Below are 230,686 nucleotides of genomic sequence, written 5' to 3'. Positions count from 1 at the left end.
TTGACAGATCTGGCGATTGAAATGCAAGTAACCAAGCCTTCAGCAACTACTATGGTTCAAAGGTTAGAGAGAAAAGGTCTCGTTGAGCGTAAAGCTTCGCTCGAAGATGCGAGGTCTAAGTTGGTCGTACTGACCAGCAAAGCGGAAGTCGGCTTGGAAGAAGAAAGTAAGATCTATCAGGTCATGGCACAGATACTGGAAAGCCGTTTGTCTGAGCAAGAATCTCAGCAGTTAAACCTATTATTAAATAAAGCTTTAAAGTAAATAATTTAGATATTTAGTTAGCCTTGTTAACTAATTTTTCGAGTCATATCTTGTTGATATGCGACTCACAAATGAAAGTAGAGTAAGAAATGAGTAACTCAATTAGTCGTCAATTTTGGCGATACACAATCCCTACCGTGGCGGCCATGTTGGTTAATGGCCTGTACCAAGTGGTGGATGGCATCTTCATTGGCCGCTATGTGGGGGCTGATGGACTTGCAGGTATCAATGTTGCGTGGCCTGTGATTGGTTCGATTCTTGGTATTGGTATGTTGGTGGGTGTGGGCACAGGTGCGCTTGTCTCGATTCGCCAAGGTGAAAAAGATACTCAAGGCGCTAAGCAGATCTTAGCAACGGGCTTAACCTTGTTGTTAGCGATAACGCCTATTGTCTCTGCATTGCTGTTCTTGTTTGCTGATAACTTCTTGCTTTGGCAGGGCGCTGAAGGGCGAGTGTATGAACTTGGTCTGCAGTACTTACACATTCTGATTGGTGCTAGTGTCTTCACGCTAGGTTCGATCGCGATGCCGTTTCTACTGCGTAACGATGACAGTCCGAACTTAGCGACGATACTGATGATCGTTGGTGCGGTGATTAATATCGTGCTCGATTACCTGTTTATCGCTCTCTATGGCTGGGAGTTGATGGGTGCAGCATTAGCAACAGCGATTGCCCAGTTTGTAGTAACGGCTCTCGGCTTGGCTTACTTCTTCTCGCGTCGAGCAAACCTACGTTTACGTTGGAATGAGTTGAGATTGAAGCTGGATGTGATTCCACAAATCTTCGCCATTGGTACATCAAGCTTCTTTATGTACGCTTATGGTTCGATGATGGTGGCGTTGCACAATGCGTTGTTCTCTCAATATGGCGACCAGTTGATGATCGGTGCTTACGCGATTTTGGGCTACATCGTGACGGTTTATTATCTCACGGCTGAAGGTATCGCCAACGGCATGCAACCATTGGTGAGCTACAACCATGGTGCGCGTAACCAAGCAAACATCCGCAAGCTACTTAAGATTGCGATGATGAGTTCGGTATTGATTGGTGTGGCGTTCGTGCTGCTTCTCAATGCGTTCCCACGTGAGTTTGTATCAGTATTTAACTCAGACGAACCTCAGTTGGTTGAGTACACCGTGTTGGGTATTCGCCTTCACATGTTTGCACTGGCGCTGGATGGCTTCTTGGTAGTCGCAGCTGCTTACTATCAAGCGGTGAACAAGGGCAGCAAGGCGATGTTTGTGACTATAGGTAATATGCTTATCCAACTACCGTTCTTGTACATTATGCCTAAGTTGTATGGTGTGCCGGGGATCTGGATTGCGTACCCACTGTCTAACATCGCACTAAGTGTGGTGGTGATGGTAATGCTCTACAAAGACTTAAAGAAGCTCGATGCCTCACCGATGGAAACAGCGACGGCATAGGCCGTGTTTCTTAAGTCGCATTAAAAAGGTCTAGCGAACGCTAGACCTTTTTTGTATCTGTTGCTGGTTAGTCCAATGCGAGGAACTAGATGTTCTTAACGTCTAAACCTGCAAGCTGATGCCAGTAACCATTACATTGGCGGCTTTCAATCTTCATCGGTTTTTGACCTTGCTCGTTCGCTCTGAAGTTATTGATTTCAGAGAAGGTATCGATACCGAGAGGGCTTAAACGAACCACATCAACCAGGTCGTGCATGTTCGGTAAATCATTGACTAGGTTGTAGCAGTAGCCTGATTGCGTCTGAATACCGTTAAGGTTGAAGACTGATTGGCCTTCTTGGCTTTCTACTTGTAGCCCTGTTGGGTACTTGATACAGCAGGTTTCGCAATCGTCTTTAGCTTTGTTTTCAGCGCGAGCGGTAAAGCAGCGTGCTGAGTAAGCAAGCGGCAGGTAGCCGTGGCTAAACACTTCAACTTCGAACTTGTTACGAATATTTAGCTCTTCGCACTGGGTCATTACGTTGCTTAGCCATTCGCGAGAAAGCTCAACCGGCATACACCAACGCGTCATGCCTTGTTTCAAGAATAGGTTCAGGGTGCGTGCGTTGTAGGTGTTTACTGCCGGGCCAACCACGAAAGGTACTTTGCTTTCGCTGGCCAGTTGAATTGCAGACACATCATTGGCTTCGATCGCAAAGTCACCGTTATCGATGTACTTCTTCATGATGTTGACTTCGCTTGGTGCTTCTAGCAATGCCATGGTGGAAAGTACGACTTGCTTACCTGAAGCCGACAGCTCTTTAGCAATGTCCATCCAGTGTTTCGCTTTCATCTCACGACGCTTTGAACACACCGCTTCACCTAGGTAGATGATATCGGCAGAGCTTGATTTCGCTTGCTCATAGAAGCTTTCAACGTCTTGTTTTGGCCAAAAATAAAGTAGAGGGCCTAATGCGTATTTCATTGAGTTCTCCATTTGGCTCTATTGCCATTTACGGTGATAAGCGCCAAGCGTGGTTTGTGTACCTTCAGATACATTCGCCAGTGTCGCATTCCAAGCTTGTTCCACTTGGTATTGTTCTGGGTTCGCTAAGTAGCGATCGATAGCTGCGCGCCAAGTGCGAGTGACTTGTTCAACATAAGCCGGGCTGCGTTGGCGACCTTCAATCTTCACTGAGGCAACGTTTGCCGCGAAAAGCTCAGGCAACATGGATAGCGTGTTGAGGCTGGTGGGCTCTTCAAGTGCGTGATAGCGCTTACGTTCACCATCGATCTCGGCTTCAAAGCGGCCTTTACACAGCGTTGGGTAACCTGCGTTCTCACCTGCTTCATACTTATCGATAAGGATTTCGTTCAAGCGAGACTCGAGGCCAGTTTCTGTTTCTTGCCAGCGAACGTATTTTGCGGGAGAACAAGCACCAACGGTATTTGGTGATTCGCCTGTCATGTATGAAGAGAGGTAGCAACGGCCTTCTGCCATGATGCACAAGCTACCAAAAGCGAATACTTCAAGGTCAACGTCAGAAGTGATGTTACGAGAAAGCTGTTTGACCTGATGAATCGACAACACACGCGGTAGTACGACACGCTTAACGTTGAAGTTTTTATGGTAGAAGTCGATAGCCGCCGCATTGGTCGCAGATGCTTGCACTGATAGGTGCAGTTCGAGATCTGGATACTTATTTGCTGCGTACTCAAGCACCGCGATGTCTGCGATGATCAGCGCATCAACACCCAGAGCAGCGGCGTTGTCTACGGCATTAGTCCAACGGTCGAAGCCATTTGGGTGAGCAAACGTATTTAGGGCAACATGAATTTTCTTGTTGTGGTCATGCACATACTGCACAGCACGATCGAGCTTTTTACCCGCAAAGTTTAGGCCTGCAAAGTGTCGGGCATTGGTATCGTCTTTGAATCCGATATAGACAGCATCCGCACCACAATCAATAGCGGTTTTCAAAGCAGGTAAGTTACCCGCTGGGCATAAGAGTTCCATTTGCTCACTACCAGTAGAATTAAGTTGAAGCGAGCATTTTATGAAGAATTGTGAATGACGGAATTGATGTAAGGCAGGTTTAGATGGATAAATCTGCTTTTACTCCGTTTGAGGTACTGACGAGTGACCGTTTTACATGTTGGCTTGGTTTAAATATGAGGTACTTGATTAGTTCTTATGACGGCGGTTTTGGGCAAACAACTCTTCGACATCTTGTTTTGGTTGCGGACGGTAGAAGTGGAAGCCTTGAATCGAACTACAGTTGAGGTTCGATAGCAGAGTTGCTTGCTCACTGGTTTCGACACCTTCAGCAACCACGGTCAAATCGAGAGATTTACCTAGGTTGATGATGTTTTCAATTACGGTGATTTGCTTTGGTAGGGTATCGATATCAGAGATGAAAGCACGGTCTATCTTAAGCTCATCAATTGGGAAGCGAGCAAGGTAAGACAGTGAAGAGTAACCTGTACCAAAATCATCAATGGAGAGAGCAAAGCCAAGTTTCTTGATGGCGTTAAGCATTTGGAGTGTGTGTTCACTATCACTCATCACCGCACTTTCCGTTAGCTCGAACGTAATCGCACTTGGATCAAGCTCGGTCGAACGCAGTAGCTTTTCCATGTAATCAATCAGTTTCGGGTTACCAAACTGTTCTGGTGAAAGGTTGATAGCCACTCGACCTGGAAGGATACCTTGCATCTTCCAGCGCTTAACCGTAGCAAATACTTCACGCATTACCACTCGGCCAAGTTGTTCAATAAGCCCTGCTCGTTCCGCCACAGGAATGAACGCGGCCGGACTGATATAACCTTCGACAGGATGCTTCCAACGTACCAGAGCTTCAGCGCCGTTGATGGTGAAATCACGGGCATTCACTTTCGGTTGATACCAAACCTCAAGTCCATTTTGTTGCAGTGCTTTTTGGAGCTCTATCTCAAGCCACAGTCGCATACGCGCTTCTTTATTCATCTGTTCGTTGAACTTGATCAGACGATTACGACCACGATCTTTCGCTTCATACATTGCTGTGTCTGCATTTTGCAGCAAGATACGAGCATCAGTACCATCTTGAGGAAAGCTCACACTACCAATAGAGCAGGCTAAGCGCTTGCTAAAGTGGTGAAGATCGAAGGGTTGATTGATCAGGGAAATGATCTTTTCAGCGAGCATTTCAGGTGTTCGCTGATGTTCAGGTTCTGGAAGGATAATACCAAACTCATCCCCGCCTAAATGTCCAATCACGGCCTTACGAGGCAGTAAGCGTTTAAGACGCGAAGCGACCTCTTTAATCACCTTGTCACCGATGTGATGACCAAGTGAGTCATTGATATTTTTAAAGTTATCAATGTCTAAGTAGAGCATCACCACCGGCGTATCGTTGTGAATGAACTGCTCAAGACGCTTAGTAAACCCAACTCGATTGTAGAGTTTGGTCAGTGCATCTATGTAGGCATCTTCACTGTTTGCTGGTGTGTATTGTTTTGCGGTTTCTTGTGCGTCTTGAATAAGCACCAGCTGAGTGTTGCTTCCAAGAACGGTGGTGGAGTCGATGTTGAGCTGGACCTTACGTTCAAAGCCGCATCGCGCACCCGTTAAGCAAACCAAACCAGACTCAGAAATAATAGAGCTGAGGTTATTATTGAAGACTGTTTTGGTTTGTTCATCGATAAATAGGCGTCCCAGCTGTTCGCCAATTAACTCTGTGGTTGAGTTAAAGCCAAGCAGGCGCGCTGCCGCTGGGTTGGATGACAAGATATAGTCACTTTCAACGAGCAGTAATCCGTCAGGGAGTAGTTGAGATAGTTTGTGGAATTTGGCTTCGGATTCTTCTAAAGAACGGACAAGTACTTGGTTTTCTGATGTGTCGAAGGCGTGAAAGACGATGTAGTCGGTTTTGTTGCCATTGGTAAGCGGAGATAGGCTGAAATGAAGGCTGGTATCGAGGTCTGTTTCGTTGAGGGTGACTTCGGCCTCAATCGTTTCGCCACTGAATGCACGCTCATAGTAAGGCTTGAGATGTTGGTAGAACTGTTCGCCCAATGTTTGGCGATCATTCATGCCTGCAAGCTCTGTTTGACTCAAACCAGCAATATCGCAGTAACGCTCATTCACCATAAAATAGTTATGTTGAGCATCAAGTACTGCAAAAAAGAACGGACTATTTGCAGTTAGCTGGGTAAACCAATGTTGTAGTTGTTGGGGAGGCATCAAAGTACTACCAATTCTCCAAGAGCTTGAATATTCACTATCGATAAATATTTATTACTTTTTGTGTGGCTATCGATATTTACCTGTGAGTGCAGCGATCCGCTGTAATTCTCATTACCTGAGTTACTATAACTGTGATTTTCAGGATATTAAAGGTCGAGTATCAAACAGAAGTTAATTTGATACATAACAGTAACTGAGATCTCAACATCATCTATGATGCATTCCATATTATTGACAAAGTTACGGATAAGTCACGTGATAAACAAGATTCGCACTCAACTAGTTCAAAATGCCGCATCAATTTTGCGATCTCCAGTCCAGTTATTGCCTAAAACAGTACAAAAAAGAGCCTTATTGGAGGCGCTTAAGAATGTATTCAAGGAAGCTTTAGAGGACGGTGACTTTGAGTTTTTAGAAGACAAATGGCTGAAAGTCTCAATAAAAGACATGGGGTTAAGTTGGTGTATTAGCTACAAAAATGAGCAACTGGTTGTAGCTGATAAAGAGGTGGTTGAAGATGTAAGCTTTAGCGGCAATCTTAACGATCTTGTGTTGATTGCGGGACGTAAAGAAGACCCAGATACGCTTTTCTTCCAACGTCGACTGTCTATTGAAGGTGATACAGAGCTCGGTTTAGAGGTCAAAAACTTGATGGATAGCGTAGATTTGGACTTATTGCCGACTCCTATGAAAACTTTGTTAAATCAATTAGCTGATTTTGTGCAGAAGGGAGTACAATCCCCAGATACACAAAGTGAGGTAATGAATGCTTATTCGAACTGAAGCACCGGCAGATATACTTGTCATTGATCGTTTATTGAAATCTGTTTTTGAAACAGATGCAGAAGCTAACTTGGTTATGAGCTTGCGTGAGAATAGCCATTTAACGCTATCGCTGGTGGCTTGTTCTGATGAAGGCGAGGTGGTTGGTCACCTGATGTTTAGCCCTATCACTCTTGATGGCGACGATCATAACTGGCAAGGGCTTGCGCCTCTCGCTGTGAAAGAAGAGTTCCGCAACCAAGGCATCGCCAAATCTCTAGTTGAAGATGCGTTTTCCACTTTGGTTGATTTTGGTTACCCAGCTTGCGTTGTGTTGGGTGACCCTGCTTATTACAGCCGCTTTGGTTTCAAGGCTGCGAGCGAGTTTGGCCTGAGTTGTGTTTGGGATGTGCCTGAAGGTGCTTTCCAAGCGATTGAATTGGTAAACGGTGCGTTTGCTGGACATGCTGGTGAGATTGCTTACAGCCCCGAGTTCAACGACTTATAAGCTGATTTATCACGCAACAAGATACAAACTGATTTAGTCTAAATAAAGGAGCTTGATGCTCCTTTATTTTTTGTTAGTATCAGCCCAACTCTGATGAGCTCGTTTTAACTCTGCTCTAATAAGTCGCCCACTATCAACCTAAGGTTACACCGCTAGATATGTCACAAACACACGCACAATACCTGCAAGAGATGGGCATTAGCCAATGGGATCTTAGCCACCCAGAGCGTTTAGCGGGCTATGAATCTGAATTGACTCCGCTCTCTAACGATTGCAAGTTACTGTTGGTATCGCCTGAAAAACCTCAGGAAGACCTCGCTGTGATGTTTGAGCGTGTACTCAAAAGTATCAAACTCGACTTATCTCAAGCCTTACATATTCAGCCTCAACACTTATCTTCTATCGAACTTGGTGATGTTGAATGGGTGTGGTTTGCGGGTTGTGAGTCGGCTCAAGAGCTGAATGCTAAAACACTTCAATCGCCATTACTGTCTGACATTAACGGTAACAACCAACACCGCCGCGACTTATGGCAACAAATTTGTGCTTATGACTAATCAATTTTTACCGACTTCACAACAACACCTAGACGCCATTTGGAAGATAGAGCAGGCCGCGCATTCTCACCCTTGGTCTGAAAATATGATCCGAGATCTTGATAGCCGAGGCGCTTGTCATCATGTCCTTGAAGTTGATGGACAAGTGGTGGGCTATTTCTTCGCTCAAAATATTGTTGGTGAAGTGACGCTGCTTAATATTGCGGTAGACCCAAGCAAGCAAGGCAAAGGTTATGGTAAGGCACTAACTGAACATTTCCTTGATATATGTGAACAAGCTGATGCTGAAAGCGCTTGGCTGGAAGTTCGCGAAAGTAATGTGAACGCGTTTAATCTTTACGAAAAGGCAGGCTTCAACGAAGTTGATCGCCGTCGTAATTACTATCCAACTAAACAAGGCAACGAAGATGCCATCATTATGAGCTATCTTTTTATGTCTTTTAGCTAGTCATGTTACGTCTTTTCGCTAACTAGATAGCTAATCACAAAATTAGCCAAAAAATAGGGTGTAAACTGACCCTTTAGAAAGTGATACGCTTTCTGTATAATCCGCACACAGAATTCAAGGGCAAGTATTATCTACTTGCCCTTTTTACGCTTTAGATCAGCAAAGGGCGACTATGTCTTTCCAACAAGAAGTGAGCAAACGTAGAACGTTTGCGATTATCTCTCACCCGGATGCGGGTAAAACCACGATTACTGAAAAAGTTCTTTTATTCGGAAACGCGATTCAAAAAGCGGGTACCGTAAAAGGCCGTGGCTCTAACCAGCACGCTAAATCTGACTGGATGGAGATGGAAAAAGAACGTGGTATCTCGGTAACTACGTCGGTAATGCAATTCCCATACAATGATTGCCTAGTAAACCTACTAGATACTCCAGGACACGAAGATTTCTCGGAAGATACCTACCGTACGCTAACAGCGGTTGATTCATGTTTGATGGTTATCGATGCTGCGAAAGGTGTCGAGGATCGTACTCGTAAACTAATGGAAGTAACACGTCTGCGTGATACGCCAATCGTAACGTTTATGAACAAACTTGACCGTGACGTTCGTGACCCAATGGAAGTGCTTGATGAAGTAGAGAGCGAGCTAGGTATGGCTTGTGCTCCAATCTCATGGCCAATTGGTTGCGGTAAAGAGTTTAAAGGTGTTTACCACATTCACCGTGATGAAACGATCTTGTATGAATCTGGCCACGGCCACGAGATCCAAGAAGTTCGTATCATCAAAGGTCTAGATAACCCTGAGCTAGATGAAGCAGTAGGTGCTGATCTTGCGGAAAGCGTACGTGAAGAGCTAGAGCTTGTTATCGGTGCTTGTCCTGAGTTTGACCATGAATTATTCCTAGCGGGTGAACTAACGCCGGTTTACTTCGGTACTGCATTGGGTAACTTTGGTGTTGACCACATGCTTGATGGTCTAACGAAATGGGCTCCAGCACCTCAAACGCGTCAAGCGAACGAGCGTGATGTTGAAGCGACAGAAGAGAAGTTCTCTGGTTTCGTATTTAAGATCCAAGCAAACATGGACCCTAAACACCGTGACCGTATCGCATTCATGCGTATCGTTTCGGGTACTTACAACCAAGGTATGAAGATGAACCATGTTCGTACAGGCAAGAGTGTAAGTATCTCTGATGCGGTAACCTTTATGGCGGGTGACCGTGCACGTGCTGAAAAAGCATACGCGGGTGATATTATCGGTCTACATAACCACGGTACTATCCAGATTGGTGATACCTTTACTCAAGGTGAGAGCCTTAAGTTCGCTGGTATTCCTAATTTCGCACCTGAGCTATTCCGTCGTATCCGTCTACGCGATCCACTGAAGCAGAAGCAACTTCTAAAAGGATTAGTTCAGCTTTCAGAAGAGGGCGCAGTACAAGTATTCCGTCCTATGCAGAACAACGACCTGATCGTTGGTGCGGTTGGTGTCCTTCAGTTCGACGTGGTTGTAGCGCGCTTGAAAGCGGAATACAACGTAGAAGCTATCTACGAAGGTGTTAACGTTGCAACAGCTCGTTGGGTTGAATGTGATGACGCTAAGAAACTAGAAGAATTCAAACGTAAGAACCAATCTAACCTAGCGCTAGATGGCGGTGACAACCTGTCTTACATCGCACCAACTATGGTGAACTTGAACCTAGCTTCTGAACGCTTCCCTGAAGTTCAGTTCCGAGCGACGCGCGAGCACTAATTTCTCCGCGATCTATTAGAGTTAAACAAAAACGTCTATTGTTCTGCAATAGGCGTTTTTTAATGCGTTTTATTTGAGGTTTAAAGGCTGAGGTTAGAGGCAGTTATGTTGGGTTGGATAAAAACTTGGGTTAAAAGATATGATAAGTGGTGTGAAGAGCTTGGGCTAACGCCTGAAAACAAGCGCAGTTGTGTTCCTTATCGTCGAGATCCTCAAGGGCAGCAAGCTGAGAGTGGGAAAGATGACACAGCAAACAAGTGATTTTCCGCTATTTGATACACATTGCCACGCAGACTTTGAGGCGTTTGAGCAAGGTTTTACCCATGAGCTGAGCATTGAGGGATATATCAAAGAGGCAAAACAGGCTCAAGTTGAGAAGTTACTCATCCCTTCTATCGGTCAAAATAACTGGCATAAGCTTGAGAAAATTGCGCAATCTCACCCCAATGTTTACTACGCATTAGGCTTTCATCCTTACTTTTTAGAGCAAGCGGATGAGATGCAATTTGAAGAACTTCACCAACTACTCGCATCAAAAACACGTCAGTGTGTGGCCATTGGTGAGTGTGGGTTGGACTTTTTTGTGGACGTTGAACGAGAGAAACAAGAGCGCTTTTTCATCCAACAAATGGAGCTTGCGAAGGAGTTTGACCTGCCTTTAATCATCCATGAGAGGAAGTCTTACAACCGACTTATCGAGCTAATAAAGCAGCATAAGTTCACCTTAGGTGGTGTGATTCACGGTTTTTCTGGGAGTGAACAGCAAGCTTTGGCGTGGATCAAGCTCGGTTTCTATATTGGCGTCGGTGGAACGATAACTTACCCAAGAGCGCAAAAAACACGCACAACCATCGCAAAATTGCCCCTTGAATGTCTGGTATTGGAAACGGATGCTCCGGACATGCCCATGTATGGAAACCAAGGAAATGTTAATCATTCCAAATATTTAGTTACGATCTTAAATGAACTTTTTTTGCTTAGAAAAGAGCCAAAGCAATCGATTGCAGCGCAAATTTGGCAAAATAGCCATCGCGCATTCGGTATATGTGAATAAAACCGAAGGTTTTTGTTTATCGTTTGCGTAAATTGCACTGAGCTTGTGATTTGGCTCACATTTGCGTGTGAATGGTACATGAATCTTCTACGAAAGTGTGAGGACGGCATTACTTTATTAGTGGTCGCATGAGTATAATTGCCTCCGCTTTATAGCCCCATTTTGTAACACGCCAATAAATAACTAATAAGGAAGTCATAAACTATGAGCCTGTTTATGAGCCTAGTCGGAATGGTTGCACTGATCGCAATCGCAGTACTACTATCTGACAACCGCAAAGCTATTAATCTAAGAACAGTGGGTGGCGCTTTCGCTATCCAATTCGCACTTGGTGCATTCGTACTTTACATCCCTTGGGGTCGTGATCTACTTGCAGGTTTCTCTGCTGGTGTAGCAAACGTGATCGACTACGGTAAAGACGGTACTGGTTTCCTATTCGGCAGCCTAGTTAACTTTTCAGTTGACGGTATCGGTTTCATCTTTGCTTTCCAAGTACTACCAACTCTGATTTTCTTCTCTGCACTTATCTCTGTACTTTACTACATTGGTGTTATGCAAATTGTAATCAAAGTTCTTGGTGGTGGTCTTCAGAAAGCTCTAGGTACTTCTCGCGCCGAGTCTATGTCTGCAGCAGCAAACATCTTCGTTGGTCAAACTGAAGCACCTCTAGTTGTTCGTCCATTTGTTCCTAAAATGACTAACTCTGAACTATTCGCAGTAATGTGTGGTGGTTTGGCTTCTGTAGCTGGTGGTGTACTAGCAGGTTACGCATCTATGGGTGTACCTCTAGAGTACCTAGTTGCAGCGTCATTCATGGCAGCACCTGGTGGTCTACTATTCGCTAAAATCATCAAGCCTGAAACAGATACGCCAGACGACAACATCGCTGACGAAATGGACGGTGGCGATGACAAACCAGCTAACGTTATCGACGCAGCAGCAGGTGGCGCATCAGTTGGTCTACAACTAGCACTTAACGTTGGTGCAATGCTACTAGCATTCATCGGTCTAATTGCTCTAATCAACGGTATCCTAGGTGGCATCGGTGGTTGGTTCGGTATGGAAAACCTAACTCTAGAACTTCTTCTAGGTTGGATCTTCGCACCGCTAGCATTCATCATTGGTGTTCCATGGGAAGAAGCAACTATCGCTGGTTCTTTCATTGGTCAGAAGACAGTTGTTAACGAATTCGTTGCATACCTAAACTTCGTACCATACGTTGGTGAAAACGCTCAAGTTGTTGCAGCAACTGGTCAAGTGATGTCTGAGAAGACTCAAGCTATCATCGCATTCGCACTATGTGGTTTCGCAAACCTTTCTTCAATTGCGATTCTTCTAGGTGGTCTAGGTGGTATTGCACCAAGCCGTCGCCACGACATCGCACGTATGGGTGTTAAAGCGGTAATTGCTGGTACTCTATCTAACCTGATGGCAGCAACAATTGCTGGCTTCTTCCTGTCTTTCTAATTAGTTAGAAATCGATATATAGACGCCATAATAATATCGCCCCGTAGCAAGAAATTGCTGCGGGGCTTTTTTGTTTTTAGGCCTAGTGATTCTTTGAGATGAGCATAAGCATCAGCTTGAAGTCGATAATGGGTCTAGAATGTTTTTTTGAGATACAAACCGTTTGCGTTCTAAGGAGCACTACAATTTATTGATGGATACCTATAATGTATAAGCTAAAGGGATAGGATGTCTCTGTTGGCAAGAAAGTAACCTCGAAATCAACTCGAACGTTATTCTTCTGGGATTAAGCCAAAATTAGCGATACGCTATAGATGTTAGACACAACATGACTGATTTGTTGTGCCATAGACCAAACTGGTACTGTGCGGTGACAAGGATTGCAATTGGTAGCGAAAGTTATCAAGTCTTCAGGGAACCAAGTCCGTTCATTTGTGGCTACTGAGCATTACTAAAATATCCATCTATACTGGATGGAGGGCGAAGTAGTTAACTATTTGAATATATTGATCGGAGATAGAAATGAGCGATTTAAAAGCAGCAGCTCTACGTGCACTTAAACTTATGGACCTAACTACGCTAAATGACGATGACACTACAGAAAAAGTAGTGGCGCTTTGTCATGACGCGAAGACTGCAGTAGGCAACACCGCTGCAATCTGTATTTACCCTCGCTTTATCCCCGCAGCTAAGAAAGCGTTGCGTGAGCAAGGTACTCCAGAAGTACGCATTGCGACTGTAACTAACTTCCCTCATGGTAATGACGACATCGAAATTGCTGTTGCAGAAACAAAAGCAGCGGTAGCGTACGGCGCAGACGAAGTTGACGTAGTATTCCCATACCGTGCTCTTATTGCTGGCAACGAAGAAGTTGGCTTTGAGCTAGTTAAACAGTGTAAAGCAGCTTGTGGTGACATCACGCTTAAAGTGATCATCGAAACAGGTGAACTGAAAGAAGAAGCACTGATCAAGAAAGCTTCTCAAATCTGTATCGAAGCAGGTGCAGACTTCATCAAAACTTCAACAGGTAAAGTGCCAGTAAACGCGACTCCAGAGTACGCGCGCATGATGCTTGAAGTTATTCGTGACATGGGCGTTGCTAAAACAGTTGGTTTCAAACCAGCTGGTGGCGTACGTACTGCTGAAGATGCAGCACTATACCTAGCAATGGCTGATGAGCTATTAGGCGCTGAGTGGGCAGACAACATGCACTACCGTTTTGGTGCTTCAAGCCTACTAACTAACCTTCTTAATACATTAGAAGTGACAGACCAGACTGCTGATCCAGCAGCATACTAATATCCCAATCGGGTGTAACAAGATTTAGTCTGTTTGATGGAGTGGCGTTAAGTCACTCCACATTACCTCTTTCCCTACAAACCATACTCACTAGAGTTTGGGAGGCACTAATGTATCTACCTCAAGAAATTATTCGCAGAAAACGTGACGGTGAAGTCCTAACAGCTGAAGAGATTAACTTCTTCATTCAAGGCGTAGCTAAGAACACGGTTTCTGAAGGCCAAATTGCAGCATTCGCAATGGCTATCTTCTTTAATGAAATGACAATGCCAGAGCGTATCGCACTAACGTGTGCAATGCGTGACTCAGGCATGGTGATTGACTGGAGCCACATGAACTTTGATGGCCCAATCGTTGATAAACACTCTACTGGTGGTGTTGGTGACGTAACTTCTCTGATGCTTGGCCCTATGGTGGCAGCATGTGGCGGTTTCGTTCCAATGATCTCTGGTCGTGGTTTAGGCCACACTGGCGGTACGCTAGACAAGCTTGAATCTATCCCTGGCTACAACATTACACCAACCAATGATGTGTTCGGTGCAGTAACGAAAGATGCTGGTGTAGCGATCATCGGTCAAACAGGCGATCTAGCACCTGCTGATAAGCGTGTTTACGCGACTCGCGATATCACAGCAACAGTCGATAATATCTCGCTAATCACGGCTTCAATCCTATCTAAGAAACTGGCCGCTGGCCTTGATTCTCTAGTGATGGATGTAAAAGTAGGTTCAGGCGCATTCATGCCGACTTACGAAGCATCTGAAGAGCTAGCGAAATCTATCGTTGCAGTAGCAAACGGTGCGGGTACTAAAACAACAGCAATCCTAACGGACATGAACCAAGTGCTGGCTTCTTCAGCGGGTAACGCAGTAGAAGTTCGTGAAGCGGTTCAGTTCCTAACGGGTGAATACCGTAACCCACGCTTGTTAGAGATCACGCTAGCATCGTGTGCTGAAATGTTGGTGCTGGGCAACCTTGCAAAAGATTCAGATGAAGCGCGCGAAAAACTGATGGCAGTACTGGATAACGGTAAAGCAGCAGAGTGCTTCGGTAAAATGGTAGCGGGCCTTGGTGGTCCAGTTGATTTCGTAATGAACTACGATAACTACCTAGAAAAAGCAGACATTATTAAGCCAGTGTACGCGCTAGAAAGCGGTGTGGTATCAGCAATGGATACTCGTGCAATTGGTATGGCTGTGGTTGGTATGGGCGGCGGTCGTCGTGTAGCAACTGACAGCATTGATTACGCAGTCGGTTTTGATCACTTCATTCGCCTAGGTGAAGTAGCAAGTGAAGATAAGCCATTAGCAATGATTCATGCTCGCAACGAACAACAGTGGCAAGAAGCTGCAACAGCATTACAAAATGCAATCACTGTGGGCGGAGAATATACAGCAACGCCAGACGTTTACCGTCAGATTCGTTCTGAAGACGTGTAAATAACAGGTATCGGTATACCTCGCGTATACCGATAAACAGAGTTCTGGTGCAAAGAGCAATAAGTTGGTGAAGAAAATGAAAAGAGCATTTATTTTAGTTTTAGATTCATTCGGTATCGGTGAAACAGCGGATGCAGACAAATTTGGTGATGTAGGTTCTGACACTATGGGCCACATCGCAGATCATTGTGACCAAGGTCTTGCAGACAATGCAGATCGTAAAGGTTCACTGGCACTGCCAAACCTGTCTAAGCTAGGTCTAGCGATGGCTCACAAAGAGTCTACGGGTCGTTTTGCTCCTGGTATGGATGCAGACGCTGAGATCATTGGCGCTTACGGTCACGCTGCTGAGCTGTCTTCTGGTAAAGACACGCCATCAGGTCACTGGGAAATCGCAGGTGTTCCTGTACTGTTTGACTGGGGCTACTTCACCGACAAAGAGAACAGCTTCCCAAAAGAACTGACTGACCGCATCCTTGAGCGTGCAGGCCTGTCTGGTTTCTTGGGTAACTGCCACTCATCTGGTACGGAAATCCTAGATAACCTAGGTGAAGAGCACATGAAGACTGGTCTGCCAATCTTCTATACTTCTGCAGACTCTGTTTTCCAGATCGCTTGTCACGAAGAGACATTCGGCCTGCAAAACCTATTAGACCTTTGTCAGATTGCTCGTGAAGAGCTAGAAGATTACAACATTGGCCGTGTTATCGCTCGTCCGTTTGTTGGTCCGGGTAAAGGTCAATTTGAGCGTACGGGTAACCGTCGTGATCTTTCTGTTGAGCCACCTGCGGCAACTATCCTGCAGAAACTTGTTGATGAGAAGGGCGGTAACGTTCACTCAATCGGCAAGATCTCTGATATCTACGCGGGTTGTGGCATCACTCAGAAAACCAAAGCAACAGGTATCCCTGCGCTATTTGAAGCAACCAAAGAAGCGATCAATGAAGCGGGCGACAACACTATCGTGTTCACTAACTTCGTTGATTTCGACTCAGCTTACGGCCACCGCCGTGATGTTGCTGGTTACGCAGCGGCACTTGAGTACTTCGATGGTCGCATCGATGAAATCATCGATATGATGAAAGAAGACGATGTGCTTATCCTAACTGCAGACCACGGTTGTGATCCGACATGGCCAGGTACAGACCATACTCGTGAGCACATCCCTGTGATTGTTTACGGTCAGAAGGTTCCAGCCGGTTCTTTAGGCCGTCGCGATACATTTGCTGATATCGGTCAAAGCTTAGCGTCATACTTTGGTACATCGCCAATGGGACACGGTACAAGCTTTCTATAATAGTTAACGAAGAGAGAGGGAAACTTCTCTCTTCTTTTTTTGTTTTGAGATTAAGGATATTTTCAATGGCTACTCCACATATTAATGCTGAAATGGGTGATTTCGCTGACGTAGTTTTAATGCCAGGCGATCCGCTACGTGCTAAATACATCGCTGAAACCTTCTTAGAAGAAGTGGTTCAAGTGTGCGACGTTCGCAACATGTTTGGTTACACCGGTACTTACAAAGGTCGTAAGGTTTCGGTAATGGGACACGGTATGGGCATTCCATCTTGTTCTATTTACGCGACTGAGCTTATCAAAGACTTTGGTGTGAAGAAGATCATTCGTGTGGGCAGTTGTGGTGCAGTGAGCGAAGATATCAAAGTGCGTGATGTGGTGATCGGCATGGGCGCATGTACTGACTCTAAAGTGAACCGTATTCGCTTTAAAGATCATGACTTTGCGGCGATTGCGGATTACAAAATGGTGCGCGCGGCAGAAGATGCAGCCAAAGCTCTCGGTGTCGGCGTAAAAGTCGGTAACCTGTTCTCGGCTGAGCTGTTCTACACGCCAGATCCAGAGATGTTCGAAGTAATGGACAAATACGGCATTGTTGGCGTAGAGATGGAAGCGGCTGGCATCTATGGTGTATGTGCTGAATACGGCGCAAAAGCTCTAACGATCTGTACTGTTTCTGACCACATCAAGACTGGTGAGCAAACGACATCAGATGAACGTCAAACGACTTTCAACGACATGATGGTTATCGCACTAGACTCAGTGTTGCTTGGTGACCAAGAATAATCTTGATTTGTCTTAGCTTGATAAGTTAACAGATAACAAAAAGCCCCGTTGCTGCCTGAGCGTCGGGGCTTTTTATTGGATTGCTGTACTTATTCTGAGTCTAGTATTTATTGTCAGCCTAGTGTGTTTATGAGCTTACATTTTTCAATAGTAAGTTCTCACCAGACTTAGTTGGTCTTCTGCGAATCAGCATGATGAACAACACGCCACTCACAAACCCCATCAACACCATACCGATCATGTAGCGATCACTTTTGCGGTAGTGGTGATCAGAAATCGCCGTCATCTTACCGGTTTCAAAAGTCACTCGAATAAAGCCGATGATCGTTTTCTCTGGAGAATAAATAGGTTCAACTAACTGTTGTCTGCCGATACTTGCTGTTGAAAGTGGTGTATCTAAGCCAAGAACCTCACGTACCGAGAGGGCTTTTTCGCTCGAAGCCAGTCGAATACCCTCTGCATCATAGATGGTGGTATCGAACACCAGTCGGTCTTGAGATAGCTGGTTAGTCAGATCAAGCAATCGCTCTTGGTCTTGTTGCGTGATCATCTTGCTGGCTGAAAGTGATGCCTGAGAGATAAGCAGCTTGGTAAGAGTTTCCAATTGTTTTGCTTGGATCTTCTCGTTACCTTTACTGATCACGACCGTATTTTTAATCGTTACAACGAACATGGTAGCCAACAAAATGAGGGCTAGCATTCGTAAAGCGTTACGTATTGAGAACAATGATTCATTCATGTTTAACGAAGCCTGAAATAAACAAATGTTATGATTAAGACATATTGAGACTTGCGTTTTCAAATTGCAATAGGTTAACGTTTAGCATAGTTAATTAGGAATCATACACATGGACGATCAGAAATATCTGCCGATAAAAAGGCATACGACATTATTAACTCGACTCCCCGAGACTCGTTTCGCTTCTCAACTCGCTAAATCCAAGGCCAATTGGATTGTGTTTGGTGAGTACCTATCTCCACAATCTTTCGATGACATCGACTTTTTCACTGGCACTTACAACACCATCCTCGATACGTGGAAGGTTGGGCATTATGAAGTGGCTTTGATGTCAGGCAATCTAACGCCAGCACACGAAGAAATCCTCCAAGCGCTAAAGCTTGATTATGCTTGCCTTAGCGAGGTCCCAGACTTATCTAAGCCAGGTTTGATCGTGATGGATATGGATTCCACAGCGATTCAAATTGAATGCATTGATGAGATTGCCAAGCTAGCTGGAGTGGGAGAGTTAGTCTCTGAAATCACAGAACGAGCGATGCAAGGCGAGCTCGACTTTGAACAGAGCCTGCGCCAACGAGTAGGAGCACTGAAAGGTGCGGATGAGTCGATATTAGAGCAAGTGCGTCAGTCATTGCCATTCATGCCAGATTTGGTCGGGCTGGTGAATACTCTAAATAAGCTTGGCTGGAAAACAGCGATTGCATCAGGAGGTTTTACTTACTTCTCTGACTACCTGAAAGATACCCTTGATCTAGACCATGCTCAATCAAACACGCTTGAGATCGTCAACGGTAAGTTGACGGGTGAAGTCTTAGGCGATGTTGTTTCGGCGCAGACCAAAGCGGATATCTTGGTAGAGTTGGCTGAAGAGTACGAATTGGAACTACATAATACCGTTGCCGTTGGTGATGGTGCCAATGACTTGGTGATGATGGGCTCTGCAGGTTTAGGCATTGCCTACCACGCAAAACCAAAAGTAGAGCAGCAAGCTCAAACTGCTGTTCGTTACGCAGGTTTAGGCGGTGTGCTGTGTATCTTGTCGGGTGTATTGGCTAAGCAACAGAAGATCAGCTGGCAAGCGAAACCTTAGGGGCTCTACCTAAGTGCTATTGGCTATGTATCTTATTTAGCAATAGTGGCTCAGACACAAAAAAAGCAGGCTATCAGCCTGCTTTTTCAATTTTCATGCTTAAGTTAATACGCCACTCGAGGCTAGCGTGTTAGCTCCAATCGAATCAGCACTTCATCGGTAATGTCCTCTATCTCGCCATAACCGATAAACGCCGTCACCTCATTCTCTAGCTTCTTAGCTTGATGCATACTGATGCGTGAAAGCTCTTCTAAATCCGACTGGAATAAACTCGTTAGCGGATTAAAGATAGGTGCCGTGGTGACTCGCAATACATACACATCACCTAAGTGCTGCGCTTTCTTGATGAATAAGATGCGTTCCTTTGCTGAGGCGAAGTCTTTGACCAACTTGGTGTGTACCGACTGGATTTTGTCGCCAAACTTCACTGCAGCAATGTACACGTCATGATGCTTAGGCTCCGCACCTTCAATTCTTTTTAGTGGCTCAGCCAACAGTGAGTTGGTGTGACCCTTGAAGATTGGCTCGAGTGAGAACTTTTGGTTGTGACCAAGTTTAGCAAGTAACGTTAGATGCTTATTCAGTGGGAAATTCACACCAATGATCTTACAGCGCAGCGTTGAACTTGGCTTATCAATGAATATTGGGTTACTGACCATCTTGCTCAACAAAATGTTGTGCAGTGATTCGAGTAGCGAATGTGTTGGCAGTATCTCTTGCTTCTTAATCAGCTTACTTTGGTTTTGATCGATAAGCCCATTAAGGAAAGCGATGGTACGCATTGTCTTGGCGTTCTCGGCAATAACCAACTGCACGTTGCGACCATTCGGACTCACTCGAATTACGTGGTAAGGCACTGTGCTCAGTGGCAGGTTCTTGTCATAGAGCTGCAGTTCATTGAAGTTCACTAATACCGGATCATTAATCTTGAGTACCATTGGGTGTTCAAGGCTAATGCTCAGTCCACGCTTCGAAATATCTAAGGTGTGTCCGTTCGCCGCTGTGCCATCTTGTGATGTAAGTTGCAACGGTGACTTAAATTGGTATCTCGGCTCTTTACGACGAGTCTGAGAGTCAAAGTAAATGCTTTGAATATTGCCGATGACAGTACGCGGGTGACGGAAGCGGTTCAATTCACTGCTTGGAATGCGTGGCTTTTCACTCAGAAGATAGTCCGCCGCACTTTCGTGATCGCCAATCTCTTGCAAGATTCCGCAATGCGTCAGTTGAGCTGAGCTTTGAGCCAGCGTATCCGAGTGTTTAGCTAATGCTTGTCGCTCAGTGTCTGAAAGTTCGAAAACCGAGAACTTGAACGCCTTCCAACTTTTACGTTTGCCACCGATGTGCCAGAACAGCTGTCTTTGTTCACGAGAGGCTTCAGGCAGCATCATTGAATAGAACAAGGTCTTGTTTTGGTGTTCATGGGTAAAAGAGTAGATAACGTTACTGGTTCCCTTCACTCCTGGTTTCGCCAACAGGTTCATACGTTGCTCGTTGAACAGGGTACCCAGCGCTTGTTGATTTCGTTCGTCGTGCCAATATTGCCATAATGGATGGTTGTTATCCGTCAGTAGGGCAAGCTTTAGTTCGCTGCCGCTGAAAAACAGGGGTAGGTTACAAGTATGCTTTAGATAGGTATGTTCGATTCCTCGAGTACGAGTTCGAATAATCCTATCTTGATTCTCATGGCTGGTTTTCTTACTGGTGCTATTTAAAGACTCATCGAGTAAGCGAGCCACAATATTGTTGTCGCTTACCTTGATGGTTCTTAGAAATTTGACCGCGTTGTTCTCATAAGATTCGTCGATACCCAAAACACGAAATTCAACCGCTTGGTTAACATCGTTTTCTTGGGACTTTTCGATAAGCTCTGAGAACTTAACGCTGATGATCTCGCCGAGGTTGTATCGAAAGGCGCTCGGTACTTTGAACTTTGCACCCGACGGGGAGATATCAACCGTTACACCATGTAGGCTTTGCCCTTTCGATGTGGTGATCTCGACCTGCGAGCTAATCTTGAGTCTGTTCTCTTGGCGCTTTAAGTCGTAACCTAGGTTAATAGCTTCCGCTTCATACGGGCTATTGGCGCTAGTAATGTCGTGGTTACCTTGAGAAGATGTTTTAACAACGCTCAGAGGCTGAGTTCGCGGAGTCATTACTAACTCCCATGCGCCTTCTGTGTAACCTTTAAACTTTTTTGTACCACGTTGATACGCGTTTAACGCGATGTCATCTAGCCAGTGTTTACGGCCGTCTAACGTGAACTGACGACATTCATTATCAATGCGCCCACGTAAATCAATGCTCTTTGTACACGGAGCCATGATACGATTCAGTTCCATTTTAACCAGCAGTTTTAGAGACGGAGATTCGCCTTCTGTCATTTGAGAAAGAAGGAATTCGAAATCTTCGGCGTGGTAGGCCGGGATAAGACGTTCTGCTACAGATAGAATTTCAGATTGCTGCATACTTTTCTTGTTAGAATGGACGGTGCATTTATGTTATCGACTAGTTTAAATCGATCTTTAAGTATAAGTGGTATGACTGCAACGTTTATTTTCACCCGTACGGTCAAATAAGTCACAAATTGACAACATCATTGTGTAACTGAGTAAATTATTGAGGTTTTATGGCTAAGGCAAAACGAGCTTATGTGTGTAATGACTGTGGTGCTGACTTTCCACGTTGGCAGGGGCAGTGCAACGCATGTGGTGCTTGGAACACGATTACAGAAGTTAGGTTAGCCGCTTCACCTCAAGTAGCGCGCAATGAAAGATTATCTGGTTATGCAGGTGCAGTAACAGAATCGAGCGTTCAGACATTATCTGAAATTAATCTACAAGAAGTACCACGCTTTAGTAGTGGCTTTAAAGAGCTAGACCGCGTACTTGGTGGTGGTGTCGTACCGGGTGCTGCGATCCTGATTGGTGGTAACCCGGGTGCCGGTAAATCAACGCTGCTATTACAAACCATGTGTCAGCTCTCTTCTCAATTACCGACTCTCTATGTAACCGGGGAAGAATCTCTGCAACAAGTCGCGATGCGTGCGTCTCGACTTGGATTGCCAAAAGAGCACCTAAAGATGCTCTCAGAAACGAACGTGGATAAGATTTGTCAGGTTGCAGAAAAAGAACAACCTAAGATCATGGTTATCGACTCCATCCAAGTTATGCATGTTGCTGATGTTCAGTCTTCACCGGGCAGTGTTGCTCAGGTTCGTGAATCGGCAACCGCATTAACGCGCTACGCAAAACAGAATAACGTTGCTGTGTTCTTAGTGGGACACGTAACTAAAGACGGCACCTTAGCCGGGCCAAAAGTGCTTGAGCACATTATTGACTGTTCTGTTCTATTGGATGGCGGAACCGATAGCCGTTTTAGAACACTGCGCAGCCACAAAAACCGTTTTGGTGCGGTCAATGAGCTTGGCGTGTTTGCTATGACAGGCCAAGGACTAAAAGAAGTCAGCAACCCATCGGCGATCTTCTTGTCTCGTGGTGAAGAAGAAACCTCGGGCAGTTCGGTGATGGTTGTGTGGGAAGGTACTCGTCCATTGCTTGTTGAAATTCAAGCGCTGGTGGATTATTCCCAGCTGGCTAACCCGCGTCGTGTCGCTGTCGGCCTAGAGCAAAACAGGCTTTCGTTGTTATTAGCGGTGCTGCATAAACACGGCGGCTTACAAATGGCTGACCAAGATGTGTTTGTGAATGTCGTCGGTGGTGTTAAAGTAACCGAAACCAGTGCTGATCTTGCGTTGGTGATGGCTCTACTTTCAAGTTTCAGAGATCGCGCATTGCCAAAAGATGTGGTGGTATTTGGAGAAGTAGGCCTAGCGGGTGAGATTCGACCGGTACCAAGTGGGCAAGAGCGTCTTAATGAGGCATTTAAACACGGCTTCAAGAAAGCGATTGTACCGGCGGCTAACATGCCTAAGGGAGGTATTCCAGGAATGCAGATCCATGGCGTGAAAAAATTATCAGAAGCAATTAATGCTTTTGATGAGTTGTAATTGAGCTCACTTCAGCTACTCTATACAGCAGAAATTCAGTCTAACTTAAAACGCCAATTGCGCTTTAGATTAGCACTAAACTAAACAATCATTTAGATTGTTTCTACAGATTGCCTTTTTCTATATGTTAGAAAAAGGCAAAGTTTTTTAGTCCCAAATGCATGCAAAGCTATCAGTCTTCACAGATTGTGATATACTCTGCGCGCATTTTATATCCTATTAACAGAGTAAGACAATGGCAGATTTATCGAAATACAGAAACATTGGTATTTTCGCGCACGTTGATGCGGGTAAAACAACTACCACTGAGCGTATCCTTAAGCTAACTGGTCAAATCCACAAGACTGGTGAAGTACATGATGGCGAATCAACGACTGACTTCATGGAACAGGAAGCTGAGCGCGGTATTACTATCCAATCAGCAGCTGTAAGCTGTTTTTGGAACGATCACCGTCTAAACGTTATCGATACTCCTGGACACGTTGACTTCACAGTTGAAGTATACCGTTCTCTTAAAGTTCTTGATGGCGGTATCGGTGTATTCTGTGGTTCTGGTGGTGTTGAACCTCAATCAGAAACTAACTGGCGCTACGCTAACGAATCAGAAGTATCTCGTCTGATCTTCGTTAACAAACTAGACCGTATGGGTGCAGACTTCTACAACGTTGTTGACCAAGTTAAAAACGTTCTAGGTGCAACTCCTCTAGTAATGGTTCTACCAATCGGCCGTGAAGACGAGTTCGTTGGTGTTGTAGACCTACTAAGCCGTAAAGCATACGTTTGGGATGACACTGGTCTTCCTGAAAACTACGAAATCAAAGATGTTCCAGCGGACATGGTTGATGACGTTGAGCAATACCGTGAAGAGCTAATCGAAACTGCTGTAGAGCAAGACGATGACCTAATGGAAGCTTACATGGAAGGTGAAGAGCCTTCTATTGAAGACGTTAAGCGTTGTATCCGTAAAGGTACTCGTGATATCGCATTCTTCCCAACGTTCTGTGGTTCTGCGTTCAAGAACAAAGGTATGCAACTTATCCTTGATGCTGTAGTAGATTACCTACCAGCACCAACTGAAGTTGACCCTCAGCCTCTAATGGATGAGAACGGTGAAGAAACTGGCGAACACGCTATCGTTTCTACAGATGAGACTTTCAAAGCGCTTGCATTCAAAATCATGGATGACCGCTTCGGTGCTCTAACTTTCGTTCGTATTTACTCTGGTAAACTGAACAAAGGTGACACGATTCTTAACTCATTCACTGGCAAGACTGAACGTGTTGGCCGTATGGTTGAGATGCAAGCTGATGACCGTAACGAACTAACTAGCGCACAAGCTGGTGACATCATTGCGATCGTTGGTATGAAGAACGTGCAAACTGGTCACACTCTATGTGATCCTAAGCACCAAGTAACGCTTGAGCCAATGGTATTCCCAACTCCAGTAATCTCAATCGCTGTATCTCCAAAAGATAAAGGCGGTTCTGAGAAAATGGGTATCGCTATCGGTAAAATGGTTGCAGAAGATCCATCTTTCCAAGTTGAGACTGACGAAGAGACTGGCGAAACTATCCTGAAAGGTATGGGTGAACTTCACCTAGACATCAAGGTAGATATCCTTAAGCGTACATACGGCGTTGACCTAACTGTAGGTGCTCCTCAAGTTGCTTACCGTGAAACTATCACTCAAGCAATTGAAGATAGCTACACGCACAAGAAGCAATCTGGTGGTTCTGGTCAATTCGGTAAGATCGATTACCGTATCAAACCAGGCGAAGCAGGTTCTGGCTTCAAGTTCAACTCTGTAGTTGTGGGCGGTAACGTTCCTAAAGAATTCTGGCCTGCAGTTGAGAAAGGCTTCGCATCTATGATGGAAAACGGCGTACTAGCTGGCTTCCCAACTCTAGACGTTGAAGTTGAACTTTTCGATGGTGGTTTCCACGCAGTCGATTCATCTGCTATCGCATTTGAAATCGCAGCGAAAGGCGCATTCCGTCAATCTATGCCTAAAGCTGGCGCGCAACTTCTTGAGCCAATCATGAACGTTGACGTGTTCACTCCAGACGATCACGTTGGTGATGTTATCGGTGACCTTAACCGTCGTCGTGGCATGATCAAAGATCAACAAGCTGGCGTTACTGGTGTTCGTATTAAAGCTGACGTACCTCTTTCTGAGATGTTCGGCTACATCGGTCACCTACGTACTATCACTTCTGGTCGTGGCCAATTCTCTATGGAATTCGCACAATACGCACCATGTCCAACTAACGTTGCTGACGAAGTGATTGCAAAAGTTAAAGCAGAAAAAGAAGCTGGTAAGTAATTAGCCCTTTTCTCAATTAGCTAAAAAAGCCCCGCAAGTGAAAGCTTGCGGGGCTTTTTATTTTCAACAAAACTAATTCTGCTCTCTTATCTTAAGTGCTTATATCCAAAAACTTAAAGTTACAGTGATGCATTAATTTCTTTTCATAGGATAGTGGTAGAGCCATATACGGTGTTCGTTAATATTTTTAGCTGTCCACTGACTAAACCGTAGGTTTCTTCATCACGTGTATCTATGGCATAGCTTTAACTTCAACCGTTATCGTATCTTGATATTTACCAGCTCTCGCAAAGTCTATGTTACCTAGCATTACTTCAAGGGGGAGCCCCCAACGCTTGGTTTCATCATTGTTTGAGAAGGTATAAACTGACTTCCGGTTTACCAAAGCATTATTAAATCGCAACGTATATGGGATCGAGATATTGGGTTCCGACTTCTGCTTTAACTCTCCATATTTTTGCTTTACAACTAACCTTACATTCGAGTTTGAAAGAAGATCAAAATCAGAACGGTAGGTGCGGTTAGATTCAAGATCACCAAGTTGGAAGCGATAACCTGAGCTCCCTGAACGTTGAACGTGTGGCGCATTTGGCACTGAGTTGAAAGCTACAAACGCTGGGACTTTGAGTTTAACTTTGGCATTTTTGGTCTCTTGCTTTCTATCTAAGGAAATAGAGGCTTCAAGAAGTCCGTTATAGTTACCAGATGCTGCTACTTTAGCTTCTGGTACCTTTATCCAAAACTTCGTCCTTTGGCTATTATCCAGAGGTAGTTGAAAACCTTTGCTAGGAAAGTGACTCAATTGACGGAAGTTCTTGTCCAGAATAGTAAGGGGCAAATTCGTTCCAATTGAACTTAAGTAGCTAGATTGTTTATTGTTGACCGATACTATGGCCATTGGGAATCGACAGTTCTGAATATCACGTGACAACTCTAAATAAACAGGAATATAAGCGCCTAAATCTCGCTTAAATTCAACATTGCTTCTGTCGATGTTTAGCATCCACTTGCCATTGCATTCGGCGGCCCAAATTGGTTGAGATAACATGGCTAAACCGAACACTGAGATCTTTAGAAAGTGTTTCATGGTTTATCCCTCTTTAATAAGTAAAGTTGGTAGATAAATCAGGTTGTCATTGATTTCTGGGACGTTCAATTTTGTTGGGCTAAAGCCATCTATGACGATGGTGTAGTTGCCCGGTGCAACGCCTTCCACAACGAACCTGCCTGATCGATTAGTGAAAAATTCATACGTTTTCTGTTGTCCAACCAACTGACCTTGGAAGAGCTTTAATGGTTTTTCTTGTCCGATCTCAATTTTACCAATGATGGTTTTCGATGCTGCCGATCCGATTTTTATTAGATGGCCTGTTTGTGATCCTGGCGTAATGCTGTACTCGTGGTCGCCAAAGTCATAACCTATCGGTGCGTCTGGCACATCAATGTAGATACTGGACAATTGGTGCCCTCCAGACAACTGAACGGCATTACTAATAGTATAGGTAGATATTGCTTCTGCAGGATCATCTGCAACCGCATTAATTTCTACATCAGCATCTAACGAGTTATGAACGGCAATAATTGCCACTGGACCATTGATGGGACGTGACCAAGCTAAGTTACCGTCAGCCAGGGTAAGCGCTGTACTTGCTCGTAAAGAAGCGGTTTGGTAGTTTGCTGAGTTATCAAATGCTAGGTGAGAAACCTTAGCATCTGTGATAAAACGGTTTGCCACATAATTACCCTCGAAAGAGTAAGTTTGAGAGTCGCTCTCGCCTTCAGCAGTCATCGCATAGCCATAACTGCCCGTATAGTCCTCTGATGGGCGTTGAAATTGAGCTCGATAGGTATCTGGTTCGTTGGAGTAGGATATATTTGCATTGTATTCTCCATTGTCAGAGTTCCAGTCCCAATCTGCTGAAAAAGTAAAACGGGTTTCGTCAATGTTTTCATTTGGGTTATCTTCTTTCTCTATACCAGCAGAGAGTGATATATTATAAAATTGCCAAGCAACTTCAGTAGAAGCCTGCCATTGCACTTCAGCCTCTTCAAAATCACGATAGTCACCGCTCAGGATTAAACTAAGGTTATCCGTAATACTGAAAACGTAGTTTGAAAAGACACGAAGTCCAGTACTCGCATCTGCAATCTGCCAGGGTAGTGCAAAATAATTATCCTGGTATTCACTACCAAGGCGAAAGTTTGGGGAGCCATAACTGTCTGTTCCCCATAGTTGATGGGAATAATCTAAGCTGTAGATGCTACCTGTATCGTTATTGGGCTTGTTGTTTTGTGCTGAAGCTCTAACGCCTAAATTCCCCCAATCAGAACCTATTGTTGCAATCACGCCTAGTTGCTGTCCTTCAGGGTGATACAAAGCGTTTGCACCGGCTGTTAAGGTATCGCTAATACCATAGTCATAATAACCAGAAGTTACCCATTGCTCGTCGTCATACTTAAAGTTGTTATCTTCAATCGTCGACGTTAAACCAGAGTAGAATCCAAAATCTGAAATACCTTCGCGTAACAAACGCGAGTTAAAGAACTGGCTATAAACGATGGTATCGGTTCGACCTGATTGATAACTAATATCCAACCGAACATCATTGGTACCAGAAACGAGAGGCAAGTCGTCTAGTGTATATCGACCTGGAGGTAAGCGAATTTCAGTGAGAAAAACGTCGTTAATATAGACTTCTATATCAGCACTCTCATTCAGTACCAGTGGTTGAGTTCCGCCATTTTGGATATTCCGGGTAGGTTGTAAGTCCTGGTACAAACGTTCAAAAGCAAGTCCACCGAGAGGTGTACTAGGAAGGTGTCCGGCACTTGCTTGGGTTACATCGCCAAAGGTAAGTCGAAAAGGGGTTGTCGGTTCATCGAAGAAAAGACGAGCTTCGCCACGATAGACGTCAGAGTTGATATCGTTACCACCAGTAACAAAACCGGAAATGTCAATATTAGCGCCTCGAACGCCGCCAATATTGGTTTTTAATAACCATTCACCAAGCCACGTTTGGGTGTCCTCTGTATTAGAGTCGTTAAACAAGGAGTAGTCAGTACTGGCATTTAATGTATTTTGCATTGTCCAAAAAGCGCTTTCTGAGTATTGGGCGGGTTCATATTTGCTACCAAACGAAAGCAAAAACTCAGCAGCAGCGGTTTCATCAATAACTAGGTTAATATTTTGATCGGAGGAATTGAAGGTTGCACTGATACCCATATGGTTCAGTTGTTCTATCGTAATGTACTCTTCGGAGAAATTTCGTAGCGCCACCAATGTCTCAGGGTTGATCAGCTTTTCAGTTGCCTGCACAAGCTGTTCTACGTTAATGGATCCAACAGTCATACCATCAGAATACGCATTTACTTCGCCGATAGTGTTTTCCCCCCAAGTTACTGGGAATGGGAACAACCAACTTTGCGCGAGCGCGGTTTGTATAACAGTAATGAGAGTGAGACATAAAATGAGATTTTTCATGAAAACCTCACTAGTCTATTGTTTTAACAGAAACTTTCTCTGGCTGCCCTAATTCACTTGGTAAGGTGTACTTGACGGTTGTTCCTGGCATTAAGTAAGCGCTTGTCTTTTTACTTAATACTTCCCAATCGACCGTTTTGTTTGCTTTGTCACCAGAGAAGCTGAACTCCATACCATTCATGTTCAGTACTCGTTTGCCATCGTTACGGATAGCAACCTGGCGATTTTGGAGTGTAGTAGTTGGAATTGATTTACTGGATGTGGGAGAGACAAAAACCAAAGTCGCAAACTCTAATAACATGGAAATAGAACTGTCGTCATCTTCCTCAATTTGATTTTCTAGTTCAATTTGCGAAAAGACGATACGGTAGGTGACGGTTTGTTTTATAGGTCCTGTTGGCATGTAACGTACGCGGAAAGTCTGAGATTTTTGCCCGTCAATTTTAGCTTGAGGTGGAAGGACGAGAAACTCATCTTCCGATGGTGTTAAAATTTCTTCGCCAGTAGAAAAATCAGTTTGATAGACATTTACTTCTAAGAGGATTGGTTCTTCTTCCACATTAGTCACTTTATACAAGCCTTGTGCATTTCGACCAACATCATCAAGTTCTAGATAGATTGGGCTGACTTCGTACGCGAAAAGGGCTGAGCTGAACAATAAAGAAAATAGAAGAGTTATAATCCTAGTCATTGATATTTCTCCATAAAATAAACTTGGCTCGAGAACCGAGCCAAGTTTCTTGCCTAAAAGACATTATCCATAAAGCGTCATTCGGTTATTAGCTTGCTGGACCTGCTGCAGCAAGACTCACTTTGATTTTACCTTTATATTTACCTGCTCGTGCAAAGCCTGAATCTTCAGGTTGTACATAAATTGGATGCTTGTTGATTTTGTTCACCAAGTGTTCGCCCAATGATGGAATTGGCGACGCCGTTACCTCCATGCCATGGTCGTTTTCGGTGTTCGCCACCGTATCTGAACCAATTATCACTGCGTAGTTAATTTTTTCACTCATATTGTGCTTGGTTACGCCGTTTAGCTGGTAAGCTGTTACTGAAAACTCCAAATCAGTTCCGTAGTTACACCATGCACGCAAGTTACCTACCAAAACTTCCTTATTGTTGAAGCTATTGGACCATGAATCCTCGTGCACTTTGTTCGCTTTGCGTAGAACGTTATTCTTCACATCTTTCTTACCTATTCGCAGTAGACAGCGTTTTGGAACTCGGCCTTCAATTCGAATCGTTTTTTGGTCCGTGTTACTCAGTGTCGTAAAGTCCACAGCATTATTAAATTGAACCGCAGAAGCGCCAAAAGAAAGTGAAGCGGCTGCTACAGCAGTAGCAAGAAGTAACTTTTTCATAACTCAATCCCTCGTTAGTTAAGATGCATATCTGTGCATCGCCTCTAAAGACTACGAGGGAACGGTTAGTCAAACCTCATCACATGGAGTGAAAAATATCGTTTGCATAGGGTGAGTTTAGAATGAGTTTTGTCATAATTCATTTTTCTTTTGATTTAACCTTGTTGCTACCTAGTTAGCGCTTTTTACTTGAGCAAGAAGTTCATATCTCGATCGTAAGTTTAATTTACGAAGTAAGTTTGATGAGTGAGTTTTCACTGTATTGATACTGACGTGCTGCTGAGATGCAATCTGAGAGTTTGAAAGCCCCTTTAGCATCAATGTGCAGGTATCCCTTTCCTTTTTAGTTAACTCTTTGTAATTGATTATATTTTCGCAAGCTGATTCATAATTAGGCTCATTGCTTTGATAGGAAGAAACCAGCTTATTTAACACTGACCTTGGGAACCATATATCTTCTTGATAAACAGATAAAATTGCTTTCGATATAAACTCAAAGTGCTGACCGACTTGCCCTGAAAAGCCTTTCTCTAGCCATACTGTAGAGGTATTGTCATTCACATTGACTGCTAACCAAAATTCGTTTCGTTCATGTAGGATAAATCCGTATCTTTTGGGGCATGGCATTGTTTGAATATCAAATAAAACAACCGTTTCAGGTTCGAGTTTCGGTACTTGCACAAAGCATTGGGAATGAGTGATTTGCGCGCTAGGAATAGATACCGAAAGTAGGTCTTTTATCACCCTATAGTATGAATTATTGCGGGTAAGGACATGAATGTCTAACGCGAGTTCAGAATCAACTTCCATGATTGACCTCTCTATTTACTCATACACAAAATCTTTATTAATCGCTAGGTTAATGGGGAGTTATCCCACTGTCTCTGGTTCAATAATATTAGTATTGATTGAGCATTATTCAATGGAATGGATGTGCTATTTGTTTTAATTATTGATTTTCAAAGGAAAATAATAAAATTGAATGGAATGCGCACCAATGGGTTCATACTTTAGTACCGTAAATGGTGCGTTTGTTAAAGGTAGGGACTAGCTAGTTTTTAGTTGGATGTAAATCTGCTCTACCTTGGTACGAGCCCAATCTGTTTTACGCAAAAATTTTAAGCTCGATTTAATGCTCGGGTCTTTTTTAAAGCAGTTGATGTTCACCATGTAACTCAACTCTTCCCAACCGTAATGTTCAACTAATTCAGTCAGTAGCTTCTGTAGAGTGATACCGTGAAGTGGATTATTGTCTTGTGTCATGAGATGTTCTCGCCATTTATTTGAGCTAAGTATACCAGTTTCGCTTTATGAATTATCCGACCATTTGAGTTCGTAATCGGTGTGGATAATCGAAAGCTCTTCTCTACCTGTATCACCAAATAATTTAACCTGAGCCTGCATCCATTCTTCGAAACGTTTTATCTTCTCTCGATGAAAGTAACCCGGAGGCGCGCACAAAAAATAATTGTATTTAGGCTTCAGCGCGATGTTTCCGATCCGCACCAATTTCTTTTCTTGTAAGTAGCGGTATACCAAGCTGTGTTTAACAAGCGCGACACCTTGAACGGATAGCGCACCTTCTAGCACAAAATGAGAGCCATCAAATTGCAATGATGTGCGGCCAGCTTTTACCCCTGCGACTTGTAACCAGAGATTCCAATCCATATCAGGCCAACGGTCTTCAATAAGTTCCGCTTTATGCAGATCGTCGATGTCATAGATACCGTGTTTCTCTTGATAGATAGGGTGGCAAACCGGGTAAATGACCTCGTCCATCAACCAGCGTGATTCGATGTTTGGGTAGTCTCCATGACCATATCGAACACAGATATCGACATTAGAATCTTCAAATGTGACTAGCCTATTAGTCGGCTCAATTAACATGGATAGATCAGGGTGGCGATCGCGAAAGTCGCCTATTCTCGGTACGAGCCAATGCTGAGCAAAGGAAGGCACGGTAGAGATCGACAGCTGAGTGGGGTTTGGATCTTGGTTGATGCGTCTCACCCCATCTTGAATATGAGCAAAGCCTTTCTTCACTTGCTGGTACAGTACTTCACCTTCATGAGTGAGTACTATTTTTCGGTGCTGACGAATAAACAAGTCTGCACCTAACCACTCTTCAAGTTGGCGAATTTGTTGGCTGACGGCAGCTGCCGTGACAAATAGCTTTTGTGCGGCGAGCTTAAAACTGCCAGTTTCAGCCGCCGTGTAAAAGTAATAGATCCCTTGGAATGGTGGGGTTCGTTCTCTCACATTAGTTTTCCTTAACTGAATGCCAGTATCTATCGTTTGTCGATGTTGCTCTGTTGGTCGATTATTGACCATAACAAAGCAAAAGATCAACAGGAGAAAGGCTATGAATACGATCACAGCAACAGCAAATACCAACCATTCATTTTTATCATCATTATCAATTAAGAAATTCTATTCTAAATTAGGCATGTACTTTCAAAATCGTAGAACCAGAAAGCAGCTGTCTGAGCTACCAGAGTATTTGTTGAGAGATGTAGGGATTACACAGGAACAAGTTGATAAGGAACTGAAAAAATCGTTTTGGGAGTGAGTGGGAGTGTTAGGGGAGGGACTGGCTAATCTAAGGTTGAGCGTACTTTGCTGCCAAAAAAGGAGCCATATGGCTCCCTCTCGATTTTAATTATTCTTCCCAAACCACCAATTTATCTTTCGGCCAGTTATGACCAACTTCATGGTATTTCTGCTCAAGGATATGTCGCTTGATTTTGAGAGTCGGGGTTAACACGCCATTCTCAATGCTCCATGGTTCCTTAATCATCAATACACCTTTGATCTTCTCGTGTGAACCAAGCTGCTCGTTCATTTTCTCGATAACGCGCTTTGTCGTTTTCTCATAGCGAGCTCGATCGAAATTAGGGAAGTCATGCGGTACCACAAGTAGGATTGGACCAGGTAGGCCAAGACCTATCAAACACATCATTTCTACGCGGCTGTACTCAAACAGTTTGTTTTCGATTGGTACAGGGGCAACAAACTTACCTTTAGCGGTTTTAAAGGTATCTTTCTTACGCCCACGAATCGTTAGGTAACCTTCACTATCGATATCACCGATATCACCGGTATGAAGCCAACCATCCGAGTTAAAAGACTCTTGGGTTGCAATATCATTCTTGTAGTAACCAGAGAACATGCCTTTGCTTCGAACTAAAATCTCTTCGTCTTCTGCAATTTTGAGTTCAATGCCCGGACCAGCGTTACCAACCGTACCAATTTTATCGGCTCTAAACGGGTGGTTAATCGTGCTGTAGGCGAAAGACTCAGTCATTCCCCAAGCTTCGGTAATGTGTAGGCCAACACTCTCATACCATGCAAGTAGAGCTGGTGATACTGGAGCTGAGCCACAGCCAAGAACGCGAGCTTGGTCTAACCCCAGACCATCAGCCAGTTTCTTCTTAATTAGGTTATTCACGAACGGAATTTTAAGTAAGAAGTTCAGTTTTTTCTGTGGAAGTTTATCTTGGATTCGTTGTTGGAATAGAGTCCATAAACGAGGAACTGAAATAAACAAAGTTGGACGATGCATTTTTACATCATCAATAAATGTGTCTAAAGATTCAGGGAAAGCAGTAACCACCCCACCCATCACTGAAGAACCAAAGATGTACACTCGTTCGGTTATATGGGCAAGCGGCAGATAAGAAAACAGGCGATCGCCAGGTTGGATACCAATGTGATCGATTAATCTCTGAACTGACCATGTAAAGGCACCATACGTGAGCATTGCGCCTTTCGGTAACCCAGACGTACCCGAAGTATAAACAAGCGACATCAGCTTATCATCGTGATGCTGAGGTCTTTTGGTTGAGGGTTCATGTGTTTCGATAAGTTGCTCAAAAGTGTGCTGGCACTTAGCGGCAGTATCGTAGGGTAACGAGATACTAATTAGACTCGGATTATCATCGAGTACTTTTTGAGTGGCTTTAGGATCATCAAGCTTACCGGCAATTACAATCTTACTTTCACTGTGTTCAATACAGTATTGAATAGTGTCTGCCCCCGCTGTTGGAAAGATTGGGACGCTGACAAAATCTCCTAACATCATGGCAAGATCACAGATAAACCACTCTGCACAGTTTTTTGAAACGAGCGCGACTCGATCGCCGGGTTGAGCTCCGAGTCCTTCTAATGCTGACGCCAGTTTTAGTGCTTTGTCGGCCACTTCTTTATAAGTAAATTCAACAAATTGGCGGTTGATGATTTGTTTTAAATAGACTTCATCTGGGCGTTCTTCTGCCCATTTTAAAATCATGTCATTGGGTGTAGGGAGAGCTGTTGCTTTTTCTTGGCTAAACTCGTTAGGCTGAATCATTGTCTAACTCCATGTTTTTCGCTAAGTTATTTTTGTTAAGATCATGTTAAATGTACCATGATTTTTTCTTTTAGGGAGTAAAATTAGCGTTTTCTGTTATCCGTGCAGGCACGTCTGTAACTTGCGGGTGTTACTCCGGTCCTTTTCTTAAAGATTCTTGAAAAATACGACACATCCTTGTATCCACATTGGTAAGAAATAACAGCTATTTTTGATTCGGTATCGGCTTCGATTAACTTTTTGGCTAACAGGATTCGTTTATCGCACACAAAGTCTCTAAAGCTTACCCCAAAGTGTAGATGAAACTTCTTAGAAAAGTAGGTTGTTGAACAATGACACTTTTCTGCGATTTCTGTTTCTCTGATTTCTTTGTTGATGTTGTCCATAACAAAGTTAACGACTTCAGAGGTAAACAACTTTGCAGGTAATTGATTGTTGTTTGTATCTCGGTCGAGATCAAAATGAGGCTCGAAGATATGCTGTGTTTTACTCTTCAGTTCTTCGAACTTACTGGTCAGATGTTTACTGTTTGTTTCGATAATAAAGAATATATTCTTATGATTTCGAACGATATTAGGTAACGGGTCTGAGCAAATAAGAACTATTCTTTTATTAAGGTTCTCGCAAATAGCTAAAGCCATTGTAAGTAGTTGAAGTTTATCTGGCTTATTCAATATGAAAAACACTAACCTTACATCTAAGTTACTGATTATAGATATATCTTGTCCAAAGTTTTCAATAGGAAAGTAGTGGCTTATTTTATTGATAATAACAGCGTTAAAGTCACTATCCTTATCTGATAATAAAGGTGTTACTACTTTCATATAAATACCAACTCTATTTCATATTTAAATGTGGGTTTAAAATTAGCTAAATTACTATCCGTAACAATTAGATTAGAAGTACCACAAAAAAGTGCAAGTGAATGGCAAAAAAATCCTAACCGAATATATCTCTCACCTCTAGATTTAGTTTACAGGTAAACAAAGCCTGATACGTAAATCAAGGAGAGGTTCTCATGGATAAGTTTTTGAATAATTGTAAAGAATTCATGAAAGATGAAGAAGGGTTGACTGTTATCGAGTACGTAATCGGTGCAGCGATGCTTGTTTTAGGTTTGACCACAATTTTTTCCGGTGTAGGTGCTGCCCTAGCTACCAAACTGACAAATATCATTGGGTTAATTACAGAGACTGGTACTCCAGGTGTATAGACTGGAAAAATTTACTAGTAAGTTAGTAGGAGCACGTTTGGATAGAGCATTGATTAGAAAATTTCAAAGAGATGAGAATGGGCTTGTAGTTGTTGAATATGTTATTGGTGCTGCAGGTTTATTAATTTTAGTTGGGATATTATTTGCTTCTTTCGGAACGGCGCTTCTTTCTAAGTTGTCTAGTATCCTCTATTCGTTATAAAAGGGTTGACAAGCATATGGTAAGTTATTTATGTGTTTGGTTAGTTATGTTTTTTATTTCATTTTACGATCTTAGTGAAAATAGAATACCAAACAACCTACTGATAATGCTTATTATTGTTGGTTTTTCTTATGGTTTTCAACAAGTCGGAGTTAAAGAGCAGATATTAGGCGTTGTAATTTATTTCTCTGGTGGGTTACTACTTTATTTTCTTAAAGTGATGTCTGCTGGTGATGCTAAACTTTTGGGTGTTTTAGGTGGTATTTTTGGCGCGTCGGCAATAATAGATGTTGGTTATTATATTATAATATCTTGTGGTTTGATTGGACTTATGTACTTGTTTTTATATAAAGTTAATAGTTTAGGGCTTCAAGGGGGAACGTTGAATTTGAATCCAACCAATAATCAAGTAAATACTAGATATAAAGAAAAAATAACGATGCCTTTTGCACCTTCTGTTGTTATCGGTTTAGCGATGTATAGTTATTTTACTTAAAAGTGTTGTTGGCTAGTTCTAATGGAGAGGAATAATATATGGATATTATAGGACATACTGATCCAACAACATTAAAACCTCAAATATCTGCTCCAACCGTACCAACATCTATTGATATGCTAGGTGTTCCTGAGGTCGTTATTGAAAACCTTGTGTTGAAGCACCTGTCAGCTTATCCGAAGTCGGATGTTTTAGAGCTCTCTAACTACTTGTGTGTTGTGACACATATTGTTGAAAGTGCGTTGGCTGTGTTGAGAAAAAAGTCATTGATTGAAGTTTTTCAACCAACCAACAATCTTTCTCTCTCATCAGCATCTCATAGTCACGTCCGCTATTCTCTTTCTGAGAAAGGGCTTGAAGATGCTGATCTAGCTTTTAAACGAGATGCGTATTTAGGTCCTGCTCCAGTTTCGCTTGCTCAATATAGTGATGTGGTCAAACAGCAAGACCTGAGAGCAGAGTTAGTGACTCGGCCACATGTCGAAGCTGCTCTGGATGATGTATATGGTGTCGATAAAATGATTTCGGTATTGGGGCCTGCAATTAATTCGGGGCGTGCCTTATTACTGTATGGGCATGCGGGGACGGGTAAAACATTTGTAGCGTCGCGCATTGTCAATGCGCTGCATACGTCGGTTTTCATTCCTTATGCCGTTTATGCGTTGGGCAATATCATTAAGGTGTTTTCTGCACAGCATCATAAACCGCTGGATAGTAACGGCAGCGATCAAAGTATCTCCCTCAAAGATCAATACGACAAGCGTTGGCTTAATTGTGAAAGACCAAATATCCAGGTTGGGGGAGAACTGACTATGGATATGCTCGAGGTTAATCATTCAGAGAACAGTCGCGTTTGGTTAGCGCCTGTACAAATGATGGCAAACAATGGGATTTTTATCATTGATGACCTGGGTCGTCAGCCCATGCCGGTGGATGCACTTCTTAACCGTTGGATTGTTCCTATGGAGTACTCATTCGACTATTTGTCGTTGCCCAATGGTCAGCAGATAACGATGCCATTTGTTCTAACGCTAGCTTTTTCTACCAATCTAAATCCCAAGAAAATAAGCGACCCTGCATTTCTACGTCGTTTAGGTTACAAAATTGAATTCAAGCCGCTGAATCAGCGAGATTATGAAGCTTTATGGATGAGCGTCGTCGCTGAAAAAGAGATGGAGCTTCAAGATGGTTTCTTTGAGCGTTTGTCTCAAATGCACACGCTTCTTAAGGTGCCACTTTTCCCCTGTTTGCCGAAAGATCTCGTTGGTATAAGCAAAGACATTCTTTCGTTTGAGCAACTCCCACCTGTTATCACATTCGATATTCTTTCCATGGCATGGGAAGTCTATTTTACCTCTGATGGACACGAGGAAGAGAATAATGAATAAGAGTCAAGTTTTCCTACTGTTTTTACTGTCCGTAGTATTCGGCTTAGCGGCTGTATTTTTTGCTAAGCAGTGGATGGATGATCAAGTTCAGCCAACCGTTGAAGTTGAAACGGTCGAGCGTCACCCCGTTGTTGTCGCATCACAAGAAATTGAAGCCGGAACCATTATCGAGGATCAGTTTTTAACCACCAGGTTGATGGAAGTTGATTGGATTAATGAAAATAACTATTCGGATAAAGCAGAGCTGATTGGCAAGGTTGTTGCGAATACTGTCTATGCGGGAGAGGTGCTTCACAAGTTACGATTTACTGTACCAGGAGAAGGGTCAACGCTTGCAGCTCTTATCCCTGAAAATAAACGTGCGGTAACGATACGTGTTGATGATGTTATTGGTGTGGCGGGTTTCTTATTACCGGGTAACAAGGTTGATATTCTCAATACCGTTTCTTACGGAAAAAATTCTGCCACGACTCAAACAGTATTAAAAGACATCAAGGTTTTGGCTGTCGACCAAACGGCTAAGACGAATGAAAACAGTCCAATTATTGTACGAGCGGTAACACTTGAGATGACGCCGAAAGAGGCAGAGAAACTTCTCACGGCTAAAAGCAAGGGCGATATTCAGCTGACTTTGAGAAACCCACATGAAGTTGAGAAAAAAGTGGTTCGTCGATATGTGCCTAGACCAAGTGTCACCATTATCAAAGGTACAGAAACATCTAATGTGCGCGTCAAGGATTGAGGTGAAATATGAGAATATTAATTGCGTGTGTTTTGAGCCTGATTTGTATTTCGACGGCCAGTGTTGCGGCGTTACAAACGGGAAAAACAGTCACGGTTCCACATCATAAATCTACGCATGTCGTGCTGTCGGGAAAAGCGGCGAAGGTTTCTCTTGGTGATCCTGAAGTTTTAGATATTGTAATTTTAAAATCAAATGAAGTGTTTTTAATTGGTAAAAAATTAGGTGCGACAAACCTAATGGCTTGGGACTCTCGAGGTCGGTTAATTGAGTCTATTAACATTGAGGTTACTCATGATCTTAATAGCCTCAAAGCTAAATTATATGAGTTCCTTCCAGATGAAACTATCGAAGTCCACAGCGCACAGAATCGTTTGTTGTTGAGTGGTCAGGTGAGTAATCAACAACAAATGAATGTCGCGATGCGAATTGCAGAAACGTATTCATCTGGGCAAACCGCTGACAAATCAAATGAAAGTGGTAGCGAGCAAGCCGCTGCTACCGGTGTTATCAATTTGATGTCCATTGGCGGGGCTCAACAAGTCATGTTAGAGGTGACGGTTGCCGAGGTGCAAAGAAGCTTGGTGAGAAAGTTTGATGCAAACTTCCACTTCTTCCAAACCAGTGGGTCTGACTTTTCTTGGGGGGCGTCTTCAGTCCCTGCTGGTGTGTTAGGTGCAACCCCAATTTTCAATATTCCTACCTCTACCGATTACGGCATTTTAGGTTCTTTCATTGATAGTAATACATTGTTTACTTTCGCACTGGACGTAGCAAAACAAAACGGGGTCGCTAAGGTATTGGCTGAACCGAACTTAACCGCATTAAGTGGTTCTAAGGCTGAGTTTTTAGCTGGTGGGGAGTTTCCAATTCCAGTGCCTGATGAGGATGGTATTACGATTGAGTACAAAGAGTATGGTGTGGGTTTAAAGTTCATCCCAACGGTACTCAGTGACAAAAAAATCAACCTAAACTTAGCGGTTGATGTGAGTGAAATTGCCAATAGTAGCTCGTTAACGATTGATCCTGGTACTACCAATGCGACTTACTTTATCCCTCCAATTACACGAAGAAGTGCGTCATCGACGCTTGAGTTAGCCGACGGTCAGACCATCGGTATTGCGGGGTTGTTGAGTGAGAATGTTAGGGACATCAGTAACAAGATGCCAGGCTTTGGCGATGTGCCGATTTTAGGTCAGCTTTTCAATAGCCAAGAATATGTGTCTGGTGAAACAGAGTTGGTCATTCTTGTTACGCCTCGACTCGCCAAACCGGTGGATAGAAGTAAAGTAACACTGCCAACTGATGCTTTTGTTGACCCTAATGACTTGGAGTATTACTTATTGGGCCGAGGCGCTTACATAGCTGAACCGTCTGAATCTGATTCAGAGCAATCTCAAGCTTCACAGGATATATCACCGACCGATGGTGGTAGCGAAGGCTCATTTGGGCATGATTTATAAGGGGATAGATATGACTAAAATAATGATGATCTTTCTCGCAATGTTATTAGTTGGCTGTGCGAACGATGCTCGTTTAGGGCATTCGGTAGCACTAGTGAAAACAGAGCAAACGTATAACCCTAATGCTACCCAAGAGAATTTACTCGAAGTACCTGATGGTACAGGGGAGCGGATGCAGACTGGTTACGACAGATATGTTGGCAGAGGTGAAAACGAACTGTCCGGAAGTAGTAGCCAGATCTTAGAAGATTTTAACTAAATCTGGAGGTACTCATATGTTGTATCGAGTATCACAAAGCCCTAAAAAGCAACAAGGCTTAGTTGTGGTGATGATTACTGCTGCCTTGTTGGTTTTTCTAGCTGTCTCAGCGCTAGCTATAGACATAAACCATATGGTTGTAAATAAAACGCGCTTACAAAATGCAGTTGATTCTGCAGCGCTGGCTGCCGCAACCATATTAGACAATAGCAAAGATAAAGACGCGGTAGACGCGGAAGTCGGTACGGCGCTCAATGCTATGGCGGCTTCAACAGGGAACCAAGAAATTGATTTTTCGACCGCTTCTATAAGCATTGATTATTCGAATGACCCACAGGATTTTACTGGCACGGCGACGTTCGGTGCAAGTGATGATGTTTATGTGCGAGTTCGCGTGGATGCACTAGAGATGGATGAATTTTTCATTCATATGTTTGGTCTTGATAAGGCAGTATCGGCAAGTGCCGTTGCTGGGCCAAGCTCAGGGCAAGAAGTCGTTAATAACGTTGTACCCATTGGCGTATGTATTGGTGATGGCACTTCGGATAACGATATTGATCCTGAAGATGGTTTTCACGATGACACCGGTGAGGTAATAACCAATGTGTTTGGTTATGAGGTCGGTACCGTTCATGCTCTTAAGGTAGGGGATAACAAACTATCTGAAATGGGTAATGGTAATTATCACCTATTAGACTTTGGCTCTGGTGGTAAAACCGTCAAAGAGGGCTTAGGTGGGAATTATAGTTATCCTGTAGCGATTGGTGATAATATAACCACTAAACCAGGTGGCACGGTTGGTCCCACAGGCGATGGCCTGAATACTCGTTTTGGTGATTATGGTGGTGGCTTATCTGCATCAGATTATCCTTCAGATTATGTAACCACAGAACCTACCAACGAAATAACGATTGATGCCGGTACGGGAGAGATCGACTCTGACGGAAGTTATACCTACGCTCAATATGAGTCAGAGACTAACGCCTGTATAGCAAGCGGAGGTTCAGGGTGTGCATCTAATGGTGTGGCTTGGCGAAGAATTTTACCGATTCCTATGGTTGATTGCTCAGGTAAAAGTGGTGGTGCAACCGACTTTACCGTAAACAAAATTGGCTGTTTTTTCTTGTTGCAAAAAGCACCAACTAATAACTCAGGTACACCCGCCGTTTTTGGTGAGTTTATCCACTCTTGCAGTGTTGCTGGTGGTTCTGGTAGTACAACGTCGACAACGGAAGGGACTTATAAGATTGTTTTGTATAAGGACCCCAATAGTGGGGAGTCTTGATCATGAAGCAATCTAATCAATTTCAACAGGGGTTTGCTGCTGTAGAGATGGTCATTGTGACTCCCGTCTTATTGTTTTTTCTAGTTTTAGTTCTAGAGCTTGGCAATGTTCTGGTTCACTACAATGTGATATCGAAGTCAGTACAAAATGGCGCTCGTTATGCGGTTAGTGAAGTATATGGAACCATTGGTGGAACCATCGCACCGACGTCTGAAATTCAGAATGTCGTGGTCTATGGTCAGAACAGCGCGGGGACAGCTGTACTATCTTCATTGACGACATCGGATGTGACGGTAACCCCGCCTTCAGGCGACAGTTATGTACGAGTTAGTGTGACGTATGATTATGTTCCACTTTTCTTGTCTATTCCTTTTTCGAATGAGAGTTTTGCTGTTCCATTAAGTGTGACTTCAGTGATGAGGGTGCTGTGATGACAAGGCTTAAAAGACGAATTGAAGGGCTGGCCATTATTGAGTTCACTCTGGTCTCATCGCTAATTTTTCTACTTCTCTTTCTCATTTTAGCGTTGGGTGCCTATATATTTTCGCTACAAATGGTTAGTGAAGCGACTAGGAAGGCGGCTCGGTTAGCGACGGTATGTTACGTCCTAGATAGAGACAATATTGCAGGAATGGTGGTGGATGATATTCCTCTTGTTGGATTTACTAATGCGAACTTAGAAGTGGCTTACTTAGACGCGAGCGGGGGAGAGGTTGCTTCTGATTTTGAAGCGAACTTTGGCACCATTAAGTTTGTGCGTGCTAGGGCTACGGGTTATGGCATTCAGTTAATCAGTAACCTAAGCTTTCTAGGAGTGAATGGATTTCTTGCTGCCCCTGCGTTTGAAACAATATTACCAGCTGAAAGCTTAGGTGTGGTTAGGGCGGACTCTGAAAAAAGGAATCGGTGTCCATAAGTTATTTATTACGGGAGTAGCGGTATGGGGGAAGCGATCAAAATAACGCCGAATGAAAACGATAAAGATATGACGCGTTTAAGAACGAATCTAAAGGTTTGGTTAGTCTACAGTACTGACGGCTTTCATTCGCATATGAGTAAAGAACTAAAAAAATGCCGAAATGTTCATGTAACGTCGTTTTCTCTTGCGGCAATGAGTGAGGAATACCTAAAAAGTGCAGATGTCCCAGAGCTTATTTTCGTTGAAGCTAATGGGAATTGGGCTCAAAAAATGGTTGAGTTGCAAGGGTATGATTTGTCTTTAGAAGACAAGGATTTGTCTTTAGTTGTGCTTGGTGATGAAAGTGATAACGGATCACTAAAAATAGCACTTCGTTTAGGGGCATCAGATTTTTTGTCTCATAATGTGACTCTATCGGACTTACTTCCATTATTGAAGAAAACCGCTTCCGAAAAACTTGAGAACTCCAGTTACGGAGAGTTTATCTTGTTTTTGAATACCAAAGGAGGGATGGGGGCAACTACCTTGGCTTTAAATACTGCCATTGAGATGGCGACTCAACATCCTAATGAAGTTCTTTTACTTGATATCGATCTCCAGTTTGGCGTGATTCCAGACTATTTGAACATAGTTCCGACTTATAGCGTTTCTGATGCGATCAACAGTTCTAATGATTTGGATGAAATGTCTTTGGGATCTTTGGTAAATAAACACGAATCAGGTCTCCATGTTCTAAGCTTTAAACATGAAAATAACGCTGATGATTTCGAGCAGGCTCAGAAAATTGGCAGATTACTTCCAATTCTGCGTCGTTTCTACCCTTATGTGATCATTGACCTGTCTAGAGGCTTAGATCACGTATTTGCATCAGCAATATCACCCGCGACTAAAGTACTTTTGGTTTTGCAACAGAGCTTAGTGTCAGTAAAAAACACAAGCCGACTAATTAAATCTCTGAAGTTTGAGTACGGCTTACAAAGTGACTCAATAGAGGTCATTCTCAACCGTTATGAAAAGCGACATTCAATTAAGTTGAAAGACATTGAGCAAGCAGTGGGTAACCACGACATACACCTTATGCCAAATGATTTTAAAGTCGCGCTAGAGAGTGCCAACTTGGGGCAGCCGTTAGTTCAGTCGAGAAAAAAAAGCTCTATTACTCGCTCTATCATCGACTTATCTCATGTTCTTTCACCACCGGAGCAGGAAGAGAAAGGGTGGCTGAAAAAGTTGTTTTCATAATGAGTTGATGAAAAGTAAACACGAGGGATTGTGATGTTCTTTAAACGAAAAAATGTAAATCCAGAGTTTGAAAAAAAAGTAGAACAGATTTCGCATGATTCAGAAGATGCCAATCCTGTTGAACGTTTATCAAGTGTTGAGACGTCCAGTCACTCTCGGACAGAAGCGAGCGTTGAAAAGGAGAAAGCGATCGATGAAGCTCGAAAAGTACTGGAGCAAGAATTATCAATCAAACACTTCTTTCACAAGCAGTTGCTTGAAACGTTAGACTTAGGGTTACTTTCTAGCTTGGAGAAAGAGCGCGCCAAGCTAGATTTGCATGAAGCTATCGTTCAGTTGATGGCTGATGATGGTAGTCATGCACTCAGCGCAGAAGGTCGTAAGCGGGTCATCAAACAGATAGAAGATGAAGTTTTTGGTCTTGGTCCGTTGGAGCCCTTATTAGCTGATCAAACTGTATCGGATATATTGGTCAACGGCCCTAAAAGTGTTTATGTGGAGCGACGGGGTAAACTCGAAAAAACGCCCTATACTTTTCTTGATGATCGCCATTTAAGAAACATTATTGACCGTATCGTCAGTCAGGTTGGTCGTCGTATCGATGAAGCATCACCTATGGTAGATGCCCGCTTAGTTGATGGTTCCCGTGTTAATGCGATTATCCCGCCTCTCGCACTCGATGGCCCTTCCGTTTCGATCCGTCGTTTTGCTGTCGATCGTCTGACCATGGATAACTTAATTGGTTACGACTCAGTCTCGCCTCAGATGGCTAAATTTGTGGAGGCTGCAGTAAAAGGCGAGCTCAATATATTGATTTCAGGTGGTACAGGTTCAGGAAAAACCACCACGTTAAACATATTCTCTGGCTTTATTCCACGTGATCAACGAATTATTACCATAGAAGACTCGGCGGAATTACAACTTCAACAACCTCATGTCATTCGTTTAGAAACTCGCCCTGCAAACCTAGAAGGTAAAGGCGAAATCAGCCAGCGAGAGCTCGTAAAAAATACCCTGCGTATGCGCCCCGACCGAATCGTGGTTGGTGAGGTTCGTGGTAGCGAAGCGGTTGATATGCTAGCTGCGATGAACACGGGCCATGACGGCTCACTTGCTACCATTCATGCGAATACCCCTCGTGATGCCTTGAGTCGTGTCGAAAACATGTTCTCGATGGCTGGGTGGAACATATCAACCAAAAACTTACGAGCTCAAATAGCTTCGGCTATCCACCTTGTTGTTCAAATGGAACGACAAGAAGATGGTAAGCGTCGTATGGTGAGTATCCAAGAGATCAACGGCATGGAAGGTGAAGTGATTACGATGTCTGAAATATTCCGTTTTCAGCGTAAAGGTATTGATGAAAGCGGCAATATTATCGGTTATTTCACAGCAACGGGGGTTGTGCCTCAATACCATGACCAGTTAGTCAAACGTGGACTCGATTTGCCTTTCGAGCTCTTTAGTGAGACCAAAGGTTAAGGAGGGAATATGGACAATGTAAGCGTTTCATTAGCCCTATTATTTATCGCAGTACTTTTTATTTCACAGGCGTTGTTATTACCTGCTGCCGGTAAGAAAGCGAAACATAAAGAGTTGTCTCGCCGCTTAAAAGAAACGCAGCGTAATATCGATGCAGAGAGTTTGTCATTACTTAAGGAACACTATAACAAAGAGCTTTCTCCGCTGGATCGTAAGCTCATCGTTATTCCTTTCTTCGCTGGCTTGAAAAAAATGTTGGAACTTGCCGGTATGAAAGTGACGTTAAGCCGGTTCTTACTTATTGTTTCTCTTTGTGGTGTGTCACTCACGTTGATATCGATAATGACCAACCAAGTATGGTTCCTTACTGTCGCGGCATTCATTTTTGTTTGGGTTATCGCCTATCTATTTGTGCAAAATCGAGTGACCTACCGAATGGCTCGATTTGAAGAACAGCTTCCTGAGGCTTTAGATATTATTCGACGTGCATTACAAGCAGGACAACCCCTCGTTCAATCATTTAACGAGGTTGGCGAAGAACTTCCAGATCCAATCGGTGTTGAATTTAAAAATACCTATAACCTGCTTAATTATGGTTATGACTTACGTTTGGCGATTCTACAAATGACAGAACGAGTACCAACCGTCTCAATGTTGGCATTTTCTAGTGCTGTAATGTTGCAAAAAGAGACTGGGGGTAACCTCTCTGAGAATCTGCAAAAGGTATCTGAAGTACTTAGAGCACGTTTTAAACTGGAAAGGAAAGTCAGAACGCTCTCTGCTGAAAGTCGTTTATCAGCATGGATCTTAACGTTATCTCCTTTTGGTTTGTTTTTCGCATTAAGGGTCGCTAGTCCTGAGTATATCGAGCCACTCTATAAAGATCCCCGCGGCCTATCCATGGTGAGTGTCGGTATTGTTCTTTTGGCTATCGGAGCCTTGTGGATTAAAAAGATCATCAGCATAGAGATATAACCTATGGAATTATTAAATATTGAAGTTTGGAAGCAGATGTTAGCAGACTTTGGAGTTAGCTCTCAGATGGTTATCTATTCGATGATTTTGCTTACAACAGTCTTGTTAACGCTAACGCTTGGATTTCTTTTTTTAGGAGCTCGTTCTCCCTTGGACAAAAAACTGAGACAGATATCAGAAGATGGGGCACCTACCGGCAGAAAACCATACGACTTCTCGAATACGTTAGAATCATTAAGCCCTTTTATAAGTAAAGGTAATAAAAAAGATAATGAAACTTACTCAGAAAAGTTGATGCATGCAGGGTTTCATGAGAAGAGCTCGTTATCGGTTTTCTATGCGTTGAAGGTTTTATCTAGCTTAATAGGTATCGTCGCGGGCTTTATGGTTTATTACATAGCGTTAGGCGGAGAGTATAATAAATTACTCATCATGACCTGTGTTTTTCTTGGCACATTCACACCTAATATTATTCTAAGTAAGCTGCAAAAAGAGCGTCAGAAAAAAATCAGAAACGGCGTCCCTGATGCGCTTGATCTTCTTGTTGTATGTACTGAATCAGGGCTTGGCTTTAATGCAGCTCTTGGACGTGTTGCATCAGAGCTTTATATCTCTCAGCCTGAACTTGCGGATGAACTAGAGACTGTGTTTGCTAAAATTCAAGCGGGCGTCACTATGCCTGATGCGCTTAGGCAGCTTATCGAACGAACTGGTTTAGTTGAATTGGAAGGCTTGGTTTCTTTGCTTTCTCATGCATCGAGAATGGGCGGAAGTTTAGCGCAAACGCTCCGTGACTATACTGAAGATTTTAGAGATAAGCGTCAGCAAGCCGCTGAAGAAATCGCGGCGAAAATACCGACTAAAATGTTATTCCCCATGTTGATATTTATTTGGCCTTGTTTTTTCATTGTTGCACTTGGCCCTGGACTCTTGATCGTAATGGACGCATTAAGTGCGCCGGGAGCAAGTTTATGATGTTATACAATAAGTTTCTTCTACTACTATTGCCCATTTTGCTACTTGGTTGTGCATCTTCTGACGAACCAACCAACCAATTTGATGCCGAATTGTATTCGGGTAAACCAATCGATAGTTTGACTAGTGATGATCCACCGCTAAATGAAAAAGAAGCAATTATGCGCGGTGACATTGCTCTGCGAGACAACAATATAGACTTGGCGTTGTATGAATACATACGCTCTTTGTCTTTCCCTGAAAAAGAGTTTCACGATAAAACTCTGTTCACTATTGGCCAAATACATTCGTCTCGCGGTAACTATGCGTTGGCCGAGAAAGCTTACCTTGCAGCGCTAGATTTTAACCCCGCTCACACTGAAGTTTTGGAGCAGTTAGGCGTTCTATACACCAAACAACGTCGTACAGATGAAGGACGGAGTTATTTCTTTAAAGCGATTAATTCAGACCAAGTTCGCTTGAAAAGCAGTGAAACGACTAAAAATTACCAAGCGTTAAGCCAAAGTGAAGTTGCTGGCTTGAAGGTGGATAGCATGTCGCCAGCACTCGCTTATATGGGAATTGGGGTATTGGAGGATGTTGAAGGTAAGCATCAAATAGCTCAAGAGTATTTTAAAAAGTCGCTCACTATCGATAAAACCTCAGTAAAAGCCTTGTTGAACATGGGCTACTCCCATTACATGTATGGCAACTACAAAGAAGCGTATCAATACACTCGTTCGGCGTTAGAGATTGAGCCTAACAATGAGAAAGCTCAGAATAACCTTGCCCTTATTTACTTAGCTTCCGGCGATGTGAAAAAGGCGATCAACGTTTTTATGCGTCATATGGATGCTCCCGAAGCGTTGAATAATGTCGGGTATTTTTTAATTCTCCAAGGTCGACCTGATGAAGCGATTCCTTATCTTCAACAAGCGATCGATAAAAAGCCGTCTTACTACAAAATTGCTAATGAGAACCTAAATAGAGCGTTGGCAGAGGTAAGGGAAATGAAAGCCAGCACCCCGATATAACGCCCTATCAAGTTAAGTCATTCTAAATAAGATAGCCCCTGATGAGTTTCCTGATCAGGGGCTATTATTTGTAACTCAGTTTAGTATCTAAAGTTGGGTATCTAAGTGCTTAATTATAAATAGTTAAGCATCGCACCAGCGGCGATAAAGGTACCCACTAAACCTACAATCGGCATCTTAATTGTTTTCAATAACCACACACCAACAATGATCAGAGCGAAGTCTATGCCGCTGCTTACTGCGCTTGTGAAGATCGGTTGATATAGCGCTGCCAACAATAAACCGACAACCGCCGCATTCACACCAGTAAGAGCGCCTGCCACCAAAGGTTTGCTTGCAATCGCCTGCCAGTTTTTCAATATACCGAGTAGCAATAAGAAGCCCGGTAAGAACACAGCAATCGTTGCGAGTAGTGCGCCTGTGATCGGTGCCGATGGCATTAATACATAGCCTAGGTATGTCGCTAAGGTAAACATAGGACCAGGTACAGCCTGTGCTGCAGCATAGCCCGTTAGGAACGCATCTTGGGATAGTTGGTCACTAATACCATTCTGCAACAATGGAAGTACCACATGACCGCCACCGAATACTAAGCTGCCAGCTTGATAGAACAGACCAAATACTTCAATACCTTGAGAGTATGCACTGAATAGAGGCAGACCAACCAGTAAAGCAACGAAAATCACGAGTGGTGTTAACGATATCTTGTGCGTCGAAGGTACTGTTTTTAATTCGTGTGAGGTTAAGAACTTACTGCCAACCATAGCAGCAAACAATAGAACTAATACCTGAGGCCAGATCCCAGGAATTAAAAGCAGAACAATCGCGGTGATCACACACAGTGCTGTTGCTATCTTTGATTGGCAAAAGTTTTTGTACATGCCGAAAGTGGCGTCAGCCACAACCACGACCGCGAGTAGCTTAAGTCCGTGGATGATAGAAATGAAAAGCGGTGCTTCCAACAACTGATTGCTCACTAAGGCCAATATCAACATTAGGATGACAGAAGGGGAGGTGAAGCCTACAAATGCGGCAATCGCACCGGTTAAGCCACCTTTTTTGTAACCAACCGTGAAGCCAACCTGACTTGAGCCTGGACCCGGCAGAAATTGACTGAGGGCGACAATTTGCCCGTACTCTTCGTCGGATAACCAATTCAGTTTCTCAACAAAGGTTTTACGGAAGTAGCCAATGTGCGCAGCTGGCCCACCAAAGCTAATCCAGCCAAGCCAGAAAAATGTTTTAAAAATTGAAAGCATGATCGATTCCAGATAAATGTTTAGCGTAATTTATGGTGACTTGCACTATGATTCAAATTAATTGTTTTAATTATAACTATTAATGAAATAGGTTCTTCTGGATGGCTGATTTTAACTGGAAAGGTATCGATCTTAACTTATTGATAGCTCTGCAAGCGTTATACAAAACGAACAGTGTAAGTAAAGCGGCTGAGCGTTGTTATGTCAGCCAATCTGCGATGAGCCATAGCTTACAAAGGCTACGAAAGTTGTTTGATGACCCTTTGTTTGAGCGGGTGGGTAGCAAGATGGAGGCAACCGACCGAGCCATTGAACTATCAAGTACCGTGGACGCGCTACTGAATACCATCCAGTCTGAAGTTCTGTTATCTAAATCGTTTGATGCAGAGACTTATAAAGGGACTTGGAAGATTGGTCTCACTGATTATGCCGAGCAGATGTTCGCTCCAATATTGTTTGACCTGATTAAGCAATCCTCTCCTTATTCCCAAGTAGCGTTGTTCAATGTAAACCGGAGTAACTACCAGCAAGTCTTTGACGATGCCAAGCTTGATATGACGATAGGCAGCTTTGGTGAGGTACCAAAGCAATATCGAACAAAGCATTTGTATACGGAGCGACATGTTTGTTTACTTGATCAATCGGTTCTATCCATTGAGGAGCCGATGTCGCTAGAACAATTTGTTGCTGTCGAGCACGCGCTTGTTTCCCCTGCAGGGGCTTTAAAGACGGGAGTGGACACTCGTTTAGGTGAACTCGGTTTAAGCCGGAAAGTCGCGATATCTTCCAGTAACTTTTTAACTGTTAAACGACTCATTCGTGGCAGAGAACTATTGTGTATTGTCCCCAAGCTAGTCGCGCGCAAGGATATGGATAGTGAAGAAACCTTACTAGCTGTGAAGCCACCAATTGATGTTCCAGATTTTGATATCCAGCTTGTTTATAGAAAGGCAAAGCATTTAGATGATAAAAATAAACTACTTAGAAAGCTGATTACTAATGCGATCTCATCTGTGATTTCCGAATAGTTTATTGTGTCGGTTAATCGTCAAATTCATATGAATTAATTTTAGAAAAATCCGGTTTATTATAAGAACCCGACTATACTTAATTTACGACTTAAAGCAGTCGTAAAGAATAGGCTTTTTGATTTACCTAAGTAAAAAAATTGGTTATATCCTCATGATATAGCTTAAAAATCTACCAGGCTAAACGGACTTAGTTGGTCTTAAAAGCGCTAGCTCCCCCTAGCGCTTTTTTCTTTTGGTCGAGATAAATTTCGACGTATCAACAACCTAAAAAGAGAATCGAGTCCATTTCTTAGCTCGCCAGCGATAGGCCATGATGATTCCACGGAACCACTCGTCCATCGCGATTGCCATCCAAGCACCCAATACGCCATAACCCCAATGCACGCCAAGCAAATAGCTCATGGCAACCCCAATGCCCCACATGCTGACAATGCCCATTTTGATCGGGAATTTAATGTCGCCAGCAGCCTTTAGACAAGAGATAAAGATAAGGTTAAATACTCGTCCAGCTTCAAGAATGATGGAACCTGCAATCAGTGCCGCCGTTAGCGCAATGATCTCTGGATCTTGCGTGAACAGATCGAGAATTTCGAAACGGAACACATACACCATGCAGGTGATCGCGGTTGACGCGATAAAGCCAACCACAAAGTAACGTTGCACGCGCTTGGTAATCTCGTCGATCCAACCCTTACCAATGTAATAGCCTGTTTGGATTTGGCTGCCTTGACCAATTGCCAGTGCAAACGCAAAAGAGAGGCGAGCGATGTTTTGTGCGTAAGTAAACGCAGCCAGTGAAGACGTACCCATCTGCACTACAAAGAAGGTAATGCTGATCTGAGCCATGTTATAAGAGAGCACTTCTCCAGCGTTCATCGAGCCGATCTTCATGATTTTTTGATAGATGGCTTTCGGCACAGATTTAAACTGCTTCACTGGTAGATAAATCCCTTTGCTTCTGACCACACCAATCAAGATCAACATTCCGATTACTTGGCTAATGACGGTCGCGGTCGCAACCCCTTGCACGCCGTATACAGGCAAACCAAAAGGTTGATATAAGGCACAGTAGTTACCGAATACGTTGATGACACCTGCAATCATATTGATCACCATCGGTGACTTTGAATAGCCATGACTGCGCAAAATAGTGGTGAGAACCACACCTATGGTTACATTGAAGGTGAGAGCACCACTGATGAACAGGTATTCTTGCGCGTACTGTTCGACTTGAGGTTCGAGTTGATAAAGCGGGATAAAATATTCAGCAACAAGAACGGCAATCACACTCAGTAGCACACCGGCAATAATGGCCAGAATGATACTTGCTACACCCACGTGAGCGCTCTCTTGAGTGCGGGAAGCACCATTGTATTGCGCGATTAGAATACCCGTACCACTGCTGACCATGGTCGAGACAATGATCAGGAAAAAGGATATCTGAGAAATAACACCAACGGCAGACACGGCTTTGTCCGAGTATCCCGATAACATGAATACATCACTGGTGTTGAGTGCGGTTCTTAAAAGAACTTCGATAAAAATTGGCCAGGTGAGCGCAACGATTCCCATACGTTTGTTTAGGGTGGAATCAGCATTAGGCATTTAGGTTTTCTCAAAAAAGGGGTAGGCGACACTATAGTTTAGCTATTATTTAGTAAACGACTATCAAATTAATGTCCGGAAGGCTAATAAGGATAAATAAAATTCGAATAAGTCTTCAGAATTCAATATTTCAGTGAGGGTGATGAAATTTTTGAATGGGATTTCATAGCAAGAGCACTCTTTGCTTTTTGTGAGTAAAAGCTTGCCTGTGTTAGCTGAGTACAACGAACAGAGTAAAAGGATCATGGTAGACCAAATGGTCTAAGTGCTTGTTTTTCGCTTACGTTACTTCAGATATAAAAAAGGCACTCAGCGAGAAACTGAGTGCCAAAGTCTGAAATTTATGAGGTTAGATTTTCATTGAATTTCAGAAGACAGGTATAGGTTTTTACTTACTCTGCGTCAGTAAAGAAATCGTTGTATAACATGTATAGGTGGGCAGCACTCCAAGAGAAGTTTGGAGCACCTTGTTGTTCACCGTTTAGCGGGTTGTAGTTCTCACGGATAGGACCGTCTTGTACCAAGCCATCGGCGTGGTCGAAGAATGCGCCTGCCATTTCAATCGCATCGTCACGGTAGCCGTAGCTGTCCATGCCTTTTAGGCCGAAGTAGAACTGGTCTACCCATACACGTCCACGCCAGTAAATATCTGGGCCAAATGCTGGGCTAGAAAGCGCTGCTGTGCCCAGTGGAACGTAGGTGTTGAACTCTGAGGTATCTTTCATCACAGAGACCACGGCATCAGCGTGAGCTTGTGTTGCTGCACCGTTGAACAGTGGTGACCAACCCTCAGGGCCTTTACCACGCTCGACAATCGGTTTGCCTGCGCAGCCATTGGCTAAAGGCTTGTCTTCAATACGAATGTCATAGAAGAAGTTAGTGCCTTCGTCGAACATACAGGTGTTGATGTAGTTCGATAGGTGCTCTGCTTTTTCACGGAACTCTTTCGCTTTTGCGTCTTTACCTAGAATGTCAGCCATTTCTGCTAGGTACTTGTTATCGCTGTACATGTAGCTTGCTTGGTCAACGGACTCTTGCAGCAATGAATAGCCAAGCAAAGTGCCGTCTTCAGCGCGGTTTTGAGCGAATTCAACATCCCAATCACTGCGCTTGCCACCGTTAGCAACGTACGCGTCTAGCTGGTCTTTATCGATGAAACCGAAGGCTGCTGCATCATCACGACCTGATTCCCAAGACGCAGCGGTTTGAGCTGGGCTCTCGATGTAATCGTAGTTGCCTTCGGCTACCACTTTATCCAGTTCAGCTTGGCCTACGACTGTTTCGTGTTTATCGCCACGAACCACGGTGAAGTACATTTCACCTTCAGGTGTGTTGTGTGCTTTGTCGCGTGCTGCGCCGTATTCTGGAACACCGTTGCCGTTGTTATCACGGTTGCGTAGCCACCAGTCGTGGTAAGCCACTAGCTTTGGATACATCTCTTCTAGCCAAGCTTCATCGCTGGTGGTCTTGTAGACTTCCATCACGGCCCATGCAGCTAGGCTTGGTTTGGTATTACGTTCGTTCCAGTTACCGCCGTCGCCGCCACGTTCTGGGCTTAGGTTGTAAGCCAATAGATCTGGCACGTAACCTTCATCCCAAGGGCGAACAGGATCGTCAGCTTGAATTTGGTAGGCAAACATCGCGCGGATGTTATCTTTCGCTACATCTGGGTTGAAGTGAGCCATTGCGTAGGCTTGCTTCCATGTGTCCCAAGGCCAAGTTTGGTTGCCCGAGAACCAACGCGCCGTCACGGATGGTGTCACAGAGTCAAACTCCATCGCACCTGCAGCGCCACGCCAGTTACCGTTTAGGGTTTCCATCGCTTTAACCGCAACACGCTCTTGCTCTGGTGTCGCGTTCGGGTTGGTTAAACCCATCTCAAGATAGCCTTCCCAACGTTCTGCTGATGCGGCTAAGAAGTCGGTAGGGTTTGCCATGATCTTTTTGATTTCAGGCTGTTCCGCTTGCGCTTCTTCTGCCGTTAGAACATGCGAGTATGTGGTGTAGATAGTCGTCGATGCTTCAATGTTTGCCGTTGAAGTAAACGCTAAACCATCAACCGTGGTTTTCGTTGGAATCGACTTGTGAACTTGGTATTCAGACTCACCAGAAGTCAGTAGATCCCATGTCGAACGAACCTTACCGAAGGTCACCTTTAGGCCATCGTCGGTTGCGACGATTTGACGGTCATACTCAGGGTAAGTTTCAGCGATTGTTTTGTCGGTTTGTGCCACGCCTTCTTTGGCGTGCGTCTTTTCTAGCAGTTCACCATCCCACACTAATTCAACCGGTGAGTCGGTAGTGATTTTTGTTTCTAGCAGAGAGGTACGGTTTGAAGCAAAACGCATCGTCATTTCTACGGTCACATCGTCAGATTTTAGCGTCTGAACCAATGCGCCCGGTAGGCTATAAGCTTCCATAGTGAAAGCCACTTTTTTGCCGTCTTTGAACACGCTTAGGCGGTCGAAGTTATCAGCCATGAAGTTGATATATTCTTCGGTAAGCAGTGCTGTACCTGGGAATCCGCCCATGCCTTCTGCACTGTCTGGCAGCAGATGACCGTGCCATGCACCTAGGTCGAAGAATGGGTTAAAGCGTTGGTGGTCATCGAAGTCGTAGTCACGCATGTATTCAGGTGAGCCAGTACGGTCGATAACGTTCTTAAATTCGTTGGCTTGCAGTTGCTCTGTGTCAGAGCCTGAGCCAGAGATTGAGTTTGAAGCACAACCAGTAACGACAAGGGCTGCACCGATAGCGAGAGCTGCGAATGATTTATTCAGTTTCATGATCAATTCCTGTTATTACCAGTAGAAGTATTGCATTGCGAACACCTGAGCGTCGCCGATTTCAGTGTCGCTGCCTACGCCAAAGCGGCTATCGAAAGCAGTCGCAAACGCGCCGTTGCCGTATTCATACCAAACGCCAGCATTGATGTAAGAGGTGATTTCTTTGTCGCCATTGTCACCGTCAAAGTTTGCGTAGTTGTAGGCTGCAGATAGGTAAACGCCTTGTGCCGCTTCGTACCATGCACTGGTTTGAATACCAGACTCGCTACCGAAAGACTCTTGGTTGCCTTTATCTGTATCGTGCCAAACACGAGTGGCGAAGTTTTTGTACTCAGCACCCAATAGCAATAGTTCACCACCATCGTTGTTACGAACTTCACCACCACCCATTAGGGTTAAGTCGTCGGTCAGATCGTATTGAAGGTAACCATTGACCATGGCGTGCTTATCTTTCCATTGGTCTGCGAAGCTGTCGTATTTACCGAAGTGAACAAGAGCATCGTCTTCCGAGAAGTCAGACTCTGGCGCGAAAGAAACGCTGTAGCGAAGCTTGCCTTCTAGGTTTTGAATCTTCACACCAAGGTGCACGTCTCGCGTGTTTGAGATCGCGTAGCCGTATTCAACCGTAGGGTCACCCCACCATTGAACGTCATCTAATGAAGAGTCCATACGACCAATCATGAATTCTGTTTTGTTATCTGTGCGGTAGCCAGCGTAAAAGCGGTTGAAACCACCTTCAAAACCGCCCCAGCCGTGGCCCGTTGCCCAAGCATTGCCTTCGTCATCGGCTTGTACTGTCCAGCCCTCCATATAAGCAAGACCAAACCAATTACCGTGCTCGATAGCCAAGCCAGCTTCAATGTAAGTACCGTCTGCGTAGCGGCCTTTATCATCACCTTCGAGTGCCACGTGACCACCAAGGCCAAGCTCACCATAAAAGTTAAATAGGGTTTCAGTTTCTGTCTGAGGAGGCTGAGTATCACTGTGGTTTGCTGCGGACTCTTCCGCGTGGGCAGTGGTACTTAAGGCAGCAAGAATACAGCTTGTAATAAGAGTGTTTTTAGTAAAACTACTTTTCATTTTAATCACTTCTGTGTCGGGGTTATAAATGAAGGTTCGCAAGCAGTTCTGACTTCTAATATGGGGTGCTCTTCAAGGCGTATTGGTCAGGTTACTTACGATCGCAAAACCAATATTAATGATAATTTTGATGTTTAAAATTAATTAAGTTTAAAAGTGTGATCTATTTTTAGTAAATATTTACTTTGTTTTTATTTTGACTTTCAGTTGAATTTGCAGAGGTATGGCTAGGGTTGTAAGTATTCGGGAGGTGAATTGTTTGATGGGTGGTTAGATTGTTGGTTCGAATGTTTTGATTCTTGAATGGCTTTGATTTAATCGAGATGGTTAGTGGAAATGTACCGACAAATAAAAAGGCACTCACCAAATGTGAGTGCCTGAAGTTTAAATCAGAGTGCAGGGTAAACTAAGCGTTCGCCGGTTCAGGTTTTGCTTCTAGTTTTTTCTCTTCTGGAGATAAGCTTTTTTCATATTTTCCGTACTTCCACCACGCGTAGCCAAGGAAGATAACAATCCCGCCCACGTTGTAGAAGATGATGGTCATGATGTCAGCACCTGTTGGGAAGGTTGACGCAAAGAAGCCAACAGTGAAAATGCCGATCAGAATCGAGACCACGGTAATGCCTGTCATACGTGAGCCCATTCTGAAATCACGAGGTAAGTGATCCAACTTCAAACGTAAATTAAGGTACGCGATCATGATGAATAGCGGTGGCAACATCGATGCTGCAGCTGTCATGTTGATAATGGTACTCATCAGATCTTGAACCGTATCGGACGCCAGTGTCGGAATGAACATCAGTGGAATCACAATCAAGAACTGAATCCAAGCCGCACGCTCTGGAACGCCTTGTTTGTTTAGAGCGACCGTTTTCTCACCGAAGATACCTTTAGGGATTTCAGAGAAGAAAATCTTAACGGGTGTTGCCGTCCACATCAGCAGAGAGCCCAGCATCGCCGTGAATGAAACCACACCAACGAAACGGTTCATCAAGATTTCAGACAGGCCAAAGTGTCTTGCTAGCCCTTCAAATACCTGAACTGAGCCGCCTGTGAATTTAAGCTCTTCACGCGAAACAAACACGTTTGCTAACACAGATCCTACCGAGTAAAGCGCACCGATGAAGATACCGGCAATGATGATGACTTTAACGAAAGACTTGTGACCGCCTTTGATGTCGTTAACGTAAACCGCGACCGATTCTGCACCGCCTGCCGCCATGAAGATCCAAGTGATTACGCCAAGGAATGCCCAGTTGAAGCTTGGTGTCATGGCTTCAATGGTGATTGGGTCAGCTGGCTCGATACCGCCTACCAAAGCACCGCCAGATAGCAAGATGTAAGACATCGTTAGCAGCAGCATCAGTGATGATGTTAGTGAGGTGATAGGGCCCAATAATTTCGCACCGTTATTCGAGATATGAGTCGCGACCGCAAACAAAATAGTACTTAGAATTGCGGTGGTCATTGGCGTGAATATGTACTCAAAACCTAAGAACGCATACGACGCGTAAGCGATGATTCTAGGGAGCAGAGAGGTGAAGAAGAACAGGTTAACAAACCAGTAGGTGTAAGCTGAAATAAACGCCCAGCGGCCGCCTAGAGAGCTTTTAACCCAAGAGTAAACACCCGCTTCAGAGTCTTTATTCAGTGACACAAACTCTGCAACGATCAAACAAAATGGCACAAAGTAAAAGATGGTTGCTAGAAAGAACATCGGAGCCGAGGAAAGGCCGATCTCGATGTTGTTATTAATGATGTTATTGAAGCTGTATACCGCCGCGAAGGTCATAGACAGTAGGGCAAATTTGCCTATCGTACTGCGTTTATTTTCGGACATGATGTTCTCCGGTGAATCACGTTGATGATCGTTATAACTTGGTCCTAGAGAGGGAAGCTCTAGGCCGCACTTTTATTGTTATGTTGGTTTGGCAAACACCCGCTTTGTTTTGTCAGGGTTGGCTCATTGTTGTTTTTATAGATTTACGATCGGACTTCTTTGGGCTTTTTCTCTCTGGTGTTTCAGTAAAGTTATTACCAAAATAAAGAGTTAAAGATTAAGAAGTTCATTGAAGAGATTGCTTGTTTCATGAGCGACGATTTATAGGGCTTGTAGGGGTTTTTTGCCACTTTTTTTATATGAATCAGTTTGTCTCTTCAGCAAGAAGATTAAAGATTAAGCGGCGGGAAGTTAATCGAAATTGATCAAATATGTGACCTTGAGTAAATAAATTTAGTTAATATTTTACCTTGGTTTTTATTCGAGTTTTATTACCTATTAATTGGTGTTTTTCGTGAACTGAAACCTTGACGGAACGCCGTTTTTATTTCTCGGGATTGATTTTAATTGTCTGATTTAAAACAAAAAAAGCGCCTTGTTAGGCGCTTTTAAAGTTGGGGGGATGCAGAGTGCTACGATTGCTTAGCGGTTTCTAGCTTTGCTTCTTTACCTGCTTGCTTCTTTTCAAAGCGAGAGATCCACCACCATGCAATACCAGAGAATACCGCTGTCATGAAGACGTTGATGAAGAAGGCTTGAACAAGGTCAACACCTGTCGGGAATGCCGATGCTGTCATGCTCACAATGAAGATACCAATCAGTACCGATACCACTGCCATACCTTGAACTCGAGTACCCATGCGGAAATCACGCGGTGTGTCGTCGTGTTTCAAGCGGAATACAAAGTAGGCCACCATGATGAAGATTGGCGGTAGCATTGCGGTACCTGCTGTTAGATTGATTGCTGTATTCATCATGTCTTGTACAGATTCAGAGCCGAAGCCGTTCACCACAAGCATCACGAATACAAACGCGAACTGCCACCAAGCTGCACGTACTGGCACACCGTGTTCGTTAAGCTCTGTTGTCTTCTCGCCGTAAACACCTTTAGGAATTTCAGAGAAGTGAATTTTTACTGGAGCTGCTGTCCACATCATCATCGAACCGAACATAGCAACGAATAGGATAATACCGACGAAGCGACCCGTTAGAGATTGTGAAATGTCGAAGTAGTTCGCCATACCTGTGAAGATTTCAACCATGCCGCCAGCGTAGGTCAGTTCATCACGAGCAACGAATACGTTAACAAGTAGAGAGCCAACTGCGTACATTGCGCCGATTGCGATACCTGCACCAATGATAACCTTGATGAAAGACTTGTGACCGCCCTTAACATCGTTTAGGTAAGCGGCTGCGGTTTCTGCACCGCCAGCTGCTTGGAAGATCCAACACATAATACCTAGCGTTGCCCAGTTGATGGTTGGTGTCATCGCTTCTAGCGTGATTGGTTCAACCGGTTCGTGATTACCGCCTAGCGCCATAAGTGCACCGATAACGTAAATCGCGAACAGAGCAAATACACCGTATGCCACGATCTCGGCAATCTTACCTAGCCAGCTCGCGCCTTTAGTTGAGATGTGAGTTGCTGCCGCAAATAGAGCAATCGAGATAGCCGATGTGACGACTGGCGAGAAGGCGTATTCATAGCCCAACATCGCGTAAGACGCATAGGCGATTACGTTTGGTAGCAGGGATACAAACCAGAAAAGGTTTACGAACCAGTATAGGAACGAACCTAGGTAGGCTGCTTTTGAGCCTAGCGGTTTTTTAAGCCAGTCGTACATGCCTGACTCGGAATTTTTATTTGCTGATACGAATTCAGCAATAATGAATACGAACGGAATGAAGTAAATAAGGGTCGCAAGCAAAAAGATAGGAGCGGAACTCAATCCCAATTCGATGTTGTTGTTTACAATGTTGCGAACGTTAAATACCGCTGCAAATGTCATGGAGAGTAGGGCAAATTTGCCTAACTTACCGCGTACAGATTCAGACATAGTGTCCTCCAAGGGTCACGTAATTATAGTCGTTATATCTTTAAGCTTCCTTGTAGGGAAGAAGCATAAAGGCGTTTGCAGTGTGGCTGAGTCTTGAACGGCAAGCCTCAGTCACACTGTGAATAGATCTTGTGGTTACTACTTTCAGCTGTTTGGCTTCGGTAGCTTAATGTCGGTTACTTATTTAGCTTCCGTTACTTACTTATTAAGGAAGTAGCCGTCTTCAATGGTCACTTTCAGCACCACTTTGCGAACTCGTTTGTCACCGTGAAAGCGGTAGGCTTTGCTGTTATCAAAGATTGCCACTTGGCCTTCAACTAACTCACGAGTTTCACCGTTCCCCATTAGGTGTTCACGGTCGGTTTCATCGCTGTAAGCTTGGGTCTGTTCAAGTTGAGACTTATCAGCGAACTCAACCGTTTCACGACCTTCCAAGTAGTAGTGCACATCAAAGTAACGGCGGTTACCGGTGAAGTTTTCTGTGTTATGAGCCACGCCGTCTTCAATCATGTAAGCCAGTGAGTCACCAATGGAGTACATCACGCCATCTTTGATGTTTCCGATGTTTTCAATCGCTTCTACACAGCGTTGCCATTTACGACCGTCGCGGTAAACGACTTTAAATTGCTCTAGGTTGTCTAAAACGATCATCGCTTATGCCTCGTTCTGTTGTGGTTGAGTTGTTGGCGTATTTGCCGTGAAGAACTCGTCACCAAAGTTGTGATTGACTAGGTGTTGTGCGTCGCAATCGCCTGCTTTGAATGGAATCAGAGTTAAGCCGTAGCGGAACTCGTCCATGTACACGCGGTAAGAATCCAACACTTCGCTGCCCCAAGAGTTTGAGCCTAAGCCCATCACTTGGTGGTCTAGATTTAGGGTGATGTAGCCACTCTTCTCTAGTTCAATGGTGTGCTGTGCTTGATGCAGGTTTTGGTTGGTGTAGAACCATGCGCTGAAGTTGATTTCTTGCTGTGGTTTTACTGCAATACCATTACCCGCGCGGCTTGAAAGCGCAGCCCAACGAACGTGTTGGCGGTTGCCGTTGTTCTGTGGGAACGGGTAGTTCTCGAACATGTCTGCAACGGTTGATTGGTACACATCAATCATGTTGGCTTGCTTGCTGTCTTGGTAGTTCTCTTCAGGGCCGCGTCCGTAATATTGGACTTGGTCGAAGTCGCCGTTGATGCCCATATCAAAACCAATCACAGGAATTACATGAGGGTACTCACCGTAACGTTCGCCGCTTAGCTCAACGTTCAATTGGCCTTCAGCATTAACTTGGTAGCGATATTCACAACGCATGCCGAAATCGAATACTGGTGGAGCAATGATGCTGGTGGTGGTGATCTCTACCTTGCCATTTACCTGTTCAACGTTAACGCATTCAAGGTCAATGCTACGGAAGTGCTCCTGCATAATTTGCAAGTGTGCAGGCTCCCAGTAACCATCGTGCTCTTGTTTATGGTTATCGATCATTGGCTTGAAGAAGTTGATTCGTGGTTCTGACTTAATCATCTCTTCGCCATTGACCAACCATGACGTCAGCTTGCCGTTCACTTTCGAGAAGTTCAGTGCGAAGTTGTGGCCTTTGATTAGGTAAGCTAAACGAGACTCTTCCACATTCAGTGCTGTCGCATTGTTGTTAGTGAAGGCTTCTAGCTGTGCTGTGTTCTCTTTCACTTGGAATTGATACACCGCGATGTCGTGGTTCGCTTCGCTGTAAGGCGTACGAGAATCCTTGCGCACGGTAAAGTTCACAAACACTTCGCGCTCATCAAGTTGTGGCAAGTTAAGTGTCAGTTCATGGCTCGAGTTTTCTGCCAGTTCTTCAATCTTGATGTGTTGCACAGCAATGGTTTCACCTTCAGCACGGATTTCCGCAGTGATGGTGTAGTCATCGATGTTTGAGAACCAAAGTTTGTTGTCTACTGTGAAGGTGCCGTCTTCAGCATTGAAGTCACGGATCTTCACTGGTGCGATAACCTGCTTGTACTCTTTTAAGCCTGGCCCCGGTGTTTGGTCTGGGTAGATCAAACCGTCCATGCAGAAGTTGTAGTTGTTCGGGTAGTCACCGTAGTCACCGCCGTACTTATAGAACTCAGTACCCGCTTCATCACGCGCTAGAATGCCGTGGTCACACCATTCCCAAACGTAGTGACCTTGAATTGCATCGTGCTTGTAGAACACGTTTTGGTATTCGGTTAAGCCACCTGGGCCATTACCCATTGCGTGTGCGTATTCACAGATAATGCGTGGTTTTTCGTGTGGGAATTCACCGAAGGCATTCATCAGTTGAGCACGTGAGTACATGGTTGAAATGATGTCGACCACTTCAGCATCGCGGTCTTCTTCATAGTGAACTAAGCGGGTGTCATCAATCGCTTTTGCCGCATCGTACATAGAGCGGATATTGCAGCCGTAGCCTGATTCGTTACCTAAAGACCACATGATGATAGAAGGGTGGTTCTTTTGAGCGTGGATATGACGTTCGATACGTTCAACAAACACCGCTTCCCATGCTGCATCGTTAGTGATGCGGCTTAGGTCGCCAACGTTAGCAAAGCCGTGAGTTTCGACATCGGTTTCACCCATCACGAACAGGCCGTAGATGTCACACAGTTCGTAGAAACGTGGGTCATTCGGGTAGTGCGCAGTACGTACTGAGTTGATGTTGTGTTGCTTCATCAACACCAAGTCTTTCTCAACGCGATCCATGCCCACAGCACGACCTTTCAGGTGGTCGTTGTCGTGACGGTTTACACCATGCAGCATCACGTATTTGTTGTTGATGTAGAACAGACCATCGCGAACTTTAATGTCTCGGAAACCAACGCGCTGTGGAATCACTTCTAGCACTTCGCCGTCTGTGTCTTTTAGCGTCAGCAACAGTTGGTAAAGGTATGGGTTTTCAGCATTCCATTGAACAGGGTTCACGACATCGATAGAGAATTGAGTGTTCGCATTGCCGCCAGTCTGTTGGTTAGGAACAGTTAAGTTATCTACTGAGCCTTGGGAGATAACTTGGCTGCCATCAAGCAATGCGTACTCAAGAGTTGCGTTAGTCGCTGCTGCTAGGTTTTCTAGAGCAACGTTGCACGAAAGGGTCGCGCTTTGGTAAGCGTTGTCAAAATCAGTACGAACCATTAGGTCTTGAACGTGAAGTTGTTCTTTACCAACAAGGTAAACATCACGGAAGATGCCGCCTGTCCACCACATGTCTTGGTCTTCAATGTAGGTGGAGTCTGCCCACTGCATCACGCGAATAGAAAGTAGGTTGTTGCCTGCTTTTACCTGGCTAGAGATATCGAATTCAGCGGTTAGGCGGCTGCCCTTGCTGAAACCAACGTACTCACCATTTACGTAAACTTCGAAGTAGGTCTCTACGCCATCGAATTTAATAATGGTTTGTTTCTCGTTCCAGCTGTCGCCAAGGAAGAACGAACGTTGGTATGCGCCTGTCGGGTTATCTGACGGTACGAAAGGTACATCAATTGGGAATGGGAAACCTTCATCTGTGTACTGAAGATCGCCGTGGCCTTCCATCTGCCACATATTTGGCACCGTAATGTGGCCCCAATCGCTCATCTCTTGAGAGTAAAAATCTTCAGGAACCAAGAGCGGGTTAGTGAAGTAGCTGAAATTCCATTGACCACTTAGTAGTTGGAAGTGGCTGCTTAGTTCACGTTGAAATGTTTTAGCGGTTTTTTCTGATGCGTATGAGAAGAAGTAAGCACGTGGTGCCATACGGTTCTCATGTAAGTTCAGGAAGTTTTCCCAGTTGTTCACGTTGCCTCTCTCTCGGTCTGAATGCAGTTTGCTGACCGACGTTCTTATGCGTAATTGGGTCGTAGTGAATACGAGTATTTTTGGATTGAGGTAATTATTAGTAAAAGTTTTACTAAATGAAAATGGTGAAAACGTTTTACTTTAACTTCATCACGTTTTTTATGGTCTTTTTACGGTGCTGTGTGATCCACTTAAAAGAATGCTATTGGCTGATTTATGTAGCAGATTAAAGAGGGGGATACGTGGAGATTGATGTATGTGACGGGCACAAAAAAGGCCACCTTCAACAAAGGTAGCCTTTATTTATCTACTTGATATATTTAATTATTTTGTTGTATCGCGCAGCTTGAGTTTGCTTGGTACATAGACACGTAGTGGGATGGTTCGGCCGTCGCGTACTTTCTCAATCAGCAGATTAACGCCTTGAATTCCCATCAATTCAGAGTGAATACGAACAGTTGATAAAGATGGGAAGGTAAATTTAGCTGTTGGGATGTCGTTTACACTGATCAGCGCAATATCTTCAGGGATGTTTAATCCGTGCTCATGAACTGCTCGTAAAACGCCAATTGCGATGGAATCTGACGCAATAAACATGGCTTTAGGGTAGTCGCCCGTCGCGAGCATCTGTTTTGCAAGCTTGTAACCTGATGAGCTAGAGAAGTCACCACGGTAGATGTCTTGCTCACTGACAACGTTCTTGAGGCCACCATATTCAGCAAAAGCGACTTCACGAATATCAGGGGTATTGACGTCGTCTTGGCCACCAATAAAGCCGATGCGCTCATAGCCTTGGTTGATAAAGAAGTTGGTGATCTCTTTGCTGATCAAAGCCAGGTCGATATCGACAGAGTCATAAGGTTCTGAGTGATCGGTAAAATCGACATAACAGATATTATCGCTCAGCTTTTTAGCTTGCTCGATAACCTCTGGTGTCATTCTACCCACCAACAAAACACCTGTGATTGGTGCTGAATTGATCTGTATTTTACTTTCATAACAGTTGGTTAGCTTAACTTCCATCTTTTCACATTGGGTTTCAATCCCGTGGCGAATCGATAGATAGTAAGGGTCGTTAACTTCCGCTTCTTGCTTGTAGTTATACAGTGCTAGGAAGTGATGGTTTTGTTTTTTACTGCTAACGGTTTTTCGTGAGCTGCTGGTTTTGTATTCCAACTTCTCTGCAATTTCAAAGATACGCCTTTTGGTCTCTTCCTTGACGCTTAATGTTGGATCTTCATTGAGAACCCTTGAAACTGTAGCCAATGATACATTCGCTTCAGTCGCGATATCTTTTAACGTTGCCATACTCACTTCCTGTTATTGGAACATTGCGCTGCTTTGAAATTGGTATTTAGTAAAAAAGCAATGCACCTCTTTATTCTACAGACCTATTGTAATCAAACTGGAAGTCATTGCATTAACTTTTAGTAAAATAAATGCTCAACTCCTCTGTGATGTCTCAAATCTAACTATCTATAATTATCTTATTAAAATTCAATGAATTAGAGGTTGGCGGTTATACATTTCATCTATGTCATGATCAGCACTAATGATGAAAGTTAGTGTAAACGTTTACACTTCGTGGTTTTGATCACAGAATTATAGTCAAAATGGCTGCTACTATTTCTGGCATACGGTGCTACTGAGCTTAATGTCAGTTCGAGTTAGCCCACGAATGACGACAAAGAGAGGTTGATTGTGAAAGTACTGGTTACGGGCGGCATGGGTTACATCGGAAGTCATACATGCATTCAAATGATACAGGCAGGTATGGAACCGATCATTGTTGATAACCTTTGCAACAGCAAAGAGCTAGTGCTGGAACGAATCGAATCGTTAACAGGCAAGCGACCAACGTTTTATCTTGGTGACATTCGTGACCAATCTTTTCTAGATAGCGTGTTTTCAGAAAATGATATCCAAGCGGTGATTCACTTTGCTGGTCTGAAAGCGGTAGGGGAGTCGGTGGCTAAGCCTTTGGAATACTACGATAACAACGTCAATGGTTCACTGGTGTTAGCTCGAAGCATGAAGAAAGCGGGTGTGAAAAGCATCGTATTTAGCTCTTCGGCTACTGTTTACGGTGATCCAGAAGTAGTGCCAATTACTGAAACTTCACCAACTGGTGCGACCACCAACCCTTATGGTCGCAGCAAGTATATGGTGGAAGAGTGCTTAAGCGATCTATTCAACGCGGAGAACGATTGGAGCGTGACTTTATTACGTTACTTCAACCCAGTAGGTGCACATCCATCGGGCACTATGGGTGAAGACCCACAAGGTATCCCAAATAATTTAATGCCGTTTATTGCTCAAGTAGCCGTTGGTCGCCGTGAAAAACTGGCTGTTTTTGGAAACGATTACCCAACAGTCGATGGCACAGGCGTTCGTGACTACATCCACGTGATGGATTTAGCTGATGGCCACGTAGCAGCATTAAAAGCCGTGGGCGAGAAAGCGGGCTTACACATTTACAACCTAGGTACGGGTAAAGGCTCAAGTGTACTTGAGATGGTTGAAGCCTTCGCACAAGCATCGGGCAAACCGGTTCCTTATGAACTTTGCCCACGTCGCGCTGGTGACATTGCCGAATGTTGGGCAAGCACAGAAAAAGCGGAGCGCGAACTTGGCTGGAAGGCGACGCGTAGCGTGATGGAAATGACGGCGGATACCTGGAATTGGCAGTCGAATAATCCCAATGGTTACTAACTTTATGTAATTGAAAGCTGCAACTCCAATTTCTTTGGGGAAGGCAGGTTAAGAGAGATTCCAGATATCTCGTCCTTCGATTCTGGAATGACGAATTTTAAAACTACGATTTCTGAACGTCATTCCCTACAGCGAGGAACGAGCGTGAAAGGGAATCTCCTTGTAGAAGAATTATTCATCTTGGTGAATTGACCAAGACACAAAATTTGAGAGCAATCTAAGCATGTCAAAAGTTGAATTTAACCCAGTAGACCATCCACACCGTCGTTATAACCCATTAACAGGTCAGTGGATTTTAGTATCACCGCACCGAGCGAAGCGTCCTTGGAGTGGCCAAGATGAAAAGCCATCGACTGCGCAACTTCCAGCGTATGAGAAAGAGTGTTTCTTGTGCCCAACCAATACGCGTATCTCGGGCGACGAAAACCCAGATTACGACGGCACTTATGTATTCAGTAATGACTTCGCGGCGTTGATGCCTGATTCACCTGACGCTCCAGAGTCTGATAACCCTCTATTCAAGACTCAAGGTGTTCGCGGGTTGAGCCGCGTGATCTGTTTTTCTCCGGACCACAGCAAAACGCTGCCAGAGTTACCAGTAAACAAGATTCGCGGTGTTATCGACACATGGAATGAACAGATTGAAGAGCTAGGTAAAGACTACCTATGGGTTCAAGCGTTTGAAAACAAAGGCGAGACCATGGGCTGTTCTCAGCCTCATCCGCACGGTCAGATATGGGCAAACAGCTTTTTGCCCAACGAGATTGAACGCAAAGAGAAATTGTTAAAAGAGTACTTCGAACAACAAGGTTCGAATCTTTTAGTGGATTACGTTGAAGCTGAAATGAAAGACGGCTCTCGCACTGTGGTTGAAACTGAACATTGGATTGCGGTGGTGCCTTACTGGGCGGCGTGGCCATTTGAAACCATGTTGCTACCAAAAACGCACATTCGCCGTATGAGCGAACTGACTGACGAGCAGCGTGATGATTTAGCGCTTGCGATTAAGAAGCTGACCAGTCGTTACGACAACTTGTTCCAATGCTCATTCCCGTACTCAATGGGTTGGCACTATGCGCCGTTCTTTGAAGAAGGCACCGACATCGATCACTGGCAACTGCATGCGTTGTTCTACCCGCCATTGCTACGTAGTGCTTCGGTTCGCAAGTTCATGGTCGGCTACGAAATGTTGGCTGAGTCTCAGCGTGATTTAACCGCAGAACAAGCAGCGCAGCGTCTGCGTGATTTGAGTGACGTTCACTATAAAGAGCAGTAATACGTTGCTTCGTAGATAACAAGCGAGATTCCTGATATCTCGTCCCTCGATTCTGGAATGACGGCAGGTGAAAGGCTGATGTTGTCATTCCCTACCGTGAGAGACGAATGAGATAGGGAATCTAAAAGAATTAAAGTGGTGCCGTGAAGGGGCCATAACCAATTGAACAAAGAGTTTACTTATGTCTGACCTAATCCAAAACGTGAAAGCATCTTTTGAGCAAGTCCTTGGTTACCAAGCGACTCATATTATCCAAGCACCAGGTCGTGTGAACCTGATCGGCGAGCACACTGACTACAACGATGGTTTTGTTCTACCGTGTGCCATTAACTACCAAACGGTAGTCGCCGCGGCTAAGCGTGACGACAACATTGTTCGTGTAGTATCAGTGGACTACGGTAATGCAGTCGATGAGTTCGATTTAACTCAAGAGATCACCTTCCAACAAGACAAAATGTGGGCGAACTACATTCGTGGTGTGGTGAAGTGCTTAAAAGGTCGCGGCTTTGAATTTACAGGTGCAGACATCTCTGTAACGGGTAACGTACCTCAAGGTGCAGGTTTAAGTTCTTCTGCGGCACTTGAAGTGGTGATTGGTCAGACATTTAAGGTGCTTTACAACTTAGAGATCACTCAAGCAGAAGTAGCATTGAACGGCCAGCAAGCAGAGAACGAGTTCGTTGGCTGTAACTGCGGCATTATGGATCAAATGATCTCGGCGGAAGGTCAAGCGAATCACGCGATGCTTTTGGATTGCCGTAGCCTAGAAACTCAAGCGGTTTCAATGCCAGAAGATATGGCTGTGGTTATCATTAACTCAAACAAGAAACGCGGCTTAGTCGACAGCGAATACAACACACGTCGTGAACAGTGTGAAGAAGCGGCGCGCATCTTTGGTGTTCCGGCACTTCGTGATGTGACCATTGAGCAATTCAAAGCGAAAGAGTCTGAATTGGATGAAATGGTCGCGAAACGTGCTCGTCACGTGATTACTGAAAATGACCGTACTGTTGAAGCGGCTCAAGCTCTACGCACTCATGATATGAAGCGTATGGGCGAGTTGATGGCTGAATCGCATGCATCAATGCGTGATGATTTTGAAATCACGGTGAAAGAGATTGATGCGCTGGTTGATATGGTCAAAGAAGTGATCGGTGAACAAGGTGGCGTGCGTATGACTGGCGGTGGTTTCGGTGGTTGTATTGTGGCATTGGTTCCACCTGCATTGGTTGATGAAATCAAAACAACCGTTGAACAGAAATATCAAGCGGCGACGGGGCTAAAAGAATCTATTTATGTGTGCCAAGCGAAAGACGGAGCAGGCTTAGTTGAAGTAATCTAACGGCTTCGAGACTTAATATAGAGCTTACCAAGTAAAAAGATCATGGTAGGCCAAATGCTAAAGCCTTTACTTCAGGTAGAGGCTTTTTACTGGCACTAGAAGGAATTTAGAATGACACAAGAGCAAAACCTGCATCAATCCATGGCGCAGACTCCAGCCTATGATGGCCAACCCGCTCAGTTAGTGACGCTATCAAATACGCATGGCATTCAAGTGACATTCATGGATATTGGTGCAACATGGTTGAGCTGTATCCTGCCAGTAAAGGGAAACAAAAGAGAAGTGTTGTTGGGTGTTAACTCAATGGAGAACTTCGATAAACAAGCCAGCTATATGGGCACAACCGTTGGCCGTTATGCTAACCGCATTGCTAATGGTCGTTTCAAAATTGATGGTCAGAATTACAAGCTGGAAACCAACCAAGCGGGCAATACCTTACATGGTGGCCCGAACGGATTTGATAAACGCCGTTGGAATATTGCCGAGCAAACCGAAACGTCAGTGGTGTTCACTCTAGAGTCTGCTGATGGCGACCAAGGATTCCCGGGGAATTTGAATGTGTCGGTGCGTTATGACATCACCGAAGACAATCGAGTTTCCATTAATTACTCTGCAACCACAGACAAGCCGACTGTAGTCAACCTAACGAATCATGCGTACTTCAATCTACTTGGCGCTGAAGCTGGACACGATTGTTTGTCACACATTGTCAGTATCAATGCTAATCAGTTCTTACCGACCAATTCGGTGGGTATTCCGTTAGGTAACCTTAAATCAGTGAAATCGACCAGCTTTGACTTCAATCAGCCTATGATGATCTCAGAGCGTTTGTTGGGCGATGAACAGCAGAAAGCAGCAAAGGGTTACGACCACTCTTTCTTATTGGCTGATGGCTGCAAACGCACTCAATGCGCCGCGACCGTAACCTCACCGGATGCGCTCGTCACACTAAAAGTATTTTCAACCAAACCTGCGATGCAGCTATACACCGGAAACTGGCTTGGTGGCACACCAAACCGAAGTGGTGGCAGCTATGAAGACTACGCTGGTTTGGCGCTAGAAACCCAGTTCTTACCTGACTCTCCTAACCACCCAGAGTGGAAGCAGGACAGTTGTATTCTCAAGCCTGAACAAGAATATAACTACAGTACCTGTTACCAGTTTGAATTTTCGGGGGATTCTTCAAACTAGTACGCTCTAGCTCAAAGCGGTTACGTCAATATCTTTTGTTTGTGAATAGGACGATGTGAATTATCGCGTTGTTCTTGGGGGATGAGCAAAAGTGGCGCTCAACAAGAGTGCGGTTTATTAAGCGCGATTGTTGAGTATCTGAGTAAGGTAGGAAAGCCCTAACAGAAGCGATTCTGTTAGGGCTTTTTTTTGTTTATTGCTTGATGAGTCGACCAGAACCTAGACTTTCTCTACCGAATTACGGCGTACCAGAGTTGGAGAGAACATCATTGGTTCAGTTGAGGTGTTTTCACCTTTGGCTAAGTGCAACGCGAGTCGTGTCGCTTTCTCTGCCATCATCTGAATCGGGTAGCGAATAGTGGTGAGCTTTGGATGAACATAGCGGGCAATCAAACCATCATCGAAACCGATGATCGACATTTTGTCTGGCGCTTGAATACCGTTTTCATCAAGGACAGACAAAGCACCAGCTGCCATGTAATCGTTGTACGCCACAATGCCAGTGATTGGCAGTGACTTAGTCAGAAGGTTAGTCATGGCGTATTCGCCACCGTCACTGGTCGGCGCTGAGTATTCAATATAGCTGTCAGAGAGCGCTATTTTGTAATCTGAGAGTGCCGCTAAGTAACCTTGGATACGCTCATCGGCATCTTCAATGCTATGCGATGAGGCGATACAGGCAATGTTCTTATGGCCATGGCGGATCAGATATTCCGTCGCAAGATACGCACCTTTTTTGTTGTCTAAGAAAATACAGTGGTTGGCAATCTCAGCAATATAACGGTTGATCAGTACTAAGCCTTTGACCTCTTTTGCATAGGCAATCAGTTCTTCGTCGGTGAGGCCTTTAGAGTGGATCACCAGGGCGTCACAACGGCTGTTAATCAGCAATTCAATCGCTTGTCTCTCTTCTTCACGATCGTGCGAGCCATTACCGACAAGGATATGTTTTCCGTTCTCACGAGCGACATTGTCGACAGCCTTAACCAGCGTGCCAAAAAAGGGATCGGAGATGTCACCGACCAATACACCAACAGTGTTCGTGCTTTGGCTTACCAGCGCTCGAGCATTGGCATTCGGTCGATAGCCAAGTTTAGACATCGCTTTAGTTACAGACTCTACCGAGCTTGCACTCGCCTTGGGAGACTTGTTGATCACTCGAGATACGGTTGCAACAGAAACACCAGCTTCCTTTGCTACATCTTTAATTGTTGCCATTTTTAACCTCTATACATTGCTTCATCTATTTAACACCGACAATGATAGTAAGGCAACGAAACTCTCATTTTACTTCCAGTAATGAGATCTTTACCGCTTGTAATTATTAGGCTTAATGCTAGTGTAAACATTTACATTTTACTTAATTTTAGTAAATGATTTAATGAGTGAAAATAAACCAATATAGGAAGTGAGAAATGGATACTGTCTCTTATGGTGACTTTGCTAAGTTAGAAATGCGTGTGGGTAAGATCATTGAGGTTGTGCGTCATGAAAACGCCGACAAGCTTTACATAGTGCAAGTGGATGTTGGTGACAAGACACTGCAAACGGTGACCAGCCTAGTCCCTTACTACACAGAAGAAGAGTTGATGGGTAAGCAGGTTGTTGTTTTGTGCAATCTAGCGAAGGCGAAGATGAGAGACACCACTTCTGAGTGCATGTTGCTTTGTGCAGAAACGGAAGATGAATCTGAAAGTGTATTGCTAACACCTGAACGTGCGATGCCAGCAGGTATTCGTGTCGTTTAAGCTCACTTTAGGTTGGTGAGTCAATGTGTTCACCAACCTAAATCAACTAGCTGCGTACAGTTAGTATCAAGCCATCAATCACACTGTGATGGTGATCGGAAACCCCAGCAAGGTTGCCGTATTTAGGCTGGTGGCGATCATTTTCTAATGGGTGATGCCAACCTTGTGTGTGTTTAACGAAGTGCGCCGCAAAGCTTTCAGACACCTCTAAACATCCTGCTAATACAGTATCGACGTAGGTTTGAACGATAGGGCTGTTTTCGCAAGGTGCTTCAATCTCGTCTTTGATGTAAACCCAGATCGGTTGATCCTGTTTGAATTCATCTTGGCTTTCTATCTGAGAGGCCTTTAATTCGATACGGTGATAACCACGCTCACGGCGATCAAACTCAGCCAGTGCAATATCATCCACCTCAAGCAACACACCATTCACTTGTCCTTCGCCGAGATTGACGATCAAAGGGGATAAGACATAGCTGTCATCGATCTTGCTCCAATGGCGAATCAAGCCATGAACAATCGCAGGGATCGCTTGCCCTGTCTGACCGGTAAGCTGACGTGAAGATGAGTTGATTAAACTGCCATAACCAAAAATATACATCGCATTCCTTGTCTGAGTTGTTCCATTTAAGTCTAGTCTTACTATATGTGGCGAGATACCAAAAGTCAGTAAGTTTCTATTTATACATGCATGTGTCTTTATGACTCTTTTAGTTGTGTTTTTTTGACTTATTTATTGGCTATTGAATCTCGTGAGTCGCTGTTTTTACTGGTTTTATCTAATTGGCGCGTTTCATGCAATGTGATCTGCATATTGCATCGGATTTGATGCACACAAAATTTGGTTTAGGTAATACCTTGGCCGCTTATCTGAGAATTAGGAGCGAGTTTGTTAAATATCACAGATAAAAGTGTAGAAGACGCGATTCCAGCCTACCTGCGTTTAGGCTTTCGACCTTTCTTCTTTTTAGGCAGTCTCTATGCAGTGATCGCGATTGTCGCTTGGGTCATCATGTTCCAAAACGGTCAGCCTGAGATTTTAAAAGTTCCCGCACTGTGGTGGCACGTGCATGAGATGCTGTTTGGTTTCTCAATGGCGATAGTGGTCGGTTTTGTGTTAACGGCAGTACAAACGTGGACGGGTGTCAATGGCACCAAGCATTATCGATTAGCTGCGCTAGTCGGTTTGTGGCTCGCACCTCGTATTCTGTTTTGGACACCCGCTCCGTTATGGCTGATCTCGTCGGTTGAGGCGCTGTTCTTAATCTTCGCCGCCTACGAAATTGGTTTCCGAGTCGTGAAGTCGAAAGGCTGGAAGAATCTATTCTTTGTGCCACTGTTTATATTGGCTATCGTGGCGAATTTTGCTTGTTACGCGACCATTAAGGGGATGCCTCCATTCCCATCGTCTGCAGTTTGGCAGGCTATGTTGTGGTGGTTTACCTTGCTGTTATCAGTGATGGGTGGGCGAGTGCTCCCATTCTTTACAGCGCGTCGTTTTGATTTCGAAAAAGCGCAGCCCTTGGTTTGGTTGGAATGGTTAGCCAATCTACCTTTGGTTGGCTTATTTGTGTTGAGCTTCTTCCCATTGACCTTTGCTCAAGTCGGCAATGAGTTGATGGTATTTGCAGGTGTGACACAGTTGGTGCGCTTTATCCGCTGGAAGCCTTGGACAACACTATCAGAACCCTTGGTGTGGTCGCTGCATGCGGCTTACCTATGTATCCCTCTCAGCTTGCTGTTACGCGGTTTGCTAGATAACCCGTTCGCGAGCCATAACATGCTGCACCTGTTTGCGATTGGCGGTTTGAGTGGGTTAATTCTGGCGATGATCACGCGCGTGACAATGGGACATACTGGCCGTGCTATCTATAAAGGGCCAAGTATGGCTTTGGCGTTCTCGGCTATATTTATCGCGGCACTCGTTCGTAGTTTAGGTGTGACATTCTTCCCGGCGTATTTATTTGAGATGGTCAATATCAGCGCGGGTTTATGGACGTTAGCGTTCGGTCTATTTATCTGGAAATTTGGGATGATGCTGTTAACGCCAAGAGTGGATGGTCACCCGGGCTAAGCCAATTAGTTATCTATTGATATAGATAGGGAAGCTCAGAGCTTCCCTTTTTGATCTTGATAACTCATTAAGTACTCGCAGCAAGGTATTGGCGTACCTGTGTGATGAGATCTTCCTTGGCGTGAGGCGAGATAAAACTGGCTTCGATGGCATTAATACTGAACTGCGCCAATTCGTTTTTGGTCACTGGGTGAGCATTGGCGACGGCGAGGAAGTTATCATTCATATAGCCGCCGAAGTAAGCCGGATCATCGGAGTTGATGGTGACGCACAGCCCTTTTCTCAGCAACTCGACGATGTTGTGCTCTTGCATGGTCTCAAACACCTTGAGCTTGGTATTCGACAGCGGGCAGACGGTCAGTGGTGTACGTTTTGCTATTAGTTGTTCCATCAACTCTTCATCTTCTACACAGCGAACGCCATGATCAATTCGGGTAATGCCTAGCAAGCTCAGTGCGTCGCTAATATTTTGTGCTGGGCCTTCTTCTCCGGCGTGCGCGACAGTCAGAAAGCCTTGGTTGATCGCTTCTTGGAATACATGTTTAAACTTCTCTGGTGGATTGCCCTGTTCTGATGAATCTAACCCAACGGCAATGATCTTATCTTTATAAGGAAGGGCTTGTTTGAGTGTTTCAAAAGCGCTGTCTTCATCGAGATGACGCAGAAAGCACATGATCAGTTGGCTGCTGATACCAAGCTCTTGCTCCACTTGATTCAAAGCTCGAGTAATCCCGCCAACGATGACTTCAAAGTCAATGCCGCGTTCAGTGTGAGTCTGAGGGTCGAAGAAGATCTCAGTATGAACCACATTATCTTGCTGACACTTCAACAGATAAGCCCACGTCAGGTCGTAGAAATCTTGTTCATGAATCAGTACGTTTGCACCTTGGTAATAGATATCGAGAAAGGATTGAAGATTGTGGAACTGGTACGCGTCTCGAACTTGGTCTGGGGTCTCAAAGGGAATCGACAGGTTATTACGCTTGGCGAGTTGGAACATCAGCTCTGGCTCTAATGTGCCTTCTATATGTAAGTGCAGCTCAACTTTGGGTAAATTTTTGATGAAGCTATCCATAGCAACTCCTTAGCTATTTTAATTATGAGCGGAGTAGGTGAGACAGTAGAGTCTATAAACCTGAGCAAGCAGGTATCTCTTTCATTTATCTCTGTTTGAGCATAGTTCATTTCATTGTTATCGATAAAATAGGATAGAAGTTGATGGTGAACCGAGAGTTATGAACCGATTGAAATTAGGCGCAAACGATTTGCAGCATTGGAGTGTGATCCGCTGCAAATATTTGCAGCAATATTCATTGATTTGTGCTCTAATACCGCGCTTACCAAGGGATGGTGTTAAAAGATGCTCACTTAGATGGAGTTATCAAAGTTGACCGATCCCTTAATGATCTCCCTTAGGAAAAAATAGAACATGTCTAAGAACAAAAAATTTGATATCCGCCTTACAGAAAAACGCAACGGTTGGTGTGCAGAGATTACTCGTCAAGTAACGTCTCGCAACACTACAGTATCTAAGCGTGAGTCTGGTTTCGAAACTGAAGCTCTAGCACAAGAGTGGGCAGAGAAAGAGCTAGCATCTTTCATCGCTAACCAAGCTGAACGTAACGAGCGTAAATCAGAGCAACGTAAAGAGCGTGACGAACTACGTCACACTAAAGAGCTTAAAGCTGAGCAAGCACGTGAAGCGCGCGCTAAAGCTCGTGCAGAAGAGCAACAAGACGCTGAATAATTCAGTGCATGACTAATTTATAGATCCCTTAATTTTAAGATAAGGGATTTGTGAAAAAAAGCCCCGATACAACTTTTTTCTTTCGAGTTAAAAGTGTTTTGGGGCTTTTTAGTTTGTGGAGTTCTGTTTTATTGTGTTTAAGAGCTCGGTTTGGCTTCTCGCTTTTAACGTCGAGCTCTTAAACTGTTAAGCATTGTCTTATCAGTTATTCAGTGCAGTTAGCCAATCGTCTTCTGCCACTTCTTCAATGTAGCTTTCTACTGATTGTCCTACTTCTTCATCGTCTTGCTTGAAGTAAGCGATGTGGAACACAGCATCACCTTCGTTGACCAAAGGCAGAGTTTGCTGACCAATCACGATACCGCCTTTGGTTGTGATCACTTGGCCTTCTTGGTGACCCAATGGAGAGCTGATGTAAGCAAGGGTTTGTCCTGCTTCAACCTGTTCGCCAAGTCTTACCATGTTACGCAAAATACCGTCTGATTCAGCGCGGATCCAGCTGGTGGATTTACTCAATACTGGCTCTGGTAACTTCTTACGGTTAGGGCGCAGCATGCCGATTTCTTTCATCACTTGATGCACGCCAAGGTAACCCGCACGAATCGCGAGGTGATCAAAACGCAGCGCTTCACCACCTTCGTAAGTTAATACAGGAATACCCAGTTTTTCCGCTTCGCTACGCAGTGAACCGTCGCGCAGTGGAGAATCAATAATCACGGGTGTTGCGAACGCTTTTGCGATGCGCAGTGTCTCAGGGTTCGATAGGTTTGCACGAATCTGTGGCAGATTGGTACGGTGAATCGCGCCCGTGTGTAGATCCAGAATGTAATCACAGTGCTTTGCCACGTTCTCAAAGAAGGTGTAAGCGATACGTGATGTTAACGATCCTTTCTCACTGCCAGGGAAGCAACGGTTTAGGTCACGACGGTCTGGTAGGTAACGAGATTTATGGATAAAGCCAAATACGTTAACGATAGGCACAACAATTAATGTCCCTTTCAGTTTCTTTGGATCAATCGCATTGGTCAGTTGTCGTGCAATCTCAACACCGTTTAGCTCATCGCCGTGGATAGCCGCATTTACCATCAGTGTTGGGCCTGCTTGGCGACCGTGAATAATTTCAATCGGGATCGAAAGTGGAGAATGCGTGTAAAGCTGAGCCGCTTGCAGTTCAATCTCCATTCGCTGTCCTGGCTGAACAGTATAACCAAGTAATTCGAATGGTTGATTAGGTTTTAGTCTTGCCATTTAGGTTGTTCTCAACATGGTGATAATTCGTTAACACGGAATGTAGCAATCGTTGATTTTTAGTACGAATCAATCGCTTTACGGTGACGACAAAAGTTTTTTATGAAGGGGCTTCTGAATTGGTTTCAGTTTTTTATCTGGCTAATTGAAGGGTGTTTAAAATTTTGAATTTTCTGACAATACATTAACTTAGAGCTGATATTTGTCATTCAGTTCGTTGGTATTATCCACCGCCATTTTTTGGCGGCCAAATTCAAATATTGAGATCAAAATGAAAAAAACAATTTCAAAAGTTGTAGCACTAGCGGTGGTATCTGTTGCTTTATCTGGCTGTGTTGGTAGCAACGCAGTAACGGGTTACCTAATGAAGTTCAACATCAAGGCTGTTGATAACCGTTACGCTCGTGGTGGTTTGAACATGCTATTTGCACCTGCATACGGTCTAACAGTTGCTGCCGATTACCTAGTATTCAACTCACTAGAGTTCTGGACTGGTAGCAACCCACTAACAGGTGCTCCGCACATCTTTGATACTAAGACTGATACTTACCTAGACATCAACCACCAACTTGATCCGTCTCTAACGGAAGCGCCAGTGGGTCCTATCACGAGTGCAGATGTGATCGAAAAAGGTCAAATGCAGCAGATTGATGAAAACACGATCCAAATGGACATTACTTACCAGTCTGGTGAGCGTGCGACGTTAATCGGTGTTCGTGATGGCGAGATGGTGACGTACTTCATCGATGGCGAAGTTGTGGCACAAACTTCAATTGATGAGCTAGAAAGCTACGCGGCTTCACGCGCTTAATTGTTTATTTAGTCACAAGTAGTAGCTACAAAGATTAGATACAAAAACAGGTACTCATTGAGTACCTGTTTTATTTTGTCTCAGATAAACGGTGTTTACTGTAAAACACCATTTACTGAACAAACATAGCTTATCGAATTAAGCTTTTTCTGGGATCGCTTCAAGCAATGCAACCATTTGGTTCCAGAATAGCTCAACGGTGTCGATCTTCACTTTCTCATCAGGAGAGTGCGGAAACTTGATGGTTGGGCCGAAAGAAACCATATCCATGTTCGGGTAAGGTTCTTTGAATAGACCACACTCAAGACCAGCATGGATAACCATGATGTTTGGCTTGTGACCGTAGATACCTTCGTACATGTCACGGAAGATATGCATGATTTCTGAATCTGCGTCTGGTTTCCAACCTGGGTAAGCACCAGAGAACGCGATGTTAGCGCCTGCTAGTTCAGCAACAGAGTGAAGCATGCTTTCTACTTGGCTACGACCTGAATCGATAAGAGAGCGGATCAGGCAAAGTACTGTGATTGAGTTCTCTTCTGTTGTGATAACACCTACGTTTAGAGACGTTTCCACAACACCTTCAATCTCGTCACTCATACGAATCACGCCGTTTGGACATGCGTTAAGTGCCGCGATAAAGCGAGCTTGGTCTGCTGACGCAAGTGCGCCCATTTCTACAGAAGCTTCTTCATTGAAAGTCACGATGCTGTCTTCTACTTTACCTAGCTCTGTTGAAAGCAGCTCAGTGTAGTAGTTGTATAGTGAAGCCAGTTTTTCTTGGTTTGCCGCAGGAACAGCAACCGTTACGAAACCTTCACGAGGGATCGCGTTACGAAGGCTACCACCTTTGAATTCGACGATGCGAAGGTCTAGCTCTTTTGCGTGACCCGCTAGGAAGCGAGCAAGCAGTTTGTTTGCGTTTGCACGACCTGTGTGGATGTCACAACCAGAGTGACCGCCTTTTAGGCCTTTTAGCGTTAGCTTACGTGTTACGAAGTCAGCTGGAATCGCATTACGAGCAATTTCAAATGTCATTGCGCCGTCGATACCGCCAGCACAACCCATGTACACTTCGCCTTCTTGCTCTGAATCGGTGTTAAGAAGGATATCGCCTTCTAACCAACCCGCTTCAAGACCGAAAGCACCAGTCATGCCTGCTTCTTCATCTACTGTTAGTAGAACTTCGATAGGGCCGTGCTGGATTTCGTTTGAAGCAAGAACCGCTAGGCAAGAAGCCATGCCCATGCCGTTATCAGCGCCAAGCGTTGTGCCTTTAGCTGTAACCCACTCACCATCAATGTATGGTTGAATTGGATCTTTAGCAAAGTCATGAACTGTGTCTTCGTTCTTTTGTGGAACCATATCGATGTGAGCTTGTAGCACTACACCTTTTTTGTTTTCCATACCCGCCGTTGCTGGCTTTTTGATGAATACGTTACCCGTTGGGTCACGACGTACATCTAGGCCTTGCTCTGTTGCCCAAGCAATAATGTATTGAGCAAGCTCTTCTTCATGCTTAGAAGGGTGTGGGATTGAGCAAATCTTATCGAAGAACTGCCAGATAGGGGCAGGGGATAATTTACTGATCTCAGAATGGAATTCAGACACGGATGACTCCTTTTTTATTTAATAACCATATATTTAGGTTTTGTATGGGGAAAAACCTAGAACAAAAATCTAAAATATGGGTCTGTTTTGATGGCAACAGCATACCACTTGAGCGTTTTGACGAGTAGCGGTTCTAAACCTCAAATAGCTCAAATTTTGAAAGCGATCTTGTCCATCTGATCACAGATAAGCGCCTTGATGCTTATAAATGGAGCAGGCAAACGTTTGTTTAATTCTATTTTGTAGTTTTATTACAAAATAAGTTTGTAAAATAACCGTAAATGGCCAAAAATGTGACGTATAGCAAAAAATACTTGTAATCTTTTTTCTTTAGGGTATATTAATAACCAACTTCTGAGATGAAGAGTAAATGCTCAAAGGATGAGTCCGTTTTATCGCCTCCAAGGAACCGAGAAATCAAATTCGTTTTTTATTGATTTATTAAGGTGATAGTTATGAAAGGTTTACCATCTGCAATGTTCTGGATTAACAGCTCTGTTTACACTAGCAACTTTGCATACCCTACAAGCTTTGGTTACTAATACCGTAAGCATGTAACTCGAACAGTTTTGTTCACCCCTATATATTGGAATTCTTTTACAGCCCTTTTGGTTGACAGATTCTACCGCCACTCAGTTTTGAGTGGCGTTTTTTTTGCCTGCTACTTTTCCAAACCGCTTTCGCTTGTCACTTTCCTTGCTGTTCTGCGTGGTTGTTTTTTAAACGCCGAAATATCAATTTGCGCCTTATTACTGATCCTGTTGAAAAATACATAACTATTGTGAGTTTGAATTCAGAATTTACTGGCTAGATTATCAATGAAAATAACCGATGGTAGAAAAAACAACCAACTAGTTTTAGTGAGTCTATTGTTGTTAATTGTTTGTTTTTAATGGTTATTTATCGATGATATCTTCATTTTTAATCGCTTTGTTTCATACGGCATTCTGATAAATATCGATTAGAGCCTTAATTCTATCTGGAATTTGTTATTTGATAACTTTATAATCCACAGCCAATCGATTACGCAACCGTTTACTTTTTACCCTTATAGGATTCGATAATGTTCGAAAAGCTATTCAAACTCAGTGAAAATGGCACCAATGTGCGCACTGAAATCATCGCAGGTCTAACAACCTTCCTAACAATGGCTTACATCATTTTTGTAAACCCAATGATTCTAGCTGATGCTGGTATGGACCATGGCGCTGTATTTGTAGCAACCTGTTTAGCGGCTGCTATTGGCTGTTTCATCATGGGCTTTGTTGCTAACTACCCAATTGCTCAAGCTCCAGGCATGGGTTTGAACGCATTCTTTACCTACGCTGTTGTAATGGGTATGGGTTATACGTGGCAAGTTGCTCTGGCAGCGGTTTTCGTATCAGGCGTAATCTTCATCTTCTTAAGCATCTTTAAGATCCGTGAATGGATTATCAACTCGATCCCTATGTCTCTGCGTGTTGGTATCTCTGCAGGTATCGGTCTTTTCCTAGCGTTTATTGCGCTTAGCAATGCAGGCATCGTTGTTTCTAACCCAGCAACTAAAGTCTCACTGGGCGACATTACCGCGATTGCTCCTATCCTAGGCTCACTTGGTTTCTTCCTAACGATTGCTCTTGTTCACCGTGGCGTGAAAGGGGCAGTAATGATTGCGATTCTAGCTATCACAGCTCTTGGCATTGTTATTGGTGACGTTCAATACGGCGGCATCATGTCTACACCACCAAGCCTTGCTCCTACATTCATGCAGCTTGATTTCTCTGCTGTATTTGAAATCGGTATGATTTCAGTGGTATTCGCGTTCTTGTTCGTCGATTTGTTCGATACAGCGGGTACTCTGGTTGGTGTTGCAACGAAAGCAAACCTAATCAAAGAAGACGGCAAACTACCTCGCTTGAACAAAGCACTGCTTGCTGACTCTACAGCAACATCTATTGGTGCACTGCTAGGTACATCAAATACTACTTCTTATGTTGAGAGTGTTGCGGGTGTTGCTGAAGGCGGCCGTACCGGTCTAACGGCTGTTGTTGTTGGTATCTTATTCCTACTGGCTCTTTTCTTCTCGCCACTTGCAGGTATGATTCCGGCTTACGCAACATCAGGTGCACTTTTCTATGTAGCAATTCTGATGATGTCTGGCCTAGTTGGCATTGATTGGCGTGATCTTACGGAAGCAGCACCAGTCGTGGTAACATGTCTGCTTATGCCGCTGACGTACTCTATCGCTGAGGGTATCTCACTAGGTTTCATCGCTTACGCTGCAATTAAGCTGCTAAGTGGTAAAGGTCGCGACGTTTCACCTGCTGTGTGGGTAATGTCGGCTATCTTTATTCTTAAATACATTTTCGCTTAATCGTCTAGATTTCTGCTTAATCGCTGAAGAGGCTATGTTTGAAATAGCCTCTAATAACATGACAAAATTATTAGGTTTTATACTATGAGCAACAAATTCGTTATCACTTGGGACAACATGCAGACTTACTGCCGTCAACTTGCTGAAAAGCAAATGCCAGCAGAGCAGTGGAAAGGCATCTGGGCAGTAAGCCGTGGTGGTTTGGTTCCTGGTGCAATCTTGGCTCGTGAGCTAGGTATTCGTCACGTAGATACGATTTGTATTTCTAGCTACGACCACGATCACCAACGTGATATGACAGTAGTTAAAGCACCTGAAGGTGACGGCGAAGGCTTCCTAATCGTTGAAGACTTGGTTGATAGTGGTGACACTGCACGTAAGCTTCGCGAAATGTACCCTAAAGCGAAACTGATCGCTGTATGTGCAAAACCATCTGGCGCTGATTTGCTAGACGAGTACATTGTTGATATCGCTCAAGACACATGGATTGAGCAACCTTGGGATACTAGCCTAAGCTACGTAGAGCCAGTAAATCGCAAGTCAAAATAAGCGTAAACTTAGTTTTTTGAGAAATGACCCTTTATAGGGTCATTTTTTTTTATATTATTAGTGACAACCATTTCTTATTAAGTATCCCAATGTCTGAACCAGAAGAAACGAGCTCGAACCTTTCGGAAACTTTGTTTGTAAAGCACAAGCAAGCGAAAGAGACCTCAATGTTGACACAATACATGCCAAGCTCTGAAGCGCTATTGGATGAGAAACGTGAACAGCAAAACTCATCATGGTATCGAAACCTAAGACGTCTTCAGTGGGTATGGCAAGGCGTTAATCCAATAGAGCAGGAAGCGGTATTGGCTCGCATCGCGTCATCAGATAACTCTCGTACAACCGATGAGTGGCTTGATACGGTCATGGGTTACCGAAGTGGTAACTGGGCATACGAATGGACCAAGCTGGGTATGCAGCATCAAAATCGTTCTAATGAGAAGAATGGTGAAGAGGTGGCTGAAGAGCTATTTTCCGCATCGTTGTGCTTCAGTATTGCGGGTTACCCACACCTCAAGAACGACAACTTGGCAGCTCAGGCTCAAGTGTTGGCCAACGCAGCGTATTCTGAAGCGATCAAGCACACTAAGTTGATCGTCAAGCAGATTGATATTCCATACCAAAACAAGAAGATCAAAGCGAACTTGCATCTAACCAAAACAGATAAACCTCAGCCTGTTGTGATTGTGAGCGCTGGACTAGACAGTTTGCAAACCGATATGTGGCGCTTGTTTAGAGATTACCTAGCCCCTAAAAACATTGCTATGTTGACGGTCGATATGCCGTCGATAGGGCACAGTGCGCATTGGCCTTTAACTGAAGACTCGTCTTGCCTTCACCAAGCTGTGCTCAATGAACTGCCTAACATCCCATGGGTCGATCACCACAAAGTCGGCTTGTTTGGTTTCCGCTTCGGTGGCAATGCGATGGTGAGATTATCTTTCCTCGAGCAACATAAGATTAAAGCGTGTATTTCTTTAGGCGCGCCAATTCACGATATCTTTGTTCATGCAGACAAACTTAAGCAGATGCCTAAAATGCATCTAGATGTGTTGGCTTCGCGCCTTGGTAAAGGGGCGGTCGATATCAATAGCCTTTCTGGGCAGTTGATGGCGTGGTCACTCAAGGTACAAGGTTTGCTGTCAAACAGTAAAACCAGTGTTCCTATCTTGGCATTGGCTCTGGAAGGCGACCCGGTTTCACCGCCAATGGATAATCAACTGGTTGCTATTTACAGTGATTACGGAAAAGCGAAGAAAATCAAAGCTAAGTCAATTACACAAGGTTATGAGCAATCCCTCGAATTGGCGATAAAGTGGCTTGAGGATGAATTATTTAGATGACATTTCTCCTAAATTAGTTAAGCATGAAAAATGTACAAACTAAGTACCTGATACTCAGAGGTCATTTATAAAATCCAAATGCGTAGTTTCTACGTATAACAGTCTGAGTAACGTCATTCTTAACATTGAAAATGGAGATTCAATATGTCAGAAGTGACACAACAACCTACGCATTACCGCTTGTTGAATGTTTTAAAGGCGATCGGGCCTTACTTAAGGGAACCGCAATCAGAAGAAGGCCACTATATCTTTGATTGCTTGTCTGTATGTGTGAACGATAAAAAATCACCAGAAGAACGCGAGTTCTGGGGCTGGTGGCTGGAATTGGATAAGTCGGAAGAGGGATATTCGGCGAAGTACAATATCGGCAAGTACAACATCGATGGTAACTGGGATTCTTTGCCGTTACCTAAAAAGGCGGTCGCTGAGGTCTCTCGAACTCAAGAAGCCTTCCACAAGAAACTGGTTGATGAACTTCAAAGTAAGTTTGAAATCAGTATCCAATTAGACGAAGAGTCTGTCGAATTCGTCTAATTTTAAAGGTTACTCTTCTATATAAAGCAAAAAGGTGCGATTTCGCACCTTTTCTGCTTGTGAATTCCCCTTTTGATTGCTAAAACATCACCTCTTATTTGTTTTATCCATAAAAGACTTCATGACAACAAATCATCAAAGCGGGACAACAACACAGCGTAAAACTGTCGTTGTTAAACTGGGTACCAGTGTCTTAACTGGTGGAACATTGGCATTAGACCGCGCTCATATGGTTGAGCTGGTTCGTCAATGTGCTGAATTAAAAAAACAAGGCCACTCTGTGGTTATGGTTTCGTCTGGTGCAATTGCAGCAGGACGTGAGCACCTAGGTTACCCCGCACTTCCCAACTCAATGGCGAGCAAACAGTTGCTTGCGGCAGTTGGGCAAAGTCAGTTGATTCAAGTTTGGGAGTCTTTGTTTGCTATCTATGGCCTTAAGATTGGCCAGATGCTACTGACTCGTGCTGATCTCGATGATCGCGAGCGTTTTCTTAATGCACGTGACACGATCAACGCACTGGTTGAGCACGATATTATTCCGGTAGTAAACGAAAACGACGCAGTAGCAACCAACGAAATTAAAGTGGGCGACAATGATAACTTGTCGGCCTTAGTGGGTATTTTGTGCGGTGCTGATAAGCTTTTGCTACTAACAGACCAAAAAGGCCTGTTTACGGCTGACCCTCGTAAAGATCCAAATGCTGAGCTCATCAAAGAAGTGAAAACCATTGATGACACGCTGCGTAAGATCGCAGGTGGCAGCGGTACTACGTTGGGTACTGGCGGCATGGCGACAAAACTGCAGGCGGCTGACATTGCTCGTCGCGCAGGCATCGAAGTGATTATTGCTGCGGGCAGTGCTGAAAATGTGGTGTTTGATTCACTGAGTGATAACCCACAAGGCACACGTTTCTTGCCTTTAGCGGAAGCGCTTGAAAACCGTAAACGTTGGATTTTAGCGGGCCCTGCTTCAGCAGGTGACATCGTGGTTGACGACGGCGCAGTAAACGCAGTCAACACCAAAGGCAGCAGCTTGTTGGCGAAAGGGGTTGTTCGAGTTAAAGGCGAATTCTCTCGTGGTGAAGTTACCCAAGTCACAGACAGCAAAGGCAAAGTAATTGCGCGTGGTATCGCCAGTTATTCAAGCCAAGACCTAGCAAAAATTGCAGGCAAGCACAGTAAAGATATTGGCGACATCCTTGGATACGATTATGGGTCAGAAGTCATTCACCGTGACGACCTAGTTGTAATCCAAGAGTAGCTCGTGATGATAAGGTGAATCACCTTTTTGCATCCAAAGACAGACAGAATTTAGGGAGAGTTAAACGTGGATTTAACTAACATGGGTATCGCAGCAAAAGACGCTGCTTTCCACCTAGCGACCGCATCTACGGCGCAAAAGAATAAAGCATTGGCGATTATCGCTGATGAGCTAGAAGCAAACGCAACAACGATTTTAGAAGCGAACGCGAAAGACATCGAACTGGGTCGTGAAGCGGGTTTAACTGACGCACTGCTCGATCGTCTACTTCTTAACGAAGAGCGCTTAACCGGTATCGCTAACGATGTTCGTAACGTGATTAGCCTGAATGACCCAGTTGGCAGCGAAATTGACAGCAAAGTACTAGAAAACGGTATGTCACTGTCTCGCCGCCGCGTGCCACTTGGTGTGGTGGGTGTTATCTATGAAGCGCGTCCGAACGTAACCATCGATATTGCAGCTCTGTGTCTGAAGACAGGTAACGCAAGCATTCTACGTGGTGGTAAAGAGACGTTTTTCTCGAACATGGAACTGGTTAAGGTTATCCAGTCTGCATTAGAGAAAGCGGAGCTTCCAGCCGCTTCTGTTCAGTACATCGAGAAGCCTGATCGTGAACTCGTTTCTCAACTGCTTAAACTGGACGACTACGTGGATATGATCATTCCTCGTGGCGGCGCTGGTCTGCACAAGATGTGTAAAGAGAACAGCACCATCCCAGTAATCATCGGCGGCTTTGGTATCAGCCATATCTTCGTTGATGAAAGCGCTGATCTTGAGAAATCTGTCGATGTGGTCGAAAACTCAAAAGTTCAACGTCCATCGGCGTGTAACTCGTTAGATACACTGCTAGTGCATGAAGCGGTTGCTGAAGCTTTCCTAACTAAGCTGAAACAGCGTTTAGCCGGCAAGGTAACCTTAGTCGCTGATACCAGTGCAAAATCGCTGCTAGCGGGTTTTGAAGACCAACGTGATGCGGTTGAAGGCGACTTTGACACTGAATGGCTAAGCTACACGCTAGGCGTGAAAGTGGTAGCGGATGTGGCAGAAGCGATTGACCACATGCGTGTACACAACGCGAGTCATTCAGATGCGATCATGACCAATAGCTTAGAGAGCTCAGAGCGTTTCATTAACTCTGTTGGTTCTGCAGCGGTTTATGTGAATGCATCAACACGTTTCACTGATGGAGCACAGTTTGGTTTAGGTGCTGAAGTTGCCGTGTCTACTCAGAAATTGCATGCTCGCGGCCCAATGGGCTTAGAAGAGCTGACAAGCTACAAATGGGTAGGTAAAGCGAACTATTTAGTCCGCGGTTAACGCTGGTCGTTAATTTTACTCCTCAGCTCATTTTTGAAATGGCGGTCGAGTAGCAATAATCAATGAATCACCACACAAAAGGGCCTTAATTGGCCCTTTTTCTTTCCTAACGTTTGGCAATTCCGTTACACTGATATTCAATTATTTGGAGGTGATATGCATTGTCCTTTTTGTTCAGAGAACGACACTAAAGTAATCGATTCAAGACTGGTAGCCGATGGCCATCAGGTTCGTCGTCGCCGTCAATGCCTTGCATGTAGTGAACGTTTTACTACGTTCGAATCGGCAGAACTTGTGATGCCTAAAGTCATAAAGTCGAATGGAAACCGCGAACCATTTAATGAAGATAAAATGGTGGGTGGTGTACAGCGCGCCCTAGAAAAACGCCCAGTGAGTGCTGACGCGATTGAACTTGCGATCAGTACGATTAAGTCACAACTCCGTGCAACTGGTGAGCGTGAAGTACCAAGCGAGATGATTGGTAATCTTGTGATGGGCCAATTGAAAGAATTGGATAAAGTGGCGTACATTCGTTTTGCCTCTGTTTACCGCAGCTTTGAAGACATCCGAGAGTTTGGCGAAGAAATCGCTAAATTAGAGGATTAACTCCTCAATCATGTCAAACTTTACTCCCCTAGATTTTCAAATGATGTCGCGTGCTATTCAGTTAGCAAAACGCGGCATTTACACTACTGCGCCAAACCCTAATGTGGGTTGTGTCATTGTACAAACCGACGGTCAGATCGTTGGTGAAGGTTTTCATGCCAAAGCTGGCGAACCTCATGCTGAAGTACATGCCATGCGAATGGCAGGCGACAAAGCAAAAGGTGCGACGGCTTATGTCACGCTAGAGCCTTGTTCTCATTACGGTCGAACGCCGCCTTGTGCTGAAGGTTTGATTAAGGCTCAAGTAGCCAAAGTGATTTGTGCCATGCAGGACCCAAACCCAAAAGTCGCAGGTCGTGGTATCAAAATGCTACGCGATGCGGGTATTGAGGTTGAAATCGGTTTGCTAGAGCAAGACGCTCTCGACTTGAACCCTGCATTTATCAAGCGTATGCAAACTGGCATGCCATTCGTTCAGTTAAAGATGGCCGCTAGCCTTGATGGGCAAACGGCATTGGAAAATGGCCAAAGCCAGTGGATCACATCGCCAGAAGCACGTCGTGATGTTCAGAACTACCGAGCAAAATCAGGCGCTGTGTTGTCAACTAGCCAGACGGTGATTGAAGACAACGCGTCGTTGAATGTTCGTTGGGCAGAGTTGCCAAGCAGTATCAAAGGTCATTACGCTGAAGACGAGCTGCGTCAGCCGATTCGCGTGATTCTTGATCGTCAAAACCAACTGCGTCCTGAACTCAAGTTATTCCAGACTCCAACATCGGTGTTGAGAGTTGCCGAAGCATCTGCTGATATTGAAGTCGCAACCACAGATGCAGGTCAGCTCGATTTGCACGATCTGATGCGTCAATTACCTGCCAATCATATCGACCATATTTGGGTCGAAGCGGGCGCAACATTGGCAAAAAGCTTGATTGAAGAGCAGCTGGTGGATGAGCTAATCCTTTATTTAGCACCTAAACTTATGGGCAGTGACGGACGAGGTTTGATGGGTGCATTAGGGCTCACTTCAATGTCTGACGTTATTGACCTAGAAATTAAAGATGTTCGACAGGTTGGTGTGGATATTCGCATCGTTGCGAAACCCGTATTTCGAAACAGATAGTAACGAAACCACAGTGGAAATAGTTACTCCAACTACATACGTGTCGTTGACAACAAAAAGAGTTTTAAAATGTTTACAGGAATTGTAGAAGCCGTAGGTACATTGAGTGCAATCACTCCCCGCGGAGAAGACATCACCGTAACGGTTAATGTTGGTAAGCTTGATATGGCTGACGTTAAGTTAGGCGACAGTATCGCTACCAATGGTGTGTGTTTGACAGTTGTTGAATATAACGACCACAGCTACAGTGCAGATCTTTCGCTTGAGACCCTGAAAAAAACGGGTTTTGTCGATTACCAAGCGGGCGATAAAGTTAACCTTGAGAAAGCAATGTTACCAACCACGCGTTTCGGTGGACATATAGTGTCTGGTCACGTTGATGGCGTGGGTGAGATTGTTGAACGTAACCAAGTTGGCCGTGCGGTTGAATTCTGGGTAGAAATGCCAGCAGAAATCTCAAAATACGTGGCTCAAAAAGGCTCAGTAACAGTTGATGGCATTAGCCTGACTGTGAACGATTTACGTAAGAACGCATTCAAGCTGACTATCGTTCCTCATACTTCTTCAGAAACCACCATCGACCAATTCAATGTCGGTCGTAAAGTGAATCTAGAAGTTGATGTATTAGCACGTTACATGGAGCGTTTACTGCAAGGTCAGCAACAAGAATCTGAGCCTGAATCTCGATTAACGATGGAATTCTTACAGCAGAATGGTTTTGCCTAACCGTTGATACAAAGTGCGTTAAGCGAGACTTTGTAAAGCGAAGCAATATCATCAGGTTTAAATAGTGTCGGTTCTAGGAAGCAGAACCATTTCAAAGGATATAGAACAATGCCAATTAGTACTCCTCAAGAAATTATTGAAGACATTCGCCTAGGAAAAATGGTTATCCTGATGGATGATGAAGATCGCGAAAATGAAGGCGATCTGATCATGGCAGCAGAACATGTGACGCCAGAAGCGATTAACTTCATGGCGATGTACGGCCGTGGTTTAATTTGTCTGACGCTAACCAAAGAGCGTTCAAACCGCATGGGTCTAGCGCCTATGGTTCAAGATAACAACGCACAGTACACCACTAACTTTACTGTTTCGATTGAAGCGGCAGAGGGCGTAACAACGGGTATCTCTGCATCAGACCGTGCAGTGACGGTTCAAGCGGCAGTGGCGAAAGATGCGAAAGCGGCTGATCTTGTTCAACCTGGTCATATTTTCCCACTGACAGCGCAAGATGGCGGTGTTCTGACTCGCGCAGGACACACAGAAGCAGGTTGTGATTTAGCACGTCTTGCAGGCTGCGAGCCAGCATCGGTTATCGTTGAGATCCTTAACGACGACGGTACTATGGCTCGTCGCCCTGACCTTGAAGTGTTTGCTGAAAAACACGACATCAAGCTAGGCACGATTGCTGACTTGATTGAATACCGCAACAACACAGAAACAACGATTGAGCGTGTAGCACAATGCCATTTACCAACAGAGTTTGGTGATTTCGAGCTGGTGACTTACCGCGATACAATTGATAACCAGATCCACTACGCGATGCAAAAAGGCGACCTATCTGAAGGTGCTCCTTTGGTACGTGTTCACCTGCATGACACGTTCACCGATCTGCTTCATTCAGACCGTGGTACTGAACGCAGCTGGTCGCTAGATAAAGCGATGAAGCGTATTGGCGACGAAGGCGGTGTGTTGGTTATTCTTGGCAACGAAGAGTCGTCTGATTCTTTGATTCACAAAGTGAAGACATTCGAAGCGCAAGACAAGAACGAGCAGCCAACTATGGCGAAGAAGCAGGGTACCTCGCGTCGTGTTGGTGTCGGTTCTCAGATTCTTCAAGATCTAGGTGTGCACGATATGCGTCTGCTTTCTTCAAGCACTAAGCGTTACCACGCATTGGGTGGTTTTGGCCTTAACGTTGTTGAGTACGTTTGCGAATAAACCATGCGTTAGCAAGCAGACGTTTCTCCGTTTGTAGCGACATAATTTACCGATGATTTCAGTGGCTCTTTTGGTGATAAATCTAGCCAAAAGAGCAAAGTAGCCAAGTTCGACTCAATACGCGTTCAATACACAAACTTGGTTACTCGCTGTTCCTATATGCTTGGGATCAGCGCTGCATTATCATCTTTACATTGCCGGTGTCTGTTCTTCTAAATTACCATTAGATATTGCTCACAGTTTTGTGCTAGAATCCGGCGATTCTCACTTGATGAAAATAGTTAAAGGAAGGCTTATGAAAGTGATCGAGGGTGGCTTCCCAGCGCCAAATGCAAAAATTGCTATCGTTATTGCTCGTTTCAACAGTTTTATTAACGAAAGTTTACTTTCTGGTGCAATCGATACTTTAAAGCGTCATGGACAAGTAAGCGAAGACAACATCACTGTTGTTCGTTGCCCTGGTGCAGTAGAACTTCCACTTGTAGCGCAGCGCGTTGCAAAAACAGGTAAGTTCGATGCGATTGTATCTCTTGGTACAGTAATTCGTGGCGGTACACCTCACTTTGACTATGTTTGTAGTGAATGTAATAAAGGTTTGGCACAAGTGTCTCTGGAATATTCTCTTCCAGTAGCGTTTGGTGTTCTTACTGTTGATACGATCGATCAAGCTATTGAACGCGCAGGAACCAAGGCTGGTAATAAGGGTGCAGAAGCAGCACTTAGCGCACTTGAGATGATCAACGTTCTTTCTGAAATCGATTCCTAATGGGGGCCAGTGTGAAACCAGCCGCACGTCGTAACGCACGTCAATTTGCTCTACAAGCAATTTATTCTTGGCAAATTACTAAAGAAAATATTGCTACCGTTGAAGAACAGTTCTTATCTGGTGGTAAGTATGATGAAGAAGAGCATCATGCTGCAGAGCCTGCTCTTGCTATGCCAGAAACAGACGTTGCATACTTCCGCGACCTACTAACTGGTGTTGCTCTTAGCCACATGGAACTTGATAGCAAGCTTCGTCCATTCGTATCTCGCCCTATGCAAGATCTGGATCTGATGGAACTAGCGCTTCTACGTTTAGCTATGTACGAGATGACTCGTCGCGAAGATGTACCATACAAAGTGGTTATCAACGAAGCTATCGAGCTTGCAAAAGTATTTGCAGCAGAAGACAGCCATAAGTTTGTTAACGGTGTGCTTGATAAAGCTGCACCGCACGTTCGTAAGAAATAAGACGTTCGTATATTGAATCTAAAGGTCAGCTTTTATGCTGGCCTTTTTTGTAACTAAATTTCTGTAATATCCATGATTACGGCGATTTTTATGAGACTAAAGATAGGGCATGTGATGTCTGGCGAATTTAACCTGATTGAAAAATATTTTGTAAATCGACAACCACAACGTAAAGACGTTCTTCTAGCTGCTGGCGATGATTGTGCTTTGGTCAAAGCGCCGGGCAATGTTGAGATAGCGATCAGCACGGACACCTTAGTGGCTGGTACCCATTTCTTAGCTGAGGCGAATCCGGCTTGGGTGGCGCACAAAGCGTTGGCTTCCAATATCAGTGATCTTGCCGCTATGGGCGCAACGCCGGCGTGGGTCTCTTTTGCTTTAACCATGCCTGAAATCGATGAAGCATGGCTTACTCCTTTCTGTGATTCCTTTTTTAAACTCGCAGATTACTTTGGTATTCAGTTAATTGGTGGCGACACAACCAAAGGCCCACTAAGCCTGACACTGACTGTACAAGGCTTTGTTCCTGAAGGGCGAGCGCTGCGCAGAGATGGCGCGAAAGTGGGTGACTGGATTTACGTGACAGGTAATCTAGGTGACAGCAAAGCTGGCTTAGAAGTGTTACTTAACCCTGAGCAGAACAGAGCGAAGCCCTATGCAGCTGAGCTAGAAGAGAGACATTATGTGAGCGCTCCACGAGTGTTAGCGGGTCAGGCGCTAGTGAATCTTGCTTCATCGGCGATTGATATCTCTGATGGCGTTATTGCTGATTTAAAACATATCCTTAAGCGTTCTCAAGTTGGCGCGAGTATTGATGTAAGCACGCTGCCTATCTCTCCAGAGTTACGTCAGTTCGCTTCTGATATCACTTCAGCTCAGCAGTATGCGCTAACGAGTGGTGAAGAGTACGAACTGTGCTTTACTGTACCGGAAGAGAATAAAGGGTCGCTGGAAAGTGCTTTGTCACACACAGGTACAAAAGTCACCTGCATTGGCCAGATAAGACCTGTAGAATATTTTGAATTACACAATAATGGTGAACCACTAAGCTGGAACTTAACTGGTTACGATCACTTTAAGGTTAATTGATGACAAACCCACTTTCTCTTATTTCTCTTAAAAACCCTTGGCATTTCTTAGCAACGGGTTTTGGCAGTGGCTTATCGCCTATCATTCCCGGCACAATGGGCACGCTCGCGTCTATTCCGTTGTACCTGTTGTTGGTTCAGTTACCGTTTCCTGCTTACGTAGCTGTGGTGGTGGTAAGCTGCATTATTGGTATTAAGATCTGCCAAGTAACGTCTGACGATATGGGCGTGCATGACCACGGTTCTATCGTTTGGGATGAGTTTGCAGGCTTTTGGATCACCATGAGCTTAGTGCCTATGCTGAATATTCCTGCCGATGACTGGAAATGGCTGCTGACTGGTTTTGTGCTTTTCCGCTTCTTTGACATGGTAAAACCATGGCCGATTGGTTGGTTAGATGCGCGAATTCACGGCGGCTTAGGTATCATGATTGACGATATTGTAGCGGGTATTATGGCGGCTATTTCGTTGTATGCTGTAGCACATTTCGCTGGTTGGTTAGTGTGAGTTAACTGAAGGGCTAAGGTTTCGCAGTCGATACATCAAACTAACTAATTGATACTAAAAAGGTTGACCCTAGGGCCAACCTTTTTGTTTTTATTGCTTACGAGCTTACGAGCTTACGAGCTTACGAGCTTACGAGCTTACGAGCTTACGTATTAAGGCTATTTAGCAAGGTAGTCCGAGATAGACTTCTCAATGCCTTTCGCATCCAAACCAAGCTCTTCATGCAGTTCGCCTTGAGTACCTTGAGCAATAAACTTGTCTGGTAGGCCAAGGTTCAATACTGGCATTAGCAGTTTCTCTTGCATCAAGAATTCAATCACACCAGCACCCGCACCACCTGCAATCGCGTTTTCTTCGATAGTCACTAGTACATCGTGGTCAGCAGCAAGTTGTTTGATCAGAGCTTCATCTAGCGGTTTCACAAAACGCATGTCTGCAACTGTCGCATCGATAGCATCTGCGGTTTGAAGTGCACTTTCAAGGAAAGTACCAAAGCTCAGGATAGCGACTTTCGAGCCATCTTTTGCTTTTTCACTTTCGCGAACGATACGGCCTTTGCCAATCTCAAGCGCGGTAAATTCACTTTGTATCTCAGTGCCCATACCATTACCGCGAGGGTAACGTACTGCACTAGGACCAGTGTGCTGGTGGCCTGTGTAAAGCATTTGGCGACATTCGTTCTCGTCGCTTGGTGCCATGATCACCATGTTTGGAATACAGCGCATGAAACTTAAGTCGAACGCACCTTGGTGTGTTTGACCATCGGCACCGACAAGACCTGCACGGTCAATAGCGAACATGACCGGTAAGTCCATGATAGCCACATCGTGGATCAGTTGATCGTAGCCACGTTGTAGGAACGTCGAGTAGATAGCGACAATCGGCTTATCACCCGCAATCGCCATACCCGTTGCTAGGGTCACAGCATGCTGCTCAGCAATTGCTACGTCGAAGTATTGTTCTGGGTACTCTTTCGAGAAACGCACCATGCCAGAACCTTCACGCATTGCAGGCGTGATCGCCATTAGCTTAGGATCTTGCGCCGCCATATCACACAGGAAGTCACCAAAAATCTTAGAGAAAGTTGGTTTAGAGCTGGTGCTCTTAGGCAGACTTGAGTGTGCTGGATCGAATTTCGGTACGCCGTGGTAACCGATTGGATCTTTCTCAGCTGGCTCGTAGCCTTTGCCTTTCTTAGTCATGATATGCAGGAACTGAGGGCCTTTAAGGTCTCTCATGTTCTTAAGCGTTTTAATCAGCTCATTGACATCGTGACCATCAATTGGGCCAATGTAGTTAAAGCCTAACTCTTCGAACATGGTGCCAGGGACAACCATGCCTTTTAAATGTTCTTCTGTACGACGAACCAGCTCTTTAATCGGCGGAACGCCTGATAGCACTTTCTTGCCACCCTCACGAATTGACGTGTAAAGACTGCCAGAAAGAACTTGAGCGAGGTGGTTGTTTAGAGCACCTACGTTTTCAGAGATCGACATCTCGTTATCGTTAAGGATAACCAGCATGTCATTGTGAATATCGCCCGCGTGGTTCATGGCTTCGAAGGCCATACCTGCGGTAATCGCGCCATCACCAATGACACTCACGACTTTACGATTCTTACCTTCTTTCTTCGCACTGATCGCCATACCAAGTCCGGCGCTGATCGATGTTGAAGAGTGACCAACAGAAAGGGTGTCGTATTCGCTCTCTTGACGCCATGGGAATGGGTGCAGTCCATCTTTTTGACGGATAGTCGACAAGCGGTCGCGACGACCTGTAAGAATTTTGTGCGGGTATGCTTGGTGGCCAACATCCCAAACCAACTGGTCAAAAGGCGTGTTGTACACGTAATGCAGAGCAACTGTCAGCTCTACTGTACCTAAGCCTGACGCTAAGTGACCACTTGACTGGCTCACCGAGTTAAGAAGATAGGTACGTAATTCATCACAAAGCTGTGTAAGCGTCTCTTTTGGAAGTAGACGCAAATCCTCTGGCTTATCAGCCAAAGCAAGAGTTGGGTACTTTGATATATCAAGAGTCATAGGTAATGCGCGCTTATTGTCTTAGTTCTTGCGCTCGATGACGTATCGGGCGAACTCTTCGAGTGACTGGGTATTGTATGGGATTGCAGCCAAAGCTTGAAGCGCTTCCTGTAGCAGAGTTTGCGCTTTTTCTTGAGCGCCCTCTAAACCTAACAAAGAAGGGTAGGTGCTTTTGTTCAAATCTTGGTCAGAGCCCTGTGGTTTACCCAAAGTTTCGGTATCGCTAATGATATCTAAAATATCATCCTGAACTTGGAAGGCTAACCCGATTGCATCGGCGTACTTATCTAATTGAGGCATCACTTCAAACGCTTTGTCGCCAGCAGCGAGAGCACCTAAACGAATCGCACTCTTCATTAGAGCGCCAGTCTTGTTACGGTGAACTTCTTCTAACTCTTCTAGCGTGACAGAGCGGTTTTCAGCTTCAATATCAAGAGCTTGTCCAATGCACATACCTTGTGCACCAGACGCTTCAGCTAGGCGTTGAATCATTCGAACGCGATTGCTTTCCCCGTCAGCACTTAATGTGCCTTCCGCAAGTATAGTAAACGCGAGAGTTTGTAGGGCATCGCCAGTTAAAATTGCCGTTGCTTCATCGTATTTGATGTGACAAGTCTGATGGCCACGACGAAGTTCATCGTCATCCATTGCTGGAAGGTCGTCGTGAATCAGAGAATAGGCATGAATACATTCGATTGCAGAAGCTGGAGTGTCGAGTTCTTCAGCGGTACAGCCGAGCATTTCCCCTGTAATGTAGACAAGAAATGGACGTGCGCGTTTGCCGCCTAAAAGTAACCCATAACGCATCGCGTTGATAAGGTTCTGATTTTGGTGTGGCAGGCGATCAAGCCAAAGGTTCAGTTGCTCGTTATTACGTGCTTGATAAGACAATAAAGTCTCGATCATAGGGGATCTCATACAATTCGTTATTCTGGTTGTGGGTTAAAGTCACTAAGTTCTGCATTTTCATCATTTTGCAGTAAGATGCTAACACGCTGTTCAGCATCGTTTAGTTTGCTTTGACCGGCACGAGCGAGGGAGACGCCTCGTTCGAACTTTTTCAGCGCATCATCTAAAGCTAGATCACCATTTTCTAGTTGATCAACCAAGCCATCAAGCTCTTCGATTGCTGCTTCAAAGCTCATATTTTCAGGTTTCTTAGTAGCCATAATAAATCTGCGTTTGGAAAGATGAACGAACGTTACCTTAGGGCGTTGAGATGGTCAAATGTAACCAATAAATTTTGCTAGAAAGTTCGTTTTTAAGAGGCTTGAAGCCACTTTCATCTAATAACCTCACCTTTATCGAGTTTATGACTGCTCGAGAACGGGGAAGCGGGTAATAGTTGTGATACAAAAAGCAAAAGTGTGATACTTAGGCCAAGAATTTACTAAAAGATCTTATAGTCTTGCCGATAAAAAGATTATCGTCGACATAGAGCTACAAAAAAGCATGAGGAGTGCTCAGTGGATTTAGCAACCCTAATAGGTTTGATTGGTGGATTTGCCTTTGTAATCATGGCAATGATCCTAGGTGGAAGCCTCGGGATGTTCTATGACACGACATCCATATTGATCGTGGTTGGTGGTTCAACGTTTGTTGTTCTGATGAAGTTCACCATGGGACAGTTCTTTGGCGCGACTAAGATTGCCGGCAAAGCTTTTATGTTTAAAGCGGATGAGCCTGAAGATCTTATTGCGAAAGTTGTAGAGATGGCTGATGCGGCTCGTAAAGGTGGTTTTTTAGCACTGGAAGAGATGGAAATTAACAACAGTTTCATGCAAAAGGGCATCGATCTTTTGGTGGATGGCCATGATGGAGATGTAGTTCGTGCTGCACTGCAAAAAGACATCGCATTAACCACAGAGCGTCATGAGCAGGGCGCGAAGGTGTTCTCTGCATTTGGTGATGTAGCACCCGCGATGGGTATGATTGGTACCTTGGTTGGCTTGGTTGCCATGCTTTCTAACATGGATGATCCAAAAGCGATCGGCCCTGCGATGGCGGTGGCACTTTTAACCACCCTATATGGTGCGATTCTTTCGAACATGGTGTTCTTCCCAATTGCCGACAAGCTTGCGCTGCGTCGTGACCAAGAGACACTCAACCGTCGTTTGGTTATGGATGGCGTACTCGCGATTCAAGATGGTCAGAACCCACGAGTAATCGATGGTTACCTGAAGAGCTACCTAAACGAAGGTAAGCGTACGATTGATGGTGAACCTGCGTAAGAGGAGTTGAAGATGGATGAAGAAAATCCATGTAAATGTCCTCCTCCGGGATTGCCTCAATGGATGGGGACATTTGCTGACTTGATGTCACTGCTGATGTGTTTCTTCGTACTGCTGCTCTCATTCTCTGAGATGGACGTACTGAAGTTCAAACAGATCGCTGGCTCGATGAAATTTGCGTTTGGTGTACAAAACCGCTTGGAAGTGAAAGACATTCCTAAAGGCACCAGCATCATTGCACAAGAGTTTCGACCTGGTCGTCCAGAGCCGACACCGATTGATGTGATCATGCAGCAGACGATTGATATTACGCAGCAAACGCTTGAGTTTCATGAAGGTGAATCTGAGCGTGCTGGCGGTACCATGCGTGATCAAGGCAAGATGACCGGAGGCAAGTCGCCAGAGGTTTCGACTCACGACAATCAAAACTCTGAGTCAGACCAACAGCAACAACAAGCTGAAGCTCAATCGCAAGAGATGGAAACCTTGATGGAAAGCATCAAGAAGGCGTTGGAGCGAGAGATAGACCAAGGCGCGATTGAAGTTGAAAACCTTGGCCAGCAGATTGTGATTCGAATTCGTGAGAAGGGTGCATTCCCATCGGGTTCTGCTTTCCTACAGCCTAAGTTCCGACCTTTGGTGAGACAGGTTGCTGAGTTGGTGAAAGATGTTCCGGGTATCGTTCGAATCTCAGGGCACACCGATAATCAACGTCTTGATTCCGAGCTTTATCGATCTAATTGGGACTTGTCATCACAGCGAGCAGTGTCTGTTGCTCAAGAGATGGAAAAGGTGCGTGGTTTCTCTCATCAACGCTTGAGAGTACGCGGCATGGCGGATACCGAGCCAGTCGAGCCGAACGATACTGAATGGCAACGTAGCCTCAACCGCCGCGTTGAAATCAGCATCATGCAGGGCGAGCCGCTTTACAGTGACGAAGTGCCTGTTATTAATGAATAGCCGATACGTGTACACACGGTAGCATGCAGATAGCATCGAAAGCCCAACCTTATAATGAGGTTGGGCTTTTTGTTTGCTGGTCTTCAATGGTTCTCTCTGCGGCATTTATGTCGTTTCGAAACCTGCTACTGTTAATAACAAGCGGTTTAATGATGGTGTTACAGCAAGCACTCTTTTCCTTGCTTCACTTTCTCATGTATAATTCGCGCCCTTAGATTTAGATATGATCTATTCTTGCTTCAAGTGCTGTGTAAATTCTCTAATTTACTTGGCGATGAGCGTTTTCAAAATTTTGAACATTAATGTTGTGAAAGTACTATGAAATTTATTGTTAAGCCCCATCCGGAAATTTTTGTAAAAAGTGAATCGGTGCGTAAGCGCTTCACAAGGATTCTAGAGTGCAACATTCGTAACGTTATTCAACGTCGCTGTGAAAGTGTTGCGGTATTCAATCGTCGCGATCATATTGAAGTGACGTCTGAGAGTGACCAGTACTACGCAGAAGTGTTAGAGGCTCTGACTCACACTCCAGGTATTCACCACTCTCTTGAAGTTCAACAGTCTGAATTCAAAGACTTGCACGATATTTACGAGCAAGTACTAGAACGCAGCCGTGCTGACATTGAAGGCAAGACTTTCTCTGTACGTGCTAAGCGTCGTGGTAAGCATGACTTTACCTCTATTGAACTTGAGCGCTACGTAGGCGGCGGTCTAAACCAAGCAGTTGAGTCAGCGAAAGTTCGACTTAAGAACCCTGATGTAACCGTTAAGGTTGAAGTGGCTAACGACAAGCTAAACCAAGTTCTAGCTCGTCACAAAGGCCTCGGTGGCTTCCCTCTTGGTACTCAAGAAGATCTACTGAGCTTGATCTCTGGCGGCTTTGATTCTGGTGTTTCAAGCTACCTGCACATCAAACGCGGCTCTAAGGTTCACTACTGTTTCTTCAACCTTGGTGGCCCAGCGCACGAGATTGGTGTTAAACAAGTGGCTCACTACCTATGGAATAAATACGGCTCATCTGCAAAGGTGAAGTTCATTTCTGTAGACTTTGAACCTGTGGTTGCTGAAATCCTTGAGAACGTAGAAGACGGCCAAATGGGCGTTGTTCTTAAGCGTATGTTCATGCGTGCTGGTGGTATGGTTGCAGACAAGTTCAAGATCGAAGCGTTGGTTACTGGTGAAGCACTAGGTCAGGTATCAAGCCAAACGCTAACTAACCTGCGTCACATCGACAACGTGACAGATACTTTGATTCTTCGTCCGCTTATCAACTGGGATAAAGAAGACATCATCGACCTTTCTCGTATCATCGGTACTGAAGACTTCGCTAAGGTAATGCCTGAGTACTGTGGTGTTATTTCTAAGAAGCCAACAGTGAAAGCGAAGAAAGGCAAACTGGAAGCAGAAGAAGCTAAGTTTAACTTTGAAGTGCTGGATCAAGTGATCGAGAACGCTCGTGTTATGGATATCCGTGACATCGAGAAAGAGAGCCAAGAGCAAGCGCCTGAAGTTGAACAAGTTCAAGCTGTTGCTGAGCACGCTATCGTTCTTGATATCCGTAGCCCAGAAGAAGAAGACGAAAGCCCATTAGAGATCGAGGGTGTTGAAATTAAACACATCCCATTCTTCAAGCTTTCGACTCAGTTTGGCGACCTAGACCAAGCGAAAGAGTACTTGCTGTACTGTGACCGTGGTGTAATGAGCCGTCTACAGGCACTTTACCTACAAGAGCAGGGCTTCCATAACGTTAAGGTTTACCGCCCATAGTGGTGTGTTGACCAAGCGTTAATCATTTTGCAAAGCCGTTTACTGAAAAGTAAGCGGCTTTTTTATTTTCTATTGTGAATGATTTACAGTAGTCAGACAGAGGCGTGAGTTTGGGCGTGCTATCGTCATGCTCAGCTTTGAAATTTTTGATTGATAGAAAGAGTGTGTTCTAAACGGGTTTATAAGTACCGAAGAAGTGTGAGTATCTTGAAGTATTCTGTTACTTTTTAGTGCAACTCAATGGTGCTATTTGTATGTGTTCAGTTGATTATTTGAGTGGGTGTCTGATTCTGTGATTGGCGATGAAAAATAATAAAGATTAATTAGCACAGCTATTGATAAACTTGTTGTTACATTTCTTTGCACATAAAAAAACACCGCCCATAAGGCGGTGTAAACAAATTTGACAGACAGGTCAAAATAAATACAGGAAGTACATGCCTCGTTTCAGTATAAACTGCAACAAAACATTTGGTAGAACTCTACCCAACTCGAAAAGAACGAGTTTGCAAACACAACATCACAGGAGCTAAGCCAATTGATTCTAGAGAGAATCAAGCCGTTCAGGCTAGCTGCTGCGGGATGAAATATAGAATTTCTCTGGCTGCTAGGCAATGGACAAATTATAATGTTTCAGATAAAAAAAACTAATGCTTATTTAGAGAGTAACTATGTCTCGTCGATTACCCCCATTAAACTCGCTAAGAGTGTTTGAAGCTGCAGCTCGACACTTGAGTTTTACGCGTGCTGCAGAAGAGTTGTTTGTTACTCAAGCGGCAGTCAGTCATCAGATCAAAGCGCTTGAAGAATTCTTATCTTTGAAGCTGTTTCGCCGAAGAAACCGCTCTTTGCTGCTAACTGAAGAAGGTCAAAGCTACTTCTTAGATATCAAAGATATTTTCACATCACTAGCAGAAGCGACAGACAAAGTGCTGGAGCGAAGTGAGAAGGGCGCATTGACCATCAGTTTACCGCCGAGTTTTGCTATTCAATGGTTGGTACCAAGGCTCGCTGACTTTAATCAGCAAGAACCTGATATTGATGTAAGAATCAAAGCCGTTGATATGGATGAAGGCTCGTTGACCGATGATGTAGACGTGGCTATTTACTATGGCCGAGGGAATTGGTCGGGGCTCAGAGCCGATAAACTTTACCAAGAATACTTAATTCCTCTTTGCTCACCTTCCGTGCTGCTAGGAGTAAAACCATTAGAATCTCTCAGTGATTTAGCATGTCATACGCTATTGCATGATACTTCTCGAAAGGATTGGAAACAGTTCGCTAAGCAAAATGGCATCGATGGGGTAAACGTTAATCATGGCCCTATCTTCAGTCACTCAACCATGGTATTGCAGGCGGCCGCTCACGGGCAAGGTATTGCTTTGGGTAATAATGTGTTGGCGCAACCTGAAATCGAAGCAGGTCGTTTGATTGCACCTTTTGATGAAGTGTTGGTAAGTAAGAACGCCTTCTATGTAGTGTGTCATGAGAAACAAGCTGACATGGGTCGTATTGCTACCTTCCGCGACTGGATGCTAGCGAAAGCGCAAAGTGAACAAGAGGACTTACTCGATGAATAACGTCATCATTGATGGTGAAGACAATCCCATCACCTTTATCTTTGCCCATGGTGCTGGCGCAGGCATGGAGCATGAGTTCATGCAGTCGGTAGCCAAAGGGTTAGCCTTTAAAGGGATACGAGTGATTCGTTTCAACTTCCCTTACATGATTAAACGTGCTGAAGATGGTAAGCGTCGTCCACCTGACAGAGCGCCTAAGCTACTTGAAGCCTATCAAGAGATTATTGAGCAGGTTGATGCCGATAAGCTTGTGATTGGTGGTAAGTCGATGGGAGGGCGTATGGCGAGCCATTTGTCTGAACTTGATAAGGTGGCCGCAATGGCGTGTTTAGGCTTTCCTTTCCACCCACCAGGTAAACCCGAGAAATACAAAGGTGAGCATCTGGCTGAGTTAGCAAAGCCATGCCTCATTTTACAAGGTGAGCGCGATACCTTTGGTAAGCGTGAAGAGTTTGCTGATTTTGATCTGTCTGATTCTATTCGTGTTGAATTTATTCCCGATGGCGACCACAGCTTTAAACCTCGTAAGAGTTCTGGTTACACCGAGCAGCAGAATATTGCGTTAACCGTTGAGAAGTTATCAGCGTTTATCAAAGAGGTACTCAATGAGAAGTAAGTATTTACTCACGTTTGCTGGCATCTCTGGTGCGGTTGCTGTGATGCTTGGCGCCTTTGCAGCTCACGGTTTGAAAGCTATCTTGTCTGAATATCTGCTAGGCGTGTTTGAGACGGGTGTTCAGTACCAATTTATCCATACTCTAGCGATATTGGCGTGTGGCGCTCTGCTGCAGATGAAACTTGGCGCTAAATCACAAAAATATTTTTTCATTGCGGCAATTTGCTTTATCATCGGCATCCTTTGTTTTAGTGGCAGCCTTTATGGCTTGGCACTGACAGGAATAAAATGGTTTGGCCCTATCACTCCGTTTGGTGGTCTACTATTTATCATTGGTTGGGGAGTCTTCTCCTTCGCTGCTTTGAATATAAAAGAGGTAACTCAGTGAAACACGTACTACTTTATTGTCGCTCTGGTTTTGAAAAAGAATGTGCTGGCGAAATTCAAGACAAGGCAACACAACTGGAAGTGTTTGGTTTTCCTCGCCTAAAGAACAATACAGGTTTTGTATTGTTTGAATGTTACCAAGCAGGTGAAGCGGACAAGTTGATCAAAGAGATCGATTTCCAATCACTGATCTTTGCTCGTCAAATGTTGGCAGTGGCTGTTGAAATTAAAGACCTGCCAACCGATGACCGTATTTCTCCAATTCTTGAGGCGCTTTCTGAGAAAGAAGGTTTCCCTCGTTGTGGTGATATCCGTATTGAAACGCCAGATACTAACGAAGCAAAAGAGCTTTTGAAGTTCTGCCGTAAATTTACCGTGCCGATGCGTCAAGCGATGCGTGGTAAAGGCCTGATGACAGCGAAAGATAACGCTAAGAAGCCTGTGCTTCATTTATGCTTCATCGCTCCGGGCCACTGTTTTGTTGGTTACTCTTACCCAACGAACAACTCCCAGTTCTTTATGGGTATCCCTCGTCTGAAGTTCCCATCAGATGCGCCAAGCCGTTCTACATTGAAGCTAGAAGAAGCATTCCACGTATTCATCCCTCGTGATGAGTGGGACGAGCGTTTGGCTCCAGGTATGTGGGGTGTTGATTTAGGTGCATGTCCAGGTGGTTGGACTTACCAATTGGTTAAGCGCTCGATGTTCGTTCACTGTGTTGATAACGGCATGATGGCAGACAGCCTAATGGAAACAGGTCAAATTAAGCACCACATGGTGGATGGCTTTAAGTTTGAACCAGACCGTAAGAACGTAACTTGGATTATCTGTGACATGGTTGAGAAGCCAGCTCGTGTTGCTCACCTTATGGGTGAGTGGATCATCAAAGGCTGGGCGAAAGAAGCACTGTTCAACCTTAAACTGCCTATGAAAGGCCGTTACGATGAAGTACTGCAAGATATCGAGAACCTAAAAGTGTTCCTGATTGAGAACAAAGTGAAGTTCAAGATGCAGGCTAAGCACCTTTACCACGATCGCGAAGAGATCACGGTCCACATTCAGGCGCTTTCAAACATCTCACCGCACTAATATTTACGTTAGTGTGTCAGTGATAAAAAATGCTCATTTAAGGGGCATTTTTTGTATCAATATTATCGAGTCACAGCGACTTAAGAGCTTGCTTCGTAACGAATATCTTGCAGGTTGAACCCTAAATCAATATCGGTTTTGAGTGCCGATACTTGCTTACATACACGAGCGGATTCGATGTGTTCGTCGAACTTCTTACGATATTTTTTCGGCAGATCTTCTGCTTGATAGGCCGCTTCGATATCTGGGTAAGTGGTCAATATCTCTTTGGCTGCTTTTGGCCCGATACCTGGGATGCCCGGTACTTGGCTTGAGCTTACGCCCGTTAATCCCCAGTAATCCGCCAGTTGTTCAGGTTTAACGCCAAACTCAGCTTCGATAAAGGGTTTATCTAACCAGCGGTGCTGGAAGTAATCTCGGATCTGAAGCGTTGGTGACAACAGTTGGCAGTAGCCCTTATCCGTCGAGACGATGGTGACGGTTTCTCCGTGGTCAGCCACTTTCTTTGCCAGTGTTGCGACGAGATCATCCGCTTCATCGCCATCAGACAGCAGTGAATCAATGCCTAACTCCCACCAAGCTTGTTGAATAGCATCAAGGCCTTTCATCAATGGTTCTGGCATGGGTTTACGATTCTGCTTATAAGCAGGAAGCACATCTGCGCGCCAGCCACGGTCTTGTAAATGGTGATCAAATACCGCGATGATGTGGGTGGGCTTTGATTCATTCAGAATCTTATTGAGAGTGCGAATTGTGGTGGTAATGGTTCTTGCTATATCGGTTGGATCCGGCTGAACAGAGTGCACGCGTCGGATGAGGTTTAAGGCATCGATAATAACAAGATGGATAGACATAAGTTTCCACTAAATAGGCAATAAAAAAAGGGGCTGCTAGCCCCTTATAGTAACGTATCACTTGGTGAGTTGAAACGTTGGTAACGTAAACGCCTTAATCACGTGAGGCGATTTTATAGCAAGGCACGTAGTCGGTCCCTCCCGGTAACTTCATTCGATGTTGCTCAACAAAGTCATTCAGCAGTTGGTCCATCTTGGTCATTAGCTCTTTGTCGCCATCAATTAGGAATGGGCCGTGCTTCTCGATCTCCAGAATACCCTCTGCTTTGACGTTACCAGCCACAATGCCTGAGAACGCTTTACGTAAATTAGCGGCTAGGCTTTCTGTTTTTTGGTCCATATGAAGATCAAGCGCCGCCATAGATTCGTGTGTTGGGTCGAATGGCAGTTGGAACTCAGGCTCAATATGCAGTGACCAGTTGTAGCTGTAGGCATCACCGGTCTCTTTACGGTGAGAACGCACATCTGGCATCGCTTGTTTCATGATTTTCGCAGCGCGTGCTGGGTCATCAATCACGATCTCGTAATGTTTCTGAGCATCAGGCCCTAGAGTTTCCCCAATGAACTTATCGATTGAGCGGAAGTAAGCCTCACTCTCTTTCGAGCCCGTTAACACAATCGGCATTGGCTGTTCGGCGTTATTCGGGTGCATCATGATCCCTAAGATGTACAGCAGCTCTTCGGCCGTGCCGGGGCCGCCTGGGAAAATGATGATGCCATGTGCCATACGAACAAACGCCTCAAGACGCTTCTCAATATCTGGCATGATCACCAGTTCGTTGACGATTGGGTTTGGTGGCTCAGCCGCAATGATCGAAGGCTCGGTAAGCCCAAGATAACGATGATCGGTGTAACGCTGCTTCGCGTGACCAATGGCAGCCCCTTTCATTGGGCCTTCCATTGCACCCGGTCCACAACCGGTACAGATATTCAGTTCACGGAGGCCGAGCTCATTACCGACTTCACGAGTGTATTGGTATTCGCTGGCATTAATAGAGTGACCACCCCAACATACAATCAGGTTAGGCTCGATGCCTGGCGTCAACGCACCTGCATTTCTCAAGATACCAAACACAAGGTTAGTAATGTGAGTGGCATTAGTCAGGTTGAGCCTTTGGTTATCGGCTAAGTGCATGTTGACGTAAACAATGTCACGCAGCACTGAAAATAGGTGCTCTTGAATACCCTTGATGATTTCACCATCGACAAAGGCATGCTCTGGTGGGTTGCTTAGTTCGAGCTTAATACCACGCTCACGGCGAACGACTTCGACATCGAACGACAGATATTTGTCGAGCAACTCTTTGGAGTTGTCGGTATGGCTACCCGAGTTCAGGACCGCTAACGTACAGTTGCGATACAGTTGGTACAGATCACTAGACGCGGTTTTCTTAAGACGCTCAACCTCAAGTTGAGAGAGTAAATCCATGCTACCGGCAGGGCTGATATGAGTGATCATAGTGCCTCCTTGTTGAAAAGAGCAGGGGACGTTGAAGTGACCCTCTGGCTCGAGAGTGAGAAGCAAACGTTGAAAGTGTTTGGTTAAAGGTAGGAGAGAGTTAACCAGACGAAACGGATACGACAGCGTTGCTTGCCATGAATGCTTGTTAAGCGAATGTTAATCATTAGCTTAGCAAACATTGAGGGAAATGGTATGTGATAAGTATTTGAAAAAATGAAATAAATTAAATCTAGGGCTGGCCTAGTGCCAAACAAGTTGGTTATTACCGCGTTGTTTTGCTTTATTTAGTGTTGTATTGAGTCGCTCTAACACTTCTTCAGGTGTATCTGACTCTTTAAACTGAGTACTTGCCGCGCATAAAGTAATCGTGATTTGTTGGTCACGGAACTTAAAGGGTAAGCGGCTTACTTGAGTTTGAATGTTTTGAATCACTTGGTGACAATATTCATCGGTTTGCTCTGGCAATAGTAAGACAAATTCTTCACCTGAAAAACGCGCCACAGTATCGGTCGTGCCTGCTTCTTTGGTGATGGTTCTTGCGATGATCTTAAGCGCTTTATCGCCGGCGGTATAACCAAAGCTATCGTTAATGGCTTTGAAGTTGTCGATGTCCAGAAGTACTACGCGCAGTGAGTGTTGTGCGCGGATCCAGCGGCGATACTCAAGCTCTAAGCGATCAGTAAAGGCAGTGCGATTGTAAACCTTGGTTAGAGGATCAAGCAGCATACGCTGAGCCTGATCTTCCAAGCGCTTACGGTAATCTTGCGTCACTTCATAGAGTGAATCTAACTGAGTCTTTCCGTAACTCATTCTCTCTATCAGAGCTTGTTCTTTTTGCTCTGCGTGGTTCAGCCTTTCCGAAAGAGAGGCAATTTCACTGAGTAGCGGATTAATCGACAGCTTTAAACTATCAATATCTTTCGCTTTATCTACCGAGCTTTGGCTTCTAGTGACTAGTTCATTTAACTCAGAGTTTAGACCTTGTCGGTGCTCAAAGTAGCTCTGGCTCTGGTCGGCATTTTGGTCTGCCGTTTTGATGCTGGACGCTAAAGAAGAATTAAGCTGATCGATGAATTGTTCAGACTTCTTACGTTCTAGGTTGGTGCCTTCAATAACCAGTTTGAGGATCTGAAGTGTTAGCTCAAGTAGGTTTTGTGTGGAAACACCAAGCAGCAGCTTCGCTCGAATATCGGTAAGCAGATCACCCGATTCACCCTCGAAGTCGAGTTCAGTGATCAGATGTTGTAGTTCGTTTGATAGGTCGGAAAGGAGCTCTTGTTCCGGAGAGTGCGCAGCGTCAGCAAAATGGGTGCGTGAGTTATTCGCCATAATCTTTATGGCACGCTCATAAATACCGAGAAGTTTCATGGCGTGGTCGACTTTCTGACTGCCATTGCATTCGGAGAAGCTAAGTAAGTTTCGTAGGTCGCGTTTGAGCTGTGCTGGAAGGCCAGTTATGCGCTGCAGCGTTTCCCCACTGTGCTTAATGCTATCGTCCAGATACCCGTTCTGTTTATCCATAGCCAACGTTTTCTGCTTAAGCATCCTTTCTAATACTGCCAGTTTTGGGATCATTGAGCTAATGTCTTTTTGCTTTTCTAGCTCTTCCCTAAGGGCAATGAGGTTTTCATCTAAATGGCTGTTACTACCAACACATGCATCACTTAAAGACGTGACGATACGCTTTAGAACTTTCTGTTCTCTAATAAACTTGAACGAGGTGTCTCTTTGCGTCAAACGGACCTGCTCCAACTGAGATTTCAGCTGGTGGAGTTGCGCCTGAATGTCTTTTTCAAGAATGCCCATAGATGTATTTATTAGCGCCGCGTAGACCGATCTCGATCATTTTGATGAAATTCCGTTACATCGATAATAACAAAACTAAAAATAAGGTCACGACTTGCTGCTCTTAACCGCTCGCAAATCAGTCATCTTTTAGCATTTTTTTGATGTTGTCCTCATTCTGGTACGAGGATTGTATTTTTATTAACCCTTGATTAATCGCATGTTTACACGCTTCTCTTATGTTACCAGTTGCAAGGCTCGCTGCTGGTGCATTATCGATAGCTTTTAGATAGACCCATTGGCTACTGCGCTCTTTGAGACTGATCTCACGGGCGAGATTGGTCGACATCAATAATACGTCGAGCAGCTCTTGATCGTTAATTGCGGTGTAAGCGCGTGGCAAGAATGGGTAGTCAGCGATGCCCATACGGACCGTTCGGTTGATGTTTCGCTCTGTTTCGAAGTCATTCACCCAAGACTGAATCTTTCTGAACATGTCCTCAGGCGACAAATCACGGTCCGCGTTTGGCTCGATATAAAGCAGGTTCGCATCCGAGAAGTGGTAGACACGAGCTGGGCCTTCAAGCTTAGATTTTAGGAATTCACCGAAAGCGTCTTCCAGTTCTAGACCGGCTTTGTAACCGTTCTGCGTGTACATATTGCGTAAGAACGGTAAATCAATCATCACGAAGCGTAAGCGGTCGTTGAGTGGCTCATGAATCAATTCGCCAAGTTGCCACTGTTCGAAGGTCTGGCTGGTTTGTTCCAGCGAGTTAGAGAGCTTCGCATTGAGCATTCTTAAGTTCGGAAGCTTTGAACGTGAGTGCGTAAATAGGTCGGTGCGCAGTGAGTCCACTTCTTTGGCTAAGGTTTGAATGAGATAGCCACGGCGCAGAACAAAGAAGAACAAGACAATGCTGAACAGGAATAGGGCGAACGATATTTTTTGGAACTTACGATGCTCCAGTTTGTATTGCTCTAGCTCTTGCGCTTGGCCTGCGTAGTGCAGGGTTTGTTCGGCAAATTCTTTCTGTTGACGGAACGCGTCTTCGCCAACACGGTTGAGTTTTTGCTGCTCTAGAGAGACAAGGCTGTTGTATTGCTTGAGGTTTGCCAATGCTTGCTGTGGACGACCTGCCTGTTCATAACCCAAAGAAAGTAAGTAGTACGAGCGTTGTGAAAGGCGCATGTTCTCTATCTGGCGTGAGATCTCAAGTGCACGTGTCGCATGCTTTATCACGTCTTCGCTTTCTTGTAGGTGATACGCTAACCCTGCAGATAACAGTGCAGCACGGCCTTCCAGCTTTGGAATGTCGGTATATTCCAGCAGCTCAAGGGCACGGGTTAGGTACTGTTCTGCTAGAGGGTAGTTATAAAGGCGTAAGTAGGTCGCCGATAGACTTAGTCGGATATCAATGACTTGGTGGATATCTCGGTCAGTGCTTTCGTGATCAAGAACGTTGAAGAAGTGTACCAAGGCAAGGTTATATTTCCCTTGATAGAAGTACACATCCCCCATTTTCTTAAGCACTTGTGCTAAGACAGGCGAGTTTTCAAAGTTGTCATAGAAATCAGCGGCTTGAGATAGGTGTTCTAACGCTTTATCCAACACTTGGCGCTCAAAGAAAAGCTGCGCAAGTAGGCGGTTGACCTTGGCCAAACGTGAACTAAGATTGCCCTCTACTGATTTCCAGTAGCCATACAACAACTCGGATAACGCGTGGTTGTACTCTTTGTGAGTCAGATAAAACTCGCCGACGGAGATATGGTAGTCGATGGTGACTTTTTCAGAGTAACGTTGATCGAGATAGGTTTTGGCTTCTTGATAGAACATTTCGGCTTCATCGATCTTGTTGTCGTAAGAGGCGATGTCGGCTTTCAACATGATCAAGCGATAGGTAATGCCTTCCGTTAAGCGTAAGGTTTTATTCACCGACTCTAGATTTGTTTCAATGTTAGTGAGCTCTGATTTTGCTTTGGCTGATTTTCTATCACTCAGCCAAAGTAAGCGAACTTTTAGGATCTGAAGATCTATTTTTAGGTAATCAAGCTTATAGGTTTGCGCTAGCTCGGAGGCTTTGTCGATGTGCTGAATCGCAATACGCATATTGCCAAGGTTGTATTCCGCTTTGGCTAAGATCTTATACGCATCGATACTGCTGTTTGGTGTTCGAATCGAGGAGTCTGTCTCTTCGCGAGAAATAGCTGAAGGGCTTTTCTCGCGTTGATCAGAAAGGACACGCAGCGTTAGGTAGCTGTTGGCCATTTGTTTTGCTTGGCTCGGATCGATCTCAACCAAATTATTGGCTTCATTGAGTAGCGCCGACGAATAAACCGACGCATTGACCGATGTGCTTAAGCTTAAAATAAATAGACTAACAACGTATAACCAACGCATTTCAATGTCCCTTTAAAGATTTGGTAGGTTCAAATAAGTGTGGGTGGTTCTCGCCTGATTATTGGCGAGCCATACGCTTATTGTGGCTTGGTCTATCTTGCTCTGTTGAACGGTATGGGTTGATATCCAGACCACCACGACGTGTGTAACGTGCGAACACAGTTAGCTTCGAAGGTGCACAGTATTTCATGATGTCAGTGAAGATACGCTCAACACATTGTTCGTGGAATTCATTGTGCTCACGGAAAGAAACTAAATAGCGTAGCAGAGCTTCACGGTCAATTTGCTTACCAGAATATGCGATCTCAACGCTGCCCCAATCCGGTTGATTGGTGATCAAACAGTTCGACTTCAATAGGTGGCTGTGCAGTGTTTCTTCAACGTCTTGTTCGCCAGCAGCGCCTTCAAGCAGCGACGCTTCAAAGTCGTAGCTAGTGATTTGGATGTCTTGGTTGTCGATACAGTCACCTTCCATCGTCACGATAGGTTGGTTAGTGTAGTCGGTTACTGAGTTTACATTCACAATCACCGTTTCGCCTGCACATGCCGACAAATCTTGGGTCAGGCGCTCGGTTACTTGATCCCAGTTTTCAAATTGAGTCTGGTTGTAGCTGTTCAGGTACAGCTTGAAAGATTTTGATTCAATTAAATTTGGGCTGGTTGCTGGGATGAAAACTTCACCGACAGCCACTTGTGGTAGACCATTGGTGTTTAGCCACGAAAGCTCGTACATCGTCCAAATATCATGACCAACAAAAGGCAGCTCGCCGTTTAGCGCAAGATCATCGCGATTAAGGCTACGAGGCACTGGTTGCAATAAACTTGCATCGTATTGGTTAGAGTACTCAGTTTTTTGGCCAAGGGTTAAACCCGCTAGCTCTTTTGCGTCAGAATATTTGCTCATACTTTCGTTTCAAATTCGATTAGAATGGGGTCGATTTTACTGAATCCCCCTTACCCTGTCATTAAGTCATCGCTTAATCGGCGCGGAAAGGGCTCGGATTCTATTTATTATTTTGTGTTTAGGAGATTTTCATGACTCAACGTGCTCAAGACGCACTACTTTCTTTTAGTCAGCGATACGTTGACGCGTGGCAGCAGAAACACCAAAGCTTACCTCGTAATGAGGAGTTGGTGGACATAGTATCGCCATGCGTAGAAGAAAAGAGTGGCGATGCCGTGTTGTGGAAGCACTATCCACGTGAGCAATTCGCGGATTTCACCAACGTTGAAACCGGTATTGAGTTGACTCTGCATGAAGACATCAAAACTTTCTACGGCGCACAATTCAGCGCAGATATGAACGCAACTTTCGATGGTAACGAATTGACTCTGTTACAGATTTGGAGTGATGAAGACTTCGAATGCCTACAAGAAAACATTTTGGGTCACCTAGTAACTCAGCGTCGCTTGAAGCTAAAACCAACGGTTTTCATTGCCGCGACCGATGCTGAGCTGGATGTTATCTCTATCTGTAACCTAACGGGTAACGTGATTTTGGAGCGCTTAGGTACCAAAAATCGTGATGTGCTCGCCGAGACATTGGCAGAATTTTTAGAAAAGCTACAACCAGCGGTATAAATAGATGTACGTACTAGAACTTCAATTTGAGTGTTTTAATAACACAACGGTAAGCGCTGTCGACAAGGCGGTTAATGGCTTAATGGATGCACTTCGTTATAACGGACAAGTGTTAGGTCGTGAGTTCCCAATCGTGATGGGCGATGGGGAATTCTATGTTCGCGTTGTGTGCCCGGAGCAAGATAGCTTGCACCCGCGGAATCACTCAGACTTTGTGAAAGTGTGTTTTGATCGCTTGTCTAACGCGAGCCTACTAGCGCCTAAAATGCGTTTGCTAGGTCGAGATCTGAACTCAGAAGAAGTGGCAGAAGATGAAACACCAAGCTGGCAGGTGTTATACACGACATTCGTGCACACCTGTTCACCGCTGCGTAGTGGCGATAGCTTGCTACCAATCCCTTTGTATCGCAATCCACCTACCTTCAATGGCGACCATAAAGCCGTGTTGAAATGGCAGACCGAATGGCAAGCCTGTGATGAAGTACAAATGGGTGGTGGTTGTCGCGCGGAACATGCAACGCTAACCGAGATCAGTGACACGAAGAGTGTGCTGTTTAAACGCGGTTGGGGTCTAAGAGGGCGCATTGAGTATCTGACTAAGGTTCCAACCTACTACTACTTATACCGTGTCGGTGGGATCAGCCTGAAAGATGAAAAAGAGCGCAAATGCCCGCAATGTGGTGGTGAATGGCTGCTAGATGCGCCTATCCACGATATTTTCTATTTCAAGTGTGATGACTGCCGATTGGTGTCAAACATCTCTTGGGATCACCTGAAGTAGTCTTCTTGTGGTTATTTAAGCGTCATGCTTTAGATATCGGAGTGCTATTTAGTGCTCCGATATTTTTTTTTATATTAAATGTTTAGCACCTTGTATCATCCCCGATGCAGTGACTTCGTTACCAGTCTTAGCTCGATCTTTGTTACTCTCTTATCGTTACCCACTTCTCCTTTCAATACGCACAGAACGTGATATTCAGCTCTTTCTGTAGCACTAATGTATTCATTGAGATAATCCAACTCCCATCAACTTTTAGTTACCTCAATAGTTAGCCTGATCACAATAATCAATCAGTTCTCTTTCAATTTATATTCTGCTCAATATAAATGGGATCGATCCCATGGGAATGTTCCCATTGTGAATAATAACCTGATTCTAGATCTGAAAGGAATGGACGATGAAACTGTTACCTATTGCTGCTGCACTCTCTACTGCTTTACTTGCCCCTAATTTATACGCTGATGAAACCACGCCATTGGAGTTCAATGGCTACATGCGCGGCGGCGTTGGCTTGAGTAATGAAGGCGGCTCAAACAGCAAGTGGGAGGTGAGTAAAGTTGGCCGACTCGGCAACGAAAATGACCTGTATGGTGAGTTTGGCTTTAAGAAAGAGGTGTATGCTGAGGACGACGTTTCATTTTTAGTTGATTCCATGTTGTCGTACTGGCAAGGCCAAGATGAGAATGCCGCGGATAAAAGCGTGGATGTGGTGCAATTGAATGTTCAAGCGGTAGGGCTTTTTGAAGATAAGGACATTGGGATTTGGGCGGGTGAGCGCTACTACCAACGTCATGATGTGCACATCGTTGATAACTACTACTGGGATGTAAGTGGTATTGGTGCCGGCGTTGAACACATCAATATGGGCCCTGGTAAATTATCGGTGGCTTTGATTCAAGACACGGTGACTGGCGATGTGTTTGATGGCAAAGAAACCACAGCCATGATTGCTGATGTGCGTTATGCAGGCATTCCATTGTGGAACAATGCGGATCTTGAGGTCGGTATTGATATGAACTTCGCCAATGAAAAACAAGGTCAAACGGTAGATGCGGATGACAGCGTAATGCTAACGGCGAGCCTGAATCAAAACCTATCAGGCGGCTTCAATAAAACTATTCTACAGGTTGCTAACTCTGGTTATGCCGAGCAGATGACGACTTTTGGAACGGGTAAAGGCATTGTTCGTGATGCAAACAACAACGACGCCGAGGGTTTCCGTTTGATTAACTGGGGCGTGCTTGCGATTGGTGAGAACATTGAGTTTGGCCATACTGTGCGTTATGCCGCGTCAACCGGTGTGGGTGCTAATAACAGTGATGATGACTCTTTCAGTGCAGTTATTCGTCCGCTTTATAAGTGGGACAAGCGCATGCGTACCATTCTTGAAATTGGTGGTTTTGTAGAAACGATTGATAACCAAGATGGGGCAGGTGGTAAATTCACCATCGCTCAGGCTTGGGTTCCACAAGTGGGTTTCTGGTCTCGTCCTGAATTCCGTATCTTCGCCACTTACCTGAATGATGCTGAAAACGACAATGCCTTCGGTGAAGGTAAAAACAGTGAAATGAGCGTTGGCATGCAAGTGGAAGCTTGGTGGTAAGTCGAACTTTCTGGTAAATCCTAACCAACAAAAAGGGGCTGACGTTATGTCAGCCCCTTCGGGTATCTATACAGTGCTGTCGTTTAGTTGATTACCAACCTTTAACGACGCCACCTTGGAAGATGTCAGAAGCTGCGTTGTACACTTCTTCAGTTTGGTAAGCTTTAACGAAGTTTTGTACGTTTTCAGCGTTTAGGTTGTCTTCACGAGAAACGATTAGGTTTACGTAAGGAGAATCTTTGTCTTCAACGAATACGCCATCTTTTTGTGGAGTCAGGTTGATAGAGCTCGCGTAAGTTGTGTTGATGATAGATAGAGCAACATCATCAAGAGAACGTGGCAGTTGAGCTGCGTCTAGTTCAACAATCGTTAGGTTCTTAGGGTTACCCACGATGTCGCGAACTGTAGCTAGAAGACCTGCGCCTTCACGAAGTTCAAGAAGACCTTGTTGCTCAAGAAGAAGTAGAGAGCGACCTAGGTTTGTAGGGTCGTTTGGTACAGCAATACGAGCACCGTCTTGGATTTCGTCTACCGATTTAACTTCTTTAGAGTAACCCGCAATTGGGTAAACAAACGTGTTACCAGCGATTGTTAGCTTATAACCACGGTCAGCCACTTGCTGATCTAGGTACGGTGCGTGTTGGAATGCATTGATATCGATCGAACCGTCATCTAGCGCTGCGTTAGGTGTTACGTAATCTGTGAAAGTCACTAACTCAACATCTAGGCCGTACTGCTCTTTTGCTACTTTAGCCGCTACTTCTGCAACTTGTGCTTCAGCACCTGCCATTACGCCAACTTTGATTTTAGAAGTATCCACTTCTTTCTCGCCACAACCTGCTAGTACTAGCGCTGAAGCTGCCGCTGCGATAGTCAGTAAACCTTTAAGGCTAAATTTCATAATAATCTCCTTTTAATAAATCTATTTAATTTGGTTCAGACGACTCTTGTCTTAGATAGTTTGCGTTTTAACGCTGAGTCTTTATCTGTGGTCAACGCGGCGAACCAATGAATCACCGATTGATTGAATAATTTGTACCAGCACAATCAACATTACTACTGTCACAGCCATGATGGTCACATCGTAGCGGTGGAATCCGTAACGAATCGCGACATCACCTAGGCCACCACCGCCTACAGTACCGGCCATTGCTGAGTAGCTCACCAGAGTCACTAGCGTAATCGTTACTGAGTTGATGATAGTCGGTAGTGCTTCTGGAAGCAGAACCTTATTGATGATTTGTGTTGGTGTTGCGCCCATTGATTGGGCCGCTTCCACTAGACCTGTTGGTACTTCAAGTAGTGCACTTTCGATAAGTCGAGCCACGAATGGGATAGCGCCAATCGTCAGTGGAACAATCGCTGCTGTTGTACCGATGAAGGTACCAATCAGCATCTTAGTCAGTGGAATAATCGCAACCATCAAAACTAAGAAAGGTACTGAACGACCCACGTTCACAATCGCACCTAGAATCTTGTTTACTTTGGTGTTCTCTAACAGGCCACCTTTTTTAGTCGTATGCAGAATCACGCCTAGTGGAATACCGACCGCGAAGCCAACAATGCCTGCAACAGCAACCATGTAAAGCGTTTCGCCTGTTGCGCCTAATAGAAGGTTACCGTTAAGGCTGATCCAGTCAGCAATCTCGTTGAAACTAAAGGACATAACCAAGCACCTCTACTTTTACATTGTTGTCGCGTAGGAATTGGATAGCAGCATTATCATCTGCTTCATTACCGAACAGTTCAGCGACCATCATGCCGAACTTCACGCCACCGGCGTAATCAAGGTCAGAACTTAAGATGCTGACATCGATATTGAATTTACGTGCGATTTGCGTCATTAGCGGAGCATCAACCGTTGCACCAGTAAACTCAAGACGCACCAGCGGGTAGCTGCTGTTTACGCGAGTCTCTTGCAAACGTGCTTGGTAATCTTCAGGGATCGTCAGATCCAACGTTGAGCGAATAAACTGATGCGCTAGCTCTGTCTTCGGATGAGCAAAGATGTCACCGACTGTACCTTTCTCTACCAATTCACCGCCGCCAATGATCGCAACCTCGTGACAAATGCTTTTAACCACATCCATCTCGTGTGTAATAAGCAGGATAGTGATGTTCAGCTTGCGGTTGATTTCACGCAGCAGCTCAAGGATAGATTGAGTTGTTGCTGGATCCAATGCGCTGGTGGCTTCATCACATAGCAGTACTTTCGGGTCAGAGGCCAGTGCGCGAGCAATCGCCACACGCTGCTTTTGACCACCACTTAGGTTTGCCGGGTAGGTGTCACGCTTATCAGCAAGGCCAACCAGTTCAAGTAACTCGCTGACTTTCGCTTCAATAATCGCTTTATCTTTACCAGCAAGTTCTAGAGGCAGTGCTACATTGTTAAATACAGTACGAGAAGACAGCAGGTTGAAGTGCTGGAATATCATGCCGATGTTACGGCGCGCTTCGCTAAGCTCTGATTTGCTGAGTTTTGTTAGGTCGATACCATCAACAATCACTTCACCCGAAGTCGGGGCTTCCAACATATTTACACAGCGGATTAGGGTACTTTTGCCTGCACCTGAAGAGCCGATGACTCCAAAGATTTGACCTTGAGGAATGTGGAGGTTGATATCAATTAAGGCATTGATTTCTTTAGTGCCTTGATAAAAAACCTTATTGACTTGATTCACTTTAATCATAGAGAAACCCGTGCAGGTAGAACAGAATAATATGTCGATAGCTCGCTCGATTTACAGACGATGCTATGGTGTTCTATGATCTAAGTCAATAGATATTTTTACGTCTAGACGGCTAAACGTCGATTGTATGGCTAAGCTAGAAACAAATCGTTAACGAACGCAAAACTAAATAGATAGTGATGAAGCAAATAAAGCGTGTAATAATTAATGATTAATAGAGAGTTGATAGAGAACAAAATTTTGTCTAAACCTGCTGTTTTTTTAGATCGTGATGGAGTGATTAACGTTGATCACGGCTACGTACATGATGAGCATGACTTTGAATACATCGATGGTGTGTTTGAAGCGGCGAAAGCGTTTAAAGATATGGGTTATTTATTGGTGCTAGTGACCAACCAATCTGGTATTGCTCGCGGCATGTTTAGTGAAGACCGTTTTCTTTCTTTAACGCAGTGGATGGATTGGAACTTTGTTGATAATGGTGTCGAGCTCGATGGCATTTATTACTGTCCTCACCACGCTGAGCACGGTATTGGTGACTACAAGCAAGATTGTGAATGTCGTAAGCCAAAGCCAGGCATGTTCATTTCTGCTCGTGACTTTCTGAAGATTGATATGGCTAACTCGGTCATGATCGGCGATAAAGCGGAAGACATGATGGCTGCAGAAGCAGCAGGTGTTGGTACTAAAGTCTTGGTAAGAACGGGTAAACCCATCACTGAAAAAGGTGAAGCGTTGGCTAGCGTGGTACTTGATAGCATTAAAGACGTACCCGCTTTCTTAAAAGGCTAAACGTTTTATTTATCACTAAGGTATGGACCTATCATTAGGCACTTACATTAGGTTTGTTCGAACCTGTGAATAGGCTAAGTGTCGTTGACTATATAAAGATGAGGAACGAAGTATGAAAGCTATGTTGGTAGCATCTCTATGTACAGTAGCATTGGTTGGGTGCTCTAAATCAGCAGCCCCTGAGACTGATAGCGCAACATCGAATGATCAATTCGCGACTTATCAATGTGAGTCTGACGTCTCGTTTGATGTGTCTTACCTTGATAATGAAAAAGCGGTACTACGCTTGCCTGATAATGAATACCGCCTGACTCAAGTTCCAGCGGGCTCAGGAACCAAATACATCTTAGATGATGGCACTTCAGAGATGATTAACAGCATCACTTTGCGCACGAAAGGTGACAATGCGCGTCTAGAACTTGGTCGCGTAGTCTATCGAAATTGCCAAAAGTAAGTCATAGTAAGAACTGCTAGTATTTACAAACAGTTAAGTGAGGGAATCTACCCTCACTTTTTCTTCTCTTCCCTTTAACGTTAGACTTTTTATGAGCAAAAAACTCACTATTCTTGATATTGCAAAGCTGTCCGGTGTTGGTAAGTCAACCGTATCACGCGTTCTGACCAATGATCCAAAAGTGAAACCTGAAACCCGTGAAAGGGTGGAAAGAGTAATTCAAGAATCTGGGTACACGCCTTCAAAATCTGCGCAATCGATGCGCGGTGGCAGCCAAAAAGTCATCGGCGTGATTATCTCTCGTTTGGACTCTCCCTCTGAAAACAAAGCCGTTAGCACGATGCTGGCCGAGTTGTATCGAGCGGATTACGATGTCGTGATCATGGAAAGCCAACTTGATAGAGATAAAGCCAATGAGCACCTGCAAGTTCTAAAGCGTCGTAACGTTGATGGCATTATTGTATTTGGTTTTACTGACTGCGATATTCCGGCAATCGAAGCTTGGGAACACAAAGCGGTGGTGATTGCTCTGGATACCGAGAACGTGACGTCGATTAACTATGATAACCAACAGGTGATCAATAGTGCGTTGGTGCATTTATCGGATCAAGGGATCTCTGACATTGGCTTTATCGGGGTTGATCCTAGTGATAAATCAACCGGTGAACTGCGTCTTAAGGCTTATCTCGATTGGTGTGAAAACACAGGTTCGGTGGCAAACTATCGTACTGGTCAACTTCATCACGAAAGTGCTTATCAGCTGGTGGATGAGGTACTAACACCTAACACCCAAGCTATAGTCTGTGCTAGTGACACATTGGCTCTCGGTGTGATCAAACGTCTGCAAGAGCGACAACGTGAAGATGTGGTCGTCACCGGCGTTGGTGGTAATGATCTTCTCTCTTTCTTGTTCCCTCGAGTATTTAGCATTGATCCTGGGTATCAATCTGCAGGTAAATTGGCCGCTAATCTATTGATCTCTCAGCTTTTAGGCAATTCAGAGATCTCTCATCACACTCAATCTCCGATTCTATAATCCACTCAATTAAGCGAAATTGAACCGCTTAGATTAAAATTAGAGTGTGATCTCTTTCAATTAATGGGACTGTTCCCATTTTAATTTATCATTCACGTGGGCATTATAATAACCGTGATTGGGAATGTTCCCATCAATCTAAATCAAAGTGGTTATAGCTGCATGGTTTAGAAGAGTAATTGAATGAAACCAGGGTGGGGTAGTATGAGTAAGATAGCGAAGCAAGACGTTGCGCGTCTTATCGAGTTAGTCGGTGGTAAAGAAAACATTGCGAGTGTCAGCCACTGTCTGACTCGACTGCGTTTTGTATTGAACGATACAGAGCAGGCCAACAAAGCTGAACTCGAAAAACTGAAGCTAGTAAAAGGCTGTTTTACTAACGCAGGCCAATTCCAAGTTGTGATTGGCACTGAAGTTGATGAAGTGTACGCACTTCTGATTGAACAGACAGGTAAAGAGGCATCATCAAAAGATGAGGCGAAGCTGGCTGCTCGTCAAAATATGAACTTCCTTGAGCGTGGTATCTCCCATTTAGCCGAAATTTTCGTACCACTGCTGCCTGCCATCATTACAGGTGGTTTGATTCTTGGTTTCCGTAATGTGATTGGCGACATTCGCATGTTCGACGGCAAAACCTTAGTTGAAATCAGTCAATTCTGGGCAACCGTTCACTCTTTCTTATGGTTGATCGGCGAAGCTATTTTCTTCTTCCTACCGGTTGGTGTGTGTTGGGCTACGGTTAAGAAGCTTGGCGGAACCCCAATTTTGGGTATCACGCTCGGTGTGACCTTAGTTTCACCACAACTCATGAACGCATACATGATAGGTAAATCGGTACCTGAGGTATGGGATTTTGGACTGTTTGTGATTGAGAAGGTCGGTTATCAGGCTCAGGTGATCCCAGCAATGTTAGCGGGTGTGGCTTTGGCGTTCATTGAAACCAATCTTAAGCGCATCGTCCCTGCTTACTTGTACCTAGTTGTGGTGCCATTTGTATCGATTATTTTGTCTGTGATTCTAGCGCACGCTTTCATTGGCCCATTTGGCCGTATGTTAGGCGATGGCGTGGCATTCGCGGCTAAAGCGGCAATGACGGGTGACTTTGCGATTCTTGGTTCAGTAGTCTTTGGCTTCCTATACGCACCTTTGGTTATTACAGGTATTCACCACACAACCAATGCCGTCGACCTACAACTGATGCAAGACTTAGGCGGCACACCAATCTGGCCTTTGATTGCGCTATCAAATATTGCACAAGCTTCAGCGGTTGTTGGCATCATCATCTTAAGCAAACGCGAAGGCGAACGAGATATCTCGGTTCCAGCTGCAATCTCTGCTTACTTAGGTGTAACAGAGCCAGCGATGTACGGCATCAACCTTAAATACAAATTCCCAATGCTGAGCGCAATGATTGGTAGTGCTGTTGCAGCCGCAATCTGTGGTAGTGCAGGAGTGATGGCGAATGGTATCGGTGTTGGTGGCTTGCCAGGCATCTTATCGATTCAACCGCAATATTGGTCTGTTTACTTAATTGCGATGCTGGTGGCGATTGTACTACCCGTCACGTTAACACTGTTCTTCTATAAACGAGCACAGATGAAAGGCGAACTAGAAACCGCCAACGCGTAATGCATTTAATAAGCGATGACTCCAAAGTGAGCCATCGCTTTTTCTTTTAGTTATAACGGCTATTCGACCATGATTCACATGGTGATTTTTATTTTATATTTTCTGGTAAGTGAGTGTTAGAGATGGCGATGACTGAGCATGATGAAAGTTGGTGGAAAACCGCAACCATCTATCAAATCTACCCAAAGAGCTTTTGTGACAGTGGCAGTAAAGGTACTGGCGATATCAAAGGGATCATTTCAAAACTGGATTATCTTAAACACTTGAGTGTGGATGCCATTTGGTTAACCCCAGTTTACGCATCCCCAATGATCGATAACGGCTACGATATTTCAGATTACTACGCGATTAACCCGCAATTCGGCACCATGGAAGATTTCGACCTATTGCTGGCTGAAGCGCACCAACGTGGTATTCGTATCGTGATGGATATCGTGGTAAACCACACCTCAACAGAACATGCGTGGTTTCAGTCAGCATTGGGTGATAAAAACAGCCCATACCGCGACTACTACATATGGAAAGATCCTGTAAACGGCCAAGCACCAACCAACTGGCAGTCTAAGTTCGGTGGTAATGCATGGGAAATGGATGAAGCGACGGGTCAGTATTTCCTACACCTATTCGCCAAAGAACAGGCTGACCTTAACTGGGAGAACCCGGTTGTACGCGAAGAAGTGAAAGACGTCATTAGCTTCTGGGCTGAGAAGGGCGTTGATGGTTTCCGCTTGGACGTGATCAACCTGATTTCGAAACAGCAAGACTTCCCCAATGATGATATCGGTGATGGTCGTCGTTTTTACACTGATGGCCCACGAGTGCACGAATACCTGAAAGAGATCAGCGAAGCGGTATTCCAGAAATACGGCAGCGTGACAGTAGGCGAGATGTCTTCAACGACACTCGAGCATTGCCAACAGTACTCAAACATTGATAACAGCGAGTTATCGATGGTGTTTAACTTCCACCACCTTAAGGTGGATTACACCAATGGTGAGAAGTGGACTAATGCGCCGTTTGATTTCTTGCAGCTCAAGTCGATCTTCAATCATTGGCAAACGGGTTTGAACGGCAAGGGCTGGGGCGCATTGTTTTGGTGTAACCACGACCAACCGCGAGTCGTGAGCCGCTTAGGTGATGATCAGCAATATCGTGTTGAGTCGGCCAAGATGTTGGCTGCTTCTGTGCACATGATGCAAGGCACGCCTTATATCTATCAAGGTGAAGAGATTGGTATGACCAACCCTGGCTATACTGACATCAGCCAGTATCGTGATGTTGAGAGTACCAATATGTACGACATCATGGTTAACCGTGATGGTGTGGCTCATCAAGATATGATGGCGATTCTAGCGCAGAAATCTCGTGATAACTCTCGTACACCAATGCAATGGAATAGTGAGCCTTACGCCGGATTCTCACAAGCTCAGCCATGGCTTGATGTAGCGAATAATTACTCTGAGATTAACGCTGAGCAAGCACTGGAAGACAAAGACTCTGTTTTTTATTTCTATAAGAGCTTGATTGAGTTACGCAAACAAGTACCAGTGATTACGGATGGCAGCTATCAAGATCTATTGCCTGAGCACCCGTCGGTATTTGCGTACTCTCGTGAGAGTGAAGGACAAACTCTGCTGTGCATTAACAACTATTATGGTGAAGAGGCTGAATGCGTTTTACCTGAACGTTTTGAGATGGCAAAGGCTAAGAGCTTGTTGTCTAATTATCAAGTGAGCGAGAGTTTAGTGGCGTCTCATCATCAAGTTTTGCAACCTTACGAGACTCGTATTCTTTTGATCGAAGGTTAGCCTTGTTTTTATTTCAATCGGCTTGATTCTCTTCCCCTTAAAGGATTCGGCTGTTAAAAGGCTTTGGAGTGCTCCCCAAAGCCTTTTTTGTTTTAGTGATGGCTGGAATATCGTGCCTCGAGTCTACTTGCTAGAAGTTTGAGCATCGAGTGCCAGCAACGACAGAGCAGGTAATGAACTTTAAGACGCGTAATTCACCGAGTAGCGAGTTGGTTTGTGGTTCATTGCCAATACGATGTTCAATACTGCGGTGCCTAATACAGATACGGCAATCACCCAAGGTGACACGAAGAAGAACGATGCAAACAGAATACACGCATCAATACCCATTTGTGTTTTGCCTACCGAGATACCGTAGCGGTCTTGGATAAACAAGCACAGTACGTTGAAGCCACCCAGACTTGAGCGGTGACGGAATAGGATTAGCATACCTAAGCCCATTAATAAGCCGCCGGCAACAGCACAATAGATCTCGTTATGAACTTCTAGCGAGATAACTAAGTATAAATGATCGGCAAACACAGATACTAAAGCACCAGAAATCGCACTGCTAATAGCAAAGCTACGGCCGAATCGTTTCCATGCTAATAAATAGAATGGACAATTGGCAACAAAGTACAAAATACCAAAGGTTACAGGCAAGAATTGACTCAAAAGCAGAGCCAAGCCAGTAGTGCCCCCGGTAAGCAGGTTCGCTGACTGTAAAAAGAAGACGCCTAACGCCACTAAAAACGTGCCAGTGAGAATCGCTACCCAATCTTCTTTACGTGAGTGTTTTTCCATCGTTTTTATAATTACCTAACCAATAAAGGCGTGCATAGTAGAGAAAAACCTTAGCTTTCGGTAGCTTGAGGGGCAAAATTAAGGTAAACCTATGTAATCTGCGTTTTACAGGGTGTAAAGCGTAAAATTGACAGTAAGCGCCATCTTTGGTTGGATAAGCCAAATAACCATGATGAATCTTATTTGTGATTATGAAAAAACTGCATGATAAAATTGCAATTAGCTCTTTATGACCTAGATCAAATTATGTAGAATGCGTCACATCAAAACGGTGACGGAAACGTTTGCTTTCGGTCGTTGTGTGGTTTTTTTGAAACTTTCAGTACAATCTGAGTCAGGAGATACAGATGCTTAAGCGTGACATGAACATTGCTGATTACGATGCGGATCTATTCGCAGCTATCCAAGAAGAAACTCTTCGTCAGGAAGAGCATATCGAACTTATCGCTTCAGAAAACTACACAAGCCCACGTGTAATGGAAGCTCAAGGTTCTCAGCTAACAAACAAATACGCTGAAGGCTACCCAGGCAAGCGTTACTACGGTGGTTGTGAGTACGTAGACAAAGTTGAAACTCTAGCAATTGAACGTGCATGTGAACTATTTGGTGCAGAGTACGCAAACGTACAGCCTCACTCAGGTTCTCAAGCAAATAACGCTGTATACATGGCACTACTAAATGCAGGCGATACGGTTATAGGTATGAGCCTAGCACACGGTGGTCACCTAACTCACGGTTCTCCAGTAAACTTCTCTGGTAAGCTTTACAACATCATCCCTTACGGTATCGATGAAGCGGGTCAAATCGATTACGAAGAGATGGAAAAGCTGGCTATCGAGAACAAGCCTAAGATGATCATCGGTGGTTTCTCTGCTTACTCTCAAATCTGTGATTGGAAGCGCATGCGTGAAATCGCTGACAAAGTAGGTGCTTACCTGTTCGTAGATATGGCTCACGTAGCAGGTCTAATCGCTGCAGGCGTTTACCCGAACCCAGTGCCACACGCTCACGTAGTAACTACAACGACGCACAAAACGCTTGCGGGTCCTCGTGGTGGTCTAATCCTTTCTAACGAAGGCGAAGATCTTTACAAGAAGCTGAACTCAGCAGTATTCCCAGGCGGCCAAGGTGGTCCTCTAATGCACGTTATCGCTGGTAAAGCAGTAGCGTTCAAAGAAGCTCTAGAGCCAGAGTTCAAAGAATACCAAGCACGCGTTGTTGCTAACGCAAAAGCAATGGTTGCTGAATTCCTAGCTCGTGGTTACAACATCGTTTCAGGTTCTACAGAGAACCACCTGTTCCTAGTTGACCTAATCAACAAAGACATCACAGGTAAAGAAGCAGATGCAGCACTAGGTGCAGCAAACATCACTGTAAACAAGAACTCAGTACCAAACGACCCACGTAGCCCATTCGTTACTTCAGGTATCCGTATCGGTTCTCCTTCTATCACTCGTCGCGGTTTCTCAGAAGCAGACGCGAAAGAGCTAGCAGGTTGGATCTGTGACATCCTAGATAACATGGGTGATGAGTCTGTTATCGAAGCGACTAAAGCAAAAGTACTAGAGATCTGTAAGCGTCTACCGGTTTACGCTTAATTTTTCTGGCTCAAATAGCTTAATTTCTGTGTCAAAGGTGCTCATTTACATTCGTAAACTCCGCGCCTTTTCCTTGAACTAAAGCTATTTGATTGAAAAATACGATTTGAAAGGCTCCTGTTGGGAGCTTTTTTTGTTTTTTTGGGTATTACGTTGTCGAGCATGCTCACTTACATTCGTAAGCTCCGCGTGCTCTCCTAGAATTTCAAACAACTACTTTGAAAAATATTGATACTAGAGGCTCCTTAATAGGGGCCTTTTTTGTACTTGGAAGTTTTAAAATTGTTGTCGAGCATGCTCACTTACACCCGTAATCTCTGCGTGCTCTCTTAGAATTTCAAACAACTACTTTGAAAAGCAATGATACTAGAGGCTTCTTTAAAGGAGCTATTTTTTGTATCTGATGGCTGGTGGATTTGGGATTAAGAGTAAAGAAAAGCGGGTATTAAAAAGGGTTAATGCTTTCACATTAACCCTTTGGTATTTGGTAGTGTCGATTCTACTTTTTGATGCTAAGTAGGGTGCCTGACTTACACTTGAATGAGTAATAGTGGCGGCTCTCGTTGAATTTGCCTAAGCCTTCGCCATCGCAGTAGTCGATGTTGATATCACGCATTACTTCTAGCGTATCTTCGCTGTTCAAAGCGAATTTAGAGCCATCAGAGCAGACGATGCGAACTCGTTCATCATGGCTTACAGAGTAAATATCGACTTCAGTATTACACAGCTCAAAAGAGGCTTCGCGAAAGTTGTCTTGCTGAGTATTTGAAGCGCAACCTGCGGTGAGTGCGGCTGCGATAACGGCTAAAAGTCCGAGTCTTTTCATTGTTAATCCTTCACTATCATCAAGTTGAGTGATGAGTTTTATATGCTAGTTTAGGTAGCCTATACAACAATACGCTTTGGTTCAAGGCGCGTTCGTTGACTCTAAGATATAAAAGTATAGGTGCATACAGATAATTTATAATGGGTTTGCTGCGTGTTTCCTTATTACGTATCACCAACAAAAAAAGACCAACACAGAGGTTGGTCTTTAAATAGGAAGATTTTTTAAACGACTATCGAAACTGTTTAGCTTCTGGAAGATACTCAAAACCAGCAGACGCGAGCTTAGCGATTAAGGCTGCTTTGTCGATTTCGTAGAAGTTGACCACTCGATCTAAATCACCGCCGAAGTCGTCACGAAGCTTCATGTTGACGATGCTCATCAACATCACTGGATCCATTTTTTCAAAGTTAGCGAGGTTCATATTAGTCCTCGAAATCTGAAATCAGTAAGTTAGCAGCGGCAAAGGCTGCACGTTCACGAGCTTCTTTAGGAAGAGACTCATCGGCAGCAAGGTCATTCAATGTTTTTACTGCGCAGGTGATCGCTTTAGGGATATAGCCTTGGTCGCCACTGCCAATTTGAGAATACAGTTCACGAACCAAATCACAACAATCGTATACTTTCATTTTTATACCTAACCAAATGATAACTGATCTCAATATACACATAGAGATAAGCAAAAACAAAGTGGATCTGATCAAGTTCAGAGTTAGTTTGTCCTTGCTCAATATCTCACTTGGTTAGCTCGCTGCTTAGGCCGTTCTTTACGGCTTCGTTTGGTACTTGCCGATTAGCCAGAGACTTGTTGTTCAAGTTGATAGGTGACTTCATCAGCAAGATTGAGCTGTTTCGCGAGCTCTTTCAGGTACGCCTTTTCCATGAAATTCTGTTCGTCGGCTACAATCAAAGAGGCTAAGTAGATCTCACTCGCCTGTTGAGGTGACGTTGCCAGTTGAGCGATTTCGCTTGGGTCGAGTGGCTTATGCAGTTCTTCAGAGACCAATTTAGTCAGTTGATAATCAGCGCCCATATTCTCGACGGCTTGCTCTATCTTAGCCATCTCTTCTTCATCAACATGGCCATCAGCTTTAGACGCGGCAATCATCGATCGTAGAATCAGCACGCTGTGGTTTGCATCATTTTCATCAAACTGAGCCTGTTCGGCGTTAGGTGTCTGGCCTTGTTTGGATTGGTAGTCGTTGTAGACTTTATAAGCCAAAGCGCCCAGTGCTGCTGCGCCGCCAATCCCAGCCGCTTTCTTACCCATTTTCTTAGTCTTCTTAGAGCCCATTAACGCACCTAACAGTCCTCCGCCAACTGCGCCTGCACCGAAGGCTCCGAGTGTACTTTTACTGCTACTCTTGCTATTGCTGCCTTGAGAAAGGCCACTTAAACTTGAAGACCCTTGTGAAAGTTTCTGAGTACCTTGTTTTACGAGATCTGATTTAAGTGCTTGGTTCAGTAAGCTTTTGATATCCATCGATACCTCCAATGGTGAGCATGTCCAAAAAGTTGATGACACCAATATACGGATTTAAAGATGAACAGGGGATTAACTTACGTTATTTACTCTACTGATAAATAGAAGGGAGTTTGAAGCGAAATGACAGGCACAAAAAAGGCCACCTAACGGCAGCCTTTCAATGTTTATCTAGTCAGTAATCGGATTACTAAGCTAGTTGAGCCTTAAGGTGCTCGATAACCGTGTCCATTGCGATAGCTTCTTTATCACCAGTACGACGGTTTTTGTATTCGAAGTTACCTTCGTCCATGCTGCGATCGCCGATAACGATAGTGTGAGGGATACCCACAAGCTCGATATCTTTAAACATAACACCAGGGCGCTCTTTACGGTCATCGAATAAAACTTCGATACCCATAGCTGTTAATTCAGCGTATAGCTTCTCAGCTGCTTCTTTAACGCGCTCAGATTTGTGCATGTTCATTGGTACGATAGCAGCTTGGAACGGCGCTAGTGCGTCTGGCCAAGTGATACCGAATTTATCGTGGTTTTGCTCGATAGCAGATGCAACAACACGTGAAACACCGATACCGTAACAACCCATTTCTAGGATTACGCTCTTACCATCAGGACCAAGCACGTTACAGTTCATTGCTTTAGAGTAAGTATTACCTAGTTGGAAGATGTGACCAACTTCGATACCACGCTTAAGCTGAATAGTACCTTGACCACATGGGCTAAGGTCACCTTCAACTACGTTACGTAGGTCTTCAACTTGAGCAAGCTCAACGTCACGACCCCAGTTGATGCCGAAGTAGTGCTTACCATCTACGTTTGCACCAGCGCCAAAGTCGCTCATTACAGCAACAGAGCGGTCAACGATGAATGGTAGCTCTAGGCCAACAGGTCCAAGTGAACCAGGACCTGCACCAACAAGTGCGCGGATTTCTTCTTCAGAAGCCATCTCTAGCGGAGAAGCAACCTGTGGAAGGTTCTCTGCTTTCACTTCGTTCAGTTCGTGGTCACCACGGATGATTAGCGCGATGATATCAGCGTCTACTTCATCAGAAGCTTTAACGAATAGAGTCTTAACTGTCTTCTCGATTGCTAGACCGTGTTGCTCTACCAATTCTGCGATAGTTTTCGCATTTGGTGTATCAACCAGTTCCATCTCTTGAGTTGGTGCTGCTGCATCTTCAGTAGGAGCAAGTGCTTCTGCTTTTTCGATGTTTGCTGCGTAATCTGACTCAGTTGAGAATGCGATTAGGTCTTCGCCGCTTTCAGCAAGAACGTGGAACTCTTGAGAGCCGCTGCCGCCGATTGCGCCAGAGTCTGCCAATACTGGACGGTATTCAAGGCCCATACGGTCGAATGCTTTACAGTAAGCATCGTGCATCGCTTGGTAAGACTTTTCTAAGCCTTCTTTGTCGATATCAAAGCTGTACGCATCCATCATAGAGAATTCACGTGCACGCATTACGCCAAAACGAGGGCGGCGCTCATCACGGAATTTAGTCTGGATTTGGTACAGATTTAGAGGTAGCTGTTTGTAAGAGCTGATCTCGTTACGTACTAGACTCGTTACCACTTCTTCAGCTGTTGGGCTAAGAACAAATGGACGAGAGTGACGGTCTGTGAAACGAAGTAGCTCAGGCCCCATCTTTTCAGAACGGCCAGTCTCTTCCCAAAGCTCAAACGGTTGAACTACGGGCATCAAGATTTCAACGGCACCTGCATTATCGATCTCTTGGCGAACGATATTTTCGACTTTACGCAGTACACGTAGACCAGTAGGTAGCCAAGTATATAAACCTGAAGCTAGCTTACGGATCATACCTGCACGTAGCATCAGCTGGTGGCTGATAACTTCTGCGTCGTTTGGAGTCTCTTTCAGAGTAGAAAGAAGGTAGTTACTGGTACGCATTCTATGGTATCCGTTTCATCATTGATAAAAGAAAACTTGCTGTCGTTCGTAACCACAGCAAATCTGATATAGCCGCATATAATATCAGCCTATTTGGGATCTCAAAAGCGTTCAATGTCAGTTACATTGATGAAAAGCGTTTCAACCACGAATTTCACGTTAAGATTGAACAAATTTACCGCATATTCCTTGTTGTCAGGCTTACCTTTCTTATAGGCAGGGCGAGGATCTTGGCCTAATACTTCTTTGATCACCTGAATGATATGGCGCGCTTGTGGATGGCTTACGAGCTTACTTTGCGCTTGCTGCGAAAAGTTAACGTCGAGCACTTCTGGTTCGTCGGCGGCGAACCCTCCCAATGCATCCGGAATCGAATCTGAGTAGGGGATATAAGGCTTGATGTCGATGATCGGTGTACCGTCTACTAAGTCGACGCTGCCGAGATCCAACCAAGTCTGTCCTTTCTCTTGAGACACACCTTTTAGTTCAACCGCAGACATGCCAATTCCATTTGGTCTGAATGTGGCACGTGACGCGAATACACCAATACGTTCATTCCCGCCAAGGCGAGGTGGCCTCACAGTTGGTTTCCAGCCTGCTTCAAGGTTCTTGTCGAACAGAAATAGTAACCAAACATGGCTAAATTGCTCTATATCACGAACAGACTCAAGGCAGTTTGCTGCATCAACCAACCTGACTCTTGAGGTGGATGTGGGTACCAATCTAGGTTGCCTTGGCACTGCGAACTTCTCTTTATAGGGAGACTCAATAAAGCCAACAGGTTCAATTGTGTACATAGTTGGGTGTTCTCTGATTACGATTAAGACGGAAAAATATCATAAAATCGCTTGTTTTTCTTTTGATAACAATTGTCACTTGTAGTGTTATAACATATCAAGTTGGTTATTTAAGGGGAATACAATGAAACCGAATATCCATCCATATTACCGTCCCGTGGTTTTTCATGATACCAGTGTCGATGAGTACTTCTTAATCGGCTCAACGCTAAAAACAGACCGTACTATCGAATGGGAAGTCGGCAATACTTGCCCTTACTTCACGATTGAGGTGTCGCCAAAGTCGCATCCTTTCTATACGGGCAAACAACGAGTGCTACATAAAGAGGGACGCGTTGCGAACTTCACTCGTCGTTTTGGTCAATTAGGTAAGGGAGCTAAATAATGAAAGTTGTTAAATCACTTAAAAGTGCGAAAAGCCGTCACCCTGATTGCCAGATAGTTAAGCGTAGAGGGCGTCACTATGTGATCTGTAAATCCAATCCAAGATTTAAAGCGGTTCAAAAATAACCGTCAATATGATGTGACATGTGTGTAAAAACGAGGGGAAAGTCAAACTTCATTCATTTGTCTGTTTTTCTTTTCCTTCGAGAGGAACTTAACCGGATATCGAGTGTGCATTTAACGTGCGATGTATTTTATTTTCAAGTGAATCAATGGGTTATATTGTGAGTTATATTTCTAGTGAATGCGTTATTGTAAATTATAAATCTAGTTTTTGTATTTAATATAGATTTATTTGCTAATTAATTGTTCAAATAGAGTTAAAAGTCGTCGTTTGTTACACACTTTGTAACATTTTGAATTTCTAATTGATATTTTTGTCGCGTACCCTTCGCTGGCAATTTGAACATCTTTGTCACAATTGCACAGGAATCACTACACAAGGAGGGAACAGATGAGTTCATCTGCTTCAATAAAAAACAACGCACCAAAAAAACCTATTTTTACCCGTTTTCTCGATGGTGTTGAATATTTGGGGAACCTATTACCCCACCCGATCACTCTTTTCGCAATCTTCTGTGTCGCTATTCTAGTTACTTCAGGTATAGCAGGATATTTTGATGTGTCTGTTATGGACCCTCGTCCAGAAGGTGCTCCAGGTCGTGCTGCTGACGGCATGATCTACGTTGTAAGCTTACTTAATGCTGAAGGCTTACAGCTCATTGTTACTAATCTAGTGACAAACTTTGTTGGCTTTGCGCCATTAGGTACCGTGCTTGTTGCAATGCTAGGTGTAGCGATTGCTGAGCACTCAGGTCTATTATCTGCGGCGATGCGTGGCATGGTAATGGGCGCATCTAAGCGCATGGTTACGGTAACCGTAGTTTTCGCAGGTATTATCTCTAACACGGCTTCAGAGCTTGGCTATGTAGTACTTATCCCGCTTGCAGCAATGCTTTTCCACTCTTTGGGTCGTCACCCATTAGCAGGTCTAGCGGCAGCATTTGCTGGTGTATCTGGTGGTTACTCTGCAAACCTTCTAATCGGTACGGTTGACCCGCTGCTTTCTGGTATTACTACAACAGCAGCACAAATGATTGACCCGACTTACAACGTTGGTCCTGAATCAAACTGGTACTTCATGTTTGTTTCTACTTTCTTCATCGCGATTACAGGTGCATTTGTAACTGAGAAGATTGTTGAACCAAAACTGGGTAAATACAACGACGAAGAAGCGTCTGAAGATTTATCAAATGATTCAATGGGCAAGCTAACAGACGTTGAGAAGAAAGGCCTTAAGTTTGCGGGTATCGCAGTGCTAGCGGTTTCAGCGCTTCTTGCTTGGACGATTGTTCCAGCTGATGGTGTTCTACGTTCAGCAGCAGGTACGGTTTCAGGTTCTCCATTCCTGAAAAGTATCGTAGCGTTCATCTTCGTATTCTTCGCAGTTCCTGGTTTTGTTTACGGTAAAGTTACCGGCACAATGAAAACAGACCGTGATGTAATCAATGCAATGTCTAAGTCTATGTCTTCAATGGGCATGTACATCGTACTTGTGTTCTTCGCTGCTCAGTTTGTTGCTTTCTTCAAGTGGACTAACTTCGGTCAAGTATTCGCAGTTGCAGGTGCTACTTTCCTACAGGATATCGGCCTAACGGGTCCAATGTTGTTCTTCGCATTCATCCTAATGTGTGGCTTCATTAACCTGATGATCGGTTCAGCTTCTGCTCAGTGGGCAGTAACAGCGCCAATCTTCGTTCCAATGCTAATGTTAGTAGGTTACGCACCTGAAACGATTCAAGCGGCTTACCGTATCGGTGATTCAACAACCAACATCATTACGCCAATGATGAGCTACTTTGGTCTTATCCTAGCTGTAGCGACGCGTTACATGAAGAACCTAGGTATCGGTACTCTGATTGCAACTATGCTTCCATACTCAATCGTATTCTTGGTTGGTTGGAGCTTAATGTTCTACGTTTGGGTATTCGTATTTGGCCTACCAGTAGGTCCAGGTGCTGCAACGTACTACACGCCTTAGTTGTAGAGTAGGGGAAACCTTCTTCTAATTGATATTAAAAAAACCTGCATTGTTTGCAGGTTTTTTGATTTTTTATGGAGAGATAGAACTAGGTTAAGCTCGGATGAGCCAGCTAGCGTTTGGCTAGAATTCTATCTAAGTGGTTGGCAAACTCACGACGGTCGGTTTGAGAAAGGGCACTTGGTCCACCCGTTTGGATGCCACTTGAGCGCATGGTATCCATAAAGTCACGAATGTTCAGACGCGCTTTAATGGTCTCTTTGGTGTAAAGCTCACCACGAGAGCTGAGTGCTTGCCCACCTTTAGTGATCACTTCGTCAGCCAGAGGGATATCGGATGTAATCACAAGATCGCCGGGTTCAGTGCGCTTTACGATTTCATCATCAGCAATATCAAACCCGCTTGGCACTTGAATTGAGTGAATGTTATTGCGTTTAGGAACGGGAACCAGATGGTTTGCCACAAAGGTACATTCAACCCCTGTGCGCTCAGCTGCGCGTACGATTGTTTCTCGGATAACCTTTGGACAAGCGTCCGCATCAACCCATATCTTCATAGTGTTCTAATTTCTCTGTTAGCTTATTTATCGGTCAACTTATTGCTCAGTTGCCTTATTGATCAGTTAGTTTAGCTTCAAGCATGGCAACGCGAGCAGTGAGTTCAAGGATTTGCTTTTCCAGTTGGCTAACACGATCAAGTGCTGGCTCTTCTTGTGTCGCGACTTCAACTTTAGGAACACGATTTGCGCTTTTCCAGCTCTTGATGGTCGTGATTAAAGCGGGCATCGGAACGGATGTGCTCATACGAGCCTTAACTAAAGCAACTGTCGGCTCTTTCCCTTGCGCTTGCAGTCCTTCAAGCACTGATTTCAACTCTTCAGAAACATCTTTTGTCAGCATGTTGATCTCCATTTTTAGTCTTTAGTCATTTTACTCGCTCTGGTGAATGATAGCGAATCATAAAACCGCCCATGGCTTGTGAGAGATCTCTTACAAAGGTTGTGAGATAACACGAATACATCGCTAGAGAGATTGATGTTCACATGGTTAAGGTGTTGAATTTTAATTGTTTTATATAATTAACAACTTTCTTGAATTCAAAATGTGATGCAAATCTATTGTCCGAAATCCTAAATCGCGTAAATTAAACCTTGTCGGAAGGATTCTGACACGGAACAGGAAAGCACCAAGGATTTGGTTATCTTCAGGATGAAGATTTGGTTACTTAGGATTGAGTGATCAAGCATGGAGCGTAAGGACATTGTAGGGATACAGTCAGTTAACAGGAAGTTAGCTGCAACGGAATGACAATGGACACCTTTAGGATTAAAGGGTTGGATTAGCATCAGGACGATGTAAAGGACACCGCTCACGGAACAAGTGATGTGCGCTAACTAGGATTGTTAGCTTTCAGGATGATTGGACACCGCTAGGACGGCGAAGTAAAGGAAAGAGCTGAAGGATTACAGCCACTATTATGGATGATGCATGGAGCATTAATTAGTAGCCGGACTGCTGCGAGTAAGACCCTAGCCCTGACACTTCGGTGTCGGGGCTTTTCTTTTCCTAAGGCTTTTTCTCTATCTAGGGGCTCTCTTTAATTCAGGAGCTTTTATCTAAGCACGCGACATCTGCTTTTCTGCTAATGGTCAACACAAGGAGTGTTTTATGACGATAGCAACCTCAAGAACGCTGTTGGTACCTTATACCGAGCAGTTAGAACATGACTTTATCAAGTTGAATTGCTGCCCCATCAATCGTGCTGAAATGAACGGGCCGCATTCTATTGCCTCTGCAAAACACCTATTTCAAGAAATACTGAACGACAACGTTGGTTTTTGCCGAGCCATTATCCACAACCAAACCCGCGAATACCTCGGGCATTTGTTTGTTTCGTCTGAAGAAGGGAAGCATGAACTGGGATTTATTCTGGACAAGGAGTTTTGGAATCAAGGCCTTGCTAGTGAAGTGCTAAAACCTTTCTTTAGTTTGGTTTGTTTTGAAGAACACCTAACGAATGTTGTCGCGACCGTTAATGTTGGTCATAACCCATCAATTAAGTTACTTGAAAAGTTAGGCTTTGCATTTAAAGAGACCAAACAAGATCAGTTTGGCCCTTATCATGAATATAGTTATACCGCGAATTGCGACGTTACATTCTATGAGGCTGTAGCTCAAACCGCATAGAACGGAAGCCCACCATGGTCAGTTTCCCTTGGTACAGGTCATCACCTAACGCTGAAAACTCAAATTGATACACGGTGTGCCAGCGCCAAATGGTGGTCAGCTCATGGCGCATCTTAAGTTTATGACCACTAAAGGCAACACTTAATAGCTGTAAGTCGAGCTCTTTACATTTTCTCGCAATGGCAGCTTTCGCAAGCTCGGATTGCCTGCGCTGTTGCCAAAACAGAAAGCAAAAGAAGCACAGCATCAAAATAGCCAATAAGTTATCTATCATTTAATCCATACTTCCTTTTATTTCTCTATTCCGTTCGTGATTTGAGCTTTTTGTTATGAGCTACTGAGCTGTTCTGTCTGGTATCTATTGCGACTTAGCCGCTTGTTGTAATTCTACAAGTGCATTGGCGAGTTCTGGTGATGGGTTCGAGTTCAATAATGGTAAAAATACCATTCTCAGTGTCGGAATCATCACTAAATCTGCAAATAACTGATTGAACAAGTTTTGGTTGCCCGTTTGTGCGAGACGCAGCAAGAACTGCTCAGCAATCGCAGGATCTTGCAGTGCGTGCCAGCTGCGACCAGCCAAACCAATCAATACTTCTTGGTGGCTTAAGCGCGGGCTAGCCAGAACTTGGTTAATTACGGCGTTGGTTGTGCTTTGCTCTGCGCCAGAAAGGGCACGTACCAGTGCTGACAGTAAGAACAGATCTGGCTCTTGACTGTTAATCTCATTCTCTGCCATTTCTTGTAAGCGTTGAGCGAGCTTGTCATTGATTTGCGTATGCTCAAGCGCCCCGAGAGTCGCGTATAGAGGTTCTGAAGGCAGCTTATTCAATGCTTTGCGAATCGCGACACCATTTTGTTGGCTGCCTAAACGAGCACACATATCAGTGATGCCTTGTAGGCCAACGGTTTTCCAGTTGTCCCAGCCTAGATCGCCTGTGAAGTAGTGTTGAGCGTGTTCGTAGTATTGGCTCGTTGCAAGGTCTAAACCTGCTCTTACTTGGCTATGGAACACGGCCATTTTGTCTTCTGAAGGCTTGAAGGTATATGGGTTGTTTGACAGCTTTTGTTGTTGCTCTTCGCTGATCTCACCGTTCAAACGTGTGCCCATCGCTTCGATAACAAACTTAAGGAAATTGCCGACATCACCTTGATGTAATAGGCCTCTTTCGTCCAGTTTGAATTTTAGGAACCAGATCCAAGGTTGCTTGTGTTCGTTCCAGTAACTAATCGCTAAGTGAGCTTGTTTCTGAAGTGGAAATGGGTACGGCTGTTTCCCTTGCTCAACATCAGAGAATAAGGTGTTGTCGATCTTCTGAATACGGCGACCTAGGTCGTAGATATCGTACTGGCAACCGCTATTCTTTAGTAACTGAGTGAGCGTGTGAATCGTTTCCATAGTAATAAAGCTCCTAACTTTCTTTCCTAAATAGATGGTACTCTATGCCCCAATTTCAAGGTCACTAGATAAATAACTTGGTGAAAAATGACAGCAGCCACAAAGTTACCTCTTTTACTTCAACAACTAGAAGAACAAATGCGCCAATGTTCGCTATGGAGCACGCTTCCGCCTTCGGATGAAGCTCTGGCGAGCGTTGAACCTTTCGGGATTGATTCGTTACAACCGGAAGAGTGGTTGCAGTGGATCTTTATCGTTAAGATCAACGCAATGATGGATGCCCAAATGAGCCTACCGAAAGGCTTTGCTATCCATCCTTATTTTGGTGAAGTGTGGAAAAATGAGGCAGACAAAGTCGAACTGCTAGTGACAATTCAGAGCATTGATGAGGTATGTGCGTAATGTTAGAGATCATTTATCAAGATGAGTACTTTGTCGCGGTGAATAAGCCCGCTGGCATGCTAGTGCATCGTTCATGGTTGGATAAACACGAAACGCAATTTGTTATGCAGACATTGCGCGATCAAATTGGTCAGCATGTATTTCCATTACACCGCTTAGACAGACCGACATCGGGTGTGTTGGTGTTTGCGTTGTCGAGTGAGGTTGCTTCACAGGTGATGCCAATGTTCGCTAATCATGAGATGCAAAAAACCTATCATGCGATTGTCCGTGGTTGGATAGAAGAGGGCGATACGCTCGATTATGCACTTAAGGTTGAGCTGGATAAGATCGCAGATAAGTTCGCGAAAGAAGACAAAGAAGCGCAAGAGGCAGTGACAGTCTATGAACCGCTAGCAAAAGTAGAAGTGCCATATTCAACAGGACGCTTTCCTACGAGCCGCTACTGCTTGGTTGAGATGATGCCAAAGACAGGTCGCAAACATCAGCTGCGTCGTCACATGGCTCATCTAAGACATCCGATTGTCGGTGATACTTCACATGGTGATGGTAAGCACAATCGACTGTTCCGTGATGATTTAGATTCGCATCGTTTGTTGTTGCACGCTTCTGAGCTTCGCTTTATCCATCCTTTCACAAAAGAAGAGTTGGTGATGAAGGCCAACCTTGATGAAACTTGGCTAAGGTTGTTTGAAACCTTTGAGTGGGATACTAACTTAATCGATGCTCAAACTTGCTTGTCTAAGTAAGTCTCGCGTGTTTAGGCAATCTCCAGTCTAAGTGAATAGAGAAAATAGAATAAAAAACAAAGGGCTGATAGTGATATCAGCCCTTTTTGTATCTGTATAACCTTAACGGCATAACTAATGTTGGTTAGTTAACAGTAATAGTTAGTCGCGGGATCATTTTAGCTTTTCTAGATCAGCTTCGATCTCAGCTATCTTGCTTGATACCACTTTCTCTAGATGGCGTAAGTCGGTAAGGATCTTGTGCTTCACATCCACCTCAGCCGTTGGCGTCGGTTTGGTGATTTTGTTGAGTTCATCAATCACAAGAGTGAGGTTGCGGTTAATCTCTGTCACTTCTTTGTATTGATTATTGCCACCGCTAACAAGCACACTTTTTACTTGTCGTGGGTACTTAAATTTAACGCTTTTCGCGAACAGTTCCCCTTTCTGCTTACGAAAGTAAATCTTCAGGATATCTTTGTGCGCTTCTTGGCGAAGGGAGTAACGTTCAATCTGTTTAGGTTCGTGGATACCTAAGCCAGTGAGGTTTGGATACATAAGCGACCTCTAGGTTATGAATGTAATACTTTTATGTAATTGACTTGATCAATGTAGCAGCCTAACGACGAGCTAGATAGTTGATATCTGTGAATTGATTGTAAGTTGTGGGCAAGATCGCTCTCTATCTTTGCCCACACTTATTTGGTTATTAAACCTGTTTTTAGACTGAATTCGCTTTCTAAGGTGCGAGTTCAGAAACGTGCTCGGTTAATCGTTCTCTTAGTGCCTGTTCTTGTTCTTCAGACAGCCTTCCTCCCGCTTCACTGGTCAGAATAAACAGATCCTCTGCTCGCTCACCTATGGTGGTGATTTTGGCACCGTGCAAGTTGATGTCTAGCTCCGCAAAGGTTGCACCGACTTGAGCCAATAACCCCGGCGTATCAAGAGCTCTTAACTCCATCAAGGTACGTTTCTTGCTCTTGGTTGGTAGGAACTCAACTAAGGTTTTGACCTTAAAGTGTTGCAAGTTACGTGGCGTGCGACGCGTCTTAATCTTAGTCGGGCGGCCATCAGTCAATACATGAGTCAGATGTTTAGCAACGGCTTTGTGTCTTGCTTCATCAATCGCTTCGCCGTGCTGGTCTAGTACGATAAAGGTATCCAAAACATGACCATCTTTGCTAACCATGACCTGCGCGTCATGAACGTTAAAGTTACGTCTGTCGAGTTCGGCAACCACGGTCGCAAACAGTGCTGCTTGGTCTTTACAATAAACGAACACTTCTGTGCCACCGCGCGTCGCTTTCTTACTGATCAGCACTAACGGTTGGCTTGGGTCTTCTAGGCGAAGTAAGTGCTCACAGTGCCAAGCGATTTGTTTATGTGTGTGACGCAAGAAATAATCGGCCTTAAAGCGTTGCCACAACACTTCAATCTCACGAGCGGTGAAGCCTTCTTTACGCAGCAGTGCTGATGCCATTTGTTGGTTGTGACGAATACGGTCTCTGACATCGACAGGGTTTTCCAAGCCGCGGCGCAGTGCTCGCTGCGTTGAGTGGAACAGCTCAGCTAACAGGGTTCGTTTCCAACTGTTCCATAGCTCAGGGTTAGTCGCACAGATATCGGCAACGGTTAAACAAACCAGTAGCTCGAGTGATTCTTCATCACGCACTTTTTTGGCGAATTCGGTGATCACATCTGGGTCGTAGATATCACGACGTTGAGCCGTTACTGACATCAATAGGTGATTTTGTACCAACCACGCGACTTGTTTGGCTTCAGGCTTCGATAGCCCGTGTTCAATACAGAAAGAGTAAGCCTCAACCGCACCTATCTCAGAGTGGTCTCCGCCGCGGCCTTTGCCGATGTCATGGAAGATAGCGGCAAGGATCAGCAACTCTTTCTTCTGTACTCGAGGATAGACTTCACAGCAGATAGGGTGCTTATCGTGGTTTTCGATTTGACCAAAGCGGTTGATGTGCTTGAGCAGGCGGATACTGTGCTCATCCACGGTGTAAACATGGAATAGGTCAAACTGCATCTGACCAACGATCTGGCTCCACTGCGGTAAGTACGCAGAGAGCACGCCCAATTTGTGCATTAAGCTAAAGGCTTTGTGTAGGGCATTAGGGTGGCGAACTAGATCCATGAACTTGTCACGAGCTTCAGGAATGGTATGCAGGAATCGGTTCAATCGACGGCGTGCCGTACGCAGTTGTCGCAATGTTGGTGGACTTACCCCTTCGATAGTCGAGTCATTGGCGATATGGATGAACATATCGAGAATGGTTTCTGGTCTTGCTTGGAATAGGGCAGGCTTGCGCGCTTCGATCAACGAACCTCGACGTTGGAAATCACTATCGAGAATTTCAGCGTCTTGGGTTTGACCGCCATTGATGATCGCTTGATCGAACAGCTTAAGCAGCATCTTATTCAGTTCAGCAACACGACGAAGGGTTCGGTAGAACTCTTTCATCATCATCTCAACACCACGGTTTCCTTCACCCGTATAACCCAGATGTTCAGCGACTTGAGCTTGATGCGCGAACGTTAAACGGTTGTCGTAACGGCGCAGTTCAATATGCAATGCAAAGCGAACACGCCATAAAAAATCTTGGCACTCAACGAGCTCACGATATTCAGCATCGGTCAGAAAGCCGTATTTGCTCATCTCTAACAAAGAGGTCGCGCCGAAGTGGCGACGCGCAACCCAGCTCAGGGTATGGATGTCTCTGAGCCCTCCCGGAGTCGATTTGATGTCCGGTTCTAAATTATAGGTGGTGTCGTGGTAGCGAGCATGACGCTCTCTCTGTTCTTGAATCTTGGCTTTGTAAAACGTCTCACTTGGCCAAAATGAATCGGAATGAATCTTCAGTTTTAGTTCTTGGAAAGTGTCTTCACTACCACATAACAATCGCGACTCTTGTAGGTTGGTCGCGACGGTTAAATCATCGATGCCGATATCGAGACACTCAGTAATAGTTCGCACAGCATGGCCAACTTCGAGCTTTAAATCCCAAAGTAGAGTAATGAATTGACTGACCTTTTCACCAAGAGCTGGTGGTAGTGTTTTTTGCGAGACAATGAGAATATCAATGTCAGACAAAGGATGCAGTTCGCCACGACCATAACCACCCACTGCGACAAGTGAAATATGAGGCAGTTTGTTGAATCCGAAATTTTCCCACAAACGATTGAGAAGTAAATCCATGTATTCGGAGCGCAGTAGAACCAAATCGGTGACGGGATGGTGGTTCAGAAATTCATTTTTTTGATACTGCGTGAAGATCTCGAGCTGATTTTTTAATTCGCAGATTTCAATTTGTTCGTCATTGAACGTAAGAGGGCATTGATAAGGCATAGTCTGCTATCCGTGCAAGCAAATGAGAATAGTAAACAATTTAACAGAAGCTGATGGAAAATCGAAATTGAGTGGATAAAAAATATCCTCGACAATGCGAGGATATTTTTAAAAGGCTGATGCGCTCAGTTCGGTGAACTAAGCGTTCTTCATGATACGTGGGATTGTATCATCGCTGCGCAGTGTTAGTACTTCACAACCAGTATCAGTTACAACCAGAGTGTGCTCCCATTGAGCCGAGTTCTTGCTGTCTGCTGTGTATACTGTCCAGCTATCTTCGTCATCAAGACGACAGCCAAACTTACCCGCGTTGATCATTGGCTCGATAGTGAAGCACATGCCTGCTTTTAGCACGGTGCGATCGCTGTTCTTGTAGTGAACTACTTGTGGATCTTCGTGGAATTCAGAACCAATGCCGTGACCACAGTAATCTTTAACAATAGAGAACTTAGCGCGTGGGTTGTTCTTGTTGTTTGTTTTGATGTACTTCTCGATAGCAGTACCGATTTGACCAAGTTGAACACCTGGCTTAACTTGGCGCATGCCTTCGTAAAGTGCTTCTTGAGCAACCATGCACAGACGCTTGTTTGCAGGTGAAACCTCACCCACTAGGAACATCTTAGAGGTGTCACCGTGGTAGCCTTGAGGGCGAGTACTAAGATCGGCATTTGCGTCATCAGGGATGATAACTGTGATATCAACGTTCAGAATGTCGCCATCTTTGAGTACCGCAGGTTTGAATTGACCTGTGCTACCCGTTTCGTCTTGTGACGCGGGAATGCCGTGACACACAATATGATTGATAGACGTACAGATAGACTTAGGGAAACCGTGGTAATCGAGTGGCGCAGAGTATGCACCTCTTTCTAGAGCGTACTCATGACAAAGCGTATTGAGCTCTTCCGTCGTGGTACCCACTTGGATGTGAGGTTCGATCATCTCAATAATGTCAGCGGCCAGCTTGCCGGCGACGCGCATTTTTTCAATTTCTTCAGCAGTTTTAATTTTTACAGCCATTGCATATCTCTTAATTTGGTAGCACCTAAGTGTGCATATTGGGGCTATTCTATCAGTGCAGCAATTTAGCGCAACATTCCCATGCCCATACATTGCTGGTGGATACTGCTCAACGTGAGTGAATCGTGATCAATTTATTGAGACAGAAGTGAATGAATAGCGACACTATTTATAGGTGAAATTCGCCGATAGGGATCAGTATAGCAGTCGCCATTTTTAGAATTTTTTCTAGCCATAGATAGACAAAATATGGTATAAAGCGCGCCGGACATCAGGACTGTTTTCTCCAATTGGCGAAACAAGCTTTGTGTCCACTAACTTATTTCTTTAAATCACACACATTCCGACACATGTTCCGGGGTGCCTCAACAACATAGATAACGGCTGAAAAGTGGTTAGTTGTTAGGGGTCGGATTCATGGGGGATGTGGAGGCCTAACCCCATAGAGGATTTTAAAATGGCAACTGTATCAATGCGCGATATGCTTAAAGCTGGTGTTCACTTCGGTCACCAAACTCGTTACTGGAACCCAAAAATGAAGCCATTCATCTTTGGTGCTCGTAACAAAGTACATATCATCAACCTAGAAAAAACTGTACCAATGTTCAACGACGCTCTAGCTGAAATTGCTAAAGTTGGCGAGAAGAAAGGTAAAGTTCTTTTTGTTGGTACTAAGCGCGCTGCATCTGAAGCTGTTAAAGAAGCTGCTATCAACAGCAACCAGTTCTACGTTAACAACCGCTGGTTAGGCGGTATGCTAACGAACTACAAAACTGTTCGTCAGTCTATCAAGCGTCTGAAAGAACTTGAAGCGCAAGCTCAAGACGGTACTTTCGACAAGCTTACTAAGAAAGAAGCTCTAATGCGTACTCGTGAAATGGAGAAGCTAGAGAAATCTCTTGGTGGTATTAAGAACATGGGCGGCCTTCCAGACGCTCTATTCGTAATCGATGCTGATCACGAACACATCGCAGTTAAAGAAGCAAACAACCTAGGTATCCCAGTTTACGCTGTAGTTGATACTAACTCTAACCCAGACGGCGTTGACTTCGTTATCCCAGGTAACGATGATGCAATCCGTGCAGTACAGCTTTACCTAAACGCTGCTGCAGACGCGGTTAAAGAAGGTCGTAACAAAGATGTTGCTGCTGTAGCTGCTGAAAAAGACGGTTTTGTAGAAGCTGAATAATAGCGGCTCTGAGCCATATTTAGTTCATATTAAGCGGTCATAATCGGTGGCTTAACGGACTGAATACAGTCAATATCAGGGGCCAATTAATTAGGCCCCTGTTTTTTATCTTTTTTAGAATTTACTGAGGAATAGAGAATGGCAACTGTAACTGCAGCTCTAGTTAAAGAACTTCGTGAACGCACAGCTGCGGGCATGATGGAATGTAAAAAAGCACTTGTTGCTGCTGAAGGCGACATCGAGCTAGCAATTGAAAACATGCGTAAATCTGGCGCAGCGAAAGCAGCTAAAAAAGCTGGTAACGTTGCTGCTGAAGGCGCAATCATCATCAAAGAAGCAAACGGCGCAGCTGCTCTTCTTGAAGTTAACTGCCAAACTGATTTCGTAGCTAAAGATGCAGGTTTCCTTGCATTCGCTAACGAAGTTGCTGAAGTTGCTCTAGCAGAACGTCTAGAAATCGCTGCTCTTCAAGCTAAATTTGAAGAAGCGCGTATTGCACTAGTAACTAAGATCGGTGAAAACATCAACATCCGTCGCGTACAATTCGTTGAAGGTGTTGCACTAGCTTCTTACCGTCACGGCGAGAAAATCGGTGTTGTTGTTGCTGGTGAAGGCGAAGCTGAAACGCTTAAGCACGTTGCAATGCACGTTGCTGCATCACGTCCTGAGTTCCTAAACCCAGAAGACGTACCTGCAGACGTAGTTGAGAAAGAAAAAGCAGTTCAAGTTGAAATCGCTATGAACGAAGGCAAACCAGCTGAAATCGCAGAGAAAATGGTTGTTGGCCGTATGAAGAAATTCACGGGCGAAATCTCTCTAACTGGTCAAGCTTTCATCATGGAGCCTAAGCAAACTGTTGGCGCTATCCTGAAAGAGAAAGGCGCTTCAGTATCTGACTTCGTACGTCTAGAAGTTGGTGAAGGCATCGAGAAAGCGGCTGAAATGAGCTTCGCTGACGAAGTTGCTGCGGTACAAAAAGGTTAATCCTTAGCGTATTGTTTGAAAAAGACCGTGGCAAATGCTGCGGTCTTTTTATGAATAATGAATTATTTCCGACTTTTAGCTGTTATGAATGCAAACTGAGCTCTTCAGTTTTTATCCATGACTGTTAATCATCAACTCTTTGGAAGGTAAACTCCATGACTACGAACCCTAAACCAGTGTATCAACGTATTCTGTTAAAACTTAGCGGTGAAGCGCTACAAGGCGAAGAAGGTTTTGGTATTGACCCAACGATCCTTGATCGTATGGCTCAAGAAGTAAAAGAATTGGTTGAACTAGGCGTTCAAGTTGGTGTTGTTATCGGTGGCGGTAACTTGTTCCGTGGTGCTGGTCTTGCTGAAGCTGGCATGAACCGCGTTGTTGGTGACCACATGGGTATGCTTGCAACGGTAATGAACGGCCTTGCAATGCGTGACGCTCTTCACCGTGCTTACGTAAACGCACGTGTAATGTCTGCAATCCCTCTTAAAGGTGTGTGTGACGACTACAACTGGGCAGATGCAATCAGCCAACTACGTCAAGGTCGCGTTGTGATCTTCTCTGCTGGTACGGGTAACCCATTCTTCACTACGGATTCTGCTGCATGTCTACGTGGTATCGAAATCGAAGCTGACGTAGTTCTAAAAGCGACAAAAGTAGATGGTGTATTTACTTCTGACCCTGTAGCAAACCCAGACGCAGAGTTGTATGATACGTTGTCTTACAACACGGTTCTTGATAAAGAACTTAAAGTAATGGACTTGGCTGCATTTACGCTAGCACGTGATCACAAAATGCCAATCCGTGTATTTAACATGAATAAACCAGGCGCACTACGTCGCGTGGTTATGGGTGAAAATGAAGGTACATTAATCAGCGACGCTGACTAATTTTTCGGGCTTACTGAGGTGTTGTACCTTGGTAAGCTTATCCTTATCACTCCAAATAAAAAGCTTTCTTGAAGAAAGAACATAATCAAGGTGAAATTGTGATTAACGAAATCAAAAAAGACGCTCAAGAGCGCATGGTAAAAAGTGTTGATGCACTAAAAAACAGCCTGCAAAAGATTCGTACAGGCCGTGCGCACCCGAGCCTACTTTCTGGTCTTACTGTTGAGTACTACGGTGCTCCAACGCCTTTGACTCAAGTAGCTAACGTTATCGCTGAAGATGCACGTACACTAGCTATTACAGTGTTTGATAAAACACTGACTCCTCTAGTTGAAAAAGCAATCCTGACATCTGACCTAGGCCTAAACCCTATGTCTGCTGGTACGGTTATCCGTGTTCCACTTCCACCGCTAACGGAAGAGCGTCGTAAAGACCTAGTTAAAATCGTTCGTGGCGAAGCTGAAGGTGGCCGTGTTGCTATCCGTAACATCCGTCGTGACGCGAATGGCGATCTAAAAGCACTTCTTAAAGATAAAGAAATCTCTGAAGATGAAGATCGTAAAGCACAAGACGAAATTCAAAAGCTAACTGACGCTGCGGTTAAGAACGTAGACGAAGTTCTAGCTGTTAAAGAAAAAGAGTTGATGGAAGTTTAATTTTCCATATTCTTTTCTTTCCGGAAAAACGCTGTACTCACGGTGCAGCGTTTTTTTATGCTACTCTGTTCGACTATTAGAATTTGATTCACTCTTTTATGCATAATTCTCAAGCGTTCACAGACTCTCTTCCTAAACACATTGCTATCATTATGGATGGTAATGGTCGCTGGGCAAAAGCTCAGGGCAAGCCTCGCGTCTTTGGCCATAAAAACGGTGTTCAAGCCGTTCGTAAAACTATCTCTTCTGCAGCCAGACTTGGCATTAAAGCCGTTACTCTTTTTGCATTTAGTAGCGAAAACTGGCGTCGTCCTGAAGAAGAAGTCGGTATCTTGATGGAACTGTTTATTTCAGTGCTGTCGAGTGAAGTTAAAAAGCTTCATAAAAATAATCTACAACTTCGTGTTATTGGTGATAAAAGTCGTTTCAATGATCGACTACAAAAGAAGATAGAAGAAGCGGAAGCTTTGACTAGCACCAATACGGGTATGGTTATTAATATTGCAGCTAACTACGGCGGTAAGTGGGATATTCAGCAAGCAATGACCTCTATTGCTCAACAGGTAAAGTCTGGTGATATTAATGTAGATGACATTGATGAAGCTATGATTACACAGCACCTGACAATGGCAGATATTCCTGAAGTCGATCTACTTATCCGTACCAGTGGCGAATGCCGCATTAGTAATTTTATGCTTTGGCAGTTGGCTTACGCCGAAATGTATTTCACTGAACAATTCTGGCCAGACTTTAATGAAGACAGCTTAGTAGAAGCTGTGACTTGGTTTGTTAACCGTGAGCGTCGTTTTGGATGCACCGGTGAGCAAATTAAAGCTCTGATGGACAGTTAATAAGGATTTTTTGGTTTGAAACAACGAATTATTACGGCGTTGATTTTAGCTCCCCTAGTTATTCTAGGTATTTTCGAGTTATCACTTCCTACATTTATTCTTTCACTAGCGGTAATCTCGCTATTGGGTTTTTGGGAGTGGACTCAGTTTGTTGAAAGCAAATCACGTTATGTAGCGTTGATTCCAACGGTTGTGGTCAGTGCTGCAAGTTTTGCTTTTATCCCTTTTGATGCATTTAGCCTTAATAACTTGTCTACTGCTCACTACGCCATTCTAACGATTGGCTCGATTTGGTGGGTAATCGCGAGTGGCATGGCGGTGACTTATCCTAAGTCTATGCCTGCATGGAAAGACTCTTCTCTTCTTCGTCACGTCTTTGGTGTGCTGACTCTGCTGCCATTCTTCTGGAGTGTGGTTATCCTGCGTGCTAACGGTATCGATGCTGATCCTTACCACGGTGCTAAACTGGTGATGTTTGTTTGCTTGCTTGTTTGGGCTGCAGATAGCGGCGCATACTTTTCAGGAAAGAGTTTTGGTAAGCGTAAAATGGCACCAGCGGTAAGCCCTAATAAGACGATTGAAGGTCTTATCGGTGGCATTATTACTGCGGTGATCGTGGCTTGGATCTTTGCTGACTTGTTTGACATCCAATTCACAAGCCCACTTCACATGATTGTTATTACCCTTGTGACCGTTGTTATTTCTGTTCTAGGTGACCTTGTTGAAAGCATGTTTAAGCGTGTTTCTGGGGTGAAAGACAGCAGTAATCTGATTCCTGGTCATGGTGGTATACTAGATAGAATAGATAGCTTAACGGCTGCATTCCCTGTCTTTGCTCTGCTTTATTTAGCATTCTAATAAAAAAGGGCAGTGATTCTGCCCTTTATTACATTTCTACGGTCATATGTGATGCGAAATCTAACTATCCTTGGCGCTACCGGCTCAATTGGTGCAAGTACACTAAAAGTCGTTGAGCAAAACCCAGATCTCTATTCAGTGGTTGCACTGGCTGCAGGCTCGAATGTTGAAAAGATGCTGGCGTTAGTTGAAAAGTGGCAACCAAGCTATGTTGCTATGGCTTGCTCTGATGCAGCGTCTCAACTGACTGAAGTGTTGTCCGTGAGTTACCCTAACGTAAAAGTACTTTCAGGCACTGAAGGCATGTGTCAGGTTGCTTCTCTAGAGGAAGTGGACACGGTAATGGCCGCGATTGTTGGTGCCGCTGGTTTACTTCCTACTATGTCTGCGGTTAAAGCGGGCAAGCGTATCTTGCTTGCAAACAAAGAAGCTTTGGTGATGTCTGGGCAGTTGTTTATCGACGCCGTGGAAAAATACGGTGCAGAGCTGCTTCCTGTCGATAGCGAGCATAATGCTATTTTCCAATGCCTTCCGCAGAACGTACAAACTAACCTAGGCCGCTGTAACCTTGAAGAAAACGGCATTAACCATATTCTTCTGACTGGTTCTGGTGGTCCTTTCCGTTATACCGATGTGGCTGAACTCGAATCAGTGACTCCTGAACGCGCAATTGCACACCCTAACTGGTCTATGGGGCCTAAGATCTCTGTCGATTCTGCGACTATGATGAATAAAGGGCTAGAGTACATTGAAGCGAAATGGCTATTTAATGCTTCTCAGGAGCAGTTAAAGGTCATCATTCACCCGCAGTCTGTGATTCACTCGATGGTTCAGTACAAGGATGGCTCTGTGCTTGCTCAAATGGGCGAACCAGATATGGCAACGCCAATCGCTTTGACGATGTCTTACCCTAATCGTACCGAGGCGGGTGTTAAGCCTTTAGACTTTACTAAAGTGGGTGAGCTTACCTTCTTAGAACCAGATTTCAGTCGTTACCCGTGTTTGAGGTTAGCGATTGAAGCGTGCTACTTAGGTCAGCATGCGACAACAGCCATTAATGCAGCAAACGAGATCGCGGTCGATGCTTTCTTGAACAATCAGGTGAAGTTTACCGATATTGCTGTCATTAACGAACACGTTATGAGCAAAGTATGTGAACAACATAACTCTGAGGGTTTAGATAGCTTGGAAAGCCTTCTCGAGCTCGATAATATGTCTCGTCAAATAGCCATTCAATTTATTAAAGAGCAGCTAGCATGAGTGGAATTCTGTGGAACTTCGCATCTTTTATCGTAGCGCTTGGCATTCTGGTTGCTGTTCATGAGTTTGGACACTTCTGGGTCGCTCGTCGTTGTGGTGTGAAAGTTGAAAAATTCTCGATTGGTTTTGGTAAATCAATCTGGAGTAAAGTGGGCCGTGATGGTACTGAATACAGCTTGTCAGTGATTCCACTGGGCGGCTACGTTAAGATGCTCGATGGTCGTGTTGACGATCTTTCTGAAGATCAACAGCAATACGCTTTCGACAAGAAGCCGCTTTGGAAACGAACGGCGATTGTGGGTGCAGGCCCTGCATTCAACTTTATCTTTGCGGTGTTCGCGTATTGGTTAGTATTTTTGATTGGCGTACCCGCGGTTAAGCCCGTGATTGGTGAAGTCACTCCACAATCTATTGCTGCACAAGCCGGAATTGAAACTGGAATGGAACTTAAATCTATTTCAGGAATCAAAACCGCAGATTGGGAATCAGTCAATATGGGGTTGATATCGCACATTGGTGATCAATCCATGACAGTGACGGTTGCTTCTCAAGACGACATCGGCTTTGAGCAACAAATGACATTGGATATTTCAGACTGGTCGTTCAACCCAGAAACTGAATCTGCAATGACAACGCTGGGCTTTAGACCGTATTCTCCAGAGATATCGACCGTACTGGCTCAAATCATTGATGATGGCGCTGCATACGATGCAGGTCTTGAAGCTGGCGATAAAATTGTTGAGATTAACGGGCAACCTATTGAACAGTGGCAGTCGGTTGTTGAGTTAATTCGTGCTAATCCAATGACATCATTGGACTTGGTCGTATTGCGAAATGGTGCCGAGCAGTCATTGGTTATGACACCAAAAAGTCGAGAGCTTTCTGATGGTTCGACAATCGGCTATGCAGGTATTGCTCCGGAAGTCGCAGAATGGCCAGAAGATTATCGCTTTGAGTTACAATTTGGTGTAATTGAGTCTGTAGGAAAAGCATTTGATAAAACAGGTCAAATCATTGGATTGACACTGACAATGCTTAAGAAGCTCATCGTTGGTGATGTTGGCTTAAACAACTTGAGTGGCCCTATTTCAATCGCTAAAGGTGCAGGTACAACCGCCGATTATGGTCTGGTTTACTTCTTGGGCTTTTTGGCTCTGATTAGTGTTAACTTAGGGATTATTAATTTGGTTCCGCTGCCTATGCTTGATGGCGGACATTTGCTGTTTTTCGCTATTGAGGCCGTTACTCGTAAACCGGTACCTGAGAAAGTTCAGGAAATGGGATACAGAGTGGGAGGGGCAATCCTCTTCTCATTGATGGCTCTGGCAATATTTAACGATTTTACTCGTCTGTGAATGGTTTCTCACAGGCATTGGTAGTAGCAAGGAATAATTAGAATAAGTATGGCGATTAAGCAAATTCTGTTCGCAAGTCTATTGGCCACTAGTGTGGCTGCGAACGGAGCACAAAACTTTGTAGTTCAAGATATCAAGATCGAAGGTTTACAGCGTGTTGCACTTGGTGCTGCTCTACTGAAAATGCCAGTACGTATTGGCGATGAAGTAGATGAAAGCGATGTGTCTGAGATCATTCGTGCATTGTATGCTTCGGGCAACTTTGAGGACGTTAAAGTACTGCGTGATGAAGGTGTATTGATTGTTCAAGTTCAAGAACGACCGACCATCGCAAGCATCTCATTCTCTGGTAACAAAGCGATTAAAGAAGAACAGCTTCAGCAGAATCTAGATGCGTCTGGTGTTCGTGAAGGTGAAGCTCTTGACCGTACAACGCTGAGTAACATTGAAAAAGGCCTTGAAGATTTTTACTACAGTGTTGGTAAGTACAACGCGACAGTAAAAGCGGTTGTGACACCTCTGCCACGTAACCGTTCTGACCTTAAGTTTGTGTTTACTGAGGGCGTATCCGCTAAGATTCAGCAAATCAACTTTATCGGTAATGAAGTCTTCTCTGACTCTGAACTGCTTAGTCGTTTCAATCTGAATGTTGATGTAGCATGGTGGAATTTCCTTGCGGATGAAAAATACCAAAAGCAAGTATTAGCCGGTGATATCGAAGCGCTGAAATCTTACTACCTTGACCGTGGTTACCTTAAGTTTAAGGTTGACTCTACGCAGGTGGCGATCTCTCCAGACAAAAAAGGTGTTTACATCACGCTTGGCCTCGATGAAGGCGAAGCCTACACCGTTAAAGATGTCTCTTTCCGTGGTGAATTAATCGGTCGTGAGGCTGACTTCGAAGCGTTAGTGCCATTCGAAGACGGCGATACGTACAACGGTTCTTCGGTAACGTCTTTGGAAGAGAACGTAAAACGAATTCTTGGTGAATCTGGCTACGCGTACCCACAAGTTCGTACGATTCCTGAATTTGACGATGAGACCAAAGAAGTGTCGTTGGTTATCAATGTAGAAGCGGGCAGCCGTATCTATGTTCGTGATATTCGATTCACGGGTAACAACTCAACGAAAGACGAAGTACTGCGTCGTGAAATGCGTCAAATGGAAGGCAGCTGGCTTAACTCTAAGTCCATTGATACCGGTAAGAGCCGTCTTAACCGTTTAGGTTTCTTTGAAACGGTTGATGTACAAACAGTGCGTGTTCCTGGCAGTGAAGACCAAGTTGATTTGGTTTACAACGTTAAGGAAGCGAACTCAGGCAGTATCAACTTTGGTGTTGGCTACGGTACTGAATCAGGTGTTAGTTTCCAAGTTGGTTTGCAACAAGATAACTTTGCAGGTTCAGGTAACCGTGTTGGCGTAAGTGCCATGATGAACGATTACCAAAAGAACGTGAGCTTAGACTACCGTGACCCATACTGGAACCTTGATGGTGTGAGCTTAGGCGGTAAGATCTTCTACAACGAATTTGAAGCCTCTGAAGCGGGCATCGTCGACTATACCAACCAAAGTTACGGTACCAGCCTAACATGGGGTTTCCCTATGGATGAGCTGAACCGTATCGAGTTTGGTGTGGGCTATACGCACAACAAGATCGGTAACGTACCGACTTATATCCAAGTTGAACAGTTCGCGAGAAGTATCGACCAATACGGTGACGAGCACATCTTAACCGATGACTTCGATATCAATATTTCATGGACGCGTAACAATTTGAACCGTGGTTTCTTCCCAACTGAGGGTAACCACCAACGTGCTTTCGCTAAAATGACGGTACCAGGCTCTGATGCTCAGTACTTCAAAATGCAGTACGATGTAAAACATTACATCCCGCTGACCAAAAAGCATGAGTTCACACTATTGATGCGCGGCCGATTAGGCTATGGTAATGGTTATGGTCAAACAGATGGTAACGATAACTTGTTCCCATTCTACGAGAACTACTACGCAGGTGGTTTTACAACCCTACGTGGTTTTGGCTCTAACTCAGCTGGCCCGAAAGCCGTTTACGGCAGCAGCACAGGTAATAACCCAACCTATGATACCGCTACTGATGATTCAGTGGGTGGTAACGCGGTTGCCTTAGCAAGCTTAGAGTTAATTGTACCAACGCCGTTTGCTTCTGATGAAGCGCGCAGCCAAATTCGTACCAGTGTCTTCTTCGATATGGCAAGTGTATGGGATACCGAGTTCGTAGACCGTGGCGCACCTAACAGTGGCGGCCAGTACTACTACGATTACTCTGATCCAACAAATTACCGTTCATCTTATGGTGCAGCCCTTCAATGGATGTCACCGATGGGCCCACTGGTTTTCTCTCTAGCGAAACCAATTAAAGTTTACGAAGGTGATGATGAGGAATTCTTCACATTCACCATTGGTAGAACTTTCTAATATTTAAAGGACAATATTTTGAAAAATATGATTAAAGCAGCAGGTTTAGGCCTTGTAGTTCTTAGCTCTTCTTTCTTTGCAACAGCTGCTGAAGCTGCGCAAAAAGTGGGTTATGTAAACACTGCACAAGTATTCCAGGCTCTACCTCAGCGTGAAGTTGTTCTTCAAAAAATGCAGGAAGAGTTCAAAGACAAAGCAGCTGAGCTACAGAGCATTCAAGCTGAAGCTAAAACGAAGATTGAAAAGCTTAAGCGTGATGGCGAGCTACTAGGTCCTGACGAAGTTGAGAAGCTACGTATCGAAGTAGGCCAACTAGACAGCAAGTACAAAATCAAAGCTCAAGCACTAGAAAAAGCAAGCCAACGTCGTGAAGCACAAGAGAAGCAGAAGCTATTCAAAGTGATTCAAGATGCTGTAACGAAAGTTGCAGAGAAAGAAGGCTACGACATGATCGTTGATATTCAAGCTCTGCAATACGGCAAGCCAGAATACAACATCTCTGAGAAAGTAATTAAAGCACTGAAATAAGTTTTATGAAGAATCTGACTTTAGCCGAATTGGCAACGATTACCGGGGGAGAGCTACACGGAGATGGTACAATTACCGTTTCAGCAGTCGCTCCGATGGATAAAGCGCAAGAAGGTAACATTACGTTCCTTTCTAACGTGAAGTACAGCAAGCACCTAGGTGACTGTAAAGCGTCCGCTATTATGGTTAAAGAGAGTGAGCGTCAACTGTGCAAGACTAACGTGATTGTGGTTAATGACCCTTATGTTGCTTTTGCTAAAGTTGCTCAAGCGCTTGATACTACTCCTGCTCCCGCAGCGGCTATTGCTGATTCTGCTTCAATCTCTAGCGAAGCAACCATTGGACAAAATGTGTCTATTGGCGCGAACGCTGTGATTGAGTCTGGTGTAGTACTTAGTGATGATGTGATCATCGGTGCTGGTTGCTTTATTGGTAAAAATGCAAAAATTGGCGCAGGCACTAAGCTGTGGGCTAACGTAAGTGTTTACCATGAAGTTGTGATTGGTGAAGGATGTCTGATCCAATCAAGTACTGTTATTGGCTCTGATGGCTTTGGCTATGCGAACGAGAAAGGTGAGTGGGTTAAGATCCCGCAAGTGGGTTCTGTTCGCATTGGTAACCGCGTAGAAATCGGCGCGTGTACTACTATTGACCGTGGTGCATTAGATGACACAATCATTGAAGATAACGTTATCTTAGATAACCAACTTCAAATTGCTCACAATGTTCACATCGGATATGGTTCTGCTCTTGCGGGTGGTACTATCATCGCAGGCAGCACGACGATAGGTAAGTACTGTATTATTGGTGGCGGCAGTGTGATTAATGGTCACATTGAAATCGTTGATGGCGTTACAATCACCGGTATGGGGATGGTAATGCGCAGCATCACTGAGAAAGGCATGTACTCTTCAGGTATTCCTTTACAGCCAAATAAAGATTGGCGTAAAACAGCAACGCGTGTTCATCGAATTGATGAAATGAACAAGCGTTTGAAAACCGTTGAAAAACTTATCGAGAAGAGCGCGGAATCATAATTCCAGCATTTCTAATAAAAGGCTCGCGTACAGCGAGTCTTTTTCGTTTATAATCCTTCTAATTAAATAAAGAATATATATAGGAATACGACTTTGACTACTGAACAGACAACGATGAACATTACTGAAATTCAGGAACTATTACCTCATCGCTACCCATTCTTAATGGTTGATCGTGTGACTAGCTTTGAAAAAGAAAAAACACTGACTGCGATTAAGAATGTCTCTGTTAACGAACCTCAGTTCACAGGCCACTTCCCACAACTTCCTGTATTCCCAGGCGTGTTGATCTTAGAAGCAATGGCACAAGCAACAGGCCTTCTAGCATTTAAATCTTTTGGTGCGCCTTCTGGCAACGAGCTTTACTACTTTGCAAGTGTTGATAAAGCAAAATTCCGTAAGCCAGTAGTACCTGGTGACCAACTGGTTATCGAAGTTGAATTCTTAAAAGAACGTCGTGGCATCGCATCGTTTAATGGTGTTGCTAAGGTTGACGGCGTAGTTGTATGTTCAGCTGAACTTAAATGTGCTCGTAGAGAGTTTTAATATGATTCATGAAACAGCGAAAATTCACCCGGCAGCAGTAATCGAAGGTGATGTAACTATCGGTGCTAACGTGACGGTTGGGCCTTTCACTTACATTGCTGGTAACGTGACCATTGGAGACGACACTGAAGTGATGTCGCACGTTGTGATCAAAGGTCACACAACCATTGGTAAAGAAAACCGTATCTTCCCACACGCTGTTATCGGTGAAGAAAACCAAGATAAGAAATACGGCGGCGAAGACACAACAGTTGTGATCGGTGATCGCAACGTAATTCGTGAAGCGGTTCAAATCCATCGTGGTACGGTTCAAGACAAAGCAACCACAGTGATTGGTGATGACAACTTACTTTGTGTTAATGCTCACGTAGCGCACGATGTTATTGTTGGTAACCACACTCACATTGGTAACAACGCTATTCTTGGCGGTCATGTAACGGTTGGCGACTACGCTGGTGTTATGGCACTTTCTGCGATTCACCCATTCTGCTCAATTGGTGCTTACGCATACATTGGTGGCTGTTCTGCAGTTGTTCAAGATGTACTGCCGTACGTGCTTGCACAGGGTAACCACGCGGCTCCATTCGGCCTTAACCTAGTAGGCTTGAAGCGTAACGGATTTGAGAAACCTGAAATTCGTGCACTACAGAAAGCGTACAAAGAGCTATACCGTTCAGGTAAAACACTTGAAGAAGCGAAAGCGGCTTTAGTGGAAATGGCAAAAGAGTTTACTTCGGTAGTTCCTATGCTTGAAATGCTAGAGAACTCTGAGCGCGGTATTATTCGTTAATACTCGATGTGGTTATGTACCAATCCGCGTAAGTATGACAATAATTACTTAATCAGATTGGTATAACAAAAAGATCGCTAATCATTAGGCGATCTTTTTTGTTTTAGGCAAGAAGGGAATTGGAAAACTATGGCACAGCAAGAAACAGCAACCAACAGCACGGACTTTGTTTCGAATGAACCACTGCGCGTAGGTATCGTTGTCGGAGAACTCTCTGGTGACACGCTTGGCGAAGGTTTTATCAAAGCAATCAAATCGCAGTACCCGAACGCTGAATTCGTGGGTATTGGCGGACCAAAAATGAAGGCGCTTGGTTGTGAGTCTCTTTTCGAGATGGAAGAGCTGGCCGTCATGGGCTTAGTTGAAGTACTTGGCCGTTTACCTCGCTTATTAAAAGTGAAAGCAGAGCTGGTAAAGTATTTCACTCAAAACCCGCCAGATGTGTTTGTGGGTATCGATGCGCCTGACTTCAACTTAAGACTTGAACTCGATCTTAAGAACGCCGGCATTAAAACGGTTCATTACGTGAGCCCTTCCGTGTGGGCTTGGCGTCCTAAACGTATCTTTAAAATCGACAAAGCAACCGACTTGGTTTTGGCCTTCCTGCCATTTGAGAAAGCGTTTTATGATAAATACAACGTTGCCTGTGAATTTGTTGGTCACACGTTAGCTGATGCTATTCCTTTAGAACCAAGCAAACAAGATGCACGTGAGCTGTTAGGCTTAGATCAAGACAAGCAATGGTTAGCTGTATTGCCGGGTAGTCGTGGTGGTGAGATGGGTTTGATTGCTCAACCATTTATCGAAACTTGCCAACGTATCAAGCAGAAGTATCCGGATATCAATTTTGTTGTTGCGCTCGTTAACGAACAGCGTAAAAAGCAGTTTACTGAAATCTGGCAATCGACCGCACCTGAGCTTGAATTCACGTTAGTCGAAGATACGGCAACCAACGTGATTACCGCCGCTGATTCTGTGCTCTTGGCTTCAGGTACCGTGGCTCTTGAATGTATGTTGCTTAAACGCCCTATGGTGGTTGGTTACAAAGTAAATAAGCTGACGGGTTACATTGTTAAGAAATTGGCGATCACTGAGTTTGTGTCACTGCCGAATATTTTGGCTGGTGAAGAGATTGTGAAAGAGCATATTCTTGAAGAGTGCCACCCAGACTTTTTGTTCCCGTCTGTCGATAAAATGCTATCAGCCGATAACAGTGCCTTGATCGAACGCTTTACCGAGATGCATCACTGGATCCGTAAAGACGCAGACAAACAAGCCGCTAACGCAGTATTGAAATTGATTGACCGACCTTTTGTTGAAGCATAAAGCGCTTACTTACAGAATATTAAGAGATTAGTTATGGCAGTAAAAGAGAAAAAAGAGCTTCCTCCATTTGAATACCCGCAAGGCTACCAGCTGTTTGCTGGCGTGGATGAAGTAGGACGTGGCCCTTTGGTTGGCGACGTGGTGACTGCTGCGGTTATCCTCGATCCAAACAACCCAATTGAAGGCTTGAACGACTCAAAGAAATTATCTGAGAAAAAGCGTCTTGCGCTGCTTCCAGAAATCAAAGAGAAAGCTTTAGCGTGGTCTGTCGGTCGTTGCTCTCCACAAGAAATTGATGAGTTGAATATTCTGCAAGCGACGATGGTAGCTATGCAGCGCGCTATCGCAGGTTTGAGCGTTCAACCTGATATGGCGTTGATAGATGGAAACCGTGTCCCAGAACTGCCGATGGATGGTCTTGCGATTGTGAAGGGTGACTTGCGAGTGGCTGAAATCAGTGCGGCGTCTATTATCGCAAAAGTCGTTCGTGACCAAGAGATGGAAGATCTTGATAAACTTCATCCAGAGTTTGGTTTTGCTAAGCATAAAGGTTACCCGACCAAAGCGCATTTCGAAGCGATTGAAAAACATGGTGTAACCGAGCATTACCGCAAGAGCTTTAAGCCAGTAAAACGTATTCTTGGTATAGATTAGAGCTTTACGTTAACTAGAGCTTGGCATCTAATAAAGTTGCTAACTTGTATTAGAAAAAAATAGAATACACACAGTTGTAATCCTAGGCTCAAACCTAGAACTCAGGAAAAATAATGTCAGATCCAAAATTTGTTCACCTACGCGTACACAGTGATTTTTCGATGGTGGATGGCCTATCTAAGGTGCCACCATTAGTTAAAAAAGTCGCTGAAATGGGTATGCCTGCTCTAGCATTGACCGACTTTACTAACCTATGTGGCTTGGTGAAATTTTACGGTACTGCCCATGGGTGTGGGGTTAAGCCAATTATTGGTGCTGACTTCTTGATGCAGTCTCCGGATTTTGGCGATGAATTAACCAAGCTCACTGTTATTGCAACGAATAATAAAGGTTATAACAACCTAACATTATTGATTTCAAAAGCTTACCTTCGTGGTCATGTTCAACATCAGCCTGTTATTGATAAAGAGTGGCTGATTGAACATGCCGAAGGCCTGATTCTTCTATCGGGAGCAAAAGAGGGTGAGATTGGTAAGGCGCTGCTGAAAGGCAATCGAGAGTTGGTTGCAAGCAGCGTTGAGTTTTACAAAACACATTTCGCAGACCGTTTTTACCTTGAGCTGATTCGTACTGGGCGCCCGGATGAAGAGTCTTATCTGCACTTTGCGTTGGAACTGGCTGAGCAGGAAGACTTGCCTGTTGTTGCAACCAACGAAGTAGTATTCCTAACTGAAGACCTGTTTGATGCCCATGAAATTCGTGTGGCGATTCACGACGGTTTTACAATGGTTGATCCACGTCGACCGAAAAACTATAGCTCACAACAATACTTGCGTAGTGAAGAAGAGATGTGTGAGTTGTTCTCAGACATCCCTGAAGCACTGGAAAACAGTGTCGAAATTGCTAAGCGTTGTAACGTAACAGTTCGACTGGGCGAATACTTCTTACCTAACTTCCCAACGGAAGGTTTGGCGATTGAAGACTTCTTGATTAAAAAATCAGAAGAAGGCCTTGAGCGTCGTTTAGCGTTTCTATTCCCTGATGAGAAAATTCGAGCTGAACGCAGACCGGAATACGATGAGCGACTCAAGATTGAGCTCGAAGTTGTCAACAATATGGGGTTCCCGGGTTACTTCTTGATCGTAATGGAGTTCATCCAGTGGTCAAAAGATAACGACGTACCAGTAGGTCCGGGTCGTGGTTCTGGTGCCGGTTCTTTGGTGGCTTACGCATTGGATATCACCGATCTTGATCCACTTGAATATGACTTGCTGTTCGAACGTTTCTTGAACCCAGAACGTGTATCTATGCCCGATTTCGATATCGACTTCTGCATGGATAAACGCGACCAAGTTATTGATCACGTAGCCGAGATGTACGGTCGTGATGCTGTTTCTCAGATCATCACCTTTGGTACCATGGCGGCAAAAGCGGTAATCCGCGATGTAGGCCGTGTATTGGGCCACCCGTTTGGTTTCGTCGATCGAATTTCAAAGCTTGTACCGCCAGACCCGGGTATGACGCTAGAGAAAGCATTCCTTGCTGAACCTGCATTGCCAGAGCTTTACGATGGCGATGAAGAAGTTCGTGAGCTGATTGATAAGTGTCGCATCCTTGAAGGTTGTACGCGAAATGCCGGTAAGCACGCAGGTGGTGTTGTTATCTCACCCACCACGATCACCGATTTTGCGCCAATCTATGCCGATGCAGAAGGTAACTTCCCAGTAACGCAATTCGATAAGAATGACGTTGAAACCGCCGGTTTGGTTAAGTTCGACTTCTTGGGTCTACGTACTCTGACCATCATCGATTGGGCGTTAGGCCTTGTAAACCCTCGCCTGAAGAAAGAAGGCAAAGAGCCGGTTCGTATCGAGTCGATTCCTCTTGATGACCAAGCGTCATTTAACCTATTACAAAATTCTGAAACCACCGCGGTATTCCAGCTGGAATCGCGTGGTATGAAAGACCTGATCAAACGTCTACAACCGGACTGTTTTGAAGATATTATCGCATTGGTAGCTTTGTTCCGTCCGGGTCCTCTGCAATCAGGCATGGTAGATAACTTTATCGACCGTAAGCACGGCCGAGAAGCGGTTTCATACCCAGATGAAACGTGGCAGCACGAATCGCTTAAAGAGACACTAGAACCTACGTACGGCATCATCCTGTACCAAGAACAGGTAATGCAAATCGCACAGATCCTCGCTGGTTATACGCTTGGCGGAGCGGATATGTTGCGTCGTGCGATGGGTAAGAAAAAGCCAGAAGAGATGGCAAAGCAGCGTGGTACCTTTAAAGAGGGCGCTGAAGCCAATGGTGTTGATGGCGAACTGGCCATGAAGATCTTTGACTTGGTAGAGAAATTTGCGGGCTACGGCTTTAACAAATCTCACTCCGCAGCATATGCACTGGTTTCTTATCAAACGCTATGGCTGAAAACGCACTACCCAGCGGAATTTATGGCTGCGGTAATGACGGCAGATATGGATAACACCGAGAAGGTTATTGGCCTTGTTGATGAATGTTTCCGTATGAAGCTCAAGCTTTTACCACCAGATATCAACTCAGGTTTATACCGTTTCAATGTGGATGAAGATGGCGCGATTGTTTATGGCATCGGTGCGATCAAAGGGGTCGGTGAAGGCCCTATTGAAGCGATCATTGAAGCGCGAAATAAAGGCGGTTACTTTAAAGACTTATTCGACTTCTGTGCACGCCTTGATCTGAAGAAGGTCAACAAACGTGTTATCGAAAAGTTGATTCTATCCGGAGCCTTAGATAGATTAGGTCCTCACCGAGCGGCAATGATGGCATCTTTGAAAGATGCGGTGAAGGCGGCGAGTCAACATCATCATGCCGAGTCTTTTGGTCAATCTGATATGTTTGGCGTGTTGACCGACGCTCCGGAAGAGGTTGAACACAAGTATACCCAAGTGCCTAAATGGCCTGAGAAGGTTTGGCTTGAAGGTGAACGTGAAACGCTTGGTTTGTATTTAACGGGTCACCCGGTTAACGCTTACATCAAAGAGTTAGCGAAATACACTAGCTGTCGTTTGAAAGATGCCACGCCAACGCGTCGTGACCAATCACTAACAATTGCAGGCTTGGTGATTGCTGCGAGAGTGATGACGACGAAGCGCGGCACGCGAATTGGTTTGATGACACTTGATGACCGTTCGGGCCGAATGGAAGTGATGTTGTTCTCGGATGCGCTCGATCGCTACGCAGAATTGCTCGAAAAAGACAAAATTGTGGTCGTTTCCGGACAGGTCAGCTTTGATGATTTCAATGGCGGGCTTAAAATGTCCGCGCGCGAGGTCATGGACTTAGGAAGCGCCCGTGAGAAATATGCTCGTGGGGTGTCGATATCTATCGACCAATCCCAAATTAACGGTCAATTTTTTGAACGCTTTAGTCAAATCTTAGAACCTTATAGAGCCGGAACGGTCCCAGTCAATGTATACTACCAGCGTGCCGACGCTAGAGCGCGGTTAACATTGGGCACAGAATGGCGCGTGACGCCAAGTGATACATTACTAGACGAATTAAAACAGCTGCTTGGAAATAGCCAAGTAGAACTCGAATTTAACTAAAATTTAGCTTCGCGAATGCGGAGCTGAATCAACAAGGATTCATAGATGAGCCTGAACTTTCTAGAATTTGAAAAGCCTATCGCTGAACTTGAAGCAAAAATCGAAGCGCTACGTGACGTTTCGCGTCACGGTGGTGACACAGCGGTAGATCTAGACAAAGAAATCGAACAACTAGAGAAAAAAAGCTTAGAGCTTAAACAGAAAATCTTTAGTGACTTAGGTGCATGGCAGGTAGCTCAACTTGCTCGTCACCCTCAACGTCCTTACACCAAAGATTACCTGGAGCATGCATTCACAGAGTTTGAAGAGATGGCGGGCGATCGCGCTTACGCTGACGACAAAGCTATTGTGGGTGGTATGGCTCGTCTAAATGGCCGTCCTGTTATGGTTATTGGTCACCAGAAAGGTCGTGAGACTAAAGAGAAAGTGATCCGTAACTTTGGTATGCCAAAGCCAGAAGGTTACCGTAAGGCGCTACGTCTAATGGAAACTGCTGAGCGTTTCAACATGCCTATTATTACTTTCATCGACACAGCGGGCGCATACCCAGGTGTTGGTGCTGAAGAGCGTGGTCAATCTGAAGCTATCGCTAAAAACCTAAAAGTGATGGCTGGCCTTTCAGTTCCTGTTATCTGTAACGTTGTGGGTGAAGGCGGTTCTGGTGGTGCACTAGCGATTGGTGTTGGTGACTACGTGAACATGCTTCAGTACTCTACGTACTCAGTAATCTCTCCAGAAGGTTGTGCTTCAATCTTATGGCGCGATTCAGATAAAGCACCACAAGCAGCTGAAGCGATGGGCCTGATTGCTCCTCGTCTTAAAGAGCTTGAGCTTATCGACGAAATCATTCCTGAGCCTCTAGGTGGCGCGCACCGCGACCCTGCACAAACCGCTCAAAACATGAAAGACATGTTAGTTAAACAGCTAGAAGAGCTAGAGCAGTTTGATAACGAAACGCTGCTTGAGCGTCGTTACCAGCGTCTAATGAGCTACGGCTACTGCTGATAACTTGCCTTAGCGATAAGGCTAGCTATACGAACAAATGATGAAAGGGTTGGACTCAGTGCCAACCCTTTTTTATTATTAAAACATTATCCCTTAACACACGATCTCTTGGTTTATTAGCCTCATGACACACTTAATTGATACCTTCACATCTGTACTTGATCAAAGCGCGCTTAAGCCTTGTCGGTTGATCGTCGCTTTCAGTGGTGGTGTCGATTCACGAGTGTTGTTGGAGTTGGCTGCCCAATTCGCTAAGTCCCATCACATCGATTGCTGTGCGGTACATGTTCACCACGGCTTAAGCAACAATGCTGATTATTGGGCAGAGCAGTGCAAAACATGGTGTGATGCTTTGTCGGTATCCTTGTTCATTGAACGAGTCTCGCTAGATATTAGCCGTGGAGAAAGCGTTGAAAAGCTGGCTCGAGACGCGCGATACCAAGCCCTTAAAAAGCATATTAGACAAGGTGATGTGTTAGTGACAGGCCAGCACATCGATGACCAAGTCGAGACCTTCTTGTTAGCTCTTAAGCGTGGCAGTGGTCCGAAAGGGCTCTCTTCAATGGCGAAAGTGATGCCATTTTCAGGTGCTCATATCGTTCGCCCACTGCTGTCGGTGACGAGAACGGATATTGAAGTGGCGGCGCGCGATATGGCTTTAACTTGGGTAGAAGATGAGAGTAATCAAGACGTTCGCTTTGACCGTAATTTTATTCGTCATCAAGTCACTCCGACACTGACCGAGCGTTGGCCTAGTTTTCGAGAATCGGTCAGTCGTAGTGCTCAGCTATGTGCAGAGCAAGAGTTACTGTTGGATGAGTTGTTAGAATCTCACTTACAACAAGCTTTGACTGAGAAGCACAGCTTAAGTATTGAGGTATTATCTCAGTACTCTGATTTACTGCGTGCACGCTTATTAAGAATGTGGCTGAGCCGCTGTAATCAACCGATGCCGAGCCAAAAGCAGCTCAAACTTATATGGGATGAGGTGGCATGTGCTCAGGCAGACGCCAACCCTAAGCTGGTGTTGAATGAGGTTGAGGTTAGACGTTTTAATCATCAGCTCCATGTCGTAAAAGAGACCAAAGACTTGTCGAACTGGCAAAGTGATATCTCGATGGAAGAGAGCTTAGTTTTGCCTGACGGTTTAGGGGAACTACACTTAACTTCAGCGGCGAGTGATGGTGTATCTAACCACTGTGATGCGCAACATTTTAGTCTCAACACAACGAGAGGAACACTGCGAGTGATATTTAACCCTGAGGGATTGTCAGCACACCCTGTTGGGCGCGGTCATAGCAGGAAGCTTAAGAAGTTGTTTCAAGAGTACCAAGTACCCAGTTGGTTAAGACGCAGAACGCCGATATTAATGGATGGCGATCGAGTGATCGCTGTTTTAGGCTTATTCGTAGATAAAAACTACGAAGGTCAAGATTGTGAAGCGCTTTGGAGCAAGTAGAAAAAGTTTATGTCACAATTCACCGTCACTTTAATAAAAATAATTAATGGAATATGCAATGAAGAAAATTACACTAGGATTAGTTCTTGGATTTGGACTATTGAGTGGTAACGCTCTGGCGGCTGATGTTGCTGCGGGTCAAGCTAAAGCAGCAATCTGTGCGGCATGTCATGGTGCAGACGGTATCGCAGTGATCCCTGGCTATCCAAACCTTAAAGGTCAAAACGAGCAATACATCGCTTCATCAATTAAGGCCTATAAGAATGGCCAGCGCACCGGCGGTTTGGCCGCTGTAATGCAGGCTCAAGCTTCAATGCTGAGTGATGAAGACATCGCGAATCTAGCCGCTTACTACGCAAGCCTTAAGTAAAACCTTCTCAAAGCGCTGATTAAACAAGATGATAAATTTCGAGCCAGAGCTTTAAAGCTCTGGCTTTTTTCATTGAATGTTTACTATAGCTAACCGATAATGAGCCATTCGCACAGTTTAAGGGATGAACATGAAAAAGATTGAAGCCATTATCAAGCCATTCAAACTTGATGATGTACGTGAAGCACTTGCAGAAGTGGGTATTACGGGTATGACAGTATCTGAAGTTAAAGGCTTTGGACGTCAAAAAGGTCATACTGAGCTATACCGCGGCGCAGAGTACATGGTCGACTTTTTACCTAAAGTGAAACTAGAAATCGTTGTGACCGACGAAGTGGCTGACCAATGTGTTGATACCATCATTGAGACGGCTCAAACAGGTAAAATTGGTGACGGTAAGATCTTCATTACTGAAGTTGAACGTGTGGTACGTATTCGTACTGGCGAAGAAGACGAAGACGCCGTATAAAAAAACTATTACCCTAAAAGGAGCGTTTATCGCTCCTTTTTCATCTCTGGTAGGGTGCTGTATGTTTAAGAAAACCATCATTGTTATCACGTTATTGATAACGCTTGCTGTCGTTAGTTTTCATTTTATCTTCGTGATCCCGAATAAACCCAACCTGATCATTTCCTCTCAAAGTACCAGTAACGACATCTACAGTTGCTACCAAAACTCTGCACCGAAAGCGATTGATGTGTCTGATGGCTTAGACATTACGGTGTGGAATATCTACAAGCAAAACCGAAATAATTGGCAGAGTGAGTTAAATAAGCTGTCGGCAGGTAGCGATTTAGTCTTGCTGCAAGAAGCTAGTATGACAGAAGGACTTCGCCAATGGGTAATGAGCGGACAGTGGGGAAGCACACGTGTTAATGCGTTTGAGGCCTTTGAGCAAAGTGCTGGGGTACTCAACCTAGCAACCCATTTACCGATTGAAGCGTGTGCTTATACTCATGAAGAACCTTGGCTTCAACTGCCTAAATCGGCGCTTTGGTCGCGTTACCAACTAAACAATGGCGAAGAGCTGGCTGTGATTAATATCCACGCTGTGAACTTTACCTTTGGTACGGAAGATTACGAGGCTCAGCTCAAGAGCTTAACTGACAATCTGCAAAAGTATCGTGGGCCGGTTATTTTTGCTGGGGACTTTAATAGCTGGAGTGAAGCTCGCTTTGCTGTATTGAAAGATGCGTTGGAGAAGGTTGGTTTGACGGAAGTTGCCTTTGAGCCAGATAACAGAACTCAGTTCATTACAGGACTGGTGCTCGACCATGTGTTCTATCGAGGGCTAGAGGTAGAAAAAGCAAAAGCGCCCATTACGGACGCTTCTGATCATAACCCTATGCGAGTGACCTTTAAGGCTAAATAGTGATTAGCTATTAGTCATTGGAACTTAACCATTCGCACGGTGGTTACCTTGGGAAATCTAACGGAACAATAGGCTAGAGAGTCTTCGCTAGCCTTATCTCTTCTACTTAAAAGATTAAAATGTAGAGCGCCCAGATTAGGTAGTAGCCAACCCATGGTAAGCCTGAAATCACAAGCGCTTGCCCGCGTTCAAACTCAGTCCACGTTAATACCGCAGCATAACCTAGCACGATGTACCATGGCAGAAGCAGTGGTAATGAGCTAGCAAACTGTGACCAATCATTAGTTAGCGGTAACTTGATCAAGCCATTTAAGCTGTTCAAGTCGGCAGCGTAGTTCATCACATGTCCATGCTTGAGTATCAGGCTTGCGTAGCTTGCTACATCACCTAAAACAGCTGGGAATATAACAACCGATGCCGCTGCAAACCATCGCCAAAAGCTGTGCTGATGTTGGCTTGGCTTGGTTGCTAGGTTAAACCAGAATGCCAATAGAACGATGGTTAATGTTCGGCCAAATACGTCGCTGATGATTTCACTTGCGAGTAAGGTATTGCTGTCAAGTAACGCCAATTGGTCAGGGTTCGTTTGAGCCAGTTGCTGCGAGAGCTCTGCACTTAACCATGCAAAATCTACATTCGAAAAATAAGCACCCCAAAACAAAAATGGGCTGAGCATTAATACGACGTAGGGTTGCCATCCCCAAGCACTTCGTTGATAAAGCGCTAAGAAACAAGCTGTTGGCGAACGGAATATATCCAACAGCATGACGAGTGGGTTACTTGACGGGTTCATACACTTACCTTAGTTACATCAACATACAGCTTCAGTTTTTGTCCTGGCTGTAGGTATTTTTTGTTCTGCAAAGTGTTCCATTTTACAACATCTGTACTTTTTACTTTGAACTTTGATGCAATACCGCTGACTGTGTCACCTGATCTTACGTTATAAAAGATCGTACGGATGATGGCGCCGTCTGAGCCGTTCTTCCAAATGACCAGTTCTTGACCAACTCTAAGCGTGTCGCGTGGTCCCATGCCATTCCACTTAGCCAGTGATTGATGAGAGACCTTATTTGCGCGTGCAATCGTCCATAGGCTGTCACCACTTCTTACAGTATGGCTGAGCTTATATTGACCACGACTCTTCGACTGTGTGCTTGCTAGGCGGTTTGAGGCGCTTAGGGCGTATGTCTTGTCGTCTTTGGTGGATGTTGGGATAAGTAAGTGCTGGCCAATACGAATATTGTTGTTGCTCAAACCGTTTGCAGAGCGGATCACTTTGCTGGTGGTGTTATATTTGCTTGCCAGTACGCTAATGCTGTCACCAGATTGAACCTTGTAACGCACCAACTTCATGCCTTTGCCTTTATTGGCAGCGACTTCTTTGTTGAATTTCTCAACTGAATCTAAAGGAAGTAATAGTTGTTGGTGTTTCTCTGGTGCCGTTGCCCATTGGTTGTAAGCCGGGTTGTAACCTTGAAGTTCTTTGACAGGAATGCCTGCGTAGTTCGCAGCAATGGCTAAATCAAGCTGTTCTTCAGGGTTAACCAGAGTCAGCACTGGCTTATTCGGGATCGCCGGAATATCGATGCCATACTTTTCTTGGTTGGCAATGACATCTGCTAGAGCAAGCAGTTTAGGTACATAGCTGCTGGTCTCTTTTGGTAAGTCCAAAGAGAAAAAGTCGATTGGCTTGCCAAGCTTCTTGTTCTTGCGGATTGCGCTGTTTACTCGACCACCACCACTGTTATAGGCAGCAATCGCATGATTCCAGTCGCCATCGAAACGTCGGTTAAGATCTGAGAGGAAGTCCAATGCGGCGTCGGTAGAGGCGGCAACATCGCGGCGGCCGTCATACCAAAAGTTCTGTTCAAGCCCGTAGTCTTTGCCAGTGCCTGAAATGAATTGCCATAGACCAGCAGCACTGCCATGAGAGTAGGCAAACGCATCGAAAGAGCTTTCTACAACGGGTAGTAGTGCCAATTCTAGTGGTAAGCCTTTTTCTTCAATCTTAGTCGTGATCAGATACAAGAAAGGTTCAGCACGCTTTGATACTGTTTTTAGATGACTCGGGTGCTTGAGATACCAAGTTCGGTAGTAGTCGACCTTCTTTTGGTCTGGCACTTCCATTTCAAGTTGCATCGCAATGCGTTTCCAAACATCTTCTTGTGTTTGTGGAGTAACGACAGGTGCTTCAACTTTTTGATCTTCTTTGGCTGTTGCTTCTGATGAAACGTTCGCTTGAGAAACTTCTTTAGTAGGAGATGTGTTGGTTTGCTCGGAAGCTTGGTCTGGATTCTCTGACTGAGTTAATTGGCAACCAGAAAGTAGTAATACCAAAGCCCAGCTGTACTTAACTCGCATGTTACAGCCTTTTTAATTAACGGCCGATGATAATACTTGCCACCCCCTATGAGTGACAAGTCTGTATTTGTTAAAATTCGTTCTTCCACGCACGTAAAGCGGTGAATACCGATAAAGGATCGGTCTGCTCGGTGCGATTAGACACTGATTTCACTACACTTGGCTCGGTATAGCGCAGGAAGGGGTTCACAAACTTCTCTTGTCTCAAATTTGTGGGGATGGTCGACTTATTTTGAGCGCGAAGTCGGTTCACTTGGTCGCGATATTGCTGCAAATGTTGGTTATCAGGCTCTACGGCTAATGCGAAAGCGATATTGGCTGCAGTGTACTCATGTGCACAATAAACTTCGGTTTCTTGAGGCAGAGCCGTGATCTTATTCAGTGCATCGAACATCTGTTGTGGTGTGCCTTCCATGATTCGGCCACAGCCCGCAGAGAACAACACATCACCACAAAACAGTTTGGCATCGCCCACATAACCAATATGACCCGCAGTATGGCCACTGAGCCCTAGGACGAGGAATACTTCGCCAAACAGTTCTAATTGATCACCATCATCGACCGGATGAGTTAAGGTAGGGATAGGTTCATTCCTTGGACCGACAACATCCACGCCGGGAAATTGTCTAACGAGTTCTGGAACACCACCAATGTGATCGTGGTGGTGGTGTGTAATCAAGATTGCATCTAAAGTTAGCTCATGGTGTGCCAAGTACTCTAATACTGGAGCCGCATCACCAGGGTCGACGACAGCACAACGGCGATCGCTATTTTGAATCAGCCAGATGTAATTGTCGTTAAATGCAGGTATGCTTTTGATATGTAACATTATTGGTTCTCCAGTCACTATTAGTGCGACAGAATAAGTGAGACAGATTATTGATGAAGCCAGCACGTAGCAGAAAGAAGTTTGAACGTCCTTACACTTGGGCGCAATTGCACAATGGGGACTGGTTGAGAGAATCTATTCAAACTCGACTCGATGAGTGGTGCCCAAAGCTATTTGGTTACCATATGCTCAAGCTCGGTGGCCTCAGTAGTGAGATTTCTAGCTGCACATGCAACATTCAACATCAAGTAAACCTAGATATCCAGAACCCATTACATAATGTGATAGCGGATGGCTATAATTTACCCTTTTTGGAGAAAAGCTTTGATGTTGTAGTACTGAGTCATCAGCTAGATTATAGCAATGACCCGCATCGCTTATTGAGAGAAGTCGATCGAGTGATGATGGACGATGGCTATATCATTATCACGGGCTTCAACCCAATCAGTGTCACTGGGCTTGCCAGTTTGATGCCTTGGCGAAAGAACAGCTTGCCTTGGAGTGGGCGTATGTACACGCCAAGTCGAATTAAAGACTGGTTAGGTGTACTTAACTATGAAGTAATTCATTGTGACACCTACGCGCTGTTTCCGATGAGTAAGTATCAAGCGATGTGGACGTGGTTGGAGAACAGCTTAGGTGGTTGTGCATCCTTCGCCGGAAGCCAATACTTTATTGTTGCTCGTAAGCGTACTTACCCGCTAAAACCCATCAAACCACATTGGCACCTCAAGCGACGTTTCTCGCCTGTTGGGGCAAGTTTTAGAACCAATACGCGCCGTACAATGGATTCAGCCAAAGCGTCATATCCGCTAAAAACAGAAAAAGCCGATTAGTTGTCGGCTTTTCATCTATCAATTCGATTGAGAAATTGTCAATTAGTTTAAGAAATTATAAATCGCTTTCTGAAATGTGCGTCTAATTAAAAAGACGATTAGCTTGGTTGATAGCCCGTATCTTCTAGAGTCGGATTCTCCGCTGCATTTCGCGCTAAATCATCACACATTTCGTTTTCTCTGTGTCCCGCGTGTCCTTTTACCCAGCGCCAATCAACGCTATGGCGAGCGGTTTCTTTATCGAGCCTTTGCCACAGATCGGCATTTTTAACCGGTTTCTTGTCGGCTGTTTTCCAGTCACGCTTTTTCCAGTTATGAATCCACTGTGTGATGCCTTGACGCACGTATTGGCTATCTGTGGTCAGAATCACAGAGCAAGGTTCTTTGAGGGCTTGGAGAGCAACGACAGCGGCGAGCATTTCCATACGGTTATTGGTTGTTAGCGTGAAACCTTCTGCTAGCGTCTTCTCGACTTTTTTGTAGCGAAGTACGATGCCATAGCCGCCGGGACCAGGGTTGCCTAAACAAGAACCATCAGTGAAAATTTCAACTTGTTTCGTCATGATTTGATACTATTACCTCAAGCACATTATCGGCATAGTCTGACACAGTTATCCTTATGAATACCAGTAGCACTCCAGAACAAAGCACGAACGAAAAAAACAGTTCGAACGAAAATAAGCGCATTGTTGTACTCGATACCGAAACCACCGGTATGAATACAGAAGGTGGCCCTCACTATATGGGTCACCGCATCGTTGAAATTGGTGCAGTAGAGATCATCAACCGTAGGCTGACCGGGCGTCATTTCCACGTCTACATCAAGCCCGATCGTGCGATTCAAGAAGAGGCGATTGGCGTTCACGGTATTACCGATGAATTCTTGATTGATAAGCCTGAATACCAAGACATTCATAAAGAGTTTCTCGACTTTATCAAAGGTGCGGAGCTGGTGGCTCATAACGCGCCCTTCGATACGGGCTTCATGGACTATGAGTTTGAGAAGCTCAACCCAGCGATAGGTAAAACGGATGACTACTGTAAAGTTACCGATACCTTGGCAATGGCGAAGAAGATATTCCCAGGTAAAAGAAACAACCTAGATATCTTATGTGACCGTTACGGTATCGATAACTCGCACCGTACTCTCCACGGCGCATTGCTCGATGCGGAGATCCTAGCCGACGTCTACTTATTGATGACGGGTGGTCAAACTTCGCTGCAATTTAACGCTGGTCAACAGGAAGGCGAAGCCGAAAGCATACGAAGAGTAGAAAGTGGTCGAAAATCCCTAAAGGTTTTACGAGCTACGGCCGATGAAGTAGAAGCGCATCAAAGTCGTTTAGATCTCGTCGAGAAAAGCGGAAGCTGCCTCTGGCGTCAGTAGGGAGAAAGTATGTTAAGGGTATTGGCTACCGGTTGCTTATTGCTGTTAAGTTTTGGCTTACATGCAGCAACAGAATCCGTTATGAGTTTATTGGACAACCGTTTTAGAGTTGATCCCAGTATTGAACAAGTCACCTTTGTGATTTATCGAGCCGATAACTCTAAACCTGTCGTTTTGGTTCGCCCTGATGGCAAGAAATACTACTCTTGGCGCAATGCTGATAATGTCCGTTGGTACGAAGAATCGTCCATGGACATTATCTCTATCGACAATCCGATGCCCGGCCCTTGGCAAGCGATAGGTAAAGTTTCCCCTAAGAACAATATCAAGCTGCTGTCTCATCTTGTTTTGGATGCTAATGAGTTCCCAGATAAGTTGTATCAAACAGAGCGCATCAAATTTACCGCTCGACTGACTTCTGATGGCAAGCCGCTGGTGCTGCGCGATTTTCTCGATCGCGTGAAGCTTAAGGTTACCTTTACTAAGTTTGTTGAAAACGAAGAGTCTTTGGTGAGAGAAGCGCGCCCGGTGCCGGTTGTGATGGGCGAGTTTGCCGATGATGGCGCTGATCTTGATGAAAAGGCCGGAGATGGTGTGTTCACTGTCTCTTTGCCAATTGATATCGAGCCCGGTAAATACCGAGCGCGTATTACCTCTGGTAATGGCGTGTTCCTGCGAGCGCAAGAGCAAGAAGTCTTGGTTTACCCAACACCGATCACTAGCACCTTCATTCAATCACGAAAAGAGGGTTTACCTCATACTATTGTGGTGTCTGGTGAACAGGGGATGATCGCACCGAGCTCGTTAGCGGTTCATGTTGAGCACAAGGCTTCTGATGAATATGTGATGTACAAGCAGGGGCAAGCTGAAGTCGACGCAATGAAAGTCGCTTTAGAGGTGCCTTATAATGGCGATTTAGGAATTTATAATTGGTCAGGGATGGTTTATGCCACTGATGCTTCAAGTCAGCGCCCGCTGATTTTTCCAATTACCGAGCAGTCGTACAGCGTTGTTGAAGATATCGACTTAGCAGAGTCACGACGTCTTCAAGAAGAAGCTCTTGCTGAACAGAAGCGTATCGCAACAGAGTTGATGATCCTTCAAAAACGTGAAGATGACAGACAGCGCAGTATGATCATTATTGCGGTGGGTAATGTGGTCGCTATTCTATTGGGCTTATTGATTTGGTTTGTGGTTCGTAAGGTCAAGGCGAAGAAAAAAGCGTTACCTGAGATGCAGCTCAAGGCGCCCAAGTAACTCGCTTAGATGATTAGATTGTCTAGAGAGAATAAGCTGCTAGATAAAGCATTGGAATTTGTGGCAACGAAATCATGAACAAAAAAACGGGACTCATACTAGTCCCGTTTTTGTTTCTTTTTCTGGCCTTAAGCGACGTTATCAATCGATTGGTCTGGGTACTGAGATTTTGCTGCAAGCTCCTCTGGTGAGAAGTCATCCACGTTAATCGTGTACAGTCTATGTTCCTCAGCGCTAATCAGAAGATTTGCTTCGTCTTGCGTTAAGATACCTTTCTCAAGTCCCAACTGAGCAACAAGATCAAGTCGTAAGAAGGCACGTTTTTGATGTGTCTCTTTGCAGACTTTGTCGAACAGAGGTTCAGCTTGAAGAATCACTTCTAGCGCTTTTTCAATCTTACCTACTGGGTTGTATTCCGTCGCTTCTAGGTATTGGCCGCGACCTATACGAGAGCGTGTTTCGCTTGGTGTTTGTAGAATGTGCGCAACTTTGCTATCGAGCTTGTCGTTTGGAGCACGACGGATACGACCAAATGGCATTAGCACAACACGAAGCAGACGACCAATCACAGGGTTAGGGAAGTTCGCTAAGAATTCATCAATCGCCACTTCAGTCTGACGTAAGCTATCTTGCATCCCCCAATGTACTAACGGTAGATCTTCAGCGTGGCTGCCTTCACTTTCAAAGCGCTTCAACGTTGCTGAACCGAGGTAAAGTTGACTTAAGATATCACCCAGTCTTGCTGATAAACGTTCTCTACGCTTCAGTGATCCGCCTAGAACTGCCATTGAAATATCAGACAGTAGCGCTAGGTTTGCACTGTAGCGGTTTAGCTGTTGGTAGTAACGCTGTGTCTGTTTATCTGTTTTATTTGAAGGTGTTGGCGCATCAGAACCACGACCATCGGTTAAACCAAACCACAAGCTGCGGACTAGGTTGCTCATCGTAAAGCTAACGTGCCCTGCTAACGCTGAATCAAACTTATCAAGCGCATCGCTGCTTTCAGAATAAGCCGCTTCCATTTCGTTCAGTACGTAAGGGTGACAGCGAATCGCACCTTGACCATAGATGATCATTGAACGAGTCAGGATGTTTGCGCCTTCAACCGTAATCGCGATAGGCGAGCCTTGGTAGCCACGAGCTAGGAAGTTCGATGGGCCTAAACAAATGCCTTTACCACCGACGATATCCATCGCATCAATGATGCTGCGCTGGCCACGGTGAGTACAGTGGTACTTAACGATTGCAGAGATAACCGAAGGCTTTTCACCAAGGTCGATGCCCGCAACGGTTAGGTTACTTGCAGCGTCCATTACATAAGCGTTACCTGCAAGGCGTGCAAGTGGCTCTTCAACCCCTTCCATGCGGCCAATAGGTTGTTTGAACTGGCGACGAATGCGAGCGTAAGCACCGGTTGCCAGCGCAGCCGATTTAATGCCGCCCGTTGAGTTTGAAGGCAGTGTGATACCACGACCAACAGATAGACACTCAACTAGCATACGCCAGCCTTGTCCTGCCATTTTCTGACCACCAATGATGAAATCGATAGGAACGAAGAGATCATCACCTTGGGTTGGGCCATTTTGGAACGGTACGTTTAGTGGGAAGTGACGATTACCAATCTTCACGCCTTTTAAATCTGTAGGGATAAGCGCACAAGTGATACCGAGCTCTTGCTTGTCACCAAGTAGGCCGTCTGGATCTCGTAATTTAAACGCAAGTCCCAATACTGTTGCGACAGGTGCAAGGGTAATGTAGCGCTTGTTCCAAGTGAGGCGCATACCTAGAACTTCTTCGCCTTGCCATTGACCTTTGCATACGATGCCGTAATCGGGGATTGAGCCGGCATCTGAGCCTGCTTCTGGGCTAGTTAGGGCAAAACAAGGGATCTCTTTACCTTCCGCTAAGCGGGGTAGGTAGTGGTTTCTTTGTTCTTCTGTACCGTAGTGCTGCAATAGCTCACCGGGGCCTAACGAGTTAGGTACTCCAACGGTTGATGACAATACACTAGAAACGCCTGTTAGCTTCTGTAGAACCAAAGATTGAGCGTAAGCTGAGAACTCTAAGCCGCCGTATTTTTTCTTGATGATCATGGCGAAGAATTTATGGTCTTTCAGGTATTGCCATACTTCTGGTGGCAAATCAGCAAGCTCATGAGTGACTTGGTAATCATTGACCATTTCACACACGATATTTACTGGACCATCTAAAAACGCTTGCTCAGCTTCAGAGAGTTTCGGGTCAGCAATGTTCTGAAGTTTCTTCCATTCAGGTTTGCCTTTGAACAGCTCTGCTTCCCACCATACTGTGCCGGCTTCTAGTGCTTCTTTTTCTGTCTGAGACATCGCCGGTAGAACTTTCTTAAATAAAGAGAGTGCTTTTTGGCTGATCAGTGTCTGACGAATGGTCGGTACAGCAAAGATCGCAACGGCTAATAGATAGCAAAGCCAGCCGGTAACAGCCACGCCGCCAAGCAGTGTTAATGCTACCATTGCGCCGGTTAATACAACTAATGCACGTACCAGACTAACTCTATGGTAAAGACAGACGCCTAAGATGGCGGTCATGCCGAGTAGGGAGAGCAATATGTTCATGATCGATTTCCTTTTCAGAGATCACTTATTGTTATTAAGTTTTAGGTAAGAGGTCTAACCAGTCAAGTGTAAACAAAATATTAAATATTTGTAAAACTCCAAGGTGAGTAAAAAGTGATCTCAATAGAGTTAAAGTTCTAATTGTGAGAGGTTGGTGGCGAATATTTGGACGGATTTACAACGACAAGTTAATTAAGGTGGCAATCTTTGGGCTTAAGTGTCGACACTATTTCATGTTTGTGGGTAAACTCAGCTATAAAGAGGGGAAAACCCTCAGTTCTCATTTCACGCACTTTAAGCTGCGTCAAAAAAAATAAGAGATAAGTCTTATGTACCAAGACCTAATCAAAAGTGAATTAAACGAAGCTGCTGACGTTCTGAATAAGTTCCTGAGTGATGACCATAACATCGCTCAAATTGAAGCGGCGGCAAAACTGATTGCTGACTCATTCAAACAAGAAGGCAAAGTGCTTTCTTGTGGCAACGGTGGTTCACACTGTGATGCAATGCACTTCGCGGAAGAGCTTACAGGCCGATACCGTGAAAACCGTCCAGGTTACGCTGGCATTGCGATTTCAGATCCAAGCCACCTGTCTTGCGTGAGTAATGATTTTGGCTACGACCACGTATTTTCTCGTTATGTAGAAGCGGTAGGTCGTAAAGGTGATGTGTTGTTCGGTCTGTCGACTTCAGGTAACTCTGCCAATATTCTAAAAGCGATTGAAGCGGCTCAAGCGAAAGGCATGAAGACGATTGCATTGACGGGTAAAGATGGCGGCAAAATGGCGGGTTGTGCTGATATCGAAATCCGAGTACCACACTTTGGTTACGCAGATCGTATCCAAGAGATTCACATTAAGATCATTCATATTGTGATTCAGCTTGTTGAAAAAGAGATGGAATAATAGTTTTACAGACATTTGGAACCCATGTTTGTGGCTCCATTGGTTTTAATAGGGAGTAGATTAAACCATGTGTGAATTGCTCGGTATGAGCGCGAATGTGCCAACTGATATTTGTTTTAGCTTTACTGGTCTTATGCAGCGTGGAGGCAATACTGGCCCGCATCGTGATGGCTGGGGTATTACCTTCTATGAGGGAAAGGGTTTTCGTACATTTAAAGATCCTAACCCTAGCTGTGAATCAAAGATTGCTGAGTTGGTTCAAAACTACCCAATTAAAAGCCAAGCCGTTGTCAGTCATATCCGTCAAGCGAACCGTGGTGGTGTTAATCTAGAGAATACACACCCTTTTACTCGTGAGCTTTGGGGGCGATACTGGACCTTTGCTCACAATGGTCAATTAACGGATTATGACGATCTGACCAGTGGTCGTTTCAGACCGGTTGGCGAGACAGACAGTGAACTCTCTTTCTGTTGGCTACTCAAACAACTTGAAGAGCGTTTCCCTGAGCCACCTCAAGATATGGAAGGTATGTTCCGCTTTGTGGCTGAGTGTTGTGACCAGCTGCGAGAGAAAGGCGTATTTAACATGTTACTCAGTGATGGTGAGTATGTCATGACCTACTGCACCAACCATTTGTACTGGATAACAAGGCGCGCACCTTTTGGTAAAGCGAGCCTGATTGATGAAGATGTTGAGATTAACTTCCAGGAAGAAACTACGCCTAATGATGTGGTTACAGTGGTGGCAACTCAGCCTCTAACAGACAATGAAGAGTGGTTTAGAATGAAGCCGGGCGAATACGCGCTGTTTCATTTTGGTGAGCTGATTGGCAACAATCATAAAGCACTGGAAGATGTCGCTTATGCGCCGAAGAAGGTAGCAAGCCAAGCGCCAACTGAACCATTGAGCTGAGCTAAGTGTCCCGAATAGTATTATTTGAACCCTATAAAAAAGGCCGCTTACTGAACTAATGAATCAGTAAGCGGCCTTTTTTTGGATTTGATTTAGTTTCTGAAGAATTACTCTTCTGCGTAACCGTGTTTACCTAATGCCTTACCGTCTAAGACAGCTTGCCCGTTTAGCATTGATAAACGATCTTCGGCGAACCATTTACAGACCATAGGGTAAATGCAGTGTTCTTGGGTAAGCACTCGGCTTGCCAACATATCAGCATCATCATCTTCAAATACCGGCACCTTAGCTTGCAAGATCACAGGGCCGCCATCGAGCTCCTCGGTAACAAAGTGGACGCTAGTACCGTGTTCTTTGTCTTGCGCATCAATGGCACGCTGGTGGGTGTGTAGGCCTGGGTATTTCGGCAACAGAGAAGGGTGGATGTTGACCATTTTCCCTGCATAGTGACGAACAAACTCTGAACTCAGGATTCGCATGTAGCCAGCGAGTACGATTAAATCTGGCTGGTAAGCATCGATCTGAACCATCAATTCATGGTCAAACTCTTCACGTGAACCAAAGTCTTTTGGATTCACTGAATGAGCGTCAACACCTGCGGTTTTCGCTCGTTCTAATCCAAAAGCCTCTGCTTTGTTTGAGAAGACAGCTTTAACCGATGCATCAATCATATCGCTATCGCAGGCATCCAAAATTGCCTGTAAGTTACTTCCGCTTCCTGAAACTAACACAACGATGTTTTTATTAGAGTGACTGGTTTTATTTGAGTGATTGTTTTTCATAGAGTGGGTCATACGATTGATTAACTGAATTGTTTACAATGTACCTACATAAACTAAGGTTTTCTGCGGGCTAAATAGCAAAATGAGGACCATTAGGTCCTCATTGATTAACTAAGTAAGTGAGCGTATCACTTATTTAATTTCAACTTGCTCTTCGCCAGCTTCAGCGTTTGCGATCTCACCGATAACCCAAGCGTTTTCGCCTTCAGCTTTCAGTAGTTCAACAGCAGCGTCTGCTTGATCTTTAGGTAGAGCAACAACTAGGCCTACACCACAGTTGAAAGTGCGGTACATTTCGAATGTCTCCACGTTACCTTTCTCTTGTAGCCAGTTGAAGATAGCAGGCCATTCCCAGCTCTTGCCATCAATGACTGCTTTAGTACCTTCAGGAAGTACGCGTGGGATGTTTTCCCAGAAACCACCACCTGTGATGTGTGAGATAGCATGAATGTCATGCTCTGCAATCATCTTAAGTGCCGATTTGATGTAAATCTTAGTTGGTTCTAGTAGGTGCTCACCGATAGTGCGACCTTCTAGTTCTTCACTCTTATCAGCACCAGAAACTTCTAGGACTTTACGAATTAAAGAGTAACCGTTTGAGTGTGGACCACTTGAGCCAACAGCGATAAGTGCGTCGCCTGCTGCTACTTTAGTGCCGTCAATGATGTCCGCTTTTTCTACAACACCAACACAGAAGCCAGCTACATCGTAGTCGTCGCCTTCGTACATGCCTGGCATTTCAGCAGTTTCACCACCGATTAGTGCACAGCCAGCTTGAACACAGCCTTCAGCAATACCAGAAACAACGTCTGCTGCTGTATCTACATCTAGCTTACCTGTTGCGTAGTAGTCTAGGAAGAATAGCGGTTCACCACCTTGAACGATTAAGTCGTTCACACACATTGCCACTAGGTCGATACCAATGGTGTCGTGTTTTTTCAGATCCAAAGCAAGGCGAAGTTTAGTACCAACACCATCAGTACCTGAAACAAGTACCGGCTCTTTGTATTTCGTTGGAAGTTCACATAGGGCGCCAAAGCCACCAATACCGCCCATTACTTCAGGGCGACGAGTGCGTTTAACAGCACCTTTAATACGGTCTACTAGTGCATTACCTGCGTCGATATCAACACCAGCGTCTTTGTAGCTTAGAGAAGAAGTATTACCACTCACGGGATAGTCCTCGAACTTAAGTTGGATGTGAAAACGGCGCTATTCTAACAGGGCTTGATTACCAAGAGCAAACGTTTGCGCGGTTTTTTTTATTAGAATAAAGATTCTGAAATACCCCCACAGTTCGTGTATAATCTACAGGTTTGTTTAAATATTGCCGGAGTTGGAAATGAAAGTTGTTGAAGTGAAACACCCGCTAGTAAAACATAAAATTGGCCTGATGCGTGAAGGTGACATTAGCACTAAGCGTTTTCGTGAGCTAGCGACAGAAGTGGGTAGCCTTCTAACATACGAAGCGACATCAGATTTTGAAACTGAGCGTGTGACGATTAACGGTTGGAACGGTCCAGTAGAAGTTGACCAAATTAAAGGTAAAAAAGTAACGGTAGTGCCAATCCTACGTGCTGGTCTAGGCATGATGGACGGCGTTCTTGAGCACATCCCAAGTGCACGTATCAGCGTTGTGGGTATCTACCGTGACGAAGAAACGCTTGAGCCAGTACCATACTTCAACAAGCTTGCATCTAACATCGACGAGCGTATTGCTCTAGTGGTAGATCCAATGCTTGCGACGGGTGGTTCTATGATCGCGACTATCGACCTTATGAAAGAGAAAGGTTGTAAGCACTTTAAGATTCTTGTGCTTGTTGCTGCTCCTGAAGGTATCGCTGCTCTAGAAAAAGCGCACCCAGATGTTGAGCTTTACACGGCTGCAATCGATGAGAAGCTAAACGACAAGGGCTACATTGTTCCTGGTCTTGGCGATGCTGGCGATAAGATCTTCGGTACTAAGTAATTCGGTTTCAGCTTAAGTGACTCTAAACAGTTCCTTAACTCGCTGAATTAACCGTATTAATAAAAAGGGAGAGCATTCGATGCTCTCCCTTTTTTGATCTTGTTAGGTTGTGATTCTTTGGAATCTAGCCTTACCGACTCATTAATCGATTTGAGCTTTATCTACCACAGTGTTGTCACCTAGCTCTTCTGGAAGTACTAGGTTAAGTAGAATCGCAACGATACCGCACAAGCTTACGCCCTGTAGGCTAAAGTCACCGATACCAAAGGCCATGCCGCCAATACCAAAGACTAAAGTAATGCCCACAATCACAAGGTTACGTGATTTATGCAGGTCAACGTTGTTCTTGATGAGTGTGTTAAGGCCCACTGTTGCGATAGAGCCAAACAGTAGAATCATGATTCCGCCCATTACAGGAACCGGAATCGTTTGAAGTAGTGCGCCTAGCTTGCCAACCAATGCAAGAACGATGGCTGTGACTGCAGCCCAAGTCATGATCACAGGGTTGAATGCTTTGGTAAGCATTACTGCGCCTGTTACTTCACTGTACGTAGTGTTTGGCGGCGCGCCCAGCATTGAAGCGGCAATTGTTGCCACACCGTCGCCAGTAATAGTGCGGTGTAAACCTGGTTTTTTAAGGTAGTCTTTACCGGTCACGTTAGATATCGCAAGCATATCACCTACGTGTTCAACGGCAGGTGCAATCGCGACAAATACCATAAAAAAGATAGCGTTGATGTTGAACTCTGGCGTTGTGAAGTTTGGCAGTGCTAACCAAGATGCTTGCGCTACTGGAGTGAAGTCTACCGCGCCGTATACCAAGCTGGTGATGTAACCCGCAACAATACCACCGAAGATTGGCAGTAGCTTAAGGAAGCCTTTTGAAAACACACTGATGACAATCGTCACTAACAGTGAAATTGAAGAGATCCACAGGGCAGCGTCTGCATCAACAAGCTGAACCGCACCATCGCCTGTCTTACCTAGCGCCATGTTAACTGCAACAGGTGCAAGACCTAAGCCGATCACCATGATTACAGGGCCAACCACGACTGGTGGAAGTAGTTTATGGATGAAGCCAACGCCACGAACTTTAATTAACGCGCCCATTAGTACATACACAACACCCGCCGCCATCAAGCCGCCCATGGTTGCACCGACACCCCAAGTTTGAATACCAAACATGATAGGCGCGATGAATGCAAAAGAAGATGCTAAGAAGATTGGCACTGAACGGCGTGTAATAAGTTGGAATAAAAGGGTACCGATACCTGCGCCAAAGAGTGCAACGTTGGGGTCAAGTCCTGTTAGTAGCGGCACGAGTACAAGCGCACCAAATGCTACAAACAGCATTTGCGCACCTTGCAGAGCATTTTTCATGTTATGTCCTTAAAATGGTCGTTATATGAAAAGCGAAAAATAAAATTCGCGGGATTCTATCACTTAGCAATCGATTGCCACACCAAATAGATCAAATTTATTTATCTTAATGATGTTTTATATCCATCTAAGCCCTAGAAATTCAGTTTATAAGTGAGCGATTTATCATGGCCAGGTGATATTTTGTGGTTATTAAACACAGTGGGCTCTATCGACCTTGCCCCTCAATCCATAGTTGCTTATCATCTAGGCACAAGATTTGAATATTAGGATCAGTATGCGCTACATAGCATTGTTGTTGATGGGACTATTAGCCTCTCCGAGTTATGCCTTAACTCAAGTAGATATTTTTAGTGCTGAAGTTGCGATTAACGCTGAAGACAAACAGCCAGAACAAGTGGCAAGAAATACAGGTATGGAGCAGGTATTGATACGTGCGACCGGCCAAACTGATGTCGCTTCGAATGAGACGATTCAAAAGGCGATGCGCAAGAGTTCGCAGTACATGTCTCAAATGAGTTTTGGTGAAAGCAATGACCACTCAACATTGCGTATGCGTTTTAACGGTGCTCAAATCCGTTCGCTATTGACTCAAGCACAGTTACCGTACTGGCCTGACACGCGTTCAAACATCCTTGTTTGGCTGGTGGAAGAGGACAACTACGACAAGAATATCGTGTGGGAACACTCTAACTCACAGTTAGCAGCTAGCTTACAAGCTAACGCAAAAGAGCGTGGCTTGCCTCTAACGCTGCCTGTGGGTGACTTTGACGATATTACGGGTATTGCGACTTCTGATTTGTGGGGTAGCTTTGTTACGCCAATCAGTAAAGCGAGTCAGCGTTATCCTGTTGATGCTGTGTTGGTGATAAAGGCTCAATCTTCAGGCCTACGTTGGGCTCTATACGATCAAAAGCCAAGTCAATTGAGGAGTGCACCAACATCGCCTGTAAGTGGTTCACTATCGGGTAACAGCGACACGACTTCTAAGAAGTTAGTTGACCAAATCAGTAACTACTACGCAGGAAAAAGTGCTGTGACGGTAGCGAGTGAGTCATCAGAATCGATTTTAACGCAGTTTATTAGCCTGAATAATGCTCAAGACTTCTTCCAGTTAGAGAACGCACTTAAGCGTCTAAACTCGGTGGCAAGCCTAGATATTCTGAAGATTCAGAACAACGAAGTCACTTTCCGAATTCACTTATTGTCGACTCAACAAGAGTTTGAGCAAGAAGTAGCAAGTATTCGACAAGTCGCGAAGGTTGAAGAATCTTACATTGAGCCTGAAGTGAGCCCTGAATTTGAAACTCAAGACAACACAATGTCTGTAGGTGATGATTCAACAGACGCTGCTGAAGTCGTTGGTGACGAAACTGACTCAGGCGTACAAGTGATTAAGGGCAACGAGATATCTGAGGATGCTGAGCTAACGAATACGCCTGACGCAACGTTAGAGGATTCTAGTACAGAAGATCTAACCATCACTGCGCCAGTACATGCTAAGCCAAGCTTGGTATACGAGTGGGTTCGCTCATAATTGTCAGCTGACATGACTGATTGAAATGAAAACTTGAAAAAAGCCCTGCAAGAGCAATCTCGCAGGGCTTTTTGTTTGTAAGCGGTCAGTTTAAAAGCATGGGCTCAATATTATTGCTCGAACTTAGCTTTCTCTCTCTTTTCTACTTCGGAAAGGCGCTTCAACTTGATGCCTAACTCTTTGGCTCTAAAGCGAGTAAATAAGATATTGCCCGCGAAACCTAGAGTCGTCAGAAGCAGTTCTACAGCCGCTAATAAACGTTCACCATCGTCTACATACAAGATAGTTAATGCGTGTAGGAAATAGAGCATCAAGACGAAATTTGCCCATGCGTGCGTATAAGGTTTTCCTGCTAAAATGCCCGGTAATGGCAATAACAGCGGGATAGCCCAAGCAATCGCCAGTGTGATATTACTGAGATGAGGGTGCGGTGAAAGCGTCATCTGCCAAGCCACCACCCAGAATAACAGTGACAAGTTGCCCGCTAAAGCAAGGTAGCGAAATAGCTTGGTTTTGGGAGACATAGCCTTCTCTGGCATATACATCATTGAGAAATTCCCTTCTGATTTATTGCGATGCGCGCTAGGCGTTTACCTAGGTTTTGCGCCAACTCAATCTCTTCTTTGCTAAGTGAAGCGCTCTCTCCAGTACTGCTTGCACCATAAGGCGTACCACCAGTTTGAGTGGTGTGCAGCGCCGGTTCTGAGTAGGGGATGCCCACGACTAACATGCCGTGATGAAGCAGGGGCAACATCATGCTTTGTTGTGTTGTCTCTTGACCACCATGCAATGATGAAGAAGAGGTAAATACACAACCTGGCTTATCGATGAGATCACCATTGATCCACATTGATGTCGTGCTATCCCAAAAGTGCTTCATTGGCCCGGCCATGTTACCAAACCAAACCGGACTGCCTAGCGCCAAACCATCACAAGATCGAAGCTCTTGTAACGAGGCAATAGGATCGGTTGGTTGATAGCGTGAATCAGGCTGCTCTTCTACCGTGTACACGTCGTTCACCGTTCTTAACATGGCTTCACAGTTTGGGATAGACTCAACCCCTCGTGCAATCTGCCTTGCTAGAGCTTGTGTGTTGCCGTGGCGACTGTAATAAAGAACAAGAATGTTAATGCTCATATTGGATTACAGAATCTCTAGCACTTGCTCTGGTGGACGACCAATTTTTGCTTTGTTGTTCGCGACAACGACTGGGCGCTCAAACAGTTTTGGATTGGTTGCCATCGCGGCGAAAAGATCTTCATCAGTAACTGAAGCATCGCCAAGGTTTGCTTCTTTGTAGTCCGCTTCTTTGGTGCGCATCATGTCGCGAACACTGTCAAAACCAAGCTGAGTGAACAGTACTTTCAGCTGTTCAACTGTTAACGGAGTCTCCAGGTATTTGATGACCTCTGGCTGTACGCCGTTTTCCTGAAGCACTTCTAGAGTTTGACGGCTCTTTGAGCAGCGTGGGTTATGATAAATCACGACAGACATGGTTCTTCCTCATTATTATTTTTGATTTAGTTGTTTAGCTGAAGCCACCAGGGGTGACTTCTTTTTTGTGTAACGTTGAGCTTTCTTTTTATTCTGGTAACGAGCTGTTACCAGTAAACACTCTATTGTAGCGACAAGAAGCGCTCTCGTTGAATCATTAGCTGATCAATTCGAGCGTCGTAGCGTGCTTGTTTTAGGCTTCCTAATTCTGCGATTTGGCTTGCTTGCGTGTAGTACTGAATCGCTTTGTTCCAGTTGGCTTGCAGTGCCAAAATTTCTGCACGAGCAGCCAGTTCTTCGTCGCTATTACCAAGGCTCGTATTTACTTTTGAAAGTAAGTGCCAGCCATTGGTGTCATTCGGGTTATCGTGCGTGTAACGCTGCAATACGCGAACCGCTTCTTGAAGATCTTCATTTTCAATCAGTGCGTTGGCGTAGTTAATGGTCAGAACCGGGTTGTTTGGTTGACGAACCAGTGCCGATTTAAGTTCTTTAATCGCAATCTCAGGCTGCTTCTTCTCGATGTGCAGATCCGAAATAGCATCTAGATAAAAAAGGTTGGTTGGATCGCTGTTAATCAGCTTGTTCAGGATGGGCTCTGCTTTGTCTAATTTTTTAGAGTCTAGGTAAACCAGTGCTTGGCCATATTCTAATGACGGAACCAAAGCTTTAGGGGCTTTCTTTAGCTGACGCTCAAACCAATCAAGAGCAGCATCATTATTAATGCCAGCATAGCGCGCAACAATGCGGGCTCTTGCTAGGTGGTAGTCCAGAGAGGGAGCCAGTTTCAGTGGCGGGTAACTACGAGCACGAGCACGTGAATCGGTAATTCGGTCTTCTGGTAATGGGTGAGTCAGTAGCATTGGCGGTGGTGTGCTCGCATAGCGATATTCATCAGCTAAACGGCCAAAGAAACGTGGCATCGCATTCACATCAAACCCAGCTTTTGCTAGCGTGTTGATACCAAAGCGGTCGGCTTCTTTTTCATTACTACGGGTGTAGTTGATTTGGCTTTGCATATTACCCGCAGTCGTTGCCGTTAGGGCTGCAATGCCGGCTTCAGGAGCTGCAATTGCCAGTAATACAGAGGCTGCTAGCGCTGCAATGGTTGCTGGAGAGCGGCGCGCTTGGTCTTCCATACTACGCGCTAAGTGACGTTGGGTTACGTGCGCGATTTCGTGCGCTAATACAGAAGCTAATTCACTTTCAGATTGTGCATGCAGGAATAGACCTGAGTGCAAAGCAACATAACCACCAAAGAAAGCAAAGGCGTTGATGTTGCGGTCACGGATCATAAAGAACTGGAAAGGTGTCTTTACATCATTTGCGTTCGCGACCAGACGATGGCCAAGAGTATCAATATATAGATTTAGAACTGGGTCGTTTACGATAGGCTGGCTACTTCTGATGATGCGCATGTAGGCATCACCATAGATAAGCTCTTGGTCGATAGTGAGTGTGCCGCCAGCAGCGGTACCGATATCTGGTAGCTCCAAACTATTGGTATTCGCCATAGTTGGGGTGCTTAATGTAGCTGCGATGCATAAGCAAGCAATTGAGCGAGCGCGTTTAAACATATTAGTCAGTAATACTCCGTTTCTTCTGACAGTAAGACAAGTGCAATGGAAATTGGTTCTTTATCTGATTTAACCTTTGCCAAGTGCGTGCGCTATCATAAAGGAGGATGAATGAATGATGGCGCGTTTTCAAAAACAGATTACAATACGACCCTTATAATAAGCATCGAGCTCAAGAATGACACCTAATATTCTAGATTTACGCCAAGAGCGCTGTCCAATGGCGCTATTATTAGCCAAGCGTCACAGTGTAAAGTTAGAAGTAGGGCAGTCATTGTCAATTTATGTGTCTGATAACAGTTCGATGAAAGATATTGTTACTTATTTGTCTAAGCAAGCCTATGACGTCATCACTGAGGTTTGCTCTAATTACCATCATCTCCTCGTCACTAAAAAGGAATTGCAGTCAGATGCTTGAAATGGTCAATCGTTGGTATAAACGACGTTTCTCTGATCCCCATGCTGTCAGTTTGGTTGCCATCATTCTCTTCGGCTTTATTACGATCTACTTCTTTGGTCACCTAATTGCGCCACTCTTGGTTGCAATTGTGTTGGCTTATTTGCTTGAGTGGCCTGTTACCCAACTTCAAAGACTCGGTGTTCCAAGAACGCCTTCGGTGATGTTGGTGATCATGATGTTCTTTAGCCTGATGTTGCTGGCGCTGTTTGGTTTAGTGCCTACCATTTGGGAGCAAGTGGGTAACCTCATCAATGATATTCCAAGTATGTATGGCGGCTTACAGAAGTTCATCGCGACGATTCCTGAGCGCTATCCTGAGTTAGCAAACTTGCAGATCGTTGAATCGATTGTGTCTAACGCGAAAAACAAAGCATTAGGCTTTGGTGAAAGTGTTGTTAAAGGTTCTTTGGCTTCTCTTGTGAGCTTGGCTACGCTTGCGGTTTACTTGATTCTTGTGCCGCTGCTGATCTTCTTCTTATTAAAAGATAAAGAAGAGATGATCAGCATGGCGAGTGGCGTGTTGCCTAAAAACCGTCGTCTAGCGACCAAGGTTTGGGTTGAGATGAACCAACAAATCTCGAACTATATTCGCGGCAAGGTCCTTGAGATCTTGATCGTCGGTGGTGTCAGCTACGTGACCTTTGCGATTCTAGATTTACGTTATTCAGCTCTGCTGGCTGTCGCGGTTGGCTTCTCGGTACTGATTCCTTATATCGGCGCGGCGGCTGTGACTGTTCCAGTAGCGATTGTTGGCTTGTTCCAGTGGGGATTAGAGCCTCAGTTTTACTGGTTGCTTCTCGCTTACGGTATTATCCAAGCGCTAGATGGTAACGTGCTCGTTCCGGTTCTTTTCTCTGAAGCGGTGAACCTGCACCCAGTGGCCATTATTGTTGCCGTGTTAGTGTTTGGTGGGCTGTGGGGGTTCTGGGGCGTGTTCTTTGCTATTCCGTTGGCAACGTTAGTTAAGGCAGTTTGGAATGCCTTACCGAGTCACGCATTAGACGATGACCTCGAACATCAAAAGTAATTGATCTTGTTATAGAAAAAGGCCGAACATCCATGATGTTCGGCCTTTTTGCTCTTAGCTTAATCATTAGCTTAATCATTAGCTTAATGAGTGTTGCTATTGCCTTAGAGAGTGGTGAATCTAAGTCATTAACTCACTCAAATCGCCCTTAAGCTTCTTGATTGAAGTAATCTAGAACCACTTCGTGGTGAGTCTTAGTCTTGAACTTGTTGAAGACATGTTCAATCTGACCTTCTTCATCAATTAGGAAGCTAATACGGTGCAGACCGTCGTAGATTTTACCCATGAATTTTTTCTCGCCCCAAACGCCAAACTGTTCAGCAACGCTATGGTCTTCATCAGATAGCAGGGTGAAGTTTAGAGATTTCTTTTCAACGAAGTTTGGTAGGCGTTTTACTGGGTCAACACTCACACCTAGAACAACCACGTTTAGGTCATCAAGCTGTGTTTTGATATCACGCAGGCCTTCCGCTTGCACAATACAACCTGGAGTCATTGCTTTAGGGTAAAAATAGAAAAGTACTTTTTTACCTTTGAAGTCACCAAGAGATACGATATTGCCATCTTGATCTGGAAGAGAAAAAGCAGGTGCTGGAACACCAGCCGTTAGCGTATTCATGACATTTCCTTTTTAAAGACTGTTTTTGATAAAGTTGAGCGAGCCTTGGACTGATAGGCTCTGACACAGCGAATCGAATTCTTCTTGTAGCTGCATCAAGTTACATTCTGATTGCACAGAAGCGGTAATAGAGATATGGAATTGGTCGTTGTCGAGTTGAACCTTAGATTTATTGATGGTTCGTGCACTTAACGAATCGAGGCCGATGTTTCGGTCTGCGAAGAACTGGGTAAACTGCTCAGTAAGTCCGATTTTATCGTCTGACTCAACGAACACCTCTACTGTGTAAGAGTTCTCAATAACATCATGAGTTGAGGTTCGCTTCATAATCGTAATCAAGTCGTGCTCTTGTCCAAGCAAGGGCAAGGTGGTTTCAACGCGGGTAATGTTGTTTGCCTTTCCAGACAGCAGCATGATAAGCGTAAATTCTTCGCCAAACAGGGCGATACGGCTATCAATAATGTTACAGCCTGATTGGGTGACTAAATGAACCACTTGGTTGCATACACCTGGGCGATCAGTGCCCACAGCTGTGATTACTAGATGTTGAGTCATAAAATCACGTCTCTTTATATTCCATTGATTCATGCATGTTAGCACAGTTAGCTCGTGGAATAAGCGTGCGTGCGGGGCTTTTTATGTGCGACCTTGCTTCGAACATGCAACCAATGATAAGAATATCGAGCGCGTTAAAAAATGAGATAGAGCGATGAGAGCACAGCTTACTTGTTACTGACATCCAGTGATGTGCTATCCGCTAGATTGAGTGCAGGTTACCCAAATTCTAGGTAGAACGCCGTTAGAAGTCGTTTTACCTCAAACATACGACAATATTTAATGCAGATGTTGCCGGTAAGCCACTTTAATGTCTTGTGTTTATTGATTGGCTTACAGTAACATGCAAAAAGAATAAATTAAGGGAGATAGACATGTTTTCAGGAAGTATCGTTGCGCTAGTTACGCCATTTAATACAGATGGTGAAGTGGATTTCGACAGCCTTAAAAAGTTAGTTGAGCACCATATTGCTGCAGGTAGTGATGGTCTGGTTGCGGTTGGCACAACAGGTGAGTCTTCAACACTCACTATTGAAGAGCATGTCAAAGTCGTCAACAAGATCGTTGAATTTGCTGATGGTCGTATTCCCGTTATCGCTGGTACAGGTGCAAATGCAACTCATGAATCTGTTCTATTCAGCCGTTTGTTGAATGGTTCTGGTATTGCTGGTTGCCTGAGCGTAACGCCTTACTACAACAAACCGACTCAAGAAGGTTTGTACCAACACTACAAAGCGATTGCTGAAGTCAGTGACGTTCCACAAATTCTATACAATGTTCCAGGTCGTACTGCGGTAGACTTGTTGCCAGAAACGGTTGCTCGTCTTGCTGAGATCGAAAACATCGTTGCACTGAAAGATGCGACGGGTGATCTCGACAGAATTGCAATTCACCGTGAACTTTGTGGCGAAGACTTTATCTTACTAAGTGGTGATGACTTAACAGGCCTAGAATTTGTTAAGCGTGGTGGCGATGGCGTGATCTCTGTAACGAACAATGTTGCAGCCGCTGATATGGCAACCATGTTCAAGCTAGCAAAAGAAGGTAAGTTTGAAGAAGCGGAAGCGATCAATGAGCGTTTGATGCCTCTACATAAGAATTTGTTCGTTGAGTCTAACCCTATTCCCGTAAAATGGGCGGTTCATAAAATGGGTCTGATTGCTGAAGGTGGCTTACGTCTACCGCTGACTGAACTGTCAGAGCCAGCTCAACCTGTTGTTGCTCAAGCAATGACTGAAGCGTGCATTTACTAAAACGTATGAAGTGATGCCGAAGCGAACCTTCGGCATTTAGGAGTATAAATGAAGTATTCTCACCAGCTAGTGATTGGGTCACTGGCTGTTTTCGTTCTTACAGCATGTTCTGGCAACCCGACTCAACGTCGCCAAGCCAAAGATGATTTCGAATACTTAGAAACACCTGAGTTTTCACAATGGCAATTGCCTGTAGATGCTCAGCCTCAGTTCTACCCAAATTTTGACATCCCAAGCGGTGAATTCAGTGGTGGTACTGGTCGTGAAGTGGATATTCGTCCACCGCAACAGGTTCTTGAACTGATCCCGGGTGCTCGTGCTGAGCGTCAAAACGGTGAAGTGACACTATGGCTTCTTCGCGCAGAAGAGGCAGACCGCGTGTGGCAAACGGCTGTAGATATGCTGGCTCAACGTGGTATTGGTATTCGTGAGCAATCAGAGAATGAGATTGAGACCGATTGGGTAACTTGGGTTTCTGAAGATGAAGACGTAGAGATTGGTAGTCGTTACTCTATCTCTCGCTTCCAAGCAAACAACCGTCATGGCTTCAAGATTAATCTGATTGATTGGCGTGAAGGTACTGAAGAGAAAACAGTAACGGCAACCAATAAAGAGCGTTACAACGCGTTCCTGACCAACCTAGTTATGGCTAAGTACGATGAAAACCTTCGTGCTGAAGCGGCGCTGAAAGCGCAAGAGTTGGTGAAGCGTATTCCAATTTCAATGGGTGCTGACCGTAGTGGTTTCCCTGTGATTATTGCTCGTACGCCATACAATGTATTCTGGCAGCGTCTGCCTAACTTGTTGCCTGAAATGGGCTTTGAGCTTGAAGAACGCAATCAATCTCAGGGTACGGTGAAGGCGAAGTACGCAGCACCAGATGATGAGTTCTGGGAAGAAATTGGCCTACAGCCTATCGACTTAGCGCCAGGCACTTACAACTTCCTATTTGGTGACCTTGGCAACCGTACGTCAATCAACGTAACGGATGCATCAGGTAAGCCAGTAGAAGAAGAGCTGCTTAAGTCTATGGTTCCGGTATTAGCGCATATTGCTGACCAAACCAAAGATGACAAAGAAGCGAAAGCTGAGTAGTCATTCAAGCCGTCACAAGCTGAGTTAAATCAGCCTTGTGATTAGCAAAAGCAAATAAAAAAGAGGACACACTGTGTCCTCTTTTTTATTGTATTCGTTGTCATCAGGCTACATTGGTCAATCAAAATTGGTCAATCAAGCTGATTAGCCAAAGCAAAAGGCTATGCGTCTTTATTGTCTTTGGATTCTTCTTTTTCAGCTTTCTCTTGGTTAAGTTTATTCAAGCGATTGAGCTTATCTAAATCTCGCTCAGTTTTACCACGCCCCGTCAGATCCATATTGGCTGTCTGTTTGAGCGCTGCGATGTTACCCACAACAACGCTAACTGCGATGATGATGATAACCCAAGGGTTTGTAAGCCACTCCAACATAAGCGCTCCTAATGACTGATATTCGCTACGAAGCGTGCATAGATCTCGTCTAGCTGCTCCATAATAATCTCATACCCTAATACTGGCTTAGATTGGAGTTGCTTGCCAAGTAAAGTCGGAGATAACTGTGATAAACACGACTCCGATACTTTGCGATGGCTGATATGCCATGGTTCGATCGCCACACCACCCAAATCTTGGCTGTAAGGAAAGAAGAAACCAAATTGTGCAGCATGAACTGATAGCCATTGGTAAAACGATTGCTGGTGGCCAGTAAGGTATTCCCATGGTTCTAATTGCAGATGTATGCCTTCAGGTAAGTGGTTACGAGCAAAGACATCGAAGTCACAACCCCAATGATGACGACTCGCGCCGGGAAGCGCAGACCATCTCAGGATAGCCGATAGCTTTTGTTGTTCGGTCAGTTTTGAAGCATCAAGAGGTTGGCTTTCTGAATCTAATATCGGAGCTTCGCCAGAAAACTTACGGTTCCAAATCAGAGATTGCCTTTCATAGTCGCGAAAGCCACTGGCAATCTCCATTTTAAAACCAGCGAGCTGAGCAGCTTCAATCAAATTATTCAGGTCATTCTTAACCTCACTGTGGACCAAGAAGGTCTTGGTGCCGATCAGGCTAGGCTCTAGATGAGAATCTGATTGTCCGGTAAGCTGCTCTGGTGTCATAACGAGTCTCTCAATAATTGGATGCTATGAATCGCTGATGAAAGACTATTTAGCGAATAGGTTCACTAATGTTCTTTCGTACATGTCAGTTAGCTTTTCTAAATCGGCTACCTTCACGCATTCGTTAACCTTGTGAATCGTTGCATTCACAGGGCCTAGTTCAACCACTTGTCCGCCCATACGTGCAATAAAGCGACCATCAGATGTACCGCCAGTCGTTAGCAGTGCTGGTTTCACATCATTGACGTGACCCACTGCATCAACAATAGCATCAAGCAGTGAACCTGCGTCTGTTAAGAACGGGTCGCCATTGAATGTCCATCTTAGGTCGTATTCGAAATCATACTTGTCGAGTGTCGTTGTGATGCGCTCAACGATGATGTCGTTGCTTAACTCTGTACTAAAGCGTAGGTTAAACTGCACATTAAACTCACCAGGGATCACGTTTGAAGCACCAGTACCCGCACTCACATTTGGAATTTGGAAACTGGTTGGCGGGAAGTAATCATTACCTTTATCCCACTCAGTTGTTGCTAGCTCATTAATAGCAAGCAGAGAGCTGTGTACTGGGTTGTTTGCTAGGTGAGGGTAGGCAACATGACCTTGTGTGCCTTTAATCGTTAGGTCGCCAGTGATAGAGCCACGACGGCCGTTCTTCACGACATCACCCACGAACTCAGTGCTCGATGGTTCACCAACGATACACATATCGATGTTTTCACCGCGCGCCATTAATGCTTCAACAACACGTACAGTACCGTTGATGAAAGGACCTTCCTCATCTGAAGTGATCAGGAAACCAATTGAGCCTGTGTGGTCTGGGTGTTTGGCAATGAACTGCTCGACGGCAACAATCATTGAAGCCAGAGAGCCTTTCATATCAGCAGCGCCACGGCCATGTAGGAAACCGTCTACGATAGTCGGTTCGAATGGCTTAGTGTTCCACTGTTCGATTGGGCCTGCAGGTACCACATCAGTGTGACCAGCAAAAGCAAACAGAGGCGCTTCAGTACCACGACGAGCCCAGAAGTTGGTCGTATCTTCAAATACCATCACTTCGATTTCAAAACCGAGTGCTTTTAAGCGTTCAATCATCAGGTCTTGGCAGCCTGCATCTTCTGGTGTTACCGATTGACGGCTGATTAGGTCTTTTGCCAGAGCCAAAGTTGGGCTATCTGTCATCCTTGAATTCCTTGTTTAAATAAAACGTCTAGTCATTAATTTTTAGGCGCTGATTCACTGATCAACGTCCGGTTGTCTGTCTATGTAAATACAACGATCTAAGCAAAAATAGCCGCGTATTGGTCGGCTTTAAATCCGATGTGAAGCTTACCCTCAACTTTTAAGATTGGGCGCTTGATCATTGCAGGTTGTTCAACAAGCAAAGTCACCGCTTTTTCTTCTGTTAGGGTGTCTTTCTGTTCTTGAGAAAGTTGGCGATAAGTCGTACCACGTTTGTTTAGCACAAGCTCCCAACCTAGCTCAGAGCAGAAGCTTGTTACTAGCTCTTCTGTGATGCCTTGTTTGCGATAATCGTGAAATTCGAACTCGATACCTTCAGCTTCGAGCCATTTCTTTGCTTTTTTAATGGTGTCGCAATTTGGGATACCAAACATGGTGATAGTCATTATTCTTCCTTTGAGTGATTTTATTTCATTGTTATGAGTTGAATCCTATCAGGAAGCAGCAACTCAGACAAAATAGAGTGATGAATATTTCATAGAGTGAAAAAAAAGCGTAAGAAAATGTCACTATTGGAGACTTATTGATCAGCCTCAACATGTTGTCAGCGAAAAAAGAAATAATTGAGCTGCACATATATAGGAGGTGTCAATGGAGTTGAGTCCTGTTTTTGCAAGGCGGCTATATTTAGCATTGTTAGTGGAAAGCCTTGATAGGCCAAATGTGCCTAAACTCATCGAAAAAACGGGGTGGCCTCGTCGTACTATTCAAGATGTACTCAAGGCGTTACCGGGGATCGGTATCGAACTTATGTTTGTTCAAGATGGGCGACGTCATAATGATGGCTATTACCAGTTATCCGACTGGGGGCCATTTGACAGTCAATGGGTTATCCAGCGTAAAGGCGATATAGCAACAAGCCTTGGATTTAGTGCATAAGCCAGCGAAAGCTGGCTTTCTTTTGGGTGTCATAAAATCAAAGCATATCGATATGCCGCTTTAGTTGCTTACTCGCACAGGTAGGCGGTACCAAGCATAGTCACGGAAGTGCTGAAATCTTGGGGTAGGGTAAAGATGACGGTGTCTGCGCCTAGCTCAATGGCATTCGATTTAAGCTCATTCATCGCACCTTGAATCAGGGCGTCATTGGGAAAGAACAAGTAGCTGTACCAATGACCTTCGCTGCCAGTGATTTCCCCTTTATACTCACACTGCTCGATGTTAATCAGGCCGTGGTAATCCATTTGTACCTTGTCCGCTTTACTATGAGGCGTTGATGTGGGTTTGGTACACCCGAGTAACATGCCACTCATAGCCAAAGCGACTAATTCCTTTTTCATACGTTTACCCTGCTATTGCATCAAATAAATCGCGAAGCCTACCCAGCTTGCGAACAGTAGTAACCACGGCAGTTTAGTGGCGTGATTTGATGGTGTTTCAACACTTGTTTCGATCGTGTCTTCTTGGTGTTGATTAGCTTGTTGAGTCTGTTTTTCTTTCTGTACGCGCTTCTTCGCTTTATCGGCTTGGCGGCTGCGTTCTTTTTGCTGTTTCTTGTACAGTGCGATGCCTTTCTCGATACCCTGAGCAATCAGTTTAGTTTGTTCTTTGGTTTGAGCTGGCTTTTGAGTCGCTTTGGCTATCTTCAGTGCTTCCTGTTGAGATTCAACAGAGGGCGTATTAGTTTTGTTTTTCATACTGAGTTCGACAATTAAAACGGATTGGCTACTAAGATAACGCAAAGCTAGTTAAGTATGAATGATTTGCGTTAAAGTGTTGGTTTGAAAATAAGTGAAAGTGAGATTTGTGCGGTACTCCATAGAACAATACGACAAGCACGGCTTTTTGAAAGCTCCAATCTTGCTCTGGCTAGGTTGGTTGTTTCTTGCGAAAGCCTTGGTCGTTTTCATTGTTGCAGGCGCAAGCCGAGAATCGGGAACCGATATTCTTGAGATAATCTACCCAGACCATCAGATGTTTTATGTCGGGATCGCGTTGAGTGTGCCTAGTTTGCTGCTGATGTGGTTATTTGGGCTAAGATCGCCAGATAGAAAGCGCCTTAACAAAGTCGTGTCATGGGGACGTTGGGTTACCATGATGGCTATCTTGGCACAGGGCTCCCATACGATTTATTTAATCTATTTGGATAACGGATGGTTCCGTTGGTCAAATGGCATCACCCTATTGTTGCTGCTGTGGTTAGCGCTTTATCTAACCAATAGCCATGCTGCAAGGGATTGCTTTAAAGTGGTTGAGCTCGAAGACTGATTCTCATCAAAACATTTGTCCCATTCACAATTATACTTAGAAGCTAAAACTGGAAGGAATAATCTATGCTTAATGTTTCAAATGAGCAGCCTAACGTTCAAAGTGCTATTTTGCCTGAAGCTGGGCCTTTCGCGCTTTACGTTCAACTTAAAGTGAACGCTAATACTGCTAATGTACTAGCAGAAATTCAAAAGCTTCCGACTCTAATCGACGAACTAAACCAAACTCAGCCTGATGCGAACTTAACGGCATCGGTTGCGTTCTCAAAAGCTTTTTGGGATAGGTTCGAGCAAGCAGCGCCCGCTGATTTGATCGACTTCCCTGTGCTGGGTGAAGGTGATATCACAGCACCGAGCACACTGTCTGACGTTCTGATTCACTGTCATTCAAACCGACATGATCTGCACTTCTTTATCTTGCGTAAATTGCTATCTGAAGTAGCAGCTGATGTTGAAGTGGTTGATGAAACTTACGGTTATCGCTTCCTAGACTCTCGTGACATGACGGACTTCGTTGATGGTACTGAAAACCCGAAAGACGCACAGCGCGCTGAAGTCGCGATTGTTCCTGAAGGTGAATTTGCGGGTGGTAGCTACGTGATGGTGCAGCGCTTTGTTCATAACCTTCCAGCTTGGAACCGATTGAATGTATCGGCGCAGGAAAAAGTGGTTGGTCGTACTAAGCCTGATTCAATCGAGCTCGATGATGTTCCAGCAGCGTCTCACGTTGGTCGTGTAGATATTAAAGAAGAAGGCAAAGGCCTTAAGATCGTTCGTCACAGCTTACCTTACGGCACAGCAACGGGTGATCACGGCCTACTGTTTATTGCTTACTGTAACGTGCGCCATAACTTCGACGCGATGCTAGAGAGCATGTACGGCGTAACTGATGGTAAAACAGACCAACTGCTTCGCTTTACTAAAGCGGTGACTGGCGCGTATTACTTTGCTCCTTCAACTGAGATGTTGAGTGCATTAACGATTAAGTAAGTCGTCTCAAAAAGAATAAACAAAGGGAGCCTCAGGGCTCCTTTTTTATTAAAGCTTTATATGAATTGGTCGATATAAGAGCAATCGTGGGTTTTATTCCTCTTTTTGTAAGCGAAGGTCTATGGCTATAACTGTTAATACCAATGTCTCAGCGCTGGTGGCCCAGAGAAACCTCTCTAATGCCAATAACATGCTGAACCAATCTTTGGAGCGCTTGGCTTCAGGGAGTCGTATTAACAGCGCTAAAGACGACGCTGCTGGCCTACAAATCTCCAACCGCTTGGAAGCGCAGATGAGTGGTATTGATGTCGCTGTGCGTAATGCGAATGATGGTATATCTATCATGCAAACCGCTGAAGGTGCGATGAATGAAACCACCAATATCATGCAGCGCATGCGCGACTTGTCTCTACAAGCAAGCAACGGTTCAAATAGCCAGTCGGAAAGAACGGCGATTCAAGAAGAGATTACCGCCTTAAACGATGAGCTGAATCGTATTGCAGAGACCACTTCTTTTGGTGGCAAAAAACTTCTCAATGGTAATTTTGGTAGTACGTCATTTCAGATTGGTGGCAGTTCAGGCGAAGCCGTGCAGATTGGTTTGAAAAGTATGCGTACTGATGACATCAACATGGGAGGCTTTAGCTACGTTGCTAATGGCATGGCCAGTGATTCATGGGCAGTGAAATCAAACCAGAATGATATGACGATGTCGTTTACCGATCGTTTTGGCCAGCCTCAAGAGATCATCATTAATGCGAAAGTCGGCGATGACATTGAAGAGTTGGCGACCTACATCAATGGTCAAACGGATCTGGTCTCAGCTTCGGTTAATGATGATGGGCAGCTTCAAATCTACATGTCTGGTGAAGATACCTCTGGCACTATCTCTTTCTCTGGTTCACTCGCGAGTGAACTGTCGATGTCAGCGGGTTACTATGAGTCGGTGAATGACATCAATGTGACGGATGTGGGTGGTGCGCAGCGTGCTGTTTCTATTTTAGATACCGCGATGAAGTACGTGGATAGCCATCGCTCTGAATTAGGCGCAATGCAAAACCGCTTCGACCACGCCATTAACAACCTTGAAAATGTTCATGAAAACTTGGCGACCTCAAACAGTCGAATCAAAGATACCGATTACGCCAAGGAAACGACTCAGATGCTAAAGCAGCAAATTCTGCAGCAAGTTAGCACCACTATTCTGGCTCAAGCGAAGCAAGCACCTAACCTTGCCTTAACCTTGTTAGGTTAATCAATTACTTTAAATCTCATAACACCATTTCAGTTTATTTGGCTTCTTTGGTTAATAAAAACACAAAACCTCGCTCGACGGATTTCTCGACAACTTTAGCGTTTTTCTTATCTTTTTTTGATAAATTTATTACCAGTCACGCTTTCTTCTCCTTTATCGCTATTTCTTTAATTTTATTGTTTTTTTCCTAAAGGTTTCGTCAATTACGCCGTTATTAAAAGTAACTTTGAGAGAACTACTTGGTTTTCCGAGACGTCGGAAACCGCAATACCGGAAAATCAATTGGAGAAATCACCATGGCAGTGAATGTAAATACAAACGTTTCAGCGATGACTGCGCAACGTTACCTAAACAACGCAAACAGCGCACAACAAACATCAATGGAGCGTCTAGCTTCTGGCTCTAAAATCAACAGCGCAAAAGATGACGCTGCGGGCCTACAAATCTCGAACCGTTTGAACGTTCAGAGCCGTGGTCTTGATGTTGCTGTACGTAACGCGAACGACGGTATCTCTATTGCACAAACTGCTGAAGGTGCAATGAACGAGACAACGAACATCCTGCAACGTATGCGTGATTTGTCTCTACAGTCTTCAAACGGCTCAAACTCAAAATCTGAGCGTGTAGCGATTCAAGAAGAAGTAACTGCGCTTAACAATGAACTTAACCGTATCGCAGAAACCACATCTTTCGGTGGTAACAAACTCATTAATGGCACTTACGGAACTCAGTCATTCCAAATCGGTGCGGACAACGGTGAAGCGGTAATGCTTCAACTGAAAGACATGCGCTCTGATAACGCTCAGATGGGTGGTAAGAGCTACCAAACTGAGAACGCGAAAGATAAAGATTGGAACGTTCAATCAGGCTCTAACGACCTAAAAATGTCGTTCACTGATAACTTCGGTCAAGCACAAGAAATCGACATCAGCGCAAAAGCGGGTGACGACATTGAAGAGCTAGCAACGTACATCAACGGTCAACAAGATTCTGTTAAAGCATCTGTAACTGAAGACGGCAAGCTACAAATGTTCACTGGCAACAACAAAGTGAGCGGCGATGTGTCTTTCTCTGGTGGTCTTGCTGGTGAGTTAGGTATTCAAGCAGGTAAAGACGTAACGGTTGACACTATCGATGTAACATCAGTTGGCGGCGCACAAGAGTCTGTAGCAGTAATCGATGCGGCCCTTAAGTATGTAGACAGTCACCGTGCTGAGCTAGGTGCTTTCCAAAACCGTTTCGATCACGCTATCAGCAACTTAGACAACATTAACGAGAACGTTAACGCATCTAAGAGCCGTATTAAAGATACCGACTTCGCGAAAGAAACGACTCAGATGACTAAGTCTCAGATCCTTTCTCAAGCTTCAAGCTCGATTCTTGCTCAAGCGAAGCAAGCACCGAACTCGGCACTTAGCCTACTAGGTTAATCGATTGAAAAGCCACGTTGACCGATAGTGTTGACGTTAGGCTTCCACAAATTAGCTCGTGGTGAGAGATGAGCGCTAAACAGACCCAGCTTCGGTTGGGTTTTTTATTGCCTGAAATTTGGAGAAGAGAGGGGAGTTGTGGTGTTGGTAGTTGATTGGAAAGCGAGATTCCCTATCACGTTCGTGCCTCACTGTAGGGAATGACGGGAGTTGGGTATTGGTGACTCTATAGCTAACTGTATAGAAGAGGTCGGTTTGAGTAACAATCACTCAGGCTTAAACCATAGTGTTTAATCGTCATCCCAGAATCGAACCGAGCGAGATGTCAGGGATCTCTGTTCGTGAGAGGCCCAAAGAAGAAGGGGATTTGTAGTTGTTAGGTATAAGGCCAAAGCGGCTGGTAATCTGGCATTAGAACTATATAGCAGGCACAAAAAACGCCACCCTTAGGTAGCGTTTTAATTAAAGCAGATAAGTAATCGAGATTACTTAGTTACTTTAAGAACTGGAGTTTCGCCAACAGTTACAGAACCAGAAAGCTTGTTCAGCTCTTTGATTTCGTCCATGTTAGAGATAACAACTGGAGTAAGCGTAGATTTTGCTTTCTCTTCTAGAAGCGCTAGGTCGAAAGTGATGATAGTGTCACCAGCTTTAACAGATTGACCTTCTTCAGCTACACGAGTGAAGCCTTCGCCTTTAAGTTCAACAGTATCGATACCGAAGTGAACGAAAAGCTCAACACCGTCGTCAGACTCGATAGAGAATGCGTGGTTAGTTTCGAAGATCTTACCGATAGTACCGTTAACTGGAGCTACCATTTTGTCGCCAGCTGGTTTGATCGCGATGCCGTCACCAACGATTTTTTCAGCGAAAACTACATCTGGCACATCTTCGATGTTTACGATTTCACCAGAAAGAGGTGCGATGATTTCGATTGCACCAGCATCAGCGCTGTCATCAGATACAAGCTTTTTCAGTTTGTCAAACAGACCCATTGTGTCATGCTCCTAACGTTTAGTTTTATTCTGTAGAATATACTATACCAATCTAACAAATTAGACGACTATTTTTAGCCGTCTAACGTTATTAAGCGATTGGCGATTACTGAGTTTTCTCAGCGATGAACTTTTCTACGCAAGCTTCAATTTCAGCAGCTGTTGGTAGAGATAGTGCTTCGTCAGCCATAGCTTTAACTTCAGCGAAGTTAGAGTTACGGATTACTTTCTTAACTTTAGGGATAGAGATACCGCTCATAGAGAACTCATCTAGACCCATACCAAGAAGAAGTAGCGTTGCACGCTCATCACCAGCAAGCTCACCACACATACCAGTCCACTTACCTTCAGCGTGTGATGCGTCGATCACTTGCTTGATTACTGTAAGAACAGCAGGAGATAGTGGGTTGTATAGGTGAGAAATCATTTCGTTACCACGGTCTACCGCAAGAGTGTATTGCGTTAGGTCGTTAGTACCGATAGAGAAGAAAGATACTTCTTTCGCTAGGTGGTGTGCGATTGCAGCAGCTGCTGGAGTCTCAACCATTACGCCGATTTCGATTTCTTCATCGAAAGCTAGGCCTTCAGCGCGAAGTTCAACTTTGTACTCTTCGATTGCTTTTTTCAGTTCACGGATCTCTTCAACAGAAATGATCATTGGGAACATGATACGTAGTTTACCGTGTGCAGATGCACGTAGGATGCCACGTAGTTGGTCACGTAGGATTTCACGACGATCCAAGCTGATACGCACTGCACGCCAGCCTAGGAACGGGTTCATCTCTTGTGGAAGGTCCATGTATGGTAGGTCTTTGTCGCCACCGATATCCATAGTACGGATAATCACTGACTCGCCTTCCATTGCTTCTGCTACTTCTTTGTAAGCAACGTATTGCTCTTCTTCAGTAGGAAGCGCGTCACGGTCCATAAATAGGAATTCAGTACGGTACAGACCAACGCCTTCACCGCCGTTACGCAGGATACCGTCACAGTCTTTTACTGTACCGATGTTGCCACAAACTTCTACACGGTGACCGTCTAGAGTTTCAGCATGTAAATCTTTTAGTTTTGCTAGTTCAACTGCTTCTGCTTCGAAATCTTCTTTGATTTTCTTAGCTTCTGCTAATTCAGCATCTGAAGGGTTGATGATGATCTTGTTGTTCATCGCGTCTAGCACAAGCATGTCGCCGTTCTTAACTTGCTTAGTGATATCGTTAGTACCAACGATAGCTGGAAGTTCAAGAGAACGTGCCATGATTGAAGTATGAGATGTACGACCGCCGATGTCACAAGCGAAACCAAGAACGTAGTCTAGGTTGATTTGTGCAGTTTCAGATGGCGTTAGGTCGTAAGCTACTAGGATAACTTCTTCATTGATATCTGCTAGAGATACAATGTTAATGCCTAGAGCATTTTTAACGAAACGAGTACCGATATCACGGATATCAGTTGCACGTTCTTTTAGGTACTCATCATCAAGAGACTCTAGTGCAACAGCTTGCTCTTCGATCACAGTGTGGATCGCGTTGTCTGCGTGCATCTTGTCTTTCTTGATGAGTGCTAAAATCTCTTCTTCTAGCTCTTCATCTTCAAGCAGCATGATGTGGCCTTCAAAGATTGCTTCTTTTTCTTCGCCAAAAGTTTCAAGTGCTTTTTGCTTAACAACTTCAAGTTGTTGAGAAGATTTGTTACGAGCGTCAAAGAAACGCTGTACTTCTGCTTCAACTTGGTCGTCAGAGATAGATTGAGTGTTTAGGACAATTTCATCTTCTTGAAGTAGTAGTGCTTTACCGAAAGCAATACCAGGAGATGCTAGGATGCCTGAAATCATAGCCTTACCTTAGTTGTTCAACTGTAAACGGGAGAGTGTGTGACTTTAAGTCGTCGACTAATGTCGCGCTTATTCCTATCTATTTCGAACAAAGCCACTTTGCTATGCAAAATGGCTTTGAAAGAAGGAGACCGTATTAGTGTAGTTGATCCATAAGAGCAACTAGGTGGTCTACTGCTTGCTGAGCTTGAGGACCTTCAGCTGAAATAGTAACGTTAGTACCTTTTACTAGGCCTAAAGTTTGTAGTTTGAACAGGCTTTTCGCGCTAGCGCTTTTGCCGTTAGAAGTCACTGTGATGTCAGCGTCGAAAGATTTTGCTTCTTTAACGAACTGTGCAGCTGGACGAGTGTGAAGACCGTTTTCTGCTGTGATTTCTACTTGCTTCTCGTACATTTTATATACCCCAATTAATTTATTTTTTGTAAGTTTGTAACCAGATTAGCTTAACTGCTTTAGCCCAAATGCGCTAGAGGCTAGTACGCCATGTTCGTGTTAGAACTTAGACTGGTTATAAATTTTTATCCAGCCATGGTCGTCTTTTGCTGAGTACTCATGACTTTCAGAATTTGTTTATTGCTTCTTTTATTTTGAAGCGAAAAATAAAACAGACCCGATATTACCAAAGGTGGGGCAGGGATCAACAAAAAAGCCCCTAAACGGGGCTTTTTTGGACGAAAAATTGATTTGACCACATATTATTGTTGGTTCTCTTTTTCCGTAAAGATGCCAGCAAATAGGGCTGTGCTTAGGTAACGCTCACCAGAGCTTGGTAGTACAGTAACGATAGTTTTTCCTGCAAATTCAGGTAGTTCGGCGATTCTGTTTGCTGCTACAACTGCCGCGCCAGATGAGATGCCTGCAAGAATACCTTCTTCTTTCATTAGGCGTTGAGCCATCTCAATCGCTTCTTCAGAAGTTACCGATTCAACACGGTCAATAATCTCTAAATCTAGGTTTCCAGGGATGAAACCTGCACCGATACCTTGAATTTTGTGTGGAGCTGGTTTGATTTCTTCACCTGCAAGTGCCTGTGCAATCACTGGAGACTCTGCTGGTTCAACCGCTACTGAAGTGATCGCTTTGCCTTTTTCACCTTTAATGTAACGACTTGTACCTGTGATAGTACCGCCCGTACCAACACCCGCTACAAACACGTCGATTTCGCCGTCTGTTGCTTCCCAAATTTCAGGACCAGTCGTTTGCTCGTGAATTTGTGGGTTGGCTGGGTTGTTGAACTGTTGAAGTAGTAGGTACTTGTCTGGGTCTGAAGCAACAATCTCTTCTGCTTTAGCAATCGCACCGTTCATACCTTTTGGTGCTTCAGTCAGCACTAGGTTTGCGCCAAGCGCTTTAAGCAGCTTACGACGTTCTAGGCTCATTGATTCAGGCATAGTTAGCGTTAGTTTGTAACCGCGTGCTGCTGCTACGAATGCAAGTGCAACACCTGTGTTACCACTGGTAGGTTCAACAAGCTCGATACCTGGCTTAAGCGTACCCGCTTTTTCTGCTTCCCAGATCATGTTTGAACCGATACGACATTTAACACTGAAGCTTGGGTTACGAGCTTCGATCTTAGCTAGGACGTTACCTTTGCTTACTTTGTTAAGGCGGACTAGAGGTGTGTTACCAATCGTTAGGGTGTTGTCTTCGTAGATCTTGCTCATGCGATATTCCTTCATTTAATGACAGAACTAAACGTAGTATATCAATCACTTTACCGTCTAGTGTCTTACGATGTTTGTTCAGCTTGAATTTAGATTAAACAAGTTGAAAAAAAGGTAAAAGGATTAAAAAGTTATATCATATAGATATGTAGCAGAATTGACGCCTATCTTTATTGAAATCAGAACTTCAAAAAGATAGGCGAAACTAGGAAGTGTAGAAAGGGTTAGAGACGAGAACTATAGACGAGAACGTAGAGCTTGGTCTTTAAACTCAGCAACCCACATTGCTGTCGCGCCACAAACGGCAACGGGCATCACAATCAGGTTTAAAATTGGAATAGTAGTGAACACAGAAACAAGCGCGCCAAAGCTGTAGCTCTTACCTTGTTTTTGTTTCAAATTGTTTCTCATGTCATCAAATTTGATTTTATGGTTATCGAACGGGTAGTCGGCGTATTGAATCGCTAACATCCATGCTGTGAAAATGAACCATAAAAACGGAGCAACGGTTTGCCCTAGTGCTGGAATTAACAAAAGTAGGAATAAACCGATCGCTTTTGGCAGAATGTAGACAAGCTTGCGCCATTCTCTCGCTAATATACGTGGGGTATCTTTGAGGACATCAAGTAAACCATCGTCATTAACTTTTTTACCGCTCAACAACTCTTCAACTTTTTCCGCGAGTAAACCGTTGAACGGTGCGGCAATGAAGTTAGCGAGCGTGCTAAAGAAATACGAGAATGTGGCCAAGACGGTTAACACAAGTAATGGCCATAAAATGTATGACAACCACGACAAGAAACTTGGCAATGCACCAATCCAACCTTCAATCCAAGTGTTTAGGTTGGAGAAGATATAAAACAAGGCACCACCAACGAGTAACACGTTCGCGATAAGTGGCATTAGTACAAACTTACGAATGCTCGGTGATAAAGCGATTTTTATTCCGAAAATAAAATAGCCAAAGCCGGAGCGGGGAACAGATTCAATAGTCATATTTAAATTAGGTCACATGTGAATTTGGTTAAATAGCAAACATGTCTAGTGTACTCGACCGAAATTAAGAAAAAAAGCGTGGTGAAAATCACACCATGTAAGGAACTAATTGTATTAAGTTGTTCTAAAACAGTGGCTACTTTTGATAGAGTAGTGAGATTAGCCAAATTAACCCAACTTAGTGACAGCGTGTTTATAGCTAGTTGACTAAGAAAGCTGAGAGCGAAAAATGCAGGAATTGCGATTTGTACTCATTATTGTTGGCGCATTAGCTATCGCCGCATTATTGTTCCATGGTCTATGGACGAGTAAAAAAGAAGGGAAAGCAAAGTTTGGAGATAAGCCGCTCGGTAAGCTTGATAACGACAGCTTAGATGAAGCAGAAACTATTCCAAACCGTTCATTCGCCCCAGAAGATGATTTTGAGATAATCCGAAAAGAACGTAAAGAGCCGGATTTTGCTGTTTCACCCTCTGATACTGATCCGCTGATCGACTCAGATCCGCTAACAGCGCCACAAGCGAAAGAAGCTTACGAAGATGATATCGAATTAAATGATCTTCCTTCTTTCAGCGTAGAAGACCCAATTAAGGTTGAAAGTGAACCTGAAGTGATTGAGGAAGAGAAGGACGTTGAGCCTGAAGTTCCAAGCTTTGAGTTGACTGACGAGCAAAAAGAAAACCATGCCGGCTTTAAAGTGCAGTACGGTTCGTTTGAAGAGCCTTCTGAAACAGTTGATGAGCCAGTCGTTCCAAACGAAACGCTTACTCAAAGAGAGCCCGTTGTTGCGAAAGAAGTCGTGACTCCGCAAAGTGCGACTGTTGAAGAAGCAAAACCAGATGAAGAACTTGGTTTAGAAGTGATCGTTCTTAATGTTCACTGTGCTGGAGAGATCCCATTCGTTGGGACTGAACTTTTCCGCAGCATGGAGAACAACGGTTTAACTTATGGTGAGATGTCTATTTACCACTGCTTTGCACAATCTACAGATGCACCAAAGGTTATTTTCAGCGTTGCAAACATGATGCAGCCAGGAACGCTAGAACATGATGATCCTGCTGACTTCACGACTAAAGGTATTTCGTTCTTTATGACGTTGCCTTGTTATGGTCAAGCTGATCAAAACTTCAATGTGATGCTGAGTGCGGCGCAGAAAATTGCTGACGATATGGGCGGAAACGTGTTGGATGAGTCACGCAACTTAATGACACCAAACCGTTTATCTGACTACCGCAAGCAAATCAGAGACTTTATGACGGCATCGAATGCCTAGCCGTATTGTTTAGCCTTGTAAATAATCTATATTTATAGAAAAGGGCTCCTAAGGGAGCCCTTTTTGATATTTCAATCACGATAGAGAATGATATGAAAGAATCGATTCAAGTTACCTTAGAGCAGTTAAGAGAAACTCTGCATTATCACGCCGTTCGTTATTACGTAGAAGATAGCCCTGAGATCCCTGATGTCGAGTACGATCGATTAATGCAGCAATTGCTAAAGATCGAAGAAGAGAACCCGGAACTAGTGACAGTAGATTCTCCGAGCCAACGTGTTGGTGGTCAGCCTCTCGATGGTTTCACTCAAGTGACTCATGAGATCCCAATGCTTTCTCTGGACAATGCTTTCTCTGATGAAGATTTGGATGCGTTCAATAAGCGAATGTCTGATAGAGCGCCAACCGCTAACCTCAAGACTTTCTGTTGTGAACCTAAGCTTGATGGCCTTGCAGTTAGCCTACTCTATGTGAATGGTATTTTAGTTCAGGCTGCGACACGTGGTGACGGTGCGACGGGTGAAAACATCACTGAAAACGTGCGTACGATCAGCTCTATCCCACTTAAGTTACAAGGTGAAGGCTGGCCGCAGCGTATTGAAGTTCGTGGCGAAGTGTTTATGCCAAAAGCGGGTTTCGATAAGTTGAATGAGATGGCGTTGAAGAAAGGCGAGAAAGTATTTGTTAACCCACGTAATGCCGCCGCAGGTAGCCTGCGTCAGCTTGATTCCCGTATTACTGCGAAACGTCCGCTAGCTTTCTACGCATACAGTGTCGGTGTTGTACAAGGCGCTGAGCTATCAAATAGTCACTACGAACGCTTTTTACAGCTTAAAGGTTGGGGCTTACCTATGTGCCCCGAGACTAAGCAACTGAGCTCTCTCGAAGACGTGAAAGCCTATTACCAAGATATTATGACTCGTCGTGATGCTCTGGCTTACGAGATTGATGGCGTTGTTATCAAAGTCGACGATATCGCGGCTCAAGAAGTGCTTGGTTTTGTTGCTAGAGCGCCACGTTGGGCAATTGCTTATAAGTTTCCAGCTCAAGAAGAGATTACACTGCTCAATGACGTTGAATTTCAGGTGGGCCGTACTGGCGCTATTACGCCGGTTGCTAAACTTGAACCTATCTTCGTTGGTGGCGTGACGGTCAGCAATGCCACTTTACACAATGCCGATGAGATTGCGCGTTTAGGCGTGAAGGTAGGCGACAGCGTTATTATTCGCCGTGCAGGTGACGTTATTCCACAAATAGTGGCTGTTGTACTAGATCGTCGCCCTGAAACGGCTAGAGACATTGTTTTCCCTGATGCTTGCCCAGTATGTAGTTCTGCGGTTGAGCGTGTAGAAGGTGAAGCTGTAGCGCGTTGTACTGGCGGTTTAGTCTGTCAGGCGCAGCGTAAAGAAGCACTTAAACACTTTGTTTCTAGAAAGGCGCTAGACGTTGATGGACTGGGCGTGAAAGTTATTGAGCAGCTTGTGGACCGTGAAATGGTCGAAACACCTGCTGATTTATTTAAGCTAAGTGCTGGCGTGATTACTGTTCTTGACCGAATGGGGCCTAAATCGGCACAGAACGTCGTGAGTGCGTTGAATAAAGCTAAAGACACGACGTTAGCGCGTTTCCTCTATTCACTCGGTATTCGTGAAGTCGGTGAGGCGACAGCGATGAACTTAGCGCAACACTTTAAGACGTTGGAACTGGTTCAAGCAGCTACTCATGAACAATTAGTTGAAGTGTCAGATATTGGTGACATCGTTGCTAGCCATATCACCAGCTTCTTCTCACAAGAGAAAAACAGAGCGGTCGTCGATCAGCTGATAGAGCTAGGTGTGAATTGGCCAATCATCAAAGAAGCTGCCGATGACCAAGAGCTACCATTAGAAGGTAAAGTCGTTGTGTTAACAGGCTCATTGTCGCAATTAGGTCGAAGTGAAGCTAAAGCTGCGTTACAAGCATTAGGTGCGAAAGTGACGGGTAGCGTATCGAAGAAAACGGACATCTTGTTTGCCGGTGAAGCTGCGGGTTCTAAACTGACTAAAGCACAAGATTTAGGTATCGAAATAAGAACAGAAGAAGATCTAATAGCCCTTATTTCGTAAGTAAATACAGATAAAAAAAGCTCAAAGGCACTCCTTTCAAGGGAGTGCCTTTTTTGTGTCTGCTGCAAATTAGATGCCTTTTTAATTGTTGAGAATTTTGTTCCTATACGAACTCTAAAATCAGGACAGTGACGCTGCTCAACATTAATGAAATACCATTGTAGTTGTATCAAAAATGCGAGTCATATCTATTTTTACAAAGTTATAATTACCTCAACTTGTTGAATTTATTGGTATTAATTTTGTTTTGGTGAGGATTTTTCTATTTATCGATCTGGATCACTAAGTACCTATTAAATTTGCACCAACTCATATTTTTTTAGATGAAAATTAAGTTCTCATTGATCTTTTTGAGGGCGAAGTTAGTCTTAATGCCATGGATGCACATGATGTGTATAACCAGAAAGGAAATAGAGAATTCAGAGTTTAGGGTTCTCAAACAAGAAAAGGTATTTCTCTCTACGGCGGCCAACTTTAGGCGGGGAATATTCAAACAGCTATATCCATTTTTAGGAGTTTTATTCCATGGAAAACAAAATTTTCAAACGTACTCTACTAGGTGCATCCGTTGCACTTTTATCGACAGGCGTAATGGCGAAAGAAGTTGGTATCAACTCTGATTTCAACGTTGACGTATACGGTGTTGCAGCTATCTCTCTAGTTAACTACAACACAACTGACAACAACGACTCTAGTACTGGTTACGCTGTAGAGAATGAATCTCGTATCGGCTTCCGTGCTCATAAAGAGATGTTTGATGACGTATTAATCACAATGCAGATTGAATCTGGCTACGTAGATAGCACAGACTGGGGTCATGGCGGCGTTTCAGGCGGTGTGCTTGGTTTCCGTGATACGTTCGTTGGTGCTTCTGGCTCTTGGGGTAACCTGCGTGTGGGTCGTGTTCTTACTCCACTATACGAAATCGTCGACTGGCCATTCTCTAACCCTGGTCTAGGTTCTGTATTCGATTGGGGCGGCATCAACGGTCACTACGATCGTCAATCTAACCAAGTTCGTTACGATTCAGCTAAATTTGGCGGTTTCTCTTTTGCAGCTTCTGTTGGTCGTGACGATAACGACAACGGTGGTGGTGCAGCAACTCGTGACGCAAACTTTGTTGGCGCAAGTGCTAAGTACAGCTTCGAAAAAATCACATTCATGGCTGGTGTTGAATCTGGTACTCGTGTAACAGCAGATACCGCTGAATCTTGTGTGTTTGACCCAGATGCTCCAGGTACGCCGGATTGTACAGCAGCTGTAGCTGGCTATGATGATGACACGTTCGCTTACATTGTTGGTTTTGAAGCTAGCCTACCAGCTGGATTCGGTATTGCGGCTGCGTATAAAGGCGAAGAGCTAGACAACGGTACGCGTAAATATACGCAAGACTCTTACTCAATCATTGGTCAATACTGGAATGGTCCAATTGGTGTGAAAGTTGGTTATGCTGCAAACTTAGAAGCAGACCTTTCAGGGACTACTGCATCTAACTCTGTATTGTCGGCTGCACAAACTGACGATAGTAACACTATCTCTGCTCAGTTAATGGCTGTTCACAACGGTTTCGTACCTTACCTACGTGTAGCGGGTCGTACTGTTGGTGACGCTGATACAGATATCGTAACTCGCGTTGGTCTTGAGTACGGTTTCTAAGCTAGAATTATCAGCTTAAGCAGTTAGATAAAATCAAAACGCTGGTAAATTTTTTTGCCAGCGTTTTTCCATAGTGAACATAAGGAATTAGTCATAATGAATAAAGTTAGTGTAGTTGTATTATCATTATTTTTGGGAGCTTGTAGTTCACTCGATTCACAAAGTAATTTTGCAGACTCAGTTGCTGATGTGCAGCCCAAAGGTGGTTACATTAAAGTAACCGGTCAATCTTACGTAGCAGAAAATAGAGCAAATGTAGGCGCAGACATTCTCAAGTCGTCGCTTTACTTTACATACAATAAAGAAGTAACACCAAATACTGCCCCAGAATCTTCAATTACTATGGACGTGAGTTACTTCCAAAGTTACAAAGAGTACGAAACGGTTAGTTTTTTTGGTAAAACGATAGAATTAGAAGATAGACAAGTACCAAGAGAAAGCTGCAGCGAACATTGCACAAAGACTCAATATATTAAATTCCCATTAAGCGACGCTGATATACAGCAAGCAAGAGAAAAGAACTTAGAGTTTACGCTTGATGGGCAAAACTCAGTCATGAGTACAACTTTCATTGTGCCGAAAGCGTATATCGACACAATTTATAACGGTGCAAATAATCATACGGCTATCGCTGTTGCTCCGGTTGCGGTACCTGTTGCGGCTGTAGTTGCTGAAGAACCAAAAGCGTCTCAAGCTCAAGAGATGGTTAATTACTGGTATGGTCAAGCGACAAAAGAAGAGCAAGCTGCTGTGACTGATTGGGCATTCAAGAATCGTAAAAACGCTACCCCAACATCACTAGAAGGCTCAAAAGAAATCGAAATGGTTTCATATTGGTTCAATAAGCTAAACAGCGAAGAAAAATCTCAAACTATGATTTGGCTATTAGAGCAAGAGTAGGCTTCTAACGTAAGTCTCTAGCTATGTTTTTCAACCGCAGTATTGTATAACAGCAGTACTGCGGTTTTTCATTTTAGGCTTACAGGTAAGATTGTGAATATTGGTGAAGTAGCGAAGCGTGTTGGTACAACAGCGAAATCCATTCGTTTTTACGAAAGTAAAGGCATGATGAGCCCACCGCACCGATCAGAAAATGGTTACAGGCAATATGGCGAGATTCATATCGAACAGTTAGAGTTCGTTTTGAGAGCTAAAATGGTTGGTTTCACTCTCGATGAGTGTAAGTCACTGGTTGAGTTGGCAATGAATCCCAACAGACAAAGCTACGAAGTAAAGAAGAAGGCTACTCAGAAGTTAGATGAAATAGAGTTGAAGCTTGCGGAGTTAAACAAGATGAAGGTGCAGCTACAATCTTGGGTACATGACTGCCCTGGAGATACTTCAACGGAATGTCCTATCTTGAATAATCTATCTGGCCGCAGTTAGGTTATTCCAGTTCTAAATAATCGTCAGGCAGCAATTTCATTACTAGCCTGACTTTAATTACCTATCACAGCACCTATCACAGCACCTTTCCGCCGTAATGTTTACAGATCAACAGTGGTACATGAGTGACTGCGTTACCATCTGAACACTTAACGATAGGCCCCATGTTTCCGTTACCGGGAGACTGACTGCTCGCTAGAGCGCTTCCAAATGACAAGCTGAAAATAGCCGTTAGAATTATTAAAAAATGTCTCATACAAACTCCATTAGGTTTATCTCTAATTGAGATAATTGAAAGTATGGACAAGGAAAAGAAAATTTCAAAAATTCGACGGACTTAACATTTTTAATAATTATAAATAAGCGAGAGTAAGGTTAACTATTCATATATATATTGGGTAAGAAATCTGGCTTTCTTATACCTTTTTAGCTCAATCAAACTTTTTAGCTTTACGAAATAAGAACTTATTTTTTTTTCAATTCAATCTATCGCAATGATAATTCGAATATTATTAAGGTTCAAAAATAGAAAAAGCCTGCATTTATTGAAAATGCAGGCTTCATATAGCTCTTGTTTATAAAGGTTCTATTATTAGAACGATTCCGTCTAAAGCGACAATCTTAATTTCGGTTCCAGATGGAATATCTTGACTGGCCTTTGCTGACCAAGAAGAGTCACCGAACTTAATTCGACAGCTACCTTTCTTTACGTCTTCACTTAAAATAACGGTTTGACCTACCAATTGCTTTTCTCTTTGGTTTAACTCTCGCCCTGCATCCGATTGCTTGTCATTCGAGAGTTGTCTTCTCCACCACAACCAAGTGGTAATAAGAGAGAAGCTAGCAAAGGACAGCCATTGTATCTGCCAACCAATTGGTAATGCTCCTAATAGGGCACCGACCAGCATGGCAGATATGCCTATCCATAAAAAGTAACCAGCGGTTCCAATTAGCTCAAGCGCTAACAATGCTAGACCAAACGCTAACCAATGCCAGTGGTTTACTTGTTCTAGTAATTCGACCATAAGTTAGTCCTTACTACCTTTGTCATTCTTATGTGCAAACATCTCCGCGATACCCGCTACTGAACCCATAAGGCCAGTTGCTTCGAGTGGTAGCATGATGATCTTGCCGTTTTCAGCTTGGCCTATAGATTTCAATGCGTCGGTGTAACCTTGTGCAATGAAGTAATTGACCGCTTGCATGTCACCTTGAGCAATTGCCGTTGATACCATTTCTGTCGCTTTAGCTTCTGCTTCTGCGGCACGCTCACGGGCTTCTGCTTGCAATATTGCCGCTTGCTTCTCACCTTCTGCTTTCAGGATCTCTGATTGCTTGTGGCCTTCTGCTTTCAAGATCTCAGCTTGTCGTACACCTTCTGCTTCTAAGATATCAGCACGTTTATTACGCTCGGCTTTCATCTGGGCATTCATCGCAGCAGTAAGGTCTGCTGGTGGCTGTACGTCTTTAATTTCGATACGGGTGACTTTTACGCCCCAAGGGTTTGTCGCTTCATCAACGATGTTCAGTAGCTTGGTATTGATCATGTCACGCTGACTCAGCATCTCATCCAGTTCCATCGAGCCAAGCACAGTACGGATATTGGTGAGGGTTAAGTTACGGATCGCATGTTCAAGGTCATTCACTTCATAAGCTGCCTTAGGCGCGTCGATAACTTGAACAAAACAAACCGCATCGATAACCACATTTGCATTATCTTTGGAGATGACTTCTTGTGCTGGGATGTCGAGAACACGCTCCATCATGCTGATGCGCTGTCCAACTTTATCAATAAATGGAATGATTAAGTTAAGACCCGGTTTAAGGGTGTGTGTGTATCGCCCGAAGCGTTCAACGGTCCAGTTGTTGCCTTGTGGAACGGTTTTTACGCCAGCGAAGATAAATAACAGTGCGACGGCAGTAAAGACGCCGATAGTAATCAAGGTATCAATAGGCATACAAAATCCTTTGCAAGTTTGAGTTTTTGATAGTTCAGTATTGATACTGGCTCATATTTAAATTCTGAGCAAATTTATAAACGAGAAATGGGCCATAAAATATTGATTTTATGGCCCATTTTACATTCTATTATGCGATAAACTAATTGATTGAATTGTCAATTTTCGATGTTTAATCTACGGCTTTTTAGGTTTAACTAGTAAAGCAGAGAGTACAGTTGTCGACGGTACTTACTGGCAACTGGGTTACCTTGTCCAAGCGCACTCAAGATGTCCATGAACTCTTTCTTCATGTCACCATCGAGAGCATTAAGATCTTTGGCTAGGAAAGACCATAATAGATCCATAGCTTCTTCACTGCGGTTCACTTGGTGATATTGCAATGCTAATTCAGATGCTGTTTTAGCGTCGCTCGGATTTTGCTGAAGAGCTGCTTCTAATGCTTGTATTTCAGGGCTGTCTGCTGCTTGTTTATGAAGTTCAAGCTTTGCAACTAAGCCTTTGTAGTAGTTGTCTTGGTACTCAAGAGGGATAGTTGCTAGCTGAGTTTCAGCAAGGTCAAATTGTTGCGTTTCTAACAAACACTCTGCGATCGCCAGTTTTACTTCACCTTTATTCGTCAGCTCTGCTGGAAGTTGCTGCATTGCTGCTAGTGCCTGTGTGTGCTCGCCAGCTTGCATTTGCTCAAGAGCCTGACGCAAAGCAAGTTCATCTTGGCTAGGAAGGTGTTTGCTGAGCATATCGACAATAGCTTCTATGCTTTGAGGGCCACCGAGCCCATCGACTGGCTGACCATTAACAAACAGTGCAATAGTGGGCAGTGCTTGAACACCAAACTGGCTAGCAATAGCTTGCTCTTGTTCGCAATTGAGCAGGGCTAAGGTGAAGGCACCGTTGTATTGCTGAGTTAAAGTTTGCAGTTCAGGAATGACTTGGGCGCTCTCTTGGCTCATTGGTGCCCAAAAATGGATGAGTACAGGGGTCTGCATCGAACCTTCTAATACTTGACGAAAGTTCTGCTCATTAAGTTCAACAATATGCGGAGATTGCATTTACGTTCCTTGAGGTTTGTTTTGTGGATACGTTGCAAATATGGGGGGGTTAGTCGGTAACTTCAAGATCTAGCTCGGTTATCTCGGATAAAAAGAACCAAAAATAGAAAAACGCTATGCTTCGATGTTGATATAATTGTTATCTCAACATGGAAGGCATAGCGTTATCATCGAGGTAGTCAGTGAGGCGTTGCGTGAGATACTCAAAACAGAATAAACAACGTAATCGCCAGACCCACACCTACCCAATTAAGGCGGTTTAAAGTCATGAGATTTCCAGAGTAGAACCATCAATTGGGAATAACTGATGGGATAGGATAATCATGACATCTTATTGTTACGGAAAAATTACATCGTTACATTAAAGTTTGCGACTCTGCATTCAAAGTTAGTAATTTATGCAGCTTTTCTCAAAATAGGGTCTAGCAAGCGACTCGGTAGAATCCTTTTCAATACCGCGAACACTTTAGTCGGGGTCGTAACTCGGTATCTTAGCTTGGGTTTGTCGGCGGTGAGAGCATGGAATACCGGCTCAATACAACTTTCTGGAGGCAGGACAAAAGCGTTATTCGATGATTCTTTTTCGAGTCGATCTTTTTGTTGTTGGTAAGCGTCTTGGTGGGCGCTGCCAGAAATGTTGATCCATTTATTGAACGCTTTCAAGGCATTGGTTCTAAATTGAGTCTCAATTGGCCCTGGTTGCAGTAATGAGATCTGTATACCGCTGCCATGCAGTTCTAATCGTAAGGTATCTGTCCAACCCTCAATCGCGAATTTAGAAGCATTATAAGCACCACGATACTTCATGGCTGCAAAACCTAATACGGAACTGTTTTGTACGATTCGACCTTCGCCACGCTCGCGCATGTGCGGAAGGATCTGACAGACGAGATGATGCCAACCAAAGAAGTTGGTTTCGAATTGTTCTCTGAGTCCTTGGGTCGGTAAGTCTTCTAGTGCCCCTGCTTGACCGTAAGCACCGTTATTGAATAATCCATACAATCCATTAGGTGCGAGATCAATAGCAAGCTTGGCGCCATGCTCAATACTTTCTTGGTTGGAAAGATCTAATTGAATACAGGTGAGGCCTTCATCTTGAAGGCGTTGAACATCTTGTGGATCACGACAAGATGCAATGACATGAAAACCACGCTTTTGAAGTGCATGAGCACATGTATAGCCAATACCTGTTGAGCAACCGGTAATAAGAATCGACTTGTTCACACTTAATCCTTTATTAGAGTCTCTATCGCTCTAGGGTAAAGAATTAGTCTTGATGTTGTAACAAGTTTTTTAAGGCTGGTTCTATTCTTGAGTAACTAAAGATAAATCCCATTTCAGTGAGTTTCTTTGGTTTGGAACGAATGCTGTCAAAGAGTAGACAAGAAGATTCACCCATCAGAAGCGACATTGCCCATTTCGGCGTGAATAAGAAATGCGGTCGGCCTAATTGTTTCGCTAACGTGCTGCTGAACAGTTTGTTGGTCACAGGGTGAGGGGCACACATATTGAATTCCCCTTGAGCGTGAGGGATAGACAACAAGTGATTGATGGCTCTCACCATATCGAGAATGTGAATCCATGGCATGTACTGCTCACCTGAACCTATTGGACCACCGACGCCGAGTTTATAAGGCAATAGCATCTTCTTGAGTGCGCCGCCATTCTCGCCAAGTACAACCCCTGTTCGCAGTAGTATCACGCGTGTGCTTTCTGATTGTGCTCGCTTGGCTATCTCTTCCCAGTGGGCACAGACTTTATGAGGAAAGCTTTCATCTTCTACTTGCAGTGACTCGTCAAACGGGTGCTGCTGTTGATCGCCATAGTAGCCGACGGCTGAACCGCTAATAAAAGCGTGTGGCGGGTTGCTACTGGCATGAATTAGTTCGACCAGCTTTTCAGTGATGTGCCAGCGACTGTTACAGATCCTCTCTTTTTGCTCTGTACTCCAACGCTTATCGGCAATCGGTTCACCCGCGAGGTTGACCACCACATCAAAGTCATTGAGATCACTGAGCTCATCAAGGGATTGAATGTAATGAAGGTTGTTCTGGTTGAGGTGATTTAGGTTTTGCTTGGCATTTTCAGGACTCCGCGTCAGCAATGTCACGTCGTCAGTGTTCCAACTCTTGACCAATTCAGAGCCAATAAATCCAGTACCACCCGTTAACAATATCTTCATACCAATCTCCCTATTAAACATAATTATAGACATGGCTTGTTTTTAGTCGCCAATCAATACGAAAAAATCACTATAACGATCATAAGGTTTCAATCGTGTGATGCCCAAATTACGCCTTTTTCAATTTACAAAGGAGTGAAATTAAATTCATCAAGTCAGGATGTGTACCGTTATCACACTTATGCACTTTACTTGGATATGTTACCAACTGCGTAATATTTGTCACATAAGCAATGATAAGGATTTGCCATGATTATTATTAATTCATAACCAGCGACAAGGAATTGCGATGACGGCGGTGCTTGCTTTGTTTCGATCCATGTTAGGTAGCCTGAGGGATCTATTGCCAATCGTGGCGGTAATCGCTTTCTTCCAGCTTGCTGTCTTACAAGAGCCACTTCCTCATCTTTTATCTATTCTGATTGGCTTAGTGCTCGTCGTTTTTGGACTCACTTTCTTTATTTTTGGCCTTGAAATGGGGTTGTTTCCAATTGGCGAATCGATGGCTCAAGCATTTGCCAGAAAGGGGAGTGTGTTCTGGTTATTGATCTTCGCTTTTTGTTTGGGTTTTGGTACCACCATAGCCGAGCCAGCGTTAACCGCAGTCGCTGCCGAAGCCGCAGAAGTGGCAGCTGAGGGAGGTGTAATCCCCAATACGTTAGATGAAATGGAGCAGTATGCCAATGGCCTGCGCTTTACTGTGGCACTGTCAGTCGGTATCGCTATTTTACTCGGTGTGCTGAGAATCTTAAAAGGTTGGCCAATCCAATACATGATCATCGGTGGATATATTGGAGTGGTGGTGCTCACTGCATTTGCTCCGGAAAACATCATTGGAATTGCGTATGACTCTGGTGGAGTAACGACATCGACGATCACCGTCCCATTAGTAACTGCGTTAGGGGTGGGTTTAGCCTCGGCAATTAAAGGGCGTAATCCGATGATAGATGGTTTTGGGTTGATCGCGTTTGCTTCGTTGCTGCCGATGATGTTTGTCATGGTGTACGGGATGGTGGTGACATGATCAGTGTTCAACAATTTATCGACACCTTTCTCGGCACTGTGATGGATGTGATCCCGATTGCGATCATCATCTTCGGTTTTCAGTTGGCGGTATTACGAAAGCCAGTCAATAACCTAGCCAAAGTGCTGATCGGTTTCTTCTACGTCATTCTTGGCTTATCACTCTTTTTGATGGGATTGGAACTCGCGTTATTCCCTCTAGGGGAGACGATGGCAATGCAACTCACCGAGCCGAGTTTTTTGACTGAGTTTAAGATCAGTTCTGGTCTTGCTTTGGCTTGGTTTGATTATTACTGGGTCTATCTTTTCGCGTTTTGTATTGGTTTCAGCACCACGATAGCCGAGCCCTCTTTGATTGCTGTAGCGATTAAGGCGAACCAAGTTTCCGGTGGCAGTATCAGCGTCAATGGGCTGAGGATCGCCGTGGCATTGGGCGTTGCTATCGGTATCTCACTGGGCAGCTACCGTATCGTTGCGGGTGACCCGATCCACTACTACATCATTTTTGGTTATGTCGTCGTGGTCATTCAAACCTTTTACGCCCCAAAACTCATTATTCCATTGGCCTACGATTCGGGTGGCGTCACTACATCAACGGTGACAGTCCCTTTAGTGACGGCGCTCGGGCTTGGACTCGCTTCAACCGTACCAGGAAGAAACCCTGTTATTGATGGCTTTGGGTTGATCGCCTTTGCCAGCTTATTTCCCATCATTCCAGTGATGGGCTATGCCCAAATAACACAATGGTTAAACCGTTTACACACCTCTAAGGAGAGCAAAGATGCGCTTTAAACTTATCTTAGCGTTTGTAGAAGAGAGCAAGACCGACACTGTGCTCGATGCCGCGCGTGATGCGGGCGCGACTGGAGCAACGGTGATTAACAACGCCAGAGGGCAAGGCTTAAACCAAAAAACCACCTTCTTTGGCCTAACGCTAGAGGTACAAAAAGATGTGTTGCTGTTTGTGGTTGAGGAACACTTAGCGAGGCATATTCTTGAAACTATTGGCGAAGTCGGTGAGTTTGACCAGGAGTCAGGACAAGGTATAGCGGTGCAGATCGATATCGAAGACGCAGTCGGGGTTGCGCATCAAGTCGAGACGTTAACAAAGGTTGTGGAGGATGAGCTATGAGTACCAGTGAAAAGATCCGAGTAGGCGATGTCATGGCCAATACGTATGTGATTATCGATGGGCTAACCACGGTGTTAGAAGCGATAGAGATGGCTAAAAAGCACAAAGTGAAGGCAATCATTGTCGATAAACGCCACGAAGATGACGAATACGGTATCGTATTGATGAATGACATTGCCAAGAAAGTACTGGCTAAGAACCGATCTCCAAAGCGAACCAATGTTTATGAGATCATGACCAAGCCAGCGCTAAGCGTGTCTGCTGAGATGAACGTAAAGTATTGCGCTCGCTTGTTTGAACGCTTTGGTATCAGTCGTGCGCCAGTAGTTCGTGATAACAAGATAGTCGGTATGGTTAGTTACAATAATATCGTGATCAATGGTATGGCGAGAGATGACGTGTAGCATTTAGATACGTACAATAGGCTCATAAATTTTATGGAGAAGTACGTGTGAAATTATTTTTTGCTTCAGACCTACACGGTTCGCTGCCAGCAACAGAAAAGGTATTAGAACTCTACCAAGCATCTGGTGCGCAATATTTAGTTCTATTGGGTGACATTCTGAATCATGGACCAAGAAATCCGATTCCAGAAGGATACAACCCGCCGGCGGTTGCAGATAAGTTGAATGCGTTTTCTCAAGAGATCATTGCCGTTCGTGGTAACTGCGATAGCGAAGTGGATCAGATGTTGTTGTCTTTTCCAATGATGATGGATTACTCGTGGGTGCTATTAGAATCAGGCCAGCGTATCTTCCTAACGCATGGCCATTTGTACAACACCAATAAACGCCCTGCGTTGAAGGCGGGCGATATCATTGCACACGGTCATACCCATATTCCTGTCGCCGAATACCAAGATGACATCTTTATCTTTAACCCTAGCTCGGTGACATTCCCACGAGAGGGACACGCGGCAAGCTATGGCATCTATGAAAACAATACCTTCAAAGTCATTAGTCTTGAAGGTGATGTTCTCGTGAGTGGTCAGCTTTAAATCATTGGATCGGCTGTGAAAGGCTTATTTTGAGTCCACGTGGCCGAGATCTCTGTCTGGAGCAATGATGTTTCGTACTCTTTGCTTCAGAACTTTCGCCTCTGGAAAACCGTCATCTGCTTTTCTTTCCCAAATCTGCACACCATTACAAAAGATTTCGAACCTGCCTCCTGTGTCTGGGTGTAAGCTCACTTGTTCAATTTCTTCGCTGAAGGTATGCAGTAGCTCTTGGCATAACCAACTAGAGCGAAGCATCCAATTGCATTGACGGCAATAGTGTATCGCGATTGTGGCTTTTGTTGCTGTCTCTTTCGCTGGCGCCAGATTAGGTTGTTCCGTTTTCATGGTTAATCCTTAAAATGCTACATCCGTAATTTGATACCAACGGCTAACAAAAAAGGGGCTTCATGCCCCTTTTTTCTATTGGTTTACCGTTTCATGGTATTCAGCTATTCATAAACAGTAAATAGCGATCCAATCTTAGTTTGAAAACAATACGGTAGAACCATGATTTAAGCTAGTCAGTAGCAGTGCCTTCGGGTTAACAATATCTATGCGGCGGCTTTGCTCTGCGTTCATCTTAATGACTTGAGTGATCAGCTCTAGCTGTTCTTCTGAAAAGTCTTGGCGCTGAGCCGAGGTCACATCTTTAAACTCCGTTGGCGAAACCAGTAAGTAGTTATCGTTAATATCCCACTGACCCGTTTCAGAGATGTTGATGACATTCGCAGGCTCAGTTTGATTACCGTAAAGTCTAACCACTGACATTCTTAAATATGTACCATTTGGTAGGTATTTCGCATTCGATGATAGTTCAACTCTACGAAGTGGGCCGATTGAGTCAGCTTGCTTGTTATCGCTAATCAGCGTCACCATTCTCGACTGCCATTCATGCTGAGTGAGCAAGCGCTCTACTTTTGCATTGCTGCTCCAATATAGCCAACCACTCAAAAATGCCGATAGAACCAGTAAGATAATCGATACTTTTAATTTCATGTTACTTACCACCGTTACAAATGTCGTTTACATCCGACTGGTTTGCGTAAATTCTTAGGGTTACATTTTCGCTCGAGTAATCTTGCGGGTGAATGTAATTGAGGGCAAGGTTATTGGTTTGTCCTCCTGTAGCGATCACTTCAGCCGGCTTTAACACACCAGTGTGACTCGTGTTGTAACTTAATACACACTTTTCTATTGCTGGCAGCCAACTGCTGAGGTCTGGGTGGTTAACCGGTGATTGAACCTTTACACCATCCACTTCAGTCAAAACCGTGAACTCGGACTCCACCGGGGTAGTAAACGTTAAAACGAGAATCGGCATGATGAAAGCGGCAAGCAGTAACCAAAATGTTAACCATTTATTGGTGCTTTTAGCCGGAGCTACAACAGGAGCGGTTGCTGGTTCTACTGCCACTTTAGTTTGTTGAACTTTTGTAATTGGCTCAGGTTCAAATGTGTCAGTGATTGCTTGTTCAGTCGCTGCAGGCGTTGCAAACGTTAGGATAGGTTCAACGTCATTTTCTGCAATTTCAGCGGCTACTGGCTGATCATTTGATGACAGTGGCGCAGAGCGCTCAACGGTCGCAATAAATTGGTAACCGCGCTTCGGTACTGTCTTTACGAATTCAGGAGATTTAGTCGAGTCTTTGAGCATCTTTCTCAGAGTCGATACGGCTTGCGTTAAGCTTGAGTCATCCACCTCAAAGCCTTGGTCTCGCCAAACATACTCATGCAATTCATTACGAGTGATAACTTCATTAGGCCTTTCTGACAGCATCAAGAGAATGCGGCTTTCATTGCTACCAAGACGTACGACTTCACCGTCGCTCATTTGATCGACAAGTGAATTGCTGTTTGGGTCGAATACGAACCGTTGTGCGAGAATAAACTTTGTGCCGATATTACTCATTGAATTCTTCTATTTTGGATTGTTTTGGGGGGCGAAATAGACAAATCTCAGGTGAAGTTCCGTTAATTCTTCACCAAATCATGGCTTATTTTATGTTCTTTTATATTTATCAGGCTCAAGGATAATAAAAACAGATAAAAAAAACAGTGTTTTTATGATTTTTGACCTTGAATTTACATTTGTCATCCTCATGTTAATGAACAGAAGAGTGGCATCAAGTGTTACGCCCCTATGATTATTCAACATAAAGTATAGATGTTTTGGAGTAAAAATGAGCGAAACGGCAACGCAAAATAAAGAGACTCGTGGCTTTCAATCTGAAGTAAAACAACTACTTCATCTAATGATTCACTCACTGTATTCAAATAAAGAAATCTTTCTACGTGAGCTGATCTCTAACGCATCTGACGCGGCTGATAAGCTTCGTTTTCAAGCTCTATCGAACGGTGACCTTTACCAAGGTGATGCAGATCTAGGTGTAAAACTTTCATTCAACGCGGAAGCAAACACGTTAACCATTTCTGATAACGGTATCGGTATGAGCCGCGACAACGTTATTGAGCATTTAGGTACGATTGCTAAGTCAGGCACTGCAGACTTTTTCTCAAAGCTGTCTGAAGACCAAAGCAAAGATTCTCAACTGATTGGTCAATTTGGTGTGGGTTTCTATTCTGCATTCATCGTTGCAGACGCGGTAACGGTTCGCACACGTGCAGCTGGCCTGCCGAACAATGAAGCTGTTCAGTGGCACTCTGCAGGTGAAGGCGATTACACAATCGAAGACATCACTAAAGAGTCTCGTGGTACTGACATCGTTCTGCACATGCGTGAAGACGGTAAAGAGTTCTTAAATGAGTGGCGTCTGCGTGAAGTGATTGGTAAATATTCTGACCACATCGGTATTCCTGTTTCTATCTTCACAGCAGTGAAAGATGACGAAGGTAAAGACACCGAAGAGAAACATTGGGAACAGATCAACAAGGCGCAAGCACTTTGGACTCGTAACAAGTCTGATATCGAGAAAGAAGAGTACCAAGAGTTTTACAAACACGTATCTCACGACTTTGCTGATCCACTAACCTGGAGCCACAACAAGGTTGAAGGTAAGAACGATTACACAAGCCTGCTTTACATCCCAGCGAAAGCACCTTGGGACATGATGAACCGTGACCACAAGAGTGGCTTGAAACTTTACGTGCAGCGTGTATTCATCATGGATGACGCAGAGCAGTTCATGCCATCTTACATGCGTTTCGTTCGTGGCTTGATTGACTCAAACGATCTGCCATTGAACGTGTCTCGTGAAATCCTGCAAGACAACAAGGTAACTCAGTCTCTTCGTGGCGCATGTACCAAGCGTGTACTGACTATGCTTGAGCGCATGGCGAAGAATGACAATGATAAGTACCTAGAGTTTTGGAAAGAGTTCGGCCTAGTATTGAAAGAAGGCCCGGCTGAAGATATGGCGAACAAAGAGAAGATCGCTGGTCTACTTCGTTTCTCGTCAACGGAAGTGGATTCTGCTGAACAAACCATCAGCCTAGAATCTTACGTTGAGCGCATGAAAGAAGGCCAAGATAAGATTTACTACCTGACAGCAGATAGCTACGCTGCCGCTAAGAACAGCCCACACTTGGAGCAGTTCAAAGCTAAAGGTATTGAAGTGGTTCTAATGTACGATCGTATTGATGAGTACGTAATGAACTACCTGACTGACTTCGACGGTAAACAGTTCCAATCGATCACTAAAGCAGGCTTAGACCTAAGCAAGTTTGAAGGTGAAGAAGAGAAAGAGAAGCAAAAAGAGACAGAAGAAGAGTTCAAATCTGTTGTTGAGCGTACTCAATCTTACCTAGGTGGTCGTGTTAAAGAAGTTCGTACGACCTTCAAGCTAGCAACAACACCTGCGGTTGTTGTGACTGACGACTTCGAAATGGGCACGCAAATGGCGAAGCTTCTTGAAGCTGCGGGTCAAGCGGCACCGGAAGTGAAGTACATCTTCGAGATTAACCCTGAGCACGCACTGGTTAAACAGATGGCTGACGAAGCAGACGAGCAAGCGTTTGGTCGTTGGGTTGAGTTGCTACTTGGTCAAGCGATGCTGGCTGAAAAGGGCTCAATGGAAGATCCGTCACAATTCTTGGGTGCAATCAACGAGCTACTAACAAAGCGTTAGTCTTTCGACTTTAGGTTAAGCCAACAATTACAATAAAAAGCTCGCAAATGCGGGCTTTTTTTATGAACGTCGTTGAAAATTGACCTAACGTGGTCAACGTCACCGTTATCGTCACAACAAATGTTGTCGATGCATTCTTTAGTCGTAAATTCAGCCAAATTGAATATTAATGTGATAGAATGCTCGACCTAATCAGCTGGGGCTAAGAAGCAACTATCTCCAGTTGTATGATTTTTTAAACGTTATACCGAAACTTACCGTTTTGCTTCTGTTCACAGTTTTGCTTAGCCTCAATGGTTACTTAACGCTTTCTGTTCATCCTAAAAATGAGCAAGAATGGAGGGATAGTGAGCTTCGGTATAAATCATAATTTTATAAGAGGATTAAACATGCGCATCATTCTTCTAGGTGCTCCTGGCGCGGGTAAAGGTACTCAAGCTAACTTCATCATGAACAAATTTGGTATCCCTCAAATTTCAACTGGTGACATGCTACGTGCTGCTATCAAAGCGGGTACTGAGCTTGGTAAGCAAGCAAAATCAGTAATCGACGCTGGTCAGCTAGTTTCTGATGAAATTATCCTTGGTCTTATCAAAGAGCGTATCGCTCAAGATGACTGTGAGAAAGGTTTCCTACTAGACGGTTTCCCACGCACAATCCCACAAGCTGATGGCCTAAAAGAAATGGGCATCGCTGTTGATTACGTTGTTGAATTTGACGTAGCTGACGATGTGATTGTTGAGCGTATGGCTGGTCGTCGTGCTCACCTTCCTTCTGGTCGTACATACCACACTGTGTACAATCCGCCTAAAGAAGAAGGTAAAGATGACGTAACGGGTGAAGACCTAGTGGTACGTGATGACGACAAAGAAGAAACAGTTCGTGCACGTCTAGGTGTATACCACGATCAAACAGCTCCGCTAATCTCTTACTACGGTAAAGAAGCTGAAGCAGGTAACACTCAGTACCTTAAGTTTGACGGTACTAAGCAAGTTGCTGAAGTTAGTGCAGAACTTGAGAAAGCACTAGCATAATTGGCTAACAGCCAGTTTTAGAATTTGATATATTGGAAGCGACCTTAAGGGTCGCTTTTTTTGTTTCAATTTTTAGTACGATACCAATCTATATAACTTGATTGCACATGATTCAGAACGGTTCAGACCCGACGGCAGTGGCTAGCAATTGAGAGTGGATTTTGTGTATCTCATATGAAGAATGATTATTCAGACTTTCATTGAGGCGCAATGATCTTAAACTTATGCAGATTAGTATATTACTTTCCAGAAAATCACATATTGGTCTCAGGTATCTATGGAAAATAATAAAAAGCAGGGCGTTTTACTGGTGAACTTAGGAACGCCAGATGCGGCGACCCCCGCTGGCGTTCGTCGATTTTTGAGTGAATTCTTACACGACAAGCGAGTTGTAAACCTAACGCGTTGGCTTTGGTGTCCTATATTACATGGCGTGATTTTACCGATTCGCTCGCCTAAAGTTGCTAAGCTGTATCAGTCTGTCTGGATGGATGAGGGCTCACCACTGCTTGTGTACTCTCAAAGACAAGCTGAAAAGCTCCAGAAAAAACTAGAGATGCCTGTTGCACTGGGTATGACCTATGGCAACCCAAGCCTAAAGACTGGTGTTGAGCAACTGATGGAGCAGGGCGTTGAGGACATCATCGTACTGCCTCTGTATCCGCAGTACTCTGGCACAACCACAGCGGCGGTTTCTGATGGTTTGACCAAAGCCTTTAAGCAGATGCCAGTTATCCCGAGCTATCGCTTTATTCGCGACTACTACGCGCACCCAAGCTATGCAAAAGCATTGGCTGAAAGCGTCCGCAGTCATTGGGATAAAAATGGCAGAGCCGATCATTTAGTGTGTTCTTTCCACGGTATTCCGAAGCGACTGGCTGATGAAGGCGATATCTACCCTCAGCATTGTGAAGCGACAACAAAGCTGCTTGCGGCAGAGTTAGGTTTGTTAGCGGACGATATCACCATGACATACCAATCGCGATTTGGTCGAGAAGAGTGGTTGAAGCCATACACTGACGAGACACTTGAGTCACTGCCGAGTAAAGGCATCAAGAAGATCGACATCATGGCACCTGCCTTTTCGGTTGACTGTTTGGAAACGTTGGAAGAGATTTCAGACCAGTGTAAAGAGACGTTCATTGACGCTGGTGGTTCGGACTTTAGCTACATTATGTGTCTGAACGACAGAGACTCACACATCGACATGATGGCTGAACTAGTGGCGCTTCATCGCTAACTGATATGGCGATTGAATAGATAACAAAAGGGCTGCTCATTGAGCAGCCCTTTTTGATCTTGATGTTTCTTCTTGAAATCGATCTAGCTATTAAGCGACCGAAGTTTCTGCTTTTGGTTCTGCTTCAAGCGTCATGTTGGTTTCTACACCATGCATCCATGATACAAGCTTACCAGCACAAAGCAGCAGTAATATGGCACTCACCGTTGCTGTGATAGCAATACCACTGAAGATTGACATAGCACCAAGCTCACCAACGTGAGAACCGACCAGGCCTGCCACGTAGTTTGCCACCGCATTGAAGCCAAACCATGCACCCATCATCAATGATGCTAGGCGAAGTGGAGCTAACTTAGTGACCAACGACAGGCCAATAGGCGATAGACAAAGCTCACCAAGGGTATGGAAGAAGAAAGCACCGACTAGCCATAGCATTGATGTTTTCACGGTTAGGTCACCGCCTTGCTCCATTACCGCGCCCATCATGCACACAAAGCCCAGTGCTAAGAAGAACAATGCCATTGCAAACTTAACAGGAGAGTTGGGTTCACGCTTACCCAGTTTCACCCAGAACGCAGCAATGATTGGAGCAAGTGTAATGATGAAGAATGGGTTCAAAGATTGGAACCACGCAGCAGGAACTTCAAAGCCACCAATCATACGGTCAGTATATTGTTGAGTGTAGATGTTCATTAGGCCGCCAGCTTGTTCAAAGCCCGCCCAGAAAACAATCACGAACAGACCCATGATAAGAATCACTTTTAGTCTGTCGAACTCTTCTTTGGTCAGTGGCGCTTTTTCTTTAGATTTGTTTAGTGCTTTCGCTCTTGCAGCAGCAGGTACAGAACCGATGTTGCCCAACCAAGACTGAGCCATTGTCACTTGCATGATCAAGCTAATAACCATACCAATACCAGCGGCTAGGAAACCTGCTTTCCAACCGAATGAATCGACAGCAGCACCTGAAATTAAGCCACCAAGCAGCGCACCTAAGTTGATGCCCATGTAGAAAATGGTGAAAGCACCGTCACGGCGGTTATCGCCTTCTTGGTACAGATCGCCAACCATGGTTGAGATGTTCGGCTTAAACATACCGTTACCACTGATTAGCAGAGCTAAACCAAGGTACAGCGCGTTCACTTGGTCTAAACCGATGAAGCCGTTAGGTAGAGCCATTGTAAATTGGCCAAGTGCCATCAATACACCGCCAATCATAATTGATTTACGCTGACCTAGGTAGTTATCGGCAATCCAGCCACCAATTAATGGTGTGATATAGACTAAGCCGGTGTAAATACCGTAGAGATCGAGTGCGTCTTTCGTTGACCAACCCAGTCCACCGTTGAGGGTAGTGTCAGTCAAAAATAAGACAAGGATGGCACGCATCGCATAGTAAGAGAAACGTTCCCATAGCTCTGTGCTAAAAAGTAGAAATAGGCCTCTAGGGTGGCCAAAGATGTTGTGGTTGCTTGGCATAAGTTTTACTAATTTTAGGTATTAAAAGATTTTATAGTCATTCATGTATACACAGTGGGATAAAAGTCTGCAATAGACTTATTTTATGGTCACGACAACTTGGTTTAACTAAGATGTTGATATTAAATATCTTTATTTTTAATGTTGCCCATTTTAGATGTGCTGCAAACTAATTTTCCAGATTTGAGTTGGTTGGTTAATAACCTTCATTAAAGTTGTGTTGAATTAAAATCTTTAGATATATTGCTCTGGTGTATCATTTTGAGTTTTAAGGGAGTGGCATGCGCATTAGGTGGGGCATACATATGCTTACAACAATGAGTCTTTTGATCTCTAAATGATCTCTGTACAATGCTTAACCACTCCGACACCTATAACTTTTTGTTGATAAATTGGTCTGCTACGCATTATTTTTCGTTAGCAACGATTCATTTTATTAATGGTGATTTAACCGTTTTAGGCATGTGGTAAAATATCTAAAAATATAAAATGGCTAGTCAAATGAAACGTTGGTATTTGCTTTACTGTAAGCGTGGTGATCAAAAACGCGCTCAGCAGCACTTAGAGAATCAGGGGGTAGAGTGCTTTTACCCTCAAATAGAAGTCGAAAAGGTGGTGAGAGGGAAAGAAAAGCAGGTCAAAGAACCGCTGTTTCCGTCTTACATCTTTGTTCGCTTCGACTATGAGCAAGGTCCTAGCTTCACGACCGTTCGTTCAACACGTGGCGTTGTGGACTTTATTAAGTTCGGTTCACTGCCGCACGAGGTCCAAGGAGACTTGGTGTTTGAACTTAAAGAGTTTGAGAAGTGCTGCAGTAACGAAGTGGAAGATTGTTGTGTTGAGTTTGAATCTGGACAGGTAGTTAAGATTCAGAGTGGCCAATTTGCTGGGGTTGAAGCTATTTTCGATCAGAAAGACGGTGAGGCTCGATCGATTATGCTGGTGAAAATGATCAGCCAAGTCGTTCCAATCAGTATTGAGAACGAAGCACTACAAGCTCGCGCATAACTGCAGTAATAAAAATAGGCTTAAAACAAAAGGCGCATAATGCGCCTTTTTTAGTCTTTAGGATTTGTTCAAAACGCTCTAAGCGTTGTAAGCATCGTTGTGAACGGCTTGTACTGCACGGCCTGATGGGTCGACACAGTTTTTGAATGACTCATCCCACTCAATCGCTTTCGCTGATGAACAAGCAACTGAAGGACCACCAGGTACACACTCTGCCGCAGATTCTAGAGGGAATAGCTCCTCAAAGATTTCACGGTAAGCATAACCTTCTTTGGTTGTTGGCGTGTTGTAAGGGAAACGGAACTTAGCAGCTTCCATTTGTTGATCCGTTACTTTTGCTTCAGCCGTTGCTTTCAATGTATCAATCCAATCGTAGCCAACACCATCAGAGAACTGCTCTTTTTGACGCCATGCGATTGAATCTGGTAGGTAGTCTTCAAAACACTCACGCAGGATGTGTTTCTCCATCTTACCGTTACCGCACATCTTATCTTCAGGGTTCAGACGCATTGCGACATCGATGAACTCTTTATCCAAGAATGGTACACGGCCTTCAACACCCCATGCCGCTAGCGATTTGTTTGCACGAGCACAGTCGAACATGCTTAGAGCAAGCAGTTTACGTACTGTCTCTTCGTGGAACTCTTTCGCGTTTGGCGCTTTATGGAAGTACAGGTAACCACCAAAGATTTCATCAGCACCTTCACCTGAAAGTACCATCTTGATGCCCATCGCTTTGATCTTACGAGCCAGCAAGTACATTGGCGTTGATGCACGAATCGTCGTTACATCGTAAGTTTCGATATGGTAGATAACGTCACGGATTGCGTCTAGGCCTTCCTGAATAGTGTAAGTCATCTCATGGTGCACAGTTCCGATCTTGTCCGCAACTTCACGAGCAGCGATAAGGTCTGGTGCGCCTTCAAGACCAACAGCGAACGAGTGCAGTTGTGGCCACCAAGCTTCAGATTGCTCATCATCTTCGATACGCATTGCCGCAAAGCGTTTTGCAACTGCTGAAGTAATTGATGAATCCAGGCCACCAGATAGAAGTACACCGTAAGGAACGTCAGTCATTAGTTGACGTTTAACGGCTGCTTCTAGCGCTTCAGTCAGTTCTTCTTTGCTTGTGCTGTTGCCTTGTACCGCAGCGTACTCGTTCCAATCGCGGATGTAGTAGCGTTGAGGTTCAGCATCTTTCGAAGAGTAGAAGCTACCTGGAGGGAATTCACTGATCGTCTTACATACTTCAACCAATGCTTTCATCTCTGAAGCCACGTAGTAGTTGCCGTGCTCATCGTAACCTTGGTAAAGCGGGATGATACCAATATGGTCGCGGCCCACTAGGTACTCGTCTTTCTCTTCGTCGTATAAAACGAATGCGAAAATACCGTTAAGCTCTTCTAGAAGGTCTGCACCCATCTCTTGGTATAGCGCTAGGATAACTTCACAGTCAGAATCAGTCTGGAACTGGTACTTATCTTCATAGCGTGCACGAAGTTCTTTGTGGTTATAAATTTCACCGTTTACTGCAAGAATGTGCTTTTTGTCTTGACTGTATAGTGGTTGAGCACCACTGTTCAAGCCAACAATAGCAAGACGTTCATGAGCAAGGATTGCTTTTTCACCAGCATAGATACCAGACCAGTCTGGACCACGGTGACGAAGCTTCTTAGACATTTCTAAAGCAATAGGGCGAAGTGTTGCGGCATCACTTTTAATGTCGAGAATGCCAAATACTGAACACATAGAACTTCCTTTTAAATAATTTCCAAATCAACTGCATTCAATTTGCCATTCTGGGTAAAAAAAGCAACCGGATGTGAGCAAAAAAATAATATAAAGGGTGTTCTGTTAGAAATTATCTAATTTTTATGTGCTTTTGGTGTGTGATGTTTAATTGCGGTTGGTTTTTTAAACAAAAACCTCTCAAAAGTGCGAAAAATAGGCAGTTTTGAGAGGTTTAGTTGAACACTGTCTAATACTAGATTTTATTGATATTTGGATTTAACTGTTCGCAAACGTGGCGAGCAAAACCACTACCAGCCTCGCTGTAAATGTTAAATGCCGCATCAACGCCATTCTCTTTCAGTGTTTCGAGTTGATCGGGATATTCAGCAATAGCCGCAATTTGGCCTTTAAAGTTACGTGACTTTAATTGTTCTAAAGCGGTTTGATTACCTTGGTGGTGAGGCATTGCCAAAATCACCAGCTTTACGTTTGCTGTATCTAGAATTCGCTCCCAGAAATCTGGGTCAGTCGCGTCGCCAGAAATCACGTTTCTGCCTTGGCTTCTGTGGTTGTGCGCGGCTTCTTCACGCACTTCTACACCTAGGCTGACCTTGCCATAGCGAGTACGTAATTCGTCATAAGCACCGGTACCAATTCGGCCCATACCTAGAATAAGCACTTGGGCACGACCAGGGTCAATTCGCTTATCACGTCGGTGAAGCTTTTCTGACGCATGCTCTTTTAGCCATTTACCTGACTGCTGATAAAGCTTATGACCAGCTCGGTTTAAAGGAGCAGCGATTAGAAAAGACAGTGAAACTGCAATGGCAACGGCAACTAAGATATCACCCGACATCCAACCCATCTTGAAGGCGAGACCACCAACGATGAGGCCAAACTCGCTATAGTTAAACAGTGATAGCGAGGCAAGTAGAGACGTTCGAACACGGAACTTGAAGCGGTTGAGTACCAAGAAGTAGAGAACACCTTTCACTGGCAGCATCAGCAAGAACAAGATTGCGAGCATAAAGCCTTGAATGGTTGGTTGCTCTGACAGACCAATATTCAAGAAGAAACAGACAAGGAAAAGTTCTTTAAGGTTAAACAGCGACTTTGATAATTCTGAGGCTTTTGGGTGACCAGCAAGTAACATACCTAGAACAAGAGCCCCCAAATCTGGTTTCACACCAACCAAATGGAATAAACCAGCACCGACGACTAATGCGAAGAAGATGCCGGAAAGAACCAGCATCTCACCGTGACCAACCCAATCGAGCACTTTGTAGAACAGTGGGCGTAATAAGGGTAGGGCAAACAGAGCAATTGCATACCACTCAGGTATTTTGCCCGTAGAAGCCGTTAAGAATACTACGGCGAAGATATCCTGCATGACCAAGATACCAATCGCTAACGTTCCGTAGGTCGCATTCATTTCGCCTTTCTCTTGCAGAGTCTTAACCGCAAATACAGTACTAGAGAATGAAAGAGCAAAACCGAGCAGAACGATCTGTTCTACCGACATGGCAGCTAGCGATGAAATACCTAAGAACTTAAAGCCAAACAGGGCGACGGCGAAAAACAGAGTGGACAAAAGGTTGTGGATTGTCGCGCCAGCCCAGATCTCTTTAGAGAGTAGGGTTTTGATATCGAGCTTTAAGCCGATAGTAAATAGAAGCAGCGTGACACCAAGGTCAGCTAAAGTAATGATGGTGTCATTGGTTTCAAAGCCAAAGGCAAAAAGCCCAAAGCCTGCAACCAAAAAACCAACTAATGGGGGAAGGTGACACTTTAAAGCAATAAATCCTGCGATAAACGCAGTGGATATTAATATAAGTTCCATAACTTGTTGTTGTAGTTCCCTAGCTTAAAAAAACGGGCCGTGTT

Annotated in this window: 219 protein-coding genes (1 of these 219 only partly in view); 129 read left to right on the top strand and 90 right to left on the bottom strand. The window is 44.5% G+C overall.

The window, feature by feature from the left end:
* Positions 1 to 264, top strand: the 3' portion of a protein-coding gene (locus AB4133_RS05305) for a MarR family winged helix-turn-helix transcriptional regulator (protein WP_017056675.1). The gene continues 144 nt to the left of window position 1, outside the view; 264 of the gene's 408 nt are visible here — the last part of the coding sequence; its start codon lies beyond the left edge, outside the window; its stop codon occupies positions 262 to 264.
* An 89-nt stretch (positions 265 to 353) separates the two neighbouring features.
* Positions 354 to 1,691, top strand: coding sequence for an MATE family efflux transporter (locus AB4133_RS05300; RefSeq protein ID WP_017065966.1), 1,338 nt, complete (start codon positions 354 to 356; stop codon positions 1,689 to 1,691).
* 85 nt (positions 1,692 to 1,776) lie between these two features.
* On the opposite strand, the gene AB4133_RS05295 is transcribed toward AB4133_RS05300, so the two are convergent.
* The 3 genes from AB4133_RS05295 to AB4133_RS05280 all read right to left on the bottom strand — a co-directional run bounded on the left by AB4133_RS05295 (position 1,777) and on the right by AB4133_RS05280 (position 5,895).
* Entirely contained in the window at positions 1,777 to 2,655 is an 879-nt protein-coding gene (locus AB4133_RS05295) for a U32 family peptidase (protein ID WP_017059237.1), read from the bottom strand.
* Between the two features lie 18 nt (positions 2,656 to 2,673).
* Positions 2,674 to 3,687, bottom strand: a complete 1,014-nt coding sequence (locus AB4133_RS05290; RefSeq protein WP_017068227.1) for a peptidase U32 family protein — start codon at positions 3,685 to 3,687, stop codon at positions 2,674 to 2,676.
* 168 nt (positions 3,688 to 3,855) lie between these two features.
* Entirely contained in the window at positions 3,856 to 5,895 is a 2,040-nt protein-coding gene (locus AB4133_RS05280; protein ID WP_017059239.1) for a bifunctional diguanylate cyclase/phosphodiesterase, read from the bottom strand.
* Positions 5,896 to 6,153: 258 nt separating this feature from the next.
* Between AB4133_RS05280 and AB4133_RS05275 the strand changes: the two genes are divergently transcribed.
* The 12 genes from AB4133_RS05275 to deoD all read left to right on the top strand — a co-directional run bounded on the left by AB4133_RS05275 (position 6,154) and on the right by deoD (position 17,267).
* Positions 6,154 to 6,681, top strand: coding sequence for an SCP2 domain-containing protein (locus AB4133_RS05275; protein WP_029235120.1), 528 nt, complete (start codon positions 6,154 to 6,156; stop codon positions 6,679 to 6,681).
* A complete protein-coding gene (locus tag AB4133_RS05270) occupies positions 6,665 to 7,168 on the top strand; it encodes a GNAT family N-acetyltransferase (RefSeq protein ID WP_017063279.1) in 504 nt (167 codons plus the stop codon). Before AB4133_RS05275 ends, AB4133_RS05270 begins: the two co-directional genes overlap by 17 nt.
* A gap of 158 nt (positions 7,169 to 7,326) precedes the next feature.
* Positions 7,327 to 7,725 (top strand): DNA polymerase III subunit psi, encoded by a 399-nt coding sequence (locus tag AB4133_RS05265; protein WP_102398361.1) that lies wholly within the window; start codon positions 7,327 to 7,329, stop codon positions 7,723 to 7,725.
* Positions 7,718 to 8,173 (top strand): ribosomal protein S18-alanine N-acetyltransferase, encoded by a 456-nt coding sequence (gene rimI, locus AB4133_RS05260; protein WP_017059243.1) that lies wholly within the window; start codon positions 7,718 to 7,720, stop codon positions 8,171 to 8,173. Before AB4133_RS05265 ends, rimI begins: the two co-directional genes overlap by 8 nt.
* A gap of 172 nt (positions 8,174 to 8,345) precedes the next feature.
* Complete coding sequence (prfC, locus tag AB4133_RS05255) at positions 8,346 to 9,926, top strand: peptide chain release factor 3 (protein ID WP_017059244.1); 1,581 nt, start codon at positions 8,346 to 8,348, stop codon at positions 9,924 to 9,926.
* 105 nt (positions 9,927 to 10,031) lie between these two features.
* Entirely contained in the window at positions 10,032 to 10,187 is a 156-nt protein-coding gene (locus tag AB4133_RS05250) for a DUF5363 family protein (RefSeq protein ID WP_170791810.1), read from the top strand.
* Positions 10,168 to 10,980: a TatD family hydrolase gene (locus tag AB4133_RS05245; protein ID WP_372224046.1), complete on the top strand. Its 813-nt coding sequence runs from the start codon at positions 10,168 to 10,170 to the stop codon at positions 10,978 to 10,980. Before AB4133_RS05250 ends, AB4133_RS05245 begins: the two co-directional genes overlap by 20 nt.
* Positions 10,981 to 11,184: 204 nt before the next feature.
* Positions 11,185 to 12,447: a NupC/NupG family nucleoside CNT transporter gene (locus AB4133_RS05240; RefSeq protein WP_017058833.1), complete on the top strand. Its 1,263-nt coding sequence runs from the start codon at positions 11,185 to 11,187 to the stop codon at positions 12,445 to 12,447.
* A 522-nt stretch (positions 12,448 to 12,969) separates the two neighbouring features.
* Positions 12,970 to 13,746, top strand: a complete 777-nt coding sequence (gene deoC, locus AB4133_RS05235; protein ID WP_010436196.1) for a deoxyribose-phosphate aldolase — start codon at positions 12,970 to 12,972, stop codon at positions 13,744 to 13,746.
* 110 nt (positions 13,747 to 13,856) lie between these two features.
* Positions 13,857 to 15,185: a thymidine phosphorylase gene (deoA, locus tag AB4133_RS05230; RefSeq protein WP_371721147.1), complete on the top strand. Its 1,329-nt coding sequence runs from the start codon at positions 13,857 to 13,859 to the stop codon at positions 15,183 to 15,185.
* 76 nt (positions 15,186 to 15,261) lie between these two features.
* Positions 15,262 to 16,482, top strand: a complete 1,221-nt coding sequence (locus AB4133_RS05225) for a phosphopentomutase (protein WP_372224045.1) — start codon at positions 15,262 to 15,264, stop codon at positions 16,480 to 16,482.
* A gap of 65 nt (positions 16,483 to 16,547) precedes the next feature.
* Entirely contained in the window at positions 16,548 to 17,267 is a 720-nt protein-coding gene (gene deoD / locus AB4133_RS05220; protein ID WP_017063285.1) for a purine-nucleoside phosphorylase, read from the top strand.
* 127 nt (positions 17,268 to 17,394) lie between these two features.
* On the opposite strand, the gene AB4133_RS05215 is transcribed toward deoD, so the two are convergent.
* On the bottom strand, positions 17,395 to 18,006 hold the full coding sequence (locus AB4133_RS05215) for a YtjB family periplasmic protein (RefSeq protein ID WP_076655999.1): 612 nt from the start codon (positions 18,004 to 18,006) through the stop codon (positions 17,395 to 17,397).
* Positions 18,007 to 18,115: 109 nt separating this feature from the next.
* Here AB4133_RS05215 and serB point away from each other — a divergent pair, with 109 nt between their 5' ends.
* Positions 18,116 to 19,096, top strand: a complete 981-nt coding sequence (gene serB / locus AB4133_RS05210) for a phosphoserine phosphatase (RefSeq protein WP_371721146.1) — start codon at positions 18,116 to 18,118, stop codon at positions 19,094 to 19,096.
* A gap of 122 nt (positions 19,097 to 19,218) precedes the next feature.
* On the opposite strand, the gene AB4133_RS05205 is transcribed toward serB, so the two are convergent.
* A complete protein-coding gene (locus AB4133_RS05205; protein ID WP_372224044.1) occupies positions 19,219 to 21,564 on the bottom strand; it encodes a PilZ domain-containing protein in 2,346 nt (781 codons plus the stop codon).
* Between the two features lie 161 nt (positions 21,565 to 21,725).
* Here AB4133_RS05205 and radA point away from each other — a divergent pair, with 161 nt between their 5' ends.
* Both radA and fusA read left to right on the top strand, forming a co-directional pair.
* The gene (radA, locus tag AB4133_RS05200; RefSeq protein WP_017058826.1) at positions 21,726 to 23,105 is read left to right on the top strand and encodes a DNA repair protein RadA; all 1,380 of its coding nucleotides are present in this window, start codon (positions 21,726 to 21,728) and stop codon (positions 23,103 to 23,105) included.
* 235 nt (positions 23,106 to 23,340) lie between these two features.
* Entirely contained in the window at positions 23,341 to 25,428 is a 2,088-nt protein-coding gene (gene fusA, locus AB4133_RS05195; RefSeq protein ID WP_017058825.1) for an elongation factor G, read from the top strand.
* A 232-nt stretch (positions 25,429 to 25,660) separates the two neighbouring features.
* Here the strand turns inward: fusA and AB4133_RS05190 are convergent, their stop codons facing one another.
* The 7 genes from AB4133_RS05190 to AB4133_RS05160 form a co-directional block, all read right to left on the bottom strand.
* Complete coding sequence (locus AB4133_RS05190; RefSeq protein ID WP_102319911.1) at positions 25,661 to 26,515, bottom strand: hypothetical protein; 855 nt, start codon at positions 26,513 to 26,515, stop codon at positions 25,661 to 25,663.
* Positions 26,516 to 26,518: 3 nt separating this feature from the next.
* Positions 26,519 to 28,909: a fimbria/pilus outer membrane usher protein gene (locus AB4133_RS05185; RefSeq protein ID WP_372054892.1), complete on the bottom strand. Its 2,391-nt coding sequence runs from the start codon at positions 28,907 to 28,909 to the stop codon at positions 26,519 to 26,521.
* 10 nt (positions 28,910 to 28,919) lie between these two features.
* The gene (locus tag AB4133_RS05180; RefSeq protein ID WP_102319913.1) at positions 28,920 to 29,600 is read right to left on the bottom strand and encodes a molecular chaperone; all 681 of its coding nucleotides are present in this window, start codon (positions 29,598 to 29,600) and stop codon (positions 28,920 to 28,922) included.
* Between the two features lie 88 nt (positions 29,601 to 29,688).
* Complete coding sequence (locus AB4133_RS05175) at positions 29,689 to 30,273, bottom strand: hypothetical protein (protein ID WP_372224043.1); 585 nt, start codon at positions 30,271 to 30,273, stop codon at positions 29,689 to 29,691.
* Positions 30,274 to 30,444: 171 nt separating this feature from the next.
* A complete protein-coding gene (locus tag AB4133_RS05170; RefSeq protein ID WP_102319915.1) occupies positions 30,445 to 31,083 on the bottom strand; it encodes a response regulator transcription factor in 639 nt (212 codons plus the stop codon).
* Between the two features lie 237 nt (positions 31,084 to 31,320).
* A complete protein-coding gene (locus tag AB4133_RS05165) occupies positions 31,321 to 31,536 on the bottom strand; it encodes a VF530 family DNA-binding protein (protein WP_102319916.1) in 216 nt (71 codons plus the stop codon).
* Positions 31,537 to 31,581: 45 nt separating this feature from the next.
* Positions 31,582 to 32,532, bottom strand: coding sequence for a LysR substrate-binding domain-containing protein (locus AB4133_RS05160; protein ID WP_372224042.1), 951 nt, complete (start codon positions 32,530 to 32,532; stop codon positions 31,582 to 31,584).
* Positions 32,533 to 32,635: 103 nt separating this feature from the next.
* Between AB4133_RS05160 and AB4133_RS05155 the strand changes: the two genes are divergently transcribed.
* Positions 32,636 to 32,842: a DUF1127 domain-containing protein gene (locus AB4133_RS05155; protein ID WP_048658140.1), complete on the top strand. Its 207-nt coding sequence runs from the start codon at positions 32,636 to 32,638 to the stop codon at positions 32,840 to 32,842.
* 90 nt (positions 32,843 to 32,932) lie between these two features.
* On the opposite strand, the gene AB4133_RS05150 is transcribed toward AB4133_RS05155, so the two are convergent.
* Together AB4133_RS05150 and AB4133_RS05145 are read right to left on the bottom strand one after the other, a co-directional pair.
* Positions 32,933 to 34,621, bottom strand: a complete 1,689-nt coding sequence (locus AB4133_RS05150) for an AMP-binding protein (RefSeq protein ID WP_372149902.1) — start codon at positions 34,619 to 34,621, stop codon at positions 32,933 to 32,935.
* Positions 34,622 to 34,704: 83 nt separating this feature from the next.
* Positions 34,705 to 35,445 carry a helix-turn-helix domain-containing protein gene (locus AB4133_RS05145; RefSeq protein ID WP_372224041.1) on the bottom strand — a complete coding sequence of 247 codons (741 nt, stop codon included), beginning with the start codon at positions 35,443 to 35,445 and terminating at the stop codon, positions 34,705 to 34,707.
* A gap of 194 nt (positions 35,446 to 35,639) precedes the next feature.
* Here AB4133_RS05145 and AB4133_RS05140 point away from each other — a divergent pair, with 194 nt between their 5' ends.
* Genes AB4133_RS05140 through AB4133_RS05070 form a run of 15 tightly spaced genes read left to right on the top strand, consistent with a single transcriptional unit; the run spans position 35,640 to position 48,275 of the window.
* Complete coding sequence (locus tag AB4133_RS05140) at positions 35,640 to 35,834, top strand: Flp family type IVb pilin (protein WP_372125736.1); 195 nt, start codon at positions 35,640 to 35,642, stop codon at positions 35,832 to 35,834.
* 37 nt (positions 35,835 to 35,871) lie between these two features.
* Entirely contained in the window at positions 35,872 to 36,036 is a 165-nt protein-coding gene (locus AB4133_RS05135; RefSeq protein WP_248389332.1) for a Flp family type IVb pilin, read from the top strand.
* Between the two features lie 16 nt (positions 36,037 to 36,052).
* A complete protein-coding gene (locus AB4133_RS05130; RefSeq protein WP_372125733.1) occupies positions 36,053 to 36,532 on the top strand; it encodes a prepilin peptidase in 480 nt (159 codons plus the stop codon).
* 38 nt (positions 36,533 to 36,570) lie between these two features.
* A complete protein-coding gene (locus AB4133_RS05125) occupies positions 36,571 to 37,920 on the top strand; it encodes an AAA family ATPase (RefSeq protein ID WP_372125730.1) in 1,350 nt (449 codons plus the stop codon).
* Positions 37,913 to 38,662, top strand: coding sequence for a Flp pilus assembly protein CpaB (cpaB, locus tag AB4133_RS05120; protein WP_136973751.1), 750 nt, complete (start codon positions 37,913 to 37,915; stop codon positions 38,660 to 38,662). The genes AB4133_RS05125 and cpaB overlap by 8 nt, the downstream gene beginning before the upstream one ends.
* A gap of 8 nt (positions 38,663 to 38,670) precedes the next feature.
* Positions 38,671 to 40,125, top strand: coding sequence for a type II and III secretion system protein family protein (locus AB4133_RS05115; RefSeq protein WP_372125727.1), 1,455 nt, complete (start codon positions 38,671 to 38,673; stop codon positions 40,123 to 40,125).
* Positions 40,088 to 40,384, top strand: a complete 297-nt coding sequence (locus tag AB4133_RS05110) for a hypothetical protein (protein WP_017080025.1) — start codon at positions 40,088 to 40,090, stop codon at positions 40,382 to 40,384. The genes AB4133_RS05115 and AB4133_RS05110 overlap by 38 nt, the downstream gene beginning before the upstream one ends.
* A gap of 16 nt (positions 40,385 to 40,400) precedes the next feature.
* Entirely contained in the window at positions 40,401 to 41,669 is a 1,269-nt protein-coding gene (locus AB4133_RS05105) for a TadE/TadG family type IV pilus assembly protein (RefSeq protein WP_017080026.1), read from the top strand.
* A 2-nt stretch (positions 41,670 to 41,671) separates the two neighbouring features.
* Positions 41,672 to 42,100, top strand: a complete 429-nt coding sequence (locus AB4133_RS05100; protein ID WP_029222737.1) for a TadE/TadG family type IV pilus assembly protein — start codon at positions 41,672 to 41,674, stop codon at positions 42,098 to 42,100.
* A complete protein-coding gene (locus tag AB4133_RS05095) occupies positions 42,100 to 42,585 on the top strand; it encodes a TadE/TadG family type IV pilus assembly protein (protein WP_029222738.1) in 486 nt (161 codons plus the stop codon). The genes AB4133_RS05100 and AB4133_RS05095 overlap by 1 nt, the downstream gene beginning before the upstream one ends.
* A gap of 24 nt (positions 42,586 to 42,609) precedes the next feature.
* Positions 42,610 to 43,830 (top strand): AAA family ATPase, encoded by a 1,221-nt coding sequence (locus tag AB4133_RS05090; protein WP_102398355.1) that lies wholly within the window; start codon positions 42,610 to 42,612, stop codon positions 43,828 to 43,830.
* A gap of 33 nt (positions 43,831 to 43,863) precedes the next feature.
* Complete coding sequence (locus AB4133_RS05085) at positions 43,864 to 45,312, top strand: CpaF family protein (protein ID WP_372224040.1); 1,449 nt, start codon at positions 43,864 to 43,866, stop codon at positions 45,310 to 45,312.
* A gap of 9 nt (positions 45,313 to 45,321) precedes the next feature.
* Entirely contained in the window at positions 45,322 to 46,287 is a 966-nt protein-coding gene (locus AB4133_RS05080) for a type II secretion system F family protein (protein ID WP_372224039.1), read from the top strand.
* A 3-nt stretch (positions 46,288 to 46,290) separates the two neighbouring features.
* Positions 46,291 to 47,262 (top strand): type II secretion system F family protein, encoded by a 972-nt coding sequence (locus AB4133_RS05075; protein ID WP_102498635.1) that lies wholly within the window; start codon positions 46,291 to 46,293, stop codon positions 47,260 to 47,262.
* Positions 47,259 to 48,275, top strand: coding sequence for a tetratricopeptide repeat protein (locus AB4133_RS05070; protein WP_372125721.1), 1,017 nt, complete (start codon positions 47,259 to 47,261; stop codon positions 48,273 to 48,275). Before AB4133_RS05075 ends, AB4133_RS05070 begins: the two co-directional genes overlap by 4 nt.
* Positions 48,276 to 48,388: 113 nt before the next feature.
* Here the strand turns inward: AB4133_RS05070 and chrA are convergent, their stop codons facing one another.
* Entirely contained in the window at positions 48,389 to 49,534 is a 1,146-nt protein-coding gene (chrA, locus tag AB4133_RS05065; protein ID WP_372224038.1) for a chromate efflux transporter, read from the bottom strand.
* Between the two features lie 101 nt (positions 49,535 to 49,635).
* Between chrA and AB4133_RS05060 the strand changes: the two genes are divergently transcribed.
* Positions 49,636 to 50,562: a LysR family transcriptional regulator gene (locus AB4133_RS05060; RefSeq protein ID WP_372106436.1), complete on the top strand. Its 927-nt coding sequence runs from the start codon at positions 49,636 to 49,638 to the stop codon at positions 50,560 to 50,562.
* Between the two features lie 267 nt (positions 50,563 to 50,829).
* Here AB4133_RS05060 and AB4133_RS05055 read toward each other — a convergent pair whose 3' ends face one another.
* The 8 genes from AB4133_RS05055 to ebgR form a co-directional block, all read right to left on the bottom strand.
* Positions 50,830 to 52,170 (bottom strand): MATE family efflux transporter, encoded by a 1,341-nt coding sequence (locus AB4133_RS05055; RefSeq protein ID WP_372224037.1) that lies wholly within the window; start codon positions 52,168 to 52,170, stop codon positions 50,830 to 50,832.
* A 392-nt stretch (positions 52,171 to 52,562) separates the two neighbouring features.
* The gene (gene ygjK, locus AB4133_RS05050) at positions 52,563 to 54,956 is read right to left on the bottom strand and encodes an alpha-glucosidase (protein WP_372224036.1); all 2,394 of its coding nucleotides are present in this window, start codon (positions 54,954 to 54,956) and stop codon (positions 52,563 to 52,565) included.
* Between the two features lie 15 nt (positions 54,957 to 54,971).
* Positions 54,972 to 56,036 (bottom strand): protein YgjJ, encoded by a 1,065-nt coding sequence (gene ygjJ, locus AB4133_RS05045; protein ID WP_372224035.1) that lies wholly within the window; start codon positions 56,034 to 56,036, stop codon positions 54,972 to 54,974.
* A 406-nt stretch (positions 56,037 to 56,442) separates the two neighbouring features.
* Positions 56,443 to 57,876, bottom strand: coding sequence for an amino acid permease (locus AB4133_RS05040; RefSeq protein WP_017069519.1), 1,434 nt, complete (start codon positions 57,874 to 57,876; stop codon positions 56,443 to 56,445).
* 572 nt (positions 57,877 to 58,448) lie between these two features.
* Entirely contained in the window at positions 58,449 to 59,873 is a 1,425-nt protein-coding gene (locus tag AB4133_RS05035; protein WP_017063320.1) for an amino acid permease, read from the bottom strand.
* A gap of 198 nt (positions 59,874 to 60,071) precedes the next feature.
* Positions 60,072 to 60,524, bottom strand: a complete 453-nt coding sequence (locus tag AB4133_RS05030; RefSeq protein WP_372224034.1) for a beta-galactosidase subunit beta — start codon at positions 60,522 to 60,524, stop codon at positions 60,072 to 60,074.
* A gap of 3 nt (positions 60,525 to 60,527) precedes the next feature.
* Positions 60,528 to 63,659 (bottom strand): beta-galactosidase subunit alpha, encoded by a 3,132-nt coding sequence (ebgA, locus tag AB4133_RS05025; protein WP_372224033.1) that lies wholly within the window; start codon positions 63,657 to 63,659, stop codon positions 60,528 to 60,530.
* A gap of 324 nt (positions 63,660 to 63,983) precedes the next feature.
* Entirely contained in the window at positions 63,984 to 64,967 is a 984-nt protein-coding gene (gene ebgR, locus AB4133_RS05020; RefSeq protein ID WP_017069515.1) for a transcriptional regulator EbgR, read from the bottom strand.
* Between the two features lie 393 nt (positions 64,968 to 65,360).
* Between ebgR and galE the strand changes: the two genes are divergently transcribed.
* The 4 genes from galE (at position 65,361) to galM (ending at position 70,180) form a co-directional block, all read left to right on the top strand.
* Positions 65,361 to 66,371 carry a UDP-glucose 4-epimerase GalE gene (gene galE / locus AB4133_RS05015; protein ID WP_146492053.1) on the top strand — a complete coding sequence of 337 codons (1,011 nt, stop codon included), beginning with the start codon at positions 65,361 to 65,363 and terminating at the stop codon, positions 66,369 to 66,371.
* Positions 66,372 to 66,594: 223 nt separating this feature from the next.
* Positions 66,595 to 67,647, top strand: coding sequence for a UDP-glucose--hexose-1-phosphate uridylyltransferase (locus AB4133_RS05010; RefSeq protein ID WP_052878877.1), 1,053 nt, complete (start codon positions 66,595 to 66,597; stop codon positions 67,645 to 67,647).
* Between the two features lie 181 nt (positions 67,648 to 67,828).
* Positions 67,829 to 68,989 carry a galactokinase gene (galK, locus tag AB4133_RS05005; protein WP_372224032.1) on the top strand — a complete coding sequence of 387 codons (1,161 nt, stop codon included), beginning with the start codon at positions 67,829 to 67,831 and terminating at the stop codon, positions 68,987 to 68,989.
* A 111-nt stretch (positions 68,990 to 69,100) separates the two neighbouring features.
* Positions 69,101 to 70,180, top strand: a complete 1,080-nt coding sequence (gene galM / locus AB4133_RS05000; protein ID WP_372113587.1) for a galactose-1-epimerase — start codon at positions 69,101 to 69,103, stop codon at positions 70,178 to 70,180.
* A gap of 219 nt (positions 70,181 to 70,399) precedes the next feature.
* Here the strand turns inward: galM and AB4133_RS04995 are convergent, their stop codons facing one another.
* Entirely contained in the window at positions 70,400 to 71,398 is a 999-nt protein-coding gene (locus AB4133_RS04995; protein WP_017066816.1) for a substrate-binding domain-containing protein, read from the bottom strand.
* 197 nt (positions 71,399 to 71,595) lie between these two features.
* On the opposite strand from AB4133_RS04995, the gene AB4133_RS04990 reads away from it, so the two are divergent.
* Positions 71,596 to 71,928 (top strand): tRNA-binding protein, encoded by a 333-nt coding sequence (locus AB4133_RS04990; protein WP_372224031.1) that lies wholly within the window; start codon positions 71,596 to 71,598, stop codon positions 71,926 to 71,928.
* 46 nt (positions 71,929 to 71,974) lie between these two features.
* Here AB4133_RS04990 and AB4133_RS04985 read toward each other — a convergent pair whose 3' ends face one another.
* A complete protein-coding gene (locus AB4133_RS04985; protein ID WP_017060795.1) occupies positions 71,975 to 72,529 on the bottom strand; it encodes a gamma-glutamylcyclotransferase family protein in 555 nt (184 codons plus the stop codon).
* 288 nt (positions 72,530 to 72,817) lie between these two features.
* On the opposite strand from AB4133_RS04985, the gene AB4133_RS04980 reads away from it, so the two are divergent.
* The gene (locus tag AB4133_RS04980; protein ID WP_372224030.1) at positions 72,818 to 74,002 is read left to right on the top strand and encodes an NnrS family protein; all 1,185 of its coding nucleotides are present in this window, start codon (positions 72,818 to 72,820) and stop codon (positions 74,000 to 74,002) included.
* Between the two features lie 67 nt (positions 74,003 to 74,069).
* On the opposite strand, the gene AB4133_RS04975 is transcribed toward AB4133_RS04980, so the two are convergent.
* Positions 74,070 to 75,077, bottom strand: coding sequence for an adenosine deaminase (locus AB4133_RS04975; RefSeq protein WP_017069510.1), 1,008 nt, complete (start codon positions 75,075 to 75,077; stop codon positions 74,070 to 74,072).
* 354 nt (positions 75,078 to 75,431) lie between these two features.
* Between AB4133_RS04975 and AB4133_RS04970 the strand changes: the two genes are divergently transcribed.
* Positions 75,432 to 75,749: a DUF3622 domain-containing protein gene (locus AB4133_RS04970; RefSeq protein ID WP_372224029.1), complete on the top strand. Its 318-nt coding sequence runs from the start codon at positions 75,432 to 75,434 to the stop codon at positions 75,747 to 75,749.
* Between the two features lie 201 nt (positions 75,750 to 75,950).
* Here AB4133_RS04970 and AB4133_RS04965 read toward each other — a convergent pair whose 3' ends face one another.
* A complete protein-coding gene (locus AB4133_RS04965; RefSeq protein WP_017060792.1) occupies positions 75,951 to 76,997 on the bottom strand; it encodes a succinylglutamate desuccinylase/aspartoacylase family protein in 1,047 nt (348 codons plus the stop codon).
* A gap of 271 nt (positions 76,998 to 77,268) precedes the next feature.
* Between AB4133_RS04965 and AB4133_RS04960 the strand changes: the two genes are divergently transcribed.
* Positions 77,269 to 77,808, top strand: coding sequence for a DUF3332 domain-containing protein (locus tag AB4133_RS04960; RefSeq protein WP_017070352.1), 540 nt, complete (start codon positions 77,269 to 77,271; stop codon positions 77,806 to 77,808).
* Positions 77,809 to 77,946: 138 nt separating this feature from the next.
* Here AB4133_RS04960 and AB4133_RS04955 read toward each other — a convergent pair whose 3' ends face one another.
* A complete protein-coding gene (locus AB4133_RS04955) occupies positions 77,947 to 79,419 on the bottom strand; it encodes an aminoacyl-histidine dipeptidase (RefSeq protein ID WP_017060790.1) in 1,473 nt (490 codons plus the stop codon).
* A 1,063-nt stretch (positions 79,420 to 80,482) separates the two neighbouring features.
* Here AB4133_RS04955 and AB4133_RS04950 point away from each other — a divergent pair.
* The 14 genes from AB4133_RS04950 to pgpA all read left to right on the top strand — a co-directional run bounded on the left by AB4133_RS04950 (position 80,483) and on the right by pgpA (position 93,274).
* Positions 80,483 to 81,772, top strand: coding sequence for an NCS2 family permease (locus AB4133_RS04950; RefSeq protein WP_017060789.1), 1,290 nt, complete (start codon positions 80,483 to 80,485; stop codon positions 81,770 to 81,772).
* An 84-nt stretch (positions 81,773 to 81,856) separates the two neighbouring features.
* Positions 81,857 to 82,321, top strand: a complete 465-nt coding sequence (gene tet(34), locus AB4133_RS04945) for an oxytetracycline resistance phosphoribosyltransferase domain-containing protein Tet(34) (protein ID WP_009847475.1) — start codon at positions 81,857 to 81,859, stop codon at positions 82,319 to 82,321.
* 89 nt (positions 82,322 to 82,410) lie between these two features.
* Positions 82,411 to 83,664, top strand: coding sequence for an esterase FrsA (gene frsA, locus AB4133_RS04940; protein WP_372224028.1), 1,254 nt, complete (start codon positions 82,411 to 82,413; stop codon positions 83,662 to 83,664).
* Between the two features lie 144 nt (positions 83,665 to 83,808).
* Positions 83,809 to 84,198, top strand: coding sequence for a sigma factor-binding protein Crl (gene crl / locus AB4133_RS04935; RefSeq protein WP_017060787.1), 390 nt, complete (start codon positions 83,809 to 83,811; stop codon positions 84,196 to 84,198).
* Positions 84,199 to 84,274: 76 nt separating this feature from the next.
* Entirely contained in the window at positions 84,275 to 85,459 is a 1,185-nt protein-coding gene (proB, locus tag AB4133_RS04930) for a glutamate 5-kinase (protein ID WP_012604650.1), read from the top strand.
* A 66-nt stretch (positions 85,460 to 85,525) separates the two neighbouring features.
* Positions 85,526 to 86,776 carry a glutamate-5-semialdehyde dehydrogenase gene (locus AB4133_RS04925; protein ID WP_017060786.1) on the top strand — a complete coding sequence of 417 codons (1,251 nt, stop codon included), beginning with the start codon at positions 85,526 to 85,528 and terminating at the stop codon, positions 86,774 to 86,776.
* A 156-nt stretch (positions 86,777 to 86,932) separates the two neighbouring features.
* Positions 86,933 to 87,382, top strand: a complete 450-nt coding sequence (gene nrdR, locus AB4133_RS04920) for a transcriptional regulator NrdR (protein WP_004734394.1) — start codon at positions 86,933 to 86,935, stop codon at positions 87,380 to 87,382.
* Between the two features lie 40 nt (positions 87,383 to 87,422).
* Entirely contained in the window at positions 87,423 to 88,502 is a 1,080-nt protein-coding gene (gene ribD, locus AB4133_RS04915) for a bifunctional diaminohydroxyphosphoribosylaminopyrimidine deaminase/5-amino-6-(5-phosphoribosylamino)uracil reductase RibD (protein WP_017060785.1), read from the top strand.
* 69 nt (positions 88,503 to 88,571) lie between these two features.
* Complete coding sequence (locus AB4133_RS04910; RefSeq protein ID WP_372224027.1) at positions 88,572 to 89,228, top strand: riboflavin synthase; 657 nt, start codon at positions 88,572 to 88,574, stop codon at positions 89,226 to 89,228.
* A 108-nt stretch (positions 89,229 to 89,336) separates the two neighbouring features.
* The gene (gene ribBA / locus AB4133_RS04905; protein ID WP_017060784.1) at positions 89,337 to 90,446 is read left to right on the top strand and encodes a bifunctional 3,4-dihydroxy-2-butanone-4-phosphate synthase/GTP cyclohydrolase II; all 1,110 of its coding nucleotides are present in this window, start codon (positions 89,337 to 89,339) and stop codon (positions 90,444 to 90,446) included.
* A 295-nt stretch (positions 90,447 to 90,741) separates the two neighbouring features.
* Positions 90,742 to 91,212 carry a 6,7-dimethyl-8-ribityllumazine synthase gene (gene ribE, locus AB4133_RS04900; RefSeq protein WP_004741508.1) on the top strand — a complete coding sequence of 157 codons (471 nt, stop codon included), beginning with the start codon at positions 90,742 to 90,744 and terminating at the stop codon, positions 91,210 to 91,212.
* The gene (nusB, locus tag AB4133_RS04895; protein WP_004734399.1) at positions 91,212 to 91,679 is read left to right on the top strand and encodes a transcription antitermination factor NusB; all 468 of its coding nucleotides are present in this window, start codon (positions 91,212 to 91,214) and stop codon (positions 91,677 to 91,679) included. The genes ribE and nusB overlap by 1 nt, the downstream gene beginning before the upstream one ends.
* A gap of 114 nt (positions 91,680 to 91,793) precedes the next feature.
* Positions 91,794 to 92,768 carry a thiamine-phosphate kinase gene (gene thiL / locus AB4133_RS04890; RefSeq protein WP_372224074.1) on the top strand — a complete coding sequence of 325 codons (975 nt, stop codon included), beginning with the start codon at positions 91,794 to 91,796 and terminating at the stop codon, positions 92,766 to 92,768.
* Positions 92,768 to 93,274, top strand: coding sequence for a phosphatidylglycerophosphatase A (gene pgpA, locus AB4133_RS04885; RefSeq protein ID WP_017060782.1), 507 nt, complete (start codon positions 92,768 to 92,770; stop codon positions 93,272 to 93,274). Before thiL ends, pgpA begins: the two co-directional genes overlap by 1 nt.
* A 158-nt stretch (positions 93,275 to 93,432) precedes the next feature.
* On the opposite strand, the gene dxs is transcribed toward pgpA, so the two are convergent.
* Genes dxs through xseB form a run of 3 tightly spaced genes read right to left on the bottom strand, consistent with a single transcriptional unit; the run spans position 93,433 to position 96,485 of the window.
* Positions 93,433 to 95,316 (bottom strand): 1-deoxy-D-xylulose-5-phosphate synthase, encoded by a 1,884-nt coding sequence (gene dxs / locus AB4133_RS04880; RefSeq protein ID WP_017084182.1) that lies wholly within the window; start codon positions 95,314 to 95,316, stop codon positions 93,433 to 93,435.
* 21 nt (positions 95,317 to 95,337) lie between these two features.
* Positions 95,338 to 96,222, bottom strand: a complete 885-nt coding sequence (ispA, locus tag AB4133_RS04875) for a (2E,6E)-farnesyl diphosphate synthase (RefSeq protein WP_372156530.1) — start codon at positions 96,220 to 96,222, stop codon at positions 95,338 to 95,340.
* 20 nt (positions 96,223 to 96,242) lie between these two features.
* Positions 96,243 to 96,485, bottom strand: a complete 243-nt coding sequence (gene xseB / locus AB4133_RS04870; RefSeq protein ID WP_372113573.1) for an exodeoxyribonuclease VII small subunit — start codon at positions 96,483 to 96,485, stop codon at positions 96,243 to 96,245.
* A 297-nt stretch (positions 96,486 to 96,782) separates the two neighbouring features.
* Between xseB and pomA the strand changes: the two genes are divergently transcribed.
* From pomA to rlmM, 7 genes are all read left to right on the top strand, one after another.
* Positions 96,783 to 97,547, top strand: a complete 765-nt coding sequence (pomA, locus tag AB4133_RS04865) for a flagellar motor protein PomA (protein WP_017060778.1) — start codon at positions 96,783 to 96,785, stop codon at positions 97,545 to 97,547.
* Positions 97,548 to 97,559: 12 nt separating this feature from the next.
* Entirely contained in the window at positions 97,560 to 98,507 is a 948-nt protein-coding gene (locus AB4133_RS04860; RefSeq protein WP_017060777.1) for a flagellar motor protein MotB, read from the top strand.
* Between the two features lie 318 nt (positions 98,508 to 98,825).
* Positions 98,826 to 100,274 (top strand): tRNA uracil 4-sulfurtransferase ThiI, encoded by a 1,449-nt coding sequence (gene thiI, locus AB4133_RS04855; protein WP_029235325.1) that lies wholly within the window; start codon positions 98,826 to 98,828, stop codon positions 100,272 to 100,274.
* Between the two features lie 671 nt (positions 100,275 to 100,945).
* Positions 100,946 to 101,854, top strand: coding sequence for a transcriptional regulator GcvA (locus AB4133_RS04850; RefSeq protein ID WP_012604639.1), 909 nt, complete (start codon positions 100,946 to 100,948; stop codon positions 101,852 to 101,854).
* Complete coding sequence (locus AB4133_RS04845; RefSeq protein ID WP_102319949.1) at positions 101,847 to 102,470, top strand: alpha/beta fold hydrolase; 624 nt, start codon at positions 101,847 to 101,849, stop codon at positions 102,468 to 102,470. Before AB4133_RS04850 ends, AB4133_RS04845 begins: the two co-directional genes overlap by 8 nt.
* Positions 102,460 to 102,858 (top strand): DUF423 domain-containing protein, encoded by a 399-nt coding sequence (locus tag AB4133_RS04840; protein ID WP_102319950.1) that lies wholly within the window; start codon positions 102,460 to 102,462, stop codon positions 102,856 to 102,858. The genes AB4133_RS04845 and AB4133_RS04840 overlap by 11 nt, the downstream gene beginning before the upstream one ends.
* Positions 102,855 to 103,946 (top strand): 23S rRNA (cytidine(2498)-2'-O)-methyltransferase RlmM, encoded by a 1,092-nt coding sequence (gene rlmM, locus AB4133_RS04835; protein WP_017070491.1) that lies wholly within the window; start codon positions 102,855 to 102,857, stop codon positions 103,944 to 103,946. Before AB4133_RS04840 ends, rlmM begins: the two co-directional genes overlap by 4 nt.
* An 80-nt stretch (positions 103,947 to 104,026) precedes the next feature.
* On the opposite strand, the gene xni is transcribed toward rlmM, so the two are convergent.
* The 5 genes from xni to queF all read right to left on the bottom strand — a co-directional run bounded on the left by xni (position 104,027) and on the right by queF (position 111,349).
* Positions 104,027 to 104,800, bottom strand: coding sequence for a flap endonuclease Xni (xni, locus tag AB4133_RS04830; RefSeq protein ID WP_017063342.1), 774 nt, complete (start codon positions 104,798 to 104,800; stop codon positions 104,027 to 104,029).
* Between the two features lie 94 nt (positions 104,801 to 104,894).
* Positions 104,895 to 106,259 carry a nucleotide 5'-monophosphate nucleosidase PpnN gene (ppnN, locus tag AB4133_RS04825; RefSeq protein WP_017060771.1) on the bottom strand — a complete coding sequence of 455 codons (1,365 nt, stop codon included), beginning with the start codon at positions 106,257 to 106,259 and terminating at the stop codon, positions 104,895 to 104,897.
* A 243-nt stretch (positions 106,260 to 106,502) separates the two neighbouring features.
* Positions 106,503 to 108,068, bottom strand: coding sequence for a GGDEF domain-containing protein (locus AB4133_RS04820; RefSeq protein WP_081229491.1), 1,566 nt, complete (start codon positions 108,066 to 108,068; stop codon positions 106,503 to 106,505).
* 118 nt (positions 108,069 to 108,186) lie between these two features.
* Complete coding sequence (locus tag AB4133_RS04815; RefSeq protein ID WP_372224026.1) at positions 108,187 to 110,445, bottom strand: tetratricopeptide repeat protein; 2,259 nt, start codon at positions 110,443 to 110,445, stop codon at positions 108,187 to 108,189.
* Between the two features lie 58 nt (positions 110,446 to 110,503).
* Positions 110,504 to 111,349: an NADPH-dependent 7-cyano-7-deazaguanine reductase QueF gene (gene queF, locus AB4133_RS04810; protein WP_017060768.1), complete on the bottom strand. Its 846-nt coding sequence runs from the start codon at positions 111,347 to 111,349 to the stop codon at positions 110,504 to 110,506.
* Between the two features lie 131 nt (positions 111,350 to 111,480).
* On the opposite strand from queF, the gene syd reads away from it, so the two are divergent.
* The 3 genes from syd (at position 111,481) to AB4133_RS04795 (ending at position 114,410) form a co-directional block, all read left to right on the top strand.
* Complete coding sequence (gene syd, locus AB4133_RS04805) at positions 111,481 to 112,026, top strand: SecY-interacting protein (protein WP_050633962.1); 546 nt, start codon at positions 111,481 to 111,483, stop codon at positions 112,024 to 112,026.
* Positions 112,027 to 112,030: 4 nt separating this feature from the next.
* Entirely contained in the window at positions 112,031 to 112,807 is a 777-nt protein-coding gene (locus tag AB4133_RS04800) for a Zn-ribbon-containing protein (protein WP_372224025.1), read from the top strand.
* Positions 112,808 to 113,204: 397 nt separating this feature from the next.
* Complete coding sequence (locus AB4133_RS04795) at positions 113,205 to 114,410, top strand: carbohydrate porin (protein ID WP_372128730.1); 1,206 nt, start codon at positions 113,205 to 113,207, stop codon at positions 114,408 to 114,410.
* 91 nt (positions 114,411 to 114,501) lie between these two features.
* On the opposite strand, the gene AB4133_RS04790 is transcribed toward AB4133_RS04795, so the two are convergent.
* From AB4133_RS04790 to metN, 3 genes are all read right to left on the bottom strand, one after another.
* Positions 114,502 to 115,311: a MetQ/NlpA family lipoprotein gene (locus AB4133_RS04790; protein WP_372224024.1), complete on the bottom strand. Its 810-nt coding sequence runs from the start codon at positions 115,309 to 115,311 to the stop codon at positions 114,502 to 114,504.
* 81 nt (positions 115,312 to 115,392) lie between these two features.
* Positions 115,393 to 116,076: a methionine ABC transporter permease gene (locus AB4133_RS04785; protein WP_017060764.1), complete on the bottom strand. Its 684-nt coding sequence runs from the start codon at positions 116,074 to 116,076 to the stop codon at positions 115,393 to 115,395.
* The gene (metN, locus tag AB4133_RS04780; RefSeq protein WP_017060763.1) at positions 116,066 to 117,100 is read right to left on the bottom strand and encodes a methionine ABC transporter ATP-binding protein MetN; all 1,035 of its coding nucleotides are present in this window, start codon (positions 117,098 to 117,100) and stop codon (positions 116,066 to 116,068) included. Before metN ends, AB4133_RS04785 begins: the two co-directional genes overlap by 11 nt.
* A gap of 207 nt (positions 117,101 to 117,307) precedes the next feature.
* On the opposite strand from metN, the gene gmhB reads away from it, so the two are divergent.
* The 5 genes from gmhB to treC all read left to right on the top strand — a co-directional run bounded on the left by gmhB (position 117,308) and on the right by treC (position 122,819).
* Complete coding sequence (gene gmhB, locus AB4133_RS04775) at positions 117,308 to 117,892, top strand: D-glycero-beta-D-manno-heptose 1,7-bisphosphate 7-phosphatase (protein ID WP_017060762.1); 585 nt, start codon at positions 117,308 to 117,310, stop codon at positions 117,890 to 117,892.
* Between the two features lie 112 nt (positions 117,893 to 118,004).
* On the top strand, positions 118,005 to 118,346 hold the full coding sequence (locus AB4133_RS04770; RefSeq protein WP_017060761.1) for an MliC family protein: 342 nt from the start codon (positions 118,005 to 118,007) through the stop codon (positions 118,344 to 118,346).
* Positions 118,347 to 118,437: 91 nt separating this feature from the next.
* The gene (treR, locus tag AB4133_RS04765; protein WP_017071999.1) at positions 118,438 to 119,382 is read left to right on the top strand and encodes a trehalose operon repressor TreR; all 945 of its coding nucleotides are present in this window, start codon (positions 118,438 to 118,440) and stop codon (positions 119,380 to 119,382) included.
* 204 nt (positions 119,383 to 119,586) lie between these two features.
* Positions 119,587 to 121,011 (top strand): PTS trehalose transporter subunit IIBC, encoded by a 1,425-nt coding sequence (gene treB / locus AB4133_RS04760; RefSeq protein ID WP_372072552.1) that lies wholly within the window; start codon positions 119,587 to 119,589, stop codon positions 121,009 to 121,011.
* A 122-nt stretch (positions 121,012 to 121,133) separates the two neighbouring features.
* On the top strand, positions 121,134 to 122,819 hold the full coding sequence (treC, locus tag AB4133_RS04755) for an alpha,alpha-phosphotrehalase (RefSeq protein ID WP_136973729.1): 1,686 nt from the start codon (positions 121,134 to 121,136) through the stop codon (positions 122,817 to 122,819).
* 180 nt (positions 122,820 to 122,999) lie between these two features.
* On the opposite strand, the gene AB4133_RS04750 is transcribed toward treC, so the two are convergent.
* Positions 123,000 to 123,602, bottom strand: coding sequence for a YitT family protein (locus AB4133_RS04750; protein WP_017060757.1), 603 nt, complete (start codon positions 123,600 to 123,602; stop codon positions 123,000 to 123,002).
* Positions 123,603 to 123,949: 347 nt separating this feature from the next.
* Between AB4133_RS04750 and glyA the strand changes: the two genes are divergently transcribed.
* Entirely contained in the window at positions 123,950 to 125,200 is a 1,251-nt protein-coding gene (gene glyA / locus AB4133_RS04745) for a serine hydroxymethyltransferase (protein WP_372224023.1), read from the top strand.
* A gap of 499 nt (positions 125,201 to 125,699) precedes the next feature.
* Here the strand turns inward: glyA and AB4133_RS04740 are convergent, their stop codons facing one another.
* The 6 genes from AB4133_RS04740 to tsaA form a co-directional block, all read right to left on the bottom strand.
* Positions 125,700 to 126,026 (bottom strand): hypothetical protein, encoded by a 327-nt coding sequence (locus AB4133_RS04740; RefSeq protein ID WP_102320137.1) that lies wholly within the window; start codon positions 126,024 to 126,026, stop codon positions 125,700 to 125,702.
* Between the two features lie 232 nt (positions 126,027 to 126,258).
* Positions 126,259 to 126,450 (bottom strand): DUF4250 domain-containing protein, encoded by a 192-nt coding sequence (locus AB4133_RS04735; RefSeq protein WP_004738555.1) that lies wholly within the window; start codon positions 126,448 to 126,450, stop codon positions 126,259 to 126,261.
* Between the two features lies 1 nt (position 126,451).
* Positions 126,452 to 126,655 (bottom strand): YaeP family protein, encoded by a 204-nt coding sequence (locus tag AB4133_RS04730; protein WP_008222923.1) that lies wholly within the window; start codon positions 126,653 to 126,655, stop codon positions 126,452 to 126,454.
* A gap of 164 nt (positions 126,656 to 126,819) precedes the next feature.
* Positions 126,820 to 127,509, bottom strand: coding sequence for a tellurite resistance TerB family protein (locus tag AB4133_RS04725; protein ID WP_017060754.1), 690 nt, complete (start codon positions 127,507 to 127,509; stop codon positions 126,820 to 126,822).
* A 190-nt stretch (positions 127,510 to 127,699) separates the two neighbouring features.
* A complete protein-coding gene (locus AB4133_RS04720) occupies positions 127,700 to 129,415 on the bottom strand; it encodes a proline--tRNA ligase (protein WP_017060753.1) in 1,716 nt (571 codons plus the stop codon).
* 101 nt (positions 129,416 to 129,516) lie between these two features.
* Positions 129,517 to 130,212, bottom strand: coding sequence for a tRNA (N6-threonylcarbamoyladenosine(37)-N6)-methyltransferase TrmO (gene tsaA, locus AB4133_RS04715; RefSeq protein WP_372224022.1), 696 nt, complete (start codon positions 130,210 to 130,212; stop codon positions 129,517 to 129,519).
* Positions 130,213 to 130,336: 124 nt separating this feature from the next.
* Here tsaA and AB4133_RS04710 point away from each other — a divergent pair, with 124 nt between their 5' ends.
* The 3 genes from AB4133_RS04710 to AB4133_RS04700 all read left to right on the top strand — a co-directional run bounded on the left by AB4133_RS04710 (position 130,337) and on the right by AB4133_RS04700 (position 132,697).
* Complete coding sequence (locus AB4133_RS04710) at positions 130,337 to 130,597, top strand: type B 50S ribosomal protein L31 (RefSeq protein WP_372224021.1); 261 nt, start codon at positions 130,337 to 130,339, stop codon at positions 130,595 to 130,597.
* A complete protein-coding gene (gene ykgO, locus AB4133_RS04705) occupies positions 130,597 to 130,722 on the top strand; it encodes a type B 50S ribosomal protein L36 (protein WP_010436457.1) in 126 nt (41 codons plus the stop codon). Before AB4133_RS04710 ends, ykgO begins: the two co-directional genes overlap by 1 nt.
* 388 nt (positions 130,723 to 131,110) lie before the next feature.
* Positions 131,111 to 132,697, top strand: a complete 1,587-nt coding sequence (locus tag AB4133_RS04700) for an AbgT family transporter (RefSeq protein WP_102394420.1) — start codon at positions 131,111 to 131,113, stop codon at positions 132,695 to 132,697.
* Positions 132,698 to 132,809: 112 nt separating this feature from the next.
* On the opposite strand, the gene AB4133_RS04695 is transcribed toward AB4133_RS04700, so the two are convergent.
* The gene (locus AB4133_RS04695) at positions 132,810 to 133,253 is read right to left on the bottom strand and encodes a YaiI/YqxD family protein (protein WP_017063355.1); all 444 of its coding nucleotides are present in this window, start codon (positions 133,251 to 133,253) and stop codon (positions 132,810 to 132,812) included.
* 55 nt (positions 133,254 to 133,308) lie between these two features.
* Positions 133,309 to 133,596, bottom strand: a complete 288-nt coding sequence (locus AB4133_RS04690; protein WP_017069390.1) for a hypothetical protein — start codon at positions 133,594 to 133,596, stop codon at positions 133,309 to 133,311.
* A 768-nt stretch (positions 133,597 to 134,364) separates the two neighbouring features.
* On the opposite strand from AB4133_RS04690, the gene AB4133_RS04685 reads away from it, so the two are divergent.
* A complete protein-coding gene (locus AB4133_RS04685) occupies positions 134,365 to 134,883 on the top strand; it encodes a GNAT family N-acetyltransferase (RefSeq protein ID WP_372224020.1) in 519 nt (172 codons plus the stop codon).
* Here AB4133_RS04685 and AB4133_RS04680 read toward each other — a convergent pair.
* Both AB4133_RS04680 and AB4133_RS04675 read right to left on the bottom strand, forming a co-directional pair.
* Positions 134,849 to 135,157 (bottom strand): DUF3301 domain-containing protein, encoded by a 309-nt coding sequence (locus AB4133_RS04680; protein WP_017060748.1) that lies wholly within the window; start codon positions 135,155 to 135,157, stop codon positions 134,849 to 134,851. The genes AB4133_RS04685 and AB4133_RS04680 overlap by 35 nt on opposite strands.
* Before the next feature lie 84 nt (positions 135,158 to 135,241).
* Positions 135,242 to 136,282 (bottom strand): DUF3549 family protein, encoded by a 1,041-nt coding sequence (locus AB4133_RS04675; protein WP_017060747.1) that lies wholly within the window; start codon positions 136,280 to 136,282, stop codon positions 135,242 to 135,244.
* Positions 136,283 to 136,369: 87 nt separating this feature from the next.
* Here AB4133_RS04675 and AB4133_RS04670 point away from each other — a divergent pair, with 87 nt between their 5' ends.
* Both AB4133_RS04670 and truC read left to right on the top strand, forming a co-directional pair.
* On the top strand, positions 136,370 to 136,684 hold the full coding sequence (locus tag AB4133_RS04670; protein ID WP_017063358.1) for a YqcC family protein: 315 nt from the start codon (positions 136,370 to 136,372) through the stop codon (positions 136,682 to 136,684).
* Positions 136,684 to 137,433 carry a tRNA pseudouridine(65) synthase TruC gene (truC, locus tag AB4133_RS04665; RefSeq protein WP_017060745.1) on the top strand — a complete coding sequence of 250 codons (750 nt, stop codon included), beginning with the start codon at positions 136,684 to 136,686 and terminating at the stop codon, positions 137,431 to 137,433. Before AB4133_RS04670 ends, truC begins: the two co-directional genes overlap by 1 nt.
* Before the next feature lie 153 nt (positions 137,434 to 137,586).
* Here truC and AB4133_RS04660 read toward each other — a convergent pair whose 3' ends face one another.
* The 3 genes from AB4133_RS04660 to map form a co-directional block, all read right to left on the bottom strand.
* Positions 137,587 to 137,970 (bottom strand): DUF3461 family protein, encoded by a 384-nt coding sequence (locus AB4133_RS04660; protein ID WP_372224019.1) that lies wholly within the window; start codon positions 137,968 to 137,970, stop codon positions 137,587 to 137,589.
* A gap of 181 nt (positions 137,971 to 138,151) precedes the next feature.
* Positions 138,152 to 140,773, bottom strand: a complete 2,622-nt coding sequence (gene glnD, locus AB4133_RS04655) for a bifunctional uridylyltransferase/uridylyl-removing protein GlnD (RefSeq protein ID WP_372051862.1) — start codon at positions 140,771 to 140,773, stop codon at positions 138,152 to 138,154.
* 138 nt (positions 140,774 to 140,911) lie between these two features.
* Positions 140,912 to 141,790: a type I methionyl aminopeptidase gene (map, locus tag AB4133_RS04650; RefSeq protein WP_017060743.1), complete on the bottom strand. Its 879-nt coding sequence runs from the start codon at positions 141,788 to 141,790 to the stop codon at positions 140,912 to 140,914.
* A gap of 457 nt (positions 141,791 to 142,247) precedes the next feature.
* Here map and rpsB point away from each other — a divergent pair, with 457 nt between their 5' ends.
* The 21 genes from rpsB to AB4133_RS04545 all read left to right on the top strand — a co-directional run bounded on the left by rpsB (position 142,248) and on the right by AB4133_RS04545 (position 164,965).
* Positions 142,248 to 142,979, top strand: coding sequence for a 30S ribosomal protein S2 (gene rpsB / locus AB4133_RS04645; RefSeq protein ID WP_009847420.1), 732 nt, complete (start codon positions 142,248 to 142,250; stop codon positions 142,977 to 142,979).
* A 138-nt stretch (positions 142,980 to 143,117) separates the two neighbouring features.
* Complete coding sequence (gene tsf, locus AB4133_RS04640; protein WP_010436487.1) at positions 143,118 to 143,963, top strand: translation elongation factor Ts; 846 nt, start codon at positions 143,118 to 143,120, stop codon at positions 143,961 to 143,963.
* A gap of 155 nt (positions 143,964 to 144,118) precedes the next feature.
* Positions 144,119 to 144,850 (top strand): UMP kinase, encoded by a 732-nt coding sequence (gene pyrH, locus AB4133_RS04635; RefSeq protein WP_372224018.1) that lies wholly within the window; start codon positions 144,119 to 144,121, stop codon positions 144,848 to 144,850.
* A 98-nt stretch (positions 144,851 to 144,948) separates the two neighbouring features.
* Entirely contained in the window at positions 144,949 to 145,506 is a 558-nt protein-coding gene (gene frr / locus AB4133_RS04630; RefSeq protein WP_017060741.1) for a ribosome recycling factor, read from the top strand.
* A 98-nt stretch (positions 145,507 to 145,604) separates the two neighbouring features.
* Positions 145,605 to 146,357 carry an isoprenyl transferase gene (locus AB4133_RS04625; protein ID WP_017063364.1) on the top strand — a complete coding sequence of 251 codons (753 nt, stop codon included), beginning with the start codon at positions 145,605 to 145,607 and terminating at the stop codon, positions 146,355 to 146,357.
* 15 nt (positions 146,358 to 146,372) lie between these two features.
* Complete coding sequence (locus AB4133_RS04620; protein ID WP_372224017.1) at positions 146,373 to 147,215, top strand: phosphatidate cytidylyltransferase; 843 nt, start codon at positions 146,373 to 146,375, stop codon at positions 147,213 to 147,215.
* A 51-nt stretch (positions 147,216 to 147,266) separates the two neighbouring features.
* On the top strand, positions 147,267 to 148,475 hold the full coding sequence (gene ispC / locus AB4133_RS04615; protein WP_017060737.1) for a 1-deoxy-D-xylulose-5-phosphate reductoisomerase: 1,209 nt from the start codon (positions 147,267 to 147,269) through the stop codon (positions 148,473 to 148,475).
* The gene (gene rseP / locus AB4133_RS04610; protein ID WP_017060736.1) at positions 148,472 to 149,830 is read left to right on the top strand and encodes a sigma E protease regulator RseP; all 1,359 of its coding nucleotides are present in this window, start codon (positions 148,472 to 148,474) and stop codon (positions 149,828 to 149,830) included. The genes ispC and rseP overlap by 4 nt, the downstream gene beginning before the upstream one ends.
* Before the next feature lie 48 nt (positions 149,831 to 149,878).
* On the top strand, positions 149,879 to 152,284 hold the full coding sequence (gene bamA / locus AB4133_RS04605; RefSeq protein WP_017069384.1) for an outer membrane protein assembly factor BamA: 2,406 nt from the start codon (positions 149,879 to 149,881) through the stop codon (positions 152,282 to 152,284).
* Between the two features lie 27 nt (positions 152,285 to 152,311).
* On the top strand, positions 152,312 to 152,812 hold the full coding sequence (locus AB4133_RS04600; protein WP_017056311.1) for an OmpH family outer membrane protein: 501 nt from the start codon (positions 152,312 to 152,314) through the stop codon (positions 152,810 to 152,812).
* A gap of 5 nt (positions 152,813 to 152,817) precedes the next feature.
* The gene (gene lpxD, locus AB4133_RS04595) at positions 152,818 to 153,849 is read left to right on the top strand and encodes a UDP-3-O-(3-hydroxymyristoyl)glucosamine N-acyltransferase (protein WP_017063368.1); all 1,032 of its coding nucleotides are present in this window, start codon (positions 152,818 to 152,820) and stop codon (positions 153,847 to 153,849) included.
* 93 nt (positions 153,850 to 153,942) lie between these two features.
* On the top strand, positions 153,943 to 154,395 hold the full coding sequence (fabZ, locus tag AB4133_RS04590; RefSeq protein ID WP_009847408.1) for a 3-hydroxyacyl-ACP dehydratase FabZ: 453 nt from the start codon (positions 153,943 to 153,945) through the stop codon (positions 154,393 to 154,395).
* A gap of 1 nt (position 154,396) precedes the next feature.
* Entirely contained in the window at positions 154,397 to 155,185 is a 789-nt protein-coding gene (lpxA, locus tag AB4133_RS04585) for an acyl-ACP--UDP-N-acetylglucosamine O-acyltransferase (protein WP_017069381.1), read from the top strand.
* Positions 155,186 to 155,314: 129 nt separating this feature from the next.
* Positions 155,315 to 156,511 carry a lipid-A-disaccharide synthase gene (gene lpxB, locus AB4133_RS04580; protein ID WP_017069380.1) on the top strand — a complete coding sequence of 399 codons (1,197 nt, stop codon included), beginning with the start codon at positions 155,315 to 155,317 and terminating at the stop codon, positions 156,509 to 156,511.
* 33 nt (positions 156,512 to 156,544) lie between these two features.
* Positions 156,545 to 157,165, top strand: a complete 621-nt coding sequence (gene rnhB / locus AB4133_RS04575) for a ribonuclease HII (protein ID WP_017063371.1) — start codon at positions 156,545 to 156,547, stop codon at positions 157,163 to 157,165.
* Between the two features lie 113 nt (positions 157,166 to 157,278).
* Entirely contained in the window at positions 157,279 to 160,758 is a 3,480-nt protein-coding gene (gene dnaE / locus AB4133_RS04570; RefSeq protein WP_372224016.1) for a DNA polymerase III subunit alpha, read from the top strand.
* Between the two features lie 45 nt (positions 160,759 to 160,803).
* Entirely contained in the window at positions 160,804 to 161,763 is a 960-nt protein-coding gene (gene accA, locus AB4133_RS04565; RefSeq protein WP_017060731.1) for an acetyl-CoA carboxylase carboxyl transferase subunit alpha, read from the top strand.
* A 124-nt stretch (positions 161,764 to 161,887) separates the two neighbouring features.
* On the top strand, positions 161,888 to 163,222 hold the full coding sequence (gene tilS / locus AB4133_RS04560; RefSeq protein ID WP_017060730.1) for a tRNA lysidine(34) synthetase TilS: 1,335 nt from the start codon (positions 161,888 to 161,890) through the stop codon (positions 163,220 to 163,222).
* A gap of 46 nt (positions 163,223 to 163,268) precedes the next feature.
* On the top strand, positions 163,269 to 163,592 hold the full coding sequence (locus tag AB4133_RS04555; protein WP_170791809.1) for a cytochrome c: 324 nt from the start codon (positions 163,269 to 163,271) through the stop codon (positions 163,590 to 163,592).
* A 130-nt stretch (positions 163,593 to 163,722) separates the two neighbouring features.
* The gene (gene glnB / locus AB4133_RS04550) at positions 163,723 to 164,061 is read left to right on the top strand and encodes a nitrogen regulatory protein P-II (protein WP_017063373.1); all 339 of its coding nucleotides are present in this window, start codon (positions 163,723 to 163,725) and stop codon (positions 164,059 to 164,061) included.
* Between the two features lie 61 nt (positions 164,062 to 164,122).
* A complete protein-coding gene (locus tag AB4133_RS04545; RefSeq protein ID WP_017060728.1) occupies positions 164,123 to 164,965 on the top strand; it encodes an endonuclease/exonuclease/phosphatase family protein in 843 nt (280 codons plus the stop codon).
* Positions 164,966 to 165,071: 106 nt separating this feature from the next.
* Here AB4133_RS04545 and AB4133_RS04540 read toward each other — a convergent pair whose 3' ends face one another.
* From AB4133_RS04540 to gloB, 3 genes are all read right to left on the bottom strand, one after another.
* Complete coding sequence (locus AB4133_RS04540) at positions 165,072 to 165,758, bottom strand: YIP1 family protein (protein WP_017060727.1); 687 nt, start codon at positions 165,756 to 165,758, stop codon at positions 165,072 to 165,074.
* A complete protein-coding gene (locus AB4133_RS04535) occupies positions 165,755 to 167,329 on the bottom strand; it encodes a LysM peptidoglycan-binding domain-containing protein (RefSeq protein WP_017063374.1) in 1,575 nt (524 codons plus the stop codon). The genes AB4133_RS04540 and AB4133_RS04535 overlap by 4 nt, the downstream gene beginning before the upstream one ends.
* A gap of 70 nt (positions 167,330 to 167,399) precedes the next feature.
* On the bottom strand, positions 167,400 to 168,158 hold the full coding sequence (gene gloB, locus AB4133_RS04530) for a hydroxyacylglutathione hydrolase (RefSeq protein WP_017060725.1): 759 nt from the start codon (positions 168,156 to 168,158) through the stop codon (positions 167,400 to 167,402).
* Positions 168,159 to 168,211: 53 nt separating this feature from the next.
* Here gloB and AB4133_RS04525 point away from each other — a divergent pair, with 53 nt between their 5' ends.
* Entirely contained in the window at positions 168,212 to 168,994 is a 783-nt protein-coding gene (locus AB4133_RS04525) for a class I SAM-dependent methyltransferase (RefSeq protein WP_017060724.1), read from the top strand.
* A 98-nt stretch (positions 168,995 to 169,092) separates the two neighbouring features.
* Here AB4133_RS04525 and rnhA read toward each other — a convergent pair whose 3' ends face one another.
* Complete coding sequence (rnhA, locus tag AB4133_RS04520; protein WP_017060723.1) at positions 169,093 to 169,557, bottom strand: ribonuclease HI; 465 nt, start codon at positions 169,555 to 169,557, stop codon at positions 169,093 to 169,095.
* 56 nt (positions 169,558 to 169,613) lie between these two features.
* On the opposite strand from rnhA, the gene dnaQ reads away from it, so the two are divergent.
* The gene (gene dnaQ / locus AB4133_RS04515; protein ID WP_017060722.1) at positions 169,614 to 170,381 is read left to right on the top strand and encodes a DNA polymerase III subunit epsilon; all 768 of its coding nucleotides are present in this window, start codon (positions 169,614 to 169,616) and stop codon (positions 170,379 to 170,381) included.
* Positions 170,382 to 170,390: 9 nt separating this feature from the next.
* The gene (locus tag AB4133_RS04510; protein WP_065583988.1) at positions 170,391 to 171,638 is read left to right on the top strand and encodes a TIGR03503 family protein; all 1,248 of its coding nucleotides are present in this window, start codon (positions 170,391 to 170,393) and stop codon (positions 171,636 to 171,638) included.
* A gap of 128 nt (positions 171,639 to 171,766) precedes the next feature.
* On the opposite strand, the gene fadE is transcribed toward AB4133_RS04510, so the two are convergent.
* Entirely contained in the window at positions 171,767 to 174,232 is a 2,466-nt protein-coding gene (gene fadE, locus AB4133_RS04505) for an acyl-CoA dehydrogenase FadE (protein ID WP_372224015.1), read from the bottom strand.
* Positions 174,233 to 174,561: 329 nt separating this feature from the next.
* On the opposite strand from fadE, the gene lpcA reads away from it, so the two are divergent.
* Together lpcA and AB4133_RS04495 are read left to right on the top strand one after the other, a co-directional pair.
* Positions 174,562 to 175,137 carry a D-sedoheptulose 7-phosphate isomerase gene (gene lpcA / locus AB4133_RS04500; protein WP_017063379.1) on the top strand — a complete coding sequence of 192 codons (576 nt, stop codon included), beginning with the start codon at positions 174,562 to 174,564 and terminating at the stop codon, positions 175,135 to 175,137.
* A 67-nt stretch (positions 175,138 to 175,204) separates the two neighbouring features.
* Entirely contained in the window at positions 175,205 to 176,050 is an 846-nt protein-coding gene (locus AB4133_RS04495; protein WP_017072286.1) for a class II glutamine amidotransferase, read from the top strand.
* A 107-nt stretch (positions 176,051 to 176,157) separates the two neighbouring features.
* Here the strand turns inward: AB4133_RS04495 and purN are convergent, their stop codons facing one another.
* Together purN and purM are read right to left on the bottom strand one after the other, a co-directional pair.
* Entirely contained in the window at positions 176,158 to 176,832 is a 675-nt protein-coding gene (gene purN / locus AB4133_RS04490; RefSeq protein ID WP_372148823.1) for a phosphoribosylglycinamide formyltransferase, read from the bottom strand.
* A 132-nt stretch (positions 176,833 to 176,964) separates the two neighbouring features.
* Positions 176,965 to 178,005, bottom strand: coding sequence for a phosphoribosylformylglycinamidine cyclo-ligase (purM, locus tag AB4133_RS04485; RefSeq protein ID WP_008222945.1), 1,041 nt, complete (start codon positions 178,003 to 178,005; stop codon positions 176,965 to 176,967).
* Positions 178,006 to 178,174: 169 nt separating this feature from the next.
* Here purM and upp point away from each other — a divergent pair, with 169 nt between their 5' ends.
* Positions 178,175 to 178,801, top strand: a complete 627-nt coding sequence (gene upp / locus AB4133_RS04480) for a uracil phosphoribosyltransferase (protein WP_004734318.1) — start codon at positions 178,175 to 178,177, stop codon at positions 178,799 to 178,801.
* A gap of 141 nt (positions 178,802 to 178,942) precedes the next feature.
* Here the strand turns inward: upp and AB4133_RS04475 are convergent, their stop codons facing one another.
* Entirely contained in the window at positions 178,943 to 180,181 is a 1,239-nt protein-coding gene (locus AB4133_RS04475; RefSeq protein WP_017060715.1) for a uracil-xanthine permease family protein, read from the bottom strand.
* Positions 180,182 to 180,458: 277 nt separating this feature from the next.
* Here AB4133_RS04475 and AB4133_RS04470 point away from each other — a divergent pair, with 277 nt between their 5' ends.
* Positions 180,459 to 181,718, top strand: a complete 1,260-nt coding sequence (locus tag AB4133_RS04470) for a DUF2066 domain-containing protein (RefSeq protein WP_372224014.1) — start codon at positions 180,459 to 180,461, stop codon at positions 181,716 to 181,718.
* Between the two features lie 110 nt (positions 181,719 to 181,828).
* On the opposite strand, the gene AB4133_RS04465 is transcribed toward AB4133_RS04470, so the two are convergent.
* The 4 genes from AB4133_RS04465 to AB4133_RS04450 form a co-directional block, all read right to left on the bottom strand.
* The gene (locus AB4133_RS04465; protein WP_372122445.1) at positions 181,829 to 182,266 is read right to left on the bottom strand and encodes a DUF2069 domain-containing protein; all 438 of its coding nucleotides are present in this window, start codon (positions 182,264 to 182,266) and stop codon (positions 181,829 to 181,831) included.
* Positions 182,263 to 182,856 (bottom strand): NAD(P)H:quinone oxidoreductase, encoded by a 594-nt coding sequence (gene wrbA / locus AB4133_RS04460; RefSeq protein WP_017060712.1) that lies wholly within the window; start codon positions 182,854 to 182,856, stop codon positions 182,263 to 182,265. The genes AB4133_RS04465 and wrbA overlap by 4 nt, the downstream gene beginning before the upstream one ends.
* Before the next feature lie 6 nt (positions 182,857 to 182,862).
* A complete protein-coding gene (gene arsC / locus AB4133_RS04455) occupies positions 182,863 to 183,213 on the bottom strand; it encodes an arsenate reductase (glutaredoxin) (RefSeq protein ID WP_017060711.1) in 351 nt (116 codons plus the stop codon).
* Positions 183,214 to 183,335: 122 nt separating this feature from the next.
* Positions 183,336 to 184,790: a M48 family metallopeptidase gene (locus AB4133_RS04450; protein WP_017060710.1), complete on the bottom strand. Its 1,455-nt coding sequence runs from the start codon at positions 184,788 to 184,790 to the stop codon at positions 183,336 to 183,338.
* Between the two features lie 178 nt (positions 184,791 to 184,968).
* Here AB4133_RS04450 and AB4133_RS04445 point away from each other — a divergent pair, with 178 nt between their 5' ends.
* Positions 184,969 to 185,208, top strand: a complete 240-nt coding sequence (locus AB4133_RS04445; protein WP_017060709.1) for a sulfurtransferase TusA family protein — start codon at positions 184,969 to 184,971, stop codon at positions 185,206 to 185,208.
* Positions 185,201 to 186,277 carry an AI-2E family transporter gene (locus tag AB4133_RS04440; protein WP_372224013.1) on the top strand — a complete coding sequence of 359 codons (1,077 nt, stop codon included), beginning with the start codon at positions 185,201 to 185,203 and terminating at the stop codon, positions 186,275 to 186,277. Before AB4133_RS04445 ends, AB4133_RS04440 begins: the two co-directional genes overlap by 8 nt.
* Positions 186,278 to 186,425: 148 nt before the next feature.
* Here the strand turns inward: AB4133_RS04440 and bcp are convergent, their stop codons facing one another.
* Positions 186,426 to 186,896: a thioredoxin-dependent thiol peroxidase gene (gene bcp / locus AB4133_RS04435; protein WP_017060706.1), complete on the bottom strand. Its 471-nt coding sequence runs from the start codon at positions 186,894 to 186,896 to the stop codon at positions 186,426 to 186,428.
* 12 nt (positions 186,897 to 186,908) lie between these two features.
* Positions 186,909 to 187,451 (bottom strand): glycine cleavage system protein R, encoded by a 543-nt coding sequence (locus tag AB4133_RS04430; protein WP_017060705.1) that lies wholly within the window; start codon positions 187,449 to 187,451, stop codon positions 186,909 to 186,911.
* Between the two features lie 374 nt (positions 187,452 to 187,825).
* On the opposite strand from AB4133_RS04430, the gene dapA reads away from it, so the two are divergent.
* Positions 187,826 to 188,704, top strand: coding sequence for a 4-hydroxy-tetrahydrodipicolinate synthase (gene dapA / locus AB4133_RS04425; RefSeq protein ID WP_017060704.1), 879 nt, complete (start codon positions 187,826 to 187,828; stop codon positions 188,702 to 188,704).
* 48 nt (positions 188,705 to 188,752) lie between these two features.
* Positions 188,753 to 189,799: an outer membrane protein assembly factor BamC gene (gene bamC, locus AB4133_RS04420; RefSeq protein WP_017060703.1), complete on the top strand. Its 1,047-nt coding sequence runs from the start codon at positions 188,753 to 188,755 to the stop codon at positions 189,797 to 189,799.
* Between the two features lie 161 nt (positions 189,800 to 189,960).
* Here the strand turns inward: bamC and AB4133_RS04415 are convergent, their stop codons facing one another.
* The 4 genes from AB4133_RS04415 to AB4133_RS04400 all read right to left on the bottom strand — a co-directional run bounded on the left by AB4133_RS04415 (position 189,961) and on the right by AB4133_RS04400 (position 192,481).
* A complete protein-coding gene (locus AB4133_RS04415; RefSeq protein WP_372224012.1) occupies positions 189,961 to 190,170 on the bottom strand; it encodes a DUF2897 family protein in 210 nt (69 codons plus the stop codon).
* Positions 190,171 to 190,178: 8 nt separating this feature from the next.
* Complete coding sequence (locus AB4133_RS04410; protein WP_017063385.1) at positions 190,179 to 190,853, bottom strand: M15 family metallopeptidase; 675 nt, start codon at positions 190,851 to 190,853, stop codon at positions 190,179 to 190,181.
* A 45-nt stretch (positions 190,854 to 190,898) separates the two neighbouring features.
* Positions 190,899 to 192,035 (bottom strand): succinyl-diaminopimelate desuccinylase, encoded by a 1,137-nt coding sequence (gene dapE, locus AB4133_RS04405; RefSeq protein ID WP_017060700.1) that lies wholly within the window; start codon positions 192,033 to 192,035, stop codon positions 190,899 to 190,901.
* Between the two features lie 98 nt (positions 192,036 to 192,133).
* Positions 192,134 to 192,481: an ArsC family reductase gene (locus tag AB4133_RS04400; RefSeq protein ID WP_017060699.1), complete on the bottom strand. Its 348-nt coding sequence runs from the start codon at positions 192,479 to 192,481 to the stop codon at positions 192,134 to 192,136.
* A 205-nt stretch (positions 192,482 to 192,686) separates the two neighbouring features.
* Between AB4133_RS04400 and AB4133_RS04395 the strand changes: the two genes are divergently transcribed.
* A complete protein-coding gene (locus AB4133_RS04395; protein ID WP_004734273.1) occupies positions 192,687 to 192,974 on the top strand; it encodes a helix-turn-helix domain-containing protein in 288 nt (95 codons plus the stop codon).
* A 68-nt stretch (positions 192,975 to 193,042) separates the two neighbouring features.
* Here the strand turns inward: AB4133_RS04395 and AB4133_RS04390 are convergent, their stop codons facing one another.
* Positions 193,043 to 193,375, bottom strand: a complete 333-nt coding sequence (locus tag AB4133_RS04390) for a DUF4156 domain-containing protein (protein ID WP_017063387.1) — start codon at positions 193,373 to 193,375, stop codon at positions 193,043 to 193,045.
* Positions 193,376 to 193,387: 12 nt separating this feature from the next.
* Positions 193,388 to 193,732, bottom strand: a complete 345-nt coding sequence (locus AB4133_RS04385; protein ID WP_017060697.1) for a DUF2956 domain-containing protein — start codon at positions 193,730 to 193,732, stop codon at positions 193,388 to 193,390.
* Between the two features lie 109 nt (positions 193,733 to 193,841).
* On the opposite strand from AB4133_RS04385, the gene AB4133_RS04380 reads away from it, so the two are divergent.
* The 4 genes from AB4133_RS04380 (at position 193,842) to AB4133_RS04365 (ending at position 197,977) form a co-directional block, all read left to right on the top strand.
* Positions 193,842 to 194,303, top strand: coding sequence for a DUF2919 domain-containing protein (locus tag AB4133_RS04380; RefSeq protein WP_017060696.1), 462 nt, complete (start codon positions 193,842 to 193,844; stop codon positions 194,301 to 194,303).
* A gap of 65 nt (positions 194,304 to 194,368) precedes the next feature.
* On the top strand, positions 194,369 to 195,292 hold the full coding sequence (locus tag AB4133_RS04375; protein ID WP_372169427.1) for a Dyp-type peroxidase: 924 nt from the start codon (positions 194,369 to 194,371) through the stop codon (positions 195,290 to 195,292).
* A gap of 121 nt (positions 195,293 to 195,413) precedes the next feature.
* On the top strand, positions 195,414 to 196,547 hold the full coding sequence (locus AB4133_RS04370) for a flagellin (RefSeq protein WP_136973716.1): 1,134 nt from the start codon (positions 195,414 to 195,416) through the stop codon (positions 196,545 to 196,547).
* 296 nt (positions 196,548 to 196,843) lie between these two features.
* Positions 196,844 to 197,977: a flagellin gene (locus AB4133_RS04365; RefSeq protein ID WP_120459687.1), complete on the top strand. Its 1,134-nt coding sequence runs from the start codon at positions 196,844 to 196,846 to the stop codon at positions 197,975 to 197,977.
* Between the two features lie 485 nt (positions 197,978 to 198,462).
* On the opposite strand, the gene crr is transcribed toward AB4133_RS04365, so the two are convergent.
* The 5 genes from crr to cysZ form a co-directional block, all read right to left on the bottom strand.
* Positions 198,463 to 198,972, bottom strand: a complete 510-nt coding sequence (gene crr, locus AB4133_RS04360; protein ID WP_004737851.1) for a PTS glucose transporter subunit IIA — start codon at positions 198,970 to 198,972, stop codon at positions 198,463 to 198,465.
* Between the two features lie 106 nt (positions 198,973 to 199,078).
* On the bottom strand, positions 199,079 to 200,803 hold the full coding sequence (gene ptsI, locus AB4133_RS04355) for a phosphoenolpyruvate-protein phosphotransferase PtsI (RefSeq protein ID WP_017061935.1): 1,725 nt from the start codon (positions 200,801 to 200,803) through the stop codon (positions 199,079 to 199,081).
* Positions 200,804 to 200,939: 136 nt separating this feature from the next.
* Positions 200,940 to 201,197 carry an HPr family phosphocarrier protein gene (locus tag AB4133_RS04350; RefSeq protein ID WP_004734263.1) on the bottom strand — a complete coding sequence of 86 codons (258 nt, stop codon included), beginning with the start codon at positions 201,195 to 201,197 and terminating at the stop codon, positions 200,940 to 200,942.
* 302 nt (positions 201,198 to 201,499) lie between these two features.
* The gene (cysK, locus tag AB4133_RS04345) at positions 201,500 to 202,468 is read right to left on the bottom strand and encodes a cysteine synthase A (RefSeq protein ID WP_017061934.1); all 969 of its coding nucleotides are present in this window, start codon (positions 202,466 to 202,468) and stop codon (positions 201,500 to 201,502) included.
* A 237-nt stretch (positions 202,469 to 202,705) separates the two neighbouring features.
* Entirely contained in the window at positions 202,706 to 203,464 is a 759-nt protein-coding gene (gene cysZ, locus AB4133_RS04340) for a sulfate transporter CysZ (RefSeq protein ID WP_029235129.1), read from the bottom strand.
* Positions 203,465 to 203,693: 229 nt separating this feature from the next.
* Here cysZ and zipA point away from each other — a divergent pair, with 229 nt between their 5' ends.
* From zipA to cueR, 5 genes are all read left to right on the top strand, one after another.
* A complete protein-coding gene (gene zipA / locus AB4133_RS04335; RefSeq protein WP_017061932.1) occupies positions 203,694 to 204,737 on the top strand; it encodes a cell division protein ZipA in 1,044 nt (347 codons plus the stop codon).
* Positions 204,738 to 204,829: 92 nt separating this feature from the next.
* Positions 204,830 to 206,842, top strand: coding sequence for an NAD-dependent DNA ligase LigA (gene ligA / locus AB4133_RS04330; protein ID WP_102320156.1), 2,013 nt, complete (start codon positions 204,830 to 204,832; stop codon positions 206,840 to 206,842).
* 525 nt (positions 206,843 to 207,367) lie between these two features.
* Positions 207,368 to 208,498 carry a porin gene (locus AB4133_RS04325; RefSeq protein ID WP_372224011.1) on the top strand — a complete coding sequence of 377 codons (1,131 nt, stop codon included), beginning with the start codon at positions 207,368 to 207,370 and terminating at the stop codon, positions 208,496 to 208,498.
* A 96-nt stretch (positions 208,499 to 208,594) separates the two neighbouring features.
* Positions 208,595 to 209,398, top strand: coding sequence for a DUF2057 family protein (locus tag AB4133_RS04320; protein WP_017061929.1), 804 nt, complete (start codon positions 208,595 to 208,597; stop codon positions 209,396 to 209,398).
* A gap of 93 nt (positions 209,399 to 209,491) precedes the next feature.
* Positions 209,492 to 209,884, top strand: a complete 393-nt coding sequence (gene cueR / locus AB4133_RS04315) for a Cu(I)-responsive transcriptional regulator (protein ID WP_017061928.1) — start codon at positions 209,492 to 209,494, stop codon at positions 209,882 to 209,884.
* 76 nt (positions 209,885 to 209,960) lie between these two features.
* Here cueR and AB4133_RS04310 read toward each other — a convergent pair whose 3' ends face one another.
* The 6 genes from AB4133_RS04310 to AB4133_RS04285 all read right to left on the bottom strand — a co-directional run bounded on the left by AB4133_RS04310 (position 209,961) and on the right by AB4133_RS04285 (position 215,076).
* Entirely contained in the window at positions 209,961 to 210,140 is a 180-nt protein-coding gene (locus tag AB4133_RS04310) for a hypothetical protein (protein WP_017061927.1), read from the bottom strand.
* A gap of 319 nt (positions 210,141 to 210,459) precedes the next feature.
* Positions 210,460 to 210,909, bottom strand: coding sequence for an NfeD family protein (locus AB4133_RS04305; protein ID WP_017072438.1), 450 nt, complete (start codon positions 210,907 to 210,909; stop codon positions 210,460 to 210,462).
* Between the two features lie 3 nt (positions 210,910 to 210,912).
* Positions 210,913 to 211,842: an SPFH domain-containing protein gene (locus AB4133_RS04300; protein ID WP_017063395.1), complete on the bottom strand. Its 930-nt coding sequence runs from the start codon at positions 211,840 to 211,842 to the stop codon at positions 210,913 to 210,915.
* Positions 211,843 to 212,039: 197 nt separating this feature from the next.
* Positions 212,040 to 212,894, bottom strand: a complete 855-nt coding sequence (locus AB4133_RS04295) for a co-chaperone YbbN (RefSeq protein WP_017061924.1) — start codon at positions 212,892 to 212,894, stop codon at positions 212,040 to 212,042.
* 396 nt (positions 212,895 to 213,290) lie between these two features.
* A complete protein-coding gene (locus tag AB4133_RS04290) occupies positions 213,291 to 214,118 on the bottom strand; it encodes an SDR family oxidoreductase (protein WP_017061923.1) in 828 nt (275 codons plus the stop codon).
* A gap of 43 nt (positions 214,119 to 214,161) precedes the next feature.
* Positions 214,162 to 215,076 (bottom strand): TIGR01777 family oxidoreductase, encoded by a 915-nt coding sequence (locus AB4133_RS04285; RefSeq protein ID WP_372224010.1) that lies wholly within the window; start codon positions 215,074 to 215,076, stop codon positions 214,162 to 214,164.
* Positions 215,077 to 215,365: 289 nt separating this feature from the next.
* Here AB4133_RS04285 and AB4133_RS04280 point away from each other — a divergent pair, with 289 nt between their 5' ends.
* From AB4133_RS04280 to yfcE, 5 genes are read left to right on the top strand one after another with little or no spacing between them, the layout of a single operon-like run.
* Complete coding sequence (locus AB4133_RS04280; RefSeq protein ID WP_372224009.1) at positions 215,366 to 216,100, top strand: DUF1538 family protein; 735 nt, start codon at positions 215,366 to 215,368, stop codon at positions 216,098 to 216,100.
* Positions 216,097 to 216,891: a DUF1538 domain-containing protein gene (locus AB4133_RS04275; RefSeq protein WP_372224008.1), complete on the top strand. Its 795-nt coding sequence runs from the start codon at positions 216,097 to 216,099 to the stop codon at positions 216,889 to 216,891. The genes AB4133_RS04280 and AB4133_RS04275 overlap by 4 nt, the downstream gene beginning before the upstream one ends.
* The gene (locus tag AB4133_RS04270) at positions 216,881 to 217,231 is read left to right on the top strand and encodes a P-II family nitrogen regulator (RefSeq protein WP_017062207.1); all 351 of its coding nucleotides are present in this window, start codon (positions 216,881 to 216,883) and stop codon (positions 217,229 to 217,231) included. Before AB4133_RS04275 ends, AB4133_RS04270 begins: the two co-directional genes overlap by 11 nt.
* Positions 217,228 to 217,635 carry a CBS domain-containing protein gene (locus AB4133_RS04265; RefSeq protein ID WP_017062206.1) on the top strand — a complete coding sequence of 136 codons (408 nt, stop codon included), beginning with the start codon at positions 217,228 to 217,230 and terminating at the stop codon, positions 217,633 to 217,635. Before AB4133_RS04270 ends, AB4133_RS04265 begins: the two co-directional genes overlap by 4 nt.
* A 47-nt stretch (positions 217,636 to 217,682) precedes the next feature.
* Positions 217,683 to 218,228 (top strand): phosphodiesterase, encoded by a 546-nt coding sequence (gene yfcE / locus AB4133_RS04260; RefSeq protein WP_017068995.1) that lies wholly within the window; start codon positions 217,683 to 217,685, stop codon positions 218,226 to 218,228.
* 24 nt (positions 218,229 to 218,252) lie between these two features.
* Here yfcE and AB4133_RS04255 read toward each other — a convergent pair whose 3' ends face one another.
* From AB4133_RS04255 to AB4133_RS04245, 3 genes are all read right to left on the bottom strand, one after another.
* Positions 218,253 to 218,573, bottom strand: a complete 321-nt coding sequence (locus AB4133_RS04255; RefSeq protein ID WP_017062204.1) for a SelT/SelW/SelH family protein — start codon at positions 218,571 to 218,573, stop codon at positions 218,253 to 218,255.
* A 135-nt stretch (positions 218,574 to 218,708) separates the two neighbouring features.
* Positions 218,709 to 219,224 (bottom strand): regulatory protein ToxS, encoded by a 516-nt coding sequence (locus AB4133_RS04250; protein WP_017062203.1) that lies wholly within the window; start codon positions 219,222 to 219,224, stop codon positions 218,709 to 218,711.
* Position 219,225: 1 nt separating this feature from the next.
* On the bottom strand, positions 219,226 to 220,137 hold the full coding sequence (locus AB4133_RS04245) for a transcriptional regulator (RefSeq protein ID WP_017063403.1): 912 nt from the start codon (positions 220,135 to 220,137) through the stop codon (positions 219,226 to 219,228).
* Between the two features lie 271 nt (positions 220,138 to 220,408).
* On the opposite strand from AB4133_RS04245, the gene htpG reads away from it, so the two are divergent.
* From htpG to hemH, 3 genes are all read left to right on the top strand, one after another.
* Positions 220,409 to 222,313 (top strand): molecular chaperone HtpG, encoded by a 1,905-nt coding sequence (htpG, locus tag AB4133_RS04240; RefSeq protein WP_017062201.1) that lies wholly within the window; start codon positions 220,409 to 220,411, stop codon positions 222,311 to 222,313.
* Between the two features lie 389 nt (positions 222,314 to 222,702).
* Positions 222,703 to 223,347 (top strand): adenylate kinase, encoded by a 645-nt coding sequence (gene adk / locus AB4133_RS04235; protein ID WP_017062200.1) that lies wholly within the window; start codon positions 222,703 to 222,705, stop codon positions 223,345 to 223,347.
* 277 nt (positions 223,348 to 223,624) lie between these two features.
* Positions 223,625 to 224,587: a ferrochelatase gene (gene hemH / locus AB4133_RS04230; protein ID WP_017068992.1), complete on the top strand. Its 963-nt coding sequence runs from the start codon at positions 223,625 to 223,627 to the stop codon at positions 224,585 to 224,587.
* A 90-nt stretch (positions 224,588 to 224,677) separates the two neighbouring features.
* On the opposite strand, the gene AB4133_RS04225 is transcribed toward hemH, so the two are convergent.
* Entirely contained in the window at positions 224,678 to 226,063 is a 1,386-nt protein-coding gene (locus tag AB4133_RS04225) for a peptide MFS transporter (protein WP_102393253.1), read from the bottom strand.
* Positions 226,064 to 226,564: 501 nt separating this feature from the next.
* Here AB4133_RS04225 and rfaH point away from each other — a divergent pair.
* Positions 226,565 to 227,071: a transcription/translation regulatory transformer protein RfaH gene (gene rfaH, locus AB4133_RS04220; protein WP_017068990.1), complete on the top strand. Its 507-nt coding sequence runs from the start codon at positions 226,565 to 226,567 to the stop codon at positions 227,069 to 227,071.
* 78 nt (positions 227,072 to 227,149) lie between these two features.
* Here rfaH and asnB read toward each other — a convergent pair whose 3' ends face one another.
* Together asnB and AB4133_RS04210 are read right to left on the bottom strand one after the other, a co-directional pair.
* Positions 227,150 to 228,820 (bottom strand): asparagine synthase B, encoded by a 1,671-nt coding sequence (asnB, locus tag AB4133_RS04215; RefSeq protein ID WP_102320162.1) that lies wholly within the window; start codon positions 228,818 to 228,820, stop codon positions 227,150 to 227,152.
* 235 nt (positions 228,821 to 229,055) lie between these two features.
* Positions 229,056 to 230,642 (bottom strand): cation:proton antiporter family protein, encoded by a 1,587-nt coding sequence (locus AB4133_RS04210; protein ID WP_017062195.1) that lies wholly within the window; start codon positions 230,640 to 230,642, stop codon positions 229,056 to 229,058.
* Positions 230,643 to 230,686: the final 44 nt, after the last annotated feature.

This window comes from Vibrio sp. 10N.286.52.F8 (assembly GCF_041468745.1).
Taxonomy (GTDB): Bacteria; Pseudomonadota; Gammaproteobacteria; order Enterobacterales; family Vibrionaceae; genus Vibrio; species Vibrio crassostreae_C.
The sequence above is the reverse complement of the archived record's forward strand: the minus strand, read 5'-3'. Positions and strand labels throughout refer to the sequence as shown.

Coding starts and splice junctions, on each gene's coding strand:
- AB4133_RS04210 (WP_017062195.1), bottom strand. CDS start 230,642: ATGGAACTTATATTAATATCCACTGCGTTTATCGCAGGATTTATTGCT.
- dnaE (WP_372224016.1), top strand. CDS start 157,279: ATGTCAGATCCAAAATTTGTTCACCTACGCGTACACAGTGATTTTTCG.
- AB4133_RS05090 (WP_102398355.1), top strand. CDS start 42,610: ATGGGGGAAGCGATCAAAATAACGCCGAATGAAAACGATAAAGATATG.
- AB4133_RS05100 (WP_029222737.1), top strand. CDS start 41,672: ATGAAGCAATCTAATCAATTTCAACAGGGGTTTGCTGCTGTAGAGATG.
- AB4133_RS05060 (WP_372106436.1), top strand. CDS start 49,636: ATGGCTGATTTTAACTGGAAAGGTATCGATCTTAACTTATTGATAGCT.
- glnB (WP_017063373.1), top strand. CDS start 163,723: ATGAAAAAGATTGAAGCCATTATCAAGCCATTCAAACTTGATGATGTA.
- AB4133_RS05085 (WP_372224040.1), top strand. CDS start 43,864: ATGTTCTTTAAACGAAAAAATGTAAATCCAGAGTTTGAAAAAAAAGTA.
- AB4133_RS05245 (WP_372224046.1), top strand. CDS start 10,168: ATGACACAGCAAACAAGTGATTTTCCGCTATTTGATACACATTGCCAC.
- nusB (WP_004734399.1), top strand. CDS start 91,212: ATGGGGGCCAGTGTGAAACCAGCCGCACGTCGTAACGCACGTCAATTT.
- accA (WP_017060731.1), top strand. CDS start 160,804: ATGAGCCTGAACTTTCTAGAATTTGAAAAGCCTATCGCTGAACTTGAA.
- AB4133_RS04845 (WP_102319949.1), top strand. CDS start 101,847: ATGAATAACGTCATCATTGATGGTGAAGACAATCCCATCACCTTTATC.
- bamC (WP_017060703.1), top strand. CDS start 188,753: ATGAAGTATTCTCACCAGCTAGTGATTGGGTCACTGGCTGTTTTCGTT.
- AB4133_RS04700 (WP_102394420.1), top strand. CDS start 131,111: ATGAGTTCATCTGCTTCAATAAAAAACAACGCACCAAAAAAACCTATT.
- AB4133_RS05055 (WP_372224037.1), bottom strand. CDS start 52,170: ATGCCTAATGCTGATTCCACCCTAAACAAACGTATGGGAATCGTTGCG.
- xni (WP_017063342.1), bottom strand. CDS start 104,800: ATGTCTATCCATCTTGTTATTATCGATGCCTTAAACCTCATCCGACGC.
- AB4133_RS04300 (WP_017063395.1), bottom strand. CDS start 211,842: ATGCCTATTGATACCTTGATTACTATCGGCGTCTTTACTGCCGTCGCA.
- AB4133_RS04545 (WP_017060728.1), top strand. CDS start 164,123: ATGTTTAAGAAAACCATCATTGTTATCACGTTATTGATAACGCTTGCT.
- radA (WP_017058826.1), top strand. CDS start 21,726: ATGGCTAAGGCAAAACGAGCTTATGTGTGTAATGACTGTGGTGCTGAC.
- syd (WP_050633962.1), top strand. CDS start 111,481: ATGACTCAACGTGCTCAAGACGCACTACTTTCTTTTAGTCAGCGATAC.
- AB4133_RS04285 (WP_372224010.1), bottom strand. CDS start 215,076: ATGAAGATATTGTTAACGGGTGGTACTGGATTTATTGGCTCTGAATTG.
- crl (WP_017060787.1), top strand. CDS start 83,809: ATGTCAGAAGTGACACAACAACCTACGCATTACCGCTTGTTGAATGTT.
- AB4133_RS04250 (WP_017062203.1), bottom strand. CDS start 219,224: ATGAAATTAAAAGTATCGATTATCTTACTGGTTCTATCGGCATTTTTG.
- treB (WP_372072552.1), top strand. CDS start 119,587: ATGAGTAAGATAGCGAAGCAAGACGTTGCGCGTCTTATCGAGTTAGTC.
- deoD (WP_017063285.1), top strand. CDS start 16,548: ATGGCTACTCCACATATTAATGCTGAAATGGGTGATTTCGCTGACGTA.
- AB4133_RS04730 (WP_008222923.1), bottom strand. CDS start 126,655: ATGAAAGTATACGATTGTTGTGATTTGGTTCGTGAACTGTATTCTCAA.
- AB4133_RS04275 (WP_372224008.1), top strand. CDS start 216,097: ATGATCAGTGTTCAACAATTTATCGACACCTTTCTCGGCACTGTGATG.
- xseB (WP_372113573.1), bottom strand. CDS start 96,485: ATGGCTACTAAGAAACCTGAAAATATGAGCTTTGAAGCAGCAATCGAA.
- htpG (WP_017062201.1), top strand. CDS start 220,409: ATGAGCGAAACGGCAACGCAAAATAAAGAGACTCGTGGCTTTCAATCT.
- AB4133_RS04535 (WP_017063374.1), bottom strand. CDS start 167,329: ATGCGAGTTAAGTACAGCTGGGCTTTGGTATTACTACTTTCTGGTTGC.
- AB4133_RS04670 (WP_017063358.1), top strand. CDS start 136,370: ATGACAGCAGCCACAAAGTTACCTCTTTTACTTCAACAACTAGAAGAA.
- rnhA (WP_017060723.1), bottom strand. CDS start 169,557: ATGACGAAACAAGTTGAAATTTTCACTGATGGTTCTTGTTTAGGCAAC.
- AB4133_RS04625 (WP_017063364.1), top strand. CDS start 145,605: ATGCATAATTCTCAAGCGTTCACAGACTCTCTTCCTAAACACATTGCT.
- AB4133_RS04280 (WP_372224009.1), top strand. CDS start 215,366: ATGACGGCGGTGCTTGCTTTGTTTCGATCCATGTTAGGTAGCCTGAGG.
- tilS (WP_017060730.1), top strand. CDS start 161,888: ATGACACACTTAATTGATACCTTCACATCTGTACTTGATCAAAGCGCG.
- glyA (WP_372224023.1), top strand. CDS start 123,950: ATGCTTAAGCGTGACATGAACATTGCTGATTACGATGCGGATCTATTC.
- dxs (WP_017084182.1), bottom strand. CDS start 95,316: ATGACTCTTGATATATCAAAGTACCCAACTCTTGCTTTGGCTGATAAG.
- AB4133_RS04795 (WP_372128730.1), top strand. CDS start 113,205: ATGAAACTGTTACCTATTGCTGCTGCACTCTCTACTGCTTTACTTGCC.
- bamA (WP_017069384.1), top strand. CDS start 149,879: ATGGCGATTAAGCAAATTCTGTTCGCAAGTCTATTGGCCACTAGTGTG.
- dapE (WP_017060700.1), bottom strand. CDS start 192,035: ATGACAGATAGCCCAACTTTGGCTCTGGCAAAAGACCTAATCAGCCGT.
- AB4133_RS04295 (WP_017061924.1), bottom strand. CDS start 212,894: ATGCAATCTCCGCATATTGTTGAACTTAATGAGCAGAACTTTCGTCAA.
- AB4133_RS04320 (WP_017061929.1), top strand. CDS start 208,595: ATGAATAAAGTTAGTGTAGTTGTATTATCATTATTTTTGGGAGCTTGT.
- tsaA (WP_372224022.1), bottom strand. CDS start 130,212: ATGTACACAATTGAACCTGTTGGCTTTATTGAGTCTCCCTATAAAGAG.
- adk (WP_017062200.1), top strand. CDS start 222,703: ATGCGCATCATTCTTCTAGGTGCTCCTGGCGCGGGTAAAGGTACTCAA.
- lpxD (WP_017063368.1), top strand. CDS start 152,818: ATGAAGAATCTGACTTTAGCCGAATTGGCAACGATTACCGGGGGAGAG.
- AB4133_RS04495 (WP_017072286.1), top strand. CDS start 175,205: ATGTGTGAATTGCTCGGTATGAGCGCGAATGTGCCAACTGATATTTGT.
- AB4133_RS04270 (WP_017062207.1), top strand. CDS start 216,881: ATGCGCTTTAAACTTATCTTAGCGTTTGTAGAAGAGAGCAAGACCGAC.
- serB (WP_371721146.1), top strand. CDS start 18,116: ATGGACGATCAGAAATATCTGCCGATAAAAAGGCATACGACATTATTA.
- AB4133_RS05155 (WP_048658140.1), top strand. CDS start 32,636: ATGAATACGATCACAGCAACAGCAAATACCAACCATTCATTTTTATCA.
- AB4133_RS05190 (WP_102319911.1), bottom strand. CDS start 26,515: ATGAAACACTTTCTAAAGATCTCAGTGTTCGGTTTAGCCATGTTATCT.
- AB4133_RS04950 (WP_017060789.1), top strand. CDS start 80,483: ATGTTCGAAAAGCTATTCAAACTCAGTGAAAATGGCACCAATGTGCGC.
- AB4133_RS04525 (WP_017060724.1), top strand. CDS start 168,212: ATGAAGCCAGCACGTAGCAGAAAGAAGTTTGAACGTCCTTACACTTGG.
- AB4133_RS04440 (WP_372224013.1), top strand. CDS start 185,201: ATGCTTGAAATGGTCAATCGTTGGTATAAACGACGTTTCTCTGATCCC.
- AB4133_RS04310 (WP_017061927.1), bottom strand. CDS start 210,140: ATGAGACATTTTTTAATAATTCTAACGGCTATTTTCAGCTTGTCATTT.
- AB4133_RS05030 (WP_372224034.1), bottom strand. CDS start 60,524: ATGATCGTTTTAGACAACCTAGAGCAATTTAAAGTCGTTTACCGCGAC.
- ribD (WP_017060785.1), top strand. CDS start 87,423: ATGATGTCGCGTGCTATTCAGTTAGCAAAACGCGGCATTTACACTACT.
- rnhB (WP_017063371.1), top strand. CDS start 156,545: ATGGCAGTAAAAGAGAAAAAAGAGCTTCCTCCATTTGAATACCCGCAA.
- lpxB (WP_017069380.1), top strand. CDS start 155,315: ATGGCACAGCAAGAAACAGCAACCAACAGCACGGACTTTGTTTCGAAT.
- AB4133_RS04815 (WP_372224026.1), bottom strand. CDS start 110,445: ATGCGTTGGTTATACGTTGTTAGTCTATTTATTTTAAGCTTAAGCACA.
- rfaH (WP_017068990.1), top strand. CDS start 226,565: ATGAAACGTTGGTATTTGCTTTACTGTAAGCGTGGTGATCAAAAACGC.
- AB4133_RS04675 (WP_017060747.1), bottom strand. CDS start 136,282: ATGGAAACGATTCACACGCTCACTCAGTTACTAAAGAATAGCGGTTGC.
- AB4133_RS05205 (WP_372224044.1), bottom strand. CDS start 21,564: ATGCAGCAATCTGAAATTCTATCTGTAGCAGAACGTCTTATCCCGGCC.
- AB4133_RS04450 (WP_017060710.1), bottom strand. CDS start 184,790: ATGTTTAAACGCGCTCGCTCAATTGCTTGCTTATGCATCGCAGCTACA.
- ispA (WP_372156530.1), bottom strand. CDS start 96,222: ATGATCGAGACTTTATTGTCTTATCAAGCACGTAATAACGAGCAACTG.
- thiI (WP_029235325.1), top strand. CDS start 98,826: ATGAAATTTATTGTTAAGCCCCATCCGGAAATTTTTGTAAAAAGTGAA.
- AB4133_RS04350 (WP_004734263.1), bottom strand. CDS start 201,197: ATGTACGAGAAGCAAGTAGAAATCACAGCAGAAAACGGTCTTCACACT.
- AB4133_RS05165 (WP_102319916.1), bottom strand. CDS start 31,536: ATGACACAAGACAATAATCCACTTCACGGTATCACTCTACAGAAGCTA.
- lpxA (WP_017069381.1), top strand. CDS start 154,397: ATGATTCATGAAACAGCGAAAATTCACCCGGCAGCAGTAATCGAAGGT.
- AB4133_RS04790 (WP_372224024.1), bottom strand. CDS start 115,311: ATGAAATTTAGCCTTAAAGGTTTACTGACTATCGCAGCGGCAGCTTCA.
- AB4133_RS05130 (WP_372125733.1), top strand. CDS start 36,053: ATGGTAAGTTATTTATGTGTTTGGTTAGTTATGTTTTTTATTTCATTT.
- AB4133_RS04555 (WP_170791809.1), top strand. CDS start 163,269: ATGGAATATGCAATGAAGAAAATTACACTAGGATTAGTTCTTGGATTT.
- ispC (WP_017060737.1), top strand. CDS start 147,267: ATGCGAAATCTAACTATCCTTGGCGCTACCGGCTCAATTGGTGCAAGT.
- AB4133_RS04910 (WP_372224027.1), top strand. CDS start 88,572: ATGTTTACAGGAATTGTAGAAGCCGTAGGTACATTGAGTGCAATCACT.
- AB4133_RS04990 (WP_372224031.1), top strand. CDS start 71,596: ATGGATACTGTCTCTTATGGTGACTTTGCTAAGTTAGAAATGCGTGTG.
- AB4133_RS05110 (WP_017080025.1), top strand. CDS start 40,088: ATGGTGGTAGCGAAGGCTCATTTGGGCATGATTTATAAGGGGATAGAT.
- metN (WP_017060763.1), bottom strand. CDS start 117,100: ATGATTAAAGTGAATCAAGTCAATAAGGTTTTTTATCAAGGCACTAAA.
- AB4133_RS04975 (WP_017069510.1), bottom strand. CDS start 75,077: ATGGATAGCTTCATCAAAAATTTACCCAAAGTTGAGCTGCACTTACAT.
- treC (WP_136973729.1), top strand. CDS start 121,134: ATGGCGATGACTGAGCATGATGAAAGTTGGTGGAAAACCGCAACCATC.
- AB4133_RS04985 (WP_017060795.1), bottom strand. CDS start 72,529: ATGTATATTTTTGGTTATGGCAGTTTAATCAACTCATCTTCACGTCAG.
- AB4133_RS04995 (WP_017066816.1), bottom strand. CDS start 71,398: ATGGCAACAATTAAAGATGTAGCAAAGGAAGCTGGTGTTTCTGTTGCA.
- AB4133_RS04400 (WP_017060699.1), bottom strand. CDS start 192,481: ATGACTATCACCATGTTTGGTATCCCAAATTGCGACACCATTAAAAAA.
- cpaB (WP_136973751.1), top strand. CDS start 37,913: ATGAATAAGAGTCAAGTTTTCCTACTGTTTTTACTGTCCGTAGTATTC.
- AB4133_RS04395 (WP_004734273.1), top strand. CDS start 192,687: ATGGAGTTGAGTCCTGTTTTTGCAAGGCGGCTATATTTAGCATTGTTA.
- AB4133_RS05075 (WP_102498635.1), top strand. CDS start 46,291: ATGGAATTATTAAATATTGAAGTTTGGAAGCAGATGTTAGCAGACTTT.
- AB4133_RS05140 (WP_372125736.1), top strand. CDS start 35,640: ATGGATAAGTTTTTGAATAATTGTAAAGAATTCATGAAAGATGAAGAA.
- AB4133_RS05040 (WP_017069519.1), bottom strand. CDS start 57,876: ATGTCCGAAAATAAACGCAGTACGATAGGCAAATTTGCCCTACTGTCT.
- AB4133_RS04510 (WP_065583988.1), top strand. CDS start 170,391: ATGTTAAGGGTATTGGCTACCGGTTGCTTATTGCTGTTAAGTTTTGGC.
- dnaQ (WP_017060722.1), top strand. CDS start 169,614: ATGAATACCAGTAGCACTCCAGAACAAAGCACGAACGAAAAAAACAGT.
- hemH (WP_017068992.1), top strand. CDS start 223,625: ATGGAAAATAATAAAAAGCAGGGCGTTTTACTGGTGAACTTAGGAACG.
- truC (WP_017060745.1), top strand. CDS start 136,684: ATGTTAGAGATCATTTATCAAGATGAGTACTTTGTCGCGGTGAATAAG.
- dapA (WP_017060704.1), top strand. CDS start 187,826: ATGTTTTCAGGAAGTATCGTTGCGCTAGTTACGCCATTTAATACAGAT.
- tsf (WP_010436487.1), top strand. CDS start 143,118: ATGGCAACTGTAACTGCAGCTCTAGTTAAAGAACTTCGTGAACGCACA.
- AB4133_RS04720 (WP_017060753.1), bottom strand. CDS start 129,415: ATGCGTACCAGTAACTACCTTCTTTCTACTCTGAAAGAGACTCCAAAC.
- AB4133_RS05010 (WP_052878877.1), top strand. CDS start 66,595: ATGTCAAAAGTTGAATTTAACCCAGTAGACCATCCACACCGTCGTTAT.
- upp (WP_004734318.1), top strand. CDS start 178,175: ATGAAAGTTGTTGAAGTGAAACACCCGCTAGTAAAACATAAAATTGGC.
- AB4133_RS04680 (WP_017060748.1), bottom strand. CDS start 135,157: ATGATAGATAACTTATTGGCTATTTTGATGCTGTGCTTCTTTTGCTTT.
- AB4133_RS05070 (WP_372125721.1), top strand. CDS start 47,259: ATGATGTTATACAATAAGTTTCTTCTACTACTATTGCCCATTTTGCTA.
- galK (WP_372224032.1), top strand. CDS start 67,829: ATGTCTGACCTAATCCAAAACGTGAAAGCATCTTTTGAGCAAGTCCTT.
- AB4133_RS05115 (WP_372125727.1), top strand. CDS start 38,671: ATGAGAATATTAATTGCGTGTGTTTTGAGCCTGATTTGTATTTCGACG.
- AB4133_RS04685 (WP_372224020.1), top strand. CDS start 134,365: ATGACGATAGCAACCTCAAGAACGCTGTTGGTACCTTATACCGAGCAG.
- AB4133_RS04850 (WP_012604639.1), top strand. CDS start 100,946: ATGTCTCGTCGATTACCCCCATTAAACTCGCTAAGAGTGTTTGAAGCT.
- AB4133_RS05125 (WP_372125730.1), top strand. CDS start 36,571: ATGGATATTATAGGACATACTGATCCAACAACATTAAAACCTCAAATA.
- AB4133_RS05105 (WP_017080026.1), top strand. CDS start 40,401: ATGTTGTATCGAGTATCACAAAGCCCTAAAAAGCAACAAGGCTTAGTT.
- lpcA (WP_017063379.1), top strand. CDS start 174,562: ATGTACCAAGACCTAATCAAAAGTGAATTAAACGAAGCTGCTGACGTT.
- AB4133_RS04410 (WP_017063385.1), bottom strand. CDS start 190,853: ATGACACCAGAGCAGCTTACCGGACAATCAGATTCTCATCTAGAGCCT.
- fadE (WP_372224015.1), bottom strand. CDS start 174,232: ATGAACATATTGCTCTCCCTACTCGGCATGACCGCCATCTTAGGCGTC.
- AB4133_RS05150 (WP_372149902.1), bottom strand. CDS start 34,621: ATGATTCAGCCTAACGAGTTTAGCCAAGAAAAAGCAACAGCTCTCCCT.
- AB4133_RS04445 (WP_017060709.1), top strand. CDS start 184,969: ATGACACCTAATATTCTAGATTTACGCCAAGAGCGCTGTCCAATGGCG.
- zipA (WP_017061932.1), top strand. CDS start 203,694: ATGCAGGAATTGCGATTTGTACTCATTATTGTTGGCGCATTAGCTATC.
- wrbA (WP_017060712.1), bottom strand. CDS start 182,856: ATGAGCATTAACATTCTTGTTCTTTATTACAGTCGCCACGGCAACACA.
- AB4133_RS04465 (WP_372122445.1), bottom strand. CDS start 182,266: ATGATGTATATGCCAGAGAAGGCTATGTCTCCCAAAACCAAGCTATTT.
- AB4133_RS04365 (WP_120459687.1), top strand. CDS start 196,844: ATGGCAGTGAATGTAAATACAAACGTTTCAGCGATGACTGCGCAACGT.
- cysK (WP_017061934.1), bottom strand. CDS start 202,468: ATGAGCAAGATCTACGAAGACAACACCCTAACGATTGGTAACACACCT.
- AB4133_RS04385 (WP_017060697.1), bottom strand. CDS start 193,732: ATGAAAAACAAAACTAATACGCCCTCTGTTGAATCTCAACAGGAAGCA.
- ribBA (WP_017060784.1), top strand. CDS start 89,337: ATGCCAATTAGTACTCCTCAAGAAATTATTGAAGACATTCGCCTAGGA.
- rseP (WP_017060736.1), top strand. CDS start 148,472: ATGAGTGGAATTCTGTGGAACTTCGCATCTTTTATCGTAGCGCTTGGC.
- ygjJ (WP_372224035.1), bottom strand. CDS start 56,036: ATGAAAAGTAGTTTTACTAAAAACACTCTTATTACAAGCTGTATTCTT.
- AB4133_RS05185 (WP_372054892.1), bottom strand. CDS start 28,909: ATGAAAAATCTCATTTTATGTCTCACTCTCATTACTGTTATACAAACC.
- AB4133_RS04840 (WP_102319950.1), top strand. CDS start 102,460: ATGAGAAGTAAGTATTTACTCACGTTTGCTGGCATCTCTGGTGCGGTT.
- AB4133_RS05215 (WP_076655999.1), bottom strand. CDS start 18,006: ATGAATGAATCATTGTTCTCAATACGTAACGCTTTACGAATGCTAGCC.
- AB4133_RS04375 (WP_372169427.1), top strand. CDS start 194,369: ATGCTTAATGTTTCAAATGAGCAGCCTAACGTTCAAAGTGCTATTTTG.
- AB4133_RS04305 (WP_017072438.1), bottom strand. CDS start 210,909: ATGGTCGAATTACTAGAACAAGTAAACCACTGGCATTGGTTAGCGTTT.
- AB4133_RS04470 (WP_372224014.1), top strand. CDS start 180,459: ATGCGCTACATAGCATTGTTGTTGATGGGACTATTAGCCTCTCCGAGT.
- ygjK (WP_372224036.1), bottom strand. CDS start 54,956: ATGAAACTGAATAAATCATTCGCAGCTCTCGCTATCGGTGCAGCCCTT.
- frsA (WP_372224028.1), top strand. CDS start 82,411: ATGTCTGAACCAGAAGAAACGAGCTCGAACCTTTCGGAAACTTTGTTT.
- fusA (WP_017058825.1), top strand. CDS start 23,341: ATGGCAGATTTATCGAAATACAGAAACATTGGTATTTTCGCGCACGTT.
- glnD (WP_372051862.1), bottom strand. CDS start 140,773: ATGCCTTATCAATGCCCTCTTACGTTCAATGACGAACAAATTGAAATC.
- chrA (WP_372224038.1), bottom strand. CDS start 49,534: ATGCTTTCAATTTTTAAAACATTTTTCTGGCTTGGCTGGATTAGCTTT.
- AB4133_RS05270 (WP_017063279.1), top strand. CDS start 6,665: ATGCTTATTCGAACTGAAGCACCGGCAGATATACTTGTCATTGATCGT.
- nrdR (WP_004734394.1), top strand. CDS start 86,933: ATGCATTGTCCTTTTTGTTCAGAGAACGACACTAAAGTAATCGATTCA.
- AB4133_RS05095 (WP_029222738.1), top strand. CDS start 42,100: ATGACAAGGCTTAAAAGACGAATTGAAGGGCTGGCCATTATTGAGTTC.
- AB4133_RS05145 (WP_372224041.1), bottom strand. CDS start 35,445: ATGAAAGTAGTAACACCTTTATTATCAGATAAGGATAGTGACTTTAAC.
- AB4133_RS04245 (WP_017063403.1), bottom strand. CDS start 220,137: ATGAGTAATATCGGCACAAAGTTTATTCTCGCACAACGGTTCGTATTC.
- crr (WP_004737851.1), bottom strand. CDS start 198,972: ATGGGTCTGTTTGACAAACTGAAAAAGCTTGTATCTGATGACAGCGCT.
- AB4133_RS04690 (WP_017069390.1), bottom strand. CDS start 133,596: ATGCTGACAAAAGATGTTTCTGAAGAGTTGAAATCAGTGCTTGAAGGA.
- ppnN (WP_017060771.1), bottom strand. CDS start 106,259: ATGATCACTCATATCAGCCCTGCCGGTAGCATGGATTTACTCTCTCAA.
- rimI (WP_017059243.1), top strand. CDS start 7,718: ATGACTAATCAATTTTTACCGACTTCACAACAACACCTAGACGCCATT.
- AB4133_RS04960 (WP_017070352.1), top strand. CDS start 77,269: ATGAAAAAAACAATTTCAAAAGTTGTAGCACTAGCGGTGGTATCTGTT.
- prfC (WP_017059244.1), top strand. CDS start 8,346: ATGTCTTTCCAACAAGAAGTGAGCAAACGTAGAACGTTTGCGATTATC.
- AB4133_RS04415 (WP_372224012.1), bottom strand. CDS start 190,170: ATGTTGGAGTGGCTTACAAACCCTTGGGTTATCATCATCATCGCAGTT.
- ribE (WP_004741508.1), top strand. CDS start 90,742: ATGAAAGTGATCGAGGGTGGCTTCCCAGCGCCAAATGCAAAAATTGCT.
- AB4133_RS05265 (WP_102398361.1), top strand. CDS start 7,327: ATGTCACAAACACACGCACAATACCTGCAAGAGATGGGCATTAGCCAA.
- purN (WP_372148823.1), bottom strand. CDS start 176,832: ATGAAAAACAATCACTCAAATAAAACCAGTCACTCTAATAAAAACATC.
- AB4133_RS05300 (WP_017065966.1), top strand. CDS start 354: ATGAGTAACTCAATTAGTCGTCAATTTTGGCGATACACAATCCCTACC.
- AB4133_RS04770 (WP_017060761.1), top strand. CDS start 118,005: ATGAAAGCTATGTTGGTAGCATCTCTATGTACAGTAGCATTGGTTGGG.
- AB4133_RS04735 (WP_004738555.1), bottom strand. CDS start 126,450: ATGAACCTCGCTAACTTTGAAAAAATGGATCCAGTGATGTTGATGAGC.
- AB4133_RS05180 (WP_102319913.1), bottom strand. CDS start 29,600: ATGACTAGGATTATAACTCTTCTATTTTCTTTATTGTTCAGCTCAGCC.
- AB4133_RS04725 (WP_017060754.1), bottom strand. CDS start 127,509: ATGGATATCAAAAGCTTACTGAACCAAGCACTTAAATCAGATCTCGTA.
- AB4133_RS04710 (WP_372224021.1), top strand. CDS start 130,337: ATGAAACCGAATATCCATCCATATTACCGTCCCGTGGTTTTTCATGAT.
- bcp (WP_017060706.1), bottom strand. CDS start 186,896: ATGAATACGCTAACGGCTGGTGTTCCAGCACCTGCTTTTTCTCTTCCA.
- pyrH (WP_372224018.1), top strand. CDS start 144,119: ATGACTACGAACCCTAAACCAGTGTATCAACGTATTCTGTTAAAACTT.
- pgpA (WP_017060782.1), top strand. CDS start 92,768: ATGACAAACCCACTTTCTCTTATTTCTCTTAAAAACCCTTGGCATTTC.
- rpsB (WP_009847420.1), top strand. CDS start 142,248: ATGGCAACTGTATCAATGCGCGATATGCTTAAAGCTGGTGTTCACTTC.
- thiL (WP_372224074.1), top strand. CDS start 91,794: ATGTCTGGCGAATTTAACCTGATTGAAAAATATTTTGTAAATCGACAA.
- AB4133_RS05080 (WP_372224039.1), top strand. CDS start 45,322: ATGGACAATGTAAGCGTTTCATTAGCCCTATTATTTATCGCAGTACTT.
- AB4133_RS04475 (WP_017060715.1), bottom strand. CDS start 180,181: ATGAAAAATGCTCTGCAAGGTGCGCAAATGCTGTTTGTAGCATTTGGT.
- AB4133_RS05290 (WP_017068227.1), bottom strand. CDS start 3,687: ATGGAACTCTTATGCCCAGCGGGTAACTTACCTGCTTTGAAAACCGCT.
- AB4133_RS04750 (WP_017060757.1), bottom strand. CDS start 123,602: ATGGAAAAACACTCACGTAAAGAAGATTGGGTAGCGATTCTCACTGGC.
- ligA (WP_102320156.1), top strand. CDS start 204,830: ATGAAAGAATCGATTCAAGTTACCTTAGAGCAGTTAAGAGAAACTCTG.
- gloB (WP_017060725.1), bottom strand. CDS start 168,158: ATGTTACATATCAAAAGCATACCTGCATTTAACGACAATTACATCTGG.
- AB4133_RS05170 (WP_102319915.1), bottom strand. CDS start 31,083: ATGGAAGTTGATTCTGAACTCGCGTTAGACATTCATGTCCTTACCCGC.
- AB4133_RS04740 (WP_102320137.1), bottom strand. CDS start 126,026: ATGAAAAGACTCGGACTTTTAGCCGTTATCGCAGCCGCACTCACCGCA.
- AB4133_RS04800 (WP_372224025.1), top strand. CDS start 112,031: ATGTACGTACTAGAACTTCAATTTGAGTGTTTTAATAACACAACGGTA.
- AB4133_RS04695 (WP_017063355.1), bottom strand. CDS start 133,253: ATGAAGATATGGGTTGATGCGGACGCTTGTCCAAAGGTTATCCGAGAA.
- map (WP_017060743.1), bottom strand. CDS start 141,790: ATGGCTGTAAAAATTAAAACTGCTGAAGAAATTGAAAAAATGCGCGTC.
- AB4133_RS05240 (WP_017058833.1), top strand. CDS start 11,185: ATGAGCCTGTTTATGAGCCTAGTCGGAATGGTTGCACTGATCGCAATC.
- AB4133_RS04390 (WP_017063387.1), bottom strand. CDS start 193,375: ATGAAAAAGGAATTAGTCGCTTTGGCTATGAGTGGCATGTTACTCGGG.
- AB4133_RS04660 (WP_372224019.1), bottom strand. CDS start 137,970: ATGTATCCAAACCTCACTGGCTTAGGTATCCACGAACCTAAACAGATT.
- AB4133_RS05280 (WP_017059239.1), bottom strand. CDS start 5,895: ATGCCTCCCCAACAACTACAACATTGGTTTACCCAGCTAACTGCAAAT.
- AB4133_RS04600 (WP_017056311.1), top strand. CDS start 152,312: ATGATTAAAGCAGCAGGTTTAGGCCTTGTAGTTCTTAGCTCTTCTTTC.
- AB4133_RS04325 (WP_372224011.1), top strand. CDS start 207,368: ATGGAAAACAAAATTTTCAAACGTACTCTACTAGGTGCATCCGTTGCA.
- AB4133_RS04785 (WP_017060764.1), bottom strand. CDS start 116,076: ATGTCCTTTAGTTTCAACGAGATTGCTGACTGGATCAGCCTTAACGGT.
- treR (WP_017071999.1), top strand. CDS start 118,438: ATGAGCAAAAAACTCACTATTCTTGATATTGCAAAGCTGTCCGGTGTT.
- AB4133_RS04540 (WP_017060727.1), bottom strand. CDS start 165,758: ATGAACCCGTCAAGTAACCCACTCGTCATGCTGTTGGATATATTCCGT.
- ykgO (WP_010436457.1), top strand. CDS start 130,597: ATGAAAGTTGTTAAATCACTTAAAAGTGCGAAAAGCCGTCACCCTGAT.
- gmhB (WP_017060762.1), top strand. CDS start 117,308: ATGATTAATAGAGAGTTGATAGAGAACAAAATTTTGTCTAAACCTGCT.
- asnB (WP_102320162.1), bottom strand. CDS start 228,820: ATGTGTTCAGTATTTGGCATTCTCGACATTAAAAGTGATGCCGCAACA.
- AB4133_RS05175 (WP_372224043.1), bottom strand. CDS start 30,273: ATGAAAAAGTTACTTCTTGCTACTGCTGTAGCAGCCGCTTCACTTTCT.
- AB4133_RS04225 (WP_102393253.1), bottom strand. CDS start 226,063: ATGCCAAGCAACCACAACATCTTTGGCCACCCTAGAGGCCTATTTCTA.
- AB4133_RS04970 (WP_372224029.1), top strand. CDS start 75,432: ATGTCTAAGAACAAAAAATTTGATATCCGCCTTACAGAAAAACGCAAC.
- AB4133_RS04430 (WP_017060705.1), bottom strand. CDS start 187,451: ATGACTCAACATCTAGTAATCACAGCTGTGGGCACTGATCGCCCAGGT.
- AB4133_RS05225 (WP_372224045.1), top strand. CDS start 15,262: ATGAAAAGAGCATTTATTTTAGTTTTAGATTCATTCGGTATCGGTGAA.
- ebgR (WP_017069515.1), bottom strand. CDS start 64,967: ATGGCAACGTTAAAAGATATCGCGACTGAAGCGAATGTATCATTGGCT.
- galM (WP_372113587.1), top strand. CDS start 69,101: ATGACACAAGAGCAAAACCTGCATCAATCCATGGCGCAGACTCCAGCC.
- AB4133_RS05295 (WP_017059237.1), bottom strand. CDS start 2,655: ATGAAATACGCATTAGGCCCTCTACTTTATTTTTGGCCAAAACAAGAC.
- AB4133_RS04965 (WP_017060792.1), bottom strand. CDS start 76,997: ATGGCAAGACTAAAACCTAATCAACCATTCGAATTACTTGGTTATACT.
- AB4133_RS04265 (WP_017062206.1), top strand. CDS start 217,228: ATGAGTACCAGTGAAAAGATCCGAGTAGGCGATGTCATGGCCAATACG.
- AB4133_RS05035 (WP_017063320.1), bottom strand. CDS start 59,873: ATGTCTGAATCTGTACGCGGTAAGTTAGGCAAATTTGCCCTACTCTCC.
- AB4133_RS05250 (WP_170791810.1), top strand. CDS start 10,032: ATGTTGGGTTGGATAAAAACTTGGGTTAAAAGATATGATAAGTGGTGT.
- cysZ (WP_029235129.1), bottom strand. CDS start 203,464: ATGACTATTGAATCTGTTCCCCGCTCCGGCTTTGGCTATTTTATTTTC.
- AB4133_RS04370 (WP_136973716.1), top strand. CDS start 195,414: ATGGCTATAACTGTTAATACCAATGTCTCAGCGCTGGTGGCCCAGAGA.
- queF (WP_017060768.1), bottom strand. CDS start 111,349: ATGAGCAAATATTCTGACGCAAAAGAGCTAGCGGGTTTAACCCTTGGC.
- ptsI (WP_017061935.1), bottom strand. CDS start 200,803: ATGATTTCAGGCATCCTAGCATCTCCTGGTATTGCTTTCGGTAAAGCA.
- AB4133_RS04860 (WP_017060777.1), top strand. CDS start 97,560: ATGGATGAAGAAAATCCATGTAAATGTCCTCCTCCGGGATTGCCTCAA.
- deoC (WP_010436196.1), top strand. CDS start 12,970: ATGAGCGATTTAAAAGCAGCAGCTCTACGTGCACTTAAACTTATGGAC.
- AB4133_RS04820 (WP_081229491.1), bottom strand. CDS start 108,068: ATGGGCATTCTTGAAAAAGACATTCAGGCGCAACTCCACCAGCTGAAA.
- deoA (WP_371721147.1), top strand. CDS start 13,857: ATGTATCTACCTCAAGAAATTATTCGCAGAAAACGTGACGGTGAAGTC.
- arsC (WP_017060711.1), bottom strand. CDS start 183,213: ATGTCTGTCGTGATTTATCATAACCCACGCTGCTCAAAGAGCCGTCAA.
- AB4133_RS04255 (WP_017062204.1), bottom strand. CDS start 218,573: ATGAAAACGGAACAACCTAATCTGGCGCCAGCGAAAGAGACAGCAACA.